Here is a 230,686-nt window from a genome sequence, read left to right on the forward strand (position 1 = left end):
GCGGCAGTGCAGACGAGGAACTGCGCTCCATCATCCAGAGTCACGATGGGGGCTATCTGCTGGCCGGCAAGTCCTTCTCCGGCGCTCGCGGCGACAAGTCGGAAGCCAGCCGGGGCGCTTCCGACTACTGGATCGTGAAGACGGACGCGGAGGGCAACAGAGAGTGGGACAAAACCTTCGGCGGCCCAGGGGCAGAGGAGCTGCGCTACCTGCTGCGCACCGGCGGCGGGGGCTACCTGCTGGGGGGCCGCTCCGACTCGGGCGCTGGGGGCGACAAGAGCCAGCCCAGCCAGGGAGGCACGGACTATTGGCTGGTGCAGGTCTCTCCTTCGGGAGATACACCGTTAGCACAGACCCTGGCCTTGGAGGCGGAAGGATTCTTGGAGCAGGCAGGCCTGGCGGCCTATCCCAACCCCTTCCAAGATAAGATTGCTATCAGATTCTCGCTTGAGCAGACCCAGGCGGCGGAGCTGAAGGTCTACGATAGCCAGGGCCGCGAAGTGGCCGTGCTCTTCCAGGGCGAGGCCCAGGCAGGCAAGGCGTATCAGGTGGAGTGGCGGCCAACAGAGCGGCAGGCAGGTGGCATGTACTTTCTCCGCCTCCATAGCGCCCTTGAGACCAGCTCCCAGAAAATAATCCTCAAGAAGTAAAATTCTTATCTTTCTGCAAGGGCCGGATATTGATAATAACCGGCCTTTGCATTTTATAGCCCACCCATTAGCATAACGCAAATAATATTGCGCAGCGGCTCGCTGAACCGAAGTGACCACTGTACATCCAATTAAAAGCGCCGCCTCAGGAATGGGGCGGCGCTTTTATCAACCTGCCTCCTTGCGAAGAGAAGTAGGTTAGGAGCCATCCCAAAAATACCTAAGCAGGCTAGTAATGCAGTCCAGCAGCACAATGACCAGGCAATCTTTTTTTCACTTGATTCGGCACTTAGGCTTACATCCTTTCCCGATACTTAATGGCTAACTCTATGAACACTAAATCGACCGTGTTTAAGCCTAACTCCTGTTTTTGAGAAAGCTTCTACAGAACCATGGCCCGGAAAATCCTATCCACTCATATATAAGACTTTTTTAATATATTTTAGTTATATGCAAACTATTTCGTAAAATAGCAGTAATAACGGTTGAAATATAACTTGGAGTTACGAAATGCTGGCAGCAGAAGAGAAGCGGTGGGAGTGGGAGATTAATAACAAGACAAGCTACTGGGGCGAAAGCCTCCGGGAACTCTGGTCGTTTCGGCACCTGCTGGGCAGCCTGGTGCGGCGCCATTTCATCCTGAACTACCAGCAAACCGTGTTAGGGCCTTTCTGGATACTGTTCCAGCCCATCATGACGCTCGTCACCTACGTGGTGGTGTTCGACAAGATGGTCGGCATCCCGACCGGAGACCTGCCGCCTGTGCTGTTTTACTTCTCGGGCATCGTGCTCTGGAACTTCTTCAGCGACAGCTTCTCGGGCACCTCCAACACCTTCCGCGACAACGCCCAACTGTTCAGCAAAGTGTACTTCCCGCGGCTCGTCATGCCGCTTGCCACTGTCGCCACCCAATTTCTGCGCTTCCTGATGCAGTTGGTGATGCTGCTCCTGTTCATCGCGTACTACTGGCTTTTCAAAGACCTGCGCCTCTCTTTCGGCAGTTGGGCGCTTGCCTTTCCGCTGGCCGTTGTGCTTACGGGCGGCATCGGCCTGGGGCTGGGCCTGTTCTTCTCGGTGCTGACAGCGAAATACAGGGATATCTCGAACCTGGTGAGCCTGGGCATCCGGCTCCTGATGTTTGTGACTCCCGTTATTTTCCCGCTCAGCACGGTGCCCGACAACGTGAAGTGGATTGTGGGAATAAACCCCCTCAGCCCGCTGTTTGAGCTTTTCCGGCTGTCGTTGCTGGGCGAGGGGTATGTCTCGCCGTGGCAACTGCTCTACAGTGTGGTGTTCATGGTAATTGTGCTATCCGGCGCTTTGCTGCTGTTCAACAAGCAGGGCACCAAACTGATGGACGTGGTATAAGAGCGATATGGGAGAAGTAGTCATAGAAGTAGAGCAGCTGTCCAAGATGTACCGCCTCGGTACCATCGGCACGGGCTCGTTCCGGCAGGATCTGCAGCACTGGTGGACGACAAGCGTGCTCCGGAAAGAAGACCCTTTTTTCCAGCTGGGCACAGAAGCACCCGGTGCGGGGGGCAACCAGGCCCTCTGGGCGCTGCAGGATGTCAGCTTCGGAGTAAACCGTGGCGAGGCGCTGGGCATTGTCGGCAGCAACGGCTCCGGCAAATCCACCCTGCTGAAAATCATCTCCCGGATTGTGCGTCCCACGAGAGGCGCCGTCAGAGGAGTAGGAAAAGTGAGCAGTTTGCTGGAGGTGGGCACCGGCTTTAACCAGGAGCTGACCGGCAGGGAGAACATCTACGTGAGCGGCTATATCCTGGGCATGAGCAAGCACGAGGTCCGCAGCAAGTTCGACCAGATTGTGGAGTTCTCCGGCATCGAGAAGTTCATCGACACGCCCGTGAAGCGTTATTCCTCCGGCATGTACGTGCGACTGGCTTTTGCCGTGGCCGCCCACCTGGAGCCGGACATCCTGATTGTGGACGAGGTGCTGGCCGTGGGCGACGCCGACTTCCAGAAGAAGTGCCTCGGCAAGATGCGGGAGGTAACACAGGCCGAAGGCAGGACCATCCTGTTTGTGAGCCACAGCATGCAGGCCATCAGCAACCTTTGCGACAGGGCGCTGTGGCTGGACAAGGGGAAGATGAAGGCGATTGGCGAAGTGTCGGGTGTGGTGAACAAGTACATCACCGGTGTGCAGCAGCTGCGCCTGAAGCAAAGCTGGGCAACACCGGAAGAGGCCCCCGGCAACGAATGGGTGCGCGTCAAGTCGGTGGAGCTGGTTCCGCACCTCCCCCACCCCGGGGCCCCGCTGGATATCCGGACGCCGCTTACGGTGAAGTTTGAGTTCTGGAACATGACCGACGACATCGTGCTCGGCGCTGGGCTGCACCTGTTCACGTACGGGGGCGAGTGCATCTTCGACGTGCCCTCCCCTTCCAAAAGCTGCGACAAAGGGCTGATAGAAGGCGAATGCACCATTCCGGGCAATTTCCTCAACGACGGCTCTTACTATATATCCCTGATATTCGTGAGAGACACCTCGGTCTCCCTTTTCTATTTAGAGGAGTGCCTTTCCTTCGACCTGGAAGACTACCGGGAGAACATACAATGGTACGGCAAGTGGTGGGGGCTGTGCGCCCCAAACTGCCGTTCCGCTTCGAGCAGACAGAAATGATTCTGCAGCCATAGCATACCCACGCGCCACCTTTTATGAGCCTACACCACCCTTACCAGATTACCCATATATACCTGGACCAACTGCAGGCGCCGCCCCAACTGGACTTTGACCGGCAGGGCCACTACCTCGTGTTCTGGTGGAAGGCCATTGCCTTAGGCCACCTGTTTCTGCGCCAGGGCAGTTCCCTCACCCCCGAGGCCTACTATAATAAACTGGCTGCGGCCATCAGCCCCGCCATCGAACACTATGCGGCAGGGCATGCCGCCGCGACCGGTGATTGGCACCAGTGGCTGCTGCAACAGAATATGCAAGCCTGGGCGGAATGGATGGACCGGATCTTCTCCGCCTGGCTGCCGGAACAACTGCCCGCCAAAGTGCCGGTATCGGTGATAGTCTGCACCCGCAACAGGGCCGCGCAACTCGGAAAATGCCTGCACATGCTCACCAACCTAAGCTGCCAGCCAGCCGAAATCGTTGTGGTGGACAATTGCTCCGACGGTCCCTCCACCAGAGAAACAGCGGAAAAGTTCAGCGGTGTTATATATGTGCGTGAGCCCCGCATCGGGCTGGACATTGCCCGCAACACAGGCATCGCCCACGCCACGGCCCCCATCGTGGCCTATGTGGACGACGACGTGGCGGTACACCCGCTCTGGCTGTACCGGGTATGGGAAACGTTCCAGGACCCGGCCGTAGCCGCCATGACCGGGCTGGTTATTGCCTCGGAGTTAGACACAGAGGCGCAGTTTATTTTCGAGCAGCACTGGAGCTTTAACCGTGGCTATGTGGATGTGGTATACGACCGGGCCTTCTTCGATGCCACACTATCCCAGGGGCCGCCGGTCTGGCGAATCGGCGCCGGGGCCAACATGGCGTTTCGCAGGGATGTGTTTGAGGAGGCAGGCTATTTCAACGAACTGCTGGACGTGGGGGCGGCCGGCTGCAACGGCGATTCCGAGATGTGGTACCGCATCCTGGCGAAGGGGGACGTGATCCTATATAACCCGCGGGCGGTGGTGTACCACGAGCACCGCCGGGATATGAAAGGGCTGCGGAAACAGATATATTCCTATATGCGGGGCTTCACGGCGGCGGCGCTGATACAGCAGCAGCAGCACCAGAAAGCAGGATATGCCCGCCATATATTCAGAAAGCTGCCCAGGCACTACCTGCGCATGCTAAAAGCCGGTTTTCCTCGTTACGGATATCGCTACAGCACCTTGTGGGTTGAGATAAAGGGAGTGCTGTCGGGGCTTGCGTTCTACTTCAGGCACAGGAACCATCGCCCAGACTCAAGCCGCTAAGGTATGGCCGCAGCACCCAAAACCGATTTTCCGCTGGTCTCCGTTATAATCCCGTGTTATAACCACGGGCGCTATTTGCAGGAGGCCGTGCAGAGCGTGTGGAGCCAGAACTACCCCGCCACGGAGGTGCTCGTGGTGGACGACGGCTCGACGGACGACACGCGGGAGGCGGCTGCTGCCTGCGCCGGCGTGCGTTATATATACCAGGCCAACCAGGGGCTCTCCGCCGCCCGCAACACCGGCATCCGCCACAGCCAGGGTGAGTTTCTGGTATTCCTAGACGCGGACGACTGGCTTTTGCCGGATGCTATCCGGACAAATGTGCGCTGGCTGCAACAGGACAAGCGGCTAGCGTTCGTGTCGGGCGGGCACGACAAGGTGTTTGTGGAGGAGGGCATCACCAAAGCAGACCTGACTGAGGTGAAGGATAACCACTACCAGCACCTGCTGCAGGGCAATTACATCGGCATGCATGCCACTGTGATGTACCGGCGTCAGATTTTTGATGAGGTGCTATATGACACCACCCTGAAGCGCTGCGAGGACTATGACCTTTACCTGAGAATCGCGCGGAAGCACCCGGTGCTGCACCACTGCCAGCGGATTGCCGCCTACCGGCTGCACACCACCAACATGTCGGCGAACATACCGGCCATGCTGGGCACGGTGCTCGAGGTGCTGGCGCGCCAGCAAAGCCAGCTGCAAACGGCGGCCGAGCAAAGCGCGTACCGGCGCGGGCAGCGCGTCTGGAAAAACTATTACTGCCAGGAACTGTACCGGAAGGCGCTGGCCAAGAAAGTACCTGTTACCAAAGAAGTTATATTTACCCTTTTGAAACACCAGCCATCACTCATACCACGCTATATGCTTACACCCTACGCCTCCGCCATCAAGTCCCGCATCCGGAAAAATGCCCCCGCCTTCGGGCTGAGGTGGCTGCACAGAATGGGCCTGCACAAGGAATACGTGCCCGCAGTCGGGAAGGCTGACCTCGGCGACTTTGACAGCACACGGCCCTTCAGCAAAAACTTCGGCTATGACAGGGGTGGCCCCGTGGACCGGTATTATATAGAGAACTTCCTGCAGCAGGAGGCCGGGAGCATATATGGCCGGGTGCTGGAGATAGGCGACAACGAATACACCCTGCGCTTTGGGGGAAACCAGGTGGCGCAGAGCGACATCCTGCACGTAGACGCCAGCAACCCGAAGGCCACTTTTGTGGGGGACATCAGCGACGCGCCGCACCTCCCCGACAACACCTTCGACTGCCTTGTGCTGACCCAGACGCTGCACCTCATATATGATTTTAAAGGTGCGCTCCGGACCTGCCACCGCGTGCTGAAACCGGGTGGGGTACTGCTGCTGACGGTGCCCGGCATCACCCCCATCGACCACGGCGAGTGGAAAGAAACCTGGTACTGGTCGTTTACCGACAAGGCCATGCGCCGGCTGATGGAAGAGACCTTTGCCGGTGGCCACGCCGATGTGAACTGTTTCGGGAATGTGTTTGCCGCCACTGCTTTTTTATATGGCATGGGCCTGCCGGAGGTGCCCAGGGCGAGACTTGACTTCAACGACCCGCATTACCAGGTCGTCGTAACCGTAAAAGCTGTAAAAGCACCCACCGCTTGAGAAAAGGTTTGCGACATATCCTCAACAGGCTTTTTGAGCACAAGGCCCTCGTGCTGATGTACCACCGTGTGGCGGCGCCAGCGGCGGATATATGGGATATAGCCGTGAGCCCCGAAAACTTTGAGCAGCACCTGAAAATCCTCCGGAAAAAGGGCAATGTGCAGCCCCTGCGGCAGTTGGTGGCAGAACTGAGAGACGGCAAGCTCCAGAAAAACAGCATCGCCATTACGTTCGACGACGGCTATATAGATAATTTCGCTGTCGCGAAGCCGCTGCTGGAGCAGTACGGGTTGCCGGCTACTTTCTTTATCACCTCGGGCAATATTGGCAAGGATGAGGAGTTCTGGTGGGAGGAGTTGGAGCATATCCTCCTGTTTACCCCAAAGCTGCCGCAGACCTTTTCCGCCGAGGTGGGGGAAGGCCCGTTTACTTTCGACCTGCAGGCAGAGACGCACCTGACAGTGGAGTTGCGGCAAAGGCATATATACTGGAACGCATGCGACGAGGCACCTCCCACCCGGCGGGCGGAGCTTTTCCTCGCGCTCTGGCAACAACTGAAACCGCTGCCATATATAGCGCAAAAGGAGTTGCTGGGCCACATCCGGGACTGGGCTGGCGTGCCCGTGTCGCGGCGGGCGGCCTATAGAAGCATGACTGCCGCGCAGCTGCAGGAGATGGGCCGGGGCAGCCTGTTCGACATCGGCGCCCATACGGTGACACACGCGGCTTTGGGGATGCACCGCCTGCCGGTGCAGGAACAGGAGTTGCGCGACAACAGGCAGTATCTGACAGCCGTAACCGGGGCAGACATTCCGCTGCTGGCTTACCCCTACGGCAACTACAACAGCGACACGCTGGCAGCGGCGGTGAACACGGGCTTTGCGGCGGCCTTCACCACCGAGGAGAAAGCCGTTAAAAAGCGCTCCTCTCTATACAGGCTGGGCAGGCTGCAGGTCAAGAATCTTCCGGGGCAGGCGTTTGCGGCCCAACTGGATGCGTGGCAGCATAAATTATAAGATATTATGGCGCAAGCATATACCCCCCTTGTTTCCGTTGTGATTGCCTTCCTGAACGAAGAGAGGTTTTTGGGAGAGGCCATTGAAAGCGTGCTGCACCAGGACTACACCAACTGGGAGCTGCTGCTGGTAGACGACGGCTCTTCCGACGGAAGCACACAGCTTGCCAAACAGTACGCAGAAAGGCTGCCCGGCCGCATCCGCTATATAGAGCACGAAGGGCATATAAACAAAGGCCTGAGCGCCAGCAGAAACCGTGGCATCCGACAGGCGGCGGGCACACTGGTGGCTTTGCTGGACGCGGATGATGTCTGGCTTCCGGGAAAGCTGTCGGACCAGGTGCGGATTTTTGGGCAGCACCCCCCTATAGCCATGGTGGCGGAAGCCTCGTCCTACTGGTACAGTTGGGACGACCCGCAGAAACAGGATATCCACATCCCGGTAGGTGCCCCGCCGGGCCGTGTTTATACCCCCGGGCAGCTCATAAATCACCTTTATCCTTTAGGAAAAGGCGCGGCCCCCTGCCCATCGGGCCTGATGCTGGCAAAAGACGCTGTTCAGCGCGTGGGAGGCTTCGAGGAATCCTTCACAAAAGAATACCAGCTCTACGAAGACCAGGCTTTTCTGAACAAGGTTTACCTGCAGGAAAGCGTCTATATCTCCTCGGCGTGCAACAATTTATATCGGCAGCGCGCTGGCTCTATTGTGCAGTGGGTGCATGCAGACGGGCAGTACCATGCGGTGCGGCGGCATTTCCTGGAGTGGTTCGGTGCCTACCTGCGGCAGCGGCAGGTGAGCGACAAAAGCATCCAGCGGCTCCTGAAGAAAGCCCTGTTGCCCTATCGCCACCCCAGGCTGCACTTTTTGACGCGCACGCTTCCTGACAAAGTAAAGCGCAGCATAAAGAAAAGGATGAGATAAGCAGCAGCAAATGGCAAAGATAACTGTACTCATGCCCGTTTTTAACGCTGCGCAGTTTCTGCGGGAGGCCATGGACAGCATCCTCACCCAGACCTTCGCCGACTTTGAGTTTCTGATCATCGACGACGGCTCCACCGACGAGAGCGTGGCCATCGTAAAGTCATACGCCGATCCGCGCATCCGCTTTTATCAGAACGGGGAGAACAGAGGCATCTCCCCCACCCTGAACAAAGGCATAGCATTGGCCGCCACGCCATATATAGCCCGCATGGACGCCGACGACATCAGTTACCCAGAGCGGCTGGAGAAGCAGTACGCCTACCTGCAGGCGCATCCCGGCTGCGCCATGGTTTCCTCGCTGGTGCGGGTAATTACAGAGGATGGCCGGTTTGTGAGGCAGGACAGGTTTAAGAGCGAGTTCTTCTACTATAACCTCACGTTCATCTGCTGGATTTACCATCCCACCGTCATGTACCGGACGGCGGCGGTGAAAGCGGCAGGCATGTATACGGCGGCCTATTCCGAGGACTTTGAGCTGTTCTGGCAGCTGTCCCGGCAGCACAAGCTGTACAACCTGCCCGAGGTTTTGCTGGACTACCGCGTAACCAGCCAGAGCCTGCACCAGGTGCTGAAAAAGCAGGAGTATGCACAGGCGCAGCAGGAACAACTGCTGCGCAACTTCCGCTACTACGCCGGCAGCGGCTACACCATACCGCTGGAGTATATAGAGTGTCTCCAGCACAACTTTGAGCCGCTGCTGGCCACCAGAAGCCCTGCCAAAGTGCTGGCCTGCCTCCGGGAACTGGACACGCTCACGCAATGCATCCTGGCGAAGGAAAACGTTAACCGCGAGGCGGCCGCCATCAGCAGGGCCGCCCGGTACAAGCGCCGCTACATCTTTATTTATTACCTGAGGCACCTGCCGTTTCCGCTCAATATATGGCTGCTTCTCACGTCCGGATACCCGCAACGATATATTAAAAATTTATTATATAAATTAAAGAATACTTTTTAAAAAAATATTCGTATAATTATTTCTGTTTAAACCGGGTATCGGAAAGCAGTGACTAACCTTTTCCTGATTTGTTTATCCGGCCTTATTTTTACTATGCTCCGTATACCGCCCTCACCCCCACCCATTTTGCCCCTCCCTGAAAAGGAGGGCAGGCCCCTGTGGTCGGTGATGGTTCCCGTCTACAATTGCAGCGAGTATTTAAGCGAGTGCCTGCACAGCGTACTGGCACAGGGCGTACCGGAGCAGGACATGCAGGTGGAGGTGGTGGATGACGCCAGCACCGATACCGACGTGGCCGCCCTGGTTCAGGCTATCGGCAAAGGCCGCGTGAAATACCACAGGCAGCCTGAAAACGTCGGCAGCCTGCGCAACTTCGAGACGTGCCTTAACCGGGCGCAGGGCCGGTTGGTCCATCTCCTGCACGGGGACGACAAGGTGAGCGACGGCTACTACGCGGCCATGGGCCGGCTGTTCCGGGCTTACCCGGAGGCGGGCGCGGCCTTCTGCAGGTACAGATGCATAAACGAAACCGGCGAGACGCTGTATGAGCAAGGCCCGGAGGTGCGGCAGCACGGGGTTTTGCAGGACTGGCTCCTGAAGATAGCGGAGCGCCAGCGCATCCAGTACGCGGCCATTACCGTCCGGCGCGAAGTGTTCGAGAAGCTGGGCGGTTTCTATGCCCTCACGTATGGCGAGGACTGGGAGATGTGGGTCAGGATTGCCCGGCACTACCCTGTGGCTTACACACCTGATATTTTGGCAGATTACCGGAAGCACCCCGGTTCCATATCGGGGCTCAAGTACCTGAACGGGCAGCATATCCAGGACCTGGCGCAGGCAATGGAGCTTATCCAAAGCCACCTGCCCCCCCGCCAGCGGCAGAAAGTACTCAAAAAATCAAAAAAATATTACGCCTATTACGGTGTGAAGCTGGCCGGCCAGCTATGGCAGCGGCTGCACAGCAGGCAGGTCGTGCAGGCCCAGGTAAGGCAGGCGCTGCACCTGCACCAGGCACCACGGCTCTATCTTAAAATTGCCCAGGTTTACTTTAAAATTTTCATACACACGGTATGGCGATAGGCGTGACAATCGTTATTTGCACCTACAACGGTGCCAGGATGCTCCCGGACACGCTGGCGCACATCGCGCAGCAACGGGTGCCGCCGCATATATGCTGGGAGGTGATCGTGGTGGACAACGCCTCTACCGACGACACCTCGGAAGTGGTGAAAGCTGTGTGGGCCAAAAGCGGCGGCACGGCTCCGTTTACGCTCCTGCACCAGCCAAAGCCTGGCCTTACCTATGCCCGGGAGCTGGCCCTTGAAAGCGCCCGGTACGAGTACATCATCTTCTGCGACGATGACAACTGGCTGGCACCGGACTATGTGAGCGTGGCGTACGAGCTCATGCAGCAGCATCCCTCCATCGGGGCGCTGGGTGGGCACGGGGAGCTTGTGTATGAAACACCACCTCCGGCCTGGGCCGCCGCAATGCCCATCTTCGCCAACGGGCGGCAAGCCAGTAAACCCGGAAAGGTTTACCGCAACGCCGTATATGGGGCAGGGTGCGTTATCCGCAAGTCAGCCTATATGGCGGTGGCCACGGCCGGGTTTGAGCCGATGCTCACCGACAGGGTGGGCGCCAACCTCAGCTCCGGCGGCGACTACGAGTTTTGCTATGCGCTCGCCCTCATAGGCTACGACATCTGGTACGACCCCAGTCTCCGCTTCAGGCACTTTATGCCACGGGAGCGGATGGAATGGGGATACTATGAGCGATTTTTTGTGGAGCGGGCGAAATGCTTTGAGGTGCTGGTGCCTTACCAGCTTGTTATCAACGCCGGTGCCCGAAACGCCTCCTCTTTCTACAGAAAGCTGCTGCGCCTCTTTCTTTCCTCTTTAAAGCAGCTGTACCTGCTGCTGCTGCATAAGTTCAGGCTTCCTGCCGGCTCAGACGACGCCAAGACAAACACCCTCAAGCTCATGAGCGTGAAGGCAAGGCTCTGGAGCTTCAGCCGGCACCGCGCCATGCGGAGGAATTTCGCGAAGATACTGCAGTTCAAGCGCGAGAAGCTGGTAACCTTCACGAAGAGCAAGCCTGGGCCTTTGCCTGGCGAAGAACTGGAAATGAGAATGCTGTAACGACTGCTCCCGGAGGCCACAGAGCAGGGAATAACCGATGATAATGCACCATCTATATATCCTGGTTATATATGAAAAAGCTCCTGATTCATATCCGCCTCTCGCCCGGGCAATTGCGTTGGTGCCTGGGTGCTATACTGGCTGCCAACCTGCTGGTGCTGGCAGGCACATGGGCGGCCCATGCGCTGCATGTAAAGAGTTACGGCTTTAAAACGGCCCTGTGGCTGCTGGACCTGGCAAGGGAAAACACCATCGCGACCTGGTACTCCTCCATGCTGTTGCTGTCTGTCGCTGTAATGTCGGCGGTTTGCTTCAGCGCCGACTGGCAGCGCTTCCACCGCTGGCGCGACAGGTATCTGAGTGGCGGCTGGCTGCTGTTCAGCATGGTTTTCGTGACGCTCTCGTTCGATGAGATAGGCTCGTTCCACGAAACGATCGGCGACACCAAGGCCTTCAACAGCTTCGGTGGCTACTCCGGCTGGGCGCTTTTTTACATCGTGATCCTGCTGGTCGGGGGCTTCATGCTCACCTTCAGCTTTGTCCGGCTTATACGCTCCGGGTGGTCAGTGGTGTTTGCCGTGGCGGGTCTCCTGCTGTTTCTGAGCAACCCGCTGCAGGAGAACTATGAGATTGCCGCCTTCCGGGCCGCCCCCGATCCCAGCCTGTGGATAAGACCTGTTTCGCTGCTCCTGCTCGAGGAGGGCTCGGAGATTTTCGCCTCCACCTGTTTCCTGGTCGCCACAGCAACTTACCTGCTGCATATCACCAAACAGCAGGCTGCCAGCCTGCTGCCCTATACACCGCACCTGAGCATCCATTTCTCCTTTGCCAGGAAAACAGCTTTTGTTTCCCTGCTCTTCATCCTCCTGGTGCTGGTGGCCGGTCTGGCGGCGGTGGCAGGCGCTGCCGAGGTGTCGGGGCACGCCAACGGCATCCCGAAAAACTGGTTCCCGAGCGCCACCGCCTTTGTGGTGTTCGTCATCAGCCTGTATATATACCATATAGCCGATCGGGCAGACCGGTATAACAGGTACTTTTACCTGCTGCTGGCGTTCGTCAGCGTCTCAGTGTCCATGTATTACGGCAGCAACCTTTACGCGCACCCCCTCTGGGAAACGGCACAGGGCATGTTGCCCAGCATGGCCCTGAAGCTGCTCTGCGTGCTGGCGGCGGTTATCCTGTGCCTCCGGCTCATCATTGTGGTAGAAGACAAGTGGAGCCGGTTCCGGACAGCCGCCTGGGTCGTCTTTCTTTCTGCCGCGTTCAGCCTGCACCACCTCTACGCCGCAGGGCTCGCCTTTGCAGCCTTTGCCTTCCTGCTCCTGGCCCTGACGGCACACGTGTACCGGTGGCAGGCGAATGCGGCTGACGCCAAAGCAGAGCCTTTGTAAAGCTAAACCCAAGGTTATGTACAACCGGCGGCACAGCGTTTATACTGAGCCATATATGGTTTGTTGCTGATAGACAGGCAGGGCCCTTAATCCTCGTCCCGGTCACCCCTTTTCAGCTCGTCTACGGAGCGCAGCACTTTGTCTTTCAGGCTCGTCTTGTATTTCTCCAGCCTGTCGGCGATGGCGGCGTTGGTGGTGCCCAGGATTTGAGCGGCCAGTATACCGGCATTCAACGCCCCGTTCAGAGCGACGGTGGCCACCGGTATGCCGCCCGGCATCTGCAGGATAGACAGCACCGAGTCCCAGCCGTCGATGGAGTTGCTTGATTTGACCGGCACGCCGATGACGGGCAGGGTGGTGAGCGAGGCCACCATGCCCGGCAGGTGCGCCGCACCGCCCGCGCCCGCGATGATCACTTTCAGCCCTTTCTTGCGTGCGGTTTCAGCATACTCTATCATGCGGTGCGGGGTGCGGTGCGCTGATACAATCGTCAGTTCGTAGGGCACGCCAAGCGTTTCCAGTATCTCAGCGGCGGCATCCATCACTTTCAGGTCAGACTGGCTGCCCATGATGATGCCTACCAATGGTTGTGTGGTCGTGGTTTCTCCGGCCATATATAAATCTATGCTTTTACTTTGATTACGTCTCTGATGGATTCGGCGCGCTGCTGCGCCTCTTCTATGTTCTCGCCCAGCACCGTGATGTGCCCCATCTTGCGCGCGGGCCGCGTGTATTTTTTGCCATACAGGTGGATGTAGACGCCCGGCACCGCCAGCGCCTCCTGCAAGCCCTCGTAAGTTGCCTCGCCATCGTAGCCCGGCTCGCCCAGCAGGTTCAGCATCACGGCGGCGCTCTGGATGTCGGTGGTGCCCAGCGGCAGGTTCAGGATGGCGCGCAGGTGCTGCTCGTACTGCGAGGTATAATTGGCTTTGATGGTGTGGTGGCCGCTGTTGTGGGGGCGCGGTGCCACTTCGTTCACCAATATCTGCCCGTCCTTCGTCAGGAACATCTCCACCGCCAGGATGCCCACCATCCCGAACGCCTCGATCACGCGGGTGGCGATCTCGATGGCATGGCGCTGCAGTTTGTAAGGCACGTTGGCCGGTGCAAAGAGCGAATCCACCAGGTTGTGCTCCGGGTGAAAGCTCAGCTCCACCACCGGGAAGGCCGTTACCTCCCCTGAAGCATTACGGGCCACAATCACGGAAATCTCCTTCTCGAAGTCCACCAGTTTCTCCAGCACGGAGGGCTCCGCGAAGGCTTTCTGCAAATCTGCCTCGTTTGTCAGGCGCGTCACGCCGCGGCCGTCGTAGCCCTCGCGGCGCAGCTTCTGGAAGGCTGGCAGGAAGTCCAATTGCTGCCGCAGTTCCGCCTTTTCCTGCACCAGCACAAAATCCGAGGTGGGGATGCTGTGGCTCCGGTAGAACTCCTTCTGCAGCCCCTTGTCCTGGATAGTGCGCACGGTACGGGCATCGGGATACACCTTCACGCCCTCCTGCTCCAGTTTCTCCAGCGCGTCGGCGTTCACGTGCTCAATCTCGATGGTCAGGATGTCGCAGTTTTTCCCGAATTTATATACCGTGTCGAAGTCGCGGAAGCTGCCCACGAAAAACTCGTTGCAGATGTCGCGGCAGGGGGCGTTCCCGTCAGGGTCCAGCACCAGCGTATATATATTAAAATCGAGCCCGGCCTGCAGCAGCATGCGGCCCAGCTGCCCGCCGCCCAGGATGCCCAGCTTCACTTCTCCTTTCATCGTAGTGTGCGTTTTTGTTCTTATTCCTCAAAAATAAGGATTATACGCGAACCTTCCCCTCATGCCGCAGGAATATCGGCAATTGCGGCAATAGCCTTTGTTTCTCAATATAATCATCGCTATATTTATGATACTTAATGCTCAGAGATATGTCGGAAAGGTTAGCGCGCAGCATGATGGTATTGTTCCATGTCCCTTTGTTCCTGATAGCCCTGGAGGTGCTCTGGCATGGGAGCAGCCAGGCGGGAGCCAGCATGCTGCTGGTTCCGTTTCAGTTCATCAGCCTGGTCCTGACAGGCTACCTGGTGCTCGGCGACAGCTCCCGCGACGAGTACTACCCCACGCTGCTGGCCCTGCTGGTATATGACCTGGTGCTGTACTGGTACATCTTACGATAAATCTGAGTAGCTTGCGCCCTTGGAAGCCTAAGCTCATCTATGGAAATCATACTGGCCACTTTTTCCGCCCTGTTCTCCGTTGTAAACCCCTTTGGGGCCATGCCCGTGTTCCTGACCCTGACGCAGGACGACACCCCCGCCCAGCGAAACCAGCAGGCACTGAAAGCCTGTTTATATATGGTGGGCATCCTGGTGGTTTTCTTTTTGACGGGGCAGTATATCCTCAACTTCTTCGGCATCCGGATACACGACCTGCGCATCGCGGGCGGCCTCATGATCATGCGGGCGGGTTTCGATTTGCTGACGCCGGGCGCCAACAAGAAGAAGATCTCGACGGAGGTGGTGGAAGAGGGCCAGCAAAAGGAAGACATCTCCTTCACGCCGCTGGCCATGCCGATGCTTTCCGGGCCCGGCTCCATCGCCATCAGCATCGGCCTCTTCACCACCACCCTTTCCGGCCTCGACATGCTGCTCATCCTGGTGGGCATCATCCTGCTGGCCGCCGTGACTTACCTCATCCTGCGCTCTTCCCACCAACTCACCCGCTATATGGGCAAGGCGGGGCTGTCGGCGCTTTCGCGCATCATGGGCTTTATTGTACTGTCTATCGGCGTCAACTTCATCGTGTCGGCGCTGACGGCGCTGTTTTTCACGGAGAGGTGATTTTTGGGTGTTGATTGTTGAATTGTTATATGGCTAAATTGTTAAAGGTCTGATAAAGCTGCACCCGCCACATATATAGCCATTTAACCATGCAGCCATTAAGCAATCAACAACCGACAATCAATAACTTTATAGTATCTTTGCTCTATGCAACTGAAGAACGATTTGCTTATTAGGGCTGCCCGGGGCGAGCAGGTGGAGCGCACCCCGGTATGGCTCATGCGCCAGGCGGGGCGTATTTTACCGGAGTACCGCGCGGTGCGCAACAGCCTGAGCGGCTTTAAGGAGCTGGTGGAGACGCCGGAGCTGGCCGCCGAGGTAACAATACAGCCGGTGGACATACTGGACGTGGACGCCGCCATTATTTTCTCAGACATCCTGGTGGTGCCCGAGGCCATGGGCTGCACCTACGAGATGCTGGAGAGCAAGGGCCCCATCTTCCCGAGAACCATCCGCACCGAGGCCGACCTGAAAACACTGCGCGTGGCCGACCCCTACGAGCACCTGCACTATGTGCTGGACGCGATTCGGGTAACGAAGCGGGGGCTGAACGGGCGCGTGCCGCTCATCGGGTTTGCCGGTGCCCCCTGGACCATCCTGGCCTATATGGTGGAAGGCAGCGGCTCCAAAACGTTCTCGCATGCGCGCGGCATGCTGTACACCAACCCGAAGCTGGCGCACCAGTTGCTCCGCATGATCACCGACACCACCATCGCTTACCTGCAGGCGCAGGTGGAGGCCGGCGCCAACCTGATTCAGGTGTTCGACTCCTGGGCGGGCATTCTTTCGCCGGCGCACTACCGTGCCTTCGCCCTGCCCTATATCGCCGACATCTGCAACGCTATCCGAAACGTGCCGGTAACAGTTTTTGCCAAAGGCGCCTTCTTCGCGCTGGAGGATTTCAGCGAGCTGAACTGCGAAACCATTGGCCTGGACTGGAACATGGAAATCAGCACCGCCCGCCAGCAGGTAGGCCCCAACAAAACACTGCAGGGCAACATGGACCCTTGCCTGCTCTACAGCTCCTTCGACACCATCCAGCACGAGACCATCAAGATGCTGAAGGCATTCGGGCCGCAGCGCCACATCGCCAACCTGGGCCACGGCGTGTACCCCGACACCGACCCCGAAAAAGTGAAATGCTTTGTGCAGACCGTGAAGGAATATGGGGAAGTCAGGAAGTCAGAAAGTTAGAGAGTTTGGGAGTGATGCGTAGCCCTTTAGGCTACGAACCTGTTTAGAATTTTACAAAAAGAAACTCTAAACAGGTTCTATATATAGGCGCAATAGGCGCAACCATAACGGCTCATATATAGAAAGCCCCGCCTTTACAGTGGGGCTTTTTATATATGAGCCGTTCACTTTTCACTTTTTAACTTTATACCTCCCTTACCCGACGGCCAGGTGCGTTTCGGGGTACTTGTAGGCGGTGGAGGAAGTGCGGGTGCTCAGCGCCAGCGCCAGCGTCAGCGTACCCACCCTCCCCAGGTACATCGACAGGATAATAACGGTTTTGCCTACATCGGAAAGGCCCGCCGTGATGCCGGTGCTCAGCCCCACCGTGGCAATAGCCGACACCTGCTCCAGCGCCAGCTGGATGATGCTGAACTGCCCGTCGGAGATGGAGAGGACGAACAGGAAAAACAGGTTCAGGACGGCCGCGAACGTGAACACCGAGAAAGCTTTGTAGGCAACAGAATGCGGAATGGTGCGGTTGCCGATCTCCAGATTCCGCTTGTTGCGTATGGTTGTGACGACGGCCAGCAGGATAACCATAAAGGTAGTGGTCTTGATACCGCCCGCCGTAGAGCCCGGTGAGCCGCCGATAAACATCAGGAAGATGAAAAGCAGCATGGTGGGCACCGTCAGCGCCGAGATGTCCACGGTGTTAAACCCAGCCGTGCGCGTGGTCACCGATTGGAAGAAGGCCGTTATCAGCGCCTCGACCGGCTTCTTGTCCGACAGCGTGTTGAAGTATTCCAGCAGAAAGAAACCAATGGTGCCGGTGGCCAGCAGGATGGCCGTCATATAGATGGTGATACGTGTCTGCATCCGCCAGTTTTTCCAGGGAGCCTTCAGGCGGGCGCGCATGTTCTGCCGCGAGAAGATATCCACAATGGTCGGGAAGCCCAGGCCGCCGAATATGATCAGCGTGGCAATCACCAGGTGCAGGATGTAGGCGTGCCGTACCGGCTCCGTGTACAGGCCCTGCGGGTAAAGCGAGAACCCGGCGTTGCAGAAAGCAGACACCGCGTGAAAAACAGAGAAGAAGATTTTGCTCCCCAGATTCGGAAATTCCACTTCGGTGCCCCAGGTCATAAACACGGACGCCGCCCCGATGCCCTCGATGAGGAGGGTTAGAAAGACGAGCTTTCCGAGCATGCCCTTGGTGGAGTAAAGCGATTCGCTCTCCAGCAGTTCATGCATGGCCACGTGCTGCTTTATCCCGACGCCCTGCCGGATGAGAGAGGCAAAGAACGTGGCAAAGGTAAGGATGCCCAGCCCACCTAACTGAATCAGGAGCAGCAGCACCACCTGTCCGGCAAAGGTAAAGTAAGTGCCCGGGTCCACCACGGCCAGGCCCGTGACGCAGGAGGCGCTGGCGGACATGAACAGCGCGTCGATGAAGCGCATGCTGCCCGGCGCATTCGTCATTTTAGGGAGCATGAACAGCCCCGCGCCCACCAGCACCAGAAAGATAAAGCTGAGCAGGAACGTGAGGGAGGGGCGCAGCCGCAGCGTCTTCAGGTGCACCTGCGTTTCCAGCAACTCCACCGTCAGTAGCACCAGCATGTACAGCGACACCGCCACCCGGTAAAACTCCACCGAGAGCGGGATGCCGATTCCTTCAAAAACGCTATATATGAGCGGGAAGCCCAGCACATAGGTGGAGAACTCGTTAAGAAAGATAATTCCCATCAGAATCCCCTCGAACCAGGTGCGCCTTAGAAACTTGGCCCGCTCGAAGGCGTACAGGATGCGCAGGAGGTATATGAGCACGAAGATGGACAGGATGGCGTCGATGGCATGGTACAACAGATGCAGGTCCCCGGGGTCTTCCTCCACCCCGTGCGCGTAAACCAGCAGGCCAATGGCAAGCAGCGTGAGCACGTAAGTCGAGCGGCGCATGATCATGTAGGCCGTCAGCTTGCTGCCGTATAAAATTCTGTTAAGCGTTTCGGTAGTCATGCGTCATATCAAACCTTTAGTTGTGTGCCCGCCCCGCGCGGGTTTTGCAGGCAGGAGCCTCTAAGGATACTTGCTTCACCCGCCGCCCGTTGCCGCCAGCCCAGGTTTTGTCGGTGAGGTGCTTCATACTTCTGCCTCCCTGCCCCATATGGCGCTTTACCCGACGGCCAGGTGCGCAGCCGGGTATTTATAGGCCGCAGTCGAGGCGCGCGTGCTCAGGGCCAGCGCCAGCGTCAGCGTGCCCACCCTTCCCACATACATTGAAATCACTATTATCAGCTTCCCCATATCCGACAGGCCCGCCGTGATGCCGGTGCTCAGCCCCACCGTGGCAAAAGCCGACACCTGCTCGAACACCAGGTGTACGATCTGGAACTGTGCATCCGTGACAGAAAGCAGGATCACGAAAACAACATTGATCACCACCGCGAACGTAAACACCGAAAACGCCTTGTAAGACAGCGAATGCGGGATACTGCGGTTCCCGATCTCCACGTTTTCCCGCCCCCTTATAGTTGCGGCTACAGACAGGAGGATGATGGTGAAGGTGGTGGTCTTGATACCGCCGCCCATGGAGCCGGGCGAGGCTCCGATAAACATCAGAACAAGGAACACCAGCAGCGTGGACACGCTGAGGGAGGACACGTCTACGGTGCTGTAGCCCGCCGACCGGGTAGTGGCCGACTGGAAGAAGGCGGATACGAGCGCCTCCGCAAACCCGAGGCTCGAAAGCGAGTTGTAATACTCCAGCAGGAAAAAAATCAGGGTGCCGGCGGCAAGCAACCCAGCCGAGGTGTAGATGGTGACGCGCGAGAGCAGCCTCCAGTTGCGCCAGGGCGCCCCCAGGCGCCGGCGCATGGCCGTGGGTGAGAACACGTCCAGCATGGTCGGGAAGCCGATGCCGCCCAGTATCACCAGCGCCGCGATAATCAGGTGCAGCACATAGGAGAAGCGGACCGGGGCGGTATATAGCCCCTCCGGAAAAAGCGAGAAACCCGCATTGCAGAAGCCCGACACGCTGTGGAAAACAGAAAAGTATATTTTCCCCGCCACGCTTTCGAAACGCACCTCCGGGCCCCAGCTGAAAAAAATGATGGAGGCGCCCACCGCCTCTATCGACAGGGTCAGGAGGATGAGCTTCGGCAACAGGCCTTTGGTGGAGAAGAGCGACTCGCTCTCCATGATCTCGTGCAGGGCCACATGCTGCTTGATGCCGATGCCCTGCCGCATCAGCGAGGCAAAGAACGTGGCGAAGGTCATCACGCCCAGGCCGCCCAACTGCACGAGCAGCAGCAGCAGCACCTGGCCCGAGAGGGTAAAGTAAGTGCCGGGGTCCACCACAACCAGCCCCGTGATGCAGGAGGCGCTGGTGGCCATAAAAAGCGCGTCGATAAAACGCATGCCGTCGGGCGCGTTCGTCATCTTGGGGAGCATGAAAAGCCCTGTGCCGATGGCAATGAGGGAAATAAAGCTTACGATGAACGTGATGGCGGGCTTTACCTGCAGGGCCTTCAGGTGGACTTTTGTTTCGAGCAGCTCGATGACGAGCAACACCAGCATATACAGCGACACCACGATGCGGTATACCTCCACCGAGAGCGGAATGCCGATACTTTCGAAGAGGTTATATATGAGCGGGAAGCCCAGCACATAGGTGGAGAACTCGTTAAGAAAGATAATTCCCATCAGAATCCCCTCGAACCAGGTGCGCCTCAGAAACTTGGCCCGCTCGAAGGCGTACACAATGCGCAGGAGGTATATGAGCACGAAGATGGAGAGGATGGCGTCAATAGCCTTGTACAGCTTGTTCAGCATCATGGGGTCCTGCTCCACCCCGTGGGCATATATAAGCAGGCCCAGGGCGGCCCCGGTGAGGGTGTAGGCGGTGTGCCGCATCAGGGCATAGGCCCGCAGCTTGCTACCGTACAGAAACCTGTTAAGCGACTCCGTATTCATCCTTCTGGAACAACCTCACCTGCCGGGCCTCTTCTAAAAGCCTGGCTTTGTTTACGGGCACCACCCCCACCTGCTCGCAAACCAGCCCGCCGCCCAGGTTGCTGAGGCCGGCCATCAGCTCTTTGGAGGTGCGCAGGGCCATGCACAGCGCCGCGATGCTGATCACGGTGTCGCCGGCGCCAGACACGTCGGAGATGGCACGGCGGTGGGCGGCTATATAGGTTTTATCTTTTCCGTCGGCCACAAACACGCCCCGCTCCGACAGCGTCACCAGCACCCGCCGCACCTGCAGGCGCTTTTGCAAATCGGCCACGGCCGCTTCAAAGGCGGGCAGGTTCTCATCGGCAAACTCCACCTTCAGGCCCTCCTTCAGCTCCTTCAGGTTGGGTTTGAACAGGGTGCAGCCTATATAGCTGAGGAAATTCTTTTTCTTGGGGTCTACCACGCTGGGGATGCCGCGCGCGTTGGCCAGTTGCAGGAAGCGGCGGATGTTCTGTTCCGAGAATACACCTTTGTCGTAATCCTCAAAAATCACCACATCGGCCTTGTCCAGCAGCTTCAGGAAACGCTCCTCCAGGCGGCGCTCTTCCTGCTCCGTCAGGTTGTGCTCTATCTCGGCGTCGACGCGCAGCAACTGCTGCGCCCCGGCCAGGATGCGGTGCTTGATGGTCGTCACCCGCTCCGGACTTTGCAGGATGCCTTCGGTGGAAAGGCCTTTCTCCTCCATCAGGCGCAGGTAGTCGGCCCCGTCGGCATCATCGCCGATAGCGGAGCACAGCAGGGCCGTGGCGCCCATGGCCTCCACGTTCAGGGCCACGTTGGCGGCGCCGCCCAGGCGTTTCTCCCGCTTTACTACATTTACAATGGGTACGGGTGCCTCGGGAGAGATGCGCGTTGACTTTCCCCAGAGGTACGAATCAATCATCACATCTCCCACCACCAGCACAGTAAGTCTGTTGAAGGCCTCAAAGAGGCCCTCTAAACTTGTAATTTGCGTCATTACTGCAGTTTTGCAAGGCTGCTCTTGATGCGGCGCATCGCCTCGGTCAGTTGTTCGTCGGAGGCGGCAAAAGAGAAACGGATGCACTGCGGTGCCCCGAACGCCTCTCCGCCCACTGTCGCCACGTGCGCGTCGGCCAGCAGGAACATGGCCAGGTCCTCCGAGTTCTCTATGGTTTTGTCGCCGGCGCGCTTGCCGAAGTAGTGGCTCACATCCGGGAAGATATAAAACGCGCCTTTCGGCACATAGGTCCCGAGGCCTTCTATCTCGTTCATCAGGCCCAGCACCAGGTCACGGCGGCGGCGGTAAGCCTCGGTCATTTCCAGCGAGGACGCGCTGCCGCCCTTGAGCGCTGCGGCGGCTGCCTTCTGCGAGATGGAGCAGGTGCCGGACGTAATCTGGCTCTGCAGTTTGTCGCAGGCGGAGGCAATCTCCTTGTTGGCGGCCATATAGCCTACGCGCCAGCCCGTCATGGCATAGCCTTTCGAGAAGCCGTTCACCGTCACCACGCGGTCTTTGATGGCGTCGACGCTGGCCAGGCTGAAATGCTTGCCCTCGAAGTTGATGTACTCGTATATCTCGTCGGCGATCACGTACACCTGCGGATGCTTCTCCAGCACTTTGGCGATGGCGCGCAGTTCGTCCTCGTCCCATACCGCGCCGGTGGGGTTGCTGGGCGAAGAATACATTACCAGTTTGGTGTCGGAGGTGATGGCTTCCTCCAGTTGCTCCGCTGTTACCTTGTAGTCGTTCTCCAAGCGGCCCATCACCGGCACCGGCACCCCTTCGGCCAGCTTCACAATCTCCTCGTACGACACCCAGTAAGGCGAGAAAATGATCACCTCGTCGCCGGGGTTGGTGAGGCACAGCACGGCGTTGGCAATGCTCTGCTTCGCTCCCGTAGACACCACGATGTTCTCCGGCTTGTAGTCCAGGTTGTTGTCGCGCTTGAATTTGTTCACGATTTCCTGGCGCAGTTCCGGGTAGCCCGGCACCGGCGTGTAGAAGGTGAACCCGTCGTCGATGGCCTTTTTGGCGGCGTCTTTTATATACTGCGGCGTCTGGAAATCAGGCTCGCCAAAGCTCAGGTTGATGACATCGTGCCCCTGCGCAGCCAGTTCGCGCGCCTTTTTGGCCATGGCGATGGTTTGTGACTCAGACAAGGCTAAGATTCTGTCTGACAGTGCTGATCTTACTTCCTCTGTGTTTTGCATCTCTTTTCTGGTTAAGCTGGCAATTTACTAATAAAGCCACAGACTATCCAACGTTGCGGCCGTGGCATTTGCATTTGTTGCTGCCGTTCAAGTTGGGGATAAGTGTTGAAAATAAAAAGCACTGTGCTGTATATCAGCCACAAAAGAGAGGGCGGCGATGTATATATGGCATCCTGCCTACCACAAATTAGAAGGGCTGAGGATTCTGCGTTTGTTATATAGCCGCACGCCCAGCACCACCTCATGGCTGGAGGCACCCATGGAACTCACGCCGGTGTCGTAGGCGTAGCCCAGCTCATATATATGGTTCAGGGTGAGGCCCGCCAGAAAGACGACGCTGTCGTGCTGCCGGTACGAGACGCCTGCCCAGATGCGGTTTTTATATAAGGCCCGGAGGTTGTAATCCACAGACACGGGCAGCGGGCGCAGCCATTTCACCATCACCGAGGGGATAAACGCCAGTTTTCCGGAGGCGGCGACTTTGTAGGCTCCCGTAAAAAAGTAGTGGATGCGCGCCTCCCCCGCATCGCCGCTGAAGGCAACGGCATTCCCCAGCACCTCGGCGGCGGAAGCGCCCGCATAGAACCTGCTCGAGTACAGCCACAGCCCGCCCGACAGGTTAGGCCGCCAGGTGCTTCTGTCTGTTCCGGCGGCATCATTCGGGTCCACGAAAGACAAAGAGCTGCCCGCCACTTTCATTTGCGTCAGCCCGGCTGACACCCCCGCCGCCGCCTTCAGGTTTTCGGTAAGGGGGGTGTGGTAAGCGTAGGAGAAGTTGGCCTCCGTCCGCTCGAACGGCCCCAGTTTGTCGTGCAGCAGGATGAGCCCTGCGCCGTGGCGGGGCTTGTAGCGTTCGGTGCGGTGGATGCTGCGCTTTTCCCGCTCTGCGGCAAAGCCCGGGGTCCTTGTTTCCACAGAGCCGGGGCTTGCGGCGATGTTTTTCTTTGCTAGTCTGGAATGTGCGCTGAGGTAATAGGTGCTCGGCGCTCCTTCCACCCCCACCCATTGGTTGCGCGCACTCAGTCTGATGTCCGTGTAATCCTCGATGCCCGCAATGGCCGGGTTGAGGAGGAAGTTGTTTATCATGTACTGGCTGTGCTGTGGCTTCTGCTGTGCAAAACCCAGCAGGGGCACGAGAATCAAAAAAACAAGGGCTAAGGTTCTGCTCATGGGAGAGATTAATGCACGATGCTGACAGATCCGGTAAGTTTGCGCCCTCCACTTAACGTGATCACATAAAAGTAGGTGCTCTGCGGCAGCGCTTTCCCGTGCAGGGTGCCGTTCCATTCTCTTATATAGCCGGTCCTTTCAAAGAGCCTGCTCCCCCACCGGTCAAAAACCTCGACGCGCGCGTCGGGGTAGCCCTCCAGCGTGGCGATTTCCCATGTCTCGTTCACGCCGTCGCCATTGGGGGAAAAAGCATTCGGAATCACCAGCTCTTTCCGCATGATCACTTTCACCTGGCCGGTGACCCGGCAGCCGCCCGCGGTGGTTACGGTCACGGTGTAGGTAGTGGTTTGAGCGGGCTGCGCCACCGGGTTGGCTACAGTGGTATTGCTGAGTCCCGAGGCGGGCGTCCATATATAGCTTGCCCCGCCGGGCGCACTTTGAATTTCTACACTTTCGCCCTCGTCCACAATCACTTCTGCAAAAGGCGCCAGCTCCGGTACCGTCTCCACCACGGCACGCACCGGCACGCGGCTGCTCTCGCAGCCATCCCGCACCACCGACACATAATAGGTGGCCGTGGCAGTGAGTTCGGGGGTTATATATCGGCTGCCGGTGGCATCCTCCAGGGGCGGGGCACCAGAAGCCGCTGTATACCACCGGTATTCGCTCTCGTTGCCCCCGGTTGCCTTTAACGTAATCGTGCCGGGGCCGCACCGTTCCACGTCAGGCACAATGGGCGGTGCCGGTGTGGGATTGGCCTTCACGGCCACTGCGTCTGCTGTGACGGTGCCGCAAACGGTGGACACCTCTATGGTATAATTGCCCGAGACTGAGGCGACCAGTTCCGGATTGTTCTCCCCGACCGGGATGCCGTTCCGCTTCCAGGTATATACAGGCCCGGCCAGCCCCGGCACCGACAACCGCACGCTTTCCCCCTCGCAGAAAGTGATGGCCCCTTCAACGGTTATTTCCACCGGGTCAAGCGGGAGTTGGCACCTCACCCGGATGTGCAGTTTGGCTGTGGCGGTTTTGGCATAGCACTGGCCGGAGCCGGCGTCGCTTACCTCGTACGTCACCACATTATCGGCTTCCGCCACCCAGGCATCGGGGGTATATATGATTTTGTCTCCCACAATCTCCGCCACGCCTTTCCCTGTCTGGCTGACGATGCGCGTGAGGGTGAGGGCGGCGCCTCCTGTGTGGGTGTCGTTGGCCAGCACGGCCACTTCTATGGGCTTGCCGGGTGCTGCCTCCACCATATCATCGTTCGCCACGGGCACACCGGCTTCGCCCAGCACGCAGATGGTCTGCTCGTTGGAGCTCCCCCCGGTGGAGCCTGTAAAGCCATAATAGACTTCCTTCGTTCCCCTGAACACGTTTTTGATAATATCGTCGGTGTGGCTGATGCGGAGTTCTCCGTCGAAGTACAATTGCAGCAACTGGGTTTCGGGGTCCCAGGCGATTTTGTAGGTATGGCACTGGTTGTTCTCGATGTCAGGGCTGTTCGGGTCGATTGGCATGGCGCGGACCACAGGCTGCCGGATGTTGCCGTTGTATACCAGGGCCGTGTGGTCTGCGGCAATGTCGGCGGGGTCGTCCATGTTGTGCCAGGTATCAAATTCCATCGCGACAGACGGACGGATTCCACTGGGGTCGCCATAGCCCAAGCCTCCTCCTATGGCTCCTGTGGCCGTCAGTCCCCGTGGGTCGTTATGCATCAGAAAAGCAATTCCATCGGCCCCTTCCCTGTCTTTGGTGCCCATATAGATGATGAACTCCAGCTCCACCGGCTTCGACAAATCCAGTTTCTTTTCTGACCAAATAGATCCGTAACGGTTCATCCGATCCTCCGTGATCTTGTAGCACTGCTCCGAAAGCTTCACGGCATCGCCACGGGTTACAAACTGCGCCTGAGTAGCCAAAGGAGTGAAAAGCGCGACAAGAAGGCAGCCCCATATAGCTGTGAGAATCGTTCGGGTAAAAGCAGGGAATTTCGCTTTGGGCGGTAGCGGAGCATTCATGGCCCGATGCTAACGATAAAAAGATAGAAAAAAAAGATTATTTTATCTTCTCTGTTGTCAGATGCCAGAAATGCGCGCATGTGCTGCAATGAAGCGAAGGGCAGGAAAGACTTACCCTATGGGTGTGGAGAAAGCCACACCCATAGGGTAAGTCGGTTACCAGAGGTTCTGCGGGCAAAGCACCTTCGCCTTGTTGAAAATGCGCATCCCGACCACCACCTCATGATTGCCTCCCCCCATGCCGTTGAAGGCAGGCACGCCCCTGTCGTAGGCGTAGCCGAGGTCAAAGATGTGGCTGATGGTGACACCGGCCAGTACGGCGTAATTCCCGTTCTGCCGGTAGGAGCCACCTACCCACAGCCTGTTGTCGTACACCGCGCGCAGGTTGAAGTCGACTGAGCCCGGCAAAGGCTGCAACCACATCAACATGATAGACGGTATCAGGCTCACTCTTTCGGTGATGTCGAATTTGTAGGCGCCCGTCAGGAAATAGTGCTCGTACAGCAGGTTTCGGTCCTGTACGGCATTGTCGAAATTAGTGGCGTTGCCCAGAAGCTGCGTTGCCGAGCTCCCAATGTAAAAGCTGTTCCCATATAGCCAGAATCCGGCGGAGAGGTTTGGCTTCACCATGTTCCAGTCTGCCTTGGCGGCATCAGCAGGGTTGGAAAAGGTCAGCTCCTCCGAGCGCAGCTGCTGCTGGATCAAGCCTGCGCTGATTCCACCCGCCAGTTTTACGTCACGGGAGAGTTTCAGGTGATACGCGTAGGCCAGGCTCGCCTCTGTTCTGGCAAAGGCCCCCAGGCGGTCACGCACGGCCAGAATGCCCACGCCGTGGTGCGGCCTGAACTGCTGGCTGATCCGCCCGTTCTGGTTTCTGCCGCCAAACGAGGGGGTCGATTTGCCCGTCCGGTAACGCCCTCCCCTGGATGTGAAGCCGATGGGGGCATGGGCGCTGATATAAATTGTTGATGGCTCGCCCTCTATGCCCGACATCTGGGACCTGTTGCCGATCTTCACATCCGCGTACTGCTCGATGCCGGCAATAGCCGGGTTGAGCAGGTAGTTGTTGATGGAGTACTGGCTGTATTGAGGCTTCTGTTGTCCGTACACCAGCAAAGGGATACAAAGAAAAATAAGGAGCGGTAAAAGTTGTTTCATGGGCGTTTCCTTGAGTAGGGTAGTTAATTCACAATGTTGAGATAGCCGGTAAACCTGCTCTTGCCGGGGATACTGATAACATAGAAATAAGTGCCGACAGGCAACGCGGCTCCCCTGTACGTCCCGTTCCAGTCACTCTGGTAATTGGCCCGCTCAAAGATCAGGTTTCCCCACCGGTTGTATACCTCCACCGCCACCCCCGGAAAGTACTCGATGTTTTCTATCTCCCAGTTGTCGTTCACACCGTCCCCGTTCGGTGAGAAGGCATTGGGAATCACGAGCAGCTGGCGCACTGTTACCACCACACTGGTCGTATCCTCGCAGCCTTCCCTGTTCTTCACCGTTAGCGTGTAGCGCGTGGTTTGCTCCGGCGTGGCAACAGGGCTTGCGGCAAGGGGATCATCGAGCCCTGCAGCCGGGCTCCATATATAACTTTCTCCTCCGCTCCCGTTCAGGCGCACGCTCTCGCCCGAATCGATGTCCTGGTCCGGCAAGCTGGCCACTGCCTCGGGCACAGGGTACACCAAGGCCTGCACTGGTGTCCGTTCTCCCTCGCACCCGTTCTTCACCAGCGCCACATAGTAGGTGCGGGAGTCTTGGAGGGCAGGAGTCGTGAAAGTGCCATCTGTGGAACCGGCAAGCGGCGTTGGGGCTGTTTCGCTCTCGTACCAGCGGTATTCGCCGGCGGCCCCTCCCGTGGCTGTGAGCGTTACGCTGCCGGGGCCGCAGGAGCTTCCGTCCTGCGCTGCGGGAGCCGCCGGGGCGGGCCACACACGCACTGTCACTTTGTTGGAGGAGAGGCTTGTTCCGCACTCGTTCTGCACCCGCAGGCTGTACTCGCCGCTTTCGGTGGCCTGCAGGGTGTTGGAACCGCCGGAAAGCTCCTGCCCGTCGCGCAGCCAGGTATATGTCACATTTTGGATGGCCGCCGTATGCAGCATCACGGCGCCCCCCTCACACACCTCCAGCCTGCCGTCTGCCTCTATCTCCGGCGCAGCAGGCTTTGTGTTGATAGTAGCCTTTACGGGCACCCGCTTGCTTTCGCACTGTCCGTTGGTGATGGCTACGTAATAGGTGGCGGAGGCGGAGAGTTCAGGCGTGGTGAAGGAAGCTGCGTCGGCACCGGCGATGGCCGCTCCGCCGCTGGCTGCCTGATACCACCTGTACATGCCCGGGCTGCCGCCTGAGGCGGTCAGCGTTACCGCCGCTTTCGCACAGGCTGCCGCACCTTGTACGGTAGGTTGCGTAGGCAAAGCGAGCACTTTTACCTGCTGCCCCTTGCTGCTGCGGAAGGTGCCGCACTGGTTGGTTATCTCCGCTGTATATATACCGGGCTCTTCGGCCACAAAAAAGTGTTTGTTGCCGCTTACCAGGGTCCCGTCTCTATGCCACGCATATGTTGTCTCCTTGTATTCCGGCACGGACAGCCGCACGCTCCCGCCCCTGCAAAACACGGTGGAGCCGGTGGCCACGACCTCGAACGCGGGCATGGGCTCCTGGATTTTAAGCTCCACCCTGTTGGTGCTCCGGACGGCTCCGCAGAAGTTGGACAGCTCCACGGTATACACGCCAGCTTCCCGTGCCACGTATTCGTTCGACCCGTCATACACCAGCACGCCATCCCGCTTCCACACGTAGGCGGCACCCTCCTGCGCCGGCACCGACATCTGCACACTTCCCTTCTGGCATACCAGCAGCGTGCCGGAATACACTATCGTAGGGGCCGCCAGCCTTCCGGCCACCGTCACTGTCACATCATCCGCTTTCCCGATGCAGCCGCTGGCGTCTGTCACCTCCACGCCGTACACCCCCGATCTGGTCACGGTGATGGCCTGCGCAGTAGACCCGTTGCTCCACTTATAGCTTTTGCCGGGGCTTGCCGTCAGCAGCACGCTGCCTCCCGCACACAAGGTTATCGGCCCGTTAGCGGTTATGGTTGGCTTCACTGGTGAGACGCAGGCGCCGCTTTGAGGGATTTGCACTGGCACAGATCCTTTGCTGTGCCGATTGGCAGACACACCGGAATTGAATAGCACTACAAAAGCAAGAACAAGGGTAATAGTCAGAAACCCACGGAGGCTTCTTGTGCCGAAGGAAGAGCTATACATAAAAAATATGGAATGCTTAATATTATACTTATTACTAATTTTAATAAATAAAGTTATAGATTTTTAGTTCCACAACTTATCATATAAATATTATTTTGCTCTTTCTTTATACTTATGTCCCCCGCCTAACTTTAGGGACAGCCTTGGCGATGGCTGGAAATTGTAGAGAGTTCTATTATGGGCAGGACACAAAAAGGGCTGCAAAGTGAATTTGCAGCCCTTTTTGTGAAGCGTATGTTTTTGTATGATGCTTATACTTTGCCGTAGGCCGTGCGCTCCACGATGCTGCGGCCGAGGGTAATCTCGTCGGTGTACTCCAGCTCGCCGCCCACGGGCACACCGCGGGCGATGGTGGTGATGCGCAGGTTCTGGTCGCGGAGTTTGCGGGTGAGGTAAAAGGCCGTGGTGTCGCCTTCCATGGTGGGGCTGATGGCCAGCAAAAGCTCCTTCACCTCCGACCGCGGCAGGCGCTCCAGCAGCGACTCGATCTGCAGGTCAGACGGGCCGACGCCCTCCAATGGGGATATGACGCCGCCCAGCACGTGGTACAGGCCCTTGTACTGCGAAGTGTTCTCAATCGCGATCACATCCCGGATGTCGCTCACCACGCACAGCACGCTTTTGTCGCGCAGCGGGTTGGCGCAGATGCTGCAGATTTCGGTGTCCGAGATGTTGTGGCACTGTTTGCAGTGCTTCACGTCGGTGCGCATCTTCACCAGCGACTCGGCCAGCGAGAAAGTGTCTTCCGACTCCTCTTTCAGCAGGTGCAGCGCCAGGCGCAGGGCTGTTTTCCTCCCGATGCCCGGAAGCTTGGCCAGCTCCTCGACGGCATTCTCAATCAACTTCGACGGAAAATCCATTCAGTGTCCCCTCTACTCTATGTCCGCCGACAGGTCTTTGTCGTGCAGGGCGGTACACATGCCCACCAGCTCCTCGTAAGAACCCACCTTCACGGTACACTTGCCTTTGTAATGGATCAGCATGGTACACTGCTCCGCCTGCTCGGCCGTATGGCGGCACACTTTGATGAGCGTCTCGATGACATGGTCGAACGTGTTCACTTCGTCGTTGTACACCACCAGGTTGCGGAGGTCCGTGCTCTCTTCCAGCAACTCTACCTCAACCTGTTCTTCATGTAAAATATCAGTATCCCAGTTCATGATGCAAAAATACAAACTATTAAGCACTTAACGAAGCCGAAGGCATCAGACATCCCCTTTTCTTTCGTCTGCGGCCTTGTTGATGGCGCGTTTGTTTTAACAATTCCGCAGCCTTTTTCATTCCGGCTGGCTGCAGGTTTTGCCATATTATCCGCTATACAGGCTGGCAGGCGCAATCCGCTGAAACAGGCTTTATTTTTGCTATACCGGGCAATAACAGCGAACTTGCATTGTTGCTCTGATCATCACATTCATACATACACTTCTATTCATGACGCTACTTCACCCCTTCCGGAAACTGGCTTTTTTGATAGTGCTGCTGGCCGCCTCGCTGCAGGCGCAGGCGCAGGGCAAACTGCTGACGATGCAGGACGCCATCCTCAACAGCAACCTGCAGCCCGAGAACCTGAAGCAGCTGAGCTGGGTGGCAGGCACCGACGACTTTGTATATATAGACCAACAGGACAGCGCCGCTGTGCTGATGCGCGGCAGCGCCACCTCCACCAAACGCATCCAGGCACTGACACTTGGCAAGCTGAGCAAGGCATTGGAGGCTGCCGGAGCGCAGCAGCTCAGCAGCTTCCCGGCGCTGCACTGGGCCGACGGGAACACGCTGGCAATGGAAGTGCAGCACAAACTATATAAGTACAACCTGAACGCTGACAAGGCAGAAGTCATCACCACTTTCTCAGAGGAGGCGGATTATACCGAGCTGGACCCGTCCCTGCAGCGCGTGGCCTACACCAAAGGCAACAATTTATATATATCCGCGCCGGGCGCACCGGATGTAGCTTTGACCGATGAGGCCAACGTGGCGATTGTATATGGGCAGGCGGCGCACCGCTCGGAGTTCGGTATCACGAAGGGCACGTTCTGGTCGCCGGACGGCAGGCAGCTGGCTTTTTACCGCATGGACCAGACCATGGTGACGGACTACCCCCTCGTAGACATCGCCCCGCTTCCGGCAGTTCCCAGCAACATCAAGTACCCGATGGCGGGCGGCAAGAGCCACCACGTGACGGTGGGCGTATATAACACGGCCACTAAGAAAACCACTTACCTAAAAACAGGCGAGCCCGCAGAGCAGTACCTGACCAACGTAACCTGGAGCCCCGACGGCAAGTCGGTCTATTTAGCCGTGCTGAACCGCGACCAGAACCATATGCAGCTGAACCAGTACGATGCGGCCACGGGCAACTTCGTCAGAACCCTTTTTGAGGAGAAGCACGAGAAATACGTGGAGCCCGAGCACGGCCTGTACTTCCTGCCCGGTAACCCGAAGCGCTTTGTGTGGGTGAGCGAGCGCAGCGGCTTCGACCACCTGTACCTCTACGACACCAGCGGCAAGCAAATCCGGCAGCTCACCAGCGGCGACTGGATGGTGACCGAAATCCTTGGCTTCAACAAAAAAGGAACTGAACTCTATTATACCTCCACCGCCGAAAGCCCATTGGAACGCCATATATACCGTGTAAACCTGGACAACGGCAAAATGAAGAAACTCTCTGACGGCAGCGGCACGCACCACGCACAGCTGAGCCCGGGTGGCAACTACCTCATCGACAACTACAGCAGCCGTGAGGTGCCGCGCATCATCCGGGTGCTCAACACGAAGGGCAAGCTGGCGCAGTCGCTACTGGCGGCCAGGAACCCGGTAGCGGAATATGCGCTTGGCGAGACAACCGTTTTCACGATTAAGGCGGAAGACGGCACCGATTTATATGCCCGTATGATAGCGCCGCCCAATATGGACAAAAGCAAAAAGTACCCGGTGGTGGTATATGTATATGGCGGGCCGCACGTGCAGCTGGTCACTGACAGCTGGCTGGCGGGTGCCAATCTCTGGATGCACCTGATGGCGCAGAAAGGCTATATCGTCTTCACCGTGGATCCGCGCGGCTCTGCTGGTCGGGGACTGGCCTTTGAGCAGGAAACCTTCCGTCAGCTGGGCACTGCCGAACTGGCCGACCAACTGAAGGGCGTAGACTACCTGAAGTCACTGCCTTATGTGGATGCGGAGCGCCTGGGCGTGCATGGCTGGAGCTTCGGCGGCTTTATGACCACCTCGCTGATGCTGCGCGCTCCCGGCGTGTTCAAGGTGGGCGTGGCCGGGGGCCCGGTCATCGACTGGAAATATTACGAGGTGATGTACACCGAGCGCTACATGGACACGCCGGAGCAGAACCCCGAAGGATATAAAGAAGCCAACCTGCTGAATTACGTGGAGGACCTGAAGGGGAAGCTACTGCTGATACACGGCACCGTGGATGACGTGGTGGTGTGGCAGCACAGCCTCGCGTTTATCAAAAAGGCGGTGGACGAGGGCATACAGCTGGATTACTTCGTGTACCCGGGCCACCCGCACAACGTGCGCGGCAAAGACCGCGTGCACCTTATGACCAAAGTGACGCAGTATTTTGAGGACAACCTGTAGGAAGCAAAATTTTAGGAACACGCTATGCCCGCCATCTCCCAGGCTTTTCGACAGGCCGTAAAACAGCTGAGCGACAAAGAGAAAGAAGCCATTATCCTGAAAGCGGTACGCCGCGATGCCGAGCTTTACGACCTGCTTCTGTTCGAGTTAGGGGAGCTGACGCTGGAGGAGGTATATGAGCAGGCCTCGGACAAGATACACGAGCTGCTGCTAAACGCCAGCGGCCGCAGCCTGGCCAAGGCGCTTGCCAAAGCCCTGCGCAAGGCGCTGAAGGAAGTAGCCCTCTTCAAGCGCATCACCAAAAGTGCAAAAGGGGAAATAGACCTGAACCTGTACACGCTGCGCCTTATCTTCGGCAACTTCACCGGCCAGTTCGACAGCTACTACAAAGGCTTTTACACCGCCACCGCCCGGCTGCTGCTCCGCACCATGCAGCTCATCCGCAAAAACCTGCACGAGGACTATCACCTGGAATATAAAGCGGAATTGGACAGTTTCCTGCAGCAAATCCACCACCGCGAAAAGCCCGTGCCCGTTGCGCTTCCGCACGCGTTTGAGGTGGAATAGGTGAATTCTGAATGAGTGATGGAGTGAATGAGCGAATCTTAATTTTGAATAATTGACTTCTGAATAACTGAATGGGGCCATATATGACCGAGGAGGCAACCGTTGCCTCCTCGGTCATATATGGCCCCATTCACTCATTCACTCCATCACTCATTCAAAATTAGATCCCGCTTACTTTCACGTCCTCCAGATTAATGACTGATACTTTTTCCAGCTTGCCGGCTTCAAAAGCCTGGTCGAATTTTTCGAGCGGTAATTTCTCCTTGGAGGTGTAATTTATATAGTCCTGGAAGCGCACGCCACCGACCTCACGGGCGTTCACGGCCTCCCGGAAACGGGTGCCCTCCGAGCCGTCCTCTTCCTCGAAACTGTAGGCAAGGTAATCCATGGTATGGTCCCGCCGGTGGAACCAGTACACATAGACATCCTGATGGTCTTCTCCCCCACCCGTTGCCTCAAATGTTACCTTCACCTTGTGGTAAGGCTCGCCTTTTACGGTGGCCTCGCCTATATAGGCCTTCTGCACCGCAGGGTCGTTGAGGAAATAGGGCAGCTGGGCAAAGTAGATTACCGAGTTTACGGAGGCGCTGTACGCCTCCAGCTTTTCCTGCGGCAGTTCCACTACTGCGTCGTCCACGGTGCGCTCGAAGCCGCTGTTGCGGAGCACGTCGTGGATGCGCTGCCCGGTAGAGTCGGTGAAGGTGCGGCTGTAGACGTAGGCGCCGTTATCGCGGAGGGCGCGGTACTGCCTGTCGCGAAACCGGAACGTCACCACGCTCTGGTCCAGGTGCTGCCCGCCGTGGGCGGCAATGGCGGCATCCACAATGGCCTGCGCCTCCGATTTCTCCTCCGGGGTGCAGCCAGCGGCCGCAAGCAGCAGAAACGCCAGCAGTATATAGAATTGTCTGGATGGGTTTGTCATGAGCGGCAAAAATTTAAAATTCAAAGGTAGGCATTACGCCCGAAAGCTGCACAGAGCCTCAAACGAAAACCGCCCCGCCACTTCGGAGAGCGCGGGGCGGAAATCGAAAAAAAGAGGGTTGCTTATTTCTGGGCAGTCACGTCGAAAGAAACGGTAAACTCATCGTCGATCGCCTTGTCGCCCAGGTTGTCGAAGAAGCTGTTAGAGCCGTAGCGAATGTCGTATTTTGCGCGGTCCACCACTACATCGGCCTGCGCTGTCACCACATCCTCAGCCACGTTGATGGTAGCCGGGAAGGTAACAGGGTTTGTCTTGTCTTTAATGGTCAGGTCGCCTTCCACGGTGTAGTTCGGCTGTCCGGCGGCGGCACCGTCAATCGGCGTCACGCTGGTGATCTCGAACGTGGCGGTCGGGTATTTCTCCACGCCGAAGAAGTCGTCTGACTTCAAGTGGCCCACCAGTTTGCCGTTGTCCTCTGCGCTGGTCAGGTCAGAATTCGTGAGGCTGTGCATATCTATCACCAGGGTGCCGCCCGCCAGTTGGCCGCCGACTACGTCCAGTTCGCCGTTTTGCAGGGCGATGTTTCCGAAGTGCTCGCCGGTCACTTTCTTACCGTGCCAGCTTACCTCGCTCTTCTCCGCTACCACATTGTAGGCTTCAACCTCTCCGGAGGCTGGCGCTGCCTCGGCGGCAACTACGGTTTCAGTGGCTGCTGCCGTTGCTGTTTCGGTGGAGTTGCTGTTGCAGGCCGTGAATAAAAGTGCTGCGGCAAAGGAAGCATAAATGGCTGTCTTTTTCATGATGGTGTTTTTAATTGTTTCTTAATTTGTGTTAGTGCCGTTTCGAAGCGTTTTTCTGTCTACGGCACAAATATATGTATATACATTTAATGTACAAACATATTAAAAGAAATTTAGTTCATTTTCTCTGGTAGAAGAACATATATGGTAGCGTGCTGGAAGAGGGGATTTCTTGTTCCTGCCTCAGCAGGACGCCTAACGGGTTTGTTATAACACCTTCATTCATAGAGGCCACCGCATCTTAACTCGCCTGACGCCCACTCTTCTGCACCCTTAAACAAGAGCCCCGCTCATATGTTCAGGAAGTTTTATATATAGGCTTTCCATTTTAGCTGGCAGCAGCCTAAAAAAGGAAGCCGCTCCTTTATATTGGAGCGGCTTCAGGATAGGGCGGTTATATATAAATAACTGACGTTGCGCAAAATTAAAGCAGTTTAGAAAACGCCCTTCATAGTTATAGATTCTAAAAGTGACATGCTGTGAATTGCCATCGTTTACTGCCGTAGGGACAGGTTTCACCACAACAACATCATATATGGCCTTGCCACAATCTGATGGCCGGGCCTGATCAGCCCCTTATTTTGTCGAGCAGCCTGTTCAGTTGCTCCGCCTCCTCTGTGCTCAGGTTGGTGATGCCGGTGCCAGCCCCGCTTTCGACACCGTCCATCTGCTTCAGCAAGGCGAGCCCTTTTTCCGTTATCAGCACATCCACGGTGCGGCGGTCAGCGGGGCACTGCTTGCGTGTTACCAGCGCCTTCGCCTCCAGTTTGTCCACAATGCGGGAGGCGTTGGAGGTTTTGTCCAGCATGCGGTCAATCAGCAGGCTGATGGTGGCGGGCTTGGGGTGCTGCCCGCGCAGGATGCGCAGCACGTTGTACTGCGGCAGGGTTACGCCGAAGGGCTTGAACAGGCTTGCCTGCGCCTGCTGCACCCAACCGGAGGTATATAACAGGTTGATGTGCGCCTTCTGGTGCTCGCTCTTAAAAGTGGGCTGCTTGATTTCTTCTTCTATCTTCATCTTCAAAACTGCTTCTCCTGGATTAACCCCTAAATATATGTATATACATTCAATGTACAAACATAAAAAATAGTTTCATTCTCTGCTCCCTGTGTTCGTACCTCTGGGTAACATTCGTACCTCTGGGTAACAGCCGAAAGCCCTAAATGGTTGGCGCTGGTGTGCAGGCACCAGCACGGCCGCAGGTGTTTACTTTAAGAAAAGCACCCCGTCCTGCTCCCGCACCAGCTGGAACGGCTCGTCCTCCACGATCAGGAAGCCGTCGAGGTCGGCGAAGTCGAAGGCGCTGCTCAGCTGCATAGCCGACCATATCCCCAGCGTTGTCTCCACCATGCAGCCCAGCATGGCCATCATGCCGTGCTTGCGGGCCTCCTGCAGCAGGCGCACCGCGTTCAGGTAGCCGCCCGCCTTCATCAGCTTGATGTTGACACCGTGAAACTCCGTGCGCAGCAGCTCAAAATCAGCCGTGTCCGTCACCGATTCGTCGGCCACCAGCGGAATAGGGCTCATTTCCTTCAGGTGGGCGTAGGCGGCGGCGTGCGAGGCGGGCATGGGCTGCTCCACAAAAAGCACCTGCGCCGGGTCCAGCGCGTTCAGGAAAGTCACCAGTTCGTCCGGGTTCTGCCAGCTCTCGTTGCCGTCTATCACTATTTTGCGGGGCGTGGCCTTCAGCACCTCCTGCACCAGGTCCAGCCCCTGCTCCTGGTTCACTTTCACCTTCAGGCTGCGGAAGCGGTTCAGGTTGTTGGCCTGTATAAACTCCTGCACCTGCCCTGGCTCCATAATAGGCAGCGAGTAGCAGGTGGCCTGCTGCCCTGGCGGTCGCTGGCCCAGCAGCTGGTGTACGGGGATGCCCTTGTGCTGACAGAAATAGTGCAGGTAAGCCGACTCCACGGCAAAGCGCAGCGCATTCACCGGCGGGTGCTCCTGCAGCAGTTGCAGCAGGTCTTCCATGCTCTTCATCCCGGCCAGGCCCGCCATCAGCAGCACCTGGTACTGCTGCAGCAGCAGCTCCGGTGTCTCGCCGTAACGGATGTTGGGGGCCGCCTCGCCGAAGCCGCTGAAGGTGCCGTCCGTGACCTGCACCAGAAAGTTGAGTTTCTCGTCGCTGGCGTTCCGGGCTATTTTCCAGGTGTACTTCAGTTTGAGGTGCAGGGCCTCGATGCGCCATGTCAGCATATATAAAACAGTACTTATCAGGTGAAAAGATAGCCGAAATTGCACGTTTTTCTTATAAAAAGCTATCCCAGGCCCCACAATCACACAGGAAAGATAAAGTTTGCACCCAGACACCTGAAGCTGTTTAAAATCGGAGGGCACCAGTTTGCGGATGCGGTTTTTGCCTTTATATTTGCTAATCCAATGTAGCTGCGCCCTGTTGATTTTTGCTTGTGCGGGAGGTTTAGCGGGTGTGTTTCTGCAAAGCCTTTCCCGGCGGCGACTATATAGCAAGCCGCTTTTTTCTTTCTTTTCGCTTATGAAGAAATCTTTCCTGCCCCTGGCCGTGCTGGTCTGCATCACCCTGGCAGCCCTGCTTACCGTGCTGCAGCAGTACGGTTTTATTTCCTTCCCGGCCGAGGTGCTGCTGGCGGTGCGCTGGGTGGGCATCGCGGTGTTGCTGGGCTACGGCCTGCAGAAGCGCTCCCTCACCACCTGGATTCTCATCAGCATGGTGGTGGGCGCTGAGATCGGTTACGACTTCCCCGCATTCGCCACCAACCTGAACGTGCTGAGCAAGATTTTCCTCAAGCTCATCAAAACCATCATCGCGCCGCTCATTTTCGCCACGCTGGTGGTGGGCATTGCCGGCCACTCCAACCTGAAACAGGTGGGCAGCATGGGCTGGAAAGCCATTGTTTACTTCGAGGTGGTGACCACGCTGGCGCTGTTCATCGGGCTGGCCGCCATCAACATCAGCAAAGCCGGGGAGGGCATCGACGCGGGGCTGGCCCAGAGCCAGGAGGAAATCGCCGCCGTGCCGCCGCAAACCACTTCCGACATCATCCTGCACGTGTTCCCCGAAAACATCGCCAAATCGGTGGTGGAGGGGCAGGTGCTGCAGATTGTGGTGTTCAGCGTGCTGTTTGCCATCGGCCTGGCCATGGTGAGCGAGAAGAAGCGCAGGCCCATGCTCGAGTTCTGCGAGAGCCTCTCCGAAACCATGTTCAAGTTCACGAACATCATCATGTATTTTGCCCCGGTCGGGGTGGGCGCGGCCATTGCCTACACGGTGGGCCATATGGGCTTCGGCATTTTGCTGAACCTGTTCCAGTTGCTGGCTACCCTGTATGTGGCGCTCCTCGCTTTTGCGCTGCTCGTGCTGCTGCCGGTGGCCCTGCTTGCGCGCATCCCGGTCCGGCGCTTCCTGCAGGCCGTTTCAGGGCCGGTTTCCATTGCATTTGCCACCACCAGTTCGGAGGCCGCCCTGCCGCGCGCCATGGAGGAGATGGAGAAAATGGGCGTGCCGCGAAAGATTGTGGCCTTCGTGATGCCGACCGGCTACAGCTTCAACCTCGATGGCACCACGCTGTACCTGGCACTCGCCTCGGTGTTTGTGGCGCAGGCCGCCGGGATTCCGCTTACGTGGCAGCAGCAACTGGTGATGGTGTTCACGCTCATGCTCACGAGCAAGGGTGTGGCTGGCGTGCCGCGCGCCTCGCTGGTGATTTTGCTGGGCACCGTTGCCTCGTTCAATTTGCCGGTGTGGCCGGTATTCGCCATCCTGGGCATCGACGAGCTGATGGACATGGCCCGCACCTCCATCAACGTGACCGGCAACTGCCTCGCCACCGCCGTAGTGGCCCGCTGGGAAGGCGAGTTTGACCCGCAGCCGGAGACTGGCCTGGTAGAAACCTCCAACCCGGAACTGACACAGGACCAGCCGGAGGAAGACAGGGAACGGAAATTGGTGTAGGTTATATAGGAGCCATATATAAATCGCTTCGATTCCCTATTCCCAACAGCCATATATAGCTTTAGCGCAAAACCCGCTTCTGTTGCCTGCTGGCAAGGGAGCGGGTTTTGTTTTATAGCGCTCCTTTTTACGTCTTCACCTCTGTAGAACTATAAGTCCTGGTGGTTTTACTGGATTCCAAATATATAGTATATTCGTTAGCCCAATTCCGTTTATCCGACTATATTGGGAGGCTAAACAGAGTAACTCCGTTTAGCTGCTAGTTAGGCTTAAAGAAATGAAATATCACACTCTATTTGTGTTGTTACTCTTAATGAGTTGTTCCCAGCCGTCAACTAAAACGGAGCCAGCCTCTATTGAGAAGATTTCTCTTGTTGGGTACTCTTACAGAGAGAAGCCAACAAGAGATGGGTATGATTTCTATCTTGCCAGCCTACATGAATTAGCATCAAATAATAGTCTTACAGTTGTTAAAAGAGACAGCTTCACCGCTCCATTACACGCCTTCACCACAACTGATGGGAACTTAGTAAAATTATTCCCTGAACTGGCTGAGAGCTATCCTACTGACACATCGTTGTTCAATCTAAATCCAGAAAAGACAGGAATATACCACGGATTTAATTACATGCTGCTTCTTATTACAACTGACGGAAGAGTAAGAGTGGTGAGTTTTACCCCAAGAAGGGCTGAAGGAGCATTGAGAATTGTTTCTGATTCATTGCTTCGCTTCCAGGTAGATGAAGGAATGAGGCTAAAGGGAATGGACACAGTTTCCCTAATAGCCACTTTTGATAGTTTAGCAAGAAAGCACGTGCTGCCGTTACACCCCCTGCCACCAAACTCTTTGCCGGCTCCTGTATATAAAGGTCAGAAGCAGTAGGAAGAAGTCTCTACGCCTAACAAAACCTTCACGTCAGGCGGGTTTATACCCTATTATCATTATATTACTTTGCTGTTCGGTCAAGGTAATCAACATTATTACTCTTTAATCCGCCAGCCGCAAAGCCCAGCACGTTAAGAAGTTTGTGAAAGCATTAAAGAAAAGAAGGATTGATATAGAAGCGATTGAGGAGTTGTTCATTACGGTTCCGTCAGGAACCGTTGAAATGAGAGACGACCGAATCAACAAAGTTTGGGACGTTGCCATAGACACCTTCAATTTAGCTAAATTTCCGGTTACACAGGACTTGTACGAGGCAGTAACACTCGCTAATCCAGCCGCATTCAAAGGCGGCAATTTACCAGTTGAGACAGTTTCATGGACTGAAGCTGTCAGTTTCTGCAACAAACTGTCAGAATTTTTGGGGAAAAGCCAATGCTATTCCATTGACTCAGAAACTAAGGATATAACATTTGATTTCAAAGCAGATGGATTCCGATTGCCAACAGAAGCTGAATGGCAATATGCCTGCCAGGCGGGAACAAAAAATATCAGATATGGGGAATTGAACGAAATTGCGTGGTACAAGGGCAATTCAGAAAAGCGTACCCAGGAAGTCGGTAAAAAGCAACCAAACCAATGGGGGCTATATGATATGTTAGGAAACGTCTGGGAATGGTGCACAGACATTTATGACGAGACTGTTTATGGTTCGTATAGGGTTTTCAGAGGCGGGGGCTGGTGTGATGAAGAGAGAGGGGTGATGGCGACAACACGAAGAAGAAGCCATCCATACTCTTTCAAGATAGACGATTTAGGATTCAGAATAGCAATAAACTTGAAAAATTAGAAAGGAAAACCGCTAACTATACATACAGCTCAGAGTAGGTAGAAAGCCAATATATGAGACCGTTAGGCGCAAGGCTAAACGACCGCCCAACCTGACAAACCAGGAAAAAAGAGTTGCAGGTATATATAAGCTCAGTTAATTTTAGGGTATTGATAATTGAATCCTCTTGCAATAATCGAAGTCTGATCGATACACCTGACGTTTCAGATAGTGAACTTTTGAAGTAATTTCAGGAAATTCATGCTTGACACACCTATCCCACAGAGCTAATATATAAGGATGAGCCACACTACCAGCAGTAAAAAGGAACTGTCGCCAGCACAACGTGAAGCGCTACTCAGCGCATTAGAAGCCCGATTTACGAAAAACATGAACCGCCATAAAGGCCTTGAATGGGCAAAGGTGCGGGCAAGGCTGGAAGCCAGTACTGAAAAACTGTGGTCGCTCCATGAAATGGAGAGAACCGGCGGCGAACCGGATGTGGTCGGCCACGACAGTAAAACAGGCGAATACATCTTTTATGATTGCTCGGCGGAAAGCCCTAAGGGCCGCAGAAGCGTTTGTTACGACCGCGAGGGGCTGGAGTCGAGGAAAGAGCATCGGCCGGAAAACAGCGCCGTGGATATGGCTGCTGCCATGGGTATTGACCTGTTGACAGAAGAACAATACCGGGAACTGCAGCAACTCGGACATTTCGATGCGAAAACTTCGAGCTGGCTGCAAACACCTGCCGCCATCAGAAAACTCGGCGGCGCCATCTTTGCCGATTTCCGCTACGGCCACGTCTTTGTGTATCACAACGGGGCGCAATCCTACTATGCCGCCAGGGGCTTCCGTGGCTCGCTGAGGGTTTGATTCTTACCAAGCGAGTTTCCTAGGTAAGAACTTATCCGAGTAATAGGATAGGCAGACGCACGAATAACCCAAGCCCGGCTGCCAACAACGATTTAGCACAGCGGCGGGAACGGGATGACTTAAACGGGTGTGCGCACCGCCAAACCTGTGCCCTAAATCCGCGCCAACGCAGCCAATTTCCTATATAAGCCCCTCATTTTTAGCACCTAACCAGCACCACAAAAGCCGCAGCCTGAAGTCTGCGGCTTTTTTAATGAGGTTCACCTATCCAGGGGAGATGTATACTAAATTATATACAAAGTTTCTTATCTTTATATTTAAAGTTAGTATATAACAAAGCAACACCCATCTCCCCTCACAGACGAACATGAAAAAAGCGCTTAGGATTACCGGCTATCTACTGGCTGTAGTGATAGCCGCCGTTGCCGCGGGGTACATATACCTGCAGTACGCCTTCCCGAACGTGGATGCCGCCCCCGTGCTCTCGATTGAGAAAACGCCTGCGCTGGTGGAACGCGGCAAGTACCTGGCCAACCACGTGGCGGTGTGCATCGACTGCCATTCCACCCGCGATTTCTCCCGCTACTCGGGGCCGCTGCAGCCGGGTACCGAGGGCAAGGGCGGCGACAGGTTCGACCATTCGCTGGGCTTTCCCGGCACCTTTTACGCCCGCAACATCACCTCTGACAAAGAAACCGGCATCGGTGCCTGGACGGACGGCGAAGTGTATCGCGCCATGACCAAAGGGGTGAGCAAAAACGGAGAGCCCCTGTTTCCGGTGATGCCCTACAAAGCCTATAGCCAGATGAAAACAGAAGACGCTTATGCCGTTATCGCCTATATCCGCACGTTAGCGCCGATCAGGAACGAGGTGCCCGCGTCTGACCCTGACTTCCCGATGAACCTGATTCTGCGCACCATGCCGTCTGACGAGGCGCCCATGCTGGAGCAGACCGCCCTGGAAGATGAGGTGACAAAAGGGAAATACCTGCTCACCATCTCCTCCTGCGGCGACTGCCACACCCCCCGCGACAAGGGCAACCCCATCGAAGAGATGCACCTGGCAGGCGGCTCCGAGTTCCCGACGCCTGACGGCGGTAAGCTCCGCTCTGCCAACATCACCCCCGACAGGGAAACAGGTATTGGCAACTGGACAGCGGAGGTATTTGTGCAGCGCTTTAAAAGTCAGGAGCACCCAGCCGCCGTGGCCCCCGGCGGGCCCAACACCATTATGCCCTGGAGCATGTACGCCGGCATGAAGGAGGAAGACCTGCGCGCCATCTATAGCTACCTGATGACGGTGAAGCCCATCAACAACAAGATAGAGCGCTTCACGCCTCCCGCAAAGTCGTAGGACGGAAGCCATAGAAATTCCAGAAGCTGCCCATCCCCGCCGGGCAGCTTTTTTTGTACAAGAGCCCCAGAAGTTGTATTATAGCCTGCAGGATAACGAGGGCAACAAATGGAGCTTTATAAGCAGGAAGAAGACAGATTTCCGATACAACTGACCTACGCGAACTTTTGGATCCGTTTTATAGCCTTCCTCATCGACGGTTTCCTCACTTCTCTGCTGCTGGCGCTGGTGCTGCTGGCGCTGGACCTGCCGCTCGTGCCCGACGTGGCAGACCTGGAATCACAGATGAAACTGAACCTCCTCAGCGTTGCCGTTGGCTGGCTGTATTACGCCAGTTTCGAGAGTTCTACTTATCAGGCCACCCCGGGCAAGCAGACGATGGGTATTTTTGTGACAGACACCGGGGGCTACCGCATCTCCTTTTCCCGCGCCTCGGGCCGCTACTTTAGCAAATTGCTGTCGGGGCTCCTGCTGCTGCTGGGCTATATCATGGCGGCCTTCACGCCCAGGCGGCAGGCCCTGCACGATCTGATTGCCGGTACGCTGGTGCTCAAGTACCCCCTTAAGGGAGAGAAGGCGTAAAATCCATCCTTTAGAAAGGCCTGCTGCGCGCCGCCGGGGCCGGTTTGTACCGGCGCGGCAGCGGCAATGCAACTTAGTTGGTCCATATAAGTATACACTTTCCTCTGGATTTTTGATACTTATGCGGGCGTTCTATACTCCATCCGAAAGCAAAGAAGAACTGGCCAGTCTGGAAACGAGGCTTGTGGCTTTCGCCCTTGATGTGCTGCTGCTGCTGACACTGGTGGGCTTGGCGGATTTTCTCACGTTCAGCAGCGATGAGGCGGCCATTCTGCTTAAGCCGGAGCGCCTGCTGCACCTGCTCCTGGGCTGGCTGTACTTTGCCGGCACCGAAACCTGTTCCTGCCAGGGCACGCTGGGCAAACACCTCATGCGCCTGCGCGTTACCTCCGTATCGGGCGGGCGCATCAGTTTCAGGGCCGCCAGCATCCGCTACTTTGCCAAGCCCCTGACGCTGGTTGTGCTGCTGCTGCGGTTTCTGACGGATTCCGGCCATATTTCCCGCACCACCTTCCACGACAAACTGGCAAAAACCAAGGTGGTGCTGCAGTAAAGGCAGGGTTTGTACCGCCTTTGCCGCGTTATGGGTATAGCCGCAACACATCCTACACACTTGCTATCAAAAAAGTAACCCAGCGGGAGGGTCGTTCCTCAGAGGATACTTTTTGCCTGGTCCGGATCAGCTAATTGTTTACTGCGCCAAACCGGCTGGTTTCTATAGTGGCGGTGCCATCGGGCGCCACCGTCAGTTTAAACAGGTAGCTATAGGCACTGTCCGCTATCTCATTCACAGGCTTTTCCGCCCCAAAGGCCTCTATAATTGGCAGGATGGTGTTGGAGTGGCCCACTACCACCACCGTCTCTCCCCGGTGCTGCCCCAACAACTGCTTATTCAGACCCTCAAAATCATGTGCCTCATATAGCTGCATTTCCAGTTGCCGGTCGTCGGCCAGTGGTTTCAGCGTTTTTTTGTTGCGGATGAACTTCGTGGTATACAGCGCGTCAACCTCCTGCCCTTCCAGCAGCGCACGCAATGCCTCCGCCCGCGCCTCCCCGGCTGGCGTCAGGTCAGGGTCCTCGTTTTTGGCGTCGGAGGTGTCTTTCTCGGCGTGGCGCACCAGGTAGACTATTGTAGGCTTGCTTTCAGCCCCACTAATTGCAGCATCGGGGTTGCTCTGGCAGGATGCCGTGCAGAATAGCAGGAGCACGATCCACAGCTTCAACAGCAACGGTATTTTTATATAGCGCATATGAGTTAGAGAATTATACGTGTTTTTAGCATAGGTAAAAGGACATAAGTAGCAAGATATAAAACTTTTGTGCCATATATGGGAGCATCAAAACCCTGGGGGGTGCAGTGCTATTATATATAGTGCTGGCAAATTGTGCCCGGATACCTAAGATCATGGAAAGCTATATATAAACTGTAATGCCTCCACTGAGGCAGGGCGCAACCTTTCCGATAGCGGCAAAGAGGCGCCCAAGCCCTCCTATCTAGCCAAAGGCTGACAGATCCGCACAGAGCGAAACTTATGCCTGCTTCTCCTCCACCTTCTCCACAAACACCTCCTCAAGTCGGCGCATGAGGTACAACGACAGCAGGAGCCACAGCAAGCCCATGGCATAGCCGGCCAGCACATCGGTGGCATAATGCACTTTCAGGTAGATGCGGCTGTAGCCGATCAGCAGTATCAGGAGCGTGAGCAGCAGTATGAGTGCCCAGCGCCACCCCCTGTGCGGCACCGTTTGCCACACAATATAGATGAGCAGGCCGTAAAAGGAACCGCCTATCATGGCGTGGCCGCTCGGGAAACTGAGCCCCGATTGCTCCAGCATGGCCATCTCAGGGCGCGGGCGCTCAAAAATGCGCTTCATCACCTGGTTCAGGATGGCGCTGGACATGGAGATGAGCAGCACTTTCAACCCCAGCCAGCGCAGGCCTTTGAAGAAAGAAAGTACCAGCACCACCAGCGGGGGCACCACCAGCAGGTACTCGGCCGAGGCGAAGAAAGAGATGCCGATCATGAGCCGCGTCACAGGGGGAGAGGTATGGCCGTCGGCGAAGCGGAAGAGGGCATCGTCCAGCGCGGTGTCGCCCTGCCTGAACACCTCGTTCGCCATTGCCAGGAACAGCAGCAGGCACCCAAAAAAGACCGCCCACAGCACAACCACCTCCGCCGAGAGCAGGGCCAGCAGGCTGAGCAGTTTCTGTGTGAGGCGCTTCATAATCCGAATAAATATACGCGCTGCCGCTGTGCTTGTTGATCAGGCGGGATGGAGAAAATAGCATCGCAGACGCACCGACAACTGGGCAGACTAGGGCCCTGCGACACCAATTTATATATGCAGGATATATGGGTGTTGCGGCGCAATGAAAAAACTACTGCTTAGTAGATGCTGCGAAAAAAGAAGGGCCTGAAAACACAAAAGCCAGTCCGGAGACTGGCTTTTGCGAGGTAAGTGTGCGCACGGGGAGATTCGAACTCCCACACCCGAAGGCACAGGCTTCTGAGACCTGCACGTCTACCAGTTTCGCCACGTGCGCGAAACGCATTGTTAAATTCAATGTCCCAAAAAACCCTTAACCCTTGTTGTTGATTGGGATTGCAAAGGTAGCAGGTAGATTTATATATGCAATACCTGCCCCGAAAAAATTTCCTCGTCAGGCGACGGTCTCCTCCTCCACCACCGGGTCCAGCTCTTTCTTGGACAGCCTCTCGAGCCGCTGCAGCGCCCATATGCCGATAATAACCCACAGAAAGCCAGCCGAGAAGCCAGCCAGCACATCGGTGGCATAATGCACCCGCAGATAGATGCGGCTGAAGCCGATCAGCAGCACAAAAATTGCCAGCAGGGCCGCCAGCACGTTGCGCCACGCGTAAGGTCGCACGTGCCTCCAGACAAGGTAGATGATGAGCCCGTAGAAGGAGGCCGCCACCATGGAGTGCCCGCTCGGGAAGCTCAGCCCCGCGGCCTCCACCAGAGGCATCACAGGCCGCGGCCGGTCAAAGAAAAACTTAAGCACCAGGTTGAGGGTGATGCTGCCGAGCGCAATGACCGGCACTTTGAGGGAATACCAGCGGTGCTTGCGCACAAACACAAAGTAGGCGACCAGCAGCAGCGCCGCTGGCGTCAGAAACTGCCTGGACGCGAAAAAAGTGATGAATTTGATAAGCTGGTCTATAAAGGGGCTGGCAATGTCTTTGGAAAAGGCGAAGGCGGCCGCGTCGATGCCCATCTTATCGCCCTGCAGAATCTCAGCGCCTATATATAAAAAACCGATGATGCAGACCAGGAAAAGCAGCCACACAAAAATCAACTCTACCGTAAACAGGGCGGCCCCTGCCACTATTCTCTTATAAACACGTCGGAGCATATTCGTGGTGTTTCGTTCTAATTCATGCTGTGCGTGCCAAAGCACCTCCTTTCCTACGTAATCAGTATAAGTTAAGGCCATGCTAACCAGCACCACACCCCGCTTCCTATGAAAGACAGCATCCGTTTATTTGTGGCGGCCACCTTGCCCGGGGCGCTGAAAGAGCAGCTACAGCAGCAACTGCAGCCATTCCGGCACCCGGCCATCCGGTTTGTGCCGGAGCAGAACCTGCACCTCACGCTTTTCTTTATCGGCAACGTACCGGCGCAGCAAGTGGCCGCCATCAAACAGGCCATCCGGGAGGTGGCGCAGCGGCACCGGCCCTTCACGCTTGATTTTGCCTGCACCGGGCCCGGCCCCAAACCGAGGCACCCGCGGCTGGTGTGGGCGAGGTTTCAGGAGCACGGGGCTTTTGCCGCCCTCAGCCAAGATTTGATGGAAGCCCTGGCAACGGCACCGCCCAAACAGCAGAAAGCCATTCCGCACGTCACGCTGGCGCGGTTCCGCAAAGACAGGCCCGCGCCCGATGGCCTGCCAACCATAACACCGCAGGAGCCGCTGCAACTGGAGGTGCGGGAGGTGGCGCTGTGGCAATCAGAACTGGCCTCGCCGCACCCGGTATACACCGTGGTCGAAACTTTCGGGCTGGGCTAAACCCGCCGCCAGCAAAAGCAGTATGAAAGCACTGCGCCCGAACCTCAACCTATATACCCATGAACGAGACAGACCTGACGAAGCTGATGATGGACCTGAAAGACAACGGCCTGACAGTGGCGTTTGCGGAGAGTTGCACGGCGGGCATGCTGGCCGCCGAATTTGTGAAAGCCAAAGGCAGCAGCGATGTGCTGCTCGGCAGCCTGGTGGTGTACCAGCCCGAGGTAAAGCAAAAGCTGCTGGGCGTGAGCAAGGACACCCTGAAACTCTATACCCCCGAGTCGCAGCAGGTGACGAACGAGATGGTGATGGGGCTGAAAAAGCAGCTGAATGCCGGCATCAGCGTCGCCATTACGGGCCTGATGGGCGAGGGCGGCTCCGAAACCAGCGAGAAACCGGTGGGCAGCACCTTTCTCGCCATCCTGTACGACGGCAAGGCCGAGGAGTTCCGGGAAGTGTTCAAGGGCTCCTCAGAAGCCATCCGGCAAAAGCAGGTGCAGTTCACCTTCCAGAAAATACGGGGCATCCTGGACGAGCACTACAGCCGCTGATGCCTGCCTTTGCGGCTAAACCTACTGCCCCTCCCCTTGCCAAACCTCCCCGACAGCGGCTTTCACCGTGTGGCCTCTTTCTACGATTGGCTGGCCCGCCTCATATATGGCGATGCGCTGGAGCAGGCGCAGCGCAGTTTGCTGCCGCACCTGCCGCCGCAGGGGCGCGTGCTGGTGATCGGCGGGGGAAGCGGCTGGCTGCTGGAGCAACTCCTGAAAACAGGCAGGCAACTGGATATTTTATATATAGACGCGGCCCCCGCCATGCTGCAACGGGCCCGGCAGCGTTATGCAATGTTTCAGAAACCGCACCAGTGCAGGGTTACTTTCAGGTTAGGCACCGAGCAAACCCTGCAGCCGCAGGAGCAGTTCGATGCGGTGGTTACGCCTTTCCTCCTCGACCTTTTCCCGCCCCGCCGCCTGCAGCAACTGATGGCTACCCTGAATAACGCCCTCACTCCAAACGGCACCTGGCTCTTCGCCGATTTCTGGCCACAGCAACAGCCCCCGCCACACTGGCAGAAGCTGCTGATTTGGGGCATGTACGCGTTCTTCGGAACAGTCAGTGGCGTCAAAGCGCGGCAACTCCCGGACTACGCACAGCACTTCAAATCTTTAGGTTATCAGGAGCTATATAGCCGCAGCTTTTACAAAGGCATGGTGCAGGCAAAGGTGTTCGTGAGAGGTAAGAGTGAAGAGTTAGAATGTTGACAGCACAGGCTCTACTGCCGCTCAACGTCTATCGTTAACTGGCGCAAGTTTTCAAACTTGTGTCCTACCATGATGTCGGGTTTGTAATCCGACTGGGCCAGCCTGTCCCGAGCGATGTCTCGGGGAGGCCCAGGAATAGTAGATACGAGCGAGGACGCTCGCACCATATTCTGCTACTGCATCAAGGCCGGGGGGAGGTAAAATTGCACCACACCCGCACAAACCATATCTTTATCCCAAAATGAATATATTCTCAAACCATTGTAATGAACCCAAAACTATATAGCCTGCTGGCCCTTGTGCTGGCGCTGCTGGTGCAGCCCGTACTGGCGCAGCAAAAAGTAACATACAGCCTGTCGTTCCCGAATGCGGTACACCACGAGGCGGAAGTGCAGGTGACGTTTTCCGATATAAAGTCCGACACGCTGCGGGTGCTCATGCCCCGCTCCTCGCCAGGGCGCTATGCCATCCACGAATTCGCCAAGAACGTCTACAATGTGCGGGCCACCGATGCCCAGGGCAAGCCGCTGCGCATCTTCCGCCCTGGCACCAGCGAGTGGGACGTGCTGGGCCACAACGGCACCGTCACCGTGAACTACACTTTGTTTGCCGACCACGCCGACGGCACCTACGCCGGGGTAGACGAAACGCACGCGCACCTGAACATGCCCGCCACGCTGCTGTATGCCAAAGGCTTTGAGCAGGCACCGGCGTACGTGTCCTTCCACATCCCGCAGGGCAAAAACTGGAAAGTGGCCACGCAACTGCGGCAGGAAAAGGGGAACACCTTCTTCGCCCCCAATTTCCAGTACCTGATGGACAGCCCCACCGAGCTTAGCGATTTCGACTTTGCGGAGTGGACGGTGGAGGAAAACGGCAAAACCAAAACGCTTCAGGTGGCGCTGCACCACCCGGGCACCCCGGAGCAGTTCGCGGACTATGTGGCGAAAACGAAAAAGATTGTGGCGGAGCAGCGGGCCATATATGGGCAGTTGCCGGCATATGATTTCGGGCGCTATACCTTTATCGGGTGCTATATGCCGCAGGCCGTCGGCGACGGGATGGAGCACCGCAACTCCACCATGCTCACGAGTTCCCGTTCTTTGGCCGAGGCGATGAACAGCCTGCTGAACACAGTGTCGCATGAGTTCTTCCATGCCTGGAACGTGGAGCGCATCCGCCCGAAAACCCTGGAGCCGTTCAACTTTCAGGAAGCAAACATATCGGAGGCGCTGTGGCTGGCGGAGGGCTTTACGAGCTATTACGGCGATATGGTGATGGTCCGCAGCGGCATCTCCGACCTTCAAAAGTACGCCTCTGACCTGGCCGGTGACCTGAACTACGTGCTGCTGTTGCCGGGTAGGCAGTACCACAGCCTGATAGAGATGAGCCTGCAGGCTCCTTTCGTAGACGCCGCCCGCTCCGTAGACCCCGTAAACCGGCACAACACCTTTGTCTCGTACTACACCTACGGCAGCATGACGGGCCTGGCCGTGGACATGACGCTGCGCCAGCGCTACAGCAAGACCCTCGACGACTACATGCAGGCGCTGTGGCGCAAGTACGGCAAGCCTGAGAAACCCTATACCCTGGCCGACCTGGAAGAGACGCTGGCGGAGGTGTCGGGCGACAAGGCCTGGGCAAAAGGATTCTTCCGTAACAGCATATATGGCAGCCAGTTGCCCGATTTCACGTCGCTGCTGGCCAAGGCGGGTATGGCGCTGCGCAAGGCGAAACCCGGGGAGGCCACGCTAGGCATGGTGCCGCTGGAGTACAGCGAGGAAGGAGCTAAACTAATGTCAGGCACCTTCGTGAACTCCGGGGCCTACAAGGCCGGACTCGACAGGACAGACATCATCCTGACACTGGATGGCCGGAAAATACGCACCGAGAAAGACCTGCAGAAGGTGCTGGACAGCCATAAACCCGGCGACAGCATCCCGGTTACCTTCAGCCGCCTCGGCCAGACCCGCAGCACCACGCTGGTGCTGGACGAGGTGCCGACGCTGGAGGTGGCGCTGTACGAGAACATCGGCAAGCAGCTGACACCCGAAATGAAAAAATACCGCGAGGCCTGGCTCGGGTCCAAAGTCAGGGAAGCCGTGACAACAAACTAAGGTGCCGCGCGTTCTGAAGCGAAGTCATAAGGCTTTGAATTGAACTACTTTCCCCGTATCTTGGTACAAACCGGGACTTATATCCATTCCACGTGAAAAAAATAGCGAACATACTAGCGGCCGCCTGCCTGCTTTGGTCCAGCCACGCGGTGGCGCAGGAAATAAAGCCAAGCCTGGACGCCGCCCCAACCCCTGCCCTGACAGAGATGCCTGACCCCAGAGCATCGGTAACTGCTTCTGACGAGGCCGTGAAAGAAAAGCCATCCTGGAATGGCCCGCGCCTGAGCTACAGTCTTTCTACCGGCATGAGCTTCAGCAACGGCTTTGGCAACACGCAGTTCATCACGCCCTCGGTGCGCTACCAGGTAAGCAACCGCTTCCGGGTGAATGCCGGTCTCACCTACATGCATGTGTCGCCGTACAACGCGCCGGCCATGACGGGGGAAGGCACTACCATGATGTACCGCAACAGCGGCGGCAGCCACTATATAGCCAGCGCGGGTGTGGAGTACCTGGCCAGCGAGCGGCTCATCCTGAGCGGCAACATCTGGAAAGACTTCTCTAACCTGCCCCCTGTGCAGCAATTTGGCTACGGCGGCCTGCACAGCCCCGGCCGCATGGGTGCCGACTTACAGGCAACATATAAAATCACCGATAACCTGTCGGTGTCGGGCGGTTTGCGCTACACCAACGGGGCCTCGCCCTATGCCAGCCCGTTCTACCACCCCGGCTTCGGCCACTATCCCGGCAGCCGCTTCGGGTATTAACATCAAAACATCATCTGCAAAAAACGCTTCTCTTATGTAAAGAGAAGCGTTTTTTTATTCAGCAGTTATATATAATATATGGCGCAAGTGCCCCCGCTCGTGTCTACTACCACGCGGCCTCCGGCCGCTACCCACTATATATAAAATACAACTCATCTATAACCCGCCTCTCCCTTGCAACCCACTCCGTTATACCCTCAACCTACGCGCCTAAAAACGAAAAACAAGCAACGAGCAACGACAATACCTAACCTTGCAGGCCGTTACGGGGTTATATAAAGTGACACAAACTGAAAATGACATTGCAGCAAAAGAGCTCCATCCGCCACATCAAGAACGAGCGCCTCGAAACCATTAAAAAAGATCACCGGGGCAACAAAACCATCAACGGCCAGTTCGCCAACGGAGACGAGTTATATACCCCCGACTTCGGCAACGTGCTGCGCTGGCAGTTGAGCCGGAACCCGCAGCGCGAAGAGAAAAAGCAGGACAGCTTCGCTCCGCCGGTGCTGGAAGGCTTCGATTTTATAGCCTCAGACGAGGACATGGTGGTGTGGCTGGGGCACTGCAGCTTTTTCATCCGGCTGGCGGGCGTCACCTTCTTAACCGACCCGGTGTTTTATGATTTGCCGATGACGCCCCGCAGGGCAGGGCTGCCCTGCCCGCCAGAGCAACTGCGCCACATCAGCTTCCTGCTCCTCTCCCACGCCCACCGCGATCACCTCGACAAGAAAACCATCCGCACCGTCTTTGAAAGCAACCCGCAACTGAAGGCCCTGGTCCCGCTGCGCGCCGGGAACCTGCTGCGCAGCGTAAACCCGCACCTGCCTTACCAAGAGGCGGGCTGGTACCAGAAGTTCGACCTGGTGCCCGGCGAGGTGGAGGTATATTACATGCCCGCCGCACACTGGCACCGGCGCGGCATGCTGGACATGAACAAGGTGCTGTGGGGCAGCTTTGTGCTGAAGACCCCCTCCCTTAGCCTCTACTTTGCGGGCGACTCGGCCATGGGTCCGCACTTTGAGGAGATAGAGGAACTGCTGGGCCCGATGGATGTGTGCCTGATGCCGGTTGGGGCCTACAAACCCGCCTTCCTGATGGCCAAAAGCCACATGAACCCCCATGAGTCCGTGAAAGCCTACAACCTCCTGCGCGGGGGCACCTTCATCCCGATGCATTACGGCACTTTCGACCTGTCGGACGAGCCACCGGGGGAGCCCGTGCGCCTGCTGCGGCAGATAGCCGCCGGGGGTATGCTGCAGGGCCTGAAGCTGCCTGCCATCGGGGAGCCGGTGCTGCTGCGGGAAACGCGATAAAGCCCGTGGCTTGGTGTATACTTTTGTTATATTTGTAGAATCAACCTGCGGGCGCACTCACGAACAACAGCAACAGCTATGTCTCCAACCCTTATCATCAGCCTGATTATCGGCTATTTCTGCATCCTCATCTTCATCTCGTACCTCACCAGCAAAAACACCGATTCAGAGACCTTCTTCCTGGCAAACCGCGCCTCGCCGTGGTACGTGGTGGCCTTCGGCATGATTGGCACCTCGCTGTCGGGCGTTACGTTCGTGTCGATTCCGGGGATGGTGGCGACGGCCGAGTTCTCGTACCTGCAACTGGTGCTGGGCTACCTGCTGGGCTACTTCGTGATTGCCACGGTGCTGATGCCGATGTACTACCGCCTCAACCTCGTCTCCATATATACTTATCTGGAGCAGCGCTTCGGGTACTGGTCATATAAGACGGGGGCGGGCTTTTTCCTGCTGGCGCGCACGCTGGGGGCCGCCATCCGCCTGTTTCTGGTGGCGGGGGTGCTGCAATTGGCGGTGTTCGATGCCCTGGGCGTTCCGTTTGCCGTTTCCGTTATCATCACCATCGGGCTGATATGGGTCTATACCTTCCGGGGCGGCATGAAAACCATCATCTGGACCGACACCTTCCAGACCACCGCCATGCTCATTGCTGTCGGCATCAGCATCTGGCTGATTTCGGATGAGCTGAACCTGGGCTTTCAGGGGCTGGTGCGCACGATAGAGGCCAGCGACTACTCGCAGGTGTTTTTCTGGGATTGGCAGGACAGCCGCTATTTTCTGAAGCAGTTCTTCGCCGGGGCCTTTATCGCCATCGTGATGACGGGGCTGGACCAGGACATGATGCAGAAGAACCTGAGCTGCAAAAACATTGGCGAGGCCCAGAAAAACATGTTCTGGTTCAGCATCATCCTGGTGTTCGTGAACACCCTGTTCCTGTCGCTGGGGGCGCTGCTCTATATATACGCCAACACAAAGGGCATCGAGCTGCCGGCCAAAGGCGATGACGTGTTCCCCTTCCTGGCACTAGGCTACTTCCCGCAGATCGTGGGCATCGCCTTCATCCTCGGCATCATCGCCATCACCTACGCCTCCGCCGACTCTGCCCTCACCGCCCTCACCACCTCCTTCTGCGTCGACTTCCTCAACTTCAGGGAGCGGAGCGAGCACGAGCGGGTGCGCCTGCGCTATATCGTACACGTGGGCTTCTCGGTGCTGATGGTGCTGGTGATTCTGGCGTTTAATGTCCTGAACAGCGAGAACGTGGTGACGGCCGTGTTTACGGTGGCCGGCTACACCTACGGGCCGCTCCTGGGCCTCTACACCTTCGGGCTATATACCAAACGCGCCGTGCGCGACAGGTTCGTGCCGCTTATATGTGTGGTGGCCCCGCTCCTGACCTACATCATCAGCTACAACTCCGTGGAGTGGCTCTGGGGCTACGAGTTCGGCTTCGAGGTGCTCATCCTGAACGGCTTCCTCACCTTCGCTGGCCTGATGGCGGTGTCGTCGGGGAAAGTGGGTGAGCTGGAACTGGCACAGAAATAGCTATATAACATCAACAAAAAATTGTTATCCTACACATCCCATATTGCATGAAAAAAATAATTGCAGTCATTGCATTCGCTCTTTCTACAGGAGCTGCTTATAGCCAGAGCGCCCAGCAGGTGCCGCAGGACTGGCACCTGCTCGACCCTGCGTCGGACGGCGTTTACGGTATAGGCATTGAGCAAGCCTACCAGGAGTTGCTTCAGAACAAGCAGCCGGACACCGTGCTGGTGGCGGTGATTGACTCCGGTATCGACACCCTGCATGAAGACCTGGTGTCTGTTCTGTGGACGAACCGCCTTGAGGCCGCAGGCGGCGGTGCCGACCCGGATAAAAACGGCTATGCCGGCGACATCCACGGGTGGAATTTTCTGGGGGCGGACGACCCCGGCAAAAACGTGACGGAAGACTCTTACGAGAGCCAGCGGATCTACTTCAACTACAAGGACAAGTTTGCGGGGGTGACTTCCGCAGATCAGGTGAAAAGGAAAGACCGCGACCTGTACCAGGTATGGCTCAGGAGCAGGGCCGCCGCCACAGAGGCGTCGGAGGCGGGCAAGGAAGTAGAGATGTTGTACAGCCTGCTGGAGGTGCTGCCGCGCGTAGACGCTTTCTTTGCAGACCTGCTCCAGAAAGACACCTACACGGCGCTGGACCTGGACTCGCTCAAAGCCGATGACCCCAGGGTTGAGCAGGGGAAAACCATATATGGGATGGTGTTTGAGCGGGTGAAGCCGGGCGTCACCAACCAACAGCTTCCGGTGCTGCTGCAGCAGTATGCCGACAGCCTGAAGGCAAACCTGGCTCCCCCTACCACACCGCCCACCGACTACCGCGGCCTGATTGTGGAAGATGACTACTGCAACTTCCGGGATCGCTACTACGGCAACAGCAACATCATGGCCGGAGACGCCTCGCATGGCACGCATGTGGCTGGCATCATCGGCGCTGACAGAACCAACGACCTGGGCATCAAAGGGGTGGCCGGTCCGGTAAAGATTATGATGATCAGGGCAGTGCCTGACGGCGATGAGCATGACAAGGACATAGCCCTGGCTGTCCGGTATGCGGTAGACAATGGCGCCAAGATCATCAACATGAGTTTCGGAAAAGCTTTCTCCCCCCGCCGCGAGTGGGTGGAAGATGCCATCAAGTATGCCGAAAAGCACGACGTGCTGATCGTGAAGTCTGCAGGCAACGACAGCAAGAACGTGGATGTGGAGCCCGCTTTTCCCAGCCCTGTTTACGAAAAAAGCAACGAGCGGGCCGCTAACGTGATTGTGGTGGGAGCCAGCGGCCCCACCCGGAACACCCTGGTGGCCCCTTTCTCCAACTATGGCAAGAACCTGGTGGACGTTTTTGCCCCCGGTGTCGGCGTGTATTCCACGGTGCCGGGCGACAAGAAATACGCCGCTTTCAGCGGGACCAGCATGGCCTCGCCTGTGGTAACCGGGCTTGCGGCCGTAATCAAAGCCTACTACCCGCACCTGTCCGCCACGCAGATCAAGTCGGTCATTGAATCCTCCGTCACCAAAATCGACGAGCCTGTCATGACACCTGGCACCGGAGAGCCTGTTTCCATGTCAGAGCTTAGCCGCACAGGCGGCATCGTGAATGCCTACGAGGCTATAAAAAAGGCAGGTACTACGCTGCAATAGCCCCACGTGCTACCCAGGCTTGTCTATATATAGGCCCGGCCCCGGAGATTGGTTCGTCCGGTTTATAAACATGAGTCATCCCGGAGTTTGCAGGGATAGATAGAGTAGATTCCAGAGGTTGGCCAGTGCCAGCCGGATACGGTAAAGCGGTGTAGGAGTTTTCCTGCACCGCTTTCCTGTTCTATGGCAGCCCTGCCTAAGGAGATGGGAGACCGCCTCCCGCAGCTCTTTATCCAGCAGCGAGAGCAGAAAAGCATACACCAGGGTGACCACCTGCAAGAGCTTCATGCGGCTCGACCAGAACCAAAGCCGGCACGACTCCATGCCCATTTCTGATTTGTTGAAGCGGAAGGCCTGCTCCACCTGCCACCTTCTGGCGTAAGCAAAGACCAGGCGCCAGGCCTGGCGATCACTCCTGACTTCTTCACTGGTGAGCAAATACCAGGGTTGGCGGCCTTTCTTACCTGGCCGGCAGATCAGGAGCGTGAGCGGCTGGTCATAGTCCGGGTGCAGGCAGGGCTGCCACAAGAGGCTGCGCCGGTAAGTGATCTTTCGGACCATGTCCCTTACTACTCTTGAGGAGGTGGCTTTGCGGCCGACCGAAAAGCGGTAGGCATTCTTTAGAAGCCCACGCCCATCCACGAGCTTATACCTGGAGGGCCAGCGCAAGAGGAAGCGGTCGTGGCGGCCTAAAAGCAGCCCCAGCCACTTAGAGGAGGCATAGCCGCGGTCAAAGACGTGCAGCACGGCCTGGCCGAAGGTCTGGCGGGCCCACAAGAGCAGCGTGAGCTTCACCTGCTCCAGGGAGGTGGCCTCTTTGCCCCGGCTACTCCACCAGGCAAAGCGGGCGATGCGTGGAGCCTGCCACAGGCCGCAGCACAAGAGGCCCACCCACCGAAAGCCTGGCACGTGCACCGGCTCCCGGGTGGGGGGATCATAATAGCCCTTCTTGATTCTGAGTTGCCGTTTAGCTTTGACGCTGCGCACGGCGCATAAGCCCTCGCTTTGGAGGCTTTCGCACTTTTCCTGCACGCTCTCGTCCCACAAAAGCAGGGGCAGCTCACGTTCCGCTTCCAGCAGCTGCTCTACGTATGTTTGGGCCTCTTGACTCAGGTAGTCGGTGATGAGTTGGGCAGACCACTTCTTACTGCGCAGCAGGTTAGACAGGCGCTTGGTGCCCGCCGGGGCTTTGTCGGGCGAGAGCACAACCCCACCCAGCTCGCTTAGAAGCAGACCGGTGGAGCGGCTGCGGTGGCGCACCAGCGCCCGGCATAGGTTCTGGAAAGTGTAGACCAGGCGGCGGTCCAGCAGCTCATCGAGCCTGGCAAGGAAAGGAGAAAGAAATCCTTCGAGGCGGTAGGAGAAAAACAGAGCCTGGGAGAGAACCTCGGCTTGGCGTGCTGCGTTTTTGAAAGTAGTAAACATAAGAACCTCCCGTCTTTGGTGATACATAGACTGTACCACTAAAACAGGAGGTTCTCCTTTTTTATCCCAGTCCTAAACTCCGGGATGACTCATGTTTTTGGGTATATAGCGCTGCTGCTACTCGTTCAGGGCCATTACCTTGTTGATGACGTGAATGACACCGTTCCGGCTCATGGCGTCTGCCTCCACCACCTCGGCGCCGTTCACCATCAGCTGGTCGCCCTGCCGGGTCACTTTCAGCTGTGTCCCGCCTAAGGTTGTCAGCGTAGAGCCGTCCTGCAGTTGGTCTGCTTTCAGCTGCCCTGCCACTATGTGGTTGTTGAGCAAGGCTACCAGCTGCGCCTTGTTTTCCGGCTCCATCAGGTTTTCCAGGGCGTTCTCGGGCAACGCCTCAAAGGCTTCGTCGGTGGGCGCGAAAACAGTGTGTGGCCCTGTGGCATTCAGTTTGTCTATCAGTTCCGCTTTCCGGAGCACCGAGGCCAGGGTCGTGAGCTGCGTGTTGGCGGTAATGTTTTGTACAATTGTCTGAGACGGTATCATTTCATATACCACACCCGGCTCCGCCACGCCTGCCTCAGCGCCCAAAGGGTCGAGGTGCGTGCCCGGCTCCACACCGCGGGCCTCTGCGGTCCGGCGCATGGTTGGCTCCGTGCTCTCCTCCTGCATCGGGTTTTCCATTCTTTCCTCTCCCGTGTTGCAGCCCGTCAGGCTGCAACCTATCAAAAAGGCAAAGGCATAGGCCATTATGTTCGTTTTCTTCATAGTTTATATATAGGTTGCGCTTGTAGCGGCATTCATTTCCGGCGTGCAGTCTGCGGGGGTTAGCCGCCCCTTGTTACCGCCTGCTGTTCTCTTAAACTTAAAATTTCGTACTTTTGTTATCTAACTTGTTTTATCGCATTAAATAGAAATCCATGAAAACTGCAGAAATCCATACAGCCAAAGGTGTCATGAAAGTAGAGTTCTACGAGAAAGACGCCCCTAAAACTGTACAAAACTTTATAGACCTTGCCAAGAAAGGCTTTTACGACGGGCTTACTTTTCACCGCGTCATCCCAGACTTTGTGATACAGGGCGGCTGCCCCAATACGCGCGAAGGCGCGAAAGGCATGCCGGGCACCGGCGGACCGGGCTACAAGATCGACTGTGAGCTGACGGGCGAGAACCAGTACCACGACCGCGGCGTGCTGAGCATGGCCCATGCCGGGCGCAACACCGGCGGCTCCCAGTTCTTTATCGTGCACAGCCGCAAAAACACGGCCCACCTGGACCGCAACCACACTGTGTTTGGTAAAGTGATAGAAGGCGATGAGGTGATCGACCAGATCAAGGCGAATGACCGGATTGAGAAGATTGTGGTAAATGAGGAATGATCACGCAACTCAACAGCATATATAAACAGCGGCAGCCAGTTCCTTAAAGGGGCTGGCTGCTCCTTTTACAGCCGGGGTTATATATACCTGCCAGCGGCACCCGGAGCCTGGGGGCATGTCCTTATACCGATATATGATGTTAATATTTTTAATTAGCATCTTTCCTGTATTACCCCCATTCCCAACCCGATTTTACTTAAATTTACCTAACAGCTGTTCGGCACCCGCAAAGGCTATACACTCTGCCCGCCCCGTTTCCTGAAGGTGCCCGACACGACCATGCTAAACTTATTCTGAAGAGAGGCGGCAGCGCTCCGGCTTTGCACCGCCTGCTACTCCTGCGTATGAAGAAACTTGCGTTACACTGGCAGATCCTGATCGGGATGGCCCTCGGCGTCCTGTGGGGGATGCTGGCCAGTTCCCTTGGCCTGGTCGACTTCACCATCGACTGGGTAAAGCCTTTCGGCACCATCTTCATCAACCTGCTGAAGCTGATTGCCGTGCCGCTGGTGCTGGTGTCGCTCATAACAGGCGTCTCCAGCCTCAGCGACGTGAGTCGGCTCTCGCGCATCGGCTCTAAAACCATTGCCATATACCTGGCCACTACTGTGGTGGCCGTGGTGCTGGGGCTAGTGCTGGTGAATATCTTCGAGCCGGGCAAGGCCTTCTCCGCAGAGAAGCGGGAGGAGTTTAACCAGCAGTTCGCTTCCGCCACCAACGAGAAGTCGTCGGACGCCGCCGCTGTGGAGCAGCAGGGGCCGCTGCAGCCGCTCATCGACATCGTGCCGGACAACATTTTCGGCTCCCTCACCAACAACGGGGCCATGCTGCAGGTCATCTTCTTCGCGCTGCTGTTCGGCATCGCCCTCCTCATGATTCCGCCGGACAAAGCCGCCCCTGTTAACGACTTCTTTGAGGGCGTGAACATGGTTATCCTCCAGATTGTGGACCTGATCATGAAAACGGCCCCCTACGGCGTGTTTGCCCTTCTGGCCGGGCTGGTGGTGGAGTTTGCCGGAGACGACCCCGGCGCCGCCGCGGAACTGCTGCTGGTGCTGGGCTACTACTGCCTCGTGGTCATCGGGGGCCTGGCCCTCATGATCTTCGTGGTTTACCCGCTGCTGGTGGTCTTTGTCGCCAAAACGAAGTACAGAGACTTTTTCAGGGGCATTTTCCCGGCGCAGATGCTGGCCTTCTCCACCTCGTCCAGTGCCGCCACGCTGCCGGTTACGATGGAGTGCGCTGAAAGGGACCTGGGGATAAACAGGGAGATCACGTCTTTCGTGCTGCCGCTGGGCGCCACCATCAACATGGACGGCACCAGCCTCTACCAGGCCGTGGCCGCCGTCTTCATTGCACAGGCCTACGGCATTAACCTCGACATTATGGCGCAGCTGGGTATCGTGATGACGGCCACATTGGCCTCTATCGGTGCGGCGGCCGTGCCGGGCGCCGGCACCGTGATGCTGGTGATTGTGCTGCAGCAGGCAGGCATTCCCGTGGAAGGCATCGCCCTGATACTGGCTCCGGACCGGATTCTGGACATGTGCCGCACCACCGTGAACATTACCGGCGATGCGACCGTGGCCCTGATGGTGGCCCGCACCGAGGGGCAGCTGCACCCGCCTACAGCGACAGCAAAAGTATAGCATATAGCGTTGCGCCCAGCAGAAAAGCCCAATAGCGGCTTTTCCGCTCCTCGGGCAGCTCCTCCTTCAGCACGTTCAGCACAATGCCACCGCCAATAAAGGCCACTACTAGGGCCACTGCGGCCTCCGAAATCTCTACCACATACCCCACGGCCCAGCCCACTACAATGGCCACCACCAGCACCCAGCGCCCCACTTTCCGGTAAGTGTCGTGGTGGAGATCCTGCAGGCCAAAGTCGTTCACGATAAAATGCAGCGCCATGGCCACAGAGAAAAGGATCAGCGTATTCGGAGGCCCCTCTTCCCGCTGGTACAGCAGGTAGCCGATCAGCGCGTTATAGATGGCAAAGGAGCCGATATGCACCCAGAACAACCCGTTTAGTTTCTTTTCTTTCCCTTTCTCCCGCATCTCCTCCCTGTGGTTGATTACCATGCGTTGCAGGCCGTAGAAAAAGGCCAGCCCCACCAATGCCATCAGGTACACGTGGTGCTCCAAAAAGGGCAGCGCCCCAAAGGCCGCCGCTACATGCTCCTGCCCTTCGCTCAACTCCGGGAACAGGTGCAGAAAAACATAAGCCACCGACACACCGCCCGCGCTCGACAGCCAGATGCTGCGGGGCACCCCGGCCAGAAACCGCAGCCGCCCGCCAAAGAAATGAATAACCGCCAGCGCCAGCACCGGCCACAACGAAACGTGCTCCATACACACAGACTACTATGATTTGGGAGGTGGGGTTGCTGGACGAGGGAGGCAGCGGCTATTGGTACAAATGCCTTTCGATAGAAGGGGACATGGAATTCCCACATGTTTAGTCGCTTCATTCATGCAATCTGTTACGTTCTTGTTCGGTAGGATGACCCCATTACCTCGTCCAGTTTAAGATTACAAGCCCACTAAACAATCTGAGGAAATTTACTATATTAGGTCTGTGGAATGTACAGAAATAGTAGAATCACTCAACTGGAAGGCAAAAAATGGAGCAGCAAAGCAGACTGCACCTACTCCATATATAGTGCAGATAAGCGTATGTTCACGTATATATCATAGTTGTGGCAAATTATAAAAATGGAAAATCAACCTTCATTACCAAAAATAATCAAAGAATATTCTACTGAATCTGTAAGATCTACTATAAAAGTTTACCTTTCAGTCTTAGGTCCTTTAGGAACAGCTATTGATGAACTGGTTTTTGGTATTGGTGAAAGAATAAGAGGCAAAAGGTTAGAAGAGTTTGTTGGAGTCTTATCTGAAAAGATTGATAATACGCGAATTGGTGTTGATTACTTTCAATCAGAAGATTTTTATGATTTGACAATTAATATAATTAACTCTTCAGTTAAGACCAATTCTAAGCTTAAGTATGAAATCTTATCAGAAATTTACGTTAATGGAATTAATCGTAATATAAAATGGGAACAAGACCTAATACAAACCTTTGTAAGGTATGTAAACGAATTAACGCCAAAACATATTCTCATTTTCAAATACCTTGCTCAAAATGTAGAAGAGTTTAAGGATTTAGACTCATATGAATCCTTGTTCAATTATTTCACTGCCCAAGTCCCTACTCACATAAATGATAAGTATGAGTTCAGAATGTACTTAAAAGATGTTGAAAACAAGACGCTTTTAAGATTTAGTAAAGACATAAATGAATTTGGAAGCTCTGGAGGGTATATGGCTTTAGAAAGCTACGAAGAAGTTCCTGGAATAACCTTAACATCAATTGGAGCTAAGTTTTCAGAATACCTTCAAAAATAACTTTCCACAACAACTCCTATACGGCAGCTATGCCGCCGCAAAGCCCAGTCCGTTGGGCTGTATATCAATTTATGAAAATAGAAAAATAACTCTTCCGTATCTTTAAAAGAAAATGCCAGAATTAAGTAGATTCATTCTACGGGATAATCATAAGGATGTATTTTAGTGACCATAACCCTCCTCACTTTCATGCAGACTATGAAGGTTACAAAGCAGAATATGATATAAGAACGTTAGATAGAATAGCAGGAACATTACCAAACAGAGCACATGCTTTAGTTCTGGAGTGGGCGTCTCTACATAAGCATGAGTTACTGACAAACTGGGAGAAAGCCCAAGTACCTACAAGCTTAGATAGGATTGAACCATTAAGATAATAGAAAAACCATGAATGAAATAGTCGAATTTGAAATCTTAAGCAATTATCATATCTGGTTAAAGTTTCAGGATGGATATGAAAAGGTAGTAAATATAAAGCCATTGATAGGTAAAGGGTTTACCAAAGAATTACTTGAAGATAATAACTTTAATAAAGTTATTATTGAGTCAGGCGGCGGGCTTGAATGGTACAATGGATATGATATTTGCCCGAACTTCTTGAGAGAAATGCCAGAAGAAAAGAAACACGTGGCATAAACCAGTGTAGCCTTAATCTTCGCTACGCTTCAGACTCAGACTACACGTACCGCTTGCACCAAACAATCATGAATCACGCCACCTTTAAACAAAGCCTTTCTGCCGACACGCCACCAAACGATGCCTCTGTTTACCTCCAAGCGCTGTGGTATGACAGTAAAGGCGACTGGGACAAATCGCATGAACTGATACAGGATTTGCCTGACGCGGATGCTGCCTGGATACACGCCTACCTGCACCGCAAAGAAGGCGATATATGGAACGCCGACTACTGGTATCGCAGAGCCAGCCGTAAAAGACTGTCCGTGTCTCTGGACGAGGAGTGGGAGCAGATCACAGCGGCACTCCTGGCACGCTAAACAGGAAAGGCAGGAGTTTGAAGCCCCTGCCATTCCTGTTTATATATAACCGGCACTCGGAATTCGGAACTCCTTTAGTAGTTGTCGTCCTCGTCTTCTTCGTCGCTGAAGCTGGGCATGGAGAACATACCGCTGAGCAAATCTTTGAACTGCAGGCCGGTGCTGAGGCGGTTTTTGCTGAGCTGGCTGTGCTCGGCGAGGCCGTGCAGCGCGAATTCCATCAGGAATACTTTTTCGTCGCCTTTCGCATCCGGCTGATACTTCTCCACCAGCGCCTTCAGGCCCGGCACGCTTTGCAAGGCTTTTTTGTAGTCCGCTTCGGAAGCATCATTCAGGATGTCCACCGTGTTGCCATCGCCGAACCACTCGGTGACGCTCTTGTACGGGCTGCCCTGCTTCGACTTCTTGCCTTTGTCCGGGTCCGGGAAGTATTTCAGGAACTGCGCCCGAATGGCTTTGCCCATCAGCACCTGCGCCACATGCCCTGCCCCTTCCTGCTCGCCCTCATATACCAGTTCCACCTTGCCTGTTACCGCCGGAATGGTATTTAGAAAATCAGCCACGCGCACATAGGTGGTTGTTTCGCCGTTCAGCAGGGCGCGGCGCTCAGCGGCACTCAACAGGTTTTCGTAGGCCGATATGGTCAGGCGGGCAGACACGCCGCTTTTGGCGTCCACGTATTCGCTCTCACGCGCCTCAAACGCCACCTGCTCTATCAGGTCGCCGATGATGTCGTTGGTTTTCACCAGTTGCCCCTGCTCCTGCTTGATGTGCGCTTCCTGTTTCGTAATTTTCTTACCCGTCTCGATATCCTTCGGATAGTGCGTGATGATCTGCGAGTCGATGCGGTCTTTGAGCGGCGTGACGATGGAGCCCCGGTTGGTGTAGTCCTCCGGGTTGGCCGTGAACACGAACTGGATATCCAGCGGCATGCGCACCTTGAAACCCCGAATCTGTATATCACCCTCCTGCAGAATATTAAACAGCGACACCTGGATGCGCGCCTGCAGGTCCGGCAGCTCGTTGATGACGAAGATGCCCCGGTGCGAACGCGGAATCAGGCCGAAGTGGATCACCCGCTCATCGGAATAAGGCAGTTTCATGGTGGCCGCTTTGATCGGGTCCGCATCGCCTATCAGGTCCGCCACAGACACATCCGGGGTGGCCAGTTTCTCGGTGTAGCGCTCGGAGCGGTGCATCCAGGTGATGGGAGTGTCGTCGCCGTGTTCGTGTACCATATCCTTTGCGTAGCGGGAGAGCGGCTGCAGCGGGTCGTCGTTCAGCTCCGAGCCTTTCACCACCGGTATATACTCATCCAGCATGTCCACCATCTGGCGCGCGATGCGGGTTTTGGCCTGACCGCGCAAACCCAGCAGGTTGATGTGGTGCATGGACAGGATGGCCCGCTGCATGTCCGGAATCACGGTTTCTTCATAGCCCCATATGCCGGGGAATACTTCTTCTTTGTGCTGCAGCTTCTTCACCAGGTTGGCACGTAGCTCCTGCTTCACCGACTGTGGCTCGTAGCCAGCGGCCTTCAACTGGCCCAGTGTCTTTATCTGCAACAGCTTTTCAGCTGGAATATTCTTGTAGTTCATTTGTTAATGGTTGAATGCTGATTGTGGATTGTTCTCATATATATGGGACATACGCAGAGCCGCCCTTGCCGTGTGTTTTCACCGGCAAGCTAAACACACGATATGTTCTTATTTAATGCAGCTGGTTTAGTGGGTGGCTCAGACGCCCGCAGGAGCCTCCGAAATGCTTCGGGGCAGGTGCGCACGCTGCGGGGCCTTGGCACTCATATATAAGGTTTAAAAATTCTTCTTCCGGTTCTGCTTGTAGTCCCGGAACACCAGATGGCCAAGGCCCTTCAGGCTGCTGTAGTACGCCTGGCCGTTGTTCACTTTGGTAAACTCGTCTACGAAGGCCTGCAGGTAGGGGTCTGACGCAATCATGAAGGTGGTGATGGGTATCTTGATACGGCGGCACTGCGCAGCCAGGTTCAGCGTTTTGTTCACCACCTTGCGGTCCAGGCCGAAGCTGTTCTTGTAGTAATGGACTCCTTCCTTCAGACAGGTGGGCTTGCCGTCCGTGATCATGAATATCTGCTTGTTCGGCGTTTTGCGCTTGCGCAGGATGTCCATGGCCAGTTCGAGCCCCGCCACGGTGTTGGTATGGTAAGGCCCCACCTCCAGATAAGGCAGATCTTTTACCTCAATCTGCCAGGCATCGTTGCCGAACACCAGTATATCGAGCGTGTCTTTCGGGTACTTCTGCTTGATGAGTTCGGCGAGGGCCATCGCTACCTTCTTGGCTGGCGTGATCCGGTCCTCCCCATATAAGATCATGGAGTGCGAGATGTCGATCATCAGCACGGTGGCCGCCTGGGTTTTGTGCTCTGTCTCCGTCACCTCCAGGTCCTGCTCCGTCAGCCGGAGGTCGCCGATGCCGTGGTTGATCTGGGCGTTGCGCAGCGAGTCGGTCATGGAGATTTGCTCCAGCGCATCGCCGAACCGGTACTCGCGGCGGTCGGTGCTGGCCTCGTCGCCGGTGCCGGTGTGGGGCGTGGCGTGGCCGCCCTTGCCGCCTTTCTTCAGCTTGCCGAATATCTCCTCCAGCGCACTCTTGCGGATGCCCTGCTCGCTCTTGGCCGTGAGTTGCAGGGTGCCCTTCTCTTTGTCCTCGTCAAGGTAGCCTTTCTTCCGAAGGTCCTCGATGAAGTCGCCGATGCCGTACTCGTCGCTGGTGATGTTGTATTGTTTGTCTAAAGAACTGAGCCAGTTCAGCGCCTCCCCTACATCTCCGGAGGAAATCGTCACCAGCTGCAGGAAAATCTTCAGCAGCGACTCAAAACCAGGTTTGTCGTCCTGGGGCGGTATATATTCCGTAAATCGGTATCCTATTGCCATTGTTAAAAGGTTTGAAGCTACAACACACAGAGCGGGTGTATTGTTCGGGGGAGCCTGCTACAACCCCACCGCAGGACAGTGCGCTCCCCATCATATGCCTGGTCTATATATGGCACACGTTGCCTGCTCTATATGCTCCCACACACTTAAAACGGAAAAACGGTGAAAGCGGTATGGAAAGGTGTGGCAATTGCTGACAGCAGTCCTATATAATCCTGGTTGCGATTACGTATGCTGTTGAAACATGCCCCACCCCTACCCTTTGAAGCTCATCTTGTAGGTATTTAGTTCATGCCGCAAGTTTAGCGACAGCGCAACCTGTGGTTGTCCATGAGACAAGTCTGTGACTTGCGTCTCCCCTATATCTACTTTCGCAAGTTGAAAAATTGCTGTCCTATATACCACCAGTTCCGCTTCGCTAAAACTGGCGGTATATAGTCTTCATATAGGCGCTGCTTCAGCTTGTATGGCTCCATGTATCCCTACAGGATGAGCCTCGGAGGGGTTAAGGATGGGTTTTCAGTTAACAGAATTCAGACAACTTTATATATCGCATCCTGAGTTATATAAAAGGGAAGGCCTGTGCAGATCTGCACAGGCCTTCCCTTTTATATATGGCTACTGCCGGATCAGGCGATCCAGCGGAACTTGTATTCCAGCATGGGCACCTTCATGCGTTCTGCCACGCGCTTCAGGCGGGCCGGAAGGGCCACCACATAGTCGCGGGCGCGCTCGCCAGCCTCGTTCAGGTCTGTCAGCGACTCGATTTTCCACTCCTTTATCAGGTCATCCACAATGTCGGTATAGTCGGCGGAGGTATATACGCCGATGCGCTGCGCAGCATCGGTAAAATGGCCGAAGGTTCTGCCAATGTCTACGCCCAGTTCGCGCATGTAGTGGGCGGGCATCACGATCTTCTTGCGCATCATATCCTCAAAAGCCAGCATCATCTCGCTGGGGTCGGCCTCGAATATTTTGCTTACAAAGGCCTTGTAGGCTTTGGCATGGCGGGCCTCATCGGCGGCCACATGGCCACAGAGCTTGGCCAGCGTCAGGTCGCCCTGCTTTTTGGCAATCTGCGCCACACGGCGGTGCGAGATGTTGGTGGCCGTCTCCTGGAAGCTGGTGTACACAAACGAGCGGTACGGGTCCATGTCCGTCTGCAGGTCGAAGCCATCGGCCAGCAGGTACTGCGTGGAAGCCTCCATTTCGCGCATGTTGATGCGGCCGCTCAGGTACAGGTAGCGGTTCAGGGCGTCGCCGTGGCGGTTTTCCTCGGCGGTCCAGCCGCGGTTCCATTTCATCCAGGGGCTGTCGGGGTCCTGCGGGAGGCCTTTTATCGTCATCAGCCAGCTTTCGTAGCTGGGCAGCGCCTCTTCTGTGATGGTATCGCCTACGAGCACTGCCAGCAGGTCGTAACTCAGATCACGGGCACGCTCCCGCAGTTCCTTCAGTTCGTCGAAAAAGCTATCTAGGGTGGCGTCCGGCAAAAGGTCCGCAGGCTGCCAGCTCTCTTCCACTGTCTTTAGCAGCTCTGAGAACTTCTCGCCTACAAAGTCTTCCATCCAATTTATAACTTCGGCACGGGAGGTGGTGCTAGCTGTAATCATCTTGTATTGCTTAATTTAATTCCAAATATACTTATTTATCTCGATATAGCAGCCGTGGCACAAAACATTTAAACACCTTTTAAATGCGATATTACCGCTAAGATACTAAGGAACTTATACTTACGTAAAAACCCGAAAGGGTTATGCATAATTATAATCTCATTTACAGAACTAACAGAGAAAGAGGCCATTTAAATTCAATGCTTCAGGTAATGGTACACCTTCCGCAGCAGACCGAGGTTAATCCTGTTTCTGTTGAGCACCCCCAAAAACTTATACAAAACCGGTATACCGGCCTGTTGGCCGAGTAAATCCAGAAGTTGCTCCGCCTCCTCAAAATTCCGGGTCAGGTAGGCGTGGCGGGCCTCATATTTCAGCCGCTGCGCCAGCGCTTCCCGCTCTTTCCCGGTCTTCACCAGCGCTGCAGCCTTCCTGCACACCATAACCGTGGAGGCCAGCAGTTTGTTTCCAGGTTTGTACCAGCCCCCGGAAAGCGAATGGGTGTGTACCCGCCGCTTGGTGGTTACTTTATCCAGGTAAAAATAGTTATAGATGCGGGACGAGCGCACCCAGAAGTCAAAGTCCTCATAGGCCAGTGTTTCGTCGTAGCCACCGAGGTGGTCGAACACCTGGCGGCGCACCATCATGGTGGGCGGGCATATAAAATACTGGCGCAGCAAATCGGCAAACACATCCCCCGAGGGCGCGAAATCGTCCAGTTCCCCGTTCTGCCTGCGTTTGTAATGATAGGCAGTTGGCGTGGAAGCGTCGTTTATATAGACGGCGTCGGTATAGACCACGCCGTAGGTCTGGTCCAGTTTCTCGAAAGCCGCCACCTGCTGCGCCACCCGCTCGGGCAGCAGCGCATCGTCGGTGGCAAAGTCGATGATGTACGCGCCGTGGCTGGCGCGCCACCCCATGTTAAAGGCCGTGGTGTTGCCCCTGTTTTGGCCCGTGCTGATAAATTTTATGTGGGGATGCTTCGCTATATACTCCCGGATGATGCTGGCGCTGCCGTCGGTACTGCAGTCGTCCACCACGATTACCTCGATATTAGGGTACGTCTGCACCAGCACGGAGTCCAGCGCCTCCCGCAGAAAACGCGCGTGGTTGTAGCACAGGCAGACAACGGAAACGAGTGGCAGAGGGCTCATGGTTCTATATCTAAGCTGTCACGCTACTGGTCAGGAAAAATGTCTTTATAAAGGATTTTAGGTGACGAACGGCAGCTGCAAATTAGGCGATATATGAGAACAGGCAAAAGATGCTATATGCAAAATATGCTTACCTCATCTAAAAAAGTGCTTCACCGCTCCCACCACCCGCTCCTGCTCCACAGCGCGCAGCCCCGGAAACAAGGGCAGACTGAGGCTGGTCTGCGCCAGCTCCTCCGCCACCGGGAAATCTCCGGTTCTATATCCCAGGAATTTGTAGGCGGGCTGCAGGTGTACCGGCACCGGGTAGTGGATGGCGGTATATATACCTTGCTCCCGCAGCCACTGCCGCAGCGCGTCGCGCCGTTTTGTCCGGATGCTGAAGATGTGGTATACATGGCTGCAGCCGGGCGCCGTATAGGGTAAAATTATATCACCGGTTCCCTCCAGTTCTGAATCATATATGGCCGCCAGCCTTTGCCGCTCCGCGTTCAGTTGGTCCAGGTGCTGTAGCTTTACTTGCAGCACCGCCGCCTGCAGCTCGTCCAGCCGGGAGTTGACGCCCACCACTTCGCTCTGGTATTTCTGCACCTCACCGTAATTGCGGTACATCCGCACAAAATCAGCCACGGCGTCATCGCTTGTCACCACAGCGCCGGCATCGCCCAGGGCACCCAGGTTTTTGGTCGGGTAAAAGCTGAAGGCGGCGGCGGCGCCGAACGTGCCCGCGTGCTGGTTTATATATGTAGCTCCGTGCGCCTGCGCGGCGTCTTCCACTACTTTCAGGTTGTGCGCCTGGGCCAGTTCCAGCAGTGGCGCCATCTCACACACCTGCCCATACAGGTGTACCGGCAGGAGGGCCTTGGTTTTGGAAGTGATGGCCGGAGCGGCGGTAACGGCCGTGATATTATATGTCTGACCGTCCGGCTCCACCAGCACCGGCTTTGCCCCCACCTGCAGCACGGCATTCAGGGTGGCGATGAAGGTATGCACCGGCAGCACCACTTCGTCCCCGCCCCCCACGCCTACTGCTTTCAGGGCCAGCACCAGCGCATCGTAACCGTTGCCTACGCCCACCGCTGCCGTCGCGCCTAAATAGTTTGCATATGCCTCCTCAAATGTTCTCAGCTCTTTGCCCAGTATATAGGCTTTCCCCGCCACCGCCTGCAGCAAGGCCTCCTGCACCGCTGCCTCGCTGCCTGCCGGGTAGTCTCTGAACGCAAAGTAGGGAACTGGCTCCATCAGGGTTTATATATACTACAGCGCCGCGTGCGTCGCCAGCTTTTTGAAGTATGCGTAATCCCGGATATAATCCTCCTCGCTGTAATCGGTGGAGGTAAGGCACAGCGCAACAGCATCTCCCGAGAAACGCAGCTCCGTCCAGCACTTGGCGGGTATATATAAACCACTCTGCGAGTCAGACAACTCAAACTCCTGCACCTGGTTTCCGGTGTCGGCCTTTACATGCACCGTGCCGGTGAGGGCAATCAGCACTTCCTCGGTGGCTTTGTTGGCGTGGTGGCCGCGCACCACCTCCGGCGGGGTGCCGTGGGTCCAGAACACGCGACGGATTTTAAATGGCAGCTGCTCGGCGTACTGCGTGGTGGTGATGTAGCCGACCGCGGGGCTTCCGATGCGCTCGAACGTCAGGAGGTAAGGGTTGGCAGGCAAGTTTTTTAGGTTTGGTATCTGTACAAAGTAATGGATTTTGCAGCAATAAAGCACCCTCGGCGGCGGTAGTTTTGGCCTTGCCCCCGGAACCCCTACCTTTGCCGGGCAGCCGTTGCCCCTGCCGCTTTATATCCTGATGGAAGACACCTACCGAACCATAGATGCTCCCGCCGAAGGCCTTTACAAGGAGAAGGGCAGCAAGTTTATCGCGCTGGCTTACCCGGTATATACCGAGGAGGAGGTGAAGGATATAATGGCGGAGTTGAAAAAGCAGTACTACGATGCCCGCCACCACTGCTACGCCTACAGCCTGGGTGCCGACAAGGGCCGCTTCCGGGCAAACGACGACGGAGAGCCCAACCACTCCGCTGGCGACCCCATCCTGGGCCAGATCCGATCCGCCGACCTCAGCAATGTTCTGGTGGTGGTAATCCGCTACTTTGGCGGCACCAAGCTGGGCGTGAGCGGGCTGATTAACGCCTATAAAACAGCGGCTGCCGACGCGCTGGCTAACGCCAAGGTGGTGGAAAAGCACGAAACGGCGCTGTTGCAGGCGCACTATGCCTATCCGCAGATGAACGACGTGATGGGCCTGGTCAAGGCATACGACCTGCCCATCCGGGACCAGCACTTCGAGCTGGACTGCCGCCTCACGCTGGAGGTGCGCAGAACGCTGCAGGAGGAGGTAACTACCAAACTCGAGGCCATAGATGGCGTAAGCGTGACGGAAATAGGGTAGTTGTTGGTTGGAGGTTGTTGAGATGTGTGGTTTCTATGTAGCTGCGTTAAATGTGGTTGTAATTACAAATGAAAAGCCCGGACAAGTTTGTTGATGAAATCATTAGCTTATTTAAGCATCATGATTTGTCTAAGAATGTTTCAAAGACGCCAACCGGATTTATTCTTGAACAGAAAAATCCGGATTGGGTATGTATTCTTTTTCTGTGCGGTTTTATCCCAGTTCCTGCTATGATGCTGTTGTATTCCGACTTTAGTGTTGAAAACGCTATCATAAGCCTTATTTGGGTAGTATTCAATGGATATTCTCTTTATAACACCATAGTGGCAGATAATAGGGTTGAGCTTGATTTTATAAGAAGGACAGTAGAAATTCATACCTTAAACGTGCTGACAAAGCACCTCTTCCGAAGTGAGATTGTAGCGTTTGAGGAGGTAGAATGCATTCAAATTAAGAGTGTTCATTATGGTAGTGTCGGTAATTCATCCTCAAGGCTTGTTTTGAAGACTAAGAACAAGAAAGGCTATGCCTTGAATGAATACAAGTCCGATCATGTGGCGAGAAAGTTAAAGTTTGCCATTGAATGCTTAACCTCAGAAAAGAGAAATACAAACTCACCTTACAAAGTACATATATAATTCACTGATATTAAATCTCTCAATATGCCAGTAAGTTTATATATAGGGCACAACTTACCCATAGCCATAGCAAGTATGATCTAAGTTTACACAGCACTTCCACTCTCCAGCCTCCCCTCCATAGCCCCACCAAACAATCAACAACCAGCAACCGACAATCAGAAAATGGCCAAACGCAAGCACCGCCTCACCCGCAACAAGATATTAGAGCGCAAAGCCGGTTTAAAACCGGGCACGCTGGCCGTGCCTGCGGAGTCGTACGCTCCGCGCTATTTCCTGATCTCGTTCAGCGAAGACTTTTTTGAAGAGCTGGAACTGAAGACATATGCCGAGCTGCTGCACCGCGTAAAGGCGAAGCCCGACGCCCGCCACTGGATTGATATCCGGGGCTACGGCGACCAGGCGATGCTGGAGCAGCTGGCCCAGGATTTTTACCTGCACCCGCTGCAGATGGAGGACGTGATAAACGATTACCAGCGGCCGAAAGTAGAGGAGTTCGACAAAAACCGCCTGTTCATCATTTCGCGGATGCTGCGCTGGTCTACAGAAACCAAGTCGCTGGATGACGTGCAGCTGTCGCTGTTTACCGGGCACAACTACGTGCTCAGCCTGCAAAGCGACTACGCCGATTGCCTTGATCCGCTGCGGGAGCGCATCCGGGTGGGCAAAGGCATCATCCGGCAGCGGCCCACCATGTATATGGCCTACGCCATGATGGACGTGGTGCTGGATTACTATTTCCCGGTGATGGCAGACATTGGCGAGTATATAGAGGACCTGGAGCAGCAGGTGGTGCTCCAGACATCCAAAAGCAACCTGACGCTGATACTGGACCTGAAAAGCGATTTGGTGAAGCTGCGGCGCATTACCTGGCCCGAGCGCGACAAAATGTCGGAGATGCTGCGCATGGGCGATGACGTGATTCCCGATAACCTGAAAGTCTACTTCCGCGACGCCTACGACCACGTCATCCAACTCATCGACTTGGTGGACAACCACAAGGACATGGCCTCCAGCCTCGTGGACCTGCACATGTCCACGGTGAGCAACCGCATGAACGAAATCATGAAAGTGCTCACCATCATCTCCACCATCTTTATCCCGCTCAGCTTTATTGTGGGCCTCTACGGAATGAACTTTGCACACGTAAACCCCGAAACAGGCAAGGTCTACCCGCTCAACATGCCGGAGCTGTACCAGCCGTACTCCTACCCGATTCTGCTCGGCCTGATGGGCATCCTCATCCTGTTTCAGCTGTACTTTTTCTACCGCAAGGGCTGGTTCAGAAGTTTCTAAGTTTTGGGGCAAAGTAGAAACGCAAAATATTGCGTCGCTACAGGAATTTATGTGTGATTCTTCGTCCCCGCCCCTACTCCGGCAGCCTGAAGTCTATCTGCCTGAGCTCGTTGCGGAAAACCTTGTAGAGCGTATAGTTGTTGGAGGCCTCGTTGTAGTAAATCGTGACCGGCTGGCTGCTCTCTAAGGTTCGGCTCCCGATGTGGTTGCCCTCGCTGTCGTAGAGGTACGTTTGCTGCGGCCCGGTTTCGGTGATGGCATATATGCGGTTGGCGCCGCCGAAGTGGAAGTACTGCACAATTTTGGGCGCTGAGGTGACGAAGCGCTCCTGGAACAGCTCGTTCAGGTCCTGGTCAAAGAGCGTGACCTTGCCCAGTTCCTGCCGCACAATAACAGCGGACCTGCCGTTGCTGCTTTCCGGCACCAGGCTGAACAGGGCGCGTTTGCTGGGCCGTGGCAGTTGCTTGCGGCTAAGCACTTTGCCCTGCAGGTTAAACGTCACCGCGGCGCCATACCTTGTCACGGCCGTGACGGTGGTGCGGCGCAGGTCGGTGCCGAGGTTTACCGCCACCCCGCCCACTATCGGCGCCTTCAGGCTGATGGGGAACCCGGGATAGGCATCGCCGCGGCGGTTGAGGGCATAGATATAGCCGTTCTCGAGCACCACCAGGATCACGTCTCGCCCGCCCACCCGCAGGTGCTGCGGCGCGGTGGCCAGCCGGAAGTCCATGCGGCGCGGCTGCCATCCCTCCACAGCGGTGCCCCGAATGTTGTACATATACAGGTTGCCCATGCTGTCGTCCACCAGCAGGCGGTAGTTGCCGTCGTTCTCATAGTCGAACACGGCCAGATGCTGCATGCTCAGCGAGTCGCCGACGTTGAAGGGGAAGTTCACCAGTTCCTGCCCCTGCCCGTTGATGGCGTGGATGCGGCTGGGGGTGGCAAACAGGTAGCCGAGTTGTTTGTCCGGCCCCATCTCCACCTCCAGTATATTCCCTCGGATAGGAGCGCCCACGCTGTCTACCCACCCGCGCCGGGCATCGTCGGTAACGTTATATAGCACATTTGCCGAGTCCTGCACCGCTACCTCGCGGCTTCGGTCTGCGGCATTGTGCATGGGGAAAGGGCGCGTGTCGAGGCGGTTGTTAAACGGGAGCGTGATTTCAGGCCCGAAAACGTCCTGTCCGGCGGTGCTGTTGCTGTGGTCCGGCCTCCGGATAATGAAGCGGGTGTGGTACTGCGGCCCTGCCTTGGCGAACTGCAGGCTCAGCTGGCTGAACCGCCTGATGAGCGAGGCGTTCTGAAGCAGGTTCTCCCGTTCGGCATCCTCCACATAGCGGTTCAGCATGTACCAGGCGTTCTCCGTGTTCAGGTAGGTGCTCAGGTTCGCCTCCTGCAGCGTCTCTTTCAGAAAATTCTGCTGCACCACCGATTTCCCCCAGACGTTCTCTTCCAGTATCTCGTCCAGCAGCGTCCGGAGCGTGGTGATGCTCTCTGAGAACAGCAGGTAATCGTCCACCGGCACCACATAGCACCGCTCAAACCCCCTGAACATTTTTCCCAAAAGCTTCCCCGGCAGTTCGGGCACGTCCAGCAGCCGGATGCTGTATGCGCCGTGCTGCACTTTAACCGGGTGCTGCTGCTGGGAGGCAGCAAGTTGGCTGCCCAGGCTGCTCAGCAGTTTTGCCGCGGCGGCCGTATCCGCCACATGGGCAAAGGCCACCTTCTCGGGGCTCGCGCTGATGCTGGTCGACTCCAGGTAAGCAAGGGCGGCCTCCTCACTGAGCAAGCTTGCCAGGCTGTCGATGGTGCCGCCATATATGGCTTTGCTCTCCGGGCGTGGCATTCCCATGCGCTCTAGCTCCTCCAGCCCGAAGTGCAGCAGCAGGGCCGTGCGGACCGGCAGGTAAGCCTTCACACCCTGCGGCTGCGGGTTTTCAGGTTGCATCGTCTGGTGCAGGGAGTTCTTCAGCAGCTCAGGCGTGGAAAAGCCGCTAAGGAAAATTTTATCCTGCTCCAGCTTCAGATCCAGCAGGCCGTATTGGCAGAGGGAGGAGAGGTAGCGCACCTCCGGCATCACCTCCTCTTTCAGGAACAGGTTCAGGAAATCCGGCAACATCCTGTAATTCACAAAGACACTCCCATATACCCCAGGCTTGGTCAGGTTGCCCTCGCGCGCAAACCCAGCCGCAATGGACGTGGGCTGCCCGCGGCTTACGCGCCGCACAATCTCCTCCACCAGCGCCGCCGAAGGGCTCAGCACGATGTTGTTGTGGTAGGTAAAATACGTAAACTTTGTGCCGAGGCGGGTGTTGGTGATATCCGTGAGCAGCGTGCCCTGATACTCGCGCGTCTGTTCCTTAAAAAGTGCGCTCTTGCCGATGTCTTCTGTGAGGGTGCGCAGAAAGCGGTGCTCCCCCACCGATACCACTGGCACATAATATACACAGGCCACTTCGGCGTTGTCCACCACATGGATGGAGGTGAGGATCTTCTTCTCGTCGAGGAAGCGCGAGAGGCGCTGGCTGCCAGGCGCCACGCTGTCGAGCGAGGCCAGGTTTTCCTCGAGGCGCTGCGCGAAGGGCAGCACTGAGAAGCTGTCCCAAAGCCCTGTTTCCCGCAGGTGCCCGATCAGGTCGGCATGGTTGGTGGTCTCCAGCACCAGCACCGCGCTTTCCGGCACCAGCGTCCACAGGTCTACACGCTCCCGCGCGTCCTTCCAGCGGTTGAAGCCATAGTACGCCAGCGAGGCTAGTAGCACGAACCCGATAAAGAAGAAGACGATGCGTTTTGGCATAGCAGGCATTCTGGATTTACAAAACTACGGTATTTTTCCAAACTTCGCCGGGGCGGCGCCCGGCCACACGCCCTGCCCGACATCCCAAAACACAACAGGGGCGCTGCCACGTATACAAACCCGGACCCATACCCACACCACCATGTTCAGAATTCTCGTTCCGGTTGATTTTGAAGAGGGCACCTCCGGAGCCTGCCACTACGCCCTGCGCCTCGCCGCAGCCGCACCGCAGGCAGAGGTACTGCTCCTGCACTGTTTCAGAGACTACCTGGCCGGGCCCTGGCACGATCCTGTAGACCAAAGCGGCCACCCGGTCACAGGCTCTGAGGATGCAACAAACCGTGTGCTGCAACGGAATGAGACGGAGGAGCGCGGTAAGCTGGAGGCTCTGCGCCAGGAGCTGCGAAGCAACGCGGACGGGAGCAGGGTGCTCCTGAGCACCGCCTTCGTCAACGGCCTGCCGGAGGATGTGATTCCGGTGGAGGCGCAGCGCTTTCAGGCAGACCTGATCGTGATGGGCACCGCGGGCGAAGGCAGCCTGAGCCGCTCGCTCTTCGGCACCGTCACCACCAAAATGGCAGCGGACGCCAATGTGCCGGTGCTCTCGGTGCCGCAGCAGGGCCGGGCGCTGCGTCTGGGCCGCGTGCTCTACGCCACTGATTTTGATGACGCCGATGCGCAGGCCATCGCAGACCTGCACCAGCTGCTGGCTCCTTTTAACCCGCACATCCTCTGCCTCCATATCACCTACGGGGCGGCCACGGCGCAGGACCAGGAAAAGCTAAACCAATTAGAGGCTGCCGTAAAGGATGTCCGACCTGCCGCAACTAACATCCGGTACTCACTGCTGGAGGGCAGCAGTAATGTGGACGAGGCGCTGGAAAGCTTTGTGGAGAACGAGCGGGTGGATTTGCTCGCCGTCACAAACCGTAAGCGCACGTTCCTGGACAGCATCCTGCACCCCAGCCTGACGAAGCAGCTGGTGCTGGAGGCGGAGGTGCCCCTGCTGATTTTCCACAGTCGGTTTAAATAATCAGACCACCGTATCCGCCAGGCGCAGCTGCGCCAGCAACGCCTGGCTGTACCGCTCAAAAGCGCCCTCGCTTGTAGCCATAAACAGGAAGGGTTCAATCAGTTCCAGTTCCATCAGCGCCAGTTCGCCGTTTTGCTCCACACCATCCACGCGGGCGTAAAGGCAGCCCTGGGCGTGCCTGTCCACGATGGTTTGGGCCGCGGCCAGCAGCGCGGCGGGCGGCACAGGGGTATGCACGGTGCCGCCGAAGAAATGCTGCACCCGAAAATCTCCCGCGCCCGGCGTCTTCAGCACGGCGTGGCTATATATCCCGTTGAAGAACAGGAACGACCACTCGCCTTCCGTCTTGACCTCCTCCACAAACGGCTGCACCAGAAAGCTCTCCTGCTGCAGTAGCCCGTTTATATATCCGGCCCTGGCCGCTGCTTCGCTGCGCGTGAGGGCAAAGGTGTTTTTTGCCCCGCCGCTGACGGCAGGCTTCACAATTATTTTTTCGGTCCCCAGCTGCGCAAAAGCGTTTGTTGGATCAAATGCGCTGCCTTTCTCCAGCCATATGGTGCGCACCACGTTCACGCCCTGCTGCTGCAGGTCCAGCAGGTAGCGCTTGTCGGCGTTCCAGCGCACGGTTTTCAGGGGGTTCAGCACCCGCACGCCTAGTCGCTCCAACTTGTCGAGCCAGGCATAGAAGGCGGCTATTTTGTCGAAGTAGTCCCAGGGCGATTTAAGGATGATGAGGTCGAACCGGCTCCAGTCCACGGCAGGGTCGTCCCAGATCTGAAACGAGATATTCAGCCCCTTCTCCGTCAACAAACCGTAAAGTCTGCTGTTCTCCTCCTCGGATATGCCGGTATAGTTTCCGGTGCTGGCATATGTTATCAACGCTATTTGCTGCATTGTCATTTTTATATCATCTTTGCCCCGAAATTATACTTTATGCCGGGGCCAGACAACCAAAAGGGCGTTTTAGCTATAACTTTTGAGCGGTAACACCACGTATATACATATAAAATCACCTATACTTTTTTTGCCCCGTCACCATGCTTTTCCACCGCCCCGGCATCTCCCGCTACACGTGCAGCCTTAGTATACGGCTGATGCTGCTATTGCTGCTTGCAAACGTGTTCACGACGGCCTGCAGCGCGGACCTGGGGAGCGAGGAACGAGACGGCATGCCGGAGGAGCGGCGGCTCTCCTTTTCGGACACAACCTCCGCCCGCCGGCGCGCGCCAGACGGGCCTGCTGCCTCCGCCACGCTGCTGGGCAATCCCTTTGTGGCCAGCCTCAGCCAGGGCAACAGCCTGAGCACCTACTTCGACCGCATCAGCACAGACTTTACCGTAGATGCCGACGCTATTCAAAACCGCCACAAACCCAGCCTCACCGACACCATCTTCACGATCCGGTTCGGCAACTCGATGATGGAGTTTTATGCGCCCAGCCAGTCGGGCGAGCTCCTGCTGCAGGTGGCCGATATACAGGCCAACGATATCACCCTGCGCCACAACCTGCGCGTGGGCATGCCCGAGACCGAACTGCTGAACAGGCTAAAGGGACAGGGCGACGATATCGTTATTACCCACGGCGGCGACCGTATCCTGGCCGCTGCCCGCGAAGGTGCCCCTGCCTCGCTGCTCTTCCACCTCCGAAACGGCAAAGTGAGCCGCATCCACTACGAGGGCTATGTAGATTAAAATTGATTTTTGAATGGCTGCTCCTATATATGCTTCCTATATAGGAAGCATGGCTATATATAGAACCTCTCCCCTATTTGAACGCAGCGGCAAGTTTATGCAGGGCATCTCCAATCCCGCTTTGCAAACCATAATCACACATTTATAAAGCGCCAATCACTCAAATTGGTACCTTTGCCTGAAACCATTCCTCCTCTATATGCGCGTAGTGATACAGCGGGTAACGCAGGCTTCCGTGGAAATTGATAAACAAGTGAAAGGGGAAATCGGCCTGGGGCTGCTGGTGCTGGCGGGCTTCAGCCCCGAAGACACCGGCGAAGACCTGAAGTGGATGGCGGGCAAAGTGGCCCAGCTCCGCATCTTTGGCGATGCGGAAGGCAAGATGAACCTGAGCGTGCGGGACGTGCAGGGCGATATCCTGGTCATCAGCCAGTTTACGCTGTACGCCAATACTAAAAAGGGAAACCGCCCTTCTTATATCAGCGCCGCGACGCCTGCTGTGGCGGTGCCGCTATATGAGCAGTTTGTGGCCCTGCTCGAAGCTGCCACGGGCAGGCAGGTGCAAACCGGGGAGTTTGGGGCCGATATGAAGGTGTCGCTGCTGAACGACGGGCCGGTCACTATCGTGATAGATTCCAAAGCAAAAGAATAGACAGAAAACAGCCTCAGAAAGACCTGTTTATTATAAGTATTTTCGTATATAGCACAGCGTATTTGTTCTTCTCCTCATCTGTTTCACTGTTTTTTCAAGGCTATGGTTTTCAGAATGCATTCCTGCTGTCTGGCTGCGCTGGCGTGGCTAAGCTTTGTCTTCTACCTCGGGGCAACCACAGCCGTGCAGGCACAGCAAACGGACAGTGCGCAGGCCCAAACCACGGCAACGCAGCGGTGGCTGGTGGAAACCAAGGACGGCTCTGTGTTTCAGGGGGTGTACCTGGGGCAAAGCGAGGCGGGCGTGCGGCTGCTCACGGACAGCGCCGGCGAGATAACCATCCCGATGAGCGAGCTGAAAAGCTTCCGGATTCTGGATGAGCGGAACTTCAGGAACGGCGAGTACTGGTTCGATAACCCCAATGCCACGCGCTACCTCTTCGCGCCTTCCGCCTACAGCCTCCGCAAAGGCGAAGCCTATTATCAGAACACTTACCTGGTGCTCAACTCATTCAACTACGGCATCACTGACCGGCTCACGATCGGGGCCGGGTTCGAGCTGATCTCCACCTTCTCCGGCGAGCCCATCTTCTTCATCACACCCAAATACTCCTTCCCCATCAGCGACAAATGGAATGCCGGGGCGGGTGTCCTGTATGCGAATGCGCCCATCGAGGACTTCTCGGGGCTGGGCATTGGCTATGGCCTCATCACCTATGGCAACCGCGACAACAACGCCACGCTTGGCGTCGGCTTCGGCTACGTGGACGATGAAGTTTCCGGAAAGCCCGTGTTTAACCTGAGCGGCATGAGGAGGATAAGCCGCAAGATGGCGCTGGTAACAGAAAACTGGCTGGTGCCATCCGATGGCTACTACGGCGTTTATTCCTACGGCATCCGGTTTATGGGAGAGAAAATCACGGTGGACCTCGCTTTCCTGAACAACGCCGATATTGCCAGCGATGTGCTGGCTATCGGGGTGCCCTATGTCGATTTTGTGGTTAAATTTGGGAAGTAACACAAGCACAGCATATATGACTTTAGCCGAAGCGCAGGCCACCGTAGACAAGTGGATACAGGAAAACGGGGTACGTTACTTCAACGAACTCACCAACATGGCCATCCTGACAGAGGAAGTCGGGGAAGTGGCCCGCATCATTGCCCGCCAGTACGGCGAGCAGTCTTTCAAGAAGAGCGACGAAGGGAAAAACCTGGGCGATGAACTGGCCGACGTGCTGTTCGTGCTCATCTGCCTGGCCAACCAGACAGGCGTAGACCTGACAGAAGCCCTGCACCGGAACCTCGGGAAAAAAACCTCCCGCGACAGCCAGCGACACAAACAGAATAAGAAGTTAGATAGTTAGAGCAAGGGGATAAGTCACTCTTCAACTCCCAGACTTTTTAACTCCCAAACTTTCTAACTCTCTAACTCCTATCAGGTCTACCAGCCGGTCGTGGCGCCACACGGGCAGCACGTTGTATATATTTTGCTGCAGGCAGTAGCGAATGTCTTCGTGGATGTTCAGGTTCTGGAGGCGGCGCACGTGCGAGGACTCCTTGAGGAAGGCGAACAAGTCGGATTTGCCGGCCTGGTACAGGTGGAGGGCGGCCAGCGTTGCATCGTTCTCGAACGTAAAGTCCTGCTGCAGGCACTCGGCCAGAGCCCCGGCAAAAAGCGTGTCTTCCAGATTGAACTTGCCTTTCCAGCCGGCGCACACCACAAGCACATCCAGTTGCAGTTCCGTCAGGTGGTCGGCCACGCTCTGCAGGTTCAGAAACGAGCCGATGATCACTTCCTCAGCCGCCTCCGACAAGCGGATGGCGCGGGTGCCGTTGGTGGTGGTGATGGCCACGGAACGCCCCTGCACAAACCCGTTCATATAGCTGAACGGCGAGTTGCCCAGGTCAAAGTCCTCGGCTTTGATGCCGTTCCGCTCGGCCGCGGTCAGGCAACCCTGTCCGGCAAAAGCGCGGCACTCCTCCAGTTCCATCACCGGGAAGATGTCGGTGGCGCCGTGCGCAAAAGCCGTCACCATGGTAGAGGTAGCCCGCAGAATATCCACAGCCACCACCGCTTTCCCCTCCAGATTATATAAGTGCAGCAGCTCGGGGCTGTAACACACGTCTATACTTGCCATTTCTGTTTCGTTGTTGATTGTTAGTTGCTGCTTGCTGATTCTTGTTTAGTAACTTTCTATTAACAACAATCAACGTTGAGCAATCAACGGTTAAGTTATTTTTTATAGAAAGGCGGCTTCACCACCTGTGCTTTCATGTCTTTGTTGCGCACGCGTATATAAATCTCGGTGCCGGGCTTGCTCCATGCAGTGTTTATATATCCCAGGCCAACGCCTTTGCCCAGCGAGGGAGCCATGGTGCCGGAAGTCACTTCGCCCACTTTTTCGCCGGCGGCGTCCACGATGTCGTAATGCGCGCGCGGGATGGCTTTCTCCAGCATCTCAAAGCCGATAAGTCTGCGCTGCACACCGGCTTCTTTCTGGGCCTTCAGGTTGGCGGCATTGGTGAAATCCTTGTTGAACTTCGTGATCCAGCCCAGGCCAGCCTCCAGCGGGGAGGTGGTGTCGTTGATGTCGTTGCCGTAGAGGCAGAAGCCCATCTCAAGGCGCAGTGTATCGCGCGCGCCCAGCCCGATGGGCTTGATGCCATAGGGCCTGCCCGACTCCATGATGGCGTCGAACACCGCTTTCGCATCCTTGTTCTTTATATATAGCTCAAAGCCGCCGGAGCCGGTATAGCCCGTCGCGGATATAATCACGTCCTCCACACCGGCAAAGGTGTCCTGCTCAAAGGTATAATAATCCATGCCGAACAGGTCGACGGACGTGAGCGGCTGCAGTGCTTCGGCAGCCTTTGGCCCCTGCACCGCAAACAACGACACCTCGTCCGAGATATTCTCTACCTCTACCCCGTTGGTGTTAAACCTGTTCACCCACTCCCAGTCTTTTTCGATGTTGGAGGCATTCACCACCAGCATATACTCCTCCTCGCTGAAACGGTACACCAGCAGGTCGTCCACGATGCCGCCCTGCTCGTTGGGAAAACAGGAGTACTGTACCTTGCCGTCCGTCAGCTTGGCGGCATCGTTGGAGGTGATGCGCTGAATCAGGTCGAGGGCGCCGGGGCCGCGCAGCATGAACTCACCCATATGCGACACGTCGAACACGCCCACCGCGTTGCGCACGGTCATATGCTCCTCAATGTCAGACGAATATCGCACGGGCATGTTATAGCCGGCAAAAGGAACCATTTTAGCCCCTAACGCCTCGTGTACGTCATTCAACGCGATTTTTTTCAGTTCCATATATTGCCTCCGGTCCTTGCTGAGTGTGCGGCAAAAATAAGCAAAATTCATCCGCATCCGAAATTTATCTCCTGCCCCGGCCCGTATAGCCATATATAGGCAGGGCAGAGCCCTGGGCCTTTTAAGAACTTCCGAAAACAGTTGTACCTTTGCCAGTTGCAGCCTTGCCCTCGCAGGCCTGCTTTCGTAAAGGATAAGCGCCCTTAGATGAAACTTTCTGTTAAGCTTTTTGCAGGCTTCCTGCTGATATCCCTCCTGTTCACGGCCGTGGCCATTGTCAACTTCCAGCTTTCTGAAGATGTGATAGACAACACCGTCTGGGTGTCGCGGTCCCAGATTGTGGTACGGAACACCGCTTCGCTGCAGCGGAACATCATCGATATGGAAACCGGCCTGCGCGGCTTCCTGCTGAACGGGAACGAGGCGTTTCTGCTGCCCTATGTGCAGGCGAAAGAGCAATTGCCGAGCCTCTTCGCGGAAACGAGGACGTTCGTCTCCGGCTCAGTTGAGCAAACCGAGAAGTTAAACGACATCGTACGGCTGCAGCAGCGCTTCGAGAACAGGTATGCAGAGCCGCTCATCGCCCTGAAGCGTACGGATACGCTGGGTGCGCCCGCTTTCGGCTCGAGCCAGCAGTTGGACAGCCTGGTGCTGGGCGAGAAAATTCTCGTGGATTCCATCCGGGCCGCCTTCCGCGACTTTAATGCCTACGAGTACAAGGTGCGGGAAGAACGGCGGGAGCGCCTGGGGCAAAGCATCAACACCACCCGCAACGTATCCACGGCCCTGACGCTGCTGTCGGTGATTCTGGGGCTTTGGTGGGCCTACTACATCACGCGCCTCATCACCAGGCGCATCATGAAAATGGTGAACCTGGCAGAGGAGATATCCAGGGGCGACTACAAAACCAAGATTGTCGACACCTCGCGCGACGAGCTCAGCCAGCTTTCCAACTCCCTCAACCGCATGTCGGCCACCATTGACGAGACGTTCAGCGAACTCGACCGCAAGAATGTGGAGCTTGACCAGTTCGCCTATGTGGTGTCGCATGACCTGAAGGCGCCTTTGCGGGGCATTGAGGTCGCCTCGCGCTGGGTAGAGGAGGATATGGGCACCCAGCTGCCGCCCAAGGTGCAGGAATACCTGATGATGATGCGCATACGCGTACACCGCATGGAGAACCTGATCAACGGGATACTTGCCCTGGCCCGCATTGGCCGCACCAGCCAGATAGCCGAGGACGTGGACGTGAACGTTCTGCTGAGCGAGGTAGCAGACATGCTCACACCGCCAGACGGGTTCATGATAGAGGTGCAGGAAAACCTGCCGGTACTGCACACCTTCCGGATACAGTTGCAGCAGGTGTTCAGCAACTTGATCAGCAATGCCATTAAGTACCACGACAAGCGCGAGGGACTGGTCCGGGTCCGGTACCACGAAACGGACCGGTTCCATGTCTTTTCGGTGTCCGACGACGGGCCTGGCATTGATCCGGCGTACCACGACCGCATTTTCGTGATATTCCAGACGCTGCAGGAGCGCGACGCGGTGGAGAGCACCGGCGTGGGCCTGACCATCGTAAAGAAGATCGTGGAGTGGCAGGGCGGCACTATCGGGGTGACATCACAGCCCGGCCAGGGAGCCACTTTTACCTTCACCTGGCCAAAAGACGCGGAAGTAGTGGGATAATTTCATACTTTTGCCTTAATTGTACCAGAAGTATTCGGAACCCATGACTGACCAAGCTGTAAGTATCCTTTTAGTAGAAGATGACTACCTGGATATTATGAATGTGGAGCGGGAGCTGAGCAAGATAAACCTCACCCGCCCCCTGCACGTGGCCCGCAACGGCCGCGAGGCCCTGAACATGCTGCGCGGCAGCGAAGGTTCCGCCAAGATCACGCCTGCTCCCAGCCTTATCCTGCTGGATATCAACATGCCCAAAATGAACGGGCTGGAGTTTCTGGCGGAATTGCGACGCGAGCCGGAGTTCAGCCATATACCGGTTTTCATCATGACCACCTCTAACGAGGAGACAGACCGCCTTGCCGCGCAGCGCCTGCACGTGACGGGTTATATCGTGAAGCCGCTCACCTTCGACAGCTTCGAGAAAAGCCACTCCTCCCTCGACAGCTTCAGCCTCTTCCTCGACCTGATCAAACTCAAGTAGGCGCCTACGCAGCCAGGCCTCTATACTTCTACAAAACATCCTGCTTCGGCAGCAGCGTGAAAGACTGCCGGTGGTGCGTTGTGGCGCCATAGCGGGCAATGCCGTCGCGGTGCCGCCGGGTCGGGTATCCGGCGTTCTGCTCCCAGCCATAATGCGGATGAGCTGCTGCCAGCCGGCACATCAGGTCGTCGCGGTAGGTTTTGGCCAGCACCGACGCCGCCGCAATAGACAGGTACCTGCCGTCGCCTTTCACCATGCAGCTGTGCGGCACCTGCCTGTAGGGCTTGAAGCGGTTGCCGTCCACCAGCAGGTAAGCGGGCTCCTGCCCCAGCTTCTCCAATGCCCGGTGCATCGCCATATAGGTCGCGTTCAAGATATTGGCTTCGTCTATCTCGGCAGGCGAGGCCGCTCCGACGGCCCATGCCACGGCATCTTTCTCAATGTCCAGCCGCATCAGTTCCCGCTGCTTTTTGCTCAGCGTTTTGGAGTCGTTGAGGAAGGCGTGTGTGTAGTTGAAAGGCAGGATAACCGCCGCGGCCACCACCGGCCCGGCCAGGCAGCCCCGGCCCACCTCGTCTACCCCGGCCTCTAAGGCATGCCCGCTGTGGTTGGAAAGTAGCATAGGGTGTTTGTTGTTTTGATTTTTAGTAAACTTAAATCTATATATAGCCTGGGCTTGATGTCCTGACTGCTCAAATATATGGAGCGGGTATCAATGAAGCATATATAACCCAAGCTCTAAACTTCCCATTTGATGATGCTATCTGCCTTTGGCTATTGTCCATCCCTGCGGCCTTAATGCTTATGAGTTCTATAGCTGGGTGTGGCGCTCTCAGGCCGAGAGGCCTCGTTTTCCCTTGAAGCGCTGCTGGGGGTAGGGGCCCTCTATTTCGTTTCCTGCCAGGGGTTGGGGCCCCTTGTCAAGACGGCTGCCACTAACGTGGCACCGGAAACTCTCGAGGCGCCTCAAGGAAAAACTGGAAGAGCTTTCACTTCGTGCAGACGAAATGTAGCTGTCCTTATAAGTATGGAGACAGAATCAGTTTATTTTGTCATCCTGGAAGGATTTTGTAGGCGAGCCGCATAAGCCTAACCTCCGGAGATAGGGGCCCTCTTCTACTACCAAGTTTCTTCCAGAATAACAGTTTTTTTATACTCTATGCTGTTCTGTCCCCATACTCATATGACCAAACATATAGCAATAGACAAGCTGTGGTGATTATATATAGCAACTACGCCTGTATCAGGAAAGCCTTGATGTACTCGTCCAGGTCGCCGTCCAGCACGTTCTGCACGTCGGTGCGCTCCACGCCCGTGCGGATGTCTTTCACGAGTTTGTAGGGATGCAGCACGTAATTGCGGATCTGGGAGCCGAAGTCGATGCGCTTTTTGGTACTCTCGATGCGGTCGCGCTCCTCGTTGCGCTTCTCAATCTCTATCTGGTAAAGCCGGGAACGGAGCATGCGCAGGGCGTGCTCCTTGTTCATGAGCTGCGAGCGCTCTATCTGGCACTCGATCACGATGCCGGTGGGCTTGTGCTTCAGGCGCACCGCCGTCTCCACCTTGTTCACGTTCTGGCCACCGGCGCCTCCCGACCGGAAGGTGTCCCATTCTATATCGGCGGGATTCACCTCAATGTTGATGGTGTCGTCCACCACGGGGTAAGCGAACACGGAGGCAAAAGAGGTGTGGCGGCGGCCGCCGGAGTCGAAGGGTGAGATGCGCACCAGCCGGTGTACGCCTATCTCCGATTTCATATAGCCATAGGCAAAGTCGCCCGTGATCTCGAGGGTGGCGGATTTGATACCGGCGCCGTCGCCGGGGTGATAACTGATTTGTTTCACGCCAAACTTGTGCGACTCGGCCCACATGATGTACATGCGCATCAGCATCTCGGCCCAGTCCTGGCTTTCGGTGCCGCCTGCGCCGGGGTTTATCTCCACGATGGCGCTGAGCTGGTCTTCCTCGCCGCTGAGCATGCGCTTGAACTCCAGCCCCTCCACGGCGTTGGCCGCTTTCCCATATTCCTGCTTGATATCCTCCTCCGACACATCCCCTTCCCTGTAAAAGTCGAACAGCACCTCGAAGTCGGAGACGGCTTTCTCCACCTGCTCGTAATGGTCTGTCCACACCTTCACCGACTTGATTTCCTTCAGCACCTTCTCGGCTTCCTTCGGGTCGTCCCAAAAGTCAGGGGCAGTGGTCTGCTTTTCTGTCTCTGCTATCTGTTCTTTGCGGGCATCGTAGTCAAAGATACCTCCTCAGGGCCTCAACGCGGCCCTTTAACTCCTTCAACTGTTCAGTTGTCATGGATTTCTAATGGTTATATATGATTTATTCAATACAGAACTACCGTCTGATGGGTGCTGATTGTTGTTTGTTAATTGTGATATAGCTACAGGGTTGAATGGCTGGTTTACAGGTTGTTAGCATATACCCATATATACTCGCTGTAAACCAACAATCAATTACTAGCAATCAACTATTATCAATCAGCAATCAACACCGCTTTTATATATGGGCTACAGGCTGATTTTCTGTACCCAGTTATGGGTATCCGGAACCTGCCCGGTTCTGATTTTATCCAGCGCAGCACCTATGCTGTTGGAAATTTTGCGTGTTTCCACCGGAGGCAGTTCGTAGTCCTGGCCGTTGTGGTGGATCAGGGCGATCTGGGAGATGATGGCCGCCGTTCCGGTGCCGAAGGCCTCTGTGAGTTTGCCAGCCTGCTGCGCCGCGATCACCTCGTCTACAGCTACTTTACGCTCTTCTACCTTATAGCCCAGGTCTCTGGCCACTGTCAGCACGCTGTCGCGGGTGACGCCGTGGAGGATGCTCGTGCTCAGGCTCGGGGTCACCAGCACATCGTCTATCACAAACATCACGTTCATGGTGCCGGACTCCTCCACGTACTTGTGCTCTTTGGCGTCTGTCCATATAAGCTGGTCGTAGCCTTTCTCCTGCATCTTGCGGGAGGGCAGCAGGGACGCCGCGTAGTTGCCAGCCGCTTTAGCGTAACCCGCGCCGCCTTCTGCGGAGCGCACGTATTGCTGCTCCACCGCTACTTTCACCGGCTTGTCGTAGTACTTGCCCACCGGGCAGGTGATGATCAGAAAACGGTACGTCAGGGATGGCCTAACACCGATAAAGTTATCGGTGGCGAACATCAGCGGGCGGATGTAAAGTGAGCTGCCTTCTTTGGTCGGCACCCAGCCGGCATCCACGCGCAGCAGTTGCTCCAGCCCCTGCATAAAAAGCTCTTCCGGCAACTCCGGCATACACAGGCGCTCGGCCGACTTGTTGAGGCGCTGCAGGTTTGCCTGTGGCCTGAAAAGGAGGAGATCCCCGTGTTCATCTTTATATGCTTTCATCCCCTCAAAAATGGCCTGCCCGTAATGCAGGGAGGAGGTGGCCGGGCTCAGCGCCATGTCGCCGTAAGGCAGCACCTGCGGGTTCTGCCAGGCACCGCCTTTGTAATCGACCACAAACATATGGTCCGAAAAGGTTTTCCCGAACTGAAGGTTATCGAAATCCACCTCCGAAATGCGCGACTTCGCCACGCGCTGGGTTGGTATTGTTAAGGTATCAACTGACATAGTTTTTAGTTTTGTTCTTGTGGATGTATCAGATACGCGGCTTCCAGGTTACTTCCTCCGCGCCGAGCTCCTGTGTCATTTTACGGCAAAGCGCGAAGAGATAGTCAGAAAGTCTGTTCAGATATTTTATGATCAGCTCCGCTACGGGAGCATGTTCCTGTAAATGAATGGCCAGGCGCTCGGCCCGGCGGCACACGCAGCGCGCTACGTGGCAGAACGAAACGGAGGGGTGCCCGCCCGGCAGCACAAAGGCACGCAGGGGCGGCACATTGGCCGTCATGCTGTCAATCTCCTGCTCCAGCAAGGCTATATCCTCCTCGTGCAGGTCCGGGGTTTTCATTTTAGACTTGGCCGGATCGGTGGCCAGCAGCGCCCCGATGGTAAAAAGCCTGTCCTGGACTTCTTTCAAAACGCCTGCCCGTACCTGGTTCACCTCCTGGTCACGCACCAGGCCTATATAGGAGTTCAGCTCATCGATGGTGCCGTAGGCCTCGATGCGCAAATCGGATTTGGGAACGCGCGTGCCGCCGATAAGGGAGGTAGTGCCCTTGTCGCCGGTTTTGGTATATAGCTTCATTACTCGGGTGCTGTCTGTAGCCTGGCTGCGGTGGCAATGTCGGTGTTCATCGCGTCAGACTCGATCAGGCCGTCGCGCATCCTGACAATGCGGTGGGCATATTTGGCGATGTCCTCCTCGTGCGTGACCATGATGATGGTATTGCCCTTGGAGTGCAGGTCCTCGAACAGCTCCATGATCTCGTAGGAGGTCTTGGAGTCGAGGTTACCGGTCGGTTCGTCGGCCAGGATGATGCTGGGGTCGTTGATGAGGGCGCGGGCGATGGCCACGCGCTGCCGCTGCCCGCCCGACAGTTCGTTCGGCTTGTGCTTGCCCCGGGTGCCCAGGCCCACGCTCTCCAGCGCGCGCTGCGCCTTCTCCTCGCGGGCGCTTTTGCCGTAGCCGGCATATATAAGCGGCAGGGCCACGTTCTCCAGCGACGACTGGCGCGGCAGCAGGTTAAAAGTCTGGAACACGAAGCCGATCTCCTTGTTGCGCACTTCGGCCAACTCGTTGTCCGTCATGTTGCTCACATCCTGCCCGTTAAGTATATAGGTGCCGCCGGTGGGTGTGTCGAGGCAGCCGATGATGTTCATGAACGTAGACTTGCCCGAGCCGGAGGGCCCCATGAAAGCGACGTACTCGCCCCTTTCAATTTTGATGGACACCGATTTGAGGGCATGGATGGTCTCCGCCCCCATGCGGTATATCTTCGAGATGTCGTGCGTTTCGATGAGCGTGTTCATGCGGCTGATTTTTCATAGCTGCCAGTCTTCGGCGCGGGCCGCAATCTCCTGGCGTTTCTGGTCTAATTTCTCTATAAATGTACTGTATTCTGACGGAGGAAGCAAGTCGCGCAGGGTTTCCTGCGCCTGCTCTGCGTAACTAAACAGGCCCTGGTCTAAACTTTCCATGGCGTAGGCTTTCTGCAGCTCCGCCGCGTAGGGGTTGTACGTGATGCCGCTCAGCAGAATGTTATAGGCCCGCTGCCCCTCCGGCTTGTAGCTGTCGAAAAAGTTTGCCGCCGCCAGCACCGTTTCCTCATCGTAGAGCAGCATCTTCAGGGCCTGCTCGTAGCGCGCGGCGGCCTCCTCCTCCCGGCCTCTTGCCTCGGCAACGCGCGCCTTGAAGTACAGCGCCTGGCGCCTGTCACGGTCTGTCAGGTACAGCTTTTCCATCCTGTTGAGCAGCACGTCGTATTTTTTGGCGTTCAGCCACACCTTTAGCTCCAGCAGGTTCAGGGCCGACCGCAGTTCCCCTTCCGGCTGCAACTGAGGCCCCGTTTCTTTGATAGCCCTGTATGCGTAGTTCCAGCGGCGCTGCCCCACAAGATAGTGTACGCGCGCCACCAGGGCCTGGCGCTTCAGGTCCTTGTCCGTCACCGCCTGTACCAGTGCATTCACATCCGGCTCGCTCAGTTGCGGCAGGCGCGCCAGCAGATACTGCACCTTTTCCTTGTCCGGCACTTCGGTGGTGATGGTTTTCACGTCCTGCTGCAGCACCTCCGCCAGATCCTGCGCCACGGCAATGGCGGCCGCATTCTCAGTATATCCCACTTCTTCCAATGCCTGCACCGCCGCCTGGGGCTGGTGGGCCAGCGCCAGCGCGTAGCCGTGGTTCAGGTAGGCTTGGGTATAGCCATGGTCTTTCGCCTGCTTAAAGTAGGCCGCCGCCGCCCGGTAGTTCTGCTCCTCCAGCATCCACTGCCCCAGGGCATTGTAGTAGTAGCCGTTGTTCCGGTCCGACTGCAGGGCCAGGTTCTCCACCACGCGCCGCGCTTCTCTTGGCAAGCCGTTGTAGTGATGCACCAGTCCTTTCAGGTACAGCAGGTCCGCGTAAAAAAGCTGGTTGCCCGGAGACGCCAGATAGGCGTTGATGCCCTCCAGCCGGGTGGTGTCGCCTTTGTTGAGTTTGCTGAGCGTCTCGTTATAAAACAGCGTGAAATCCTCCACCGCCTGCAAGGAGTCCGGCATAAAGTTATCGTCGGTCTGCGGGTCCATGCCCAGCAGCTGGCGCAGCGCCGCCATGTTGCTGCGCAGCGTTTTGCTCTTCCCTTTGTGGCTTTCCTTCAGCACGGTTTTGGCTGGTTCCAGCATGGCCTGCCGCGTGTAGTAGGCCAGGCGGTTGCTGCGCACGAAATCCCCGTCGCCGCTATACCGTTGGGCCAGGTCGAAGTAATACTCGGTGCTGTCCTGCACGCTCGTCTGGGCGTACAGCAGGGCCAGGTTGTTGTAGATCTCGGCACTTTCCGGGAATTTCTCGGCTCCCTCCTGCAGCACGTAGAGCTTCTCGAAGAAGTATTGCTTCCCGTCGTATAGGTTGGCCAGGCGCACGTACAGTTTCGGGTTGGGGCGCTTGTCCAGGGCATCTTTCAGGCGCAGAATCTCGTTATTGCGCTCCTGCTCCTTCCGGTACTGTGCCGCCAGGCTGTAGTTTGCCTTCACGTTGTTCACGTCGTACACATCGCTCTCCTCGTAGAAGCGCTCCGCCAGTATGTCGTTGCCCGAAGCGGTATATAAGTCGCCGAGGTAGTTGTAGTAGCCTGCCTGCACATCGAAGTACGATCGGTACTGCGTGCGCATCACCAGAATGACGCAGGCGATGAGGCTCATCAGGGCAAACGAGAAAAGGGAGAAGCTCTTCGGCTCGTACACCACTTTATATACCGGCAGGCGCTGCGCTATCAGCCGCCCAAAGTTGATCATGATATATAAAAAGAAGCCCACGCCGAACGCCAGGTGCGTGTACACAATCATGTCGTGGTAAAACACCGTGAGCGGATCGTTGGCTGTGGCAAAGGCATAGCCGATGCTGAGGAAGGCGATGGTGGCGAACACGAGGTACAGCACGGCCCCCGTGGGGCGGAACTGGAACAGGTTCCTGTAATAGGCCTCCCGCTGCCGCATGCCCCAGAAACCGGCCACCGCCGACAGCAGCAGGATGAAGTAGGCATTGATATAGAACAGCTCCAGTTGCAGGTAGCCGATGTGGCGCAGGTAGAGCAGCAGCAGGTTGAGCAGGTACAGCAGGCTGATGAGGATGAACTGCCACATGCTGAAGCGGCGCTCCGGCGTTCTCGCCTGCGTGTTTATCCAGAGAAGGGCGTTCACGTTCTCGTAGGCCACCCACAGCATAAACAGCACGGTGGCCGCCAGCGTGCCGATGGAGCTGTAGTTGACAAGGTGCAGCGTCACCAGCCGGGCCGGGAACTGCGCCGCACTGTATACCAGCAGCCCCGTTACGGCCACCACCACCAGCATGGTCAGCAGGCGCAGCGAAAAGCCCACCTGCGGCCAGAAAGCCTGGAACGCGTAACTGCTGATGGCGAGCAGGGCAATGGCGATGAGCAGCAGCGTCTGGCTGGACCCGGTGCCGAAACCACCCAGCAGGTCGAAATTGAAGGTGGCCAGGAACAGCATGAGCAGGAGCACGCCCGCGAAGTACGGCAGCTGCCGCATGGTGCTGATGGCCGCCGCGTAAAAGGCGAGGCATATCGCCAGGATGCCCAGCAGCAGCGCGGCCGCCACGGTGTTGATAGTGGGCAGCGCCACGTCGTACTGCTCAAAAAGCAGGTACCCGTCGGCGGTGAGCGTGAAAGGCTCCAGCAGGCGCGTCACTTCGTTCACCGGCACCGGCACCACCTGCAGGTCCGTGATCTTGTCCCAGCCAAAGGCCAGGTTGTCGCCGGTAAAATAATGGTAGACGCCCAGCAGCAGGGCCATTACGCCCAGCGTAAGCAAAAAAAGATAGGGATACTTGATTGAAGTATCCCAGCCCCTCCAGAATTTAATTTTGTTCATATATGGCTTGCAGACTACTCCAGCACTTTCGGCACCCGGAAGTAATCAGAATCTTTTTTGGGCGCGTTCAGCAGCGCCTCCTCGTGTGTAACGGTGTTCTTCGCCACGTCTTCGCGCAGCACGTTCACCTCTTCCGACATGTGTATGAGTGGTTCCACGTGCGTCGTGTCCAGTTCGCTCAACTGGTCCATCCAGTTCAGGATCTTGTTCAGGTCCTGCAGCATCTCCTGCTCTTTCTCCTCGTTAAACTCAAGCCTGGCTAAGTGCGCCAATTTCTTTATAGTCTGAATATCCGTTGACATGCGTCTTGCTGTGTTTGGTTAGTTCTGTCTGAATAATGTTAAATACCCGCTCCTTCAGCTCCGGCAGGTTTTGCAGCGTCATGCCTTTCGTCTCGATCGGCTCGTGCACCACAATCTTGAGCGGGTGCCAGCGCACCTTCAGCTTGCCGTCCAGGTCGGGCAGGAAGTGCTGGTTGTAGGGCATGGTCACCGGCACCACCGGCACCTGCTTTTCTATCGCCAGTTTAAACGGCCCGTCCTTAAACTCCATCAGCTTTTCGCCAGCGGTTTTCGGAATCGTGCCCTCCGGGAAAATAGCCAGGCTGCGCCCCTGATCCAGCGTTCGCACCGACTTCAGATAGCTCCGGGCGCTGCTCACCGGGTTACGGCGGTCCACGGTTATATATAAGGTGCCGTACACCTTGCCCCAGAGCGGCACCTTCGCCAGCGAGCTCTTGCCCACAAAGTTAAGGAATCCGGGGATGGCGTGCAGCATCATCGGGATATCGAGGTAGGAGCTGTGGTTGGCCGTGAAGATATAGCGCTGCTTTGGATCAATTTTCATGCGCCACTCCACCGTAAGCGGCGCCAGGAACATGCGCAGAAACACCGTGGACCAGCCCCGGTTGATGTTGTGCACCCGGTGCCACCACTTCTCCTTCCGGATAAGGAAAGCCTGAAACGGGTACGTGACCACGAACGGCAGCACAAACCAGGTGCAGCACCAGGTGGTGTATATACGGTGTGCTATATACTTGACGGCTTTCATTTATCCAAAAGTAAGCATTCTCCCGAATTGTACAAATCCAGAGGAGGTTGGCGCAGCAGCCCTTTCCCATAACGCCGTGGCGGGCCAGCGTGGTATATAGGATCAGTCCTGCTGCTGCTGCAGCAACAGCGCCGCTTTCAGGAGGCCAGCCACGCTGATGGCGTCGGTGATTTTGTTGGACATGGCCATCTCCACCGCCTCCGTAAACTTTACCCGCCTGATGTGCAGTTCCTCTGTTTCCTCAAAAGCAGTTTCGCCGGCGGTTAGTTCCTGCGCCAGGAAAACAAAGCCTTCTTCGTCGGTCACGGAGTTGGAGGTGTGCAGCCGCGCGATGTTTGTCCATCTGGCGGCGGTGAAGCCTGTCTCCTCTTTCAGCTCCCGCTTCGCCGACTCCAGCAGGTCGTTTTCGATGAGCCCTCCACCCATGGGTATCTCCCAGCTATACTCGTTGAGCGGGTAGCGGTACTGGCCCACCAGGTAGGTATAGCCCTCGTCGTCGATGGGGATGATGCCGATGGCCTTGTTTTTCATGCTCACCACACCGTAGATGCCCTCGCCGCCTTTGGGGTTCAGCACCTGGTCTTCGCGCACGCTGATCCAGGGGTTCTGGTATATATGGCTGGTGGAAAGGGTGGTCCAGGGGTTGTGGTTCTCGTCGATCATCGTCCTATATGCTTTTGCTGCAAAGATAGGATTATTGTGGATTGGAGGCGGAGGATCGTCCAAGGAAACTCACTCCTGCACCAGGCGCTCTTTCTCCACAAAATCTATTCCGTGTTGCTTCAGTTCTTCCAGCACCGGTTCGTACAGTTCCGGGTATAGGGGAATGAGGACGCCGCTTCGCTTGATTTTGCCCTGCAGCAGCAGCTTTGTCAGGATACCAACGGGCAGCCCCACTGTTTTCGCCATGGCTGTATGGACCTCGTCATCGCCTGTTGCCACCAAGGTAGAGGAGGCTTCCCGCTTCTCGCCGCCGATTTCATATTCGAACAGGTGTTGCATCACAATCATATCCCTGTCGCCGGGTGCCAGCGCCCATTTCTCTTTCAGTAGCTTCTCCAGCACCTGCGCCGGGGTGGCCGCTGCCAACGCAACAGGCGTATCTTCAAACAGCCCCAGCCATGCCAGTTTCTCCATCACCTCCCCGTCGGCAGGCAGGTTTATATATAAACTGATGCGCTCCGCAACGCTTTGCTTCGCGTCAGTGGACGGTGGCAGAAAGGCCTCTACAAAACTGCGGTACGTCATGCGCTCAGCGCCTTCCAGCGTATAGCTGTCGTCAGTGAGGCCCAGTTGCACCAGCGCGTCCCAGGCGGCACAGTAGCCGGGGCGGCGCAGGGTGCCGCGCAGCATCGTCGGGATGCCGCGCAGGCCATATAGCTCGCGGTAGCTCAGCGAGTCGCGGTTAGCGTAGCCTTCAAAGTCTCCATATCCTTCTACATATATCGCCTCGGTCCGCCTGAACAGCTGGTGGTAGGGGATGTATTTGTACGAGCCGTTTTTGATATACTTCGCCGTGCCCTGCCCGGCCAGTACCACGTTGCGCGGGTTCCAGGTAAATTTATAGCGCCACGGGTTCGTGTCTGACTCCGGGGCCACCAGCCCGCCGGTATAGGACTTGAAGGAAGTGAGTCTGCCGCCCGCTGCCTGGATGCGCTGTATCACCGCCATCGCCGACATGTGGTCGATGCCCGGGTCCAGGCCGGACTCCATCAGAAAAATAAGGTTCTGCTCCTCCGCCGCTGCGTGCAATTCCTTTAAAGCGGGCGTCGCGTAGCTGGCCGTTATCAGATGTTTGCCCTGCTTCAGGCACTCCCGCGCCACCACGATATGAAACGCTGCCGGCAGCATCGAAAGCACCAGGTCCGCTTGGCCCACTTCCTCTGAAAGTTGCCGCCCGTTCTGCACATCAAACGCCATGATGTCCACACAGGGGATGGCCTCCGTGAGCGGCTGCAGGTGCGCGACGGAAATATCGCCTATCCGGATGGTCCAGTTTTCCGCAGGGGCGTTATCACACAGGTACTTGATGAGCGAGGAGACGGAGCGGCCGGCGCCAAGCAGCAGAATTCTTTTCATAGCACAGGGATATGGTGCGGTTATAATTTAAGAAATCCCGCCTGCAAGGCAAACACCATATATGGCATTGTTGAATAATTGGCTTAAATTGAAAACCCTTTGCCGCTTTTAGGGCTTAGGAATTCAGATATGGCCACTACCCTAGATATAAACATACGCGTGGATGTGCTGGAGCCAGCCGAGCTGACCGAGCAGGAGCGCCGGGCGATGCAACTGGCCCGGGAGGCCGCCAACGACGCCTACGCCCCGTACTCGAATTTCCTGGTGGGGGCCGCGCTGCTGCTCGAAGACGGCAGTCTGTTTAAGGGCAGCAATCAGGAGAATGCGGCCTATCCGTCCGGGCTTTGCGCCGAGCGCACCGCGCTGTTTGCTGTGAGCGCCCACCACCCGAACAAAAAGATAAAGCTGCTCGCCGTGACCGCCCGCCGCAGAAGCGAAAGCAACTTTATCCCGGCCATGCCCTGCGGGGCCTGCCGCCAGGTAATGGGCGAGTACGAGCACAAACAGCAGGAGAACATGCCTGTGCTGCTACAAGCGCCGGATGGAAAGTTCTACCGCTTCCGCAGCGTAGCCGACCTGCTTCCCTTCCAGTTCACAAAGGATAGCCTGTAGGAAAGCCAATTTTGAATGAGTGAATGAGTGAATGAGTGAATGAGTGAATGAGTGAATGAGTGAATGAGTGGATGAGTGGATGAGGATAATTAGATGTGTTAGCAATGACGGCGCTCCACCTTTCCGGCGAAACACTCGAAGGACCTTCGGACACTGCAAGGTTTAGGAAGTGCCTTGGCATGCATATTTTCACATCACCTCATTTCCAAATCTTCAAATTCACTCATCCACTCATCCACTCATTCACTCATTCACTCATTCACTCATTCAAAATTACCGTTCCCACATGCCTTCCATCACCACCTCCAGCAGGTGCTGATCCGGGTCGCGGAAGTAGAATGAGCGGAAGCCGCCGCCCCAGTCAAACTCCTGCTCTATCTTGATTCCGGCACGCTTCACCTTCTCCTTCCACGGCTCGTACTGCGCTTTCTCGACTTCAAAAGCGAGGTGCAGCTGGCCCGTACCGAAATGCGGCGGGAGCGTGGTGCTCTGTTTAGATGCTTCGGCGATAAAACAAAGCAGCACCGAGGCGCCCGCCCGGAAGAAGACATGCCGGTCCTTCACCTCCCCTATCACTTCAAACCCCAGTTTGCCGTGGTAAAACGCCTTGCTCTTTTCCAGGCTGGTGATATATAAACAGGTCTCCTTTATCTTCCTGATGTCCATTATGCGTCTTTTGTACCGGCAGCAGCCATACGCCCGCCATTAATATTTATCGCCTATATAGCTAACGTCGGGCGGGCGCTTCCCGTTAAGTACATTACCTGAATCCAATCCAATATAAATGAAGCTTATGCTGAAAATTGCGGCCGTGCTTGTGGCTGTCGCGGGCCTGCTGTTCTACTTTATGCGGGATATGGCGGCAACCCCGCCCGCCCTAACGCCCGGCGCCCTGGAGAAACTAGCAAAACTGCCCAATGCCGTGGAAGAGAGCTCGGGGCTGGTGGCGCTGCCGCAAAAAGGCCAGTACCTGACCCACAACGACGCCGGCAACAGACCTTACCTCTACAAAATAAACGAAGCAGGCGAGTTGGTGGGGACGATCAAGCTGAACCTGAAGAACGTGGATTGGGAAGACCTGGCGCAGGACGATGAGGGATACGTCTATATAGCCGAGACCGGAAACAACAACAACAACCGCCGCGAGCTGGCTATATATAAGCTAAAGCCCGAGAGCCCGCAGCAGGTACAGACCATCCGCTTCACCTACGAAGACCAGAAGCAGTACCCGCCCGCAAAAAAAGACCGCAATTTCGATGTGGAGGCCATCTTCTACAGCAACGGCAGTATTTACCTCATATCGAAGGACAGGGGCCTGCAGGCTACGGCCAAGGTATATAAAGTGCCCGCCAAAGCAGGAAAGTATACCGCCAAACTCATCGGCAGCCACCCTCTTAAGGCAGAGGTCACGGGTGCCGACATCAGCCCCGGCGAAGACAAAGTGGCGCTGCTGAGCGAGGGCAAAATCCACCTTTTCACCGGCTTCGACTCTCCCGAAACCTTCTACGACGGCACCTACAACGAACTGCGGCTGAAAGACGCCGGCCAGACAGAGGGCATTGCGTTTGAGGATGAGGCAACGCTGGTGATCACGAGCGAAGGCGGCAATTTGTATCGTTATCGTTTGTAAGATTCACTGCCTATATATAAAACAGAAGCGGCACCTCCTGTATATATGAGAGGTGCCGCTTTCGTCATAATATCAATACAATATATACGATCTACGCTTTCGAGTCGCTTAGCCTGCCGCCGGGTGCTGCAGGCGCCGGGTGCCGCCACACCCTGAACAGAATGATCAAACCGATCAGGATAAGCGGGATGCTCAGGATCTGTCCCATGTTCAGGGCCAGTTGGTCTTCAAACGCCTCCTGGTTTTCTTTCAGGAACTCTATCAAAAAGCGGAAGGTGAACAGGAAGGTCACAAACAGCCCGAACAGGAGCCCGCGCGGCAAAGCGGACTTGTATTTCTTCCAGAGCCAGTACAGCACCACGAACAACAGGAACACGCTCAGCGACTCATACAGCTGGGTGGGGTGGCGGGGCACATGCGAGAACTCGTTGCTTCTGTAGAAGATGAAGCCCCAGGGCAGGTCCGTCGGGTGGCCGAAAATCTCTGAGTTCATCAGGTTACCCAACCGTATCAAAGCGCCTCCCAGGGCCACCACAATCACGATGCGGTCCAGCACCCACATATAATCAAACTTGTAGCGGCGGCTGAAGAGCCACAGCGCAAGCAGGATGCCGATGGTGGCCCCGTGGCTGGCCAGCCCCCCCTCCCATATCTGCAGAATTTCGATTGGGTTGCTGAGATAGTACACCGGATCGTAAAAGAGCACGTGGCCCAGGCGCGCGCCCACCACCGTACCGATAATCATATATAAAGTGATGACGTCCACATCGCCTTCTGTGCGGCCTTCGGCCACGTATATTTTTGTGAGGATGCGCTGCCCGATGACGAAGCCAAGGGCGAACAGCAGGCCGTACCAGCGGATGCTTAAGGGGCCAATACTGAAAATCTCCGGATCAACATTCCAGGGAATATAATGGAATAGGCTCATAAGGGTTATATGTTCGTACCAAAGTTACGATAAATCAGGTACGGAAAAAACCAGGCGCTCCGGGTAATGCCGGAGCGCCTGGTTATATAGGGTTCGGTTTACTGTTGAATCCTAGAAAGCTCTTCCCTGAACCCGCCGTTCAGAATCGGGAAGCGGAGCCAGCTGCGCGGGTCGATGTTGTAGTCGTCGAGGTGGAAGGACGGGGCCAGCCGCTCGCGCTTCCACTGGTTGCGCGACCACAGCGTGTAAAACTTCGTGACCCATGCCTGCAACAGATTCGGCGAGGCCACCTGCTGCTCCAGCAGGATGTTATATACCTCGTGCGGCGCAAAGCGGTCGTGGAAGGCCAGGCGCTCTATCTGGTTCAGCACCTCGTAGGGCATCAGGTCTTTTTCGTCGGTCTGCGCTTCATCCGATGGGCGCAACTCCGCGCTGGGCTGCAGCTTGTTCACGTACTGCAGGCCCTCGTAACCCAGTTCCAGTTGCACCCATACCAGCAGTTGCCGGATAAAGGCCTTGTCGATGCCTGCGATGGGCGATATGCCGCCAGCCGTGTCGCCGTCCATGGTGGTATAGCCCACAGAGCCTTCGCTGCGGTTGGAGGTGGCCATCAGCAGCGCGTTGTTGATGTTGGCCAGCATCCAGATGCCGGGCGCCCGCACCCGCGCCTGTATATTCTGCAGCGTCAGGTCGTCCCGCTCCCAGGTGAGCGGCCGCTCCAGCACATCCTCTATCTTGGCCACATAGCCTCGCACCTCTTCGTCAATGGTCCAGTCGTAAAACTTCGCCCCGATGGAATCAGCGAGGCCTTTGGCCGAGTTGTAGGTGTCGCCGGAGGAGTTGACCGTGCCCTGGTAGGCGCAGGTCAGCAGCCTGCCCACCAGTTCTTTCTGCAGCCTGTCCGCAGGCAGCGTATCGAAGTAGGCGACATCCTTCAGCGGGAACATCTGTGTTTTGGCCACGAACAGCACCGCACCCAGGCTCTCAATGCCACGCCGCACCATCTCGGCCACGGCAACCGCGCACAGCGAGGAATCCGCCCCGCCGCTCAGCGACAGCACAAAGCCCCGGCTGCGGCTCTTGCGCATATAGTCGAACAGCGCCAGGCTCAGGGCTGCCATCACCTCTTTGTTCTCGTCTATCGGCGGCAGGTACTCGATAACGTCCTCCAGCTTCGGATTATCGGAGAAGCAGACTTCGGCGCACTCCATGTCCACATCCTTAAAGCAGAGCAGCTCGTTGCGCCGGATGAGCTTGCCGTTCTGGGCAATCAGCACCTCGCCGTCATATATCATGCGGCCCGCCTCGTTGCCCAGCAGGTTGGCGTACATATAGGCGCACTGGTACTTTTTGGAAGCCTCCACCACGAGCCGGTGCCGCACGTCTGTCTTGCTGAGGGCGAAGTGGCTGGCGCTCGGGTTCAGGATGAGTTGCACGCCCTTCGGCATATGGCGCTCTGCCGGGCGGTTGGGCCGCCAGGCATCCTCGCATATCTCAAAGGCGTACTTCACCCCCTGCTCCTCATATATGATATCGCCGATGCGGTAGGTCTGGCCCAGCATTTGGAACTCCTGCACCACCTCCGCGGGCCAGGGCGTGAACCAGCGCGGCTCGTAATGCACCCCGTCGTTGGCCAGAAACTGCTTCGCTGTAAAGCCGATGATTTCCTTGTTCTTGATAACGCAGGCGGTGTTATATACCTTGCGGTCGAGGAAAACAGGCAGCCCGACGGCCACGGTGATGTTGTCGCACCACTCTTTTATCTCCAGCAGCTTCCCGAAAGCCACCTCCGAGAGCCAGGGGCTCAGGAACATGTCTTCGCAGCCATAGCCGGTAATGCAGAGCTCGGGCAACAGCAGCAGGTGCGTTTTGTTGGCGATGGCCTCCGTGATAGCGTCTTTTATATGCTGCAGGTTCCCGTCCCAATCCATCGGTGTCTGGTTCAGGGCGGCTGCGGCCAGCATCAGTCTTGTTTCTTCCATGGGCTGTTTAACGCAACATTCAGAGGCAAGTTAAGCGCGGGTGCGCCAATTTTGAATAACTGAATTACTGAATTTTGAATGCCAAGAGAATTTGATATGGAATGAATGTCTGGGAATGAAGTAGCGGAATCAGAAAGTGCCACATGGAGCCTCCTCATTCAATTATTCAAAAGTCAGTTATTCAAAATTGAGTTCAGCTGATGTTCAGCGCGGCGAGGCCTTTTTCGGCGGCGGACTGGTCGGCTTTTTTCTTGGACAGGCCCTCGCCCACGGCGATGGGTTTGTTATCGATATATACTTCGGAGGTGAATTCGGTGGTGTTGCCCTGCTGCTTGCGCTTCACAATATCAAAGCGGATGTCCTTGTTCTGGCTTTGCGCCCACTCTATCAGTTTGCTTTTGAAGTTGGCGGTGGTGGTAACCAGGCCGTGCAGGTCTACGTGGGGCTTCAGCAGCTTGCCCAGGATGAAGCGGCGGGTATGGTCGTAGCCTTTGTCGAGGTAGATGGCCCCCACCAGCGCTTCCAGCGCATTGCCGTTCACTGATTTGTGGCGGGTGCCGTGGTTGGTGGTGTCCACTTTCACCAGCAGGTTCAGGCCTATTTTTACGGCAATATGGTTCAGCGACTCCCGGTTCACGATGCGCGACCTGATCTCGGTGAGGAAACCCTCGTCCTCGTAGGGGAATTTCTTAAAAAGATGCTCGGCCACCACGGCGCCCAGCACAGCGTCGCCCAGAAACTCCAGGCGCTCGTTTGTCTCATGCTTTCCCGCTGCCGTCTGGCGGGCGAAGGAAGTGTGCGTGAGGGCCAGTTTGTACAGGCGCAGGTTATCCGGCGTGCTGCCGGTAACGCCGGCAATACCGCGCACCAGCGCCCTGTCTTTGTTAAACAGCCTGCGGTAGGCGCGCCGAACCGGTTTTATAGGCCCAAACACACTAGTCGTTCAGTTGTCGGAATATTACAGAAGTATTGTGTCCACCAAATCCAAACGTGTTGCTCAGCGCAACTTTCACCTCCCGCTCCTGCGCCTTGTTAAAGGTCAGGTTCAGGCGGCTGTCGAGGTTCTCGTCGTCCGTGAAATGGTTGATGGTAGGCGGCACGATGTTGTTCCGGATGGCCAGGATAGAGGCAATGGCCTCTATGGCACCGGCGGCACCCAACAGGTGGCCCGTCATGGATTTGGTTGAGCTGATGTTCAGGTTGTAGGCGTGGTCGCCGAACACCTGCTTGATGGCTTTTACCTCGCTCAGGTCGCCGAGCGGCGTGGAGGTGCCGTGTACGTTAATATAATCTACCTCTTCAGGTTTAATGCCGGACTGCTGCAGCACGTTTTTCATCACAGTCAGTGCGCCGCGGCCTTCCGGGTGCGGCGCAGTGATGTGGTACGCGTCGGCAGACATGCCGCCGCCAATGATTTCGGCGTAAATTTTAGCGCCGCGCGCCTTGGCATGCTCATACTCCTCCAGAATCAGGGCTCCTGCCCCTTCTCCCAACACAAACCCGTCGCGGTCTGCGTCGAAAGGGCGGGAAGCCGTCTCCGGGGAATCGTTGCGCTCCGATAGGGCTTTCAAAGCATTGAAGCCCCCTACGCCTGCCTCCGTGACAGCAGCCTCAGAGCCACCCGACACAATCACATCTGCCATACCCAGCCGGATATAGTTGTAAGAATCGATCAGGGCGTTGGTGGCGGAGGCGCACGCAGAAACGGTCACGAAGTTGGGGCCGCGGAAGCCGTGCTTGATGGAGATGAGGCCGGCGCTGATGTCGGCGATCATCTTCGGGATGAAGAAAGGGTTGAAGCGCGGGGTACCGTCGCCGTTGGCGAAGTTCACGCATTCTTCCTGAAAGGTGCGCAACCCCCCGATGCCGGAGCCCCAGATCACGCCTATGCGGTCAAGGTCGATGTTGTCCTCTATCAGCCGGGCATCTTTCACGGCCTCATCGGCCACTATCATGGCAAATTGCGCAAAGTAGTCCATTTTTCGGGCTTCCTTGCGGTCAAAGTAATTCTCCGGATCGTACCCCTTCACCTCACAGGCAAACTGTGTCTTGAACTTACTCGCATCAAAGCGCGTGATAGGGGCAGCCCCACTCACGCCGTTGACCAGGCCGTCCCAGTATTCTGAAACGGACTTTCCAAGTGGCGTGAGTGCGCCTAACCCTGTAACTACAACTCTCTTAAGCTCCATAAGCCACTAGTCGAGGACAGATAGTAGAAAATTTGTTCTGATAGTAAATAGATGGTGTTACTTTGCGTGCTCCTCGAGGTAGCTGACAGCCTGGCCCACGGTGGCGATGTTCTCTGCCTGGTCATCCGGGATAGACACGTTGAACTCCTTCTCAAATTCCATGATAAGCTCAACCGTATCTAATGAATCAGCGCCAAGGTCGTTTGTGAAGCTAGCCTCCGGTGTAACCTCTGACTCTTCAACACCAAGCTTATCAATAATGATAGCTTTTACTTTTTCTGCGATTTCTGACATTTTTCTTATAGTTAATTAAAACACTGTGCAAAGAAATATATTTCGGCAGACAATGTCAAAATAAAATCTCTCTATTCGGTGTTTCACAAAAGTTTTAGCGTGTATATGTCGTTTTACAAACTTCAGGTGTTACTTTTGGGGCCGGGAAAAATTATGCAGGCGCTCCAGCTATATATAGAGTACGACTACGACTTTGACTTGTACGGGGTGGTGGCGGCGGCAAAAGAGTACAAATTAGCGTGGGCTCTGAACAGGCTGCTGGGCTTTCGCCTCAAGAAGCAGCAGGACCTGTGTTACGGGTTATCGGGGCCGGAGGGCATAATGATATCGAATTTTGAGTATATTACCGACCATTACGTGGTGCGCCTCCTCCAAAACAGGGCGCTGGGGCCAGAGGCTTTCCTGCTGCCCGAACTGAAGCGGTACGATTATGTGCTGCAGCTGACCGGGACCATGCGGCAGTCGTACCCGCAGGAGTTTGCAGACAGGCTGCGCAGCCTGCCGCTGGTGCAGGGCGTGAAACAAATTGACCCACTTACACTTAAACTAAAGGAACACCTGATATTCTAAGTATGGACATATCCTTCAATAAAACTAAGATTCTGGCCACCGTCGGCCCCGCAAGCGATACGCCTGACCGCCTTCTGGCGCTGATAAGGGAAGGCGTAAACGCCTTCCGCCTCAACTTTTCGCACGGCGCTTACTCCGAGCACCAGAAAGTGATTAACCATGTGCGCAACCTGAACAAAGAGCACGGCCTGAACACCTGCCTGGTGCAGGACTTACAGGGCCCGAAAATACGTTTGGGCGACGTGAAAAACGGCGCCATCGAAATTAAGGAGGGGCAGCGCATCAAACTGGTGTGCGACGGCTCGCTCACGGTGGAAGGCAGGCTCTCCACTATCTACGAGAACCTGGCAAGAGACGTGAAGCCCGGAGACGCCATTCTGCTCGACGACGGCAAACTGGAGATCAGGGTCATCAGCACCGACCACGACATGGAGGTGGAGGCAGAGGTGATATATGGCGGCACCGTAAAGCCCCGCAAGGGCATCAACCTGCCCGACTCCAAGGTGTCGGCCCCGTCTATGACGAAGAAAGACATAGAGGACCTGCACTTCGGCCTGGATAACGATGTGGAGTGGGTAGCGCTGTCGTTTGTGCGCAGAGCGGACGATATCCACGAAATAAAGCGGATTATAGCGGAACGCGGCAAAGGAACACGCGTCATCGCCAAAATCGAGAAGCCGGAGGCGATCGAGAACATCGATGAGATTATTGAAGTAACGGACGCTATCATGGTGGCGCGCGGCGACCTGGGTGTTGAGGTTGGCATGGAGAAAGTGCCGATGATCCAGAAAATGCTGGTGGAGAAGTGCAACAGGGCCGGTAAGCCGGTGATTGTGGCCACCCAGATGATGGAGAGCATGATCACAAACCCGCGCCCTACCCGCGCCGAGACAAACGACGTGGCCAACGCCGTGATTGATGGTGCCGACACCGTGATGCTGAGCGCCGAGACGGCGGTGGGCGCCTACCCTATCGAGACCATCCGCAGCATGAGCCTGACCATCCGCACGGTGGAGGCTAACGCCAATAATATCTTTAACAAGAGCTACCCGCAGAACCCGCATGCACGCACTTTCTACAGCGACAGTTTGGTAGCGAACGCCTGCAGCCTGGCCCGCGACACGCACGCCCGCGCCGTGATAGGCATGACCAAGTCCGGTTACACCGCGTTTCAACTGGCCAAGTACCGCCCGAAGGCTGATATCTTTATCTTCACGGAGAACCACACGCTGCTGAACACGCTGAACCTGGTGTGGGGCGTGCGCGGCTTCTACTACGATAAGTTTGAGTCTACTGATGCCACCATCAACGACATCAAGCAGACCCTGCTGGACGAGGGGTATCTCCGGAAGGGCGATGTGTTCATCAACACGGCCAGCATGCCGATAAATGAGCAGAAGCGCACGAACATGATCAAACTGAGCATCGCTTAAAGGCAGAACAGCATCAGTTATATATAAAAAGAGCGCCTGCAATTGCTGCAGGCGCTCTTTTTATATATAATCCTAATTAACTTAACTCAAGTTGCGCTATATAAAATGACTGGTTTCTTATGGCTGTAAACCCACCCCCTCCTGGGAGGAGGATTCTTCTCCTAGTAAGTGAGATTCCCCTCCTCGGAAGGGTTAGGTGGATCATGTTTTAACAGCGAAGGTAAATCGCAACTTAGGTTAACTCAACTATGGCACGCTCTTTCGCCACATGTCTCGTAATATAAAGTTTTTCTCAATTCTTCTTCAACCTTTTCCTAAACAGAAGCAGTATTCCAACATATATAAATATAATCATTGCCCCCCATACCAGCCAATCTTCCGCCATATATGGTCTGAATTGAATCCTTCCGTGAGAACCAACCCAGATGGCAACGAAGAAATAGGCAGCTATCACAATGCATAACACTCCAGAGAAATTTCTACCCATATAGTGATGCCATTTCGAATACCTTTACAAAACACAAAAAGCCTTACACGGCATGTGCAAGGCTCCTGAGAAGCTTTTCCGGTAAAAACCTTACGCTGCGGCCAGGCCGTTCACCAACTTAGCCAGACGCGACTTGTTGTTGGCAGCTTTGTTTTTGTGGATGATGTTTTTCTTGGCCAGACGGTCAAGCATAGAAGAAACTGTCTTGTAAAGTTCCTGCGCCTCTGCCTGATCAGTTGTTTTCTCAAGTTTCTTGATAAAGGTACGGGTGGTTTTCGCCTGGTATCTGTTACGAAGACGCTTGGCGTTGTTCGCCCTGATTCTTTTTAATGCCGACTTATGGTTAGCCATATGAGTTGTATGTAATTAAAGCTTTGTTCCGATCTGAATGAGTTTGCAAAGGTAAACCCTCCGGCTCTAATTTCCAAAACCTCCCCCGAAAATATTCCCTTGTGCAGCCCTTGCGCCATATATAAGCCTGTACAAAAAGAGCGGGCCGCTGCATACACACCGCGGCCCGCTCTTACCCGATACTACCTGGATATTACTGGTTATTCTCTCTTTCAACGTCTACATCCACATCCACGTCTTCAATGTTGCCGAGCCGTGTCTGCACTTTGTTCTCCATCTCGTTCCAGTTGGCTTTCAGTTCCTCCCACTCCTGTCGGGTGTTATCGTCCCAGTCGGCGCTTTTAGCCTCCAGTTCAGCTTCGCGGCGATCGTACTCCGTACTGAGCTCGGCCCACTCTTCCTCGGTGGCAGTCTCCGCACGCTCCGCGTTGGAGTCCACCCAGGCCTCAAACTCATCCAGGTCGTTGTTTGCGTCTACGGCTTCGCTGCCAAGCTCTGTCTGGGCTTCGTCTATCTCCGCGTTTGTCTCGTTCACGCTCTCCTGGCTGCAGGCAGCCGTTAAAGCACCTATGGCAAAGGCAAGCCCTATCGTTCTGAATTTTGATGTAACTTTCATAGTCGTTTATTTGTTGTTTAGTAGCGGTATACGCTATGGAAGCTATATTGATATATATACCCTTGATTGGTGGCTAAAAAGCTGCGCTGCTGCCCTTAAACCCACATCTGCACCTCCCACATCTGCACCTTATGCCCCTTCTTCCGTCCAGCCATAAAGCGCCCTTTTACCTGTTCAACGGCCACCTGCAGACCATCGTGCCCAGCCTGTTCAGGCAGGTGGCGGGTGTGCAGTACCAGCGGGAGCGCGTGGTGACGCCCGACGAGGACTTCATTGACATAGACTGGTCGGCGGTGGGGTCTGATGCGCTCCTCATCCTGTCGCACGGGCTGGAGGGCGACACGGCCAGGCCATACATCATGGGCATGGTAAAAGCCTTCAACGGGCAGGGGGTGGATGCGCTGGCCTGGAACTACCGCAGCTGCAGTGGCGAGCCCAACAAACTGCTCCGCTCATACCACCTCGGCGCCTCCGACGACCTTGACTTTGTGGTGCACCACGCGCTGCGGCAAAACAGGTATAGCCATATATACCTGACCGGCTTCAGTGCGGGCGGCAACATCACGCTTAAATACCTGGGCGAAAATCCGGAGCAGGTGCCGCCGCAGGTAAGGCGCGCCGCCGTGTTCTCCACCCCCGTGGACCTGAAAGGCTCGGCGCAGAAAATCTCAAAGGTCTATACCCGGCGTTTTATGAAATCGCTGAAGCTGAAGCTGGAGCAGAAGAAGAAACTATATGCCGACGAGGTGAACCTGAGCGATTATAACGTGCTGTGGTCGTTTCCTGAGTTTGACAACCGGTATACGGCACCGCTTCATAGTTTCAGAGACGCCGAGGATTACTACGCCCGCGTCAGCTCCAGGCAATTTATCCGGAACATTAAAATTCCGACGCTGCTCGTGAACGCAAAGAACGATCCCTTTCTGTCGGCGGGGTGCTACCCGGTGCAGGAAGCGAACGACAACCCCAAATTTTATCTGGAGATGCCCGAACAGGGCGGCCACGTCGGTTTTGCCGAAGACTTCAGGGGAGACAGCTATTACTCCGAGAAGCGGGCTGTGATGTTTTTACTGGAGGGAAAGTAGGCGTTTATAAAATGCGCCCGTCCTCTGCTATATATAAATCTTACTTCATCGGCACGTATACCACCTTTTTTGTCTCGAAAAACTCTTCGCTGAAATAATCCTTCAGTTCATATACCTGGGCAATAAGGCCCGACTCTGCTATCTCCTCCGCTAATTCGCCGCCTTTGAGGTAGTAGATGCCTTTGGTGGGCAGGTTTGATTTCTTGAAGCTGTTCATGACCCAGGGGTAGAAGTTGGCGAGGCGGGTGACGGCGCGGCTCACTACAAAGTCGAACTTCTCGCGCACCTGCTCGGCCCGCACCTGCGCGGCTGTCACGTTCTGCAGGTGCAGCTCGCGGGCTATCTCCTCCACCACGTGTATCTTTTTGCCGATGGAGTCCACGAGGTGGAACTTCACCTCCGGGAACATGACCGCCAGCGGCAGGCCCGGCAAACCGCCGCCTGTGCCTACGTCCAGCACCGCAGTGTGCGCCGGAAACTGAACAACTTTGGCGAGGCCCAGCGAGTGCAGGATGTGGTGCAGGCCCAGTTCGTCCATGTCCTTTCGCGAAATCACGTTTATCTTCTGGTTCCACTCCCCGTACAGCTCGCGCATGTGTTCATACTTCTGCAGTTGGTCTTCTGTCAGCTCCGGGAAATATCCCGACAACAAGGTGCGGATGGCGGTCATTTTAATTACGAATTTATAATTACGAATTACGAATGAGATTTAAGCAATTATGCCATATATAACTGCGGCTAACAAGCTTACGACAGCTACCACGGCCAGGGCCATCAGCAGGTCGAGAAGCAGCACGAGCCCTGCGTTGCGGTACTGGCCCCCGTACTTCAGGTTCAGCTCCCGCTCCACTTTCTCCCTTTTCCGAAGCCGCAGGTGTAAGTAAAGCTTTCCGGCACGCGCGAGCACAGCATCGGTAAAATGGAAGTTCATACAGACTTTATATGCTATATATAACTGGTGGGCACAACAGATCATATGGCGTAGCCGAAGCTGTAATGCTATATCTTGTTGGGTGCTGATCATTCTATCTTCTTTATCGTCCAATCGTTATTCTCTCTGGCGATATAAGCGTATCGTGCTACTCCATTTTTGTTTCCATCTGAGGCAACCGCATAGTAGAAGACTCCTTTATTCTTAGAGTCATTGAAGACTATGTCAGAGAGCTGTAAATAGTAGGCCCTTACTTGTTCCTTCTCTTTTGTGGTATATGGCTCAGGTACCTTCTCGATTAACTTTATATCATATAAGCCCGCTTCCAAGTCCGCACTTCTATCAAAGCTGAGGGGCCTTTGGTCTTTATGTTCAGAAGGCAAGGATTTTCCCAGCCATGTCGAGTCATAGTAATCATAGCTTTCTGTTATTCCTGCTGGCCTGAAGCTATCAGGCTCTATCGGAAGAAGCTTGTTAAGCAAGTAAATCTCTTTTCCTTTACTGGCTTCCTCCTTCAACAATTGAACCTCTTCTTCTAACTTGCTCATTTTCACCCTCAGCGCATATACTTCATCCGCTTCGTTCTTCTTTTGAAAAGGAGGAGGTGGTGGAGGTTCATCAATGGAATTGAAAAAAGACTCTTTGTATACCAGTTCAGGTAGAACGTCTTTGTATACATATTTTACGCCTTCTTCCTCGACAGAAGAGCAAGAAGTGAGAAAAGCAAAGCATATCATCCAAATTAACTTCTTCATTTCTCATAATTGTAATCAGACCCAACTGGTAGTCATAAGGGCATATATAACATCTTACGCCATCGCAGCAAAAATATGAAATAAGAACCGGAATAGCTTGCATGCAAAAAGCCCCTGCTACACAGGGCAGCAGGGGCTTCAAACGTAATCAATCAACCTTAATCTAATAATTGTTTATTGTTAGTTGCTGATTGTTGGGTTGCAAGCTTGTGAATGGATTATTCTCCACAACACTAATTTAACAATTAGCAACCAACAATCATATCAGGTGCTTTTTGTTTTTCACCATGTCGAAGAGCAGTTCGCGGGCGCGGTGCAGTTGTGCTTTCACGGTGCCAAGCGGCGCGTTCAGTTCTGTCGCAATCTCCTCGTAGCTCAGCTCGTTGAAGTAGCGCAGCGTCACGAGGCGTTGGTATTTGTCGGGCAGCTTGGCCACCACGTACTGCATAATCTCTATTTTCTGGTTCTTGATCGCCTCTTCCTGCGGGTTCAGGTTCTTGTCTTTGAAGTCGATCGTGATCTCGTCGCCATTGTCAATCTTGATGGCAGAGTCGATCGACATGGTTTTGATCCTGTTCTTGCGGATGAAGTCGATGCAGTTGTTGGTGGCAATGCGGAACAGCCAGGTACTGAAGGCGTACTCCGGGTTAAACTTGTGCAGGTTGCGGAAAGCCTTCGCGAAGGCCTCTATCGTCAGGTCCTCTGCGTCGTCGGCGTTGCGCACCATCTTCAGCACCACGTGGTACACGGGCTTCTTATAAATGCTCATCAGCTCGGCATACGCTTTCTCGTCGTTGTCCTCTACTGCGGCCTGAATAAGTTTGAAGTCGTGCTTTGCTTTCGCAGAGAATTGTTTGTTTACTTCCATCTGATTTTTTTATACAGTAGTACAGATATCCCAAGAAACATGTAGTTTAAAAAGTAAACCACATCAAGCAGCGGTAACATCAACAAGGATATCGTGTCTCCGAGTCTGCGGGCGGCCAGCACATATACCGGGAAAACCGACAGGTACCGAACGGCGACAAGCGCACCCAAGATAGCCAAATGGCTACTAAGGACAAGAACAACAATGGAAATGATGTAAAAGAGTATATTGGATACTACAAAAATTCCGATTCTTCTTCTATCTGACGCGCTGTACTGGCCTCCGACGGACATATGCCTGCGTTTCTGCACCATCCACTCCCGGAACGTCTTCTTAGGAACGCTGACCGTCTGCCCTTCCTTGTCGATAACAATGCTTATGTCACTATTGTTTGCGGCGTCCCGAACAAAGAGATCATCGTCGCCGCCTGTTGTTTTGATATGAGATGCAAACCCTTTGTTTTTAAAGAAACACGCTTTGGTATAAGATAAGTTTCGGCCAACGCCCATATAGGCTTTACCCCTGTTTGCATGAGACAGATACTGAATTCCGGTAAGCAAGGTTTCATATCGCACCAGGTGATTTAGAAAACCTTCTGATTGTGCATATGGCGAGTAGCCCAGTACCACGTCTGCGCCTTTTTTATAGCCGCTCTGCATTTTCTTTATCCAGTTCAGGCTGCACGGCCGGCAGTCGGCGTCGGTCAGCAGCACGTGCTCATAGTTAGCCGCCCGGATACCGAGTGCCAGCGCATATTTTTTCGGGTTGAGGTAATCCGGCGTCTTCTTCACCGTCACCACCCGGAAGTTCCGGAACTGCCGCTCTAACTCATAGGTATAAAACTCGGTGTCGTCTTCAGAACGGTCGTTCACCAGAATTATTTCAAACTCCGGGTATTCCTGGTCCAGCAGCAGGGGCAGCAGCGCCATCAGGTTCTCCTGCTCGTTGTGCGCCGCCACCACCACCGACACCGGCCACACCGCCTCGGCCACAGGGTCTTTGTACCGGGCGAGGGGCAGGAAATAGTAGAGGCTGTAGTAAAGTTGCACCAGCACACACAACGCCAGCAGCGCCAGCAGGATCGTTGAAATCAAGGTGATTGTTGATTGTTAGTTGATGATTGTTATATCGTTTCCTGTTGTTTGTATCAAAGAGGAAAGCTGCTCTTGCAGCTGCCAGGTAGTTTTAAGTACAGGTTAGGGTTTATATGGCGCAAGCGTCTTCGCTTATATCTGCATGCGAGTTATAAAGACATCGCCCTATATAAGGTTACGCTCAAAAACCTGCACTGCCACCTACATTCAAAATTAGCTATTCTCACACCATTTCCGAAGCGCCGCACGATTTATTAGATGTTTATGGTTTGCACCACGGCTGTTCGTATCTTTGCGGGTTGATTTTTAAAAGAACCTGAAGCTTTTGCGGCAACGCCGACACCCGCTGCCTGTTTTTACAGGAGGGCGATCCGGCAAGCCTGATGACCATGCAGTTTAACCTCCTAGCAACAGACGCCCAATCTAAAGCCCGCGCCGGTGTGGTCCAAACCGACCACGGCCCCATCGAAACGCCCATTTTCATGCCGGTGGGCACGGCCGGAACGGTGAAAGCAGTACACCAGCGCGAGCTGAAGGAAGACGTGAAGGCGGAGATCATCCTGGGCAACACCTACCACCTGTACCTGCGCCCTGGCCTGGAGGTGCTGGAAAATGCCGGAGGGCTGCACAAGTTCAACGGCTGGGAGCGGCCTATCCTCACCGACAGCGGCGGCTATCAGGTTTTCTCATTGGCGGGCACCCGCAAAATAAAGGAGGAGGGCGTGAAGTTCCGTTCGCATATAGACGGCTCTGCGCTTGATTTCACCCCGGAGAATGTGATGGACACGCAGCGCACCATCGGGGCCGACATCGTGATGGCCTTCGACGAGTGCACTCCCTATCCCTGCGATTATATATACGCCAAAAACTCAATGGAGCGCACGCACCGCTGGCTGCAGCGCTGCGTGGACCGCTTCGACAGCACCGAGCCGAAGTACGGCCACAGCCAGACGCTCTTCCCGATTGTGCAGGGCAGCACCTATAAAGACCTGCGGGTACAGTCGGCGGAGACAATTGCCAGCTTCGGGCGCGAGGGCAACGCCATCGGGGGCTTGTCGGTGGGCGAGCCGGCCGAGATGATGTACGAAATGACAGCGCTGGTGTGCGACATACTGCCGCAGGACAAGCCGCGTTACCTGATGGGTGTGGGCACGCCTGCCAACATACTGGAGAACATTGCGCTGGGCGTAGACATGTTCGACTGCGTGCTGCCAACGCGCAATGCCCGCAACGGCATGCTGTTTACCACGCAGGGCATCGTGAACATCCGCAACGTGCGCTGGGCCAACGACCACAGCCCGATAGATGCGGAACTGGGCGGCTACGCCAGCACGTTTTACAGCAAAGCGTACCTGCGCCACCTCGTACACGCCGGTGAGATGCTGGGCGCCCAGATAGCAAGCGTACACAACCTCACGTTCTACCTGTGGCTGGTGAAGCAAGCGCGCCAGCAAATACTGAATGGAACTTTCCGTGCCTGGAAAGACCTCATGGTGAAGAAACTAATGACTAGGCTCTAAAGAGCCAGTTACAAGTTAAGAGTTGAAAGTTAAAACGAACGCACAAAAACGCTGGCGGGGCGCTGCATATCTCTCACTCTTAACTCATACCTTTTAACTCATAACTGAATAAGGTTGAAGCTCCTCGATAAATACATCTTAAAGAAGTTCCTGACCACCTACGTCTTCGCGGTGCTGATACTGGTGGCCGTTATCCTGGTGATTGATTTCACGGAGAAGAACGACGACTTCATCAAGACCAACCCCAGCGTAGGCGAGATTATCTTCGACTACTACTTCAACCTCATCCCGTTCTACGCCAACATGCTGAGCCCGATCACGGTGTTCATCGCCACGGTGTTCGTGACGGCCAAGCTGGCCTCGCACACCGAGATTGTGGCGATCCTGAGCAGCGGCGTGAGCTTCAGGAGGCTGCTGGTGCCCTACCTGATGGGTTCTGCGCTGATAGCGGGCATTATCTTTGTGCTGATCGGCTGGGTGATCCCGAACGCCAACAAAGAGAGTGTGGCCTTTCAGATCAAGTACATCAAAAGCCCCTTTACCTACGACAGCCGCAACATCCATATAAAAATTGCGCCGGAGACGTACGTGTACATGGAGAGCTACAACAACACGGCAAACATTGGCTACAATTTCGCGATAGAGAACATCGAGGGCACCAGGCTGAAGCAGAAACTCACCTCCAACAGCATCAGCTGGAATGCCGAGGCAGAAAAGTGGCGCATCGACAACTACACCATCCGCACCTTCGACGGCGAGGAGGAAACTATCTTCAAAGGCACCTCGCTCGACACTACCCTAAACATGTGGCCAAAGGACTTCGAAAGCACCTATAAACTGGAGCAGACGATGACCCTGCCACAGCTGAGCAACTATATAAACGAGAAGCGGGCCCGCGGGGCGGATGACATCGAAGTGTACCTCATCGAGAAGTACGAGCGCTTCAGCTATCCGTTCGCCATCATTATCCTGACGGTGATCGGCGTGATCATGAGCGCGCGCAAGGCGCGCGGCGGCGTGGGCTTCCAGATAGCGCTGGGCTTCTTCCTGGCCTTCGTTTTCATTATTTTCGTGATCACAAGCCGAAGCCTAGCACAGGTGGGCGATATTGCGCCGCAGATTGCCGCCTGGATCCCAACCGTTATATTTTCGGGGATCGGCCTGTTGTTATACCGTTACGTGCCGCGTTAACATGCCTCGTTTCAAAGATTTCCTGGAGCTCCATTTCGTTATTTTCCTGTGGGGCTTCACCGCCATCCTGGGCAAGCTCATCAGCATCCCGGCCGTGGAACTGGTGGCGTTGCGCACCCTGATCACTGCACTGGCCCTGGGGCTGCTCATATATAGGCGCGGCACCCCGTTCCGTCTCGGCCGAGGCACCGTGCTCCGGATTTTCAGCGTGGGCTTCCTGATTGCGGCGCACTGGATTCTGTTCTTCGCGGCGGCGCGGGTGTCGTCGGTGTCGATATGCCTCGTGGGCATGGCCACCTGCAGCCTCTGGACGGCGCTCCTGGAGCCGCTTTTCTCTAAAAGCAAAGTGAAGCCCCACGAGATTCTGCTGGCCCTGCTCATCATCCTGGGTTTATATATCATCTTCCAGCACGAGACGGAGTTCAACAGCATGGTGGGCATCGGGATGGCGGTGACTTCCGCCCTGCTCGCCTCCATTTTCACCATCATCAACTCCAGGCTGGCAAAGAGGTTTCCCTCCACCACCATCACCTGCTACGAAATGGCGGGCGCCTGCTTGGGCACGGTACTGTTCTTCCCGATATACACGGCGTATTTTGTGGAGAGCGGCACGCTGAACTTCTCGCTGACGGCCATGGACTGGGTGTACCTGCTGGTGCTGACGCTGGCCTGCACGGTGTATGCCTACACGGCGGGCGTGCGCCTGATGCAGCGCATCTCGGCCTACTCCATGAACCTGACCGTGAACCTGGAACCGGTATATGGCATTGTGCTGGCCTGGTTCATCTTCGACGAGGGCGACAAGCTGTCGGCTGGCTTTTACTACGGGGCTGGCGTCATTCTGCTCAGCGTGTTCATATATCCCGTGCTGGACGCGTACACCGAGCGCCGCAACAAGCTAAAGCAGGCCCTTCCAGACAAGGTAGTGCTTGGGGAAGACTAAGTCGGCGGGCGCCTCTCCCGCAAACAGGCCATACAGGGCCGAGCCTGAGCCCGTCATGGAGGCGTAGGCCGCACCGGCGGCATACAGCTTGGCTTTCACCTGGGGCAGTTCCGGGTACTTCGGGAAAAGCGAGTCCTCGAAGTCGTTGTGCAGCACCTCTTTCCACACCCGCACATCCTGCTTCAGCAGCAATTCCATGGTACAGCTGGGCTCTTTGGGTTTGATGCTGCCGTAGGCCTCCGCCGTCGTGATGTGGATGTTGGGATATACCACCACGCACGTGTAGCCGCTCAGGTCCAGCGAGGCAGGCTGGAACACATCGCCGCGCTCAGAGGCTACGACAGGCTTGTTCTGTATGAAAAAAGCGCAGTCGCTGCCCAGTTGGCGGGCGTAGTTCTCCAATGCCGGGGCCTTCAGGTTCAACCCGAACAGTTTGTTGAGGATGCGCAGCGTGAATGCGGCATCGGAGGAGCCGCCGCCGAGGCCAGCGCCCATCGGCAGCACCTTGTGCAGGTGCAGGTGTACGGGGGGCAGGTCATGGTCCTGCCGCAGCAGCCTGTAGGCCCTCAGGCACAGGTTGGCCGCCGGGTCGCCGGGCACGGGCAGCCCTGTCATGGAGAGTTTCTCTTCCGGGGCGGGCACTATCTCCAGCGCGTCGCACCACTGCACCGGGTAAAAGCACGACAGGAGGTTATGGAAACCATCGGGCCGCCTGGAGGTGACATATAAACCTAAGTTGATTTTTGCGTTGGGGAAATCGAGCATAAGCCGGGGTATGAGCTGTTTTGTATATGCAATTTATATATACGCGCGGATATGGCAGTGGCCGCCGCACGCATCCCTGGATTTGTACGTGCGCCGGCCGCGGCAGTGAACGTGAACCCGCAATTTAACCCCTAAGCCCGCAAAAGCAGAAATTCAGGGCCCTTCCTGAAACTTAATTCCATTATCTGCCTATATATATTCTGATTATCCCTATATTCAGACTGTAATATGTAGCAGCCGTGCAGCTTCGGCTCCAGCCCCTGTGCCACACCCGCGCCGGGTTTCGCTTCCGGGGCGGCAGGGAAGATGCTTTTGCTGACGCGGGTTAGTTCACTTTGGCGGCAACACAACCATTGTGTGGCGCGTTTGTATTGGCATATATGACCGCCCTGCCAGCAAAATCCGCAGGCCCGAACGGCTGCTCTTACATCAAACAGTGACGGGGCCTCTGTGCCGCCGGAATGCCAGTTTATTTAATTAATATGGATTACAGGCCAGGACGCATTTTCCTTTCGGCGCCGCACATGGGCGGCCATGAGAAAAATTACGTGCAGAAAGCATTAGAAGACAACTGGGTGTCTACCGCAGGGCCCAACCTAACCGGCTTTGAGCATGACATCTGCCAGCACACCAATGCCCGCCATGCCGTGGCCGTTAACTCCGGCACGGCCGCCCTGCACCTGGCCCTGCGCCTGCTGGGCGTAAAGCCCGGCGACGAGGTGCTTTGCTCTACCTTCACGTTTGTGGGCTCCGCAAACCCTGTTCTATATATGGGGGCCACGCCTGTGTTTGTGGAGAGCGAAGTGGAAACCTGGAACATGTGCCCAACCTCCCTGCAGGAGGCCATTACAGCACGGCAGGCGGCAGGCAAACTCCCAGCAGCCATTATCCTGACGCACCTGTATGGCATGCCGGCCAAAGTGAAGGAGATTATAGCGGTGGCAGACGCGTTTGGCATCCCTGTGGTGGAGGACGCTGCCGAGGCCCTTGGCTCGCGCTACGGCGGCCACCAAGCGGGTACGCTGGGGCGCATGGGAGCCTTCTCTTTCAATGGCAACAAGATCATCACGACCTCCGGCGGCGGCGCCCTGGTCACCGAAGATGAGCGGCTGGCAGAGCAGGCGCTGTTCCTGGCCACGCAGGCCAAAGACCAGGCCCCGTTTTACCAGCACTCGCAGATGGGCTACAGTTACCGCCTCAGCAACGTGAGCGCGGGCATTGGCCGCGGCCAGATGGAGGTGCTGGAAAGGCGCGTGAAACAGCGCCGCGAAATTTTTTCTTTCTACAGAAGTCAGCTACAGCATATCGAGGAGCTGTTTTTTCTGCCGGAGCCCAAGGCCTGTTTCTCCAACCGCTGGCTCACCACCGTGCTGCTGCCCCCGGGCCACCGCCCCGAAGCCGTGCGGCTGGCGCTGGAAGGGGAAAACATCGAGACGCGCCCTCTCTGTAAGCCCATGCACCTGCAGCCGCTGTTCGCATCTTACCCCTATTATGGCAATAACCTGAGCGCCCGCCTTTTTGAGCGGGGCCTCTGCCTGCCCAGCAGCAGCAGCCTGACAGAGGAAGACCTAGAGAAAGTAGTGAAGCACCTGAGGAGAATTCTGGAGGTGATGTAATTCTAAACCTGCCTCCACGGCTCGTCCAGCCGTCTCTCATCCCCTGCCCTTCAATTCTCAACCTGCAGGGAAGATATTTAGCTCATGCCGCAAGTTTAGCGACAGCGCAATTGTGGCTATATATGAGGCCAGTTTGTCAAGAGGTTATCAAAGCATACTTTCGCATTTATAAACTTGCGGCCATATTCAACCGCCAGTCATGCTTCGCTGCAACTGGCGGTATACAAGCTTCATATATAGCCGCCGCTTCGATTTGAATGGCTACTTCCTTCCTTACAAAATAGGCCTTTCTCACTGTTTATACTTCTTGCGGAAGTCCGAATATCTTCTACACCTGCTTTAGCGCCTGCTCCAAATCAGCAATCAGTTCTTCTGGCTCTTCAATGCCGACTGACAGGCGGATAACGCCTGCCGTGATGCCCATGGCCTGCTGTTGCTCCGGCTTCAGGGAGCGGTGCGAGGTGCCGAGCGGATGCGAGATGGAGGTGCTCACTCCAGCCAGTGAGGGCGCAAACGGGATGTGCCGCAGCGCCCGCATGAAACGGTTCACGGCCTCCCTGTCGTCTTTTATCCGGAAGCTCATCATTCCGCCGAACATCCCCTGCCCCTGCTCTTTCGCCAGCGCGTGGTGCGGATGCATCTCCAGGCCCGGATACCATACCTGCTCGACCTTCGGGTGCGCCTGCAGGAAATTGGCAAGGGCCAAGGCATTGCTGCTGTGCTGCCGCATGCGCAGGCGCAGCGTCTTGAGCCCACGGGCGGCCAGCCAGCCCTCAAACGGACTCAGATTCAGGCCATATACCTTCATGACCTGCTTCACGCGCTGCAGGTCGTCCGGGTGGCGACACACCACTACCCCCGCCGTCACGTCGCTGTGCCCGGAGAGGTACTTGGTCACGCTGTGTACCACCACATCCGCTCCCAGCGCCAAGGGCCTTGTGATGATGGGCGTGGCAAAGGTATTGTCCACCACTAGTTTTATGTCGTGCCGCTTCGTTTCCCGGGCCAGCCGCTTTATGTCCAGCACCTGCAGCAGCGGGTTGCTCATCGTCTCCGCCAGCAGCAGCCGCGTGTTGGGCTGCACAAAATCCTGCAGGTTGTAGATGGAGGCTGGGGGCACAAAGGCCACCTCCATACCGATGCGCGTCAGTTCCTGCGACAGCAGCGACGAAGACCCGCCATATATCTCCTCGGCGCACAATATATGGTCACCGGCCTTGCACAGCGTGAGCATGGCCGCCAGAATAGCCGACATGCCCGAGGAGGTGACCACCGCGCCGGCGCCTTCCTCCAAGGCGCTTACCTGCTCCGCCAGTTCATCGGAGTTGGGGTTGCTATAGCGCGTGTACATATAGCTTTGCCCCGGCTGCTCAAAATAATGCTCCAGCGCGTTCAGGTCCTCGAAGGTGAAAACGGAAGTCTGGTAGATGGGGGTCGTTTTAGGATGGATATGCGGCATGGCCAGATTCTGATTTTGGCTTTAAGTTAAGCACTATTTGCGGGATGTGGCAACTGCACGTTAATTTATCTCATCCTGATATTGTAGTCACAAGCAAGAACTAAGAAAGTAGCACAGGAACTGCCGATAGTCATGGCGGACCCGTTTTGTTTTGCATTTGACGGCATAGGTATGACGGCTGATAAGAATTAGGCTATTATGCTGCCGGAGAGAGCAAATGACTTGAGCAGGAATCGTTATAAAACGATCTTGAACAAGATCAGAGTTAAATTCCTGGCTTTATACTTGAAAGGTATGATTTAATTCGTCAACAGCGGTAGCGTCTATTTGCTCGGCTCGTAATTATTATATGAGGAAGGAGAAGGCAAAATGAAACAATCAGCAAAGACAATCATAGGCATGGCGGCGGCAGGCGCTGCAGCAGCTTACGTCGTGGCCCAGAAGAAGAGAAGAGATGCGCTGAGGGAAGTGCAAGAGCCAGCAGAAATTCATGGTTTTGTGAAGAGCGGCTATGAGGCGGTGCGCATGGCCTTCGCTGAGAATTTCTCCGAGAGGCGCGAGATCGGGGCAGCCTGCTGCGTGTATCACAAAGGCGAAAAGGTGGTGGACCTGTGGGGCGGCATCAGAAACATCAAGACAGACGAACCGTGGGAAGAGGACACCATGGCACTGGTCTATTCCGCAACCAAAGGCATGGCAGCGATGACGCTGGCTGTGGCGCACTCCCGCGGCTGGCTCGATTATGATGCGTTGGTGAGCACCTACTGGCCGGAATTTGGCCGGAACGGAAAAGGAAGAATTACTGTCCGGCAATTGCTGGCACACCAGGCCGGACTGTTTATGTTCCACGAACCCATCACTAAAAGTTTGATTGCCGACCCGGACCGACTGGCACAGGTTATGGCTCACCAGAAACCAGCCTGGGAACCAGGCACACACCAGGCTTACCATGCCATCACTATCGGCTTTTACGAGGGCGAGCTGTTGCGCCGGGTCGATCCGCAGCACCGCAGCCTGGGCCAGTTCTTTCAGGACGAAATCGCTGCCCCTTTAGGGCTTGATTTTTACATACGCCTGCCCGAATCCATTCCTGATTCTCGGCTCGCTCCACTCATAGATCCGAGTTATACTGAAAGGTTGCTGAGCTTCCCCTTTAATTTGACATTGGACGCGCTGAACCCTCACTCTAACATCCGCAGAGCACTGGACGGATCTATGCTGGCGCACGACGAGCAGCGCATCTATGCCCGTAACCTTGAAATACCGGCGGGAGGGGGCGTCGGTACGGCAAGGGCTATTGCCCAAGCCTATAGCGTTTTTGCTACCGGAGGCAAGGAGCTAAGATTGCGATCGGAAACTTTACATGAACTAATGGCACCGGCAACTCCCCCAACACATGGCTTCCATGACGAGGTGATAAAGGGCGAAGTGCAGTTCTCGCTTGGATTCATGAAGCCCAGTTCAAGCTTTCCATACGGTTCACCTGGCGCATTCGGCATGCCCGGAGCAGGCGGCTCCTTTGGCTTTGCCGACCCCGAACTTCAAGTCGGGTACGGCTACATCCCCAACCGGAAAGGTGTAACCATTACAGGCGATCCGCGAGACGTGGCGCTGAGAAGCGCCTTGTATTCGGCCACGCCAGTCGTGGTTTCGCAGCCAGTCGTTCCTACTCAAGTAATACCATCTGGTATTTAACCCAAGTTGCGAATTCATTCGCTGCTGATATATGCACCACCCCCACTTCTCCCAAAAGGGGAATCTCACCCACAAGAAGAGGGAATTCCCCACTTAGGAGGGATAGGGGTGAGTTAACAATCATCAAAAATTAATCAGGTTTTATATATCGTAACTTGAATTATTTAGTTGCTTCCATAGTAGGCCCACCTTTTTTGTCATCCCGCAGGTATCTTGTGGGCGAGCTGCAGGAACACTCGCTATGAAAAGTATTACAAGGGAAGACACTTTTACTATTGGGATAATTTTGAGGGTATGAGATTACCGCTACCCCATAGATTTGTCTAGGCACAAAAACAGCCGCGCCTTCTGCTCATACAGGGAACAGAAGGCGCGGCTGTTAATTTATATACGCTGTTGTTACGCAACCACAGACTCGGCCAGCACAATGATTTTGTTGTTGAGCACTTCCACGATGCCGCCATCCACGGTAAAAAACTCCTGCCCGGCACTGGTGGTGACACGGATGCGGCCGCGCTCCAGGGTGCTGATAAGCGGGGCGTGCAGGTCGAGCACCTCAAAAGAGCCGTTGGCACCAGGGAACTGCGCGCTCACTACCTCTCCCGCGAACACCTTTTTATCAGGCGTGATTATCTCTAAATACATTTTTTTTAGTTAAGAGTTTAGGGTTAAGAGTTATGAGTTATTGTGGCAGAACCAACTTTTAACTCTAAACTCTTAACTTTTAACTATAAAGCCTATCTTGCTTCGGCCATCATTTTCTCGCCTTTGGCAACCGCGTCTTCGATGGTGCCCACCAGGTTGAAAGCAGACTCCGGCAGGTGGTCGTACTTGCCGTCCATGATCTCGTTGAAGCCTTTGATGGTGTCTTTGATGTCAACAAGCACACCTTTCAGACCCGTGAACTGCTCGGCCACGTGGAACGGCTGCGACAGGAAACGCTGCACACGGCGCGCACGGTGTACCACCAGCTTGTCTTCTTCCGAAAGTTCGTCCATGCCGAGGATGGCGATGATGTCCTGAAGCTCTTTGTAACGCTGCAGAATCTCTTTCACACGCTGCGCCGTGTTGTAGTGCTCGGCGCCTACCACGTCCGGGGTCAGGATGCGGGAGGTAGAGTCCAGCGGGTCCACAGCAGGGTATATGCCCAGCTCAGAGATTTTACGGGAAAGCACGGTGGTGGCGTCCAGGTGGGCGAATGTTGTAGCCGGAGCCGGGTCAGTCAAGTCGTCCGCAGGTACGTAAACCGCCTGCACCGAGGTGATGGAACCGCGCTTGGTAGAGGTAATGCGCTCCTGCATGGCACCCATCTCGGTGGCCAGCGTTGGCTGGTAACCCACCGCGGATGGCATACGGCCGAGAAGGGCCGACACCTCAGAACCAGCCTGTGTGAAGCGGAAGATGTTGTCCACGAAGAAGAGGATGTCACGGCCGGCGTCGCTTGAACCCGGCTCCCCGTCGCGGTAGTACTCCGCCATCGTCAGACCAGAAAGGGCCACACGGGCACGCGCCCCGGGAGGCTCGTTCATCTGCCCGAACACAAAGGTCGCCTTCGACTCCTTCAGTTCGTCCAGGTCTACTTTGGAAAGGTCCCATCCGCCATGCTCCAGCGACTCCATGAAGTTTTGGCCGTAACGCACGATGCCCGCCTCGATCATCTCACGCAGCAGGTCATTTCCCTCGCGCGTGCGCTCACCCACACCGGCAAACACAGAGAGTCCGCCGTGGGCCTTGGCGATGTTGTTGATCAGTTCCTGAATCAGAACGGTTTTACCTACACCGGCACCCCCGAACAGACCGATTTTACCGCCTTTGGCATATGGCTCGATCAGGTCGATTACTTTAATACCCGTGTACAGCACTTCCGAAGAAGTGGCAAGGTCCTCGAAAAGGGGAGCAGCTCTGTGGATTGGCAAACCACCCGTGCTCACAGGCTGCGGAATACCGTCGATGGCTTCGCCGATCACGTTGAAAAGGCGGCCTTTGATGCCCTCGCCCGTTGGCATTTTGATAGGACCACCCAGGTCAAGTACTTCGGCGCCGCGTGTAAGACCTTCGGTGGAATCCATCGCAATGGTGCGCACACGGTCTTCTCCGAGGTGATTCTGCACTTCCAGCACCACTACCTGGCCGTTGTCTTTCGTCACCTGAAGGGCATCCAAAATATTTGGTAGCTTAATGTTATCACCCACAAAGCTAACGTCCACCACCGGGCCGATAACCTGGGAAATTCTGCCAATATTCGCCATTTGACTTTGCTTAATAATAAACTATTGTTACGGAGTTATTTCAGGGTGCAAAACTAATGCATAAAACGCATAAAACCATGCTGGCCCCTAAAAACTTTTGGGTCACGGGTTTACCGCTTTTGCAGGAAACCACAAACACAGAAGCTGCCCTGCGGGCATGTTCCCCACAGGGCAGCTTCTGTGTCACGCGCTTATATAGACGTATATAGGGTATATATAAGCGATATAAATATTACAGATCTACCCGAAGCGTCCAGCGGCCGGGCTCATTTACCTCGAAGCGCACCTCCCGGTCATATACCACCGTCCCCATCTTGTTGGAGGCCTTGAAGCGGATGTTTCCTTCAAACGGGAAGCTGACGTTATCGAACCCTATATAGGAGCTGGACGACAGCGGAGTGCCACTGCTGCCAACCATCCGCATGTCTTCCACGTCGCGCAGGGCAACGCCGGCACTCATGATCACCACCTCCACATTGTTCCCCTCCTCGCTGCGCTGTGAGAGGGTGGCGCGGTTCACTTCTCGTTTCATGGTCACCCGGGCTGCGGCGGGTTCCTTCTTGCTCTTGTCTTTTTTCTTCCTGGATGCCCGGCCGCCCGTCTTGGTGGTATCGGTTGGCTCTGATTGGGACAGGGCGGGAACCGCCTGTTCCGTTGGCGCTGCCTTCTGCCGGGGAAGGCCTTCGGGAGTGAAAGCGGCCATTCCTGCGGCACCCAGCAGGCCCGCCAGCACAATGTGTAAGCTGTTCATAGGCAATGACATTTATAGATTATGAAAGTACAAATTAATACTTTCATAATCAAACAATTGCATATAAACTTAGCGCCTGTTCCTACAGGTTTTTCAGGAGCTCTATCTGCTCGTCGTTCAGGAGGATGTAGCGGTTGTTGAACGGGTTGGCGTAGAATTTCTCGGCGATGATGTACTCGCCCGAGTTAAGCTTGTGGATGTTGTAGCTGAAAAGGCTGTTCGACCGTTCAATCACCAGCTCCGCGTTACTCAGATCCAATTCGCGGCCGCAGGTTGTCGTCACAACGTCAGGATTAGTGATCGTCATCATACAAAGGAAATAAAAAGGTTTGGAGACTTCTTTACGCATATATACCAGGCGGGTGTCAGGCACAACAAAGAAAACATGGCACTATTTAAATAAATATGACCGCGGCGGCAGCCCAGCTCTCCTATATAGGGCGGCCGTGCGGCAGTCGGCAGAACCATAGCGCAAAAAGCGCGGATTTGTGCTGTGCTCTTAAGGCAGAAGTTTATACTTTTGCAAATCCGTTACAAAAGCCATAGAAACGTGGAACAACAACTGACAACAGTAGAGACCGCCCGGAAGCTCGGCCTTCTGGAAGAGGAATACGAGAAGATAAAGCAGATCCTGGGCCGCATCCCCAACTTCACGGAACTGAGTATTTTCTCGGTGATGTGGTCGGAGCACTGCTCCTACAAGAACTCCATTGTCTGGCTCAAAACGCTGCCAAAAGACTCGCCGCGCATGCTGGCCAAAGCCGGTGAGGAGAACGCCGGCCTCGTGGACATCGGCGACGGCTACGCCTGCAGCTTCAAGATAGAATCGCACAACCACCCTTCCGCCATCGAGCCCTACCAGGGCGCGGCCACGGGCGTGGGCGGCATCAACCGCGATATTTTCACGATGGGCGCCCGCCCGATTGCGCAGCTCAACTCGCTCCGCTTCGGCAACCCGAAATCAGAGAAAACACAGCGCCTGCTGCGCGGCGTGGTAAAAGGCATCGGCGACTATGGCAACGCCTTCGGGATACCCACCGTGGGCGGCGAGCTGTTCTTCGACGAGTGCTACAACATCAACCCGCTGGTGAATGCCTTCTCGGCCGGTATCGTAAAGGTAGGTGAAACGGCCTCTGCCACGTCTTACGGCGTGGGCAACCCGGTCTTTATTGTGGGCTCTGCCACCGGCAAGGACGGCATGGGCGGCGCTGCGTTCGCTTCCAAGGATATCACCGAAGACTCGGCCAACGACCTGCCGTCGGTACAGGTGGGCGACCCATTTCAGGAGAAGTTGCTGCTGGAGGCTACCCTGGAGGTGATTCAGTCGGGCGAGGTGATTGGCATGCAGGATATGGGCGCTGCCGGCATTACCTGCTCCACCTCAGAGATGAGCGCCAAAGGCGAGCACGGCATGGATATATGGCTCGAGAAAGTGCCGATGCGCCAGCAGAACATGGTGCCGTTCGAGATTCTGCTGTCAGAGAGCCAGGAGCGGATGCTGATTGTGATGAAGAAAGGCGCCGAGCAGACCATCAAGGACATTTGCGATAAGTGGGATCTGTACTGCGAACAGATCGGCGTGGTGACGGAGGGAGGCACGCTGCGCTACTACATGCATGGCGAGCTGGCAGCCGAAGTGCCGGCAGAAGACCTGGTATTAGGCGGCGGCGCGCCGGTTTACCACCGCGAGTACCGCGAGCCAGCCTATTTCCAGGAAGCCAAGAAGTTTAACATAGACCAGGTGCAGGAGCCGGAGGATTACCAGGCCGTGGCCGATTTCCTGACCACGCACCCCAACATCGCCTCCAAGCGCTGGGTGTACCGCCAGTACGACTCCATGGTGGGCACCGCCACCATGACGACTAACTCGCCGTCGGATGCCGCCGTGGTGAAGGTGAAAGGCACCAATAAATCGATTGCCGTAACCGTGGACTGCAACAGCCGCTACGTCTACGCCGACCCGGAAGAAGGGACTGCGATTGCCGTGGCCGAGGCTGCCCGCAACATCGTGTGCTCCGGCGCCGAGCCGGTGGCCATCACCAACTGCCTCAACTTCGGCAACCCCTACGTGCCGGAAGTGTACTGGCACTTTGTGGGCGCCATCAAAGGCATGGGCAAAGCCTGCGAGGCCTTCGGCACGCCGGTAACAGGCGGCAACGTGAGCTTCTACAACCAGTCTTCGGACGAGGGCCCCGTATTCCCGACGCCAACCATCGGCATGCTGGGCATCCTGGAGAACAAGGAAAACAAGATGACGCTGGCCTTCCAGCAGGCGGGCGACTTTATATATATGCTGGGCGAGGCGCAGAACGACATCGCCTCCTCGGAGTACCTCTACTCATACCACAACGTGAAGCTCTCCCCGGCCCCTTACTTCAACATGGACGAGGAACTGAGGCTGCACGCCGCCGTGAAGGAGGTGATAGAGCAGAAGCTGATCCGGTCGGCGCACGACGTGGCCGACGGAGGCTTATATATCGCCCTGCTGGAGTCGGCCATGCCAAACGAGCTCGGCTTTGATGTGGAGACGGACAATAATTTCAGGAAAGACGCCTACCTGTTCGGCGAGAGCCAGGGCCGTGTGGTGGTGAGCGTGGCACCCGCGCAGCAGGCCGCCTTCGAGAAAGCGCTGCAAAACAAGCAGGTGAGCTTCACGAAATTAGGCACCGTAACCGGGCACGACTGCCATATAGACGGCGACCTGTTCGGGGGCATCACGGCGGCTAAAAAGCACTATGACACGGCGCTGGAGCAGATTTTGGACTAATTTTTTTTACAAATTATTAGATATAATAGTTTGCAGATTAAAATCGTCTCTCTATCTTTGCATCACCAAACGGAAAAGGGGCGAAAGTCCTGCTGCCGGAAGGGAGATTGTCCGATGGTGTAACTGGCAACACGTCTGATTTTGGTTCAGAAGAGTCCAGGTTCGAGCCCTGGTCGGACAACTTAAAAAGGAACAACGCTCCGCGTGGGTGTTGTTCCTTTTTGCTTATGGAGCAGCCGTAAGTAATTAAAAATCAGAAATATTTGCTGTGGGACATCAGGATTTTTGGTAGCTTTGCAGGCATAATCAAGCAAACCTAAACGTAGTATCCAGCCCCATTATGCCACAGGTTAAAATTTTTTCCGGATCCGCCTCCCAGTATTTAGCAGAGAAAATAGCTGCCGCCTACGGCACCTCACTCGGCGACGTTTCTATCTCACGCTTCAGCGACGGCGAGATTGGCGTGCATTACAATGAGTCGGTGCGGGGCGCGGAGGTGTTTATCGTCCAGTCCACTTTTCCGCCGACAGACAACCTGATGGAACTGATGCTGCTAGTGGATGCCGCCAAGCGCGCCTCGGCGCACAAGGTGATTGTGGTGATGCCGTATTACGGCTACGCCCGCCAGGACAGGAAAGACAAGCCGCGCGTGTCCATCGGCTCGAAGGTGGTGGCAAACGCCATCCAGTCCTGCGGCGCCGACCGCCTGATGACCTGCGACCTGCACGCCGGCCAGATACAGGGCTTCTTCGACATCCCGGTGGACCACCTGGACGGCTCGGCCATCTTTGTGCCCTACCTGCGCAGCCTGAATTTGGGCGACGACCTGATTTTCGCCTCGCCTGATGTGGGCGGTGTGGTTAGAACAAGGGCTTTTGCCAAGAACTTCGGTGCGGAGATGGTGGTCTGCGACAAGTACCGGAAGCGCGCCAACGAGATTGCCTCGATGCAGGTAATCGGTGATGTGGAAGGAATGGATGTGGTGCTGATTGACGACATGGTGGACACGGCTGGCACCATCACCAAAGCGGCGGAGCTGCTGAAGGAAAAAGGAGCGAAATCGGTGCGCGCCATTGCCACACACCCGATACTTTCGGGGCCTGCCTACGAGCGCATCGAGAACTCCGTGCTCGAGGAACTGGTGGTGTCGGACACCATCCCGATAAAGCAGGGAGTATCCAAGATAAAGGTGCTCTCATTCTCGGACCTGTTCGCCCGGGCCATCAACAACGTGGTCACCCACGAGTCGATCAGTTCGCTGTTTATTTAATTGTTTCTGCTGGTTGTTGATTGTTTTCTCGACGGTAAAAGCAGCGGACAATTTAAACGTTAAATGGCTTCATTGTTAAATGGTTGTTTTCACAGTAGCTGATCCAACAATTAAAACAATACAGCAATTTAACAATCAACTCAGGCTATACTTTTGTAGCATATATATTTTAACAAATTCATTTTTATGAAAACTTTAGAGATTATAGGGTTTAAAAGAGCAAATCTCGGAAAACAGCAGTCGAAAGAGCTGCGCAATGAGTCTTATGTGCCAGGTGTGCTGTATGGCAACGGGGAGCAGGTTCATTTCTATGCCCCGGTTATCCTGTTCAGAGACCTGATTTATTCGCCAGAAGTATACGAAGTAGACCTGAATATCGAAGGTGCGCATTACAGAGCCATCCTGCAGGACGCTCAGTTCCACCCGGTGAACGAAATGCTGCTGCACGTAGACTTCCTGCAACTGCAGGACGACAAGCCAGTGAAACTGGACATCCCTGTGAAGTTTGTGGGCACGTCTCCCGGCGTTATCGCCGGTGGTAAGCTGTCTGTGAAGCTGCGCGCCCTAAAAGTGAAAGCGCTTCCTGCCAACCTGCCAGACTATGTAGAGGTGGACATCTCTGACCTGGAACTCGGCAAGTCGATTAAAGTAGCCAAAGTGAAAGCGGAGAACTACGAGGTCCTGACAAACCCGAGCGCTCCTATCGCTACTGTTACGATTCCACGTGCCCTGAAGAGCGCCCAGACGGAAGAGGCCCGCGGCGGCAAGAAATAAAGAGCGCACATTGCTTTTTAGCATCAAATCCTGTCCTGCCTCCAAGCCGGACAGGATTTCTTGTTTTAACTAAATGGCTAAATTGTTATATGGTTGAATTGCTTCATTGTTGAATGGTTTTTATATGTATATATTATATCTGGAACAACCATCTAACAATGAAACCATTTAGCCATTAAGTTAACCGCTGCTCTTACAGTTAAGCAACAATCAACCACCAGCAACTAACCATCAGGCGAATGCTGCACACGCTAAAACAGTGGCTCGGGCTGCGCGAAACAGCGGCCCCCGTCACCGACGACAACGATATGAAATACCTGCTTGTGGGCCTTGGCAACATCGGCCCGGAATATGCGAACACGCGCCACAACATCGGCTTCATGGTGCTGGACTACCTGGCCCGGAAATACGAAGGCAACTTTGACGTGGGCCGCCATGCCTTTGTGACCGAAATCAAAACCAAGGGTCGCACTTATGTGCTGGTGAAGCCCACCACCTATATGAACCTGAGCGGCAAGGCGGTAGGGCACTACCTCCACAGCCTGAAACTACCCCCGGAGCAGATGCTCGTGATCACAGACGACATCGCGCTACCCTTCGGCAAGATACGGATACGGGCCAAAGGCAGCCCCGGCGGACACAACGGCCTGAAGCATATAGAGCAGACCCTGGGCCACAGCAACTATCCCCGCCTCCGGTTCGGCGTCGGCGACACCTTCTCCAAAGGCAAGCAGGTGGACTTTGTGCTGAGCAAATTTAGCGAGGACGAGCAGATCGAGTTGCAGACACTGATAGAGAAATCGGCAGAGGCCGCCATCGCCTTCGGCACCATCGGCCTGGAGCGCACCATGAACCAGTTCAACACGAAATAAAACTGGATACATAAACTGTAGAGACACCATATTTTGCGTCATATTTTACATGGCTGGCCTTATAGTGTATAGCCCAAGATGGACAATCCAAGGATAGATTCCGGACTACTTCTGCGCGGCTAACCAGCTGGGATTACGGCTCGCATGGCTTGTACTTCGTCGCCATCTGCGCCTTGAACCGGGCGTGCTGTTTTGGCGATATAACTGAGAAACCATCTGTAGAGAAGCAACATCTTGCGTCTCCTCCACCGGCAGAAGAAAAAACAGAGGTACCCTTTTCTACAGGGAATGAGACTGTACGGAATGAGACGCAAAATATTGCGTCTTTTCCTTTAAAATAAGACGCAAAAGATGACGTCTCTACACAAATCCATTGCCATGAAACGCGTCCTCCTCCTGTACCGCAACGCCTTTGGCGGCCTCTCCAGGGCGGCCTGGATGATGTCTGTGGTGATGCTGATAAACCGCAGCGGCTCCATGGTGACGCCTTTCCTGAGCCTTTACGTGACCGACATGCTGGGCTACAACCTCCGCGAGGCGGGCATCATCCTGAGCATATATGGCATGGGATCGGTGTGCGGTTCTTTTCTGGGAGGCTGGCTGACCGACCGCGTCGGGCATTTTAAGGTGCAGTTCGTGAGCCTCACTTTGGGCGGAAGCCTGTATTTTCTGCTGCTCAACCTGCGGCAGTTCGAGTACCTGGCGGCCGGGGTGTTCATCCTCAGCCTCGTGAACGACTGCCTGCGCCCCGCCAACTCCGCCTCCATTGCGCATTACGCCAAACCCGAGAACATGACACGGGCGTTTTCGCTGAACCGCATGGCCATCAACCTCGGTTTTTCGGTGGGCCCGGCGGTGGGCGGCTTGCTGGCGGCTGTCTCTTACCGCTGGCTCTTTGTGGCCGATGGCCTTACCTGCATTGGGGCGGGCATTTTCTTCTTTCTGTACTTCCGCAACCGGCAGGGTCACCGGCCGCCGCCAAAGCAGCAGGCCAGCCTGGCAGTAAAGGCGCCAACTGTGCGCTCTCCCTACCGCGATGGCTATTTCCTGCTGTTTGTGCTGCTGTGCTGCAGCTATGCCGTCATGTTTTTCCAGCTGTTCTCTACCTTGCCCCTGTACTGGCGGCGCATATATGACCTGCCGGAAAGCCAGATTGGCCTGCTGATGGCCCTGAACGGGCTGATAGTGTTTCTGCTCGAGATGATTGTGGTGTACCTGGTGGGCGAACGCATTCGGAAGCAGGCACTGATAGCGGCAGGCGTATTGCTTCTGGGCTTGTCGTTCGTGGTGCTGAACATGACACAGCACTTGGGCGGGCTTTATTTCGCGATGCTGTTGCTCAGCGTCTCCGAGATTTTTGCGATGCCGTTTATGGCCACCATTACGGTAGAGCGCTCCGACGAAAGCAACCGCGGCGCCTACATGGGCCTTTATACCATTTCCTACGCAGCCGCGCACGTGATAGCGCCCTTCATGGGCACCACCATCATCTCTACCTATAGCTTTGCCACGCTGTGGTGGGCAACCGCCGCCCTGGCTATCCTGACAGCGGCTGGGTCATATTGGGTGGTGAAGCAGATGGAGGCCCAACGGAAGCGGCTACAGGACATTGGCGCAACAGACAACATCGCACTGACTACGGCCTGATAAGTAAAAGGACACAAGTATGAAGACACAAGACTTTTTATGCTATATATAGCTGATTTCCAGGCAACTTATATAGTAATTTTATGAGTAATGTAAGCTGATTTATATTCGGGTTTCTAAAGCTTTTGCTTGAGCAGCGTGCGTTTTACCTTCAGGATAGACGGGCAACCCTTGACTTGGGTCACGAGGCGAAAGTGTGAAACAAAATACTGCACCTGACAGTACTAAAGTTTGTCGTTTGCTGGCGAAACCAGCAGCGGGTTTCTCTGCGCCCGCACAATACCCATCTACGTAGCACCACCCACTTCGGTAAGGTATCGGCTGTTTAGGTGTTTACCTTTACTGCACAACGCCTCCGGGCACCGATAAACTCCGCTGCAGGTTCATGCCGGGTCACTGGCTAATGTTGAGGCTTCAAACAAAAACAGGAAAAGTATATGAGCGTGGATTATTTAGAAGAAGAGCGGATTAAAGTACTGAAGCGCTACGATATACTGGATACACCACCAGATGGCAATTGGGACAGGCTTACCCGGTTGGCGGCAAAAATTTTTAACATGCCGATTACTGTGGTCAGTTTGGTGGACACCGACAGGGTGTGGTTTAAGTCTTCCTATGGCCTGGATGCGCGGGAAGTCGGCACGGAGCCCGGCCTCTGCACCTCCGCTATTTTATCGGATGAGATTTACATAGTAGAGAACGCGGCCGAAGACCCGCGCACACTCACCAACCCGCTCGTTGTCTCAGGGTTTGGGCTGCGGTTTTACGCGGCTGTCCCGCTGCAGACGGCAGACGGCTACAACATCGGCACGTTCGCCATCATCGACCGCAAGCAGCGCTACCTGACCGCGGCGCAACAGGAGACCCTGAAAGAGCTGGCAGGCATCGCCATGGACGAAATTGAGTTGCGCCTGGCTGCTCGTAAGTCTGCGAAAAAGGTGAACCAACTGCTGGATGCCACCCGCTCCCACCTGCAGGACACCATTGCCGAGATAGCCAAACTCCCGACGGCCGAAAAAAGCGGCCCGGTGCTGCAACTGGCAGACTCCTCCCGTGAGATTGTGCAGCATATAGAGGAGTATTTGATGGAGCAGGCGTGAGCGTAGAAGCTTATATACTTATCTATATAAGCATAATTACCCTATACTATATTTGTCATCCTGAAAGGAGCTTGTGGGCGAACAATAATAGCATTGATGGAGCGCAGTTCCCGCACGCAACCAAGATCCTTCCAGGATGACAATATGGGCCAAGCTAATGTAGTATCCATACTTAGCTGCTTGAAAAGGTATCCACGGAATCCAACTTGGGCCACTTGTAAACAGCTTATTTTCAATACGGTATAGTCCGTTGGTTTTCTACACTTTCCCCTTATCTTCATTGTCGCCTTGTTCGACGTGCAAGATGTGCAAGAGTCGATGGATGATTGGGGCAAAGAATACTGCAGTGATACTCAGAAACGCGACTCCGCTGTAGAGCGCATAAATGGAGGAAAAAATTTTTGCTGAAGGTGTGGTCATTTCTACAACTGGCCCCATACCTGTCAAAATCATACAAGCCATATGGAAACTGTCAAGCCAGTAAATTTTACCAAAATGGTGGTAGCCAATTGTACCAAGAAAACTGAAAATAGGATCAAGCCGAAAGCAAACAGCCCATAATGCCCAAGCCTGAACAGGAAGTGAGGCAATGACAGTACTTTCTGATGGCGGTTCTCTAATCTCATTTCTTTTTCAGTTCTTTCATTAGGTCCTCCAGATAATCAGTTTGGACTTCCTGAATCTCTAAAAGTTTTTTGTTTTGATGAACCAGCAAATGGTCAATCTTCTCACTGAGCAGCTTAATTTCAAGTTCGGCTTTAAGATTAATTTTATAATCGTGCTCGCTCCTTTGCCTGTCTTTTTGTTCTTGTCTGTTTTGGCTCATCATAATGATAGGAGCTTGAATGGCAGCTAAACAGGAAAGTATAAGGTTAAGCAGTATAAAAGGAAAAGGGTCAAATGGTTTTGTGGCCAGATACCAAATATTAATCATCATCCAAATCAAAATGAATGAAAAGAAGGCGATGATGAATGTCCAGCTACCGCCAAATGCAGCAACCCTGTCGGCAATTATTTCTCCGAAAGTTAGCTCCGCTTCTATTTCGTCCTGGATGTTTTCAGATAGTATGGAGTTGTTATTGATTGCCTCCATCACATCCCTGTCAATTAGCGCAATCTCTCCTTTTTCCTGCAAAATTAATGATGTCAAATACAGTCGCCGGTATTGGTTCAGTTCGGCTATTGTGATGTAATCTTCTCTGTCAAAGTCCGGAAAGCTGGATTTTATTAAATTGAAAATCCCTTCTCTGATGTCCTGCCCTCTTACTTCCTCACCCTTTTCAATTTCTTGTTTACTGATATGGCTCGTCATCATTTTAGGTGACTTTATATTTATACATTGACGCCGAAAACATAGCCCACCAGCGCTGTTAGACCCATCGCTAAAGTTCCCCATATCGTAATCCGCACTATAGCTGTTTTTACACTTGAACCACCTGTTTTTGCGGATGTTGCCCCTAAAATGACAAGAAAAATAATAGTGAAACCATATAACCAATATTCCATTCCTTTGACGGTTGCAAAAAGGACTATTAATAACGGCAAAACACCGCCAACTGTAAACGATGCTCCCGATGCAACAGCTGCCTGTATGGGGTTTGCCTGACTTATTTCATTGATACCCAATTCGTCTCTGATGTGAGTTCCTAAGGCATCTTTCGCTGTCAACTCAAGGGCTACCTGCATTGCTGTTTCCTTTTTTAGTCCCCGTTTCTCATAGATTTGGGCCAAAATATTCAGTTCTTCTTTTGGCATCTCTTTTAGCTCCTGCTTCTCCCGTTCAATGTCCGCTTTTTCTGTGTCGGTTTGTGAACTTACAGAAACATATTCGCCTGCCGCCATAGATAAGGCACCAGCCACAAGCCCTGCAACTGTTGCCAGTACGATAGGTTCTCTTGTCGAGCTTGCAGCGGCAACTCCAATCGCAAGGCTGGAAATAGAAATTATCCCATCGTTTGCACCTAAAACAGCGGCTCTTAACCAGTTGCTCCGGTGGATATAATGACTGTCTAAATAATTGTCAATTGTTATCATAATTTTTCTTTGTGTTAGTTTTTATTAGAATCCCCGATAACATGCAGATATACAGGCAATTACATATAGGCTCCCAATATGGCAGCATGTACGCAACCGGATTATTGAATATAATATACAAATAATCATATAGATTAAAATCATCCAACCCTAAAAAAAGAAGCGGCGCAACATATCCTGCTGCGCCGCTTGCCATATATAAATTCTAAGATAAGTTTTAGCTCACCCCGCCCCCGTTCACGATCTGTTTGCTGGGCTGCACAAAGGCCAGGGAGCCGTCGGCGTTTTCGGCCATCAGGATCATGCCCTGGCTGGTGATGCCCTTGATGTCGCGCGGGGCCAGGTTCACCAGAATACTCACCTGCTGCCCGATGATCTCCTCCGGGTTAAAGAACTCCGCGATGCCGCTTACCACGGTGCGCTGGTCCAGGCCGGTGTCAATCTTCAGCTTCAGGAGTTTTTTGGTTTTGGCCACTTTCTCCGCTTCCAGAATAGTGCCGATGCGGATGTCCATCTTTGAGAAATCCTCGAACGAGATGTTCTCTTTGGCGGGCTCGGTCACAGCGTTGGCTAGCTCGTTGGCCTTTTTCGTGTCGAGCAGTTTCTGCACCTGCGCCTCCACGGCAGCATCTTCAATTTTCTCAAACAACAAGGCAGGTGTGCCGATAACGTGCCCCACGGGCAGCAGATCAGCGGCACCGGCTTCGGCCCATTTGCCCACCGGCTTGTTCAGCATGTCGCTGAGCTTTTGCGCCGAGGCAGGCAGGAACGGCTCCATCAGGATGTTGAGGCTGGCCGAAATCTGCAGGGCGATGTTCATCACCGTTTTCACGCGCTCCGCATCCGTCTTTATCAGTTTCCACGGCTCGGTATCGGCGAGGTACTTGTTGCCGAGGCGCGCCAGGTTCATGAGCTCGCTCAGCGCCTCCCGGAAACGGTAGCGCTCAATCAGGTCCGCAATAATAGTGGGGTATTTCGCCAGCTGCTCCAGCGCTTCCCGGTCAATCTCCTGCAACTCGCCTCGGGCGGGCACCGCACCATTGTAGTACTTCTGGGTGAGCACCACCGCGCGGTTGATGAAGTTCCCCAATATGGCTAGCAGCTCGTTGTTGTTGCGGGCCTGGAAGTCTTTCCAGGTGAAATCGTTGTCCTTCGTCTCGGGGGCGTTGGCGGCCAGCACATAGCGCAGCACATCGTCTTTGCCCGGAAACTCCTGAAGGTACTCGTGCAGCCATACAGCCCAGTTGCGGGAGGTGGAAATCTTCTCGCCCTCCAGGTTCAGGAACTCGTTGGCGGGCACGTTGTCCGGCAATATATAATAGCCGTGCGCCTTCAGCATGGCCGGGAAGATGATGCAGTGGAACACGATGTTGTCTTTGCCGATGAAATGCACCAGCTTCGTCTCCGCGTCTTTCCAGTATTTCTCCCACTCGTCGGTCAGCGCCTTGGTGGCGGATATATAGCCGATGGGCGCATCGAACCACACGTACAGCACCTTGCCTTCTGCCCCTTCCACCGGTACGGGCACACCCCAGTCCAGGTCGCGGGTAACGGCGCGGGGCTGCAGGCCCTGGTCTATCCACGACTTGCACTGGCCATATACGTTGGGTTTCCAGTCGTTCTTGTGGCCTTCCACAATCCACTCGCGCAGCCAGCCCTCGTACTCGTTCAGGGGCAGGTACCAGTGCTTCGTCTCGCGCATCACGGGTTTCAGGCCGCTCAGCGTGCTTTTAGGGTTGATGAGGTCGGTAGCGTTGAGGGAGGTGCCGCAGTTTTCGCACTGGTCGCCGTAGGCGTTCTCGTTGCCGCAGTTGGGGCAGGTGCCCGTGATATAGCGGTCGGCCAGAAACTGCTGCGCCTTCTCGTCATAATACTGCTGCGTGGTCTGCTCAATGAACTTGCCGTCCTGGTACAGTTTCAGGAAAAAACCGGCGGCTGTTTCGGCATGCACGTCGGAGGAGGTGCGGTGGTAGATGTCGAAGGAGACGTTGAAGTCCTGGAAGGAGCTTTTGATCAGCTCGTGGTACTTGTCCACGGCCTGCTGCGGCGTGATGCCTTCTTTCTTTGCCCGGATGGTGATGGGCACGCCGTGCTCGTCGGAGCCGCACACAAATTTCACGTCGCGCTGCTGCGCCCGCAGGTAGCGCACATAGATGTCGGCGGGCAGGTACACGCCCGCCAGGTGGCCGATGTGTACAGGGCCGTTGGCATACGGCAAGGCCGCCGTCACGGTGTATCGTTTTGGTGTAGTTGTCATGTCTGGCATAAAATGCAAATATACGAATAGCCTGCGTACGCATTTGCCAAATTCTGCAGCTATATATGACCTGCCCCGCTTTTTCCCGTAAACCAAGCATCACCTACGAGACACACGGCCATGAAGAACAAAGACAATTTCAGAACGAGAAGGGACGACGGGGGCAGCCTGGGCGAGCACGACAAGCAGGAGAATGCAAAAGGAAAACCCGCCCCCGAAAAAGCGGACAGGGAATCTGAGAACACACCACCCGACCATGAGGTGTACGTGGACCTGGAGCCGGACGAGCTGCACCTGGGGGATGAGGAGATAGACGACGCACGGGAGAAGAAGTAACCAGCACCCACCCCAAAAACGCAGGGGCCCCCGCCATTTTATATGCCGGGGGCCCCTGTCATATATAGCGCTTACTCCTTTTCCTGAGCCGGTTGGGCCTCGGGCCGGATTGGCGGTACTTCATGGTCGATGGGCCAGGAGATGTTGTGCTGCGTCGAGTCGATGGGCGCGAAGGGCAACTGGCGCGGGCGCAATGCATTCGGCGTCATGGCGGGGGCGTTGCGGTCGAATTGCTCTACGTTCTTTTTCCGGTTGATTTCGCTGGCCACGCCGCCCATCTGCCTGCCCAGCGTGCCTTCAGGGCTGGGGCGCACCGTCACCCGCTTGTTCACCACCACATCGTCCGGCATCGTCTCCTGCCCCTCCGACAGCGACGTACAACTCACTGTTCCCAACAACACGACCCCGCTTATATATAGCTTGTATCTCTCCATTGCTCTCACGCTCAAGTCATACCTCCTCCTCTCTTGCAGGAGTTTATAAACCTGTATACGGGCAAAAAGTATAATTTGGGTGGAATAGCGGAATTTATGGCCCCCAGCAGCGGCACAAAGGCAGTGAGATGCCAGACCCAATCCCTATATAAACAGGAAAGGCAGAATCCTATGGGTTCTGCCTTTCCTGTTTATATAGGGAAGCTGTAACACTGCCACCAATTAGCTTTTCTTAAATCCGTTATTCCTCCGCATCATATATACGCTTATGCCCTACCTGCGTCAGCATCAGGCCATCCGGGGCAGGGTTTACGATGCCTTCTTTGGTGAGGTGGTGCTCCGCCTCCTTCTGCACGTCCTTATACCTCGGATAGTGCTCCTGCAGGTAGGGGTACAGTTGGTCGTAGGGCAGCACGTTCCCCTCCCGCACGTCCATCTCCCGGAAGGCCTCTATGATGCACTGTGCGGTATTTTCTACGTTATCGGCTTCTGAATGTAATTCTACCATCTCTCTATCTCTTTTGGTCTGAGGTAAAGTACGGCTGCCGCTGTATGATTGTTGGTTGCTGGTTGTTGATTGTTAAAGGGCTAAATGATTGGCCATATATAAACACACCCTCCTCAAATCAACAATCCAACAATCCAACAATCAGCAATCAACATCCCGCCTCTGCGGGCAGCAGCCTCCACCGCTATTTCTTCACAAAATCGAGGGCAGCCGAGTTGAGGCAGTAGCGCAGGCCCGTCGGCTCGGGGCCGTCCGGGAACACGTGGCCGATATGGGAGCCGCACCGGGCACACTCCACCTCCGTCCGCACCATGCCCATCGCGCGGTCCTCCACCTCCTTCACCCGCTTCCCGGATATGGGGGCATAAAAGCTTGGCCAGCCGGTGCCGGAGTCAAACTTGGTCGCGGACGTGAACATCGGATTGCCGCAGGCCGCGCAGTTATAAATGCCGCGCTTCTTGTTGTCGTTGTACGCGTTGTCGAAGGCTGGCTCGGTGCCCTCCTCCCGCAGCACATAGTACTGCTCCGGGGTGAGCTGCCGCCGCCACTCTTCCTCCGTTTTCACGACGGTGTCGCCCAGCGCCAGTTCATTCAGTTCCTGCACCACCGCATCCGGCAGGGGCTCGTTGCCCGTAGCGGCTGTGGTTTCCGGCTGTGCGCAGGCCCCCAGGTGCAGCACGCCGGTCAGTAAAATCAAATACAATGCTTTCATATAGATTTTGTACGAGGCAAGGGCACAATTGGCCTTGCCGGTGAAATTTATTACACCTTAAGAAACAAACTCCGAGCCACTTATGTTTGCCCCCTTACCGACGCCTTTGCGGGCACCGGCAATTTATTTTACACCCATAACCCGTTTATTTCGAGCGGCATACTTAAAGTGTGAACGCTTTTTAGTAATTTTGCGGCTCGAAAAACCAATTCAATGCAGAACATTCGAAATATTGCGATTATCGCACACGTTGACCACGGCAAGACTACCCTCGTGGATAAAATCATTCATGCTTCCAAGCTTTTCTCGGAGCACCAGCATTTCGACGACCTTATTCTGGACAACAACGACCTGGAGCGGGAGCGGGGTATCACCATCGTTTCCAAGAACGTGTCGGTTCGTTACAAAGACGTTAAAATCAACATCATAGACACTCCCGGACACGCCGACTTCGGCGGTGAGGTAGAGCGCGTGCTGAAGATGGCCGATGGCGTGCTCCTGCTGGTGGATGCCTTTGAAGGCGCCATGCCTCAGACGCGTTTCGTGCTGGGCAAAGCCATCCAGTTGGGCCTGAAGCCGATTGTGGTGGTGAACAAGGTGGACAAAGAGAACTGCCGCCCCGACGAGGTACACGAGCAGGTGTTCGACCTGATGTTCAACCTGGACGCGACCGAGGAGCAGCTTGATTTCGTGACGCTGTACGGCTCTTCCAAGCAGGGCTGGATGAGCACCGACTGGACAAAGCCGACCGACAACATCACCCCGCTGCTGGACGCCATCATCGACGTGATTCCGGCTGCCCCTTACCGGGAGGGAAGCCCGCAAATGCAGATCACCTCTCTGGATTATTCTTCCTTCGTGGGTCGCATCGCGATAGGCCGCGTACACCGTGGCACCCTGAAAGAAGGCATGCCCATCAGCCTGTGCAAGGCAGACGGCAGCATCAAGAAAGGCCGTATCAAGGAGCTGCAGATATTCGAGGGCCTTGGCAAAAAAGCCGTGCAGGAAGTGTCTGCCGGTGAGATATGCGCCGTAACCGGGATAGAGGGATTCGATATAGGCGACACCATTGCGGATGCCGAAAATCCGGAGCCGCTCACCCGCATCTCCATCGACGAGCCGACCATGAACATGCTCTTCACGATCAACAATTCTCCTTTCTTCGGCAAGGAGGGCAAGTTCGTGACTTCGCGCCACCTGCGCGACCGCCTGTTCAAGGAGACGGAGAAGAACCTGGCGCTGCGTGTGCAGGAGACCGACCGCGAGGATACCTTCCTGGTGTTTGGCCGCGGCATTCTGCACTTGTCGGTGCTGATAGAGACCATGCGCCGCGAGGGATATGAGCTGCAGGTGGGCCAGCCGCAGGTAATCTTCAAAGAAATTGACGGCGAGCGCCACGAGCCGATAGAGCACCTGGTGGTGGATGTGCCGGAGGAAACTGCCGGTAAGGTGATTGAACTGGTGACCCAGCGCAAAGGCGAACTGACGATCATGGAGCCGAAAGGCGACCTGCAGCACCTGGAGTTCAACATCCCGGCCCGTGGCCTGATCGGTTTGCGAAACAACGTGCTGACGGCCACTGCCGGTGAGGCGATCATGAATCACCGCTTCCTGCAGTACGAGCCGTTCAAAGGCAGCATCCCGGGCCGTAACAACGGCTCTATCATCTCCATGGAAACGGGCCCCGGCACGGCTTACTCCATCGACAAACTGCAGGACCGCGGCGTGTTCTTCGTCGATCCGGGCGTGGACGTATATATGGGCCAGGTAATCGGGGAGCACAGCCGCCAGAACGACATCACTGTGAACATTCAGAAGGGCAAGAAGCTGACGAACATGCGTGCCTCCGGCTCTGATGACAACGTAAAGATTGCCCCGGCCAAAAACTTCTCGCTGGAGGAAGCCATGGAGTACATCCAGAAGGACGAGTACCTGGAGGTAACGCCCAAGAGCATCCGCATGCGCAAGATTTACCTCGACGAGAACGAGCGCAACCGCATGTCAAGATCAGACGCATAGGCAGACCAAAATAAAGTAACTACAGGAAGCCCGGCCATTGCTATATGGCTGGGCTTCCTTTTTACTGCAGGCACTATGTATCAGGACCATACACCAACGTTAGCCATATATTCACCCACCTTTGCTACCTCTTTAATAACTATTTATATATTGTTTATAATTATTCTGGCTATTTACATTCCTTTGTAGCTCATCAAAGCATGTAGCCATGAAAAAGAATTACGCAGTCTTGCTGTGGGCTTTCCTCCTGCTGATGACAGCACCCGCCTTTGCCCAACTCAACATTGGTAAAAAGTTACAGAACAAAATCAACCAGAAGATAGACCAGCAGGTTGATAAAACAATCGATACTGCCCTGGAGGCTCCTGCGAAAGAGTCTACCGCTGGCGCGGCAGAGGGGGATGCCGGTGAAGGGGCGGGCAATGCCCCGGGAGGCAGCACAGCCACCACCGACGAGGCAAAGAAAAAGGCGTGGACGAAGTACGACTTTGTGGCCGGCGACAAAGTGCTGTTCGCCGATAACCTCTCCGGCGAGGAAAACGGAGAGTTCCCGTCCCGCTGGGGTTTGAACGACGGCAATGCGGAAGTGGCCTCTTTTGGCGGTGAACCCGTTATCAACCTGGTGCAGACAGGCACGGAGATTATGCCGTTGATGAAAAACAAAAATTGGGTTCCTGAAACTTTCACCATCGAGTTTGACGTGTATTTCGACAGCGACAACCCCAATGTGGCTTACGAGGTGTACCTGATAGAGGAGACAAACAACTACAATGAAAGTCTGCACGGAGAATTCTGGGACCCGATTGACATCAGGTCCAACGCCGTCAGATTCAAAACATTCGGATCTGTGTCGGCTGAGTTGGATGCGGCAGGAACCAAGGACCAGTGGCGCCACGTGGCCATCGCGTTCAACAAGCGCAGCATGAAAGTGTACCTCGACCAGTACCGGCTCATCAACATCCCAAACCTCAAAGGCACGCCCACCGGGCTAAAAATAGCCATAGACAAGCGCATCGAAGCCAACAGCATGATCAAGAATGTGCTTATCGCCGAGGGGGGCAAGAAACTGTATGACCAGGTGATGGCCAACGGCAAGATTGTCTCCTACGGAATCAAGTTCGATGTGAACAAGGCTTCTATCAAGCCCGAGTCCATCGGCACCCTGAACAGCATCGCGAAATTGCTGCAGGAGCAGCCCGCGCTTAAGTTCAGCGTAGAGGGCCACACCGACAGCGACGGGGATGACAACGCAAACATGAAACTCAGCCAAGAAAGGGCCGATGCCGTGAAAGCCTACTTGGTGAGCCAGGGCATTACCGCCGAGCGCCTCGCCTCCAAAGGCTGGGGCGAGTCTAAGCCGCTGGATAAAGGTGCCACAGTAGAGGCCAAGTCGAATAACAGGCGCGTGGAGTTCGTGAAGCTGTAGCTTCTATATATAGCATTTATAGCATTCTTTCAAAAACCCGGCAGTTGCCGGGTTTTTGCGTTTGCATGTCATTAGTTCCATTATTTAGAAGAATTTTAAATAGCGCTTGGTTTGCGTTGCTGCATCGCCTACTTTTGCGCTGTATAGAATCATTCTAAATAGTTTATATACTAATGCAAAAGCTTGTACTGCCGCTCCTCTTCTCTTTTTTCACCGCGCTCACGCTCGCACAGGCTCAAACCAGGAGCGTGTCAGGCACTGTTACAGACAAGGGCGGCAAGCCGCTGGAGCTGCTCACGGTAGCGCTGGAGGGCACTGTGCTCGGCACCAACACCAATACAGACGGTTATTTCGAGATTACAGGTGTTGCGCCGGGTATATATACATTGCGTGTGGGAGGCGTTGGCTACGGCACGCTGCAGCAGGAAGTGGACCTGACCAACAGCGACGCCACGCTGGATTTCTCGCTGAGCCAGCGCCAGAACGCCCTGCAGGAAGTAATCGTTTCTGCCAGCCGCAACCTCGAAACCCTGGATGAAACGCCAGCCTCCGTCTATGTGCTCGACTCGCGCACGCTGCAGCTGCAGGCGCAGGTCTCGCCCAATATCGCCACCGTCCTCGCCAACACCGTACCGGGGCTCGGCTTCAACAGCAACACCACCAGCAACGTGGGCCAGACGCTGCGCGGACGCAACGTGCTGGTGATGGTGGACGGCATTCCGCAGTCTACCCCGCTGCGCGCCGGTGGCCGCGACATCCGCACCATCGACCCCGCCGCCATTGAGCGCGTGGAGATTGTGAAAGGCGCCACCGCCGTATATGGCAACGGGGCAGACGGCGGCCTCATCAACTACATCACCAAGCAAGCCAACACCAGCAAGCCCTTCAGCGCCTACACCTCCGTTGCCGGTACCGGCATGCTGCTCCACAGCGACGACACCTTCGGCGGCCGCATTTCGCAGCAGTTCTCCGGCAAAATCAAGGCGTTCGATTATGTGGCCAGCGGCACCTACGAGAAGACGGGTGTTTTGAAAGACGGCAAGGGCCAGGTGATTTCGCCGGTATATGGCCTGGGCGAAACGAAGATGTACAACGGCTTTGCCAAGGTCGGCTACACGCTAAGCGCCAACCACCGCGTGGAGGCCATGTACAATTACTTCGGCAGCCGCCAGGACTCGGATTATATACTGCAGGAGGGGAAATATGCAGAAACGCCCAGCATCGGCGTGAAAGGCGAAACACAGGGCATTGACGAGGGCACGCGCTACAACCACAACGCGCAGTTGCGCTACACCGGCAAAAACCTGTTCCTCAACACCGACCTCGAACTGAGCGCTTACCTGCAGAGCTTCTACACAGTATATGGCTGGACACCCTACTTTGAGAATGGCGGCCAGTCCACGATTCTCTCCAACAAAAAAGGCATCCGCCTGAACCTGAACACCCCGTTCGATATAAGTCCGGATGCGCAGCTGAATCTCACCTATGGGGCCGATTACCTGAACGACGTGACCTCGCAGCCCCTTGTGGATGGCCGCACCTGGGTGCCTGAGATGGAGCTGAATAACCTGGCACCCTACGCACAGCTGCAGCTGAACCTGTACCATGATTTCATCTTCAAAGCCGGCTACCGCTTCGACAACGTGAACATCTCCATACCAGATTTTACCCAGCTGGTGCTGAGCAGCGGCGCGGGCGGCGACGCGGTAACAGGCGGCACGCTTGATTTCAATGCCCACACCTTTAACGCAGGCATCCGCTACGCAGGCATCGAGGCCTTCAAACCTTTCATCAGCTACTCCCAGGGCTTCTCTATCATTGACGTGGGCCGCTATGTGCGCGGCGCCACCGAAGATTATATCTCCCAGATGGACATTGAGCCCGTGATTGTGAACAACTATGAGGCGGGCTTCCACAGCAGGTTCGGGAAACTGGCCTTCAGCGGAGCCTACTTCATCAGCACCTCCAGGCTGGGCGCTAACCTGAAAGCAAATGAAGACGGCGTGTATGCCATTGAGCGCGCGCCGGAGCGGGTACAGGGCTTCGAGGCGGTAGCCGACCTGTTCCTGACGGATAAGCTAACAATCGGGGCCAGCGGCGCTTACACCGAAGGCAAGACAGACCTGAACGACAACGACGAGTATGACGATAAGGAGGACAGCTACCTGAACGGCACGCGCATCCCGCCGCTGAAAATCATATCCTATATCAACCTGAAGCCTGTGGAGCGACTCAACCTGAACCTGCAGTGGATATACTCCGGTGAGCGGGACCACTTCGGGCGCAACGCCAAGGGCGGCTACAACTCCGGCGAGGGCCCCGTGAGCTCTTTCCACCTCGTGAACCTGAGCAGCACGTACCAGCTGTCTGACAAACTGAACCTGACGCTGGGCGTGGAGAACCTGCTGGACAACGCCTATTACCTGCCGCAGGCCTACTGGTACGGCCGCGACGATAACTTCACCAGGGCTAATGGGGCGCGGTTCCAGATAGGAGCCTCCTATAAGTGGTAGTATCTTGGAGAAGCGGACAAAGCGGACCTTCTCCCTGCACCACTGGTGCGGGCTGCTGGCCGGGATTTTCATCCTGGTTAGCAGCCTTTCAGGGGCAGTGCTCGTTTTCCATGACGACATCGATGCAGCCATATATGCGGAGGAGTCACAACTGGGCACGCCCGCCCGCGCACTGCACATAGACAGTTCTTTTGAATGGGTGCGCCAGCAAAACCCCGGCTGGGACATCCGCATCATGGCCCTGCCGGATGCGCCCGACGAGGCCCTGCTATATGAACTGCGCCAGGGGCAACTCCGGCGGTGGCTGTTCGTGCATCCCGAAACCGGGGCATCCATTGCGACGGTGCCACAGGCCCACAACCGCCTTGTTTATATATTGCTCAACCTGCACTACAACCTGCTTTCGGGCACTGCCGGTAAAATAGCCGTGCTGCTGACGGGGGTGGCGCTGCTGCTGCTCACCGTCACGGGCTTCCTGCTCTACCGGAGGTCCATCCTGAAAGTCATCTCGTTCCGGCAAACCATCTCCCGCAAAAGCCGGCGCAGCCTGTTCTCGAGCCTGCACCGGGTGGTGGGCGTGTGGGCGCTGGTGTTTAACCTGCTGATGTGCGTAACGGGTATCTCGCTGGCGGTAACGGTGGTGAATGCCGCCCTTAAAGGAGGCACGGCCGCCATACAGGTGCCTGCGGTGCCGGTATCCATTGATGCGGCCATCCAGGAGATAGAGACGACATACCCCGGCTTCGAAGTCACATACGCGCGGTTTCCGGTGAGTGAGGAGGGGACGCTGCAGTTCCGGGGCCGCTTCCGGACCGACCCGGTTTACTATGGCGCCATCTATAGCACGGTGCTGGTAAACTATAAAACCGGGGAGATAGAAAGCACAGACTTTCTGCGGGAGCACCCCTGGCACGAGCGCCTGCTCACCGTCCTGCACCCCCTGCACTTCGGCGACTACGCCGGACTATTCGTGAAGATCCTGTACTGCATCGGCGGCCTGATGCCCGGCATTTTGTCTATCACAGGCTTCCTGCTCTGGCGCTACCGCCGGAAACAACCGCCGGTAAAAAAGCTGCTGGCAAAAGCATGAAAGCTGTCGGTTAAAAACATTCCTTTATATACCCTCGGCAAAGGCCATATATGAATGGAAATTGCGACGCGCATTGGGCTATAGATGTTCCGCCGCTCTCCACAGCTTCCTCTCTCCTGACGCAGAGCTTTTCCATATCGCCCGCCTCCCCTCACCTGAAATGCGCCGTCGCGGCTGCGTGAAAACATTACAGCGGATTTACGTTAGATAGAGACAAAATATCGTGACCCTGTATGAAAATACGCCTTTTGCCAGGCTTGCTTGTGCTACTCCTCCTTCTCTCTGCCGGCTGCGCCCGGAAAAACTTCTTCGCCAAGACCCCCGTTGTGGACCCCGCTGTGTACGAAAAGTTACAAACTGCCCCCGAAACGGTTGACAGCGTGGTAGTGAAAGCCGGCAAGCACTACAAGCGCGGCTTCCTGCACCGCCTGTTCTGGGGAACGCACAACCGCCCCATCTGGAGTGCGCCTGTCAAGGTGCCTGTGCTGGATCTGGACACGGTATATGGCGGCCTGGAGTTCGAGGATCTGGGCGGAGGCTTCCAGACCACCAGCATGACGCTCTCCGATTCCACCGGCTTCACCTACGCCCTCCGCTCCGTCGACAAAGACCCCGTCAGCGTGGTGCCCAAGGTGTGGCGAAAGACCTTTGTGGCCAACGTGCTGCGCGACCAGATTTCGGCCATCAACCCCTATGCCTCCCTCACCATACCGCCCATGGCCGAGGCGGCGGGCATCCCGCACTCCACCCCGCGGCTGTTCTACGTGGCCCCAGCCGACAGCAGTTTCGGGGAAAACACCGCGCGCTTCAGCGACCGTTTATATATGCTGGAAGAGAAGTTTGACGACAAGAACACCATCACGCCCCTGCTGGGCGATGCCCAGGACATAGACGGATCAGGCACGGTGCTGAACAACCGCTACGAAGAAGACGATGTTTTCATTGACCAGTTGGCCTTCGGCAAAGCCCGCCTCTTCGACCTCCTCATCCACGACTGGGACCGCCACGAGGGGCAGTGGGAGTGGGCACAGTACGAGGAAAACGGCAACCGCATCTACCGTCCTATCCCCAAAGACCGCGACAACGCCTACTACCGCTTCCAGGACGGCATCATCCCCTGGATTTTCAGCCGCAACTGGGCCATCCGCAAGTTTGAGTCCTTCGATGATGAATTCAACGACGTGTATGCGCTTACCATCAACTCGGAGTTCATAGACAAACGCGCACTCTCCGAGCTAACGCGGCAGCAGTTCGACTCGCTGGCGAAAGAGCTGCAGACCGCCATCACCGACGAGGTGATAGCGAAAGCGGTGCAGCAGTATCCGGACTCGGTATATGAACTGGTGGGGGAAATCACGAAGCGGAAACTCATCAACCGCCGCAACGCCCTGGACGAAGCGGCAGAAGACTTCTATGAGATACTGGCCAAAGACGTGCTGGTGGTGGGCACTGACCAGGAGGAGGAGTTTGAGGTAAAGCGCCTGAATGACAAGGAGACGGAGGTGACCGTGCGGCGCAAATCAGACGACATGGTGACCTATCACCGCGTTTTCTTCCGCGACGAAACCGAGCTTATATCCCTCTATGGCCTGGCCGGGGACGATGAATTTAAAGTAAGCGGAGAGGTGAAAGAAGGCATCAAAGTGAAGATAGTGGGCGGCCGCGGGGAAGACGAGATAAAGGACTCCTCCAGGGTTGCCAACGGCGGCAAGAAAACCTGGGTTTATGACACCAAGCGCGGCACGGAACTGGAGCCCGGGCCAGAGACCAAAGACAAGCGCACCAGCGATGTCCGCGTGCACGCCTTCGACCGGGAAGGCTTCTGATGCGCTATATATAGGCTACCCCTCACGAGTCTTACATAAAACGTGAACTCGGGAACTAATTAAATGTAATAGTCTGATTTTTAAATTATTACAACAGCACTCTCACTGGCTAAGAGCAAAACTGTTTCCAGTTTTCACCCGAGGCACCTTATAGATGTTGCGGTGCCACGGTAGTGGCAGCCTGAGCAGAGCCAATAGAGGGCCCCTACCCCCGGCAGCTTCCGCTACACAGTGCTGAAGGGGAAAACGAGGCCTCTCGGCCTGAGAGCACCATTGCCAGCCATGGAACTTGAAGGAAACTAAGACAGAGGGATGAACTGTAGAGAGCAGTGCGGGCAGAGTAATTCCCGAGTTCACGTTACATAAACTGCGCGGGCCAGCCATATATACGGATAGCGTAGCGGCTGCATTATGGCACAAGGCAAAGGTATGGGAGTTCTACGGAAACAGCGCCTACTGCTGCCGGTGTACGACCGTGGCGGAAGCCTGCGCCGTGGGCAGCACCAGTACCTCCGCAATATTCACATGTGCCGGCCTCGTCACGATAAAGGCTATCAGTTCGGCTATATCCTGCGCCTGCAGCGCCTCCAAGCCTTTGTACACCGATGCCGCACGGGCCTTATCGCCTTTGAAGCGCACCTCCGAGAACTCTGTCTCCACCAGCCCCGGATTCACCTCCGACACCCGGATGCCCTCCTGCACCAGGTCGATGCGCATGCCCTGCGTGAGGGCGTCCACGGCAAACTTGGAGGCACAGTACACATTCCCGTTCGGGTACACTTCCTTGCCCGCAATAGAGCCGATGTTCACGATATGGCCTTTTTTGTGCGGCAGCATCAGGGGCAGGACAGCTCGGCTTACATACAGCAGGCCCTTCACGTTGATGTCGATCATGGCATCCCAATCCTCCACCGAGCCGCTCTGGATAGGCGCCATGCCATGGGCGTTGCCAGCATTGTTCACCAGCACCTCCACCTGCCGCCATTCGGCAGGCAGCGAGTCCACGGCTTGCTGCACGGCCCGTTTGTCGCGCACATCAAACGTCAGGGTATATAGGGGCACATCCGTTAACTCCTGCTTCAGCTCTTCGAGGCGGTCGGCGCGGCGGCCGGTGGCAATAATGCGGAAACCTTTGCTGGCAAGCTCAAATGCAGTGGCCCGCCCTATGCCCGAGGTAGCCCCTGTTACGAATGCAATTTTTGACATGGCGCTATTCGAAAAAGAAAATCAATGAGACATTGTGGTTGGTGAGCTTCTGGATATAGCCGCTGTACGTGCTGCCGCTCACGGGCTTGTGTACGTTCACCAGGCCATGGGAGAAACGCAGCTCCGGGGCAAACTTGAAGTAAGGGTAAAATATATCCAACCCGATGCCGTATTCCAGGGCCAGGTCGTAATCATCCACCTGCAGCGCTATTTCCTCCTGCGTTTTCCCGTTGTTTCCCTTTCCCAGGTCCAGGCTTGCCTTTATGCCCGCCACCAAGTAAGGCCTGAAGTTGGACCTGCGCTTTGACTTGTACTTCAGCAGCAAGGGCAGCTCTATCATCGTGTTGCTCACCGTCTCCTTCATCGAGGGCTCCGTTTCCAGCGAGGTGGTCTCCACGTTGGAGAACACCAGTGTGCGGCCGTAGAAGCCAACACCGGGCACAAAGCGGGCATCCAGGTATTCTGCCAGGCGCACGTTCAGCACCAGGCCCGTGTAAAAGCCCAGGTCGCTCTTGGCGTTCACGGCATCATCATTCCCGTCGGCCAGCTGGTCGGCATAGGCCTGGGAGTGCTGCACATTGTACCGGGTGAGCGGCACGGACAGGTAAAAGCCGTAATGCACCGGCCTGTAATCGTATTCGGGCTTGTTCATGACCCGGATTTTCTGCTGGGCCGATGCGGTGTGGCTGCCCAGCAGCGCCAGCGCCAGCAACCCCGCCAGCGTTATTTTTTGCCTATATAGATAGAGCTGATTCCAAATGTGAGTGAATGCCATCGCGTGCTTCTGAATCCGACTTTCTGGTATATGTTGAGAAAATTCTGCCCGTCCGGGAACGCCTGCACCGACTCGGGCAGGTAGGTATAGGCAGCATTGTCCTTAGAAACGATCTTGCCTACCACTGGTAGTATATTCCTGAAATAAAATTGGTAAAGCTGTTTCATCGGGAAGCTGCGGGGCTTCGAAAACTCCAGCACCACTGCCGTGCCGCCCGGCCTCAGCACCCGGTACATCTCCGCCAGGCCCTTCTCCAGATTCTCGAAGTTGCGCACCCCGAAAGCCACGGTAATGGCATCGAAGCTGTTCTCTTCAAACGGCAGGTTCTCCGAGTCCCCATACTGCAGCTCAATCTTGTCTGAGAGGCCTTTCCTGGCCAGCTTCTCCCGCCCTACGGCCAGCATCCCTTCCGAGATATCCACCCCTACGATTTTATCCGGGTTCAGGCGCAGCGTCTCGATGGCGAAGTCGGCGGTGCCGGTGGCAATGTCCAGTACCAGTTTCGGTTTCTCAGGGGCCAGCAGGCGCACTGCTTTCCTGCGCCAGATAATGTCAATGCCCGCGCTCAGGAAGTGGTTCAGAAAATCGTACTTGCCGGCGATGTTGTTAAACATTGTGGCCACCTGCGACTTTTTATCGCCGCTCTGGTCTTTGTAAGGGACTACCGCCATGTTCTTTGTGCTATATAATTCCGCCAAAAATACTTTACCTTCAACTATAATTCACGGTTTATGTTCCGAAATATAAATAAAGGCAGGCTGAGAGTCCCTCAACCTGCCTTTATAGAATGTGGCAGCGGTTCGCCGCTTATTGCACCGTCCCGGCCGCTTCGTCCTGGCGGGGCAGCACCTGAAACTCTGTTCTCCTGTTCATCTGCATGTTCTCCTCTGAGGTGTTGGGCACGACAGGGCGGCGCTCGCCGTACGAAACCGTTACGAGGCGCTTGGGCGAAACACCTTGGCTCACCAGGTAATCGTAGGCCGCGTCGGCACGGTTCTGGCCCAGCGTCATGTTGTACGCGTCGCTGGCGCGGGAGTCGGTGTGGCCCTCTATGCTGATGTTCATGGTCGGGTTGGCCTTCAGGATGCGGGCGATGCTGTCCAGTTCCTGCATTGACTCGGGGCGCAGCTCGTACTCGTCGGTGTCGAAGTAAACAGGCTGCATGGCAAATTCGCGTTTGGGCAGCACACCGGTTGAGTCCACAAATTCGATATAGAAATTATACGTGATGGAGGTCGTGTCGTCCACCACCGCAGGCACCTCAATCTCCTGCGTCTCAATCACCTCATTGTCTCTGGAGAGCTGCACCTGGTACTTTCGGCCGGAGAGCACCTGCACGGTATAGGCGCCGGAGTCAGGCTTGGTCACGTCTCGGTAGGTGATGGGGCGCTTGTCGGCCTGCAGGCCGTTGAAGAGAAGCTCAACCCCCGGAATCGGAATGCTGTCGGCCTTGGTGAACACCTGCCCGTTGAGTGCTGCGGTCTTGATATAGCTGATGGTGTAGATGTCCTTCTCGCCGTAGCCGCCGATGCGGTAAGACGACAGGTAGGCGTAAGTGCCATCCGGAGACAGGCGGTAGTAGGTGTCATCATCCGGGGTGTTAACGGGGTAGCCTAAGTTTTCGGGGCGGCCTCTGCGGTTGGCCACCGAGTCGTATCTGGCAGCGAAGATATCATAGCCCCCCATCGAGTTGTTGCCCCTGGAGGAAAAATAGAGCGTGCCGTCGTTGGCCAGGTAAGGGCTGTCCTCGTCATATGGCGTGTTGATGGCCCTTCCCAGGCTTCTGGGGTTGCCCCACGTCCCGTTCTGGTTGCGCTGAATCATATATAAATCCAGGTCACCGTTCTCGGAGTAATGGCTGGTGGAGTAGTACAGCGTGTTGCCATCCGGCGTTATAAAGGCGTCAGACTCGAAATCGCGGGTGTTCACTTTGTCGCTGATGCTCTTGGGCGCTCCCCAGCTGCCGTCCGGCTGCCGCTCCGACACCATGATGTCGCCGTTGTTGACAGACTGATACAGCAAAAGTTTCGAGTCGTTGTCGAAAAGCTGGATGGAGGCGTCATGGCCCGGGCTGTTCAGCGCGCCCGCCACGATGCGCGGCTTCTCCCACTCTTCATCGCCCACGCGGTTCGTTTCAAAGATATCCTCGTAGTACTCGCCGTCCTGCGCGGGCTTGCCCCCGGTAGCCTCCTCGCTGCGCGAGGTGAACAACAGGTAGTTGTAGTCGGAAGATATAACGGGGCTGTGCTCGGAGAAGGCGGTGTTCACGGTGCCTCCCAGGTTATCCACGAAGGCATCTTTGGGGTTGGCCACTTCGCGCTTCGCGTTTCTGACATGCTGGATCAGTTGGGCCACCTCCTCCCGGCGCACCTCGTTGCGGCGCGGTATCTCCTTCTGGTAGTTCTGGAAATGCTCTATCGCGCTGTCGAAGCGGTAGTTGATATGGTCTACGCGGCCAAGCCAGTACTCCAGTTCTTCGTCAATGTTCGGCTTTAGCTGCTGGGCACGGTACAGGTAGTCGGCCGCCTTCTCTTTATCGAAAGTAAGGAAGCTGATACCGGCATTGTAAAGCGCCTTGGCATTGTTTGGGTCTGCGGCCAGCACCTCCTCGTATAGCGGCAGCGCCGCCCGGTAGTTCTCCTTGTTGAAAAACTTGTTCGCCGCCCGCATTTGCTTTCTGGTGCTTTGCCCCGCCGCAGCGCCTGCCAGCAGGCACATAAAGACCAGCAGCATGGAGAGCCGCGAAAATGATTTGGCTAATTGGTTCATGTGTGAATAGGTTTGTTATACTTTTCTTGTTTTTGTAGATGAATATAAGGAAGCAAACGCGCAGGCTATATGGTGATGGTGGGTGCGCCTGTTTTTGCTTCTATACGCTTAATATTAAAATTAGTATATTCTATTTCTCCCTAAAATCGAAAATTAAGCCCCCGCTGCGGGCACCTTTTCCTCTCCGGAATCCGCTGTTCCGCCCCCTGCACTCCGCATCTGCGTTTATAATATTACTCACAATTTTTTGAACCAGCAAATATATAAATTAATAGATATAACTACTTACTTTCACGTTTTTCCATAATGGCTGGCACGCTGGGCACGGGCAGGAATCAGGGGGCGTTTCGCGGCTGCTGCCCTCTTCCAGGGCGGTAAGATAACAGTATTTACAGGTTTACAGCATAGGCATCCGGAGAAGCAGGCCGAATTTCTGGTACACGATATATAAAAAGCGGGTAGACGGCGTTTATATTACAAACCGCTAGCACCAGCCTCGGAAGTGCTGGCCTATGTCCAGCCGGGCCGGGTGCGCCGCGGGGCTGGTTATATATGGGGAAATAAATGCGTAAATTGCGCCTTTCCCGCCAGCCCCCTTTGCCCTGCCTCCATGCTGAGGCGCGAAGGCCTGGCAAATCATATGTAAAGCGACACCAGCAGCATGATAATAAAAGAAGCGAAATTTCTGATGAGTAACACGCGGGTGGAGGACTGCCCCGCCCCAGACAAGCCGGAATATGCTTTTATCGGCAGGTCCAATGTGGGCAAGTCCTCGCTCATCAACATGCTCACGCAGCAAAAAGGGCTGGCCAAAACCTCGTCTGCGCCCGGCAAAACGCAGCTCATCAACCACTTCCTTATCAACGACAGCTGGTACCTGGTGGATTTGCCAGGGTATGGCTACGCCAAAGTCAGCAAAAGCTCCCGCGAGGACTGGCGCAAGATGATAAACTTTTACTTTCAGAAACGCGAGAACCTGACCTGCGTCTTCGCCCTGATTGACGCGCGCCACGAGCCCCTGAAACAGGACCTCGACTTTATCAACCACCTCGGAACCCTGGGCGTGCCGTTTGTGCTCGTTTTTACAAAGCTGGACAAGCAGTCGGCCGCCAAGACAGACTCAACCATAGCCGCTTATCAGCGTAAACTGCTGGAAACCTGGGACGAGCTGCCGCAGATGTTCCGCACCTCGGCTGAGAAGAAAACCGGCCGCGACGAGATACTGAACTTCATCGAAGAGGTTAACGCGCAGGTTCAGAACCCGTGACCATGCCATGTGGGCCGCAGCGCCCAGTGATGTTGAACGCTAAATGTTTCCCCTTATGAAAATTAAAACCTCAGTATTGTTTCTTTTCTTTGCCTTTGCATCGGTGGCGGCCTCGGCCCAGACAGACGGCCAGAAGCCCGACACGGCACAGCAGGAGGAGAAAAAAGTGTGGGTGCCCGACCAGGTGATACCGGTGGCGCAGCACTACGAAGGCGGCCTGGAGGGCATGTACAAAGCCATTGACGAAGAGCTGCAGTACCCGCCAATGGCAAAGCGCAACCGTGTGCAGGGCGAGTGCCTGGTGAGCTTCACGGTGAACGAGGACGGCTCCACGTCTAACTTTAAGATACTGCGCGACCAGGGTGCCGGCACCGGCGAGGAGGCCCTGCGCGTTGCCAGGCTGCTCAAGTTTAAGGCGCCCGGCTACGCCCTCAACGCCAGCATCCCGATTTTGTTCAAACTCTAAACCGATATAACAGATTTTGCTTTATTATGCCTATTGATCTAAGACAAGTTGCCGCCATTGCCGGCATGAGTGGCCTTTTTAAGGTAGTGAAACCGACCCGCACAGGCGTTATTGTAGAAAGCCTCGAGGAGAACCCCAAAAACCTGGTGGCCCAGGCGCGCCACCGCATGTCGCTGCTGGATGAGATATCCATTTACACGATCGATAAGGAAGGCACCGTGCCCCTGGCCCAGGTGTTCGACCTGATGCACCAGAAATACGGCGACAAACTGCCGCTGGGCGACAAGCCGGACAACGAGGATTACAAGAACCTGCTGGCTGACGTGCTGCCGGAGTACGACGAAGAGCGCGTGTACGTGTCGGACATGAAAAAACTCGTGAGCTGGTACTACATCGTGAAAGACTTCGTTGGTTTTAAGGAAGCGGAAGCCACCGCCCCGGAGGCCGAGGCAGAAGAAGGCAAAGAAGAACGGGCGTAAAGAGAAAGGCCTTCCGCAACCGGAGGGCCTTTCTCTTTATACAATAGATTCCGTTTATATACCATGCAGCATTCCCCCGCCACCCTGGCCAGCGCCGCCAACCACCTGCAGAAAGTATTCGGGGTGGAGAACCTGCCCGCCAAGGACCTGGAGGCGCTGCACTACAAGATAGCCCACCTGGTGCAGCACCTGCTTCAGAAAGACTTCAGCCGCCTGCTGCACATTCTGTACCGCATCGATGTGGAGGAGCGAAAGGTGAAAGAAGCCCTGCTGGCCGAAGAGCCCGAGGTTATATCCGAGCGCATCTCCCGCCTCATCCTGAAACGCGAACTACAGAAAGCCGAGATCCGCTTCCGGTACAGCTAACCCTATATAACCAGTTGCGGCCAGCCTATATGCACAACCGACAGGGAAGGCTATATATAAAAGGGCTCCCGAGGCTACTACACAGAAAGGATAGCCAACATTTTCACAAATCTCCGGTCAATGGCCTTCTTCCGGCTTATCGCCTCCATCAGGGCGACCTGTAACACGCTGCCTGCCTCTCCGCCGGCAAAACGGAAACTCTTTGAGAAAGACCGCAGTAAAGCTTCTTAGCTTACTCACTCGCTTTCGTACATATATGGACTGGGCATTTTTAATTTCAACCGAGGTCAATATCAGCAATATTACCTTCAGATTATTTTTAAGCACGGTTCTAGGCGGCCTGCTTGGGTGGGAAAGGGAAAGCAAGCGGCAAAATGCGGGGCTACGGACACACATGGTCATTTCGGCATGCTCCTGCCTGCTGATGCTTATCTCCATCTACATCCCTCAGACGTTCTCGGAATACCGCAACGCGGACCCAGGCAGAATCGCGGCGCAGGTGGTGTCGGGCATAGGTTTTCTTGGCGCGGGCGCCATATTTAGGCTGGGGGGAAGCACGCACGGCCTCACCACCGCGGCCACCATATGGGCAGTGGCCGCAGTGGGCCTGTCGGTTGGGGCGGGAATGTACGGGGCAGCCGGCATCATTACGCTGCTGCTGCTGTTCGTGCTCGCCATTCTTGACAAGGTAGGGAAGAAAGTCTTCATCAGTGGGTCGCTGAAGACGCTGAAAATCAGCTTCCAGTCGCCCAAGATCGAGACCAGCAGGATTTTTGCCATACTCGAGGAACACGAGGTGGTGACCAAAAACATAAGTGTGGTCCAGTCCACGGACAAGCAGAAATCAAAGATCAAGCTATATGTGTTCGTGCCTGATAAGCTGGATGTAAAGGACCTTTACAAAGACCTCAACGAGCTCAGGAGCGTAGGCCGGATATCGCTGGGACAGGATTTCTGACAGCTAACCGCTTTAACCATATGGGATGCTGCTATCTTGCGCTCACGGCAGCGCCTTCATTACGTTCTCTACCAGCCTATCACAGCGCCTGAACCCAAACTCGTACACTTCCCGGTTCACCGACAGCTTGTACAGGCACTCCTTCAGCAGCGCCCTGGCCCGGTGCAGCCTGACCTTCACGTTACTTTCTGAGATGTCCAGGCACTGCGCCACCTCGCGCAGGTTCATGCCTTCTACCTCGCGCAGCATATATACCACCCTGTATTTCTCGGGCAGACAGTCGATTGCCTTCTCCAGGAGTTGTTTCACTTCCTTCCGTATGGCAATGCTTTCCGGGTTCAGGGAGGCTGTTTCCTGCAAGAGCAGTTTTCCCACCTCGCGCAGGCGGTCATCCGCAAGGGGCCCGAGCGCGTACCGCTTTCTTTCTCTTAGCTTGCCCAGCGCCACATTAATGCCAATCCGGACAAGCCAGGTAGAGAAGAGGGCCTCATGCCTGAACTGGTGGAGTTTCTCGTAGGCAGCTAGGTACGTGTCCTGCATGGCGTCCTCTGCGTCGTGCCCCTCCCGCAGGAAGCCGCGCACCGCCCGGTAGAGCTTCTGGTTGTAACGGCGCATCAGCAACTCGTAAAGCTCCTTCTCCCCGGCTAAAATACGGGCTACCACCTCGGCATCCGTTGCCTGTGTGCTGCTGGAGGCAGCGGTGTGTTCAACTTTTTCCATGGCGTGGACTTTAAAACTGAAGATGCATTACGGGTTAGATGAGAACCGCTGAAAAAGGTTACAACTTCCTGTAAGGGTATAGCGTGCCGGGCAGACAACACGCCTGAAAGAGCCGCCATAGTGCCTGCCTATCATACTGTTACCGTCCCGCCTGTGGGATGATAGAACCCCCTCTGCTGCGGCGTGGCGTACAGGCTCAGCCAGGCTTTCGCCGCTTCCATCTCGTCAAAAATCCTGGCCTTGAACGAGATTAGCCGGGAATGAAAGTCCGTTGCGGTGGATGCTGCAAAGGTGCCGGGTGTCGCCACGAGGGCATAGTAGCGCAGGCCCGCCCTCGCCGCGCGGGGCGCCCATTTGTGGAGCATCCACTCCAGGGAATGGTCCCAGGTGCCGATCATCGACCGGGTATCGATAAGAATACAGTCCAGGCCCCACCCCTTAAAGAGGGAAGTGTACAGGGACACACCCTTCCGTATGCTGTCCGGCGTGGGGTACCCCTGCCAGGTGGCACAGACCCAGCCGTTCACAGTGTCCACCTCCACTGTTAAACAGACATTGCCAAACGCGTTCCTGAGTTCCTGCCTCATGCTATATAGGGTAAAAGAGTTAAACAATCATATATCCGCCGCACTTCCTGCTCCTGATCCCGGGCTCACAGATTGAAGTCGCCTGCCATCTCTGGCTGGTAAATCACCTCCTCCACGGTGTATTTTATCGTACCAGCACGCCCGGCCCACCTCACTTCGTCGCCTACCCTGCAGCCTAGTATCGCCGTGCCGACTGGGGCCAGCACCGATACCTTTCTCCGGGGCACGTTCGCGTCCTTCGGGTAAACCACACTGATCTCCATCTCGCCGCCGCCTCCCGTTTCCCTTAGCCTCACAAGTGAGTTCATGGTGACCACCTCCGCCGGGATCTCCTCCGAGGGCACCACCCTGGCGCGCTTCAATTCCCTGCCAAGTGCTTCTACAGCCCGGGGCCCGCTTACCGTGCGCTGCGCCTGCACCAACTGGTGCAGGCGCTGGTAATCCTGCTCTGTTACATAAATCGTGTTCATATCTGTTGAGTTTTTAGTTCTAATTGAGCATATAGGTATGGCTTATCTCATTCGCTGCCCCGCTGTCGGCCCTGTTGAAGTATATGTCGCTGAAACTTTTGGTTTCTCCCTGCTCCACCCTTCTGAATATCTTGTCCGGCGTGACTTCCCGCAGCGAGCGGAAGCCGCATGCCTCCATCAGTTCGGCCGTTGCCAGCAGTGTGTTCCGGTGGAAGTTCGCCACCCTGACGCGCTTGTCGGCCACGTCCAGGCCGCTGTACAGGCTCTTATCCTGCGTGGCGATACCCACCGGGCAGCGGCCGGAGTCGCACTGCAGCGCCTGAATGCAGCCCAGCGCGAACATCATCCCGCGCGCGCTGTAGCAGATGTCGGCGCCCAGCGACAAGGCCTTGAGGATATCGACGCCAGTGATGATCTTGCCTGCTGCCAGCACCTTCACCTCCTCCCGCAGCCCGTACTTTTGGAGTGTGCGCTGCGTAAGGGCGAGCGCATCGTACAGGGGCATGCCCAGGCTGTCAGTAAACTCCAGCGGGGCGGCGCCCGTTCCCCCCTCCGCCCCGTCGATGGTGATGAAGTCGGGGTAGATCCGGCTTTGCTTCATTTCCCGGCACAGGTCCTCGAACTCCTGGCTGTTGCCGATGCACAGTTTGATGCCGATGGGCTTCCCGCCAGAGAGTTGGCGCAGCTTCTCCAGGAAGAGCAGCATGGTGAAATGGTCGCTGAAGGCGGAGTGCCCCGGAGGTGACGCAACCATTGTATAAGGCTCCACCTTTCGGATGGCGGCCACCTCGGGCGTGTTCTTGGCGGCGGGCAGGATTCCCCCGTGGCCCGGCTTTGCCCCCTGCGACAGCTTCACCTCCACCATTTTGATGTGCGGGTGCGCCGCCTGCTCCCGGAAAAGCTCCTCGCTGAAGTTGCCGCTCCGGTCGCGGCAGCCGAAATAGCCTGTCCCTATCTGCCAGATCAGGTCCGCTCCCCCCTCCAGATGGTAGGGACTCACGCCCCCCTCCCCGGTATTGAGGGCAAAGCCGCCCAGCCTGGCACCTCCGCTCAGTGCCATAATAGCGGCCTTGCTCAGGGCTCCGTAGCTCATGGCCGCGATGTTGTAGAGGCTGGCGCTGTAGGGCTGGCTGCAGCGGCTGCCGCCTATATCTACCCGCAGTTCCTCCTGCCTCACCCGCACCGGGAACATGCTGTGGGCAATCCACTCGTAGCCGGGGGCCTGGCTGTCGCTTTGCATGCCGAAGGGCACGGTCTGGCGCACGTCCTTTGCCCGCTGGTAGACGATAGAGCGCTGCCGGCGGCTAAAGGGCCTGCCGTCCAGGTCGGACTCGAAAAAATACTGCCGCAGCTCCGGACGGATACTCTCGAGGAAGTAGCGCCCGTAGCCCAGCACGGGGTAGTTCCGCAGCAGGGTGTGCCACGTCTGGCGTATGTTGTGCCAGTAGACCAGGTGCAGGGGCACGACGAGTGCAAGCGCCCACAGCGCCTCCAGATGGTAAAGGCTCGCAACGGCTATAAGTATATAGGAAAGGGCAAGGGCAAAGGCGATGGCCTGCCTGACACTGATGATATTTGCCATAATAAGATTATTAACAAGGATGAAAACCAGAAAGGCCAGGCGCAGGATGAGACGCTGGTCTACACCCGTTCCTGCCGGGGTAAGTCTGTTTTGGCTGCCGGAGACCTCCGGCCTACTTGTTAAAGTCTTTGGGGGTTGTGAAAAAGTGGAGGCAATACCCGTTCAGCACATCACTTAGCGATACGTGGTGTGACGCTGCGACAAAGCCCGAGAGAGGCTTTGAGAAAGAGGAGTACAATCTGGCGTGAAGCAGCATGTTCTTCTGATATACGGATTAATCAAATATAAACAATCTGCGCCGCAAAAGCAAATCAACGTCTAAACAATGATTTAGATTAAATCGTTCTGCCGCTGCACTTTACTGTCCCAACTGCCTAACGCAGTTATCTAACCAGGACTTACGCATATAGCAGAGCTGTCTGGGGGAAACCCCGCTTTCAAGCAGGGGATTTTCATGCACCAAAAGCCGGTCTCAGCCCATGCTATAGCATGGGCTGAGACCCAGTCAAGTTAAAAAATTGACATCGTTTCAGGACGCAAGTTTGAGCACTTGCGCCAGAAATTTGAAAATGAAACAGCCCTGCCACTTCGAAGGGGAAATAGATTTATGAAACAAGAATGGTACTTCTAATACCCCTGTAAGGCATGATGCAGGTATTAATCAGGCAGGCCCTGCCAGTCAATCTGTGGCGCTTTGCCCAGCTTTGGCCTCTCGAAGCGCGTTCTAAGCGGAGTGTAATCACTAAAGAACCCGCAATTGCGGAGGTAGAACGATGCACCTTTGAGGCCACCGCCATAGTCCATCCTGAAATTGACGGAGGCAGTGTTGTCGCCTGTGAAGAGCGCCTCGTTCAGTTCAACCCAGTTGCCTTCCGTGTCCCTCGCCCATTGGTTGGAGAAAAGCACCTCCCGCTCCTCGTTGCCATAGTCTGGAATAAAATTCTCCAGGAAAGAATGGGTGCGCCTGAGGTACGAGCTTGTCTGGGGACGCTCAAAGCTGGCAATCAGCATCCAGCTATCTTCTTCAGGGGCGAAGAAGTAGGCCGTATATACAGTGGTGTTCTGCCCGGTCGGCGCGCCGCGCAGCAGGAACCTGTAGGTGGTGCCGGCTTTCCAGTTATACCTCCAGTAGCTTTGCCCACCCGCGCCTTCGTTGCCAAACTCACCAGTGTTCACATCTTTGCCCTTCCCGAGAAGCCTGATTTTCTGCCCGTCGGGTATTTGGGCAGGATCGTCTGTCTGAAACGGGCTCCAGACCGAGAACAGGATGCGGCGCTCTGATGCGGAGTTTACCTGCATCCCGAAGTACCCTTCGGCAAACCCATTGGCCATGTAATAGGAGCCGATTACATCGTTGCCTTCCGGCACTGTCACCTCATTGTAGAACCACTCTATGTCCCTGCCCTGCGGCAGCGGGTAACTGAGGTGTACCGACGGCCCCCGCCTGCCCCAGTAAAAGAAATTCCCTTCGTTGTTTTTGACAAAGGCGATGTCCTCATTCACGGCATTTCCACTCAGCTTTAAGCTGGCAACATCGGCAAAAGCCCTGCCTTTTTTGGAGACTCCGGTGATGGTGAACGCCACATAGCCCGTATCCGCGATCTGCCACTCCCCCACGTACCAGTCCTTAAAACCGGCGCCACGCACTTTGATGGTTCTTGATTCGTCGAGTGCAGTTACTTTTATTCTGGAAACAGCGCCATCGGGCACCCTCAGGTTTAGCCAAATCTTAACCATGCCTTTTTTAGCGAACCGAACATAGGCAGTGAAGGCTGTCTCGTCGCCCGTCCAGCCGGTAATACCGCTGTTGTCCACGGTGCCGCCTGTGGCACCGACTTCCGTTTTCCAGGTGTTTCCTCCCATGGGCACTACCACGGCATTCTCCGGCACCGGTCTATCACCCGGAGGCATAGCTGTTGCATATACCGGAGAAGAAGAAATGCCTGGCACCACACAGAAAAGGAGACAGATAAACCTGAATGCAAGCGCCGCTTTGATAGTCATTACTTTATATGGGCCGAAGTGTGAATGAACAGTGGCCTTAAAAAACCTCCACTGCATGGGTTCCTGAGTGCTATGCTACAGCTTAATTTTATGCCGCTACTCTATAGACACTTGCTATAGTTTGAGGTTCAGGATGATTTTGAACCTGTGAACTTCTTCCGGAATCGTCTATAAGGCAGACGAAAGTTAAGTTAAATTTGGTTAAGTAAAAGGACACAAGTATCAAAGCATAAGCGGACCATTCCAAGCATCGGGGACACAAGAATTTTCGGGCTATATATCGTTGGTTTTCAGGCGGATTATATATGCGGTGTTTTTATGGGTAGTGCAAATTGATTTTGTCCGTGTACTTACCACGTTTACACATGCCTCTCCTCTGGGTGAGTGTCGATTTGAACGCCCTGTGCGGGCGGATCACCTGAAACCCTTCGGGCCATATATGCAGGAAAGCTCCAGGACTTTTGATTCCTTTATTATCAGAATGAAATCTATATGAGGGACGGGCGCCTTGGCTCATGCCCACTGTTCCGGGGCCTGCCCCATAGCATTTCGGGGAAACTCCATATCATGCCGGGGCATGTATCTGAAGGCTCGCGCCAGCATATACATGAGTCATCCCGGAGTTTGCAGGGATAGATAGAGTAGATTCCAGAGGTTGGCCAGTGCCAGCCGGATACGGTAAAGCGGTGTAGGAGTTTTCCTGCACCGCTTTCCTGTTCTATGGCAGCCCTGCCTAAGGAGATGGGAGACCGCCTCCCGCAGCTCTTTATCCAGCAGCGAGAGCAGAAAAGCATACACCAGGGTGACCACCTGCAAGAGCTTCATGCGGCTCGACCAGAACCAAAGCCGGCACGACTCCATGCCCATTTCTGATTTGTTGAAGCGGAAGGCCTGCTCCACCTGCCACCTTCTGGCGTAAGCAAAGACCAGGCGCCAGGCCTGGCGATCACTCCTGACTTCTTCACTGGTGAGCAAATACCAGGGTTGGCGGCCTTTCTTACCTGGCCGGCAGATCAGGAGCGTGAGCGGCTGGTCATAGTCCGGGTGCAGGCAGGGCTGCCACAAGAGGCTGCGCCGGTAAGTGATCTTTCGGACCATGTCCCTTACTACTCTTGAGGAGGTGGCTTTGCGGCCGACCGAAAAGCGGTAGGCATTCTTTAGAAGCCCACGCCCATCCACGAGCTTATACCTGGAGGGCCAGCGCAAGAGGAAGCGGTCGTGGCGGCCTAAAAGCAGCCCCAGCCACTTAGAGGAGGCATAGCCGCGGTCAAAGACGTGCAGCACGGCCTGGCCGAAGGTCTGGCGGGCCCACAAGAGCAGCGTGAGCTTCACCTGCTCCAGGGAGGTGGCCTCTTTGCCCCGGCTACTCCACCAGGCAAAGCGGGCGATGCGTGGAGCCTGCCACAGGCCGCAGCACAAGAGGCCCACCCACCGAAAGCCTGGCACGTGCACCGGCTCCCGGGTGGGGGGATCATAATAGCCCTTCTTGATTCTGAGTTGCCGTTTAGCTTTGACGCTGCGCACGGCGCATAAGCCCTCGCTTTGGAGGCTTTCGCACTTTTCCTGCACGCTCTCGTCCCACAAAAGCAGGGGCAGCTCACGTTCCGCTTCCAGCAGCTGCTCTACGTATGTTTGGGCCTCTTGACTCAGGTAGTCGGTGATGAGTTGGGCAGACCACTTCTTACTGCGCAGCAGGTTAGACAGGCGCTTGGTGCCCGCCGGGGCTTTGTCGGGCGAGAGCACAACCCCACCCAGCTCGCTTAGAAGCAGACCGGTGGAGCGGCTGCGGTGGCGCACCAGCGCCCGGCATAGGTTCTGGAAAGTGTAGACCAGGCGGCGGTCCAGCAGCTCATCGAGCCTGGCAAGGAAAGGAGAAAGAAATCCTTCGAGGCGGTAGGAGAAAAACAGAGCCTGGGAGAGAACCTCGGCTTGGCGTGCTGCGTTTTTGAAAGTAGTAAACATAAGAACCTCCCGTCTTTGGTGATACATAGACTGTACCACTAAAACAGGAGGTTCTCCTTTTTTATCCCAGTCCTAAACTCCGGGATGACTCATGTATAGCTTTTTTGTTACCTCCGAATCGCCTCTTCTCCGGCGGCAGATTCAGGAGAGCACCAGGTGGGCGGGGCCAAACTCCTCGTAATGAATGGCTGTTTCAGGAACACCCATGGCGGCAAGGTCCCTGAACTGCTTTTTGATGAAGCCCCCGGGGCCGCACACGTAATAATCAGCATCCTGCAGCACAGCCTGATCCTTCAGCCTGTTCAACTCCACTACCCCCTCATACAATCCTTCCACCTGCATCTCTTTATCCAGCGAGTCATAAAAAATATGCTTCTTCAGTTTTCCGTGCCTTGCCTCCAGGGTTGTGACTGGCTCTCTGAAGGCATGCACACTCCGGTTACGGCAGCCATGCACCCAGATGATCTCCCTGTCGCTTTCCGTACTGGCCATGTACTCCAGCATGCTCAGCAAGGGTGTCTGCCCCACGCCTCCGCTGATGAACACCACCGGGGTCTGCTTCTCTGTGTCCAGGGTGAAGTCTCCGGCCGGAGGTGCCACCTCAAGCACATCGCCCTCCCGCACCGCATCGTGCAGCCTGTTGCTGATCATGCCGTTGGGGTGCTTGCTGTGCCCTTTCTCCTTTTTTACCGAAATGCGGTAAAACTCGCCATTCGGCGCGCTCGAAAGGCTGTACTGGCGGGGTTGGAACAGGTTCAGCTCCGGCAGAAACAACCGGACGCTGATGTACTGGCCCGGTAAAAAATCAGCCACTCTGCCGCCGTCGGCGGGGTAAAGGTAGAAGGAGGTGATCTCCTCCGACTCCTGCGTCTTCTGCTTCACCAGGAAAGGGCGCCATCCTGTCCAGCCCCCATCCTTTGCCACCGCCTCGCTGTAAAGGTTCTTCTCCAGGCCCGTCATCAGATCGGCCAGCTGCTGATAGGCCACCGTCCATGCCTCCAGCAGCTCGGGGGTGGCACCCTCGCCCAACACCTCGCCGATAGAGGCTATCAGATGCTTGCCTACGATGGCGTAGTGCTCCGGGCGGATGTCCAGACTCACGTGCTTGTGGCCAATTCTGTTAACGGCAGCGGTCAGGACAGCTGGGTCCTCAATATTTTCCGCATAGGCCAGCACGGCCATGGCCAGCGAAAGCTGCTGTTTGCCGCTCCCCTGGTTGCCCATATTGAACACATTCTTCAGTTCGGGATTGTACTGGAACATGCGGCTGTAAAAATGAGTAGTCAAGGCCACACCATGCTCCCGCAGTATCGGCACTGTTGTCTTAATCAATTCTTTTTGCTCCTTCGTCATATCTTCGTCTTGGTTAATACGCCACAAAGTTACGGCCCGCAGGAGGGGTGAAAAATGACATGCCTCACCTTTTATGGCACTTGACACAAACAACAATTAGATTAACACAATTTTAAAACCTCAAAGATTTCAAATTCGAGTGGCAGGCTACCATTAAACAAGTAAATGAGGCAGGTAACAGGTAACAAGACATAAGCCTTTCTGTATGGCCTCTCACTCGTTATTGATAGTTCAGGGAGGGAGATGCTTATATATGATGTCAATCCATATTGGCCAGGTGCTTCGCTGCTTTTGGTTACAGGAATCGCCTTTCCTGCCCTTAGCTGCCTCTCTTTTCCATGGGGGCAGTATATATATGGCTCTCCTGGGTTGCGCCTATCGCAGCAGTTCACGTGGCTTTGCGGCCTTTCTTGCCTTGAGAGTACAGAGGGATGAAGGGGCTGCTTATTTTCTCTGGTAAACCCGCACATAGTCTACCTCATACTTCTTTGGGAAGGCAGTTGCGGCGGGAGTGCCCCCGTTCGAGCCGATGGCAAGGTTCAGGAGGATATAATGCGGCTGGTGAAAGGGATTGGTTCCGTCCGGGTTTATCGTATGGCTTAAATCTACCTCGTTCAGCAACTCGCCGTCCAGGTAAAGCCTGATGTATGCCGCTGTCCAGTCCATCTTCCAGACATGGAATTTCTCCGGCCATTCGGGGTCCTTTTCGAGGAAATGGGAGAAAGGGACTTTCCGCTCGTCCCAGGCGGCCCGCTTTTGCGCATGCGCCCAGGCGGCATTCGCCAGTACGGTCGGCTCGCCCTCCACGCGGTAATATTCCATGATGTCTGTTTCCCCGTTGGCAGGCCAGCTCCCGGCCACGCCCAGGGTCCAGATGGCCGGCCACATGCCCATGGCGGTGTCTATCCTGGCCCTGACTTCGATGATGCCATACTGAAAGGTCTTCTTCCCTTTGGTATTGATGCTGGCAGAGGTGTACCCGGCAGAGGGCGTGCTTTTTCTCCAGTCTGTGCTGGCTGGCTGGTAAAACTCATTGCTGACCTTTTCCCGCTTCCCGGTAATTACCAGCATCCCGTCCCGGACCACCGCGTTCTCTGGCTGGTACCACTGCAGTTCGTTGTTCCGCACAAAGCCGTGCACATAGGACCAACTGGCGCTGTCCGGCTTCCCATCCGTAGCAAACTCCTCGTTCCACACCAGGGTATAGCCTTCCCTGGCGGATGGCGGGCCGGAGGCAGGCTGAAATGCCAGCTGGCTTTTACTGCAGGCTGCAAGCCCCACAAGAAGCAGGAGGAGGAAACGCTTATATTCCATTTAATTCCAAGTTATTCAACTTCAGTACAGGACTTTTAAGCTGACTTCGCAGTACCTATATATAAGTGCCGATTGGTGCGATGCCGCAGGGTAAACCGCTTTGTTTTTCGCAGATTGTCCGGCATATAGCATTGCCCTTATCAACCGCTGCGTTCCCGTCACTCGCCCTAAAAGGCCTTGCCATACTATTCGGATGAGTTGGGAGATTTGCCTCTCTTCTTGTCTCCGGAGTTTAGCGTCCACTCCTCCTGCCACCCCAGCACCGGCTTGCCATCCTCAAACTGGAGAGGCAGCCATATATAGCGTCCGTCTATCGGGTTCTCAGGCCGCCACCTGTCGGCCATAAATATAAACATGTCTTTCTTCCCCTGCACCGGAAGGATAAACGTGCTCTGCGACTCGAATGTCGTGCTCTTCTGTCCCTCGGTTCCCCGGACAGGGTTGCCCAGTTCTTTCCACCCCGCCATCATGTTGTCGCTCACGGCTGAGCGCGCCGCATTAGGCGCCCATCCCGTCAGGCCCGAGGTAATCATGTAGTAGTTGCCGTTTTTTTTAAAAATTGCGGGCGCCTCATTTCTCCCCCCCGGGAATACCCGGACGTACTCATCCGTAAATTCCAGGTAATCGTCTGTCAGTTTGCTGATATGGAGGGTCCTGTTCTCTTCGGAGGAGGCGATATGGTAGGCGGTGCCGTCCTCATCCACAAAGAGCGTCATGTCCCTGGACATCTGCCCACCTTCAAAATCCCGCTGCAGAAACGCGCCGGCGGCCACTTTCTGCTCCCACTCCGGGTCCTTGTCAGCGACTGCGATGGGCTCTGTTTTGTGCGAGTTGGTGGCGTTCTGCGGCCATACGCCCGGGTGCGGGCGCAAACTTCTAAGATAGGTATAGGGGCCTGTTACTTTATCGGAAACCGCGACAGCCGTGCGGGCGGCATTGTAGCCCTGGCCTTTCAGCTCCAAGTGAAACCACATTACAAATTGCTTTGTCTTTTTGTTGTAAATCACCTTCGGCCGCTCTATCACAGCTCCCTTTTCTATGTCTGCACCGCTGTTCTCGGCCGCAACCGGAAGCGCGATGCCCTCGTTTTTCCAGTTGTACAGGTCCGCTGAGGAATAGCAGCTAACGCCAACCATGGCCTTGTTTCCGTCCCGCCCCCCTACTTTGTGTTCGCCAAACCAATAGTACCGGCCTTTGTGGTACAGGACGCCACCGCCGTGGGCATTGATGTGCTTGCCGTCGGTGTCGGTCCAGATTTGGCCCGGCTTGAACGAGGTGTGCGCTTTTAGCTGTTGGGCGATGGCCGGCGCACCTACCCAAAGCAGCATGACCAGTATATGGCTCAGCTTCATCATATATAATGTCCGCTTATATTCTCCGTTACCGGCAGTTGCCCTGCTATATATAGCCGGGGGCTTCACCCCCTCACACTTCAGGAGCAACGGTACGGTTTGCTAAGATATAAATTTCCAGCATTTACGTGCCAGGTCAAAATCAATCAGCGCCTCCCATTCAGGCATTTTATTCCATAAGCTATTCGATATCATAAAGTGGCATAGACTGATATGACGGCGGGCGCAGGATAAAACAGGGTGGCACCATGCTGCCGCGCCGTCCTTATTTCCGCATCATTCCCTGTTTTATAAAATTCTCTACCTTTATCCTAAAGCAAGGCTTTGTCTGATGGATTTTTACCGCTTCCTAGCTCCCGCACTATTTCTGAGCCGCTGCTGGCGGGCTGCCGTATCCTGGGAGCGGCCGCGTGCCTCTGCGGGCAACGAGAAAGGCATAAGTCAGTTGCTGGTTTCGGATGGAGGTTCTGTCCCGTATATATATAACCAGTTTGGTGAACACCGACTCCGGCAAGCCGGGCTGAACGCGCAGGAGTGCCGTTGCCAGTTGAACAACTCTTAGACGTATATATGAGAACACTGAAAGTAGCAGTCGCCCAATTCGAGCCAAAAGACGGCGACAAGGCCTATAACCTGTCCGTGATAGAGGCGCTGACGGCAAAAGCGAAGGAGCGCGGCGCCGAGGTCATCAGTTTCCACGAGCTCTCCATCACCGCCTATACTTTTCTGAAGAACCTGACGCGGGAGGAAGTGGTGGCGCTCGCTGAAAACGTGCCCGACGGTCTGAGCACCCGGCACCTCATCCGGCTGGCCCGGCAGTACGATATCGCCATATTGGCAGGTCTGGTGGAGATCGAAGACGACAAACTCTACAACACCTATATATGCGTCGATAAAAACGGCTTTATCGCCAAACACCGCAAAATCCATCCGTTCATCAGCCCCTACCTGGAGGCAGGCTCTGCCTATACCGTGTTCGAACTGAAGGGCTGGAAATGCGGCATCCTCATCTGCTACGATAATAATGTGGTGGAGAACGTGCGGGCCACCGCGCTCCTGGGGGCGGAGGTTATCTTTGCCCCGCACGTCACGATGTGTACGCCCTCGGCCATGCCGGGCCGCGGCTACGTGGCCGACAAACTGTGGCAGGCCAGGCACACCGACCCGGTGCCGCTCCGGCTCGAGTTCGACGGGCCGAAAGGCAGCAGGTGGCTGATGCGCTGGCTCCCGGCCCGCGCCTACGACAACGGCGTGTACTACGTCTTCACCAACCCAATCGGGTACGACGGCGAGCACCTCAAAAACGGCAACGCCCTCATCCTCGACCCCTACGGCGAGGTGCTGACGGAGATAAAAAGCTTCGAAAACGAAATCAGCATCGCCACGCTCACCGAAGACAAACTGACCCTTGCCGGCGGCCACCGCTACCGCAACGCCCGCAGACCGGAGCTGTACAGGGAGATTCTGGGGGCAGACCACCGCTCCGAAACCAAACCCATCTGGCTGCAGGGCAAAGCGCCGGAGCCGGGTAAATCCTGATTCCGGAAGCACATGAATTTATATATAAACGATTATATCGCCGGCTTCTCCGCCACCTTTGCCACGCAGCACGATGCCCTGCCGTGGGAGGTGGTCCGGAACGTGCCACTCATTTTAGAGGAAATGCTGCGCCATTTAGGCAATGACTATATGGTCGAAAACGGCGTTGCCATTCATCAATCAGCCACGGTGGAGAAAAGCGTCGTGCTGAAAGCACCTGTTATCATATCAGAGCACTGCTTTATCGGAGCCAACGCCTACTTGCGCGGCGGCGTTTTTCTGGGCAGAGGCACCACTGTAGGCACCGGCTGCGAAATTAAAACGAGCCTGGTGCTGCACCAAAGCGCCATCGCGCATTTCAACTTCGTGGGCGACAGCCTGATTGGCAGCAACGTTAATTTTGAGGCGGGCTCCATCGTAGCCAATCACTTCAACGAGCGGGCAGACAAGCAAATCCGGGTGATGGTAAACGGAGAAGTCATTGAAACGGGCGTCACGAAATTCGGTGCCCTGGTAGGCGATGCCTGTAAAATCGGGGCAAACGCGGTGCTCTCGCCGGGCACTGTTTTGGCCAAAGGCACTGTGGTGAAACGCCTGGAACTGGTGGAGCAACTTCCGCTGGGCAAAAGTTAGCATTCACCTCAGGTATATCCTCTTCTGATACAGGCATTGCATAGCGTCTGCCAGGCTACCCTATACTAAAAGAGCCCCTGCTCCTTTTCCCTCTATTCTGTTGGATGCAGCCAGAAAAGCAAATTTACTTCAATATATTACTATATATAAAAACATAATTATATATTTGCTTTATATATAAATATACATCTATTAATTTACATGAAACAGCTTAGTCCCCTATTGCTCCTGCTCCTCCTTCTACCTGCTTTCTCTTTTGCCCAGACAAACTACAAACCCGGCTTGGTGGTGACGGCGGCAGGCGACACGCTGCACGGTTTTATCGACTATCAGGAGTGGGCGCAGACTCCGGAAGCCATCTCCTTCCGGGCATCTGAAAGTAGCGGAACGGAAGAGGCGTTTACGGCCGGCAACTCCCGCTATTTCGAGGTTACCGGCATGGAGGCCTACCGAAGTTATGTGGGTCCTGTCTCGACAAACAGAATAGACCGAAACAAACTGCCAGGCAACAGCGCTGATGCCAGCAGTACTGTAACAGACACGGTGTACCTGAAAATACTGCAGGATGGTGTAAACGTAGCGCTGTACACCCACCGGGACGATATCAAGCAAAGGTTCTTTATAGCCAAGAAGGGAGTGGACGCCCCAGCGGAGCTTATATACAGAAGGTTTTACCAGTCCGGCAACCGCTCCAAAATCGTGTCTCATAACGGCTACGCAGGGCAGCTCCTGAGCCTGGCAAGGGAGTATGATAAGTTGACGCCCCTCCTTGAACGTCAAATTAAGTCGGCCGTTTACAATGAGCAGCCACTGCTGGAGTTGGTAAGCAAGCTAAATGGCCTGGGTGATGAGGAAATTGCGCAGGAATTAAAGAACAGGCACCTGACTGGCTTTTTCATCGGTGTTGCGCTCAACCGAAGCTCCCTTTTGATAGAGGGGAAGGACGATTTGGCGGATGCCGACAGCAACCCGGCTTCCTATATGCCACGGCTGACTTTCGGGTTCGACGCCTTCCTGAACAGGAATGTGCAAAGGACTGTTTTGCGCCTGGAGGCAGGTGTGACAAACGCCAGTTACCATGTGCAGGAAGTCAAGAGAAGGATAGGCATCAAAAACGGCTATCACGAAATATCCTATAGGTTAGCGTACCAAACAGTCTCGCTCACGCCACAGGTTATCTATAGCCTCTATAACAGAGATAACTTAAAGTTCTATGTGGGAGGAGGCATGGCCTTGAACTTTTCCAACTACACAAAAAACTTCTACCGGGAGCAGTACTTCAACCCGCACCTGGACCTTGTGCAGGAGCCAGATGAAAAAGACGATTACAGAGAGTTGGAAACAAAGTCGTCCAGTTATATGCTGAGAGCGGGGGTGGTGCTAAACAACAAGTTTGAGTTCTCTGCCGCCTACCAGGGCCCTAGCGTCTTCACAAGATACACCAATTTTAGCTACTCAGCCAGTTCTGTGAACGTAGGCGTCAATTACCTGTTCAGAGATTAGGGTTTAACAGGGGAAGCACTGCGCCTTTCGCGCCTCAAAAAAACAGGAGGCTGGCAACAATACCCGTTGTCAGCCTCCTGTGTCTATATAACCAGGCATTGCGTTGCACTTTAGTATAGATTTTCCTCCAATCCATCCAGCAACCTATATGCACAGCAGCAGCATTTAGGATATGGCCAACTACAATAAGACATCCCTGGCGGCTGCTACAACCTCCGGCTATATATAGCTGTCCGTTCCGAAGCTCACGGTTTAGAACTGAATCTGCCCTACTGTTGTGGCAAGTTTAGAAGGGTAAAAATTATGTACATGGGGTGTTGTATATCAAGCATCTGCTATTACATTTATAGATTCATATATACCTATAAAATCCACTACTTATGAAACAGCTTAGTCCCCTATTGCTCCTGCTCCTCCTTCTACCTGCTTTCTCTTTTGCCCAGACAAACTACAAACCCGGCCTGGTGGTGACAACAGCAGGCGACACGCTGCATGGTCTTATAGATTATAGGGAATGGGACCAGAACCCAAAGGTTATCTCCTTCCGGGCTTCTGCGAACAGTGGCGCTACACAGGAGTTTGACCCCAGCACCTCCCGCTACTTTGAGATAACAGGCATGGAAGTCTACCAAAGCTACGAGGGGCCAGTTTCCATGGGCAGAGTGGACAAGGATAATCTCTCCTATAAGAAAGCCGATACCACAGCCATAATAGGCAGAATATTCTTAGACAAACGCCAGGATGGACCAAAGGCAGCCCTTTACTCTTATAAGGACGGTATCAAAGAAAGATTCTTCCTGTTGGAGAAAGGGGAAAATAAGCCGCAGGAGCTGCTTTACAGGCGATATTTTAAAGCTACGAACAGTGCCGAGGTGGTGACGCAGCGCTTTTATGTAGGTCAGCTTCTGAACGTAGCGAGGCATAAGGCAATACTGACAGAAAAGCTGCAGCGGGAGATTGAGTCAGCTGCGTACAAAGAGCAAGACCTGCTCAGGGTTATTGGCAAGCTCAACGGCCTGAGTGTCGATGAAGTGGAGACAGCCAGGAAGAGTAAAATAGCCACAAACTTTTTTGCCGGTATTGCCTTCAGCAGAGGCACCATCGCGATATATGGTCAGGACCATTTTGCAGATGCTGATGAAAACACTGCTTCTTATATGCCACGGGTGGCCTTTGGCCTTGACACCTATTTAAATGAGAACGTGCAAAAACTTGTTCTCAGGTTAGAGGGAAGTCTGACGAACGCCAACCACCGCGTCCGGAAAACACAGCAGACAGGTGGTGGTGGCTATGATGAACTGATATACAAAGTGGTTCAGCAGACAGCTTCTTTATCGCCTCAAATCATTTACAACCTTTACAATAAAGAGAGCCTAAAGTTTTATTTAGGGGCTGGCCTGGCGCTTAACTACTCGCATTACTCGCAGAACAATTATCAGAGACAGCACTTTTATGGCACCCAGGCAGGAACGGTTTATGAAAAGGAAGCCTACAAAGTGCTGCTTCCCGTCTGGTCTTCTTACACTGTCAGAGCGGGAGTGGTTTTGAACAGAAAATACGAGATTTCTGCCATGTACCTGGCACCCGGCACCATCACACGGTATACCAGTTCTGAGGTGGCAACCGGCTCTACCAACGTAGGCGTCAATTACCTGTTCAGAGACTAAGCCGAAGCTGGACATATATGACAAGGCAGGCTAATGGATGCTTTTTATATATCCGCTTCTTGTCTGTTCAGTACCAATTGAGCGACAACATATTATAACGTTAACTCGGGAATCATTCTGCCTAAGCTTTGAACTGTTGTACATCCCTTTGGCCTTATTTCAATCAAGTTCTATAGTTTGCTTGGTGCTCCCAGGCCGAGAGGCCTCGTTTTCCCACTCGGTGCTGTGTAAAGAAGCTGCCGGGGGTAGGGGCCCTCTATCCGCTCTGCTCAGGCTGCCGCATCCGCGGCACCGCGACATTTACAAGGCACCTCATGGAAAAACTGGAAACAATTTAGCCTTGAACCTTTTCAGAGTCATATATGAGGGAATTGTATTGATTATAAGAATATTATATATGAATTAATCTCTGAATTCATGTTATATAGGATATAGCAAACACAACGAACCGTTGTTAAGCCATAACTATAACCTCCGGCTATATATAGCTGTCCGCTCCGAAGCTAATCTCAATCTATAAGCTGCCGCTACCGGTTCCACCAATAAGTCAGCTTCAGCACCAGGGCCCGGCTACGGATGGAAAAAGGCGCCGGGAAGTAATTGTCGGTATAGACGATATATAAATCCGAGGCGGGCTGGTAGCGCCACTGGAAGCGGGTATTGATGTTGAGGTTGTTGGTCTGCTCGTTGTACTGCAGAAAAGTAGAGAAGAACAGCTTGTTCGTCATCGTCACGTTCACGCGGGAGCCGACCAGCCAGAACTTCGTGTCGCCCCAGGACTCGGGCAGGCGGATATCGTTGTAGCTGGCGCTGGCCAGCACGCTCACATAAGGCTGAAAGCGGTAACCAGCCTCCCCGGCCAGGTTTAGCCACGTCCCATTCTCGTAGTACTTGCCATAGCGGGTGTTAAAGGCATAGGTAAACACACTCTGCGGCTTGGAGACAAACTCGGTCCGCCAGGCATTCCAGTGGTGCTTCGTGCCACGGGCCAGGGTGTCCCGCCCCATATTGGTCGGGTCGAAGGGCTGCAGCAAATGGACGTATTCATCAACCAGGCCCACCGTAAACGTACTCTGCGTCCGGAAGGTAAGCGTGTAGAACAACAGGTTCAGGTTATCGGTCCGGTTCAGGGCATTGTCAAAGAAATACGTGAGGCTTGCCTTGGGCCCGTGGCTCAGGACGGGGCCGCCGCGCGGGAAGAACAGGCGGCTGACCACCGGGTTAATTTTGAAGTAGTTGTTGCGGGGCACATACCCAACCTCGGCCGTATAATTCTCCCCTACATACTCTTCCTGCAACTGCACCGTCCAATGGCGGCTCCTGTATTCCAGGTTGGCCGCCTGCACCAGGTCGTCCCCCGATTTTCCAGGCGAAAAAGACTTGAGCACAAAGGCTTTCCCCGTCCACACGTTGTTGGAGGAGGCCAGGTTATATTCCAGCCCGATGTTGCGGTTATATTGGGAGTAGGTTGGCTGCAGCGTGTCCTGCTTCGGGTGGTAATCCAACGACTCCTTGTTCACGAAGAGGAAACCGATGCTGGAGCGGGCAAACACCCGACGCTGCAGCGTGGCGATGGCGAAGTTCTGCGCCGGCAAACCCGTCTCCTCCACGGGGCCAGTCTGCATGTCCATTACCCCGATGCGCCAGTCTTTGTTGAGCTTGCCGCTGAGCCGGGCACCCGCCCGAATCGGCACGCCGAGGCCGATGCGGCGGGAAAAGAAAGGGCGGATGGTGGTGTTGCCGAAATTGCCGAACAGGTCGCCGTTCTCCAGGAAGAACTGCCGCCGCTCCGGGAAAAACAGCTCAAAGCGGTCGAGGTTGGTCACCTGCCGGTCCACTTCCACCTGCGAGAAATCCGGGTTGATGGTCAGGTCGAGGTTCAGCGCAGAGGTAATGCCGATCTTGACGTCCGCGCCTGCCTTTTTCTGATAGACCGGCGGCTTTTCCGCTTCATGGTTTTTAAATACGCCGCCCAGCACATACGGAATCACCGACACGTTTGCCCCCGTAGCCGGAGGAGGCTGGTCCCAGACCAGCACGCCGGAATAAGCCAAAGAGGCGGTGGGAAATTGCCGGGGCACCGGCGCCCAGCTTGATTTTTCGGTGGTGCTGAGGTCGTTGCGGCTGAAGTTGATTCCCCACTCCGTGATGCCTTTTTTGTAGCGGATGGTGGTGAAGGGTATCGCCATTTCCAGCACCCATTTCTCCGGGTCGTTCTTCACTACCGACACCCATTTGTTGTCCCAGTTCAGGTCCACGCTGCCGCCGCCGTACATGGTGCCGTCCCATTGCGCACCGGCGGCGTTGGCGCCAAAAGAAAATCCGTTCGTCTGGTCATCAAACGGGTCCATGAAAAGCAGGAAATTGTCGTTTTTGCCAAACTCAAAGTCGCGGCGCAGCGACTCCACAAAGTAAGTGCCCGGCACGGCCTTGTAACAATGGGCAATCAGGTACAGGTTTTGATCGTCGTAGGTCATCCGGACCTCGGTGCGCACCCGGGCCTTGCTGGTGTCCATGGGCAGCACCATAAAAAAATCGCCGGCCACCGCCGCATCCTGCCAGGCTGCCTCGTCCATCACCCCGTCTATATGTACCGGCAACGTGGTTTTGTGGATAGGCAACCGGTACGCCTCGTTCTTCTTTTGCGCCAGCGCCGGCAGCCAGAGGAGCCCCAGCAAGCACAGCAGACAGTATTCTTTTATCATTAGCTTTTGGTGATACATTGTTAAAGTGACAGGTAATCCGCGATGTGTTGCCGTAACTCCAACTCAGAGCACGCCAGGTTCTATGATAATAGCTTACACCTTGAGGCGGAGATTATGTACTGCTTTGATTAAAATATTAAATTGTTGACATTGACTAAATCTATTCTTCAAATGATAAAGAATCTCACTAGCCATATTCCGATCACAACTCTTATACTTTCTTATTTTTTTCTTTGCGGAGGCCTTCATCTGTATGCATTCTGGAGTGTCTTCGATATAGATATTTCCAGTTTGGTAGGCATTACAGACATTCCTAAAAGTTTTATATTCCCCTTCCTTGCTTCACAAGGCTTTTTTCTACTGAATACTCTAACCCATCTATTGACTGCTGAGGGTCTTGACATCTTTTCAGATTCATCAGTGATGGGAAAAAAACAAACGAAATTAGGGAAGATACTAAGAAGACTTAGACACCCCAATGTTATACTGGCACTCGTTGTTGGTCTGATATCCTACTTTGCATTTGATTTCAAAATGAATCCTTTATTCTGGTGGATTTCGTGCATAAGCTTGGTATATGCGCTTACTTATAAAATAACAAGACTTGAAAAAGTAATGCGCTTGATACCAGACGGCACATTAAGATATTATACTGTTTCATCATTGTTGTTTATACCAATCTTCAGTTTTGGATTTGGTAGAACAAGTAGTTTATTGATTTACAATAACAACACTTTGAACCTCATTACTGTCATGGCAAAAGACGAGGAAGCAGTACAATTATCCGATTCACTAAAGTTTTTGGGCTTCATTGGAGATAAGGCAGTAGCCGTTTCTGTTGATAATGAAAATGTGATTTACATAAACCAGTCATCCATTGATCAACTGCAAGTTCATAAGAAAAAGGTGAAAAAGGACTAGTTATTGGATTGTAAAGGTATGAAAGGTTTGAGTTCGATTAAACTTCAATTTTACTTTGAACCTTTTGGGCTAACTTTATATTGATGACGAGGACCTGTCTATATAGATGAGAGAAAAGCAGGAAACCGTTCGTACTAAGTAACAGCTTCCCGCTTCGCTACAGCTTTTCCCCTGAGGCTTTCATTGTATCCAGGCCTTTCGCTTTGATCAGGCTGCGGTAGTTGATCAGGGTAAACTTCTTCTCCGCCAGGTTGCGGAACTCCGGCGACAGGAGCATATCCAGTTCTGTTTGCCGGTGCAGGCTGGCTTTGGGCTTGCCGTCTGCGGTGTTCATCAGTTTGCTGTTCATATCCACCAGCACGTCCATCTCCGGGCTCGACTCCGCTATATGAATAATGACCAGGTTGGGATTTGTCGGGTGCAGGTTGTGGATGAACTTCATGAACTCCTGTTTTTTCGTCTCTACCGGCACGCCCCACATATCGGTATATGTCTCCCCGAAGTAAGTGTTACTGTTTAAGGTAGAGATGCCCAGTTTGTACTTCCGGGCAAGTTTCTCGGTGATGGCCCGGAGTTCGGGTGTTGACAGTGCCACCCCCATGTGCGGATCGATATAGGATATATGCACACCCGAGGCCAGCGCCCTCTCTATCTGCGCCGTCAGCTCCTTCTCTATCTCATCGAGTTGGTAATTGTTATTCTGCAGCGCCTCGCCGGTCGGGAAAAAGTAACCCAGGCTGTCTACGAGGCTGGGAACGGCGGAGCGGCCGGTGACCGGGCCCCAGCGGTAGTATTTCCATTCGGCAGTCAGGGTGAGGTGTACGCCCACGTCGGCATTCGGATATTTCTTCAGGATGGCAACGGTTTCCTGGTACCAGGGGCAGGCGAACATCACCGAGGCCGAGAAGGGCATGCCCGTCTGGGCCAGCTTCTCAATGGCCATGTTGGTGGCGTGGTTCATCCCAATATCGTCTATCCGTAGCAGCACTTCGGGAAGCTTGCCTTTTGCTTTCTGGGCCGAAGCCGTTTGCATAAAAAACGTAACACAGCACAACAGGAATAAAAAGGTGAGCTTTCGCATGATCTATATATAAAAAAGAATTTTTGGAAAGGAGTGAAGTCAGATGCTGCCCTTACACTTTGATATATACCCGCTTCTTGTCCATCCAGTACCCGATCAGCCACAGCAGCAGCATATACGACACGGCAAAGAGCAGCGAGGCGTTGTTGCCGGCCAGCCACGACAGGTACAGGTTATCATATAGCCACCCCCTCAGGCTCGTGTCTCCCACCGGAATCAGGCCCAGCAACTCGATTATAATGCCTGACAGGGCATATATAAACAGCGGGTTCCGGCCGAACACCTCGAAGAAATAAGTCCAGCCTTTGTAGTTGGCCACTTCAATCACCAGCATCAGCACGGCCAGCACCAGCAGGTCCAGGCCAATGGTATAGACTACGTATGAGCTCGTCCAGATAGGCTTGTTGATGGGGAAATAGACATCCCAGACGAGCGCCACCACAATACATACCGCCGCCGACAAGGCCAGCTTGAACACCGTGCCCATGTTGTTGCCGTTCCGCTGTATATATAAACCCGCCAGAAAGCCTCCGATGACGTTTACGATGGCAGGAAGCGTGCTCAGCAGCCCCTCCGGATCGAACGGAATGCCGTAGCCCCCATACAGATTGTCGGTGGGTATCAGCAACAGGTCGAACTTGAGGGCGGCGTTGCCTTCTAGGCTGTAAGGGTCGGGCTGGTCTCCGAAGAAATACATCATGGCCCAGTAGGCAAGCAAAGCAATGGCGCTGAAAACGATGGCGCCCTTCACCTTCAGGTAATGCACCACCAGCGCCGCAATGCCGTAGCACAATGCAATGCGCTGCAGCACACCCATTATCCGGATATCGGAGAAATCAATCAGCGCCAGCCCGCCGGTGTCGGTGCGGGAGACGAAGGGGAAAGCGTTCAGGAAAAGGCCGATCAGGAAAATCAGGGCCGTTCTGGTGAACACCTTCCTGAGGAAAGCGCCGTCGCCCTGCCTCTCAAACTTGCGCATGCTGAAGCTCATGGCGTTGCCCACCACAAACAGGAAGGTCGGGAAAACCAGGTCAGTGACGGTGAACCCGTGCCAGGCCGCGTGCCGGAAAGGCGCGTATACATTTTGCCAGCTTCCGGGCGTGTTCACCACTATCATCAGGGCAATCGTCATGCCCCGCAGCACGTCCAGCGACAGGTAGCGCTGCCGCGTCGCGGGCTTCAGAAGGCCATCCGGGGAAACGGCCTGCGCAGTAAAGAGTTTATTCATATAGAGGCATTTTAGGAATCAGTTTATAGATACAGTCGCCTTACAACGAAGCGGGTCTTATTTTCCGCCGAGCTTGTCCACTTTATCAAAGTACTCTTTCTGGAGTTGCAGCGTCCTAGTGTCTGCTTTCACGGCTTTCAGCGCTTTCGTCAGGGCCTCCACTTTGTTCTCTGTCAGCAGTTTACCAAGTTCTTTCGAGGCTTTTGCCCCTTCTCCCGCGTAGTGGTTCGGGTAGCTGGCGTACCACCAGATGCCGGTATACAGATTCGGAAGGTCCGCCATGCGCTTCAGGTTCTCGCCCGATTCCTGCGTGGCCCGCTCCTGCTTCACCAGGTCGGGGCGCAGGTACAGCAGCGAGGAGGTCTCGTTCTCGCCCGCGTGCTGGTCGCCCGCCGGGTCAGACTTGCGTACTTTTTTCACTTTCTCGGCGAAAGCCTGGTCCTGCACCGGATCGAAGAAGTACACGGCATAGTCCTTCGGGTTCTCCAGCTGCGACTGCACAAAATAGCGCAGCAGTTGCGGGTTGCCGCCGTGGCCGTTCACAATCACAATCTTGTTGAAGCCGTTACGCGCTATCTCCTCCACCGTGGCGTGCAGCAGGTCCCACACCAGCTCGCTTGGCAGCGCAAAAGTGCCCGGCTGGTGCTGGGCCTCATATACCTGGCCGTAGAAAAAATCGGGGAATACCACGGCGTACTCGTTTTTGGCGGCGCGCGCCGACCACTCCCGCACATGGATCAGGTCGGAGCCGAGGGGGGCGTGCATGCCGTGCTTTTCCAGGATACCGATGGGCAGGATGCAGGTGCGATTCGATTTCTCCAGCGCCTTGGGCCAGTCGCTGGCGGTCAGCTCGTCCCAGCGCGCAGGAAGCTCCTGTGCCACCGTACTGCCCGCCAACAGCAGCAATATGAATAAGAGTCTAAGTGATAGCATATATAAAAGGATGAAGTGTAAATATTTCTGTTATACCATAGTCAATATAAGAATTTTAAAGTTTTCCCAACACCGTTTCCATATATTTTTAATGAAGCTATGATATAATTATTTCACATTGCCCTTTTATATATTAGGGAATACAACTATGTTCACCTGCACCTGTCTGGCAGTATGCCCGTAACAGGAACAGGCCCTTGTACCGTAGGGCTATTATACGCTATGCCGATCAGGGCTGTGGTGGCGACTAATCCGCGTTAAATCATATATAACCTACCTTATGAGACCATATATATTAGCAGAGACGAACTGGAAAGACATTAAAGACCGGCAGTTTGAGGTGGCCGTGCTGCCCTGGGCCGCCACCGAGGCGCACAACTACCACCTGCCTTACGCCACCGATATCATCGAAGCCGACCACATTGCCGCCGAGTCCGCCCGCAAGGCATGGGAGGCAGGCGCCAAAGTGATTGTGCTGCCCACCATCCCCTTCGGCGTGAACACGGGGCAGACGGATATTTTGCTGGATATAAACATGAGCCCAAGCACCCAGGCGGCGGTGCTGAATGATGTGCTGGAAGTGCTGAACCGGCAGGGCATCCGCAAACTGCTTTTGCTGAACAGCCACGGCGGCAACGACTTCAAGATGATGATCCGGGAACTGGGGCTGAAGTATCCTAATATGTTTATCTCGAGCTGCAACTGGTTTCAGGCCATGAACAAGCCCGAGTTCTTCGAGCACCCCGGCGACCACGCCGACGAGATGGAAACTAGCCTGATTCTGCACCTGCGCCCCGACCTGGTGCGTCCGCTGGAGGAAGCCGGCGAAGGCCGCGCCAGGAAACCGAAAATAAAAGCCTATACCGAAGGCTGGGCCTGGGCCGAGCGGAAATGGTCGCAGGTGACGGAAGACACCGGCGTGGGCAACCCCAAAAAGGCCACCAAGGAGAAAGGCGCCCGCTTTTTCGAAGCCGTTACCGACAAACTAGGCAACCTGATGAAGGACTTGGCCAAAGCTGATCTGGACGACCTGTACGAGTAATGCAAAACAGCCGCCTGCTCCATATATGGGAAAGCAGGCGGCTGTTTATATGTGCGTTATATATAGCCTAAAGCACTTTCAGGATTTCTTCGATGGGCGTTTCCCCGATAAAGGACTTCACCAGCCGCCCTTCCGGCGAATACACAAAAAGGGAAGGCGTCTCTATGGGCCCCACCTCGTTCAGGATGTCGTTGATGGTCGTCTGGGCGAAATACACGTCGCGCTGGTCTGCCAGTTTATACGTCTGCGCAAACTGGTCCAACTGTGGCAGGCTGGCATCCGAAATGAAGTAAATCTGATAATCATCGAAGGCGGCTATATTTTCGCGAATCTGGGCTGCCTCCCGCTGGCAGTGGTCGCAGTCCGGCTGAAACAGCACTAAAACGGTGCTCCCTTCCAGTTCGTTCACCATTAACTTGTTGCCATCCAGGGTGGTGAGGGGGAGCTTGGGCAGCTCGTTGGGGGCGGCCGCCACAGGTGCCGCTGCCGACTGCACAGCAGGCGCTGTGGTTGTGCTTCCGGTAGCTGGCTCAGCAACCTCTTCATTCGAATTGATTACCAAATCAGCCAAAAACACCGCCAAAAGTACGGCAATGGTAACCGTTAAAAGTATTATTCCTTTTTTCATATCCATCATATCACTGCCCGTTAACCTGCCCCACAACTGTTTACACCAGTGGCCCCACGTTGCCCATAACAGCCACGCGGCCACGCTTGTTCTGCGCACGCCCCTTGCATGGGAATGCACGAAAGGCATTTTTTACAAATGGCTCCTCAATATAGGAAGCAAATTTGTAGCAAATTTGAATTTAGCCCTCATCCTGGCGCGACATGCACATATATTTAGGGGCTGGAGCGAAAATCACTGCAAAAGCTTCTCCCGCCTCCGTTTCGCTCCCCTGCCACCATCAGCAAAAGGACACAAGCACCAGTACACAAGACTTTTTTATCTATATCTACCTGATATACAGCAGAAAAATGCATGAAATGCTGTATGGATAGGGCAAGTTAATTTTGTCCGGGTACTTATCTTATGATACACCAGTGGATGCTCTCCTGGAAGTAAAAGGTTATATATAAGCAAAGGGCTCCACGCCAATATGGGAGCCCCTGCCTTATATATAGGAACAAACTGGGCTGATTACTCTACAGCCATGCCTGCCCCGGTTCCGTTGTCGAAGTAAATCCAGTCCAGCGCCAGAAAGCTTCTGTCTTTCGCCTCCTCGCTGCGGAACACAAAGAACAGTTCGTTGGGGCCTCCCGGAGCGGCCTGCACCGGTGCCGAAACAGTGCGCAAACTTCTCCCCCCACTGTTGCCAGTGGCTGGTGTTACGGTGGCGGTACTCACCATTTTACCCGTCGGAGAGCCCACACGCACCTCAATTGTGCCGCCTGCCTTGCCCGAGGCCAGGTTAAAGGTCAGTTGTTTGATGCCCGTCAGGTCGATGTTCCGGAAGCCTATATAGGAGCCGTCTTTGATATCGCTCACCATCGAAGGGCCATCGCCGTGCGGTTGCTGCCGCCCTACGCTGCGGAACGAGTCGAAGTCCTCGGCCTGCACCCTGGGGTGGCGCAGCAGCACGACCTCGCGGCCCGTGAGCGGGCCGGTGATTTTACTGCCACTGTCGGTGTAGCTGGCCGATATGATATAGGTTCCAGCTTCGCCTTTGCCTTTATGTTCATCCAGGGCATAGGTGCCCGCCAGCGGCAGGCTGCCTTGCCCGGCATCGGCCAGCGACAGGATATACTCCACCATGGCGGTTGCTTCCTCCAGGCTATGTTGCGGGTGCGCCGCCATCACGTTTTTGCCCCAGTTGCCGTTACCGCCCGAAATTATCTTCTTCGCCAGCATCGGCAACGCGGCGTCGTTCTCTTTGTAGCGCACCGCTACTTCCTTATAGCTCGGCCCTATCGACTTGTCGGCCACCGCGTGGCAGGATTTGCAGTCGCTCTCCGCGATCAGGGTTTTGCCCCGCAGGAACTTTATTGAACCGGCCTCTGCATTCTGGCTGTTGGAACTCAGCAAGGCAAGGTCTTTGCCTTCCGAAAGATAGTCAACCGCGAAATTTACCTGGTCTGCTGCAATGCCGCTGTTCAGCTGGCCATCTTCCTTATCACGCACGCTTACCTTGTAATCCAGCTTCCTGTCGTCGAAGTAGAAGCTTCTGTTGCCGGCAAACGCCACTTGCACCTCCGGCATCTCGTTGCCCACCCGGATCTCCACTTCGGCTGTTGCCTTGTCGCCTCCCTTGTCTGTCACGGTGAGTTTGGGCCTATACACGCCCGGCTTGCTGTAGGTGAAAACCGGGGCTACTTCCGTAGACTTCTCCCCCGCCCCGGATTCCCAGGCGTAGGTCAGTTCGTCTTCCTTGTCGTAATCAAAGGACTGCTCCGCAGAAAGCTTCGTTTTGAAAGGGGCGGCGCCCACTGTCTTCTCCGCCTCTATCTGGGCAATCGGCTGCCGGTTGCCCTCCGCATACTCAATGCGCACGAGCGTGGCATCGGGGTTGCGGGCAAAGTAATTGGCCCCGTACTGCAGCACGTACATGGCCCCGTCCGGACCGAACTTCACATCAATCGGGTGCGCAAACTCCTGGCTCTCCAGGAAAGGCTCGATCTTCTGCAGATTCCCTTCCTCGTCGAAGGTGAGCACTTTCATCCAGTCGCGCGCCCACTCAAAGATGAACATCTTGTTGTTATAGTACTCCGGGAAACGGTACCGCGACTTCTCGTAATCGTCGACGTATAAGAAGGGCCCGGCCATCGCCGAGCGGGAGCCGGTGCCCAGCATCGGGAATTCCGCAGACTCCCCATAGGGGTACCAGATCATGGCTTTGCGGGCAGCAGGCAACTCGCGGGCACCATCGTTGTTCGGCGACTCGTTGACTGGTCGCTCCGGATCAAACTTAGGGCCTATCTCATTCGTGGCAAAGTTGAAATCGGCGTAGGCTTTGTTGTCTCCCACAAAGTAGGGCCAGCCGTAGTTGCCCGCGGTGCGGGCCTGGTTCCACTCGTCCTGGCTCAGCGGCCCCCGCTCGTTGGCAACACCGCCATCCGGGCCCACATCCCCCCAGTACACATAACCGCGCTTGTCCACTATTACGCGGTACGGGTTGCGGGCACCCATCACATATATCTCAGGCCGCCCCTTCGAGCCGTCTTTCGGAAACAAATTTCCGTCTGGAATGGTGTAGGTGCCGTCCGGGTTTAGTTTGATGCGCAGGATTTTGCCGCGCAGGTCGTGGGTGTTGCCGGATGATTTCTGCGCATCAAAAGGTGCCCGGCCCGGGCGCTCGTCAATCGGCGTAAAGCCATCCGACTCCTTGGAACTGGTGTTGTCGCCGGTGGTCAGGTACAGCAGGCCGTCCGGCCCGAAGTAAACGTTACCCGCAGAGTGGCAGCAGGTCTCGCGCTGCACAGGCACCTGCAGCACCACTTTCTCCGAATTCATGATCAGGCTGTCTCCGCCCTGCAGCTTAAACCGGGAGAGGTTCTGCACCGCTTCGCCGCCCTTTGGCGAGTAGTAGAGGTATATATAATTGTTGGTTTCAAACTCCGGGTCCAGTTCCAGGCCGAGCAGGCCGTCTTCGTAATTTCCTTCGGTGTTCACCTCCAGTTTGGCCAGCACCCTTGTTTCTTTCTTCTCCGGGTCATATAGCTTCACGCTGCCCAGGCGCTCCACGAACAGCACGCGCCCGTCGTGCAGGATTTCCATTTCGATCGGCTCGTGCAGGTACGTGTCCAGCACCACCTGCTGGAAGCGGTTGTCTTCCGGCACCTGCACCGTAGTTGCTTTTTCGTAATCGAGCCCCGGCCCCTCCAGGGTGTAGCGGATACCCCCGAGCAGGTGCTGCAGGAAGTCCTGGTTCTGGTAGCTTTCGGCGGTGCCGCCCGCCGCCGTGTAAAACATGCGCCCGCCGTCATACTCCCGGTACCACGAAACGGGTGTGTTCTGTGCCTGCACCAACACCTTCGCCCCGGGGCTCAGGTTCTCCATCTGGCGGAGGGCATCCTGCTGCTTCCAGCTTTGCTGCAGCCCTTCGGTCAGGTCCTTCTCCTCTCCCACCACCTGCATCGCCACCTCTGTTACCTGCAGCAGACTGTCCGGCTGCGGTATATAGGCAGCGCCCAGCAGGCTGTTGTACCAGGGCCACTGGTATCGCGAACTACCGGCGGCATGCACGCCCACCAGGCCGCCGCCCGCCTGCACGAAGCGCTCTACTTCATTCTGCTGCCGCGTGTTCAGCACGTCCTGCGAGGTGTTTAGAAAAACCACCGCCCCGTACTGCCTCAGCGAGTCCTCCGTAAAATAGGCGGGGTTGGTGGTGGTGTCTGCGACAATTTCGTTTGCTGAAGCGTAAGCCGCGAGGGCTTTCATGCCTTCACCGGAGACCTGCTGCCCTGTGGTGTTTTTGGAGAAGATCAGTATCCTGTTCTCCTTTTCGCCGGAGCAGCCCCACAGAAAAGTGAGCAGCACAGCGTAGAGGGCGTACCTGAATATTTCTTTAGGGTGGTGTTCTACCAACATATAGGTTAGGATTATTTCAAAACAGCTCTCAATTTACGTACTTCATGTTTATCCGGCAAATGAGGCGCCCCGTGTCTGATGTCATACCTTTGGTATCTGCAGGAGCGGTTTACACTCCTTACTTAAACCTCTAATAGTTTTTGCGCATAAATGCTGTGCAATTACTTTCAAACCACCCCTGCCCCTCCTTATCCAAGGAGGGAGTCTGCATATGCTTTCTCCTACTTTGAGGACTACAGTTGAAGATATAGCTATTAAAGAAGACATAGCTATTAAAAAAACACTTCTTATATACCCATATATCCAGCTGTCTGCTAAGAGGAAGGTAAAAGAAATAGTAAGGAAAACTCCCCTCTTTGGATAAGGAGGGGCAGGGGTGGTTGGACAGATAGGCAGTACCCATTTGATAGTGATATTAAACCTCTAATAGGATAGGCTCACTTAGCTATCAATTGAAATTATAGGTAAAAGTTCGGAACGCAGTTTTACTGTATGTTTCCTTAAAGAAATGATAAGGAAGTATCATAATTGCACCTATAGAACCAGTTCGTAATGCATTGCTGCAGGATATACTTCACAGCGAATCCTGGTATATATGCCTTTGATGACAAGTATTTGCAACGCCCGCCTACTTCCCTATATAGCCTGCGCGTTGCTGCTCTGCGACAGGTTGCCCTGCAGGTCCACAGCCCGGACCGTGAGTTTTTTGCCTTTTAGTTTGTCAGTGGCTGGCACCGAAAAGCTTGTGAGCGGGGTAAAGCCGACTTTCTCGCCGTCGAGGTACAGGTTGTAGCCGAGCAGGTTCCGGTTGTCTGTTGCCTTGTCCCACTGTGCCACCAGGTGCTTCTCTGCGGTATTCAGCTTCAGGTTTTTTGGCGTGGAGGGCGCGGCGGTATCCGGCCGCAGGCGTTGCAACACGTTGGCCAGCGCCCGGAACTGGTGGTAAGAGGCCTTCCAAATCTGAGCCTTGAGCGCCGTTTTCTGCTTCGGCTCCTTGTCGAGGCCGCCGGGGTACCAGTCGCCGTGCGTGTGGTCTATCAGGTATTGGTCTATATAGTCCCACTGCTTCTGAAACAGGTCGAAGTATTGCATCTTGTCCTTCGGGTAGAGATCGGCCATCAGCAGCAGTGTGTTCAGCCCTTCTGCCTGCGCCCACCAGTTCTTGGAGTCTCTCAGGATGGTGATGTCATCTTTCCCCTTAAAGTAGTAGCCGCCGTCGTAAAAGCCGCCCACCGTGTGGTCGAAGCCGTTTTGGATGGTATGGTCGGCCATCTTTTTTGCCACTTGCATGGTCTTGCTGTCGTGCTTCAAGCCCAGCACATGCGAGGCCTCCAGCATCAAATAAGCCGTCTCAATGTCGTGCCCAAAGGACACTTCGTCGAGGTGGTGGTTTTCCCGGATCACTTCTTCTGTAGAGTCCCTGAAGGACACCGGTTTCCAGTCATGCGTCAGGAAGAGGGTGAGGTAGCCTTTGTCCGTCACCATGGTGTCCCGGATCAGGACCAGCATTTCCTCCAGCCGCTCCCGCACCAGCGGGTCGGGCCACACCTGGTACAGCTCCGTGAAAGCCTCCAGCAAGTGGATCGAGCTGTTCTGGTCTTTGTAGCCGATGGTAGAACTGTATGGGGTCTGGCTGGTGCGTTGCACGGGGGTGCCGTCTTTCCGCAGTTCCTGGTAGTAGCCTTTGTGTACGGGGTCGTGGCTATGCTCCTCCAGCCAGCCGAATGTTTCCCGGGCGAGGCTCAGGGCGCTTGTGTCGCCGGAGGCCTGGTAGTAGGCGGCCAGGCCATATATGGCAAAGGCGTTTCCGTAGGCAGACTTGGCCGCCCCGGCGTACCCGTTGCTGCTTGCCTCCTCCTTCACATTTCCCTGCCGGTCGACCAGTGTATAAAAGCCGCCGTGCTTCTCGTCCCACATCTTGTCCCGCAGGAAAGCCACCCCCTGTCTGGCGCTGCTCAGGTAATGCGGCACATCAGGATACAGTTGCGAAGCCTTGGCATTCGACCATATATGGCGGGCCTGCGTCACGATCATCTTGTCCTGCGGGCCAGTGGGTTTCCAGTCGTGGGTATAGGTGCTCGTGAATCCTCCGTACTGCTTGTCCACCACGCGCGGATACCAGGCGTTGAGCATCTCTGTTTTGATGGAGTTCTCTATCTCGGCGGCGAGTTTGGCCCTTGTGTCAGTTTGCGGATTTGCAACGGCGACAGGCAGTTGGAAGGGCAGCGTGCGAAAAGCAACGATGGGCAAAGCGGCGGTTGCCAGGAACAGCAGCAGTGTATTTCGTTTTAGTCTCATGGCATATAAACAGATGTCGTGATGGTGGTCAACAACATATACAGCTGATTTATATATAAGTTGGTTCGAATACTTCTGTCAGCTTTACTGTGCTGCAAGGGAGCGGCTGTGGGCTCACTGGCTACCGCTTTGTCACGATCAGGTTCTGCTGCAGTTTCACTTTCCTCCTGTCGCCCCGATAGCCTGAGATATAAACCTCATTCAATGCGCTGCTGTCCAACAGGAGCGTGCGCGAGGACTGCGACAAATAGCCGGTGCCGTAACTGAACTCCTCCCTCCGCTTCAGGCCGCTTTTGTAATACAGGTCCGCGAAGGCATCTGAGGAACGCAGCCGCACCACCTGCCTGCCTGTAGCCTGCGCCTCCTCAAAAACTTTCAGGCTGTCGCTGTTCACGCCCACCAGCAAAAGCGGCTTGCCCTCTGCCGTGACGAGCCGGGCCAGCGACTTGGCGTCTCCGCCCACCGTAAACCCGGTTGACCTACCCGCCACAAATTCGCCTTTGCCGTTGCCCAGCAGCACCGTGCCGTAGGAGGCGTCATAGAGGCCCATACCGGTTTCGGCTGCGTAGGAATTGCCTGCCAGCACCACGTCCAGGTGGTTATCGCCGTTTACATCATCCACCGCCATGCCGAAGACCGGGGAGAACTGGGCTCGCACTGGCAACGCTTTGATGGAAAACTTGCCACTCCCCAGGTTCTCTATATAGCTGCTGCTAAACACATGGCTCCGGCCAACAAAGGCCCCCTCCAGTTCCTCTTCACTGAAAAGCTCGTCCAGCGTCACCTCCGCGTAAGCAGCGTAGCTCGTAAACCGCCGCCGCATCGACACAATCTGGTCGGTGAGGGCGTCGCGGGTGGCCACGGGATAGCTCTCCCCGCCGATGTATCGCCCGATAATCGGATCTATCACCCCGTTGCCATCAAAGTCGCGCGCATATATGGTAACCGGTTCCTCCTGCGAGGCTTTGTAGCGGGAGTTCAGGCCCAGGTTTCCCGCCACATAATCCATATCCCCGTCGTTATCGAAATCCCCCGACGCGATGCTGTTCCACCAGCCGTTTGTGTGTGCCAGCCCAACGGAGGCGGTTACATCGGTGAGCTTTCCTTTTTCATTTTTGAAAAAGCTGACAGGCATCCACTCCCCGACCACCACCAGGTCCACCTGCCCGTCGAGGTCGAAGTCAGTCCATATAGCTGCGGTTACCATGCCCAGGCGCTGGAGACCTTTACACACCGCTTCCGTGGCATCCGTGAAAGTGCCCCCGTTGTTCTGCAGGATGCTGCCCTGCCCGGGCATGGGGTACTGCCGCGGACTGTTGCGCCCCCCGACAAACAGGTCTAAGTCACCGTCCCGGTCGTAGTCTGCGGCTGCCACGCAGGAACTGCTGGACACTAAATGGGGGATGGCCTGCTCCTCAAGTCGAAATTTTCCGCTGCCATCATTCCTGTAGAACCGGTGCCGGTAGGCTTCCGCGCCCGCCATTTCCTCGTTGCCACCCGCTGCCACGTACAGGTCCAGGTCTCCGTCGCCGTCTGCGTCAAAGAACAAGGCTCCCGCGTCGTCGGCTGTGTTTGGGGTGCCTTGGAGGGGTTCAGCTTTGAATTTACCCTGTCCGTCCCGCGTAAATAAGGTGCCAGTGCGCCGGGCAGATCCGCCTACGAAGAAATCATCCAGCCCGTCGCCGTTCACGTCTCCCACACTTATTCCCGGTCCGTTTCGGGTGAGTTTGTGCGGCAGCAGCGGCTGGTTCTTAAAATCTATATAATCCTCTTCCTCGTGTTTGTAGGCGATGCCATATATAGCATTGGCCTGCCGGAAAAGCGGCGCCGGTGCGCGCTCGTTTCCGGGTTTCTTTTCAGAGGCATTCTTGTACTCCGCCTGCAGCACCTGGTTGCTCCTGACATTGGTCAGCAGCTGGCATTTGCCGTCGGGCCAGATGATTTCCACGGAATCAACAACGGTTGCCTGCCCCAGCCCAAAGTGTATCGTGTGGTCCACGGACGACTGGAAACCCCGTGACAGGTAATGTTCATATACCTGCTGCTCCCCTTCGTGCCTGAGCCGGACGGTTGCCCCGATACCGCCGAGATTCGGAGCCTGCCCCTTCAGCACGATTTGCAGGTAATGGTTGCCGTCGTTTACCTGCTCCGCGTTGTTCCGGTAGATGAAGGCCTTGCTGTTGATGTTGTTGACCACCAGGTCAAGGTCACCGTCGTTGTCCAGATCTGCGTACACGGCCCCGTTGGAAGTGGACGGCTCGCCCAGGCCCCACTCTGTTGATTTATTTGTGAATGTCAGGTCTTTCGCGTTTTGGTATATATAGTTGGGAATCACGATGCTCTTCAGCTTTTTGAATTGCTCCTGGAGCCTTGCCTCAATCGCCTCCCCGGTGCCGAACATGGCTTCCTCGGAGTTGTAGCGCACATAATCGAGGTCTATCATGTCTTTCATATAGCCGTTCGTGATGAAAAGGTCGCGCCAGCCGTCGTTGTCATAATCCGCGAACAGGGCGCTCCAACTCCAGTCAGTGGCATATACGCCCGCCAACTGGCCGATTTCGCTGAAGGAGCCGTCCCCGTTGTTCAGTTGCAGCGTGTTGCGGACGTACTGGTCTTCATAACCCAGGCGCCTGTTCAGCATGAAGCGGTCATAATTTCCGGCCTCCATGGTGGTTTTCTGCCGCTTGTTGCCTTCCGGCAGCATGTCTAACTCAATGATGTCCGGCAGGCCGTCGTTGTTGTAATCAGCTATGTCGGTGCCCATGCCGTTGTAGCTGTGGTGCCGCAGGTACTCGCCTGCTCTGTTAGTGAAGGTGCCGTCCTGGTTGTTTATCCAGAGCAGGTCGTTGCTCAGAAAGTCGTTGGCGGTATATATATCCGGCCAGCCGTCCTGGTTCACGTCGCTGACGGCCACGCCCAGGCCCCTGCCCTCCACCAGTATGCCCGCCTCCCCAGACACATCGGTAAACGCCCCCTTGCCATCGTTTCTGAAGAGTTTGTCGGTGCTCGGCGACGTGCCGTCAGTAATTTTCGGACGCGCTATGTTGGGGTTGAGGTTTTTGTCCGGGGCGTTCCGGAGCAGGTACGCATCCAGGTCGCCGTCTTTGTCATAGTCCAGAAAGGCGGCCTGCGTGCTGTAGCCCACGGCAGCCAGGCCATAGGCGGCTGCCTCTTCTTTGAAAACAGGCTTCCCCTCCGCATTTTGTCCTTTGTTGATGAACAGTAAGTTGGGGGTCTGCGGCTCACCGGCAACGGGGTTTACCGTGCAGACATATATATCCAGCAGCCCGTCCTGGTTGATGTCTGCCATCGTTACACCGTTCGCCCAGGTGCTGGTGGCTACACCGGCAGGAACTGTCACGTCCTCAAACTGAAGGTCGCCTTTGTTCAGATACAGTTCGCCCGACACCATGTTGCCCGTGAAGTAGATGTCCGGCAGGCTGTCGTTGTTGACATCCCCCACCGCCACGCCGCCGCCATTGTATATATAGCCAAAGGTGAGGACGTTGAAGGAATCTGACTCTGTAATAGTGTTGGCAAAATTGATGCCCGTGGTTCCTGGTTTGAGCAGGGTGAAGAGCGGCTTCTCCTTTTGAAGCAGGTCGCAGCTGCTTAACAGGGAAGAAAGGGTAATCAGAAGCAACAGATATTTAAACGCCATCACCTTAAAATCAATCCAGAAAAGAATTTGTCTGCCTGCTTAGCGCGGTTTGTATATACCCGCGCCATTTTTGCGCTGCCTATATGTCGGCTATATGCACTAAAGCAGCGGACAACGTACAGTAGCAGTAAGTTCAGCGACAGGGGCTTGCATTTTTTCAGAGCAACATGTATCCCCTTCTATATATAAAAGCAGCGTCCGGGATAACACAGAAGGTCCCCGGCCAACCCAGCCAGGGACCTTCTCAAGTACAGCCTGTTTTTAGTAATTCGGATTTTGCGCTTCAATTCCGCCCGCGCCCAGTTCCGGGTTCCTGCTTATCTCATCTTGCGGAATCGGAAGCACAAAGTCCCTGTCTGGGTCAAAGGTGTAGGTGGTAAAAGGCGGCTCGATTTTGCCTTCTTTTATCCAGCGCAGCACGTCGAAGTCACGGCCCTCTTCTCCTCCCCTTTCCACCTGGCTCTCGTGCCTGATGGCCGCGAAAACCTGCTCTGCGGTTGCAACCGGGTATTGCGCGGTCGGGTAGTGCGGCATCATCACATCTGCCCGGTCACGGATCATGTTCAGATACTCCACTGCCTTAGCCTGGTTTCCCAACTGGTTCTCGCACTCGGCCAACAACAGGAGCGCTTCCGCAAACCTGAAAATCCTGGTGTTGATGCCCGCAGGCTGGAAACCCTGATCTGACTTGTACAGGTTCGTGTACTTCTGCCAGCTTACCTTGATGGGCTGCCCATTCAATATAGATGAACCGGCACCGCCCTGCATGGCCTCTGTCAGTTTACTGTTGCCGTTGTTAAACTCATCGCCCGGGAAATAGACGGTGTAATCCAGCCGGGGGTCTCTTTTGGCGGCCCCGTTCTCCGGTGTCTCAAATTCATTCAGCAGGTCGTTCGATGGAATCAGGTTTCGCCACGAGATGGGGTTAATCTCCTGGTTGCGCACCGAGGACTGCGGCTGCGTGGCTCCGTCGCCGCTGCCCCAGTTATACCCATTGTCGCTCCTGCCCTGAAAGCCGATCTCCCATATAGATTCGGAATTGTACTCTGTCTCTTCCTTGAAATTGTCGAGGTAATTGTCCGTAAGGGAATAGGAGCCCAGCAGTTTCTCCAGTTCTGTTTTGGCCGATGCGTAGTCTCCCTGCTGCATATAGGCTTTGCCCAGCAGGAAAGTGGCGGCCCCTGAGGTGGCCCGGCCCAGGTCTCCTCCTGACCGGGTTGCCGGTAGAACTGCCTGCGCCGCCTTCAGATCTTCCATAACCAGCGCATATACATCGGCTACGGGCGCCCTGGGCTTGAAGTCATCAACGGCGCTGACAGGCTCTGTGTAGACAGGCACAGGGCCGAAGAAGTTTACGAGCTCATAATAAGCCCAGGCTCTCAGGAATTTCGCCTCGGCCACCATCAATCCAATTGTCTCCGTGTCGCCGGTGGCGGTGGGGCCGTTCGCAATCACGGTGTTGGCTCTGTGGACAGCGGTGTAAAAACCAGTCCAGATCGCCCCAATCACCGAGTTGTCGGGCGAGGTGCCGCCATTCAGGATTTGCGCCCTCGGCGCCTCCAGTTGGGCGCCCCCCGTTGCATAGTCGGGGCTGCGCAGGGCGTGCGTGAAGAACCACTCCCTTGCCACCAGCAGGTTAGAGTGTGCCACGGCATATATGCCGGTAACGCCTTTCTCCAGGTCAACGGCGTCTTTGAAGTAGACCTCCGTGGTGATGTAATTGGGATTTACCTTTTCTAAATCGTCGTGGCAGTTCGTCAGGAAAAAAATCCCCAGCAAGCATGCGGCTATATATACTTTTCTCATTAGCAGGTCAGGTTAAGTCGGATTTACAGTTCGGATCAGAAACTACAGCGTGATTTGGATGCCACCTATCAGGGTTCTGGGGGTGGGGTACTGGCCAAAGTCGACGCCGTTGGACAGCAAGCTTCCCTGCAGGGTTCCGACTTCCGGATCTAAGCCGGTATAGTCTGTTAGGGTAAACAGGTTCTGCGACGTGAAGTAGACGCGAATGCTGCCCACTTTGCCGCCAGCAAATGAGTTCAGGGCTCCCTGCGGTATGGTATAGCCAATGGCGAGGTTCTTGAGCCTGAGGTAAGAGCCGTCCTCGATAAACCTGTCAGACACGCGGTTGTTGCGGTTCGGGTCGCCGGCCACCATCCGCGGTATGTCCGTGTCCGTGTTGGAAGGCGACCAGGCGTCCAGCACTTGCGCGCCCGCGTTGAACAGGCGCTGCCCACCCTCGATGATCACGCGGCTCGCGTTATATATCTCGTTGCCCTGCACACCCTGGAAGAAAAGAGACAGATCAAAGTTTTTATATCCGGCCGTGGCGTTCAGCCCATAGCTGAAACTCGGCAGGTAGCTTCCGATAAAGGTCCTGTCCGCATCGTTTATGACACCGTTGCCGTCCAAATCCTTGAACTTGATGTCTCCGGCCCTGGTGCCATTCTCCTGTGTCGGGGAGTTTGCCACTTCGTCATCGCTCTGGAAAATGCCCGCCACCTGCCAGCCGTAAAATGACTGGATGGGCTCGCCAGCCTGCGTGCGGGTGATCTGGTTAGAACCGAAATCCTGGTTTCCGGCGGCGTCTATCACGGCGCTGGCAGCCGTTAGCTCCACCACCTCGTTCCTGATCCTGCTCAGGTTGGCATTCACGCTCCACTGAAAGGGTTTCTCACTCTCGTTGTAGCCCGCCTGAAACTCAAAGCCGCTGTTTTTCATCGTGCCGACGTTAGCAAACACGCCGGCGCCCCCGAAACCGAAGGAGTTAGGCGTGGGCACGCTCAGAATCAGGCCGTACTTATCATCCGTAGTCCTTTCGAAGTACTCGGCAGAGAACGTCACTTTGTTGTTGAACAAGCCCACGTCCACGCCCCCGTTTACCATGCTGGTGATCTCCCACTTCAGCTCCTTGTTTGCTATGCCCGAGTAGTAAGAGCCCAGCACCGGGTTGCCGTCCGTCGTGAACGGGTAGGCACTGGCGTTTACCTGCGCCAGCACCATCCAGGGGTAGTTGCCCAACCCGTTGAAGCCCACTTTGCCATAGCTGGCCCTTAATTTAAGCTCTGACAAGGCCCCAACGCCTTTCATAAACTCCTCTTCTGACAGCCGCCAGCCAACGGATGCACCCGGAAAGGAGCCCCATTTGTTGCCGGGGGCAAATTTTGAAGAGCCGTCGTAGCGCATGGAGGCACTCAGCAGGTATTTGCTCTTGAACTCGTAGTTGATGCGGCCCAGGTAGGAGATGATGAGACTTTCCTCGTACCCTCCGCTTGCGGCAAGGTTAGCAGCGTTTGTCAGTGTCTGCACGATGTTGTTCGGCTGGCTGCCGGACATGCTTTCCGAAATGCTCTTGAATCCCTGCCGCTCCTGCACCGCCACCGCATTCACATAGTGGTCGCCAAAGGTGTCGTCGAAGGTCAGCTGATTCGTTATGAGCAGCGAACGGCCTGTCGTCCTGTTGTTCTGTATTGTGGCGTTCGGTCTCGAGACCAGGCCGCCCGCGTCATATATCGGCAGGTATACGTCATTCAGGTTATTGTAGTAATCCAGGCCGCCTGTCGATCTGAAACGCAGCCAGTCTGTGATTTTGGCCTCTATGAAAAGGTTGCCGAGTATTTTGACGTTGCGGTTATAGTACTCATCCATGAGCGCCTCCCGGACCGGGTTGGTGGGGTCCGAGCTGTCCAGCGCGTCCGCCTCTCTGAAGCCGCCTAATTTTGTGGGGTCATACACGGGGATATAGGGCTGCGAGCGGATGGCATTCACGAGCTTGCTCCTGTTTCCGGCATTGTCGTACCGCTGGTCGCTGTAGGAGCCCATCAGGTTTTCGCCCACCGTGAAGACCTTGCCCAGGGTGTGGGTGGAGTTGAGCCGCAGACTGTAGCGCTCAAAGCCTACGCCCTCCATGATGCCGTCCTGCTTGAAGTAACCGGCATTGGTGAAAAACTGCGACTTCTCGTTGCCGCCGGACAGGGTGATGTTGTTCTGCGTGATCATGCCTGACGTAAAGAGCTCGTCCTGCCAGTCGGTGTTGGTCTGCGCGTAGGTTTGGGAAGCGCCGGTATATATAGGCTTGTTAAATTCTTCGGGGCTCAGTCTGGAAGGCAGGTTGGCGTCCGGGTCTGAGTTTTTGATGAGCGTGGTGGCGTACTGCACGTACTGTTCCGTGTTCAGCAGGTCGAGCTTTTTCGTGGCGTGCTGTGTCCCGATGCTTGAGTCAATCGAAACCCGCATTTTACCGTCTTTCCCCCCGGACTTGGTCGTGATGATGACGACCCCGTTCGCCGCCCTGGAACCGTACACAGCCGTTGCGGCGGCATCCTTGAGCACATCCACCGAAGCAATGTCCTTGGTGTCGATGCCGGAGAGGCCGCCCGTGGGCACGCCATCCACCACATACAGCGGCTCAGAGTCGAAGTTTACCGAGCCCACTCCCCTGATGCGCACCACCGGGGCTGTTCCGGGGGTGCCGGTGTTGACCACCGTAACCCCGGCAACTCTTCCCTGCATGGCCTGGGCAACGCTGGGCACCGGCAAGGCGGCTATTTCTTTGGAAGATACGGAGGAGATGGCACCCGTGACGGCTTCTTTCTTTTGCACCCCGTAGCCCACCACCACTACCTCCTGCAGCGCCTCCGTATCGTCGCCCAGGGTTATGCTCATTGTCTCCGGCCCTGCAAAGCCCCGCTCTACGCTGGTAAAGCCGATAAAAGAGAATACCAGGGTGCCCGCCTGCTCCGGCACATCAAGACTAAACGTGCCATCCGCCCCCGTTGCCGTTCCCCGGGTTGTGCCTTTCAGCAGCACGGTTACCCCTGGCAGCGGGTCGCCCGTGGAAGACACTACCCGTCCCGTGATGGGCCAGTCGAAATAAGGAGTTGCAGCGCCGCCCGGGGCAGCATACAGGCTGAGTCCAGGTTCAATGGTGCCGGCTGGTCCGGATTCCGCTCTTGCACTCAGCGTGCTAACGACAGCCAAGCCACACAATACCTTTTGCCAATTCTGTGTAAAGTTTTCCATATAGGCGATGACATTAAGTTTGAGAGAAAAAGAACCCCTCCTCCTATCCCCATTCTTGCAGCAGCAGGGTTTGAATCAGCACAGGGCGTGTGATTAATTACTCATCAGCACAGTTCCGGAAGTTATATAAAAATATTATTATTTCAAGCAATAACATTCATATTTAATTCTGAAAGACGGCTGTGCGACGAATAAGGGGGAAAAGCGGGCAAAGCACCCTGTGGTTGGGGAAGCCGTAAGAGCCACAACTGCCCGAGATTGATGCTGAACAGGCTACAGTTTGAAGGCCTGCCGGGCAAGCAGCTTCCACTGCCCATCCTGCTTTTGCCAAACCTGCATCACCCCAATCCGGATGTCGGTGGGGCTGCCGTTGTTGGTGGCCTTGGACGCGAACACATGCCGCACGATGGCGGCGTCCCCGGCCATTGTGATGGTTTGGTCCGCCGCGTCAATGGTCAGGAAGTCGAAGGGGCCGCTTACCACGTCCTCCACGAATGCCGCTTTGTCCTGCACTTTCCCGCTCGAGTGCCCGTAGCTGAGTTCCCTGGCCGTCAGTTCCTCCAATTGGCCCTTGTCGGCACTGACCATGGCGTTGTTAAATTTCCCGACAGCCGCAGCCACTTCTTTTTCGCCGCCGGACTGGGCGCAGGCAACTGCCGTCAGCAGCAGGGTAAGCATCAGGGGGAACAGGCTTTTTATCATCTTATATAAGGTTAGGTGTGATTAATCTGGAGTTTATATATACCGGTTTATTGTTTTGCCGTTGATGGGAACGGCTTCCCCGGCCTCACCGTCCATGAATTTTGTTGCTGACTGCAGTACCCTCAGCCTGAGCGATTTTATCGGGATTACCTATTATATGAAGGGCCCCTCCCGGAAAAACCGGAAGGGATGCCAATCCGAGCCACTGAACAGACTCCAGCCCAAGTTATATATGCTTTATATATGGAAAGCGTTTGTATATATGAATGGTACGGCTACCGCTTCACCATCCCCACGGCGTCGTCTCTTTGCGGCATCTCGTCAAGCTCGCCTGCGGGCGGCTTCCGGTGCCAGTAGGAGGCCAGGATAGACCCGGTGATGTTCATGAGCGGGCCGAACACCGCGGCGGCCAGCCCCACGGTGGCCATCTTGCCCATCTCTTTGGCAATGCCGGAGGCAAGGCCCCCGTTCTGCATCCCCACCTCGATGGCGATGGTGCGGCAGTCGCGTTCTTCCATCCTGAACAGCCTGCCCCCCCAATAGCCAAGGAAGTAGCCCGCCAGGTTATGCACCAGCACGAGCAGAATCAGAGTGCCGCCAATCTCCAGCAGGCTGTCCCTGCCCGCCGCCGTGATGATAACGATGATGAAGGCAATCCCGAACATGGACACCAGGGGCATGGCATCGTCCAGCCATTTGGCTTTGCCGCGCAGCAGTTTGTTGAACAGGAGCCCCGCGCCGATGGGGATAATAACCATCTTCACGATGTCCCACATCATGTCCAGCACGTTTATCTCCACAAAGGCACCCGCCAGCAGGCCCATCAGCAGCGGCGTGAAAAGGGGCGCGAGCAGCGTGGCGATGGTGGTGATGGTGATGGAGAGCGCCAAGTTGGCCCTGGCCAGGTAGTTCATCACGTTGGAGGCGAGCCCGCTCGGGGAGCAGCCGATGAGCACGATGCCGGCCGCTATCTCAGGAGAGAAATCGCTCGTGCTGGCGATGGCGAAGCCCAGGAAAGGCATAATGGTGAACTGGCACAGAAGCCCGACGATGACCCCTTTGGGCATCTTCGCCACACCGATAAAATCCTGCACACTCATGGAAGTGCCCATCCCGAACATGATGAGCTGGATGAGCGGCGTGATGAGCACGGCGAATTTAAAGCCATCCACCTCCACAAAATAACTGGGGTAATACAGCGCCGCCGTCACGGCCGCAAAAATCATGACGGTGTAGGAGAAGCCCCTGAACTTTTCGTAGCCCCGGAACCCGATGGCCAGCGCAGCGAAGAAAGCGATAAAGAAGGGGCCCGCCTGCCCGAGGTTTCCGCTCAGCGCCATAAAAAGCGCCGCCGCCAGGCAAACTGCGGCCAGGCCAAGGGCTGTCTTATAGATGTATATTTGTTTCACAGGATTAGTTTATGTGTGATGAAAGAATTTGAAGGAGATGCCGAAAAAACCTGTCTCGAGCGCCCCCTATGCTGTAAGCTCCACGGCTTGCCGCGAGAACTTCTGCGCCAACCGGCATATGGGTAAACTCACCAGGTCCGTTTGCTCATCACCTGGTCGAGCTCGGCCCGCGACATTTTGCCCAGCTCGGGGTGCTGGTCTAGCCACTTCAAAAAGTCTTTTTTGATCTGGTCTGTCCACTGGCTGTCAATCTGCCCGGTGGTGTAGCGGCCTGACTTCACCATCTCGAAGCCGAACTTATCTTTCCGGGTCACGAACTCCGCGGTGCCCACCACCTGCTCGGCCAGGTGCGCCGGCACAAAAAGCACCCCCTCCCGCTGGGCAATCACCAAATCGCCGGGCAGCACGATGGCGTTACCGATGCGGATGGGCGTGTTGAGCCCCATCAGCACCATCTCCTCCAGAAAAGAGGGGTGGAAATCACGAACGAAGGCATTGAAACCCTCGATGTTCTGTATCTCCTGCAGGTCCCGCGCGCTGCCGTTGAACACCACGCCGTTGCCCGACTTGCTATATATGGAGTTGGCCAGCGTGGCGCCCATCAGCGTTCCCCCGCCTATCTTCCCGAAGCCGTCCGCCACATATACGTCGCCTTTGGTCAGCACCTCGATGGGCCAGGCGTTGGTGTTTCCCTTCCTGCCCTGTTTGGTTGTTCCGCGCTCTTTTATATGCTTCTCCACATCAGGGCGGCTCGGCATGAACATGGCTGTCACGGCGCGGCCAATCACCGGCACGTCGTCCTTCACCATTTTCCAGTCGCCGGCGAACTGATTCGTGTAGCCCTCGTTTTTCAGCACCGTCCAGGCATCGTCGATTCCGATATGTTTTGCCCGCTCCAGCAGCTCGTCCGGAATTTTGGGGCGGCCGTCCGGAAACCGTTCCCCTTTCCACTCCGCCGTCAGGAAAATCAGTTCGTCTTTGGGGATGGTCTGTGCAAGCGAAGAACCTCCACACAACAGGCCAAGCACAAATGGCAGCACTATATATAAGCTAAATCTCATTCCTTAAAATTTGATGATGGTACTTTTATTTTTGATTATGGACTGACTAAGATACAAAAAGCGGGTATCAATTCTGCTTAGAAAGATAAGCCTCAATGTCTTTTTTGGATACGGCGAGCTGCCTGGGGTATTTGGCCACCCAGGCCCTGAACTCGTTCTTGATCTTGTCGGACCAGTCGCCGTGTATCTCGCCGGAGGGGTACTTGCCCTGCTGCAGCAGCACCCGCTCAAACTCGTCGCGCAGCGCGGTCATCTCCGAGGCAGCCACCAGCCCCTCCACCAGGTGGGCGGGGATAAACACCACGCCATAGTCGTTGGCGAACACCACATCGCCGGGGAACACCGTCACCTCCCCGATACGAATCGGGGTGTTGATGGAGGTGGGTGTCATGTCCTTGATATAAGAGGGGTCGTGGCCCTTCACCCAGGCATTGAAGCCCTCCGTGGCCTTCAGCTCCTGCATGTCCCGCACCGAGCCGTTGAAGATGACGCCCTTGCCGGTCTTGCCATATATGGCGTTGCCTAAACTCGAGCCGATCAGAGTGCCGTCTTTCACCTTTCCGAAGCCGTCGGCCACATATACATCCCCTTTTGTCAGGATATCGATGGGCCATATGTTGATGCCGCCTTTCTGCGAGCGGCCCTCGGCCTTGCCCTGCGCCCGCACCAGGCTGTCCAGGTCCGGCCGGGACGGCATGAACTGGGCCGTCAGCACACGGCCGACCATCGTGCTGCCCGGCTTCAGAATCACCCAATCCTTTGCCACCTGGTTGCGGTAGCCTTTGTTGCCCAGGTAGCCCCATATCTGCTCCAGTGTGGCATTTTGCAACCGCTCCAGCACAATGTCAGGCACCTTGGGGCGGCCATCCGCGAGGCGCTCCCCCTTCCACTGCGAGGTAAGCGTTTTCACATATTCAGGCGACGCCCCCACCCGCTGGGCCTGGGCCGATACTCCGCAGAAAACGATTGCTATAAACAGCAGTGCTATTTTTCTCATGGTATATGAATTTTAGTTATCGGGCAGGAAAGCAGTCCATCAGGACCCGGCCGGTTTGTTGCGCTGACCTGTAACCTCCCGGCTGCATGACCCCAGTTTCTGCCTTTGAACAACACTTCTTCCATTACGATATATAAGGGAGGTTTGACAGCCCTGGCCCATCAAACCTCCCTTATATATGGCTTAGCTCCAGAGCCTGTCGTGGGAGCGCTTTTCGTTCCACTCGGGAGTTGGCTCAAAATAGCCTTTTGCACTGGGGTGCAGGTGCTGTTTCATCACCTCATCATTCAGCTCAATTCCTAACCCCGGTGCATCCAGCGGCACGTTGGCAAAGCCCTTGGTGATCAGGGGCTGCTTGCCTGTCGGCTTCACCAGTTTCTCCCACCACTCGTCGTCCACGGAGTGGTGCTCCAGCGATAGGAAGTTCTGCGTGGCGGCCGCGCAATGCACATTGGCCATAAAGGTGACAGGAGAGCCAGCCTGGTGCATCGCCATGGCAATACCCTGTTCCTCGGCGTAATCCCCGATGCGCTTGGTTTCCAGCAGGCCGCCGGAAGTGCCCAGGTCCGGGTGAATCAGATCTACTGCCTGCGCATCAATAAGCGGCTTAAACCCATCCTTTAGCCCAAAAATATCCTCTCCGGTGATGGTTGGCGTTTCTATGGCATGCGTCAGCACTTTCCACTTCTCTGTGTCCATCCACGGCACCATATCCTCCACCCACGCCAGCCGGTAGGGCTCCATTCTCTTGGCAAAGCGAATGGAGTTGTTCACGTCGAAGTGGCCGAAGTGGTCGGACGACAGCGGGATTTCGTAGCCTACGGCATTGCGCACCTGCTCTACATACTCGGCCAGCGCGTCCAATCCTTTCTCGGTTATCTGCACCTGGGTAAAAGGGTGCAGCGTGCTGCCATAGCTCATATAGTCCCGGGTATCGTACTGCCCCTGCATTTTACCGTCTGCCCCAGACCAGAACTTGCTGTTCACGATAGTGCCCGGCTGGTTAGCAACCACGTGGATACCCAAGTCCATCTTCAACCAGGTAAAGCCCTGGTCCTGCACCCTTAGTTTCATTGTCTTTGCAAACTCTTCAGGACTGTTGGCTCCCGGCGTATCGGCATACAGGCGGATTTTATCACGGTACCTGCCACCCAACAGCTGCCAGGCGGGCACGCCGTAGGCTTTACCCGCCAAATCCCAGAGCGCCATTTCTACGGCACACACACCGCCTCCCTGGCGGCCGTGGTAGCCAAACTGCCGAATCTTTTTCCAGAGTTTCTCCACATTACAAGGGTTCTCCCCTAAAATCCGGCTCTTCAGCATGAGGGCGTAGCGCTCGTCGCCGCCATCGCGCACATCGCCCAGGCCATATATGCCCTGGTTGGTGTCGATCCGGATAACGGGCTGGCGGCCTGTCACCTGCAGCACGGCCACGCGCATGTCTGTAATCTTCAGGTCGGATGGGTTTGACAGGCGGTTCACCCTGGAAGTGGTGTGGGCCATCACATCCTCGATGGGGGCACAGGACATCAGGCCTCCCAAAGCAAGCCCCCCCAAAGCTGAGCGCTTGAGGAACTCACGCCGCTGGTTGGTAGTGGACGGGTCCTGCAGTTCCGCCTGCCGGGCCACCGCCTCCTGTTTCTCCTCTGCCTTAAACTTCTCTGTAATCTGGTGTATAATGCTTTTCATGAGAATTATAGGTTTTATATGATACTTACAGATCTAAGCGTATTTGCCGGGCAACCCAGGGCATCCGTTGTTATAATGGCCGTGCCTGCCGCTTCATCACACAAAGAAGGGGTAGTCTTTTGTAGCGTACTTTTTCATTCCTTCCTCGTTTATCTCCACCCCTATCCCCGGCTTGTCCCGCAGCACAATAAAACCGTCCTCCGTCATGGGGCCGTCAAAGGTCACGATCTCCTTGAACATGGGGTCGGTGTGGAAGTACAGCTGCCACTCCAGAATGGCGAAGTTGGGCACGGAGGCACACACGTGGCAGGAGGCCATGGCGGCCAGGTAAGAGCCCACCATATGCGGCGAGAAAGGCACGTAGTAGAGGTTGGCCAGGTTGGCTATCCGCTGGCCCTCGCCCAGCCCTCCGGCTTTCTGCAAATCGGGCATCACCATATCGGCAGCCCCTATCTCGAGCAGCCGCCGGAAACCATGGGCCAGGTACAGGTTTTCTCCCACGCAGATGGGCGTACTGGTGGACTCCGTGATATATTTAAGTGCGTCCACGTTTTCGGCCGGAACGGGTTCCTCCAGGAACATCAGGTTCAGGGGCTCCATCATTTTGGCCACGCGGTGGCCTGTGGTGGCGTCGTAGCGCCCGTGCATGTCCACACATATATCGATGTGGGGCCCCACTGCCTCCCGCACGGCGGCTATCTGGTTGTACATCCGCTCGAGCTCGGCGGGGCTGGCGGTCCAGTTGTAGCGGTCGTACTTGTTGGGGTCGTTCGCCTCGTCAATGTCCAGCTTCACGGCGGTGTAGCCCCTTTTCACGACATCTTTCGCGGCCTCGCCATACATTTTCGGGGTGGGGTTTCGCTGGCGGTAAGCCCCGGTATCGCAATATACCCGGATTTTGTCCCTGAACTTGCCGCCCAGCAACTGGTAAACCGGCACGCCCAGGGCCTTTCCCGCCAGGTCCCACAGGGCAGTCTCAACCGCCGACAGAACGGCTACGTACATTCCCGCCTGGGCTCCCTCAAAAAAGCCGCCCTTCCGCACATCCTCAAAGATGCGGTTTACGTTCAGCGGGCTTTTGCCTTTGATGCGCTCCCCGAACATCTTCACCAGGTGGTAGGTGCCGGGCGTGGCGTCCACGGCCTCTCCGCATCCCCATATGTCCTGGTTGGTGTATACCTTCACGAACAGGCTGTGGCCGTTCCGGATGTAGCCCGCCTTTATGTCGGTTATCTTCAGGTCGGATGGGCTGGATTGCAGCGGCCCTTTCTCTACCGCAGCCTGCAGTTCGTTCCCGAAACCGGACATCAGGCCAAACCCGGCAAGGCCGGCCATACTGCTCTTAGCCAGGAAGGAGCGCCTGGATTGTTTATTCGCCATATCTTCTTTTGATTATCGTTTATGGATACCGCGCCTTTACCAGGTGCGGGTTTTCAGCATCTCCTGGATCTGCTCTTTCGGAACCGGCAACTCGTCCAGGTGGTCGTTCAGCCATTTCGAGAAGTCTTTCTCTATTTCCGGCGACCAGCGGTTGTCAATCTGCCCTGCCGTATATTTCTGCTCGCGCAGGCGCTGGTGACCGAACATATCCCGGAGCCTGACGACTTCAGAGGTTTTCACCACTTTCTCGGCCAGGTGCGGCGGTATGAAACTCACCCCTCCGTCGCGGCCCAGCACGATATCGCCGGGCAACACCATCACATCCCCTATCCGGGTAGGCTTGTTGATTCCGATGAGCGTGGTGTTGAGTTCTCCGTCCGGGTTGTTCAGGTGGTGAGAGGGGTGGTAGCTGCGCACAAAAGAGGTGAAAGAGCCCAGTTCCTTCAGTCCCGCTATATCCCGCACGGCCCCGTTGTAGACAATCCCGTTTCCTGATTTGGCATAGATGGAGTTCGCCAGGTTGTCGCCAATGGTCGGGCCGTTTTCATGCGCCCCGAACTGATCGGCCACATATACGTCGCCCTTCACCAGCATGTCAACGGGCCAGGAGTTCTGGTCCTTGATCCGTCCGTCCTTTTTATGGCCCTTCTCCGTGATAACCCGCTGGACGTCGGGGCGGCCCGGCATGAACGTGGCCGTGAGCGCGCGGCCCACCAGCACACTGTCGGGGTTTATCACCAGCCATCCCTCGGCGTACTGGTGCTTGTAGTTCTCTCCCTTCATCACCGCCCAGGCCTCTTCGTGGGTTACCAGCTTCATTCTCTCGAGAATAGCATCCGGAACCTTCGGGCGGCCGTCGGGGAAGCGCTCGCCTTTCCACTCGGGGGTGAGAAAGAGCAGCTCCTCGCGGGAAATCTGCTGCGCCTGCGAGGTGGTGGAAAGGCCAAGAAAGAGTACAATGAGAAGGAGTGCGTAATTTTTTTTCATATACCTTGTTTTTGACTTTGCTGAAAACTACTCCGGGAGTTATAGCCCTATATAGCCGCAACGTTGCGGGTGCGGTTGAAGGCTATATCATCCTGCCCCTGGCGAGAGGGTAAAACATATATAAGTCTTACCCTCTTGAAAACCAGCCAGGGTTGTACCGTGGGAACAACTACCTCTTTCGTATGGGCCGCACTACTCCACCACGTCCCAGAACACCGGGTTGCCGAGCGTGTTGCCCCCCATCCGAGCGATGGCCTCCTTTACATTGTCTTCGTTTACAGAGATTTCCCGCAGCGGATAGGGCAGCCTGCGGATGAAGCCGCCCCCAATATCGTTTACAGAAGGGTCCTGACTCGCATAGTTGATAGGCTCTAATTCCGGGTAGCCGCTTCTGCGGAAGTTAGACCAGGCTTCCTCGAACTGCAGGAAAGATGCAACCCAGTACTGCTCGTTTATCAGCTCCAATGCCTGGGCGGGGTCATAGGCAATCTCAGGCTGTGCCAGGAAGGCATCCACCTCTTCCGGTGTAATGTTGATGATGGCGTCCTCGGTCACGCCACTGTAAGCCTCCATCTGCTCCATGTGCGCCCTGATACCAGCTTCATAATTCTCCTGAGCCACGGCCTCGCCTCCAGTTATATACCCTCTGTGCGCAGCCTCTGCCAGAAGCAGCGATGTCTGGGCGTACGTCACCAGGAACTGCGGCCTGTCGAGTTGCAGCACCGTCCTGCGGTTGAACTGGGAGTAGGCGTAGGCAGCGCCGATTTTACCGGGGAAACCAGGTGCGTTGGCAATGTTCGTGTCATCATACCCATAGGGCATTCCTTGCTGGTCATCCGGGTTCGTGTTTTCCTCTCCTAATGACTCCAGGGTTCCGGCAGGGTTCTCATATTTCACCGCAATGTATTCCAGTCGCGGATCATCGGTGCTCTGAAGGAACTCAACAAACGGAGCGCCTACATAGTAGTTAAGCCGCTCAGTAGCCATCAGCGGAGCCGAGAAGGGATGGATGAAAACCGCACTGTAGGGAACATAAGCGTTGTCCTCGTTCGAAGCCATGACGCCGCCCCTTGCCGGGTCAACCGCTGTCGTGACAATAGATTGCGCTTTTGCCTCGTCAATCTCAGTGTAACGCATGCCGGTGCGCAGCAAAAGCGAGTTGCCAAGCTTTTTCCACTGCTCAATATCGCCCCCGTAGAACAAGTCTCCCTGCACGATATCGCCCTCCGGCTCCAGGGAGTCAGTCGCCTGCTGGTATTCCTTTATGATGTCCTCATATATAACCGAGGCCTCATCATACTTGGGCAGGTAGGTGCTCTCCAGGAAGCCTTTGCCCGCCTCAAAGTAAGGCACATCGCCGTAGGTGTCCACCAGAATCTGGAAGCAGTACGCGCGCCAGATCCTGGCCATGTTGTAGAGGTTGCTCCGGTCCGGGTCGTCCTTCGTCATGTCGATGATGGCAGTCAGGTTCCTGATCGACAAAGTGTAGAGGTCGTTAAAAATGGGGGCAGACTGTGTTTCATTCACCACATTGAGATTGCCGCCCGCCGGGTTTCCTGAGTAGGGTATCTGCACCTGCTGCACAATGGCCGCCTGGTAACCCAGCGTGTTGACAGCGGAAGTGCGCAGCGCATCCGAGAACAGGTACTCGGGGTTGAGGGTCGTGGGCTGTATCGGATTTGTGTTTATCTCCTCAAAATCCTTATCGCAGCCGCCCGCACCGATCAGCAAAGCAATCAGCACCACGGATTTATATATGTTCTTTATCATGATGTTGCTCATAATTGACATTATAGTTTAATGTTGACGTTTACACCATAGCTGCGGGTGGTGGGCAGCGAGTGCGCCTCGAGCCCTGCCAGGTTGTCGGAAGCAGAGTACTGGGACTCCGGATCAAGGTTGTCAACATACTTCTTGATCATCAGCACGTTGTTCACGTAGGCGTTGATGTTCAGCCCCTTGATGAACGTGTTGCTCAGCAGCTTGGTGAGATCGTACCCCAGCGAGGCGGTTCGCCACCTGACAAAGCTGGCGTCATATACAAATGGGGTGGCGATGCTGAAGCTCCGGACGCCATTGTAAAATGTTCCGGGGACTACCGGCGTTGTGTTCGGGTCGCCCTCCGGCGTCACGCTCGGATATATAACCCCTCCCTCGCGTCCGGGCAATGTCGCCTTGTGCAGGCCGTGGCGGTACCAGTTGAAGTTGGAGTTAGAGATCAGCTTGTGGCCTGCCTTAAAGTCGACCTGTGTGAAGAAGCGGAAGCCTTTGAAGTTGAGGGTGTTGAGCCATCCGCCCGTGTGGGTCGGAATTGCGCTGCCGTAGGTCACAATATCTCCTCCTAACATATTACCATTGGATGTAACAACCCGTCCCTGCTCATCGCGCCTGAAATCGACGCCGCGCAGCGAACCCAGCGGCTTCCCGACTTCATGCGACACGATACCGGTGTATTCGCCCGTCCCCACGTCAATCCGCTGCTGGTTGTTTGCCAGTTCCAGCACTTCGCTCTTGTTGTAAGTCAGGTTGAAGGCGGTCTCCCAGGAGAAATTGCTGTTCGTTACCGGGATGAAGCCCAGCAGCATTTCTATACCTTCGTTCCGGAGTCTTCCCACGTTCACTTTTGTCTGCCCGAAGCCCGAGGCGTTGGAAATGTCCACATTCAGGATTTCGTCCACGGTGTTCTTGCGGTACAGCGCCATGTCCAGGTTCACGCGGCTGTTAAACAACCTTAGCTCCAGGCCCACCTCCGCTTCTTTCACTTTCAGAGGCCTCAGGTTCGGGTTGGGGCTCACCGAACCGGCAATGCTTCCCAGCGGGATGCCGTTCAGGGTCTGGTTGTTCAGCGAGTAGAAGAGCTGGTTGGTATAGGGGTCTGTGTCTCCGCCCACTTCGGCGTAGGCGGCTCGCAGCTTGCCAAAGTTAACCCAGGAGGGCAGCGAGGACGCAAGCGCCTGACTAAACACAAAGCTGGTGCTCACCGACGGGTAAAGGTAGCTGTTCGACTCCGGATTGAGCGTGGAGAACCAGTCGTTGCGGCCCGTAAGCGTCAAGAACAGATACTCCCGGAAGCCGAAATCCACTGTTCCATATATGGAGTTCACTTTCTTTCTGTAGTAATTGAAATTAGGATCCTTTATCTGCCCGTTACCGATAGTGTACAGGTCCCGCACGTAGAAATTGGTGACGGATGTGCTCAGCGTCTGGGACCGCTGGTCCATGGAGTTGCCCCCGATGGTCGCGTCGATGCTGAAATCGCCGAATTCCCGGTTCGCCCCCACCAGGAAGTCGAGATTGAGCTCCCGGAAAGTCTCTGAGTCCTGGTAATAATTGCCATTGAAACCTGACGTAGCAGGCGGTAGAAAAGCTGTCCCGGTGGGGCGGTTCACCTCGTGGTTCACATTGAAATAGTCCTGCCCCACGCGCCCCTGGGCATAGAGCCAGGGCGTGAACTGGTACCGCAATGACACGTTGCCGAAGAGGCGGTCGCGTTTGCGGTTCTCGAACCGCTCATATATAGACCAGTACATGTTGGTACGGTTCGTAAAACGCGCCGGGTTGATTTCGTTGCCGGTAACCGGGTCTTTGTAGGCATCCTTCATCCACCTCGGGTCTATGCTGTTGGCCAGGGTGTAAAGCGTGGAGTTCACGTTATAATCCTGCTGCGAAACAACGGGCGGATTCTTGTTGTACTCGTTGGAGTAGTTGGCATTGACCTGCGTGGAAAGCTTTTCCGTCAGGTTGTAATTCAAACCAAGGTTCACAGACCGTCTGATAAAGGCTGAGTTTGGCACAATGCTCTCGGCATCGGTATTAGAGAAGGACACGCGGAAACTCCCCTTGTCGTTTCCCCCGGCTAAAGCCACGCTGTTCTGCAACATCAGCCCGGTGCGGTAAAAAGCGTGGGTGCGGTCCTTGAAAGGCACGTACGGGTGCTGCTCCCCATCAACCTGCCACGTTGGCTGGCCATCGAAGCGCTCGCCGAAGCTCCACACACCTGATGACCGGGCCTCACCCACGGTCTTCGGGCGCACACCGCCTTCGCCCTGGCCGTACTCATATTGAAAGTCTGTGAAATCCAGCGCCTGATCGGCCTGCACCGTGGAAGACACCGTTATGCCGATGCCCGTCACGTTAGCGCCATCTTTCGTGGTGATGATGATGGCGCCGTCCTTCGCCCGGAAGCCATACAGCGCGGCGGCGGCGGCCCCCTTCAGCACGGTCATGGATTCTATATCCTCCGGGTTTATACTTTGCAGGCCGTCTCCGGTGTCTGACTTCGCCTCTCCGGCAAACCCCTCTCCGGCAGCGTTTCCGAGGCCGCCCGCGTTGTTGTTAATCGGCACGCCGTTCACCACTATCAGCGGAGAGTTGTCGCCGCCGAACGAAGACTGGCCGCGTATCCTGATCTTGGAGGAGCCGCCCGGGCCGGTAGGCGGCGCCTGTACATTGACCCCGGACACCTTTCCGACCAGATTATTCCCCACGTTGGTGGACCGGCTGCTTAAAAGCGCCTCCGTATCTACGGTGGCTGTGGCATAGCCCAGTTTCTTGGCTTCCCGCTTTATACCCAGAGCCGTTACCACCACTTCCTCCAGCGCCTCGGCATCCTCGTTCAGCACCACGTTGAGGCTGGTCTGGTTGCCGACCGTCACTTCTTTTGCAGAATACCCGATATAGGAGAACACGAGCACATCGCCGGGAGAAGCGCTGAGCGAGAAACTGCCCTGCGCATCCGTGACGGCTCCTCTGCTCGTCCCTTTCACCGCGATGCTCACACCCGGCAGGCCTGCGCCGCTGTTGTCTGTCACGCGGCCGGTCACCTGGGTAGCCTGCACAATGGGTGTTGCTGGCTTCGCACCTTCGCTTCCCTTGTCAGGCGTCGCCTGTTCCATGCCATGGTATATGAAATAGGTGTTCTCCGGCTTGTTGTATTTCTTATACTTCAGGCCATTGGATTTCAAAATACCGTCCAGCACCTCTTCCAGTTCCTTTGCGGAGGGGTCTACCGCCCGGACTTGGAGGCCCTCCAGCACTTCCTGGTTGTAGGTGAAGCGAACGTTGTATTTTTTCTCAAGCTGCCCAAACACGTCTTCCAGGGGCACCAGGGCCGCTTCCGACGGGTTGACACGAGCCACGCGCTTTTCCACTGCTGCGTTGGCTGCCAACGAGAATTCCTGAGAGAACGCATCCTCAGGGAAGGCGAGCACAGCGACCGAGAGGGACAGCAGCGTTATCCTGACTGTGTGGTAAAACTTCTTTTGCATAGACTTAAGTAGTTAAGTAGTATAGAAGATTCGATTAATTCAGTTCCTGTCTCTCGAACAGAAGGCGGTTACCTTCCCGCTTTACATGCAACTCATTTACCTTGGCTAAAGCGTCCAGCAGATCATCCAGGTTTTCGGTGGAGATAACACCCCTCATGCGCTCCTGCGCAATGTCGGGGCTGGCAAAGGCCACCTCTATCCCAAATGTCTCCTCTATCCTGTTTGTCACCTCCCGGAGGGTGGTGCCGTCCATAATCCACTGTTGTCTTGTCCAGTCGTTGTACCGTTCCGGGTCAACCTTCTTCCTAACCGGACTCCCCGAGCCCTCGTATAGCCCCACCAGTTCCCCGGGCTTCATCAGAATGGGGCCAGACTGCCCTTCGCGGTTCAGCTTCAGCTTTACCCTGCCCGAGTTCAGAACCACCTGGCTCCCCCTGGCCCTGCTGAAAACGTTAAACTGCGTGCCCAGCACCACTACATCCACCTTTTCGGTATGCACGGTAAAGCGCTTGTCCCCGAACCCCTTCTTCTTCGCCACTTTAAAGAAAGCCTCACCGGTTAGCCGCACTTCCCTGGATTCTCCCCAGCCCCACCAGTTGGGCAGCACTTCCAGGGTTGAGTTTGCATTCATAAGCACGGCTGTTCCATCCGCGAGCGTGATACCTTTTTGCTGCCCGAAGTCCGTGTGGTACCTGACCGTCCTGTCCGCGCGCAGCAGGTAAAACAGAAACCCTGACACCAGAAGCAGCGCTGCCACTGCCGCCCACTTGCCAAAGGGCTGCCAGCGGCTTTCCGGCCTGAGCTTCCTTGTAGTGCCGGATGCGTGCCTGCTCTCCGCGATCCTTTCCCATACTTCCTCCTGCTCCCCTTCTGCCGGTATGTCCTCCTTGAAGCTAAACAATAGAACCAGGCTACGGGCCTGTTCTATCGTCTGTCGTTTCTCCGGGTGTTCACTAAGCCATTTCTGCCAAAAAAGGGCGTCTTCTCTGCCAGGGTGCTGTACCCACCGTTGAAAGCGCGAGTCCATGGCGAAATCCTCCACCGAGTAATCGAAATAGTTCATTTTCCTTGCTTGTAGTGGAGCTGCTTTTAGTAATTGGTCACTCACCTATATAAGGCGGCGATGGCTTCAAAATCTCATCAAAAAATTAAAAGTTTTTTTAAAGGACTGGTTTTCGCCTCTGGAACCTCTACGAACGGGAGCGTTTGGCAAGGGTCCGAGGCAAGGCGGAGAGCCATCCAGGCAGTGAAACAGACCGGAGGTGCCTTGCTTCTCTCAGCAAAGGAGATATAAATTTCTATAATGGCAGACAGGCCGCTCGTGTAGCGGGCGCTCCCTGTTCACGCGCATAGGCAGAGAAGGCAGAGCGCGACTCTGACGATATCTGTTTTAATCAGGTGAAGCGCCTTTGAAACGAGGTTGTAGCAGGAGTCGACGCTGAGGGACATGAGCGATGCTATCTCCTCGTACGACATGCTATTGTAATATCTCAGGAAGATGGCTTCCTTTTGCCGTGGGGTCAGCGAGTTTATGGCTCTCTGAAGGCTAGCCTGTTGCTCCTGGGACAGCTGGTGGGAAATCAGCAGGGACTCATATGGCAGCACAAGTTCAAAACGCGCCTCGGAGAGACTCTCCTGCCCAAGGCTTAGTTTCTTCTTCCTGTCCAGCGCGTCCAGCATTTTATGGCGCATGGCCTTTAAAAGATAGTATTTGAGAGAGGTAACAATGCTCCCGTCACACCGCTTCTCCCACAGCTTCACGAACAGGTCGTGAATGCTGTCCTTCACCAGGTCCTTATCAGCGGTAAACTTACAGCCATAGTTGTAAAGCAGACGGAAGAAGGAGTTGTATATCTCCGCAAACGCCTTTTCACTGCCATTCTGAAAATCTACCCACAGCTGGTCACTTTGGTCCGAATCCTTGTGTAATTCCATGCGCCTAATTCAACCGCCAACTAAACCTGTCCACGGTATAATGCCTGGTTTGGCTGCTGGCACCCCGGTGCTGTACAATACCCTGAACCCTTTCCGTACTTCCGCTATCCGGCAAGAGTCCTTTCATGCCCTACCTCCCGGAGCACTGAGGACAACACCCCATCAGAAAAGCATCCGGGCAGAATGTTTCTGAATAAATTTAGCTTTATAGTTTATATATACAATAACACAGGCAATTAAATTATTTAAAGTCGGCACTGCATATGAGCAAGGCTGGCTGCGGTTCCGGCACTCAGGCAAGCCAAACCTTACCCAAGCGGACACCCCGGCAACTCCCCCGCTCCCGCAGGCAAGGGTGGGTTGCCCCGCTGCTTTGGCCGTACGAAGATGAGCATGCACTAATAGCCATATATCAAGCTTTTTCGCCCTTCCTGCGCGACACGGGGAGCAACAGCCCTGCAGATGCCACCATGGCGTGGTGGGGCCGGATTTACCGGGTGGCCGGAACGAATTTTTGAGGGCCTGCAGAGCAACGCGTCGGAATAAACGATAAACGGGAATGCCTCCGGCCTTTTGGGAATAGAAAAATTATTCTTTCCAAAAAGCCCGGAGGCACTCCCGTTTTATCCGGAGCCTAACCAATGGTTGCTCTTACGCTGCTATATATAACTCAGCAGGCATCCCGGCAAGTTGAGGTTTTCGTCGGAAGCAAGCCCTCTATCCCTTACTTCCCGGCACCGTACGTCAGCTCTACCAGAATCGGGAAATGGTCTGAGGGGAACTTGCCGTGGTAGGTGTCGGTGAGTATGCCCCACTTGTTGACTTTGAAGTTGTCGGTTACGAATACATGGTCGATGATTTCATCCCGGTCAGACTGCTGCTTGAACCCGTTGAAGGAGGCGTTGTTGGCATAGGGGTGCTCCACCTCCTTGTATGTGTCCTTCAGCAGGTCGGAGTTGGCGAGTGTCTGATACCATTCGCTGGCGTGGTCGCCGTTGAAGTCTCCGGTCAGTATCACAGGCTCTTTCCCGGCAATCTCCTTTATCTTGCGCAGCATGAGCTTGCTGCTCTCTTTGCGCGCCTGCATTCCCTGGTGGTCATAGTGGACATTAAAGAAATAGAACTTCTTTTTAGTGTCCAAGTCCTGCAGGTATACCCAGGAGGCGATGCGGTTGCAGCAGGTGGCGTCCCACCCGAGGGAGGGCTTGTCCGGTGTCTCCGACAGCCAGAAGTCTCCTTTGTCCAGCACCTTGAACCTGTCCTTCTTGAAGAAAATGGCGGAGTGCTCGCCCTTTTCCTTTCCGTCGTCCCGGCCTGCCCCATAGCGGGCGTACTGCGGCAGGGCCTTATTGATGTCGTCGAGTTGGTTCTTCAGCGCCTCCTGCGTCCCGAACACGTCAAAGTCATGGAATCGGATCAGCTCCGCGACCACGGGTGCCCGGTCTTTCCACAGGTTGCCGGTGTCCCCGGGGTTGTCGTACCGCACATTGTACGAGCCGACCGTAAGCTGCTGGGCGTAGGCCAAAGTTGTGACGCCACAGAGTACCACAAGAGAAAAAAGAAATCGCTTAAAATTCATATATGTTCTGATTTGAGTTTCTGTACAATCTATGCATTTTGATGCTCCCCTGAAAGCGCCGGATTAGAATTGTAGTTTCATCCGGCACTTTCAGGGGAATACACCAGGGATTACCAGCCTGGGTTCTGCCCCAGTTCCGGGTTCAGGAGCCTGTCCCTCTCCGGAATAGGATAGAGGTAATACTTGTCGTCCCAGACCCTTGGGATGTTGGCGAGCCAGGTCAGTTCCCCGTGCGTGTCTTCTGACAGCCGCTGCGGGTTCGGGCTGCCCCCGCTCAGCGTCTCCGAAACGTTGACGTAAGTGACACCCGGCAGCGGGTTTGCGGGCATTGTCTTGTAGAAGCTCACGTCCAGCACGCCGTCTTCGTTCAGGTCGAGCGGCTGGTTGAGCCCGGGCACGTAGAAGCCGTTCCATACCATTTCCATGAGTTCTCCCCGCTCCCACCTGACGATATCATCGAACCGGAAGCCCTCCAGGGCCAGCTCGATGCCCCGCTCCCTTCGCACCTCCAGCAATGCCGGGTCCGAGATGTTAGGGAAATAGTTCGCCTGCAGGTAAGGGTCGGCCACCTGTGGCTTTGTTTCCAGCCCTCCGGTGATGCCTGCGCGCTGCCGCAGCGCCCCGATGGTCATCGCCCAGTCTTCATCGGTGAAGGTGCCCAGTTCTGCCTTTGCCTCCGCATAGTTCAGCAGCACCTCGGCAAAGCGGATGATGGGGATGGAGTTGGTGTTCCGGCTCCCGCCGTCAAAGTAAGTGTCGTCCAGCGTCCACTTGATGGGCTGGTAGCCTGTGTAGGTGTAGGAGAAGACAGGGGGCGCTGGCACGGGAGTGCCACCGTTAATCCTTTTGTAGTCGCCTGTGCGGATGGTTTGCGCCAGCCGGGCGTCCCGTCCCTCCACCTCCTCCGAAAACAGCATCGTCTCGTGTCCGGGCGTGTCGGTAAACGGTGTGCCGTCTTCTTTCAGGTAGGTATTTACAAATGTCCGGATCAGGCTCACCCTGGCACCGTACGTGGAGCTGGTCCACCACCAGTTGGCGTCGTTGAACACGCTGAGGGCAGGGTCCACCACAGCCGCCAGCATCACTTCAGACGCAACAGGCGTTTGGCTCGTGAAGAGCTGCCGGTACGCATTTTCCGCCCCCCCGGCTGTGTTCAGGCTGAAGCCGCTCTCCTGCATCACCTTTTCCGAGGCGGCTACAGCCTCCTGCAGCCAGGCATCCGCCGAGCTTCCGAGTTGCTGGTCCGTATGATACTTCCGGAAGGTGCCCTCGTACAGGCACACCCTCGACTTGAAGGCGTAGGCAACATATTTGGTTACCAGGCTGCGGGTGTCATCGTCGGTGGTGGCAATGTTCTCGCAGGCATAGTTCAGGTCCGCCAGCACGGAGTCCATCACCAGCGCGCGCGGGTCACGGCCATTGTACAGCTCCGGATCGTCCACCGCCATCGGCTTGCTGATCCAGGGCACATCGCCGAACCGCTTCACCTTGTCGAAGTAGAACCAGGCGCGGAAGAACCGGGCCAGGCCCATATAGTGGCTCCGCACCGCCGGGGAAAGGGCCGGGTCGTTGTTGTTGGCGATGAAGTAGTTGATGTTGCGCAGCTCTCCCCAGTCCCAGCCAGAGCTCTCGCGGGGCCCGAAGGCGCCTGGCCTCAGAAAATCTGGCACCTGGGTTCTGGCGGAATAATCCGCCATGGCATCGCCCCGATGCACGTCGTTGGCGCTCGGCAGCACATTGTAAAAAGAGTTGGCATATAATTCCAGGCCTCTCTCGCTGCTGAACACGGCTTCTTTTGTGGCGGTGGCCACCGGCGCCTGGTCCAGCTTCTCGCACCCTGCCAGAAATGTGCTGAAGAGGACGAGCCACATTAATCGCTTCTTCATGATGGTATATAGGAATTTATTCATCTTTCTTCAGTTTAGAATGTGAGGGAGAGGCCCATGCTGACGCTTTTCAGGATAGGGTAATTATACCCGTTCCCGCTGGTGCCGCTGGTCAGTACCCTGTCAGACCCGTTGATGCTTTCTACGTCCAGGTCCCTGGTGCGCTTGTAGAGCGGTGACCAGGTCCAGAGGTTCTCCCCTGACAGGAACACTCTGGCATTGCTCATGCCTGCCTTGCTAACAAGCGCCTGCGGAAGCATATAGCCGACCTGGATGTTCTTCATCCGCACATAAGCCACGTTCTGCAGGTATTTGGTCTGCACCTGCGCCAGCTCGCCGGAGCTGTTCTGCGCCACATACCCCCTGTACCTGGGGAGATAGGCATCGGGGTTCTCCTCCGACCATATGTTGCCCAGTTGCCACTCAGGCAGTTTGTTATAGGGTCTGTTGTACTGCCCCCAGAAGGTCGAGGCTTCCCTGCCCGGGTACCAGTCCTGCTTTGCCACCCCTTGGAAGAAGGTGGTAAAGAAGAAGTTGTTCCAGTCCAGCCCCAAGTTGACGCCATAGGTATAGCGCGGGGAGGAATTGCCGATGATCTTTCTGTCCCCCGGGCTGTCCACGGTGTTGTCCCCGTCGTTGATGACGCCGTCGTTGTTGATGTCCGCGAACTTGATGTCGCCGGGCAGCAGTTGCCCGCTGGTAGACGCCCTTATCAGCGCCTGCGACGGGGAGTTCGCGATGTCGTCCTGCGAGGTGAAGTACCCCTCAGTTACATAGCCCCATATCTCGCCCACGGTCTGTCCTGCATAATAGTCGCTGAGGCGCCTCTCCGGGTTGTTGTACTTGGTGATTTCGGCGGTGTAGTCCGCCAGCGTCAGACGCAGGCTGTAGTTCAGGGGCTTGGAAGCGACATGGAAAACATCCTGCCAGTTCAGGGCCATTTCCCAGCCTTTCGTCTCCAGGTCAGCGTAGTTCCCTTTTGGTACCGCTGTTCCGAAGACGGCGGGAAGCGTCATGCCCACGGTAAACATATCGGTCGTCCTGCGGATGTAGGCGTCCCCGTTGAAGGTCAGCCGGTTCGACAGCATGCTCAGGTCCAGGCCCACGTTCTGCGTGGTGGAGGTTTCCCAGGTCAGCCCGTCCGGGATAACGCCCGGCTGGCTTGTCTGCTGCGGCCTCACGCCGTTCAGCACCCTGCCGGACTGGGAGATGCCGAATTGCTCCTGAAAGGCGTAAGAGGCGATGTTGCCGTTTCCGAGCGAGCCGTAGGAGGCCCTGAGTTTCAGTTCTGAAATCACATTGGGAGACACCTTCCAGAACGGCTCGTTGGAGACCCGCCAGCCGACGGAGAAAGACGGGAAGAAGGCGTAGCGCTCATGCGCCGGGAACTTGGAGGAGCCGTCGTACCGGCCGCTGGCCTCCAGCAGGTAGCGCTCCCTGAAGGAGTAGTTGAGCCGGTAGAAGCCCCCGGCGATGTTCCAGCGCTCCCAGCCGCCCCCTGTGCTGATGGACTGCCCCAGGGCCAGGTTGATGTCCTCTGCCCCCTCAAAGATCAGCCCGTTCCGCTGCGTCCGCAGCCCCTGGTAAGTGGACTGCTCGTAGTTGTAGCCGGCCATGGCTTTGAAGTAATGCGCATCGCCAAAGTTGGTCTCATACTCGCCATATATGTTGGAAGCCATATACCGCGTCTCCCGGTAGGTCTCCTGTATGTCGTTCGTGTTCGTGCCCACGTACTCAATCACGCCCGGAATCCTGCTGTAGGGAACCGGCACGCGTATCTGCGTCTGGTCGTCATCCATATTCTGGAACGTAAAGTTGCCGATCACCTTGAACTTGTCGCCGGGCAGGCTGGCGGTGAAGCCTGCCGTGTTCCGGATGATGCGCTCGTTCATGTCGATGCCGTTTTTGCCGTACCAGAAGTCGCCGACCGTATAGGCTGCCGAGTAGGTTAGTGTGCCGTCCGGGTTGAACATGGGCACCATGGTGTGCCCCTCGTCCGCGATGTTCCGCCAGATGCCGCCGCCCTCGCCCACGTTCAGCGGGTTGTGGTAGGTCATGTTGGAGTAGCTGGTGTTGTTGTCGATGCGCAGCCACGGGAACAGCTCGATTGAGCCTTTTGCCCTGAAGTTGTACATCCGGTAATCGTCGGAGTTGTAGCGGAAGAGGCCGTCCTGGCCGAAGTACCTGCCGGTGACGTAGAAGCTCGCCTTCCCGCTGCTGCCGGAAACAGAGAGGTTGTGCTCGGTGGCGCTGGTATGGTCTTTATAGAGTTCCTCAAACCAGTCGGTGTTGCCATAGTACATATACTCGCCGTTGGGGCCTACCTCCACATCCGGCAGGCTGGGGTCATTCGCCCGACGCTCCAGTTCGGCCAGGTACTCCTGGGAGAACTTCACCGTCTTGTTCACGTTCTGCGGCGTCTGGGAGTAGTCGTTCCAGGCAGTCCAGCCTTCGTTGAACATCTTGGCAAATAGGTAGCCGTCTGTCACGTAATCCGGAACGGCAGTCGGGGTTTTGATGGCGTAGTTACCTGAGTAGGTGACGCTTGTCTTGTCTTTGGAGGGGTCCTTGGTGGTGATGAGGACCACGCCGAATGCCCCACGGGCCCCATATATAGCCGCCGAAGAGGCATCTTTCAATACCGTGATGCTGGCAATGTCGTTGGGGTTGAGCAGGCTCGGGTCGCCTTCCACGCCGTCAATCAGCACCAAAGCGCTGCCGCCCTGCCCGATGGAGGTGGTTCCCCGCACGTTAAAGGTCGGCGACTGGATGGGCTTTCCGTCGGTCGGGACCAGGTTGAGGTTGGGCAGCACGCCCTGGAGCCCCTGGGCAAGGTTCGGTACCGGGCGGTTCTCGAACACCTCGGCCGTCACCTGGTCCACGGCGCCCGTGAGGTTGGCTTTCTTCTGTGTTCCGTAGCCCACCACCACCACTTCTTCCAGCGCTTTTGCATCGTCCTGAAGTGTCACGTTTATCGTGGTTCTGTTGTCGATGGGCACTTCCTGCGCCTGGTAGCCTATATAGGAGAACACCAGCGTGCCGCTGCCATCGGGCACCGCTATGGTGTAGCTTCCGTCGGCGTCGGTTGGGGCGGCGATGGAGGAGCCCTTCAGCAGCACCGTCACGCCGGGCAAGCCGGTACCGTTGCTATCTGTCACGCGCCCGGTCACCGTTACCTGTGCCTGTGGCCTGGCGGTGGGCGGGCTCACTGGCTGCGCCGCCCCGGTCTTCGCGAGCCGGATATGGATGTTGTTGTTGATGAGCTTAAATTCCAGGCCGGCCTGCGCTGCCACCCTGTCCAGCACTTTATCCAGCGGCTCGTTGGTGGCCCTGACGGTTATCGCCTTTCTGCTGCGCAGCACATGCTCATCAAACGTGAAACGGAAGGGGGTCTGCTTCTCAACGCTGCTTATGAAATCCCGCAGGGGGACCTCCGTCAGTGATAGCGTCACCCTTGCCTTTTGCAATTCAGCCACTGAGGCGGCTGTGTCTGCGGCGGATGCAGCGAGCACCGTAGCCAGCAGCAGCAACGCCACGGCCAGGGCTCTTCCGGCTCCCCGCTTCAGTAAGTGGTAAAAATCGTTTTCCATAAATTTCAAGTGTTTAGTGCAAGTAAAACTGTTAAACAACAGCCCCTCGGCAGGAAAATGCGGCAACAGGTTCCTGGAGGGGCAAAGCAGCCAGACCTATCCCGGGACTGGCTGCTTTTTCATTCGGCCTCGTCTTCCATATATGGTATGTTAAGGATTAAGTATGTCATCAGACCTAACCACAGCGCGTTTTCCTGCGATTTCCCTTTTTTCAGGGACAAAATTACGCCTGTGCTGTTATCCTAGTGTTGGCTGAACGTTGCCTTTGCGTTAACATGCCCGCTCAGTTTTGCCCGGTTGGCCGGTGAAACACAATCTTTACCTGGTTGCCTGTCCGTTGGTGGGTGAAGTCTTTCACAAAGCCGATGCCCTCCAGCACCCTGCCAAGCGGCTCGTTGTCATACTTCCCGGTGTAATTCCATGCCTTATCCGGTACCCCGCTGGTATCTACTTCTATCTTCACCCCATACCAGTTCTCCAGCTTTCTTATGGTTTGTTCCATGTTGTCCTGCCTGAAGTTCAGCACCCCTTGCCTCCAGCCCAGCACCTCGCCGCCGTCGAAAGGGGCGACTGCAGCGAGGTGCGTTATCCTGTTGTAAGAGAGCTGCTGCCCCGGCGCCAAGCGTGCAATTTGCCGCTGCTGGCCCGGTTCCTGCTTATCAACCTTCACCACGCCCGTGGCCAGCGCCACCGTGGTGGCCTTATCGTAGGGGCTGTAGTTGATGTTGAAGGAGGTGCCCAGTGCCTGGGTGGAGATGTTGCCGGTATGCACCACGAACGGGCGGAGGCTGTCTTCGGCCACCTCAAAAAAGGCCTCGCCCCGCAATTCTATTTCGCGCTTGGCGCCGGCAAAACCTTTGCGAAAGGAGACGGTGCTGTTCGAATTTAATTTGATAACAGAGCCGTCCGGCAGGTTGATGGTTTTCTTGACACCGGGCGCGGCCGCCACGGATACATATACAGCAGGTGCTGCAGTGGGTCGGGAGGCATACTGCACGAGCGCCCAGATAAGGCATAGCGGCAATAAAACAGCAGCCGCTGCCTTAAGCCAGAACTGCGGCTGTCGCAAGGGCAGCACATGGGCTTCTGTCCTACTGTTCTGCTGCTGCGACTCCTCTATTTGCGCCCTGATTCCACTGAAAATCCTGTCTGGCTCGTGCGTGTCGCCCGCAGTTGCCTCCCCTTCTCCGGCCACCTGCCACAGGGCCTGCAGGTCCTGCTCCTGCTCCGGCTCCAATCTGTTGTCCCGGAACCACTGCAGCACAGCCTGCACCTCCTCCCCGGTGCATTCGCCTCTGTAAAACCTGTCGAGCAAGCCCTTGTCCATCTGTTTTCAACGGTGTTTATATATAACTTACACTTGAAGCGCACCCGGCACCACCTCTCCAAGAAAAAAATTAAGCACTCACTTTTGCAGTTGTGCATATTATCGTCTACTTTAATATATAAATATTCTCAGGGCTGAATTATATATAGCTGTGCCTGCCCAGGATGTATTATCCGACCCAGTAACAAGCTTATGATGGATACAGGAAGCAACGCATGTTTGGCGAGTACCATAGCCGCCCTCCGGAAGGGCGATATGGCTGCCTTCGAAAATCTGTACCAGGCGCTCGGACCGAAGCTATATGCCTTCGCCCTGCGCCTTTGCGGGCAAAAGGAGGATGCCGAGGAAATCGTGCAGGAGGTGTTTCTGAAAGTGTGGGAGCGGCGGCACCTGCTGGACGAGGGCCAGAACCTCGACGGCTACCTGTACAGCATAGCCCGGAACATGGTGTACAACAGGGCGAGGCGCCGGGTGTATGAATTTGCCTTTACGGAGTATATGGCCGCCACAGGCACAGGAACAGGCTGTTTTACGGAGGAGGCGGTAGCTTACAGGGATTTGGTGAAGCTGCTGGAAGAAGCCTGTGCCACGCTCCCCCCCGTCCGGCGTCGGGTTTTCGAGATGAGCCGCCTGGAAGGCAAAAGCAACAGCGAGATTGCCCAACTGCTGCACACCAGCAACAGCAACATCGAAAACCACCTGAACAAGGCACTGAAGTTCATCAAAGAGAGATTCAGAGACTACGAAACTGCTTACGCCCTGCTGCTGCTTGTCTTTTTACCCGATGTATCAGCCAACCTGCCTTTGGTGGCTATGAATGCCTGAGCAAAACCATAAACCTATCTATAACTCCCGCCGAACCTTGAGCCAAGCAGCAATAGACAACACACCCGTCCGCAAAGTTCCCGGCAGCCCGCAAGCGGCAGCCTCCTGTACCCGCACCGCCCCGGCTTCACCGGGAAAACAAGACCACTCGCGGCTTCACTCAAGCCAAAGCCCGGTCAGTTTGCCTCTATACGCGCGCTCCCCGCCGCGACACCACCAAACCAGGTTATGTATGCCCTTTCAATCAACTGCTGAAAAAACCCGCGCTTTATGACGTCGACGCTCTCTACGCTTGATTATATTGTTTTTGTGCTGTATGCCGTGATTATCGTAGCCCTGGGCCTTTGGGTGTCGAGGTCTGAGAAAGGCGTGCAGAAGACAGCCCAGGATTATTTCCTGGCCGACAATTCCCTCACCTGGTGGGCCGTGGGCTCCTCCCTGATTGCCGCCAACATCTCCGCCGAGCACTTTATCGCCATGTCGGGCTCCGGCTACGCCATCGGGCTCGCCATCGCCGCCTACGAGTGGATTGCCGCCATCGCCCTGATAGTGGTCGCCAAGTATTTCCTGCCCGTTTTTCTGGACAAGGGGATCTACACGATGCCCCAGTTTCTGCAGGAGCGGTACAACAAAGGGGTGAGCACGGCCTTTGCCATCTTCTACCTGCTGGTGTACGTGTTCGTGAACCTGACGGCGGTGAGTTACCTGGGCGCGCTGGCGCTGGAGAAAATAATGGGCGTGCCGCTTACTTTCGGCATCGTGGGCTTGCTGGTGTTTTCGGGTGTCTACTCCATATATGGCGGCATGAAAGCGGTGGCCTGGACGGACGTGGTGCAGGTGATTTTCCTGGTGGGCGGCGGGCTTATCACGACCTATATCGCCCTGGATGCCGTGGGTGGGGGTGACGGCGTTTTTGCTGGGTTTGCCCATATATACGAACGGGCGAGAGACCATTTTGTCATGGTTGTGCCGGAGGGCCGGATAGCGGTGCCCGACGGCGCGGGCGGCACGAAAGACGCGTTTCAGGACCTCCCCGGCCTGGCCGTTATCCTGGGCAGCATGTGGCTCACCAACCTGGGCTTCTGGGGCTTCAACCAGTTTATCATCCAGAAGGGACTGGCGGCGAAAAGCATCACCGAGGCGAAACGCGGGCTTCTGTTTGCGGGCTACCTGAAAATCCTGATACCGCTGATCGTGGTTATTCCGGGCATCACGGCCTACGTGCTCTTCAACGACTACAGCCCCGGCGAACTGGCCGCCATCTTAGGCAAACCGCTGGCCGCTGTCGGCACCATCGAAAAGTCGGATGAGGCGTACCCGTGGCTGTTGAAGAACTTTGTGCCTTCCGGCTTCCGGGGGCTTGCGTTCGCGGCGCTGGCCGCCGCCGTCGTCTCGTCGCTGGCCTCCATCATCAACAGCACGTCCACCATCTTCACCATCGATTTGTACAAGACGTTCTTCCGGCCGGCGGCCGAAAGCAGGGAGTTGGTGCGCGTAGGAAGGCTGGTGGCCGTCCTGGCCCTGGCCATCGCCGCCGTGGTTGCCCCACAGTTGCAGACGCTGGACCAGGTGTACCAGTATATACAGGAGTACACCGGCTATATATACCCCGGCACCATCGTGGTGTTTGTGATGGGGCTCTACTGGAAGCAAATGACACAGAACGCCGCACTCTGGACAGCCATTGTCACCATTCCGGCCGGGATAATCTTTAAACTCATATACCCTGAAATGCCCTTTATCCTGCGCATCGGCTACGTTTTTATCTTCCTGTGCGTGCTGGCCTCGGTGATCAGTTTTATGGAGCGGGGAAGGAAAGTAAGGGTGCCTAAACCGGAAGGCAACCGGTACAAGCGCCTGCTCCAGACGAGTTATATCCTTTTTGCGCTGGCCTTTGTTTGCTTTGTGATCGGGGTGCTTTACTCCGCCGAATACAGTTACCTCGGCCTGGAGTCCATCTATACCATGTCCATGATCTTCCTGATGCTCGGCATTATCGTTTACACCAACACCCGACTGGACACGGCCGACAAAAAAGCGATTATCTCAGACCCGGTGCTGTTCAAAACGCAGTCTGGCTTTAATGTAGCCGCCGCCGGAATACTCGCCATTATCGGCACGCTGTATTACTTTTTCTGGTAGGCGGCCAATGAAAGGCCCGCCATTTGGACTTATGGCGGGCACGAGCAACCACGGTTTACGATGGCGGCTGGAGATATATGCCGCGCCGCGTTCGCTTTTATTCCTTCCTGGAGGGTGAGGTTTCCGGTACCCTAATCGACGGATTAGCTGAATTTTCGTAGTTCATGTTAATTAATACAGGGATTTACAGGATTAAATATTTTAAATTCAGTACATTAGGTTATATAACTGGTAAAAAATACTTTCATTTTAAAAACATCACACTATGAAAGCCATCAATATAGACGAAAAGAACCCCTTGGAAAGCCTGGATGTCTGGGAGGAGGACCTGCTGGAACGCTTCCCTGATCCGGAAGACAAAGCACCCGGCAAATCGAAGGAGGAGTACCGCAACTATGAAACGCCTGCCCGCGAAACGGTGAAGGAGTTTTACCGCCTCAACCACCTGCACCAGTCCTACGACTTTGTCTTGCAGAAGGAGAAGGAGTTCCTGAAATTCGACAAGAAGGAGATGCCCATATGGGATGCCTTCACGTTCCTGAACCAGTTGGTGGACGACTCTGACCCGGACACGGACCTGGACCAGATGCAGCATCTGCTGCAGACCTCAGAGGCTATCCGCGCCGACGGCCACCCCGACTGGATGGTGCTGGTGGGCCTGCTGCACGACATGGGCAAAGTGCTGTGCCTGTTCGGGGAGCCGCAATGGGCCGTGGTAGGAGACACCTTTCCGGTAGGCTGCGCTTTCTCGGACAAAATCGTCTATTCAGAGTTTTTCAAGGATAACCCGGACTACAACGACAGCCGCTACAATACCAAGTTCGGGGTATACAGCCCGAACTGCGGCCTGCGCAACGTGCATATGTCGTGGGGCCACGACGAGTATGTGTACCAGATGATGAAGGACCACCTGCCGGAGCCCGCTTTATATATGCTCCGCTACCATTCGTTCTACCCGCAGCACCGCGAAAATGCCTACGACCACCTGCTGGACAGCCACGACCGGGAGATGTTTGAGTGGGTGCGGCTCTTCAACCCGTATGATCTGTACTCCAAGACCCCGACGCCCCCAGACTGGAACAAACTGCGCCCCTATTACGAGGACCTGGTGGCGAAATACCTCCCGCCCACACTCAAGTTTTAGGAGTTATATATAAGTTCGCGGAAGCGTTGCGGCCATAGCCCGTACTTATTAAATCCGGAAGCAGGAAGTGCATTTGTGCTTCCTGCTTCCGGATAAGTTGCGGCTGCGCCAGCGCTCCGTGATTTTTAGGGATAGCGGGCAGAACAAACAGCTCGCCGCAACCTTCCCTGCACTGAGTCGCGAAGGTTTGCCTCTATATATAACCCACAGACATTTCACTATATAAACGAAGTCTCGACCACACCCCTGATGTTCGCCAAAAAGACATTTCTCCCGCTCCTGCTTCTCATTTTTATATGGCAGGGCCTGTACGCCCAAAAGCTTTACACGGCCGCCAACGTGCATGCCCACAACGACTATGAGCAGCCCGTGCCCTTTTTCGCGGCTTATGACGCTCAGGCAGGCTCGATAGAGGCCGATGTGTTCCTGAAAAACGGCGCGTTATATGTGGCGCACGACCCCGGGGACATCCTGCCTGACCGCACGCTGGAGGCGCTTTACCTGAAGCCCCTCCAGAAAAAGATACAGCAGAACAACGGAGCGCCCTACAGCCTGCCGGAAGCAAAGCTGCAATTGCTGATTGATTTGAAAACGGACGGGAAAGCAACGCTGCCGGTGCTGGTGAAAACGCTGGAAAAATACCCCGGGATAAGTCAGAACCCCGCCGTGCAGGTGGTGGTCAGCGGCAACAGGCCTGCCCCGGCCACCTGGTCGCAGTACCCGGATTTCATTTATTTCGACGGCAGGCCAGGAGAAACATATACCCCAGCAGAATTAGAGCGTATCGCCTTGTTCAGCGACAGTTTCCGGAACTATACCCAGTGGAGCGGCGAAGGGCCGATTGCCAAAGAGGACCAAGCTAAAATGGAGCGGACGATTGACAGCGTGCATCAACTGGACAGGAAATTCCGCTTCTGGGCAACGCCCGACAATGAAGCATCCTGGCAAACACTGCTGCGCCTGGGGGTGGATTATATAGGCACGGATGACGTGGCGGGCTTGACCAGCTATCTGAAAGATGTACCGGCTGATGCGCCGCGTCGCAAAGAACCTTAAACGGCTCCCTCACCTCATCCCACCTCAGTCATACACAGGCCCTGGAGGCGGGGCCGTTTCATCTCTACTTTTGTCATCCTTTACGGATCTTGTGGGCAAGTGGCAAGTGCTTGCCTCCTCGGAAAGTCCCTTCTGTATCACCCAAGTCTCTTAACAGAATGACTGGAGATAGTTACTTTAGGATTTCAGGCTAAAACGGTCCTGGCCGTGCCACGGTGGGTTCGCATATCTCCCTAAGCCGCTTCTTTCGAATCAAAAAATGAACTTTATTTCTGCAATAAGTGCTAAGCATTCAGGCGGCTGCTGAGTTGTTTTTCGTGGATGAAAGCTTTTACACCGTTATCAGGAATCCTACTTCTGGAGAGCGATTTCGCAGTAGCCGGCTCTCTCGCCGGGAACCGGATTTATACATGCACCTGTGTATTTGAACTTGCGGCAAGATGTACTAATTTGGAAGCTTTCTTGCGTCTGTACATACCTTAAGCTCTGCCTACGCCTGATTTGCCCCACACCATATGAAGCATATAGTTTTCTTTTTTATAGGCGCCGCGTTTCTGCTGAGCAGCTGCGAGGAAAAGGAACCCCAGCTCTTCCAGCTACTGTCGCCGGACGATACGGGCATCACTTTCAGCAACAACCTGCCCGAAAACGACACCCTCAACGCCATTGAGTACGACTACCTGTACAACGGCGCCGGCGTGGCCATCGGGGACATCAACAGCGACGGGCTGCAGGACATTTTTTTTGGTGGCAACATGGTGACGAGCAGGCTGTACCTGAACAAGGGAAACCTGCAGTTTGAGGACATCACCGAACAGGCGGGCGTTGCCACCGACCGCTGGGTAACAGGCGTTGCGATGGCCGATATCAACAGCGACGGCCATACGGATATATATGTCTGCGTGGCCGGGCCGAACAAAACGGCTGAAAAGCCCAACATGCTGTTTGTGAACAACGGCGACGGCACCTTCACGGAGTCTGCCCGGGCATATGGCCTGGCCGATACGGGCTACAGCACCCAGGCCGCTTTCCTCGACTATGACAAGGACGGCGACCTGGACATGTACCTGCTCACCAATGCGCTGGAGAGCTTCCCGCGTAACAACTCGCGCCCAAAGAAAACCAACGGCCAGGGCCTGAGCACCGACAGGCTGTACCGCAACAACGGCGACAACACGTTTACGGACGCGTCCAGGGAGGCCGGTATCCTGCTGGAAGGCTATGGCCTGGGCGTGGGCATTGCCGACATCAACAACGACGGGTGGCTCGACATATATGCGGCGAACGACTTCATCACAAACGATATCCTCTACATTAGCAACCGCGACGGCACTTTCACCGACAAATCGCGGCAGTACCTGAAGCACCATAGCTGGAATGCCATGGGAACGGATATAGCCGACTTCAACAACGACGGCCTGCTGGACATTGTGACCGTGGACATGCTGCCGCCCGACAACCAGCGGGAAAAAACCATGATCGGGGCCGCCAACTACGACCGCTTCAAGCACAACCTCACGCTGGGCTACCAGCCGCAGTACATCCGCAACACGCTGCAACTGAACAACGGCAACGGCACCTTCAGCGAAATCGGTCAGCTGGCGGGCATCCACCGGACAGACTGGAGCTGGGCTCCCCTGTTTGCCGATTACGACAACGACGGCCGCCGCGACCTCCTCATCACCAACGGGTACCGCAAGGACGTCACCAACCTCGACTTTATCATATACAAGCGCCAGGAAGGGCGGTTTGGAGATGATGCGAGCCAGTCCAAGGCGATGGCCAAGCTGATAAAAGAGCTGCCCGGCGTGAAAGTACACAACTATATATACCAGAACACCGGCAACCTCTCCTTCGCGGACAAGTCTGAGGAGTGGGGCCTGGACGCTCCCTCCTACACCAACGGCACCGCCTTTGCCGACCTCGACAACGACGGCGACCTGGACCTGGTGATGAATAACATCGACGAGGCCGCCTTTATATATCGGAACGAGGCCAACACGCTGCCCGACCGGCATTACCTGCGCGTAAAACTGGAAGGCGATGTACTGAACAAAGCCGGGCTCGGCGCCAAACTCACCCTCACCTCCAACGGCCAGCAGCAGTACCACGACCACTCGGTGTACCGCGGCTATAAGTCCACAGTGGAGAACGCGGTGCACTTTGGTTTGGGCAAAGCCACGCAGGCAGACGCCCTGGAAGTGATATGGCCGGACGGCAAACAGCAGACCATCCGGAACATAAAAGCCGACCAGGTGCTGACCTTGCGCCACGCCGATGCCACCGTGCCAGCCCCTTCCCCCGCCCCTGCTGCCATTGCCACACTTTTCAAGGCGCAGGACAGCACCGCCACCGGCATCAGTTACCAGCACAGGGAGCATGACTTTATAGACTTTAAGCTGCAGCCCCTGCTCATGCAGAAGTACTCGCAGGGTGGCCCTGGCATGGCCGTTGGCGATGTGAACGGAGATGGCCTCGAGGATTTATATATAGGCGGCTCTTCGGATACCCCCGGAAAGCTCTACCTGCAGGCAGCGGCTGGCACTTTCAAAGAAGCCGCCCTGGCGGACGCACCAAAACACGGCGATGACATGGGCAGCCTCTTCTTTGACGCCGACAACGACGGCGACCTTGATTTATATATCGTGAGCGGCGGAAGCGAGTTCAAGGACGGCTCGGCGGAGTACCAGGACCGGCTCTATATGAACGACGGCAAAGGCTCATTTGCCCCGGCCCCTGCTGCGCTGCCCGGCATCAAGTCCAGCGGCTCGTGCGTGGTGGCGGCTGATTATGACAAAGACGGCGACCTCGATTTGTTTGTGGGGGGTCGGGTGGTGCCGCAGCGTTACCCTTTGCCTGCCAGCAGCTACATTCTCCAGAACAATGGCGGCACCTTTACGGATGTGACCGAAAAGGTATGCCCCGCACTGAAGCAAATCGGGCTGGTTACTTCCGCGCTCTGGACGGACGCAGACCAGGACGGGCAAATCGACCTGCTGCTGGCTGGGGAGTGGATGCCGGTCACTTTGCTCAAAAACAAGAGCGGCAAGTTTGAGGACGTGACAAAAAACACGGGCCTGCAGGAGGCTGTGGGCTGGTGGAACAGCCTGGCGGCGGGTGACTTTGACAGCGACGGGGATATGGATTATATAGGCGGCAACTTCGGCCTCAACTCCGACTACAAGGCCTCCCCCGAAGAGCCCATCACCATCACGGCAAAAGACTTCGACAGCAACGGCAGCATCGACCCGGTGCTGGGCCGCTACCTGATGGGCCAGAATTTCCCCGCCCACCCCCGCGACGCCATGACCGACCAGATGGTGTCGATGCGCAGGAAGTTCCAGACGTTTGAGCAGTACGCGGGCATCGGCTACAACGAGCTTTTCTCGGAGGAGGATTTAGCGGATGCCGTGGTGGCGCAAAGCACCCACCTGCAGAGCAGCTATATCGAGAACCTGGGCAACGGAAAATTCAAAATGACAGCGCTCCCCATACAGGCGCAGTTCGCCCCGGTGTTCGGCATTACGGTGAACGACTACAACGGCGACGGTAACCTGGACCTGCTGCTGGCGGGCAACAACTACGCGACGGAGGTGCAGACAGGCTGGTACGATGCCTCCATTGGCCTATATATGCAAGGAAACGGGAAGGGCGGCTTCGCCCCTGTTCCGGTTACGGAGAGCGGTTTTTTTGTGGATACGGATGCGAAGGGCATGGCCGAACTGGCGCTGCCGGAGGGAAAAAGCCTGGTACTCTCCGCCTCTAACCAGGGGCCGGTGAAAACTTATATATATAAGCAGCGGCACAGCGCCCTGCCACTCCGGCCCTCCGACGCCTGGGCAACTGTTACACTGCAGGATGGCCGGAAAATGCGGCAGGAGTTTTACTACGGCTCCGCGTATTTGTCCCAGTCGTCCAGAACACTGGCGGTGCCCGCAGGGGCGAGGGCCGTAACCATATACGACTTTGCCGGAAAGGGCAGGCAAGTTGACCTGCAGGAGGACAAACTGGCGCTCCGGCCTTAGCCGATAACTGGTCTGTGCTGCTGTTTTGGATAGGCTGTCTAGAGTAATGCTATCCCCAGCATGTGGTGCTGAATATTTGTGGCCAGAGCCGGAACTTGTTTTATATAAAAGTAATTGGTTACTTACAACTGCTATGGTGGCTTGTTTTTGTAAACCCTTGTACAGAAACAAATTAACAGAGATTATAGCACACCTACACCCTTTCAACACATATGAAGAGTCTTAAATCTTTACTGTACTTACTGCTGATCCCCCTCCTGCTGGGCTGTGAGGAAAAACACGATATAGCCGGGCTGGACAAGTTTTCGCAGTCGCAGCTGATTGTGTGGAACGGGCACCTGAGCGAGATCATCATCAAGGACATCTTTAACCCGCCCGTGGCCAGCCGCATCTATTCTTACCCCAACATTGCGGCCTACGAGGCCCTGGCCCCTGCCTACCCGCAATACGGCTCCCTTGCCAGCCAGCTCAGCGGCCTGCCGGACGTGCCCCAGCCGGATACCACCCAGGAACTTTACCTGCCGGTGTCGAGCATCATCGCTTTCTCTACCGTTGGCAAAAAGCTCATCCTCGACGAGCTGAAGATGGAGGAATACGAGGCCAAATACCTGGCGCAAATCAAAAAGATAGGGATAAAGGAAGAGGTGCTGAACAACTCCATCGCCTACGGACGGCAGGTGGGCGAGCATATACTGGCCTGGTCTAAAAAGGATGGCTACACAGAAACCCGCGCCCTCACGCGCCACGTCATTTCCAAAGAGCCCGGCGCCTGGCAACCCACCGCCCCGGACTATATGCCTGCCGTGGAGCCGCACTGGAGCAAAATGAGGCCTTTTGTCATGGACTCGGCGGCGCAGTGCAAGCCTTCTTTGCCCACCGCCTTCGACTCCCTCGCCACGTCCGACTTTTACAAGGAGGCGATGGAGGTATATGACGTTGTGAAAAATATTGACGAGGACAAACTGCTGATAGCCCGCTTTTGGGATGATAACCCGAACGTGTCGTACACCACCGGCCACGTGACCTACTTCAAGCAAAAGCTGACGCCCCCGGGCCACTGGATGTCTATTACCAGTTCCGCCATCCGCGACAAAAAACTAAATATGATAGAGGCCGCCGAAACCTACGTGATGGTGGCCACCGCGGTAGCCGACGGTTTCATCAGCTGCTGGGACGCCAAATACGCCTACAACTCCATCCGCCCGGACACCTATATAGAGCGCTACATCGACGCAGACTGGGACCCGGTGCTGCAGACGCCTCCGTTCCCGGAGTTCCCGAGCGGGCACAGCGTCATATCAGCGGCGGCGGCCACCGTGCTCACCCACAAGTTCGGCGACGC

At 55.6% G+C, this 230,686-nt stretch carries 192 protein-coding genes and 2 tRNA genes (2 of these 194 running past the window's edge); 88 read left to right on the forward strand and 106 right to left on the reverse strand.

Features of this window, described 5'->3' with window-relative positions:
• The 11 genes from GSQ62_RS06395 to GSQ62_RS06445 all read left to right on the forward strand — a co-directional run.
• On the forward strand, positions 1-650 hold the 3' portion of the coding sequence (locus GSQ62_RS06395) for a T9SS type A sorting domain-containing protein (RefSeq protein ID WP_161888738.1). It extends 2,560 nt beyond the left edge of the window; the window shows 650 of its 3,210 coding nt (coding positions 2,561-3,210); its start codon lies beyond the left edge, outside the window; the stop codon is at positions 648-650.
• Between the two features lie 510 nt (positions 651-1,160).
• Complete coding sequence (locus tag GSQ62_RS06400) at positions 1,161-2,018, forward strand: ABC transporter permease (RefSeq protein WP_161888739.1); 858 nt, start codon at positions 1,161-1,163, stop codon at positions 2,016-2,018.
• A 7-nt stretch (positions 2,019-2,025) separates the two neighbouring features.
• Entirely contained in the window at positions 2,026-3,294 is a 1,269-nt protein-coding gene (locus GSQ62_RS06405) for an ABC transporter ATP-binding protein (protein WP_161888740.1), read from the forward strand.
• A gap of 35 nt (positions 3,295-3,329) precedes the next feature.
• Complete coding sequence (locus GSQ62_RS06410; protein ID WP_161888741.1) at positions 3,330-4,601, forward strand: glycosyltransferase family 2 protein; 1,272 nt, start codon at positions 3,330-3,332, stop codon at positions 4,599-4,601.
• 3 nt (positions 4,602-4,604) lie between these two features.
• Positions 4,605-6,233, forward strand: coding sequence for a glycosyltransferase (locus GSQ62_RS21075; protein WP_161888742.1), 1,629 nt, complete (start codon positions 4,605-4,607; stop codon positions 6,231-6,233).
• An 8-nt stretch (positions 6,234-6,241) separates the two neighbouring features.
• Entirely contained in the window at positions 6,242-7,249 is a 1,008-nt protein-coding gene (locus tag GSQ62_RS06420; protein WP_161888743.1) for a polysaccharide deacetylase family protein, read from the forward strand.
• Positions 7,250-7,255: 6 nt separating this feature from the next.
• Positions 7,256-8,170: a glycosyltransferase family 2 protein gene (locus tag GSQ62_RS06425; protein WP_161888744.1), complete on the forward strand. Its 915-nt coding sequence runs from the start codon at positions 7,256-7,258 to the stop codon at positions 8,168-8,170.
• 10 nt (positions 8,171-8,180) lie between these two features.
• Positions 8,181-9,185 carry a glycosyltransferase family 2 protein gene (locus tag GSQ62_RS06430; RefSeq protein WP_161888745.1) on the forward strand — a complete coding sequence of 335 codons (1,005 nt, stop codon included), beginning with the start codon at positions 8,181-8,183 and terminating at the stop codon, positions 9,183-9,185.
• Positions 9,186-9,311: 126 nt separating this feature from the next.
• Positions 9,312-10,265 carry a glycosyltransferase family 2 protein gene (locus GSQ62_RS06435; RefSeq protein WP_237587037.1) on the forward strand — a complete coding sequence of 318 codons (954 nt, stop codon included), beginning with the start codon at positions 9,312-9,314 and terminating at the stop codon, positions 10,263-10,265.
• Positions 10,266-10,267: 2 nt separating this feature from the next.
• Positions 10,268-11,326: a glycosyltransferase gene (locus GSQ62_RS06440; protein WP_161888746.1), complete on the forward strand. Its 1,059-nt coding sequence runs from the start codon at positions 10,268-10,270 to the stop codon at positions 11,324-11,326.
• A 71-nt stretch (positions 11,327-11,397) separates the two neighbouring features.
• Positions 11,398-12,717 carry a hypothetical protein gene (locus GSQ62_RS06445; RefSeq protein ID WP_161888747.1) on the forward strand — a complete coding sequence of 440 codons (1,320 nt, stop codon included), beginning with the start codon at positions 11,398-11,400 and terminating at the stop codon, positions 12,715-12,717.
• An 86-nt stretch (positions 12,718-12,803) separates the two neighbouring features.
• Here GSQ62_RS06445 and purE read toward each other — a convergent pair whose 3' ends face one another.
• Both purE and GSQ62_RS06455 read right to left on the reverse strand, forming a co-directional pair.
• The gene (purE, locus tag GSQ62_RS06450) at positions 12,804-13,331 is read right to left on the reverse strand and encodes a 5-(carboxyamino)imidazole ribonucleotide mutase (RefSeq protein ID WP_161888748.1); all 528 of its coding nucleotides are present in this window, start codon (positions 13,329-13,331) and stop codon (positions 12,804-12,806) included.
• A gap of 8 nt (positions 13,332-13,339) precedes the next feature.
• Entirely contained in the window at positions 13,340-14,470 is a 1,131-nt protein-coding gene (locus tag GSQ62_RS06455; protein WP_161888749.1) for a 5-(carboxyamino)imidazole ribonucleotide synthase, read from the reverse strand.
• A 149-nt stretch (positions 14,471-14,619) separates the two neighbouring features.
• Here GSQ62_RS06455 and GSQ62_RS06460 point away from each other — a divergent pair, with 149 nt between their 5' ends.
• From GSQ62_RS06460 to hemE, 3 genes are all read left to right on the forward strand, one after another.
• Positions 14,620-14,868: a hypothetical protein gene (locus tag GSQ62_RS06460; protein WP_161888750.1), complete on the forward strand. Its 249-nt coding sequence runs from the start codon at positions 14,620-14,622 to the stop codon at positions 14,866-14,868.
• A gap of 39 nt (positions 14,869-14,907) precedes the next feature.
• Complete coding sequence (locus GSQ62_RS06465) at positions 14,908-15,531, forward strand: MarC family NAAT transporter (protein ID WP_161888751.1); 624 nt, start codon at positions 14,908-14,910, stop codon at positions 15,529-15,531.
• Positions 15,532-15,678: 147 nt separating this feature from the next.
• On the forward strand, positions 15,679-16,725 hold the full coding sequence (hemE, locus tag GSQ62_RS06470; protein WP_161888752.1) for a uroporphyrinogen decarboxylase: 1,047 nt from the start codon (positions 15,679-15,681) through the stop codon (positions 16,723-16,725).
• Between the two features lie 195 nt (positions 16,726-16,920).
• Here hemE and GSQ62_RS06475 read toward each other — a convergent pair whose 3' ends face one another.
• From GSQ62_RS06475 to GSQ62_RS06520, 10 genes are all read right to left on the reverse strand, one after another.
• Entirely contained in the window at positions 16,921-18,720 is a 1,800-nt protein-coding gene (locus GSQ62_RS06475; RefSeq protein WP_161888753.1) for a TrkH family potassium uptake protein, read from the reverse strand.
• Between the two features lie 156 nt (positions 18,721-18,876).
• A complete protein-coding gene (locus GSQ62_RS06480; protein ID WP_161888754.1) occupies positions 18,877-20,676 on the reverse strand; it encodes a TrkH family potassium uptake protein in 1,800 nt (599 codons plus the stop codon).
• Complete coding sequence (locus GSQ62_RS06485) at positions 20,657-21,676, reverse strand: bifunctional heptose 7-phosphate kinase/heptose 1-phosphate adenyltransferase (RefSeq protein ID WP_161888755.1); 1,020 nt, start codon at positions 21,674-21,676, stop codon at positions 20,657-20,659. Before GSQ62_RS06485 ends, GSQ62_RS06480 begins: the two co-directional genes overlap by 20 nt.
• A complete protein-coding gene (locus GSQ62_RS06490) occupies positions 21,676-22,890 on the reverse strand; it encodes a pyridoxal phosphate-dependent aminotransferase (RefSeq protein WP_161888756.1) in 1,215 nt (404 codons plus the stop codon). Before GSQ62_RS06490 ends, GSQ62_RS06485 begins: the two co-directional genes overlap by 1 nt.
• A 177-nt stretch (positions 22,891-23,067) precedes the next feature.
• A complete protein-coding gene (locus GSQ62_RS06495; RefSeq protein ID WP_161888757.1) occupies positions 23,068-24,060 on the reverse strand; it encodes a PorP/SprF family type IX secretion system membrane protein in 993 nt (330 codons plus the stop codon).
• An 8-nt stretch (positions 24,061-24,068) separates the two neighbouring features.
• Entirely contained in the window at positions 24,069-26,081 is a 2,013-nt protein-coding gene (locus GSQ62_RS06500; RefSeq protein WP_161888758.1) for a lectin-like domain-containing protein, read from the reverse strand.
• Positions 26,082-26,237: 156 nt separating this feature from the next.
• Positions 26,238-27,239, reverse strand: coding sequence for a PorP/SprF family type IX secretion system membrane protein (locus GSQ62_RS06505; RefSeq protein ID WP_161888759.1), 1,002 nt, complete (start codon positions 27,237-27,239; stop codon positions 26,238-26,240).
• 23 nt (positions 27,240-27,262) lie between these two features.
• Positions 27,263-29,185, reverse strand: coding sequence for an Ig-like domain-containing protein (locus tag GSQ62_RS06510; protein WP_161888760.1), 1,923 nt, complete (start codon positions 29,183-29,185; stop codon positions 27,263-27,265).
• A gap of 413 nt (positions 29,186-29,598) precedes the next feature.
• A complete protein-coding gene (recR, locus tag GSQ62_RS06515) occupies positions 29,599-30,207 on the reverse strand; it encodes a recombination mediator RecR (protein WP_161888761.1) in 609 nt (202 codons plus the stop codon).
• Positions 30,208-30,219: 12 nt separating this feature from the next.
• Positions 30,220-30,507 (reverse strand): ATP-dependent Clp protease adaptor ClpS, encoded by a 288-nt coding sequence (locus tag GSQ62_RS06520; RefSeq protein WP_161888762.1) that lies wholly within the window; start codon positions 30,505-30,507, stop codon positions 30,220-30,222.
• A gap of 271 nt (positions 30,508-30,778) precedes the next feature.
• Here GSQ62_RS06520 and GSQ62_RS06525 point away from each other — a divergent pair, with 271 nt between their 5' ends.
• Both GSQ62_RS06525 and GSQ62_RS06530 read left to right on the forward strand, forming a co-directional pair.
• Positions 30,779-32,941, forward strand: coding sequence for a S9 family peptidase (locus tag GSQ62_RS06525; RefSeq protein ID WP_161888763.1), 2,163 nt, complete (start codon positions 30,779-30,781; stop codon positions 32,939-32,941).
• A 24-nt stretch (positions 32,942-32,965) separates the two neighbouring features.
• On the forward strand, positions 32,966-33,508 hold the full coding sequence (locus tag GSQ62_RS06530) for a hypothetical protein (RefSeq protein WP_161888764.1): 543 nt from the start codon (positions 32,966-32,968) through the stop codon (positions 33,506-33,508).
• Positions 33,509-33,668: 160 nt separating this feature from the next.
• Here GSQ62_RS06530 and GSQ62_RS06535 read toward each other — a convergent pair whose 3' ends face one another.
• From GSQ62_RS06535 to GSQ62_RS06550, 4 genes are all read right to left on the reverse strand, one after another.
• Positions 33,669-34,454: a DUF6503 family protein gene (locus GSQ62_RS06535; protein ID WP_237587039.1), complete on the reverse strand. Its 786-nt coding sequence runs from the start codon at positions 34,452-34,454 to the stop codon at positions 33,669-33,671.
• 98 nt (positions 34,455-34,552) lie between these two features.
• Entirely contained in the window at positions 34,553-35,230 is a 678-nt protein-coding gene (locus tag GSQ62_RS06540) for a YceI family protein (protein ID WP_161888765.1), read from the reverse strand.
• 568 nt (positions 35,231-35,798) lie between these two features.
• Positions 35,799-36,248 (reverse strand): MarR family winged helix-turn-helix transcriptional regulator, encoded by a 450-nt coding sequence (locus GSQ62_RS06545; RefSeq protein ID WP_161888766.1) that lies wholly within the window; start codon positions 36,246-36,248, stop codon positions 35,799-35,801.
• Between the two features lie 189 nt (positions 36,249-36,437).
• Positions 36,438-37,427: a dipeptide epimerase gene (locus tag GSQ62_RS06550; RefSeq protein WP_161888767.1), complete on the reverse strand. Its 990-nt coding sequence runs from the start codon at positions 37,425-37,427 to the stop codon at positions 36,438-36,440.
• A gap of 298 nt (positions 37,428-37,725) precedes the next feature.
• Between GSQ62_RS06550 and GSQ62_RS06555 the strand changes: the two genes are divergently transcribed.
• The 7 genes from GSQ62_RS06555 to GSQ62_RS06585 all read left to right on the forward strand — a co-directional run bounded on the left by GSQ62_RS06555 (position 37,726) and on the right by GSQ62_RS06585 (position 44,239).
• Positions 37,726-39,162 (forward strand): dicarboxylate/amino acid:cation symporter, encoded by a 1,437-nt coding sequence (locus tag GSQ62_RS06555; protein WP_161888768.1) that lies wholly within the window; start codon positions 37,726-37,728, stop codon positions 39,160-39,162.
• A 277-nt stretch (positions 39,163-39,439) separates the two neighbouring features.
• Complete coding sequence (locus tag GSQ62_RS06560; protein ID WP_161888769.1) at positions 39,440-40,045, forward strand: hypothetical protein; 606 nt, start codon at positions 39,440-39,442, stop codon at positions 40,043-40,045.
• Positions 40,046-40,190: 145 nt separating this feature from the next.
• Entirely contained in the window at positions 40,191-40,895 is a 705-nt protein-coding gene (locus tag GSQ62_RS06565) for a formylglycine-generating enzyme family protein (protein WP_237587040.1), read from the forward strand.
• A gap of 279 nt (positions 40,896-41,174) precedes the next feature.
• A complete protein-coding gene (locus tag GSQ62_RS06570) occupies positions 41,175-41,750 on the forward strand; it encodes a DUF4256 domain-containing protein (RefSeq protein ID WP_161888770.1) in 576 nt (191 codons plus the stop codon).
• A 367-nt stretch (positions 41,751-42,117) separates the two neighbouring features.
• Positions 42,118-43,104, forward strand: a complete 987-nt coding sequence (locus tag GSQ62_RS06575) for a c-type cytochrome (protein ID WP_161888771.1) — start codon at positions 42,118-42,120, stop codon at positions 43,102-43,104.
• A gap of 108 nt (positions 43,105-43,212) precedes the next feature.
• Positions 43,213-43,686, forward strand: a complete 474-nt coding sequence (locus GSQ62_RS06580) for an RDD family protein (RefSeq protein WP_161888772.1) — start codon at positions 43,213-43,215, stop codon at positions 43,684-43,686.
• Between the two features lie 121 nt (positions 43,687-43,807).
• The gene (locus GSQ62_RS06585) at positions 43,808-44,239 is read left to right on the forward strand and encodes an RDD family protein (RefSeq protein WP_161888773.1); all 432 of its coding nucleotides are present in this window, start codon (positions 43,808-43,810) and stop codon (positions 44,237-44,239) included.
• 130 nt (positions 44,240-44,369) lie between these two features.
• Here GSQ62_RS06585 and GSQ62_RS06590 read toward each other — a convergent pair whose 3' ends face one another.
• The 4 genes from GSQ62_RS06590 to GSQ62_RS06605 all read right to left on the reverse strand — a co-directional run bounded on the left by GSQ62_RS06590 (position 44,370) and on the right by GSQ62_RS06605 (position 47,062).
• Positions 44,370-44,936, reverse strand: a complete 567-nt coding sequence (locus tag GSQ62_RS06590) for a SixA phosphatase family protein (RefSeq protein ID WP_161888774.1) — start codon at positions 44,934-44,936, stop codon at positions 44,370-44,372.
• 280 nt (positions 44,937-45,216) lie between these two features.
• The gene (locus GSQ62_RS06595) at positions 45,217-45,912 is read right to left on the reverse strand and encodes a phosphatase PAP2 family protein (RefSeq protein WP_161888775.1); all 696 of its coding nucleotides are present in this window, start codon (positions 45,910-45,912) and stop codon (positions 45,217-45,219) included.
• Positions 45,913-46,149: 237 nt separating this feature from the next.
• Positions 46,150-46,231, reverse strand: a tRNA-Leu gene (locus tag GSQ62_RS06600).
• A gap of 117 nt (positions 46,232-46,348) precedes the next feature.
• Positions 46,349-47,062 carry a phosphatase PAP2 family protein gene (locus tag GSQ62_RS06605; RefSeq protein WP_161888776.1) on the reverse strand — a complete coding sequence of 238 codons (714 nt, stop codon included), beginning with the start codon at positions 47,060-47,062 and terminating at the stop codon, positions 46,349-46,351.
• A gap of 108 nt (positions 47,063-47,170) precedes the next feature.
• Between GSQ62_RS06605 and thpR the strand changes: the two genes are divergently transcribed.
• The 8 genes from thpR to GSQ62_RS06645 all read left to right on the forward strand — a co-directional run bounded on the left by thpR (position 47,171) and on the right by GSQ62_RS06645 (position 56,381).
• Positions 47,171-47,716, forward strand: coding sequence for an RNA 2',3'-cyclic phosphodiesterase (gene thpR / locus GSQ62_RS06610; protein ID WP_161888777.1), 546 nt, complete (start codon positions 47,171-47,173; stop codon positions 47,714-47,716).
• 59 nt (positions 47,717-47,775) lie between these two features.
• Positions 47,776-48,267 (forward strand): CinA family protein, encoded by a 492-nt coding sequence (locus GSQ62_RS06615; protein WP_161888778.1) that lies wholly within the window; start codon positions 47,776-47,778, stop codon positions 48,265-48,267.
• A 36-nt stretch (positions 48,268-48,303) separates the two neighbouring features.
• Positions 48,304-48,978, forward strand: coding sequence for a class I SAM-dependent methyltransferase (locus GSQ62_RS06620; RefSeq protein ID WP_161888779.1), 675 nt, complete (start codon positions 48,304-48,306; stop codon positions 48,976-48,978).
• 266 nt (positions 48,979-49,244) lie between these two features.
• Positions 49,245-51,095, forward strand: a complete 1,851-nt coding sequence (locus GSQ62_RS06625) for a M61 family metallopeptidase (RefSeq protein ID WP_161888780.1) — start codon at positions 49,245-49,247, stop codon at positions 51,093-51,095.
• Positions 51,096-51,187: 92 nt separating this feature from the next.
• On the forward strand, positions 51,188-51,862 hold the full coding sequence (locus GSQ62_RS06630) for a hypothetical protein (RefSeq protein ID WP_237587041.1): 675 nt from the start codon (positions 51,188-51,190) through the stop codon (positions 51,860-51,862).
• Between the two features lie 296 nt (positions 51,863-52,158).
• Positions 52,159-53,178, forward strand: a complete 1,020-nt coding sequence (locus GSQ62_RS06635) for an MBL fold metallo-hydrolase (RefSeq protein ID WP_202621854.1) — start codon at positions 52,159-52,161, stop codon at positions 53,176-53,178.
• A 78-nt stretch (positions 53,179-53,256) separates the two neighbouring features.
• Complete coding sequence (locus tag GSQ62_RS06640) at positions 53,257-54,723, forward strand: sodium:solute symporter (protein ID WP_161888781.1); 1,467 nt, start codon at positions 53,257-53,259, stop codon at positions 54,721-54,723.
• A 47-nt stretch (positions 54,724-54,770) separates the two neighbouring features.
• Positions 54,771-56,381: a S8 family serine peptidase gene (locus tag GSQ62_RS06645; RefSeq protein WP_161888782.1), complete on the forward strand. Its 1,611-nt coding sequence runs from the start codon at positions 54,771-54,773 to the stop codon at positions 56,379-56,381.
• Positions 56,382-56,456: 75 nt separating this feature from the next.
• Here the strand turns inward: GSQ62_RS06645 and GSQ62_RS06650 are convergent, their stop codons facing one another.
• Together GSQ62_RS06650 and GSQ62_RS06655 are read right to left on the reverse strand one after the other, a co-directional pair.
• Positions 56,457-57,806 carry a transposase gene (locus GSQ62_RS06650; RefSeq protein WP_161888298.1) on the reverse strand — a complete coding sequence of 450 codons (1,350 nt, stop codon included), beginning with the start codon at positions 57,804-57,806 and terminating at the stop codon, positions 56,457-56,459.
• Between the two features lie 117 nt (positions 57,807-57,923).
• On the reverse strand, positions 57,924-58,568 hold the full coding sequence (locus tag GSQ62_RS06655) for a fasciclin domain-containing protein (protein WP_161888783.1): 645 nt from the start codon (positions 58,566-58,568) through the stop codon (positions 57,924-57,926).
• A 152-nt stretch (positions 58,569-58,720) separates the two neighbouring features.
• Between GSQ62_RS06655 and GSQ62_RS06660 the strand changes: the two genes are divergently transcribed.
• On the forward strand, positions 58,721-59,179 hold the full coding sequence (locus GSQ62_RS06660) for a peptidylprolyl isomerase (RefSeq protein WP_161888784.1): 459 nt from the start codon (positions 58,721-58,723) through the stop codon (positions 59,177-59,179).
• 344 nt (positions 59,180-59,523) lie between these two features.
• Positions 59,524-60,828 carry a dicarboxylate/amino acid:cation symporter gene (locus tag GSQ62_RS06665; protein ID WP_161888785.1) on the forward strand — a complete coding sequence of 435 codons (1,305 nt, stop codon included), beginning with the start codon at positions 59,524-59,526 and terminating at the stop codon, positions 60,826-60,828.
• Here the strand turns inward: GSQ62_RS06665 and GSQ62_RS06670 are convergent.
• Positions 60,806-61,531, reverse strand: a complete 726-nt coding sequence (locus GSQ62_RS06670) for a hypothetical protein (RefSeq protein WP_161888786.1) — start codon at positions 61,529-61,531, stop codon at positions 60,806-60,808. The genes GSQ62_RS06665 and GSQ62_RS06670 overlap by 23 nt on opposite strands.
• 363 nt (positions 61,532-61,894) lie before the next feature.
• Between GSQ62_RS06670 and GSQ62_RS06675 the strand changes: the two genes are divergently transcribed.
• From GSQ62_RS06675 to GSQ62_RS06690, 4 genes are all read left to right on the forward strand, one after another.
• Complete coding sequence (locus GSQ62_RS06675; protein ID WP_161888787.1) at positions 61,895-62,590, forward strand: hypothetical protein; 696 nt, start codon at positions 61,895-61,897, stop codon at positions 62,588-62,590.
• Positions 62,591-62,739: 149 nt separating this feature from the next.
• Complete coding sequence (locus tag GSQ62_RS06680) at positions 62,740-62,967, forward strand: DUF4160 domain-containing protein (RefSeq protein WP_394351355.1); 228 nt, start codon at positions 62,740-62,742, stop codon at positions 62,965-62,967.
• A 10-nt stretch (positions 62,968-62,977) separates the two neighbouring features.
• Positions 62,978-63,226: a DUF2442 domain-containing protein gene (locus GSQ62_RS06685; RefSeq protein WP_161888789.1), complete on the forward strand. Its 249-nt coding sequence runs from the start codon at positions 62,978-62,980 to the stop codon at positions 63,224-63,226.
• 68 nt (positions 63,227-63,294) lie between these two features.
• The gene (locus GSQ62_RS06690) at positions 63,295-63,585 is read left to right on the forward strand and encodes a hypothetical protein (RefSeq protein WP_161888790.1); all 291 of its coding nucleotides are present in this window, start codon (positions 63,295-63,297) and stop codon (positions 63,583-63,585) included.
• Positions 63,586-63,659: 74 nt separating this feature from the next.
• Here the strand turns inward: GSQ62_RS06690 and GSQ62_RS06695 are convergent, their stop codons facing one another.
• From GSQ62_RS06695 to GSQ62_RS06720, 6 genes are all read right to left on the reverse strand, one after another.
• Positions 63,660-65,183: a sigma 54-interacting transcriptional regulator gene (locus GSQ62_RS06695; protein ID WP_161888791.1), complete on the reverse strand. Its 1,524-nt coding sequence runs from the start codon at positions 65,181-65,183 to the stop codon at positions 63,660-63,662.
• Between the two features lie 216 nt (positions 65,184-65,399).
• Positions 65,400-66,497, reverse strand: a complete 1,098-nt coding sequence (locus GSQ62_RS06700; protein ID WP_161888792.1) for a vWA domain-containing protein — start codon at positions 66,495-66,497, stop codon at positions 65,400-65,402.
• A gap of 629 nt (positions 66,498-67,126) precedes the next feature.
• Positions 67,127-68,107, reverse strand: a complete 981-nt coding sequence (locus GSQ62_RS06705; protein ID WP_161888793.1) for an acyl-ACP desaturase — start codon at positions 68,105-68,107, stop codon at positions 67,127-67,129.
• A 197-nt stretch (positions 68,108-68,304) separates the two neighbouring features.
• The gene (locus tag GSQ62_RS06710; RefSeq protein ID WP_161888794.1) at positions 68,305-69,261 is read right to left on the reverse strand and encodes a glycosyltransferase; all 957 of its coding nucleotides are present in this window, start codon (positions 69,259-69,261) and stop codon (positions 68,305-68,307) included.
• A gap of 135 nt (positions 69,262-69,396) precedes the next feature.
• Positions 69,397-70,503 carry a DegT/DnrJ/EryC1/StrS family aminotransferase gene (locus GSQ62_RS06715; RefSeq protein WP_161888795.1) on the reverse strand — a complete coding sequence of 369 codons (1,107 nt, stop codon included), beginning with the start codon at positions 70,501-70,503 and terminating at the stop codon, positions 69,397-69,399.
• A 15-nt stretch (positions 70,504-70,518) separates the two neighbouring features.
• Positions 70,519-70,932 carry a sugar 3,4-ketoisomerase gene (locus GSQ62_RS06720; RefSeq protein ID WP_161888796.1) on the reverse strand — a complete coding sequence of 138 codons (414 nt, stop codon included), beginning with the start codon at positions 70,930-70,932 and terminating at the stop codon, positions 70,519-70,521.
• A gap of 136 nt (positions 70,933-71,068) precedes the next feature.
• Here GSQ62_RS06720 and GSQ62_RS06725 point away from each other — a divergent pair, with 136 nt between their 5' ends.
• The 3 genes from GSQ62_RS06725 to corA all read left to right on the forward strand — a co-directional run bounded on the left by GSQ62_RS06725 (position 71,069) and on the right by corA (position 73,605).
• Positions 71,069-71,671: an IMPACT family protein gene (locus tag GSQ62_RS06725; protein WP_161888797.1), complete on the forward strand. Its 603-nt coding sequence runs from the start codon at positions 71,069-71,071 to the stop codon at positions 71,669-71,671.
• Positions 71,672-71,739: 68 nt separating this feature from the next.
• Complete coding sequence (locus GSQ62_RS06730; RefSeq protein WP_161888798.1) at positions 71,740-72,309, forward strand: hypothetical protein; 570 nt, start codon at positions 71,740-71,742, stop codon at positions 72,307-72,309.
• Between the two features lie 165 nt (positions 72,310-72,474).
• Positions 72,475-73,605 (forward strand): magnesium/cobalt transporter CorA, encoded by a 1,131-nt coding sequence (corA, locus tag GSQ62_RS06735; protein WP_161888799.1) that lies wholly within the window; start codon positions 72,475-72,477, stop codon positions 73,603-73,605.
• A 73-nt stretch (positions 73,606-73,678) separates the two neighbouring features.
• Here corA and GSQ62_RS06740 read toward each other — a convergent pair whose 3' ends face one another.
• On the reverse strand, positions 73,679-76,402 hold the full coding sequence (locus GSQ62_RS06740; protein WP_161888800.1) for a hypothetical protein: 2,724 nt from the start codon (positions 76,400-76,402) through the stop codon (positions 73,679-73,681).
• Between the two features lie 142 nt (positions 76,403-76,544).
• Between GSQ62_RS06740 and GSQ62_RS06745 the strand changes: the two genes are divergently transcribed.
• Positions 76,545-77,435 (forward strand): universal stress protein, encoded by an 891-nt coding sequence (locus GSQ62_RS06745; RefSeq protein ID WP_161888801.1) that lies wholly within the window; start codon positions 76,545-76,547, stop codon positions 77,433-77,435.
• On the opposite strand, the gene GSQ62_RS06750 is transcribed toward GSQ62_RS06745, so the two are convergent.
• Positions 77,436-78,335 carry an ATP-grasp domain-containing protein gene (locus tag GSQ62_RS06750; RefSeq protein ID WP_237587042.1) on the reverse strand — a complete coding sequence of 300 codons (900 nt, stop codon included), beginning with the start codon at positions 78,333-78,335 and terminating at the stop codon, positions 77,436-77,438.
• Positions 78,336-78,472: 137 nt separating this feature from the next.
• Between GSQ62_RS06750 and GSQ62_RS06755 the strand changes: the two genes are divergently transcribed.
• The 4 genes from GSQ62_RS06755 (at position 78,473) to GSQ62_RS06770 (ending at position 81,141) form a co-directional block, all read left to right on the forward strand.
• Positions 78,473-79,126, forward strand: coding sequence for a hypothetical protein (locus GSQ62_RS06755; RefSeq protein WP_161888802.1), 654 nt, complete (start codon positions 78,473-78,475; stop codon positions 79,124-79,126).
• Positions 79,127-79,325: 199 nt separating this feature from the next.
• Positions 79,326-79,778 carry a D-aminoacyl-tRNA deacylase gene (gene dtd, locus GSQ62_RS06760; protein WP_161888803.1) on the forward strand — a complete coding sequence of 151 codons (453 nt, stop codon included), beginning with the start codon at positions 79,326-79,328 and terminating at the stop codon, positions 79,776-79,778.
• Positions 79,779-79,880: 102 nt separating this feature from the next.
• Positions 79,881-80,795 (forward strand): hypothetical protein, encoded by a 915-nt coding sequence (locus tag GSQ62_RS06765; protein WP_161888804.1) that lies wholly within the window; start codon positions 79,881-79,883, stop codon positions 80,793-80,795.
• A gap of 16 nt (positions 80,796-80,811) precedes the next feature.
• Complete coding sequence (locus GSQ62_RS06770) at positions 80,812-81,141, forward strand: nucleotide pyrophosphohydrolase (RefSeq protein WP_161888805.1); 330 nt, start codon at positions 80,812-80,814, stop codon at positions 81,139-81,141.
• A 21-nt stretch (positions 81,142-81,162) separates the two neighbouring features.
• Here GSQ62_RS06770 and GSQ62_RS06775 read toward each other — a convergent pair whose 3' ends face one another.
• Positions 81,163-81,915: a 2-phosphosulfolactate phosphatase gene (locus GSQ62_RS06775; protein WP_161888806.1), complete on the reverse strand. Its 753-nt coding sequence runs from the start codon at positions 81,913-81,915 to the stop codon at positions 81,163-81,165.
• 95 nt (positions 81,916-82,010) lie between these two features.
• The gene (gcvT, locus tag GSQ62_RS06780) at positions 82,011-83,099 is read right to left on the reverse strand and encodes a glycine cleavage system aminomethyltransferase GcvT (protein WP_161888807.1); all 1,089 of its coding nucleotides are present in this window, start codon (positions 83,097-83,099) and stop codon (positions 82,011-82,013) included.
• Between the two features lie 207 nt (positions 83,100-83,306).
• On the opposite strand from gcvT, the gene GSQ62_RS06785 reads away from it, so the two are divergent.
• On the forward strand, positions 83,307-84,788 hold the full coding sequence (locus tag GSQ62_RS06785) for a sensor histidine kinase (RefSeq protein ID WP_161888808.1): 1,482 nt from the start codon (positions 83,307-83,309) through the stop codon (positions 84,786-84,788).
• 43 nt (positions 84,789-84,831) lie between these two features.
• Positions 84,832-85,269 carry a response regulator gene (locus GSQ62_RS06790; protein WP_161888809.1) on the forward strand — a complete coding sequence of 146 codons (438 nt, stop codon included), beginning with the start codon at positions 84,832-84,834 and terminating at the stop codon, positions 85,267-85,269.
• Positions 85,270-85,297: 28 nt separating this feature from the next.
• Here GSQ62_RS06790 and GSQ62_RS06795 read toward each other — a convergent pair whose 3' ends face one another.
• The 10 genes from GSQ62_RS06795 to GSQ62_RS06840 all read right to left on the reverse strand — a co-directional run bounded on the left by GSQ62_RS06795 (position 85,298) and on the right by GSQ62_RS06840 (position 96,350).
• Positions 85,298-85,891, reverse strand: a complete 594-nt coding sequence (locus GSQ62_RS06795; RefSeq protein ID WP_161888810.1) for a ribonuclease HII — start codon at positions 85,889-85,891, stop codon at positions 85,298-85,300.
• A 610-nt stretch (positions 85,892-86,501) separates the two neighbouring features.
• A protein-coding gene (prfB, locus tag GSQ62_RS06800; protein WP_161888811.1) for a peptide chain release factor 2 occupies positions 86,502-87,579 on the reverse strand; the annotation gives its coding sequence in 2 pieces (ribosomal slippage) (positions 86,502-87,518 and positions 87,520-87,579; 1,077 coding nt in all).
• A gap of 212 nt (positions 87,580-87,791) precedes the next feature.
• Positions 87,792-88,865 carry a branched-chain amino acid aminotransferase gene (locus tag GSQ62_RS06805; RefSeq protein WP_161888812.1) on the reverse strand — a complete coding sequence of 358 codons (1,074 nt, stop codon included), beginning with the start codon at positions 88,863-88,865 and terminating at the stop codon, positions 87,792-87,794.
• Positions 88,866-88,893: 28 nt separating this feature from the next.
• Positions 88,894-89,442, reverse strand: a complete 549-nt coding sequence (locus GSQ62_RS06810) for a cob(I)yrinic acid a,c-diamide adenosyltransferase (protein ID WP_161888813.1) — start codon at positions 89,440-89,442, stop codon at positions 88,894-88,896.
• The gene (locus GSQ62_RS06815) at positions 89,442-90,167 is read right to left on the reverse strand and encodes an ABC transporter ATP-binding protein (RefSeq protein WP_161888814.1); all 726 of its coding nucleotides are present in this window, start codon (positions 90,165-90,167) and stop codon (positions 89,442-89,444) included. Before GSQ62_RS06815 ends, GSQ62_RS06810 begins: the two co-directional genes overlap by 1 nt.
• A 12-nt stretch (positions 90,168-90,179) precedes the next feature.
• A complete protein-coding gene (locus GSQ62_RS06820) occupies positions 90,180-93,221 on the reverse strand; it encodes a tetratricopeptide repeat protein (protein ID WP_161888815.1) in 3,042 nt (1,013 codons plus the stop codon).
• A gap of 14 nt (positions 93,222-93,235) precedes the next feature.
• Entirely contained in the window at positions 93,236-93,523 is a 288-nt protein-coding gene (gene gatC, locus GSQ62_RS06825; protein ID WP_161888816.1) for an Asp-tRNA(Asn)/Glu-tRNA(Gln) amidotransferase subunit GatC, read from the reverse strand.
• Positions 93,471-94,271, reverse strand: coding sequence for a lysophospholipid acyltransferase family protein (locus GSQ62_RS06830; RefSeq protein WP_237587043.1), 801 nt, complete (start codon positions 94,269-94,271; stop codon positions 93,471-93,473). Before GSQ62_RS06830 ends, gatC begins: the two co-directional genes overlap by 53 nt.
• A 102-nt stretch (positions 94,272-94,373) precedes the next feature.
• Positions 94,374-94,934 (reverse strand): NUDIX domain-containing protein, encoded by a 561-nt coding sequence (locus GSQ62_RS06835; protein WP_161888817.1) that lies wholly within the window; start codon positions 94,932-94,934, stop codon positions 94,374-94,376.
• A 69-nt stretch (positions 94,935-95,003) separates the two neighbouring features.
• A complete protein-coding gene (locus GSQ62_RS06840) occupies positions 95,004-96,350 on the reverse strand; it encodes a saccharopine dehydrogenase C-terminal domain-containing protein (RefSeq protein ID WP_161888818.1) in 1,347 nt (448 codons plus the stop codon).
• A gap of 129 nt (positions 96,351-96,479) precedes the next feature.
• Between GSQ62_RS06840 and cdd the strand changes: the two genes are divergently transcribed.
• Complete coding sequence (gene cdd, locus GSQ62_RS06845) at positions 96,480-96,962, forward strand: cytidine deaminase (protein ID WP_161888819.1); 483 nt, start codon at positions 96,480-96,482, stop codon at positions 96,960-96,962.
• 273 nt (positions 96,963-97,235) lie between these two features.
• Here the strand turns inward: cdd and GSQ62_RS06850 are convergent, their stop codons facing one another.
• Positions 97,236-97,628 (reverse strand): VOC family protein, encoded by a 393-nt coding sequence (locus GSQ62_RS06850; protein ID WP_161888820.1) that lies wholly within the window; start codon positions 97,626-97,628, stop codon positions 97,236-97,238.
• Between the two features lie 127 nt (positions 97,629-97,755).
• Here GSQ62_RS06850 and GSQ62_RS06855 point away from each other — a divergent pair, with 127 nt between their 5' ends.
• On the forward strand, positions 97,756-98,592 hold the full coding sequence (locus tag GSQ62_RS06855; RefSeq protein ID WP_237587044.1) for a hypothetical protein: 837 nt from the start codon (positions 97,756-97,758) through the stop codon (positions 98,590-98,592).
• Positions 98,593-98,683: 91 nt separating this feature from the next.
• Here the strand turns inward: GSQ62_RS06855 and lgt are convergent, their stop codons facing one another.
• From lgt to GSQ62_RS06880, 5 genes are all read right to left on the reverse strand, one after another.
• On the reverse strand, positions 98,684-99,520 hold the full coding sequence (gene lgt / locus GSQ62_RS06860; protein WP_161888822.1) for a prolipoprotein diacylglyceryl transferase: 837 nt from the start codon (positions 99,518-99,520) through the stop codon (positions 98,684-98,686).
• Between the two features lie 98 nt (positions 99,521-99,618).
• A complete protein-coding gene (nadE, locus tag GSQ62_RS06865; RefSeq protein WP_237587045.1) occupies positions 99,619-101,502 on the reverse strand; it encodes an NAD(+) synthase in 1,884 nt (627 codons plus the stop codon).
• A gap of 193 nt (positions 101,503-101,695) precedes the next feature.
• The gene (gene rnc, locus GSQ62_RS06870; protein ID WP_161888823.1) at positions 101,696-102,436 is read right to left on the reverse strand and encodes a ribonuclease III; all 741 of its coding nucleotides are present in this window, start codon (positions 102,434-102,436) and stop codon (positions 101,696-101,698) included.
• Position 102,437: 1 nt separating this feature from the next.
• Positions 102,438-103,691: a beta-ketoacyl-ACP synthase II gene (gene fabF / locus GSQ62_RS06875; protein ID WP_161888824.1), complete on the reverse strand. Its 1,254-nt coding sequence runs from the start codon at positions 103,689-103,691 to the stop codon at positions 102,438-102,440.
• A gap of 57 nt (positions 103,692-103,748) precedes the next feature.
• On the reverse strand, positions 103,749-103,985 hold the full coding sequence (locus GSQ62_RS06880; RefSeq protein ID WP_018477241.1) for an acyl carrier protein: 237 nt from the start codon (positions 103,983-103,985) through the stop codon (positions 103,749-103,751).
• Positions 103,986-104,090: 105 nt separating this feature from the next.
• Between GSQ62_RS06880 and GSQ62_RS06885 the strand changes: the two genes are divergently transcribed.
• On the forward strand, positions 104,091-104,555 hold the full coding sequence (locus tag GSQ62_RS06885; protein WP_237587046.1) for an IPExxxVDY family protein: 465 nt from the start codon (positions 104,091-104,093) through the stop codon (positions 104,553-104,555).
• Positions 104,556-104,557: 2 nt separating this feature from the next.
• Complete coding sequence (gene pyk / locus GSQ62_RS06890; protein WP_161888825.1) at positions 104,558-105,988, forward strand: pyruvate kinase; 1,431 nt, start codon at positions 104,558-104,560, stop codon at positions 105,986-105,988.
• Between the two features lie 577 nt (positions 105,989-106,565).
• On the opposite strand, the gene rpsT is transcribed toward pyk, so the two are convergent.
• Complete coding sequence (rpsT, locus tag GSQ62_RS06895; protein ID WP_115567336.1) at positions 106,566-106,826, reverse strand: 30S ribosomal protein S20; 261 nt, start codon at positions 106,824-106,826, stop codon at positions 106,566-106,568.
• A gap of 193 nt (positions 106,827-107,019) precedes the next feature.
• Positions 107,020-107,442 carry a hypothetical protein gene (locus GSQ62_RS06900; RefSeq protein ID WP_161888826.1) on the reverse strand — a complete coding sequence of 141 codons (423 nt, stop codon included), beginning with the start codon at positions 107,440-107,442 and terminating at the stop codon, positions 107,020-107,022.
• 131 nt (positions 107,443-107,573) lie between these two features.
• Here GSQ62_RS06900 and GSQ62_RS06905 point away from each other — a divergent pair, with 131 nt between their 5' ends.
• Positions 107,574-108,527, forward strand: a complete 954-nt coding sequence (locus GSQ62_RS06905; RefSeq protein ID WP_161888827.1) for a YheT family hydrolase — start codon at positions 107,574-107,576, stop codon at positions 108,525-108,527.
• A 40-nt stretch (positions 108,528-108,567) separates the two neighbouring features.
• Here GSQ62_RS06905 and rsmG read toward each other — a convergent pair whose 3' ends face one another.
• From rsmG to GSQ62_RS06930, 5 genes are all read right to left on the reverse strand, one after another.
• The gene (rsmG, locus tag GSQ62_RS06910; RefSeq protein ID WP_161888828.1) at positions 108,568-109,197 is read right to left on the reverse strand and encodes a 16S rRNA (guanine(527)-N(7))-methyltransferase RsmG; all 630 of its coding nucleotides are present in this window, start codon (positions 109,195-109,197) and stop codon (positions 108,568-108,570) included.
• 39 nt (positions 109,198-109,236) lie between these two features.
• Positions 109,237-109,458, reverse strand: coding sequence for a hypothetical protein (locus tag GSQ62_RS06915; RefSeq protein WP_161888829.1), 222 nt, complete (start codon positions 109,456-109,458; stop codon positions 109,237-109,239).
• 89 nt (positions 109,459-109,547) lie between these two features.
• Positions 109,548-110,213: a hypothetical protein gene (locus GSQ62_RS06920; protein ID WP_161888830.1), complete on the reverse strand. Its 666-nt coding sequence runs from the start codon at positions 110,211-110,213 to the stop codon at positions 109,548-109,550.
• A 259-nt stretch (positions 110,214-110,472) separates the two neighbouring features.
• The gene (locus GSQ62_RS06925) at positions 110,473-111,081 is read right to left on the reverse strand and encodes an RNA polymerase sigma factor (protein WP_161888831.1); all 609 of its coding nucleotides are present in this window, start codon (positions 111,079-111,081) and stop codon (positions 110,473-110,475) included.
• Positions 111,072-112,175, reverse strand: coding sequence for a glycosyltransferase (locus GSQ62_RS06930; RefSeq protein ID WP_161888832.1), 1,104 nt, complete (start codon positions 112,173-112,175; stop codon positions 111,072-111,074). The genes GSQ62_RS06925 and GSQ62_RS06930 overlap by 10 nt, the downstream gene beginning before the upstream one ends.
• Before the next feature lie 389 nt (positions 112,176-112,564).
• On the opposite strand from GSQ62_RS06930, the gene tgt reads away from it, so the two are divergent.
• From tgt to GSQ62_RS06945, 3 genes are all read left to right on the forward strand, one after another.
• Positions 112,565-113,695 carry a tRNA guanosine(34) transglycosylase Tgt gene (tgt, locus tag GSQ62_RS06935; RefSeq protein WP_161888833.1) on the forward strand — a complete coding sequence of 377 codons (1,131 nt, stop codon included), beginning with the start codon at positions 112,565-112,567 and terminating at the stop codon, positions 113,693-113,695.
• A gap of 114 nt (positions 113,696-113,809) precedes the next feature.
• Positions 113,810-114,886 carry an LptF/LptG family permease gene (locus GSQ62_RS06940; RefSeq protein WP_161888834.1) on the forward strand — a complete coding sequence of 359 codons (1,077 nt, stop codon included), beginning with the start codon at positions 113,810-113,812 and terminating at the stop codon, positions 114,884-114,886.
• Position 114,887: 1 nt separating this feature from the next.
• Positions 114,888-115,829 (forward strand): DMT family transporter, encoded by a 942-nt coding sequence (locus GSQ62_RS06945; RefSeq protein WP_161888835.1) that lies wholly within the window; start codon positions 114,888-114,890, stop codon positions 115,827-115,829.
• On the opposite strand, the gene ispE is transcribed toward GSQ62_RS06945, so the two are convergent.
• Positions 115,785-116,594 carry a 4-(cytidine 5'-diphospho)-2-C-methyl-D-erythritol kinase gene (gene ispE / locus GSQ62_RS06950; protein WP_161888836.1) on the reverse strand — a complete coding sequence of 270 codons (810 nt, stop codon included), beginning with the start codon at positions 116,592-116,594 and terminating at the stop codon, positions 115,785-115,787. The two genes, GSQ62_RS06945 and ispE, sit on opposite strands and share 45 nt — an antisense overlap.
• A 482-nt stretch (positions 116,595-117,076) precedes the next feature.
• On the opposite strand from ispE, the gene GSQ62_RS06955 reads away from it, so the two are divergent.
• A complete protein-coding gene (locus tag GSQ62_RS06955) occupies positions 117,077-118,210 on the forward strand; it encodes an aminotransferase class I/II-fold pyridoxal phosphate-dependent enzyme (RefSeq protein WP_161888837.1) in 1,134 nt (377 codons plus the stop codon).
• A gap of 328 nt (positions 118,211-118,538) precedes the next feature.
• Here GSQ62_RS06955 and GSQ62_RS06960 read toward each other — a convergent pair whose 3' ends face one another.
• Positions 118,539-119,669, reverse strand: a complete 1,131-nt coding sequence (locus GSQ62_RS06960; RefSeq protein WP_161888838.1) for a trans-sulfuration enzyme family protein — start codon at positions 119,667-119,669, stop codon at positions 118,539-118,541.
• 369 nt (positions 119,670-120,038) lie between these two features.
• Between GSQ62_RS06960 and GSQ62_RS06965 the strand changes: the two genes are divergently transcribed.
• Positions 120,039-121,364 (forward strand): serine hydrolase domain-containing protein, encoded by a 1,326-nt coding sequence (locus GSQ62_RS06965; protein ID WP_202621855.1) that lies wholly within the window; start codon positions 120,039-120,041, stop codon positions 121,362-121,364.
• A 399-nt stretch (positions 121,365-121,763) separates the two neighbouring features.
• Here GSQ62_RS06965 and atpC read toward each other — a convergent pair whose 3' ends face one another.
• From atpC to GSQ62_RS06985, 4 genes are all read right to left on the reverse strand, one after another.
• Positions 121,764-122,009, reverse strand: a complete 246-nt coding sequence (atpC, locus tag GSQ62_RS06970) for an ATP synthase F1 subunit epsilon (RefSeq protein ID WP_161888839.1) — start codon at positions 122,007-122,009, stop codon at positions 121,764-121,766.
• Between the two features lie 92 nt (positions 122,010-122,101).
• On the reverse strand, positions 122,102-123,613 hold the full coding sequence (gene atpD / locus GSQ62_RS06975; RefSeq protein WP_161888840.1) for a F0F1 ATP synthase subunit beta: 1,512 nt from the start codon (positions 123,611-123,613) through the stop codon (positions 122,102-122,104).
• Positions 123,614-123,845: 232 nt separating this feature from the next.
• Positions 123,846-124,364 carry a hypothetical protein gene (locus GSQ62_RS06980; RefSeq protein WP_161888841.1) on the reverse strand — a complete coding sequence of 173 codons (519 nt, stop codon included), beginning with the start codon at positions 124,362-124,364 and terminating at the stop codon, positions 123,846-123,848.
• An 82-nt stretch (positions 124,365-124,446) separates the two neighbouring features.
• Positions 124,447-124,674 (reverse strand): hypothetical protein, encoded by a 228-nt coding sequence (locus GSQ62_RS06985; RefSeq protein WP_161888842.1) that lies wholly within the window; start codon positions 124,672-124,674, stop codon positions 124,447-124,449.
• Between the two features lie 240 nt (positions 124,675-124,914).
• Here GSQ62_RS06985 and purL point away from each other — a divergent pair, with 240 nt between their 5' ends.
• The 7 genes from purL to GSQ62_RS07020 all read left to right on the forward strand — a co-directional run bounded on the left by purL (position 124,915) and on the right by GSQ62_RS07020 (position 132,794).
• Positions 124,915-127,131, forward strand: coding sequence for a phosphoribosylformylglycinamidine synthase subunit PurL (gene purL, locus GSQ62_RS06990; protein ID WP_161888843.1), 2,217 nt, complete (start codon positions 124,915-124,917; stop codon positions 127,129-127,131).
• A 108-nt stretch (positions 127,132-127,239) separates the two neighbouring features.
• Positions 127,240-127,312 (forward strand) — tRNA-Gln (locus tag GSQ62_RS06995).
• A gap of 159 nt (positions 127,313-127,471) precedes the next feature.
• Complete coding sequence (locus tag GSQ62_RS07000; protein ID WP_161888844.1) at positions 127,472-128,401, forward strand: ribose-phosphate pyrophosphokinase; 930 nt, start codon at positions 127,472-127,474, stop codon at positions 128,399-128,401.
• 186 nt (positions 128,402-128,587) lie between these two features.
• Entirely contained in the window at positions 128,588-129,175 is a 588-nt protein-coding gene (locus tag GSQ62_RS07005) for a 50S ribosomal protein L25/general stress protein Ctc (RefSeq protein ID WP_161888845.1), read from the forward strand.
• Positions 129,176-129,483: 308 nt separating this feature from the next.
• A complete protein-coding gene (gene pth / locus GSQ62_RS07010) occupies positions 129,484-130,047 on the forward strand; it encodes an aminoacyl-tRNA hydrolase (RefSeq protein ID WP_161891349.1) in 564 nt (187 codons plus the stop codon).
• Between the two features lie 351 nt (positions 130,048-130,398).
• Entirely contained in the window at positions 130,399-131,694 is a 1,296-nt protein-coding gene (locus GSQ62_RS07015) for an MDR family MFS transporter (protein ID WP_237587048.1), read from the forward strand.
• A gap of 437 nt (positions 131,695-132,131) precedes the next feature.
• Complete coding sequence (locus tag GSQ62_RS07020; protein ID WP_161888846.1) at positions 132,132-132,794, forward strand: GAF domain-containing protein; 663 nt, start codon at positions 132,132-132,134, stop codon at positions 132,792-132,794.
• 622 nt (positions 132,795-133,416) lie between these two features.
• Here the strand turns inward: GSQ62_RS07020 and GSQ62_RS07025 are convergent.
• The 3 genes from GSQ62_RS07025 to metG all read right to left on the reverse strand — a co-directional run bounded on the left by GSQ62_RS07025 (position 133,417) and on the right by metG (position 137,085).
• Complete coding sequence (locus tag GSQ62_RS07025) at positions 133,417-134,109, reverse strand: DUF1003 domain-containing protein (RefSeq protein ID WP_161888847.1); 693 nt, start codon at positions 134,107-134,109, stop codon at positions 133,417-133,419.
• 17 nt (positions 134,110-134,126) lie between these two features.
• Positions 134,127-134,828 carry a VIT1/CCC1 transporter family protein gene (locus GSQ62_RS07030; RefSeq protein ID WP_161888848.1) on the reverse strand — a complete coding sequence of 234 codons (702 nt, stop codon included), beginning with the start codon at positions 134,826-134,828 and terminating at the stop codon, positions 134,127-134,129.
• Between the two features lie 217 nt (positions 134,829-135,045).
• Complete coding sequence (gene metG, locus GSQ62_RS07035) at positions 135,046-137,085, reverse strand: methionine--tRNA ligase (protein ID WP_161888849.1); 2,040 nt, start codon at positions 137,083-137,085, stop codon at positions 135,046-135,048.
• Positions 137,086-137,205: 120 nt separating this feature from the next.
• Between metG and GSQ62_RS07040 the strand changes: the two genes are divergently transcribed.
• The gene (locus GSQ62_RS07040; protein WP_161888850.1) at positions 137,206-137,421 is read left to right on the forward strand and encodes a hypothetical protein; all 216 of its coding nucleotides are present in this window, start codon (positions 137,206-137,208) and stop codon (positions 137,419-137,421) included.
• Positions 137,422-137,492: 71 nt separating this feature from the next.
• Here GSQ62_RS07040 and GSQ62_RS07045 read toward each other — a convergent pair whose 3' ends face one another.
• From GSQ62_RS07045 to msrB, 3 genes are all read right to left on the reverse strand, one after another.
• Positions 137,493-137,855, reverse strand: coding sequence for a hypothetical protein (locus GSQ62_RS07045; protein WP_161888851.1), 363 nt, complete (start codon positions 137,853-137,855; stop codon positions 137,493-137,495).
• 241 nt (positions 137,856-138,096) lie between these two features.
• Positions 138,097-138,363 carry a hypothetical protein gene (locus tag GSQ62_RS07050; RefSeq protein ID WP_237587050.1) on the reverse strand — a complete coding sequence of 89 codons (267 nt, stop codon included), beginning with the start codon at positions 138,361-138,363 and terminating at the stop codon, positions 138,097-138,099.
• Between the two features lie 184 nt (positions 138,364-138,547).
• Positions 138,548-139,075, reverse strand: a complete 528-nt coding sequence (msrB, locus tag GSQ62_RS07055; RefSeq protein WP_202621856.1) for a peptide-methionine (R)-S-oxide reductase MsrB — start codon at positions 139,073-139,075, stop codon at positions 138,548-138,550.
• Positions 139,076-139,288: 213 nt separating this feature from the next.
• Here msrB and typA point away from each other — a divergent pair, with 213 nt between their 5' ends.
• The 5 genes from typA to GSQ62_RS07080 all read left to right on the forward strand — a co-directional run bounded on the left by typA (position 139,289) and on the right by GSQ62_RS07080 (position 147,949).
• Positions 139,289-141,094 carry a translational GTPase TypA gene (gene typA / locus GSQ62_RS07060; protein WP_161888852.1) on the forward strand — a complete coding sequence of 602 codons (1,806 nt, stop codon included), beginning with the start codon at positions 139,289-139,291 and terminating at the stop codon, positions 141,092-141,094.
• 208 nt (positions 141,095-141,302) lie between these two features.
• Positions 141,303-142,520, forward strand: a complete 1,218-nt coding sequence (locus tag GSQ62_RS07065) for an OmpA family protein (RefSeq protein WP_161888853.1) — start codon at positions 141,303-141,305, stop codon at positions 142,518-142,520.
• A gap of 173 nt (positions 142,521-142,693) precedes the next feature.
• Entirely contained in the window at positions 142,694-145,033 is a 2,340-nt protein-coding gene (locus GSQ62_RS07070) for a TonB-dependent receptor (RefSeq protein WP_161888854.1), read from the forward strand.
• 4 nt (positions 145,034-145,037) lie between these two features.
• Positions 145,038-146,123: a PepSY-associated TM helix domain-containing protein gene (locus tag GSQ62_RS07075; RefSeq protein WP_161888855.1), complete on the forward strand. Its 1,086-nt coding sequence runs from the start codon at positions 145,038-145,040 to the stop codon at positions 146,121-146,123.
• Positions 146,124-146,356: 233 nt separating this feature from the next.
• Entirely contained in the window at positions 146,357-147,949 is a 1,593-nt protein-coding gene (locus tag GSQ62_RS07080) for a hypothetical protein (protein ID WP_161888856.1), read from the forward strand.
• A 453-nt stretch (positions 147,950-148,402) separates the two neighbouring features.
• On the opposite strand, the gene GSQ62_RS07085 is transcribed toward GSQ62_RS07080, so the two are convergent.
• From GSQ62_RS07085 to GSQ62_RS07100, 4 genes are all read right to left on the reverse strand, one after another.
• Positions 148,403-149,155, reverse strand: a complete 753-nt coding sequence (locus tag GSQ62_RS07085) for an SDR family NAD(P)-dependent oxidoreductase (protein WP_161888857.1) — start codon at positions 149,153-149,155, stop codon at positions 148,403-148,405.
• A gap of 4 nt (positions 149,156-149,159) precedes the next feature.
• Positions 149,160-149,930, reverse strand: a complete 771-nt coding sequence (porT, locus tag GSQ62_RS07090) for a type IX secretion/gliding motility protein PorT/SprT (RefSeq protein WP_161888858.1) — start codon at positions 149,928-149,930, stop codon at positions 149,160-149,162.
• A complete protein-coding gene (ubiE, locus tag GSQ62_RS07095) occupies positions 149,879-150,601 on the reverse strand; it encodes a bifunctional demethylmenaquinone methyltransferase/2-methoxy-6-polyprenyl-1,4-benzoquinol methylase UbiE (protein WP_161888859.1) in 723 nt (240 codons plus the stop codon). Before ubiE ends, porT begins: the two co-directional genes overlap by 52 nt.
• Before the next feature lie 136 nt (positions 150,602-150,737).
• Positions 150,738-152,699, reverse strand: a complete 1,962-nt coding sequence (locus GSQ62_RS07100; protein ID WP_161888860.1) for an OmpA family protein — start codon at positions 152,697-152,699, stop codon at positions 150,738-150,740.
• A gap of 661 nt (positions 152,700-153,360) precedes the next feature.
• Between GSQ62_RS07100 and yihA the strand changes: the two genes are divergently transcribed.
• The 5 genes from yihA (at position 153,361) to GSQ62_RS07125 (ending at position 156,235) form a co-directional block, all read left to right on the forward strand.
• Positions 153,361-153,966, forward strand: a complete 606-nt coding sequence (gene yihA, locus GSQ62_RS07105) for a ribosome biogenesis GTP-binding protein YihA/YsxC (protein ID WP_161888861.1) — start codon at positions 153,361-153,363, stop codon at positions 153,964-153,966.
• A gap of 55 nt (positions 153,967-154,021) precedes the next feature.
• Positions 154,022-154,432, forward strand: a complete 411-nt coding sequence (locus GSQ62_RS07110) for an energy transducer TonB (RefSeq protein WP_161888862.1) — start codon at positions 154,022-154,024, stop codon at positions 154,430-154,432.
• A 26-nt stretch (positions 154,433-154,458) separates the two neighbouring features.
• A complete protein-coding gene (locus tag GSQ62_RS07115) occupies positions 154,459-154,911 on the forward strand; it encodes a DUF5606 family protein (RefSeq protein WP_161888863.1) in 453 nt (150 codons plus the stop codon).
• 63 nt (positions 154,912-154,974) lie between these two features.
• Positions 154,975-155,277: a hypothetical protein gene (locus GSQ62_RS07120; protein ID WP_161888864.1), complete on the forward strand. Its 303-nt coding sequence runs from the start codon at positions 154,975-154,977 to the stop codon at positions 155,275-155,277.
• Positions 155,278-155,533: 256 nt separating this feature from the next.
• Positions 155,534-156,235, forward strand: coding sequence for an MgtC/SapB family protein (locus tag GSQ62_RS07125; RefSeq protein ID WP_161888865.1), 702 nt, complete (start codon positions 155,534-155,536; stop codon positions 156,233-156,235).
• Between the two features lie 42 nt (positions 156,236-156,277).
• Here the strand turns inward: GSQ62_RS07125 and GSQ62_RS07130 are convergent, their stop codons facing one another.
• The 9 genes from GSQ62_RS07130 to GSQ62_RS07170 all read right to left on the reverse strand — a co-directional run bounded on the left by GSQ62_RS07130 (position 156,278) and on the right by GSQ62_RS07170 (position 167,582).
• Entirely contained in the window at positions 156,278-156,955 is a 678-nt protein-coding gene (locus GSQ62_RS07130) for an RNA polymerase sigma factor (protein ID WP_161888866.1), read from the reverse strand.
• 131 nt (positions 156,956-157,086) lie between these two features.
• Positions 157,087-157,542 (reverse strand): SpoIIAA family protein, encoded by a 456-nt coding sequence (locus GSQ62_RS07135; RefSeq protein ID WP_161888867.1) that lies wholly within the window; start codon positions 157,540-157,542, stop codon positions 157,087-157,089.
• Positions 157,543-157,607: 65 nt separating this feature from the next.
• Positions 157,608-158,012 carry a nucleoside diphosphate kinase regulator gene (rnk, locus tag GSQ62_RS07140; protein WP_161888868.1) on the reverse strand — a complete coding sequence of 135 codons (405 nt, stop codon included), beginning with the start codon at positions 158,010-158,012 and terminating at the stop codon, positions 157,608-157,610.
• Between the two features lie 19 nt (positions 158,013-158,031).
• Entirely contained in the window at positions 158,032-159,594 is a 1,563-nt protein-coding gene (locus GSQ62_RS07145; RefSeq protein WP_161888869.1) for an FMN-binding glutamate synthase family protein, read from the reverse strand.
• Positions 159,595-160,251: 657 nt separating this feature from the next.
• Positions 160,252-161,505: a DUF3472 domain-containing protein gene (locus tag GSQ62_RS07150; RefSeq protein WP_237587051.1), complete on the reverse strand. Its 1,254-nt coding sequence runs from the start codon at positions 161,503-161,505 to the stop codon at positions 160,252-160,254.
• Positions 161,506-162,210: 705 nt separating this feature from the next.
• The gene (locus GSQ62_RS07155; RefSeq protein ID WP_161888298.1) at positions 162,211-163,560 is read right to left on the reverse strand and encodes a transposase; all 1,350 of its coding nucleotides are present in this window, start codon (positions 163,558-163,560) and stop codon (positions 162,211-162,213) included.
• A 141-nt stretch (positions 163,561-163,701) separates the two neighbouring features.
• Positions 163,702-164,913, reverse strand: a complete 1,212-nt coding sequence (hmpA, locus tag GSQ62_RS07160) for an NO-inducible flavohemoprotein (protein ID WP_161888871.1) — start codon at positions 164,911-164,913, stop codon at positions 163,702-163,704.
• A 444-nt stretch (positions 164,914-165,357) separates the two neighbouring features.
• Positions 165,358-166,227 carry a glycoside hydrolase family 16 protein gene (locus GSQ62_RS07165; RefSeq protein ID WP_161888872.1) on the reverse strand — a complete coding sequence of 290 codons (870 nt, stop codon included), beginning with the start codon at positions 166,225-166,227 and terminating at the stop codon, positions 165,358-165,360.
• 185 nt (positions 166,228-166,412) lie between these two features.
• Positions 166,413-167,582: a glycoside hydrolase family 43 protein gene (locus tag GSQ62_RS07170; protein WP_237587052.1), complete on the reverse strand. Its 1,170-nt coding sequence runs from the start codon at positions 167,580-167,582 to the stop codon at positions 166,413-166,415.
• A 567-nt stretch (positions 167,583-168,149) separates the two neighbouring features.
• On the opposite strand from GSQ62_RS07170, the gene GSQ62_RS07175 reads away from it, so the two are divergent.
• The 4 genes from GSQ62_RS07175 (at position 168,150) to GSQ62_RS07190 (ending at position 172,921) form a co-directional block, all read left to right on the forward strand.
• Positions 168,150-169,118, forward strand: coding sequence for a nitrilase family protein (locus tag GSQ62_RS07175; protein ID WP_161888873.1), 969 nt, complete (start codon positions 168,150-168,152; stop codon positions 169,116-169,118).
• Between the two features lie 12 nt (positions 169,119-169,130).
• Positions 169,131-169,751, forward strand: a complete 621-nt coding sequence (locus GSQ62_RS07180) for a DapH/DapD/GlmU-related protein (RefSeq protein WP_161888874.1) — start codon at positions 169,131-169,133, stop codon at positions 169,749-169,751.
• A 201-nt stretch (positions 169,752-169,952) separates the two neighbouring features.
• On the forward strand, positions 169,953-171,254 hold the full coding sequence (locus GSQ62_RS07185) for a hypothetical protein (RefSeq protein ID WP_161888875.1): 1,302 nt from the start codon (positions 169,953-169,955) through the stop codon (positions 171,252-171,254).
• Between the two features lie 380 nt (positions 171,255-171,634).
• Positions 171,635-172,921 carry a hypothetical protein gene (locus GSQ62_RS07190; protein WP_161888876.1) on the forward strand — a complete coding sequence of 429 codons (1,287 nt, stop codon included), beginning with the start codon at positions 171,635-171,637 and terminating at the stop codon, positions 172,919-172,921.
• A gap of 527 nt (positions 172,922-173,448) precedes the next feature.
• Here the strand turns inward: GSQ62_RS07190 and GSQ62_RS07195 are convergent.
• The gene (locus GSQ62_RS07195) at positions 173,449-175,626 is read right to left on the reverse strand and encodes a carbohydrate binding family 9 domain-containing protein (protein ID WP_161888877.1); all 2,178 of its coding nucleotides are present in this window, start codon (positions 175,624-175,626) and stop codon (positions 173,449-173,451) included.
• A gap of 171 nt (positions 175,627-175,797) precedes the next feature.
• Between GSQ62_RS07195 and GSQ62_RS07200 the strand changes: the two genes are divergently transcribed.
• A complete protein-coding gene (locus GSQ62_RS07200; protein ID WP_161888878.1) occupies positions 175,798-176,547 on the forward strand; it encodes a hypothetical protein in 750 nt (249 codons plus the stop codon).
• 157 nt (positions 176,548-176,704) lie between these two features.
• On the opposite strand, the gene GSQ62_RS07205 is transcribed toward GSQ62_RS07200, so the two are convergent.
• From GSQ62_RS07205 to GSQ62_RS07215, 3 genes are all read right to left on the reverse strand, one after another.
• Complete coding sequence (locus GSQ62_RS07205; RefSeq protein ID WP_161888879.1) at positions 176,705-177,580, reverse strand: ChbG/HpnK family deacetylase; 876 nt, start codon at positions 177,578-177,580, stop codon at positions 176,705-176,707.
• A 100-nt stretch (positions 177,581-177,680) separates the two neighbouring features.
• Positions 177,681-178,856: an acyltransferase family protein gene (locus tag GSQ62_RS07210; protein WP_161888880.1), complete on the reverse strand. Its 1,176-nt coding sequence runs from the start codon at positions 178,854-178,856 to the stop codon at positions 177,681-177,683.
• Between the two features lie 57 nt (positions 178,857-178,913).
• A complete protein-coding gene (locus tag GSQ62_RS07215; RefSeq protein ID WP_161888881.1) occupies positions 178,914-179,789 on the reverse strand; it encodes a creatininase family protein in 876 nt (291 codons plus the stop codon).
• A 280-nt stretch (positions 179,790-180,069) separates the two neighbouring features.
• Between GSQ62_RS07215 and GSQ62_RS07220 the strand changes: the two genes are divergently transcribed.
• Entirely contained in the window at positions 180,070-180,831 is a 762-nt protein-coding gene (locus GSQ62_RS07220) for a creatininase family protein (protein ID WP_161888882.1), read from the forward strand.
• 67 nt (positions 180,832-180,898) lie between these two features.
• On the opposite strand, the gene GSQ62_RS07225 is transcribed toward GSQ62_RS07220, so the two are convergent.
• Positions 180,899-181,459 carry a TlpA family protein disulfide reductase gene (locus GSQ62_RS07225; protein ID WP_161888883.1) on the reverse strand — a complete coding sequence of 187 codons (561 nt, stop codon included), beginning with the start codon at positions 181,457-181,459 and terminating at the stop codon, positions 180,899-180,901.
• Positions 181,460-181,972: 513 nt separating this feature from the next.
• On the reverse strand, positions 181,973-185,359 hold the full coding sequence (locus GSQ62_RS07230) for a ThuA domain-containing protein (RefSeq protein WP_161888884.1): 3,387 nt from the start codon (positions 185,357-185,359) through the stop codon (positions 181,973-181,975).
• Positions 185,360-185,570: 211 nt separating this feature from the next.
• On the opposite strand from GSQ62_RS07230, the gene GSQ62_RS07235 reads away from it, so the two are divergent.
• Complete coding sequence (locus GSQ62_RS07235) at positions 185,571-185,723, forward strand: hypothetical protein (RefSeq protein ID WP_161888885.1); 153 nt, start codon at positions 185,571-185,573, stop codon at positions 185,721-185,723.
• Between the two features lie 272 nt (positions 185,724-185,995).
• On the opposite strand, the gene GSQ62_RS07240 is transcribed toward GSQ62_RS07235, so the two are convergent.
• The 19 genes from GSQ62_RS07240 to GSQ62_RS07330 form a co-directional block, all read right to left on the reverse strand.
• Positions 185,996-187,657, reverse strand: coding sequence for an AGE family epimerase/isomerase (locus tag GSQ62_RS07240; RefSeq protein WP_161888886.1), 1,662 nt, complete (start codon positions 187,655-187,657; stop codon positions 185,996-185,998).
• Between the two features lie 121 nt (positions 187,658-187,778).
• Positions 187,779-191,318, reverse strand: a complete 3,540-nt coding sequence (locus GSQ62_RS07245; RefSeq protein WP_161888887.1) for a VCBS repeat-containing protein — start codon at positions 191,316-191,318, stop codon at positions 187,779-187,781.
• Between the two features lie 261 nt (positions 191,319-191,579).
• Positions 191,580-193,124, reverse strand: coding sequence for a RagB/SusD family nutrient uptake outer membrane protein (locus GSQ62_RS07250; RefSeq protein WP_161888888.1), 1,545 nt, complete (start codon positions 193,122-193,124; stop codon positions 191,580-191,582).
• Between the two features lie 42 nt (positions 193,125-193,166).
• Positions 193,167-196,343, reverse strand: a complete 3,177-nt coding sequence (locus tag GSQ62_RS07255; RefSeq protein ID WP_161888889.1) for a SusC/RagA family TonB-linked outer membrane protein — start codon at positions 196,341-196,343, stop codon at positions 193,167-193,169.
• A 273-nt stretch (positions 196,344-196,616) separates the two neighbouring features.
• Positions 196,617-197,045, reverse strand: coding sequence for a nuclear transport factor 2 family protein (locus tag GSQ62_RS07260; protein WP_161888890.1), 429 nt, complete (start codon positions 197,043-197,045; stop codon positions 196,617-196,619).
• A gap of 275 nt (positions 197,046-197,320) precedes the next feature.
• Complete coding sequence (locus GSQ62_RS07265) at positions 197,321-198,445, reverse strand: bile acid:sodium symporter family protein (RefSeq protein ID WP_161891354.1); 1,125 nt, start codon at positions 198,443-198,445, stop codon at positions 197,321-197,323.
• A 137-nt stretch (positions 198,446-198,582) separates the two neighbouring features.
• Positions 198,583-199,515 (reverse strand): RraA family protein, encoded by a 933-nt coding sequence (locus GSQ62_RS07270; protein WP_161888891.1) that lies wholly within the window; start codon positions 199,513-199,515, stop codon positions 198,583-198,585.
• Positions 199,516-199,582: 67 nt separating this feature from the next.
• Positions 199,583-200,512 (reverse strand): RraA family protein, encoded by a 930-nt coding sequence (locus GSQ62_RS07275; protein ID WP_161888892.1) that lies wholly within the window; start codon positions 200,510-200,512, stop codon positions 199,583-199,585.
• 183 nt (positions 200,513-200,695) lie between these two features.
• Positions 200,696-202,201 (reverse strand): mandelate racemase/muconate lactonizing enzyme family protein, encoded by a 1,506-nt coding sequence (locus tag GSQ62_RS07280; RefSeq protein WP_161888893.1) that lies wholly within the window; start codon positions 202,199-202,201, stop codon positions 200,696-200,698.
• 96 nt (positions 202,202-202,297) lie between these two features.
• The gene (locus GSQ62_RS07285; protein ID WP_161888894.1) at positions 202,298-203,581 is read right to left on the reverse strand and encodes a mandelate racemase/muconate lactonizing enzyme family protein; all 1,284 of its coding nucleotides are present in this window, start codon (positions 203,579-203,581) and stop codon (positions 202,298-202,300) included.
• Between the two features lie 36 nt (positions 203,582-203,617).
• Positions 203,618-204,568, reverse strand: a complete 951-nt coding sequence (locus GSQ62_RS07290) for an RraA family protein (RefSeq protein ID WP_161888895.1) — start codon at positions 204,566-204,568, stop codon at positions 203,618-203,620.
• A 192-nt stretch (positions 204,569-204,760) separates the two neighbouring features.
• Complete coding sequence (locus tag GSQ62_RS07295; protein WP_161888896.1) at positions 204,761-206,338, reverse strand: SusD/RagB family nutrient-binding outer membrane lipoprotein; 1,578 nt, start codon at positions 206,336-206,338, stop codon at positions 204,761-204,763.
• 20 nt (positions 206,339-206,358) lie between these two features.
• Positions 206,359-209,835 carry a SusC/RagA family TonB-linked outer membrane protein gene (locus tag GSQ62_RS07300; protein ID WP_161888897.1) on the reverse strand — a complete coding sequence of 1,159 codons (3,477 nt, stop codon included), beginning with the start codon at positions 209,833-209,835 and terminating at the stop codon, positions 206,359-206,361.
• Between the two features lie 34 nt (positions 209,836-209,869).
• Complete coding sequence (locus GSQ62_RS07305; protein WP_161888898.1) at positions 209,870-210,898, reverse strand: FecR domain-containing protein; 1,029 nt, start codon at positions 210,896-210,898, stop codon at positions 209,870-209,872.
• 278 nt (positions 210,899-211,176) lie between these two features.
• Positions 211,177-211,770 (reverse strand): RNA polymerase sigma factor, encoded by a 594-nt coding sequence (locus tag GSQ62_RS07310; RefSeq protein ID WP_161888899.1) that lies wholly within the window; start codon positions 211,768-211,770, stop codon positions 211,177-211,179.
• A 724-nt stretch (positions 211,771-212,494) separates the two neighbouring features.
• Entirely contained in the window at positions 212,495-213,349 is an 855-nt protein-coding gene (locus GSQ62_RS07315; RefSeq protein ID WP_161888900.1) for an endonuclease/exonuclease/phosphatase family protein, read from the reverse strand.
• Positions 213,350-213,459: 110 nt separating this feature from the next.
• Positions 213,460-215,259 (reverse strand): RagB/SusD family nutrient uptake outer membrane protein, encoded by a 1,800-nt coding sequence (locus tag GSQ62_RS07320; protein ID WP_237587053.1) that lies wholly within the window; start codon positions 215,257-215,259, stop codon positions 213,460-213,462.
• 11 nt (positions 215,260-215,270) lie between these two features.
• Positions 215,271-218,825 (reverse strand): TonB-dependent receptor, encoded by a 3,555-nt coding sequence (locus tag GSQ62_RS07325; RefSeq protein ID WP_161888901.1) that lies wholly within the window; start codon positions 218,823-218,825, stop codon positions 215,271-215,273.
• A 283-nt stretch (positions 218,826-219,108) separates the two neighbouring features.
• Positions 219,109-220,152: a FecR family protein gene (locus tag GSQ62_RS07330; protein ID WP_161888902.1), complete on the reverse strand. Its 1,044-nt coding sequence runs from the start codon at positions 220,150-220,152 to the stop codon at positions 219,109-219,111.
• A 219-nt stretch (positions 220,153-220,371) separates the two neighbouring features.
• Between GSQ62_RS07330 and GSQ62_RS07335 the strand changes: the two genes are divergently transcribed.
• The 6 genes from GSQ62_RS07335 to GSQ62_RS07360 all read left to right on the forward strand — a co-directional run.
• A complete protein-coding gene (locus tag GSQ62_RS07335) occupies positions 220,372-220,977 on the forward strand; it encodes an RNA polymerase sigma factor (protein WP_161888903.1) in 606 nt (201 codons plus the stop codon).
• Between the two features lie 270 nt (positions 220,978-221,247).
• Entirely contained in the window at positions 221,248-223,119 is a 1,872-nt protein-coding gene (locus GSQ62_RS07340; RefSeq protein WP_161888904.1) for a sodium:solute symporter family transporter, read from the forward strand.
• 265 nt (positions 223,120-223,384) lie between these two features.
• Positions 223,385-224,263, forward strand: coding sequence for an inositol oxygenase family protein (locus GSQ62_RS07345; protein ID WP_161888905.1), 879 nt, complete (start codon positions 223,385-223,387; stop codon positions 224,261-224,263).
• A 249-nt stretch (positions 224,264-224,512) separates the two neighbouring features.
• Positions 224,513-225,319 carry a phosphatidylinositol-specific phospholipase C/glycerophosphodiester phosphodiesterase family protein gene (locus tag GSQ62_RS07350; RefSeq protein ID WP_161888906.1) on the forward strand — a complete coding sequence of 269 codons (807 nt, stop codon included), beginning with the start codon at positions 224,513-224,515 and terminating at the stop codon, positions 225,317-225,319.
• Positions 225,320-225,834: 515 nt separating this feature from the next.
• A complete protein-coding gene (locus GSQ62_RS07355) occupies positions 225,835-229,344 on the forward strand; it encodes a VCBS repeat-containing protein (protein WP_161888907.1) in 3,510 nt (1,169 codons plus the stop codon).
• A gap of 212 nt (positions 229,345-229,556) precedes the next feature.
• On the forward strand, positions 229,557-230,686 hold the 5' portion of the coding sequence (locus GSQ62_RS07360; RefSeq protein WP_161888908.1) for a vanadium-dependent haloperoxidase. It continues 220 nt past the right edge of the window; 1,130 of the gene's 1,350 nt are visible here — the first part of the coding sequence; it begins with the start codon at positions 229,557-229,559; the stop codon falls past the right edge of the window.

It is taken from the genome of Pontibacter russatus (assembly GCF_009931655.1).
In the GTDB taxonomy this organism is placed as follows: domain Bacteria; phylum Bacteroidota; class Bacteroidia; order Cytophagales; family Hymenobacteraceae; genus Pontibacter; species Pontibacter russatus.

Excerpts from the sequence above, each read along its gene's own strand:
- GSQ62_RS07110 (WP_161888862.1), top strand. The coding sequence starts at position 154,022 with ATGAAAATTAAAACCTCAGTATTGTTTCTTTTCTTTGCCTTTGCATCG.
- GSQ62_RS07180 (WP_161888874.1), top strand. The coding sequence starts at position 169,131 with ATGAATTTATATATAAACGATTATATCGCCGGCTTCTCCGCCACCTTT.
- GSQ62_RS06840 (WP_161888818.1), bottom strand. The coding sequence starts at position 96,350 with ATGAAAAGAATTCTGCTGCTTGGCGCCGGCCGCTCCGTCTCCTCGCTC.
- GSQ62_RS06400 (WP_161888739.1), top strand. The coding sequence starts at position 1,161 with ATGCTGGCAGCAGAAGAGAAGCGGTGGGAGTGGGAGATTAATAACAAG.
- GSQ62_RS06540 (WP_161888765.1), bottom strand. The coding sequence starts at position 35,230 with ATGAAAAAGACAGCCATTTATGCTTCCTTTGCCGCAGCACTTTTATTC.
- GSQ62_RS06690 (WP_161888790.1), top strand. The coding sequence starts at position 63,295 with ATGAATCACGCCACCTTTAAACAAAGCCTTTCTGCCGACACGCCACCA.
- GSQ62_RS06905 (WP_161888827.1), top strand. The coding sequence starts at position 107,574 with ATGCCCCTTCTTCCGTCCAGCCATAAAGCGCCCTTTTACCTGTTCAAC.
- GSQ62_RS07150 (WP_237587051.1), bottom strand. The coding sequence starts at position 161,505 with ATGCCTCCGGGTGATAGACCGGTGCCGGAGAATGCCGTGGTAGTGCCC.
- GSQ62_RS06550 (WP_161888767.1), bottom strand. The coding sequence starts at position 37,427 with ATGCTGACATGGCGCATCGAGGCCCTGCACCTCAAACTGAAGTACACC.
- GSQ62_RS06900 (WP_161888826.1), bottom strand. The coding sequence starts at position 107,442 with ATGAAAGTTACATCAAAATTCAGAACGATAGGGCTTGCCTTTGCCATA.
- typA (WP_161888852.1), top strand. The coding sequence starts at position 139,289 with ATGCAGAACATTCGAAATATTGCGATTATCGCACACGTTGACCACGGC.
- GSQ62_RS21075 (WP_161888742.1), top strand. The coding sequence starts at position 4,605 with ATGGCCGCAGCACCCAAAACCGATTTTCCGCTGGTCTCCGTTATAATC.
- GSQ62_RS07290 (WP_161888895.1), bottom strand. The coding sequence starts at position 204,568 with ATGAAAAAAAATTACGCACTCCTTCTCATTGTACTCTTTCTTGGCCTT.
- GSQ62_RS07170 (WP_237587052.1), bottom strand. The coding sequence starts at position 167,582 with ATGATGAAGCTGAGCCATATACTGGTCATGCTGCTTTGGGTAGGTGCG.
- tgt (WP_161888833.1), top strand. The coding sequence starts at position 112,565 with ATGCAGTTTAACCTCCTAGCAACAGACGCCCAATCTAAAGCCCGCGCC.
- hmpA (WP_161888871.1), bottom strand. The coding sequence starts at position 164,913 with ATGACGAAGGAGCAAAAAGAATTGATTAAGACAACAGTGCCGATACTG.
- GSQ62_RS07320 (WP_237587053.1), bottom strand. The coding sequence starts at position 215,259 with ATGAATAAATTCCTATATACCATCATGAAGAAGCGATTAATGTGGCTC.
- hemE (WP_161888752.1), top strand. The coding sequence starts at position 15,679 with ATGCAACTGAAGAACGATTTGCTTATTAGGGCTGCCCGGGGCGAGCAG.
- yihA (WP_161888861.1), top strand. The coding sequence starts at position 153,361 with ATGATAATAAAAGAAGCGAAATTTCTGATGAGTAACACGCGGGTGGAG.
- GSQ62_RS06560 (WP_161888769.1), top strand. The coding sequence starts at position 39,440 with ATGAAATATCACACTCTATTTGTGTTGTTACTCTTAATGAGTTGTTCC.
- GSQ62_RS06805 (WP_161888812.1), bottom strand. The coding sequence starts at position 88,865 with ATGTCAGTTGATACCTTAACAATACCAACCCAGCGCGTGGCGAAGTCG.
- GSQ62_RS07260 (WP_161888890.1), bottom strand. The coding sequence starts at position 197,045 with ATGATAAAAAGCCTGTTCCCCCTGATGCTTACCCTGCTGCTGACGGCA.
- GSQ62_RS07345 (WP_161888905.1), top strand. The coding sequence starts at position 223,385 with ATGAAAGCCATCAATATAGACGAAAAGAACCCCTTGGAAAGCCTGGAT.
- GSQ62_RS06645 (WP_161888782.1), top strand. The coding sequence starts at position 54,771 with ATGAAAAAAATAATTGCAGTCATTGCATTCGCTCTTTCTACAGGAGCT.
- GSQ62_RS06790 (WP_161888809.1), top strand. The coding sequence starts at position 84,832 with ATGACTGACCAAGCTGTAAGTATCCTTTTAGTAGAAGATGACTACCTG.
- GSQ62_RS07025 (WP_161888847.1), bottom strand. The coding sequence starts at position 134,109 with ATGATGACGAGCCATATCAGTAAACAAGAAATTGAAAAGGGTGAGGAA.
- dtd (WP_161888803.1), top strand. The coding sequence starts at position 79,326 with ATGCGCGTAGTGATACAGCGGGTAACGCAGGCTTCCGTGGAAATTGAT.
- GSQ62_RS06880 (WP_018477241.1), bottom strand. The coding sequence starts at position 103,985 with ATGTCAGAAATCGCAGAAAAAGTAAAAGCTATCATTATTGATAAGCTT.
- GSQ62_RS07245 (WP_161888887.1), bottom strand. The coding sequence starts at position 191,318 with ATGGCGTTTAAATATCTGTTGCTTCTGATTACCCTTTCTTCCCTGTTA.
- GSQ62_RS07235 (WP_161888885.1), top strand. The coding sequence starts at position 185,571 with ATGCTTTCTCCTACTTTGAGGACTACAGTTGAAGATATAGCTATTAAA.
- GSQ62_RS06545 (WP_161888766.1), bottom strand. The coding sequence starts at position 36,248 with ATGAAGATAGAAGAAGAAATCAAGCAGCCCACTTTTAAGAGCGAGCAC.
- GSQ62_RS06755 (WP_161888802.1), top strand. The coding sequence starts at position 78,473 with ATGCTTTTCCACCGCCCCGGCATCTCCCGCTACACGTGCAGCCTTAGT.
- GSQ62_RS06595 (WP_161888775.1), bottom strand. The coding sequence starts at position 45,912 with ATGAAGCGCCTCACACAGAAACTGCTCAGCCTGCTGGCCCTGCTCTCG.
- GSQ62_RS06810 (WP_161888813.1), bottom strand. The coding sequence starts at position 89,442 with ATGAAGCTATATACCAAAACCGGCGACAAGGGCACTACCTCCCTTATC.
- GSQ62_RS07190 (WP_161888876.1), top strand. The coding sequence starts at position 171,635 with ATGAAACAGCTTAGTCCCCTATTGCTCCTGCTCCTCCTTCTACCTGCT.
- GSQ62_RS07355 (WP_161888907.1), top strand. The coding sequence starts at position 225,835 with ATGAAGCATATAGTTTTCTTTTTTATAGGCGCCGCGTTTCTGCTGAGC.
- GSQ62_RS06580 (WP_161888772.1), top strand. The coding sequence starts at position 43,213 with ATGGAGCTTTATAAGCAGGAAGAAGACAGATTTCCGATACAACTGACC.
- GSQ62_RS06980 (WP_161888841.1), bottom strand. The coding sequence starts at position 124,364 with ATGAACAGCTTACACATTGTGCTGGCGGGCCTGCTGGGTGCCGCAGGA.
- GSQ62_RS06455 (WP_161888749.1), bottom strand. The coding sequence starts at position 14,470 with ATGAAAGGAGAAGTGAAGCTGGGCATCCTGGGCGGCGGGCAGCTGGGC.
- porT (WP_161888858.1), bottom strand. The coding sequence starts at position 149,930 with ATGGCATTCACTCACATTTGGAATCAGCTCTATCTATATAGGCAAAAA.
- GSQ62_RS06520 (WP_161888762.1), bottom strand. The coding sequence starts at position 30,507 with ATGAACTGGGATACTGATATTTTACATGAAGAACAGGTTGAGGTAGAG.
- GSQ62_RS07135 (WP_161888867.1), bottom strand. The coding sequence starts at position 157,542 with ATGAGGCAGGAACTCAGGAACGCGTTTGGCAATGTCTGTTTAACAGTG.
- GSQ62_RS06660 (WP_161888784.1), top strand. The coding sequence starts at position 58,721 with ATGAAAACTGCAGAAATCCATACAGCCAAAGGTGTCATGAAAGTAGAG.
- GSQ62_RS07050 (WP_237587050.1), bottom strand. The coding sequence starts at position 138,363 with ATGGTAGAATTACATTCAGAAGCCGATAACGTAGAAAATACCGCACAG.
- GSQ62_RS06830 (WP_237587043.1), bottom strand. The coding sequence starts at position 94,271 with ATGAAAGCCGTCAAGTATATAGCACACCGTATATACACCACCTGGTGC.
- GSQ62_RS07205 (WP_161888879.1), bottom strand. The coding sequence starts at position 177,580 with ATGCAAACGGCTTCGGCCCAGAAAGCAAAAGGCAAGCTTCCCGAAGTG.
- GSQ62_RS06495 (WP_161888757.1), bottom strand. The coding sequence starts at position 24,060 with ATGAGCAGAACCTTAGCCCTTGTTTTTTTGATTCTCGTGCCCCTGCTG.
- GSQ62_RS07250 (WP_161888888.1), bottom strand. The coding sequence starts at position 193,124 with ATGAGAAAAGTATATATAGCCGCATGCTTGCTGGGGATTTTTTTCCTG.
- GSQ62_RS06525 (WP_161888763.1), top strand. The coding sequence starts at position 30,779 with ATGACGCTACTTCACCCCTTCCGGAAACTGGCTTTTTTGATAGTGCTG.
- GSQ62_RS07275 (WP_161888892.1), bottom strand. The coding sequence starts at position 200,512 with ATGAGAAAAATAGCACTGCTGTTTATAGCAATCGTTTTCTGCGGAGTA.
- GSQ62_RS07145 (WP_161888869.1), bottom strand. The coding sequence starts at position 159,594 with ATGGCAAATATCATCAGTGTCAGGCAGGCCATCGCCTTTGCCCTTGCC.
- GSQ62_RS06730 (WP_161888798.1), top strand. The coding sequence starts at position 71,740 with ATGAAAAGCCCGGACAAGTTTGTTGATGAAATCATTAGCTTATTTAAG.
- GSQ62_RS06925 (WP_161888831.1), bottom strand. The coding sequence starts at position 111,081 with ATGGAAGTAAACAAACAATTCTCTGCGAAAGCAAAGCACGACTTCAAA.
- GSQ62_RS07130 (WP_161888866.1), bottom strand. The coding sequence starts at position 156,955 with ATGGAAAAAGTTGAACACACCGCTGCCTCCAGCAGCACACAGGCAACG.
- metG (WP_161888849.1), bottom strand. The coding sequence starts at position 137,085 with ATGACAACTACACCAAAACGATACACCGTGACGGCGGCCTTGCCGTAT.
- GSQ62_RS07220 (WP_161888882.1), top strand. The coding sequence starts at position 180,070 with ATGAGACCATATATATTAGCAGAGACGAACTGGAAAGACATTAAAGAC.
- GSQ62_RS06405 (WP_161888740.1), top strand. The coding sequence starts at position 2,026 with ATGGGAGAAGTAGTCATAGAAGTAGAGCAGCTGTCCAAGATGTACCGC.
- GSQ62_RS06700 (WP_161888792.1), bottom strand. The coding sequence starts at position 66,497 with ATGGCAATAGGATACCGATTTACGGAATATATACCGCCCCAGGACGAC.
- GSQ62_RS06750 (WP_237587042.1), bottom strand. The coding sequence starts at position 78,335 with ATGACAATGCAGCAAATAGCGTTGATAACATATGCCAGCACCGGAAAC.
- GSQ62_RS07040 (WP_161888850.1), top strand. The coding sequence starts at position 137,206 with ATGAAGAACAAAGACAATTTCAGAACGAGAAGGGACGACGGGGGCAGC.
- GSQ62_RS06835 (WP_161888817.1), bottom strand. The coding sequence starts at position 94,934 with ATGATCGACGAGAACCACAACCCCTGGACCACCCTTTCCACCAGCCAT.
- GSQ62_RS06460 (WP_161888750.1), top strand. The coding sequence starts at position 14,620 with ATGTCGGAAAGGTTAGCGCGCAGCATGATGGTATTGTTCCATGTCCCT.
- GSQ62_RS06725 (WP_161888797.1), top strand. The coding sequence starts at position 71,069 with ATGGAAGACACCTACCGAACCATAGATGCTCCCGCCGAAGGCCTTTAC.
- GSQ62_RS07210 (WP_161888880.1), bottom strand. The coding sequence starts at position 178,856 with ATGAATAAACTCTTTACTGCGCAGGCCGTTTCCCCGGATGGCCTTCTG.
- GSQ62_RS06715 (WP_161888795.1), bottom strand. The coding sequence starts at position 70,503 with ATGGAGCCAGTTCCCTACTTTGCGTTCAGAGACTACCCGGCAGGCAGC.
- GSQ62_RS07295 (WP_161888896.1), bottom strand. The coding sequence starts at position 206,338 with ATGATAAAGAACATATATAAATCCGTGGTGCTGATTGCTTTGCTGATC.
- GSQ62_RS06710 (WP_161888794.1), bottom strand. The coding sequence starts at position 69,261 with ATGAGCCCTCTGCCACTCGTTTCCGTTGTCTGCCTGTGCTACAACCAC.
- GSQ62_RS06775 (WP_161888806.1), bottom strand. The coding sequence starts at position 81,915 with ATGGCAAGTATAGACGTGTGTTACAGCCCCGAGCTGCTGCACTTATAT.
- GSQ62_RS07015 (WP_237587048.1), top strand. The coding sequence starts at position 130,399 with ATGACGTCTCTACACAAATCCATTGCCATGAAACGCGTCCTCCTCCTG.
- GSQ62_RS06555 (WP_161888768.1), top strand. The coding sequence starts at position 37,726 with ATGAAGAAATCTTTCCTGCCCCTGGCCGTGCTGGTCTGCATCACCCTG.
- GSQ62_RS06965 (WP_202621855.1), top strand. The coding sequence starts at position 120,039 with ATGAAACAATCAGCAAAGACAATCATAGGCATGGCGGCGGCAGGCGCT.
- GSQ62_RS06655 (WP_161888783.1), bottom strand. The coding sequence starts at position 58,568 with ATGAAGAAAACGAACATAATGGCCTATGCCTTTGCCTTTTTGATAGGT.
- GSQ62_RS06915 (WP_161888829.1), bottom strand. The coding sequence starts at position 109,458 with ATGAACTTCCATTTTACCGATGCTGTGCTCGCGCGTGCCGGAAAGCTT.
- fabF (WP_161888824.1), bottom strand. The coding sequence starts at position 103,691 with ATGGAGCTTAAGAGAGTTGTAGTTACAGGGTTAGGCGCACTCACGCCA.
- pth (WP_161891349.1), top strand. The coding sequence starts at position 129,484 with ATGAAATACCTGCTTGTGGGCCTTGGCAACATCGGCCCGGAATATGCG.
- GSQ62_RS06960 (WP_161888838.1), bottom strand. The coding sequence starts at position 119,669 with ATGCCGCATATCCATCCTAAAACGACCCCCATCTACCAGACTTCCGTT.
- GSQ62_RS07315 (WP_161888900.1), bottom strand. The coding sequence starts at position 213,349 with ATGAATTTTAAGCGATTTCTTTTTTCTCTTGTGGTACTCTGTGGCGTC.
- GSQ62_RS07215 (WP_161888881.1), bottom strand. The coding sequence starts at position 179,789 with ATGCTATCACTTAGACTCTTATTCATATTGCTGCTGTTGGCGGGCAGT.
- GSQ62_RS06425 (WP_161888744.1), top strand. The coding sequence starts at position 7,256 with ATGGCGCAAGCATATACCCCCCTTGTTTCCGTTGTGATTGCCTTCCTG.
- lgt (WP_161888822.1), bottom strand. The coding sequence starts at position 99,520 with ATGAGCCTATTCCATTATATTCCCTGGAATGTTGATCCGGAGATTTTC.
- GSQ62_RS06625 (WP_161888780.1), top strand. The coding sequence starts at position 49,245 with ATGAACCCAAAACTATATAGCCTGCTGGCCCTTGTGCTGGCGCTGCTG.
- cdd (WP_161888819.1), top strand. The coding sequence starts at position 96,480 with ATGGCCACTACCCTAGATATAAACATACGCGTGGATGTGCTGGAGCCA.
- ispE (WP_161888836.1), bottom strand. The coding sequence starts at position 116,594 with ATGCTCGATTTCCCCAACGCAAAAATCAACTTAGGTTTATATGTCACC.
- GSQ62_RS07115 (WP_161888863.1), top strand. The coding sequence starts at position 154,459 with ATGCCTATTGATCTAAGACAAGTTGCCGCCATTGCCGGCATGAGTGGC.
- GSQ62_RS07085 (WP_161888857.1), bottom strand. The coding sequence starts at position 149,155 with ATGTCAAAAATTGCATTCGTAACAGGGGCTACCTCGGGCATAGGGCGG.
- GSQ62_RS06985 (WP_161888842.1), bottom strand. The coding sequence starts at position 124,674 with ATGATGACGATCACTAATCCTGACGTTGTGACGACAACCTGCGGCCGC.
- GSQ62_RS06705 (WP_161888793.1), bottom strand. The coding sequence starts at position 68,107 with ATGATTACAGCTAGCACCACCTCCCGTGCCGAAGTTATAAATTGGATG.
- atpD (WP_161888840.1), bottom strand. The coding sequence starts at position 123,613 with ATGGCGAATATTGGCAGAATTTCCCAGGTTATCGGCCCGGTGGTGGAC.
- GSQ62_RS06445 (WP_161888747.1), top strand. The coding sequence starts at position 11,398 with ATGAAAAAGCTCCTGATTCATATCCGCCTCTCGCCCGGGCAATTGCGT.
- GSQ62_RS06605 (WP_161888776.1), bottom strand. The coding sequence starts at position 47,062 with ATGCTCCGACGTGTTTATAAGAGAATAGTGGCAGGGGCCGCCCTGTTT.
- GSQ62_RS07255 (WP_161888889.1), bottom strand. The coding sequence starts at position 196,343 with ATGGAAAACTTTACACAGAATTGGCAAAAGGTATTGTGTGGCTTGGCT.
- GSQ62_RS07305 (WP_161888898.1), bottom strand. The coding sequence starts at position 210,898 with ATGAACTATTTCGATTACTCGGTGGAGGATTTCGCCATGGACTCGCGC.
- GSQ62_RS06850 (WP_161888820.1), bottom strand. The coding sequence starts at position 97,628 with ATGGACATCAGGAAGATAAAGGAGACCTGTTTATATATCACCAGCCTG.
- GSQ62_RS06770 (WP_161888805.1), top strand. The coding sequence starts at position 80,812 with ATGACTTTAGCCGAAGCGCAGGCCACCGTAGACAAGTGGATACAGGAA.
- GSQ62_RS06585 (WP_161888773.1), top strand. The coding sequence starts at position 43,808 with ATGCGGGCGTTCTATACTCCATCCGAAAGCAAAGAAGAACTGGCCAGT.
- GSQ62_RS06740 (WP_161888800.1), bottom strand. The coding sequence starts at position 76,402 with ATGCCAAAACGCATCGTCTTCTTCTTTATCGGGTTCGTGCTACTAGCC.
- GSQ62_RS06635 (WP_202621854.1), top strand. The coding sequence starts at position 52,159 with ATGACATTGCAGCAAAAGAGCTCCATCCGCCACATCAAGAACGAGCGC.
- GSQ62_RS07065 (WP_161888853.1), top strand. The coding sequence starts at position 141,303 with ATGAAAAAGAATTACGCAGTCTTGCTGTGGGCTTTCCTCCTGCTGATG.
- GSQ62_RS06590 (WP_161888774.1), bottom strand. The coding sequence starts at position 44,936 with ATGCGCTATATAAAAATACCGTTGCTGTTGAAGCTGTGGATCGTGCTC.
- GSQ62_RS07310 (WP_161888899.1), bottom strand. The coding sequence starts at position 211,770 with ATGGAATTACACAAGGATTCGGACCAAAGTGACCAGCTGTGGGTAGAT.
- GSQ62_RS07200 (WP_161888878.1), top strand. The coding sequence starts at position 175,798 with ATGATAAAGAATCTCACTAGCCATATTCCGATCACAACTCTTATACTT.
- GSQ62_RS06430 (WP_161888745.1), top strand. The coding sequence starts at position 8,181 with ATGGCAAAGATAACTGTACTCATGCCCGTTTTTAACGCTGCGCAGTTT.
- GSQ62_RS07005 (WP_161888845.1), top strand. The coding sequence starts at position 128,588 with ATGAAAACTTTAGAGATTATAGGGTTTAAAAGAGCAAATCTCGGAAAA.
- GSQ62_RS06670 (WP_161888786.1), bottom strand. The coding sequence starts at position 61,531 with ATGGAGCACGTTTCGTTGTGGCCGGTGCTGGCGCTGGCGGTTATTCAT.
- GSQ62_RS06490 (WP_161888756.1), bottom strand. The coding sequence starts at position 22,890 with ATGCAAAACACAGAGGAAGTAAGATCAGCACTGTCAGACAGAATCTTA.
- GSQ62_RS06650 (WP_161888298.1), bottom strand. The coding sequence starts at position 57,806 with ATGTTTACTACTTTCAAAAACGCAGCACGCCAAGCCGAGGTTCTCTCC.
- GSQ62_RS06500 (WP_161888758.1), bottom strand. The coding sequence starts at position 26,081 with ATGAATGCTCCGCTACCGCCCAAAGCGAAATTCCCTGCTTTTACCCGA.
- GSQ62_RS06945 (WP_161888835.1), top strand. The coding sequence starts at position 114,888 with ATGCCTCGTTTCAAAGATTTCCTGGAGCTCCATTTCGTTATTTTCCTG.
- GSQ62_RS06475 (WP_161888753.1), bottom strand. The coding sequence starts at position 18,720 with ATGACTACCGAAACGCTTAACAGAATTTTATACGGCAGCAAGCTGACG.
- gcvT (WP_161888807.1), bottom strand. The coding sequence starts at position 83,099 with ATGGAACTGAAAAAAATCGCGTTGAATGACGTACACGAGGCGTTAGGG.
- GSQ62_RS07340 (WP_161888904.1), top strand. The coding sequence starts at position 221,248 with ATGACGTCGACGCTCTCTACGCTTGATTATATTGTTTTTGTGCTGTAT.
- thpR (WP_161888777.1), top strand. The coding sequence starts at position 47,171 with ATGAAAGACAGCATCCGTTTATTTGTGGCGGCCACCTTGCCCGGGGCG.
- gatC (WP_161888816.1), bottom strand. The coding sequence starts at position 93,523 with ATGTCAACGGATATTCAGACTATAAAGAAATTGGCGCACTTAGCCAGG.
- GSQ62_RS07080 (WP_161888856.1), top strand. The coding sequence starts at position 146,357 with ATGAAAATACGCCTTTTGCCAGGCTTGCTTGTGCTACTCCTCCTTCTC.
- pyk (WP_161888825.1), top strand. The coding sequence starts at position 104,558 with ATGGACATATCCTTCAATAAAACTAAGATTCTGGCCACCGTCGGCCCC.
- GSQ62_RS06675 (WP_161888787.1), top strand. The coding sequence starts at position 61,895 with ATGGAAAATCAACCTTCATTACCAAAAATAATCAAAGAATATTCTACT.
- GSQ62_RS07230 (WP_161888884.1), bottom strand. The coding sequence starts at position 185,359 with ATGTTGGTAGAACACCACCCTAAAGAAATATTCAGGTACGCCCTCTAC.
- GSQ62_RS07325 (WP_161888901.1), bottom strand. The coding sequence starts at position 218,825 with ATGGAAAACGATTTTTACCACTTACTGAAGCGGGGAGCCGGAAGAGCC.
- rpsT (WP_115567336.1), bottom strand. The coding sequence starts at position 106,826 with ATGGCTAACCATAAGTCGGCATTAAAAAGAATCAGGGCGAACAACGCC.
- GSQ62_RS06480 (WP_161888754.1), bottom strand. The coding sequence starts at position 20,676 with ATGAATACGGAGTCGCTTAACAGGTTTCTGTACGGTAGCAAGCTGCGG.
- GSQ62_RS06745 (WP_161888801.1), top strand. The coding sequence starts at position 76,545 with ATGTTCAGAATTCTCGTTCCGGTTGATTTTGAAGAGGGCACCTCCGGA.
- GSQ62_RS07030 (WP_161888848.1), bottom strand. The coding sequence starts at position 134,828 with ATGATAACAATTGACAATTATTTAGACAGTCATTATATCCACCGGAGC.
- GSQ62_RS07225 (WP_161888883.1), bottom strand. The coding sequence starts at position 181,459 with ATGAAAAAAGGAATAATACTTTTAACGGTTACCATTGCCGTACTTTTG.
- GSQ62_RS06795 (WP_161888810.1), bottom strand. The coding sequence starts at position 85,891 with ATGCTACTTTCCAACCACAGCGGGCATGCCTTAGAGGCCGGGGTAGAC.
- GSQ62_RS06820 (WP_161888815.1), bottom strand. The coding sequence starts at position 93,221 with ATGAACAAAATTAAATTCTGGAGGGGCTGGGATACTTCAATCAAGTAT.
- GSQ62_RS06570 (WP_161888770.1), top strand. The coding sequence starts at position 41,175 with ATGAGCCACACTACCAGCAGTAAAAAGGAACTGTCGCCAGCACAACGT.
- GSQ62_RS07285 (WP_161888894.1), bottom strand. The coding sequence starts at position 203,581 with ATGGCGAATAAACAATCCAGGCGCTCCTTCCTGGCTAAGAGCAGTATG.
- GSQ62_RS07100 (WP_161888860.1), bottom strand. The coding sequence starts at position 152,699 with ATGAACCAATTAGCCAAATCATTTTCGCGGCTCTCCATGCTGCTGGTC.
- GSQ62_RS07270 (WP_161888891.1), bottom strand. The coding sequence starts at position 199,515 with ATGAGATTTAGCTTATATATAGTGCTGCCATTTGTGCTTGGCCTGTTG.
- GSQ62_RS06785 (WP_161888808.1), top strand. The coding sequence starts at position 83,307 with ATGAAACTTTCTGTTAAGCTTTTTGCAGGCTTCCTGCTGATATCCCTC.
- GSQ62_RS06685 (WP_161888789.1), top strand. The coding sequence starts at position 62,978 with ATGAATGAAATAGTCGAATTTGAAATCTTAAGCAATTATCATATCTGG.
- GSQ62_RS06765 (WP_161888804.1), top strand. The coding sequence starts at position 79,881 with ATGGTTTTCAGAATGCATTCCTGCTGTCTGGCTGCGCTGGCGTGGCTA.
- GSQ62_RS07045 (WP_161888851.1), bottom strand. The coding sequence starts at position 137,855 with ATGGAGAGATACAAGCTATATATAAGCGGGGTCGTGTTGTTGGGAACA.
- corA (WP_161888799.1), top strand. The coding sequence starts at position 72,475 with ATGGCCAAACGCAAGCACCGCCTCACCCGCAACAAGATATTAGAGCGC.
- GSQ62_RS07185 (WP_161888875.1), top strand. The coding sequence starts at position 169,953 with ATGAAACAGCTTAGTCCCCTATTGCTCCTGCTCCTCCTTCTACCTGCT.
- GSQ62_RS07155 (WP_161888298.1), bottom strand. The coding sequence starts at position 163,560 with ATGTTTACTACTTTCAAAAACGCAGCACGCCAAGCCGAGGTTCTCTCC.
- purE (WP_161888748.1), bottom strand. The coding sequence starts at position 13,331 with ATGGCCGGAGAAACCACGACCACACAACCATTGGTAGGCATCATCATG.
- GSQ62_RS06920 (WP_161888830.1), bottom strand. The coding sequence starts at position 110,213 with ATGAAGAAGTTAATTTGGATGATATGCTTTGCTTTTCTCACTTCTTGC.
- GSQ62_RS07280 (WP_161888893.1), bottom strand. The coding sequence starts at position 202,201 with ATGAAAAGCATTATACACCAGATTACAGAGAAGTTTAAGGCAGAGGAG.
- rnk (WP_161888868.1), bottom strand. The coding sequence starts at position 158,012 with ATGAACACGATTTATGTAACAGAGCAGGATTACCAGCGCCTGCACCAG.
- GSQ62_RS06665 (WP_161888785.1), top strand. The coding sequence starts at position 59,524 with ATGAAGAAACTTGCGTTACACTGGCAGATCCTGATCGGGATGGCCCTC.
- GSQ62_RS07300 (WP_161888897.1), bottom strand. The coding sequence starts at position 209,835 with ATGCAAAAGAAGTTTTACCACACAGTCAGGATAACGCTGCTGTCCCTC.
- GSQ62_RS06640 (WP_161888781.1), top strand. The coding sequence starts at position 53,257 with ATGTCTCCAACCCTTATCATCAGCCTGATTATCGGCTATTTCTGCATC.
- GSQ62_RS07240 (WP_161888886.1), bottom strand. The coding sequence starts at position 187,657 with ATGAGACTAAAACGAAATACACTGCTGCTGTTCCTGGCAACCGCCGCT.
- GSQ62_RS06485 (WP_161888755.1), bottom strand. The coding sequence starts at position 21,676 with ATGACGCAAATTACAAGTTTAGAGGGCCTCTTTGAGGCCTTCAACAGA.
- GSQ62_RS07000 (WP_161888844.1), top strand. The coding sequence starts at position 127,472 with ATGCCACAGGTTAAAATTTTTTCCGGATCCGCCTCCCAGTATTTAGCA.
- GSQ62_RS07330 (WP_161888902.1), bottom strand. The coding sequence starts at position 220,152 with ATGGACAAGGGCTTGCTCGACAGGTTTTACAGAGGCGAATGCACCGGG.
- recR (WP_161888761.1), bottom strand. The coding sequence starts at position 30,207 with ATGGATTTTCCGTCGAAGTTGATTGAGAATGCCGTCGAGGAGCTGGCC.
- msrB (WP_202621856.1), bottom strand. The coding sequence starts at position 139,075 with ATGAAAGCATTGTATTTGATTTTACTGACCGGCGTGCTGCACCTGGGG.
- GSQ62_RS07350 (WP_161888906.1), top strand. The coding sequence starts at position 224,513 with ATGTTCGCCAAAAAGACATTTCTCCCGCTCCTGCTTCTCATTTTTATA.
- GSQ62_RS06465 (WP_161888751.1), top strand. The coding sequence starts at position 14,908 with ATGGAAATCATACTGGCCACTTTTTCCGCCCTGTTCTCCGTTGTAAAC.
- GSQ62_RS06855 (WP_237587044.1), top strand. The coding sequence starts at position 97,756 with ATGCTGAAAATTGCGGCCGTGCTTGTGGCTGTCGCGGGCCTGCTGTTC.
- GSQ62_RS07120 (WP_161888864.1), top strand. The coding sequence starts at position 154,975 with ATGCAGCATTCCCCCGCCACCCTGGCCAGCGCCGCCAACCACCTGCAG.
- GSQ62_RS06815 (WP_161888814.1), bottom strand. The coding sequence starts at position 90,167 with ATGAACACGCTCATCGAAACGCACGACATCTCGAAGATATACCGCATG.
- GSQ62_RS07125 (WP_161888865.1), top strand. The coding sequence starts at position 155,534 with ATGGACTGGGCATTTTTAATTTCAACCGAGGTCAATATCAGCAATATT.
- GSQ62_RS07020 (WP_161888846.1), top strand. The coding sequence starts at position 132,132 with ATGAGCGTGGATTATTTAGAAGAAGAGCGGATTAAAGTACTGAAGCGC.
- atpC (WP_161888839.1), bottom strand. The coding sequence starts at position 122,009 with ATGTATTTAGAGATAATCACGCCTGATAAAAAGGTGTTCGCGGGAGAG.
- GSQ62_RS06885 (WP_237587046.1), top strand. The coding sequence starts at position 104,091 with ATGTCGTTTTACAAACTTCAGGTGTTACTTTTGGGGCCGGGAAAAATT.
- GSQ62_RS06695 (WP_161888791.1), bottom strand. The coding sequence starts at position 65,183 with ATGAACTACAAGAATATTCCAGCTGAAAAGCTGTTGCAGATAAAGACA.
- ubiE (WP_161888859.1), bottom strand. The coding sequence starts at position 150,601 with ATGGCGGTAGTCCCTTACAAAGACCAGAGCGGCGATAAAAAGTCGCAG.
- GSQ62_RS07165 (WP_161888872.1), bottom strand. The coding sequence starts at position 166,227 with ATGGAATATAAGCGTTTCCTCCTCCTGCTTCTTGTGGGGCTTGCAGCC.
- GSQ62_RS06955 (WP_161888837.1), top strand. The coding sequence starts at position 117,077 with ATGGATTACAGGCCAGGACGCATTTTCCTTTCGGCGCCGCACATGGGC.
- nadE (WP_237587045.1), bottom strand. The coding sequence starts at position 101,502 with ATGGAAGAAACAAGACTGATGCTGGCCGCAGCCGCCCTGAACCAGACA.
- GSQ62_RS06615 (WP_161888778.1), top strand. The coding sequence starts at position 47,776 with ATGAACGAGACAGACCTGACGAAGCTGATGATGGACCTGAAAGACAAC.
- GSQ62_RS06410 (WP_161888741.1), top strand. The coding sequence starts at position 3,330 with ATGAGCCTACACCACCCTTACCAGATTACCCATATATACCTGGACCAA.
- GSQ62_RS07070 (WP_161888854.1), top strand. The coding sequence starts at position 142,694 with ATGCAAAAGCTTGTACTGCCGCTCCTCTTCTCTTTTTTCACCGCGCTC.
- GSQ62_RS06505 (WP_161888759.1), bottom strand. The coding sequence starts at position 27,239 with ATGAAACAACTTTTACCGCTCCTTATTTTTCTTTGTATCCCTTTGCTG.
- rsmG (WP_161888828.1), bottom strand. The coding sequence starts at position 109,197 with ATGACCGCCATCCGCACCTTGTTGTCGGGATATTTCCCGGAGCTGACA.
- GSQ62_RS06575 (WP_161888771.1), top strand. The coding sequence starts at position 42,118 with ATGAAAAAAGCGCTTAGGATTACCGGCTATCTACTGGCTGTAGTGATA.
- GSQ62_RS07195 (WP_161888877.1), bottom strand. The coding sequence starts at position 175,626 with ATGATAAAAGAATACTGTCTGCTGTGCTTGCTGGGGCTCCTCTGGCTG.
- GSQ62_RS07175 (WP_161888873.1), top strand. The coding sequence starts at position 168,150 with ATGAGAACACTGAAAGTAGCAGTCGCCCAATTCGAGCCAAAAGACGGC.
- GSQ62_RS06530 (WP_161888764.1), top strand. The coding sequence starts at position 32,966 with ATGCCCGCCATCTCCCAGGCTTTTCGACAGGCCGTAAAACAGCTGAGC.